This window comes from Bradyrhizobium barranii subsp. barranii (assembly GCF_017565645.3).
GTDB lineage: Bacteria > Pseudomonadota > Alphaproteobacteria > Rhizobiales > Xanthobacteraceae > Bradyrhizobium > Bradyrhizobium barranii.
Map to the genome: position 1 here is coordinate 1997261 of NZ_CP086136.1, position 229120 is coordinate 2226380.

Annotated in this window: 198 protein-coding genes, 2 tRNA genes and 15 pseudogenes (1 of these 215 only partly in view); 105 read left to right on the forward strand and 110 right to left on the reverse strand. The window is 62.8% G+C overall.

From position 1 onward, the window contains the following. Positions 1-6 precede the first annotated feature (6 nt). Positions 7-660 carry a tetratricopeptide repeat protein gene (locus tag J4G43_RS09795; protein WP_208084658.1) on the reverse strand — a complete coding sequence of 218 codons (654 nt, stop codon included), beginning with the start codon at positions 658-660 and terminating at the stop codon, positions 7-9. Between the two features lie 144 nt (positions 661-804). Then, positions 805-1101, reverse strand: a complete 297-nt coding sequence (gene rpsU, locus J4G43_RS09800; protein ID WP_014492442.1) for a 30S ribosomal protein S21 — start codon at positions 1099-1101, stop codon at positions 805-807. A gap of 264 nt (positions 1102-1365) precedes the next feature. On the opposite strand from rpsU, the gene aqpZ reads away from it, so the two are divergent. Continuing rightward, positions 1366-2088, forward strand: a complete 723-nt coding sequence (gene aqpZ / locus J4G43_RS09805; RefSeq protein WP_063981124.1) for an aquaporin Z — start codon at positions 1366-1368, stop codon at positions 2086-2088. Positions 2089-2124: 36 nt separating this feature from the next. Here aqpZ and J4G43_RS09810 read toward each other — a convergent pair whose 3' ends face one another. Together J4G43_RS09810 and purE are read right to left on the reverse strand one after the other, a co-directional pair. Continuing rightward, a complete protein-coding gene (locus tag J4G43_RS09810; protein ID WP_014492444.1) occupies positions 2125-3231 on the reverse strand; it encodes a 5-(carboxyamino)imidazole ribonucleotide synthase in 1107 nt (368 codons plus the stop codon). After that, the gene (purE, locus tag J4G43_RS09815) at positions 3228-3716 is read right to left on the reverse strand and encodes a 5-(carboxyamino)imidazole ribonucleotide mutase (RefSeq protein WP_071909766.1); all 489 of its coding nucleotides are present in this window, start codon (positions 3714-3716) and stop codon (positions 3228-3230) included. The genes J4G43_RS09810 and purE overlap by 4 nt, the downstream gene beginning before the upstream one ends. Positions 3717-3857: 141 nt before the next feature. Between purE and J4G43_RS09820 the strand changes: the two genes are divergently transcribed. Then, positions 3858-4571, forward strand: coding sequence for a GGDEF domain-containing protein (locus J4G43_RS09820; protein ID WP_208084659.1), 714 nt, complete (start codon positions 3858-3860; stop codon positions 4569-4571). Between the two features lie 62 nt (positions 4572-4633). Here the strand turns inward: J4G43_RS09820 and J4G43_RS09825 are convergent, their stop codons facing one another. The 3 genes from J4G43_RS09825 to J4G43_RS09835 all read right to left on the reverse strand — a co-directional run bounded on the left by J4G43_RS09825 (position 4634) and on the right by J4G43_RS09835 (position 5459). Continuing rightward, complete coding sequence (locus J4G43_RS09825) at positions 4634-4885, reverse strand: hypothetical protein (RefSeq protein WP_063981128.1); 252 nt, start codon at positions 4883-4885, stop codon at positions 4634-4636. 21 nt (positions 4886-4906) lie between these two features. Continuing rightward, complete coding sequence (locus J4G43_RS09830; RefSeq protein WP_014492449.1) at positions 4907-5125, reverse strand: hypothetical protein; 219 nt, start codon at positions 5123-5125, stop codon at positions 4907-4909. A gap of 127 nt (positions 5126-5252) precedes the next feature. Next, positions 5253-5459 (reverse strand): YdcH family protein, encoded by a 207-nt coding sequence (locus J4G43_RS09835; protein WP_063986093.1) that lies wholly within the window; start codon positions 5457-5459, stop codon positions 5253-5255. 329 nt (positions 5460-5788) lie between these two features. On the opposite strand from J4G43_RS09835, the gene J4G43_RS09840 reads away from it, so the two are divergent. Next, entirely contained in the window at positions 5789-5971 is a 183-nt protein-coding gene (locus tag J4G43_RS09840) for a YdcH family protein (protein WP_008131172.1), read from the forward strand. Positions 5972-6112: 141 nt separating this feature from the next. Here the strand turns inward: J4G43_RS09840 and J4G43_RS09845 are convergent, their stop codons facing one another. Further along, positions 6113-7216 (reverse strand): NAD(P)/FAD-dependent oxidoreductase, encoded by a 1104-nt coding sequence (locus J4G43_RS09845; RefSeq protein WP_208084660.1) that lies wholly within the window; start codon positions 7214-7216, stop codon positions 6113-6115. Between the two features lie 202 nt (positions 7217-7418). Here J4G43_RS09845 and J4G43_RS09850 point away from each other — a divergent pair, with 202 nt between their 5' ends. The 6 genes from J4G43_RS09850 (at position 7419) to J4G43_RS09875 (ending at position 15269) form a co-directional block, all read left to right on the forward strand. Then, positions 7419-10097, forward strand: a complete 2679-nt coding sequence (locus J4G43_RS09850) for a sensor domain-containing protein (protein ID WP_208084661.1) — start codon at positions 7419-7421, stop codon at positions 10095-10097. 135 nt (positions 10098-10232) lie between these two features. Then, positions 10233-11693 (forward strand): glycerol-3-phosphate dehydrogenase, encoded by a 1461-nt coding sequence (locus J4G43_RS09855; protein ID WP_208084662.1) that lies wholly within the window; start codon positions 10233-10235, stop codon positions 11691-11693. Positions 11694-11872: 179 nt separating this feature from the next. Further along, positions 11873-13030: an ABC transporter ATP-binding protein gene (locus J4G43_RS09860; RefSeq protein WP_208084663.1), complete on the forward strand. Its 1158-nt coding sequence runs from the start codon at positions 11873-11875 to the stop codon at positions 13028-13030. Further along, a complete protein-coding gene (locus J4G43_RS09865; RefSeq protein WP_166344395.1) occupies positions 13027-13941 on the forward strand; it encodes an ABC transporter permease in 915 nt (304 codons plus the stop codon). The genes J4G43_RS09860 and J4G43_RS09865 overlap by 4 nt, the downstream gene beginning before the upstream one ends. A gap of 4 nt (positions 13942-13945) precedes the next feature. Beyond that, a complete protein-coding gene (locus J4G43_RS09870) occupies positions 13946-14758 on the forward strand; it encodes an ABC transporter permease (RefSeq protein WP_028151664.1) in 813 nt (270 codons plus the stop codon). Positions 14759-14771: 13 nt separating this feature from the next. Beyond that, positions 14772-15269 carry a DUF6622 family protein gene (locus tag J4G43_RS09875; protein WP_208084664.1) on the forward strand — a complete coding sequence of 166 codons (498 nt, stop codon included), beginning with the start codon at positions 14772-14774 and terminating at the stop codon, positions 15267-15269. Here the strand turns inward: J4G43_RS09875 and J4G43_RS09880 are convergent, their stop codons facing one another. The 5 genes from J4G43_RS09880 to J4G43_RS09900 form a co-directional block, all read right to left on the reverse strand. Next, positions 15270-16154 carry a hypothetical protein gene (locus J4G43_RS09880; RefSeq protein WP_225004778.1) on the reverse strand — a complete coding sequence of 295 codons (885 nt, stop codon included), beginning with the start codon at positions 16152-16154 and terminating at the stop codon, positions 15270-15272. Positions 16155-16316: 162 nt separating this feature from the next. Next, positions 16317-17183, reverse strand: coding sequence for a carbohydrate ABC transporter permease (locus tag J4G43_RS09885; protein ID WP_166344389.1), 867 nt, complete (start codon positions 17181-17183; stop codon positions 16317-16319). Beyond that, the gene (locus J4G43_RS09890; RefSeq protein ID WP_028151661.1) at positions 17180-18052 is read right to left on the reverse strand and encodes a carbohydrate ABC transporter permease; all 873 of its coding nucleotides are present in this window, start codon (positions 18050-18052) and stop codon (positions 17180-17182) included. The genes J4G43_RS09885 and J4G43_RS09890 overlap by 4 nt, the downstream gene beginning before the upstream one ends. 97 nt (positions 18053-18149) lie before the next feature. After that, the gene (locus tag J4G43_RS09895) at positions 18150-19535 is read right to left on the reverse strand and encodes an ABC transporter substrate-binding protein (protein ID WP_071909773.1); all 1386 of its coding nucleotides are present in this window, start codon (positions 19533-19535) and stop codon (positions 18150-18152) included. A gap of 208 nt (positions 19536-19743) precedes the next feature. Continuing rightward, positions 19744-21633 carry an AsmA family protein gene (locus tag J4G43_RS09900; protein WP_166353372.1) on the reverse strand — a complete coding sequence of 630 codons (1890 nt, stop codon included), beginning with the start codon at positions 21631-21633 and terminating at the stop codon, positions 19744-19746. Positions 21634-21904: 271 nt separating this feature from the next. On the opposite strand from J4G43_RS09900, the gene J4G43_RS09905 reads away from it, so the two are divergent. The 3 genes from J4G43_RS09905 to J4G43_RS09915 all read left to right on the forward strand — a co-directional run bounded on the left by J4G43_RS09905 (position 21905) and on the right by J4G43_RS09915 (position 23937). After that, positions 21905-22612, forward strand: a complete 708-nt coding sequence (locus tag J4G43_RS09905) for a CoA transferase subunit A (RefSeq protein ID WP_028151658.1) — start codon at positions 21905-21907, stop codon at positions 22610-22612. 16 nt (positions 22613-22628) lie between these two features. Further along, entirely contained in the window at positions 22629-23279 is a 651-nt protein-coding gene (locus J4G43_RS09910; RefSeq protein ID WP_208084665.1) for a 3-oxoacid CoA-transferase subunit B, read from the forward strand. Between the two features lie 190 nt (positions 23280-23469). After that, positions 23470-23937 carry a GNAT family N-acetyltransferase gene (locus J4G43_RS09915; RefSeq protein ID WP_225004780.1) on the forward strand — a complete coding sequence of 156 codons (468 nt, stop codon included), beginning with the start codon at positions 23470-23472 and terminating at the stop codon, positions 23935-23937. Between the two features lie 112 nt (positions 23938-24049). On the opposite strand, the gene J4G43_RS09920 is transcribed toward J4G43_RS09915, so the two are convergent. The 3 genes and pseudogenes from J4G43_RS09920 to J4G43_RS09930 all read right to left on the reverse strand — a co-directional run bounded on the left by J4G43_RS09920 (position 24050) and on the right by J4G43_RS09930 (position 26505). Further along, positions 24050-24913 (reverse strand): SUMF1/EgtB/PvdO family nonheme iron enzyme, encoded by an 864-nt coding sequence (locus tag J4G43_RS09920; protein WP_208084666.1) that lies wholly within the window; start codon positions 24911-24913, stop codon positions 24050-24052. Positions 24914-24965: 52 nt separating this feature from the next. Next, positions 24966-26061, reverse strand: a pseudogene (gene nirK / locus J4G43_RS09925) (copper-containing nitrite reductase). Positions 26062-26298: 237 nt separating this feature from the next. Continuing rightward, a complete protein-coding gene (locus tag J4G43_RS09930; RefSeq protein WP_208084667.1) occupies positions 26299-26505 on the reverse strand; it encodes a hypothetical protein in 207 nt (68 codons plus the stop codon). Between the two features lie 159 nt (positions 26506-26664). Between J4G43_RS09930 and hemN the strand changes: the two genes are divergently transcribed. Together hemN and J4G43_RS09940 are read left to right on the forward strand one after the other, a co-directional pair. Beyond that, positions 26665-28017 carry an oxygen-independent coproporphyrinogen III oxidase gene (gene hemN / locus J4G43_RS09935; RefSeq protein ID WP_208084668.1) on the forward strand — a complete coding sequence of 451 codons (1353 nt, stop codon included), beginning with the start codon at positions 26665-26667 and terminating at the stop codon, positions 28015-28017. 335 nt (positions 28018-28352) lie between these two features. Then, on the forward strand, positions 28353-28550 hold the full coding sequence (locus J4G43_RS09940) for a DUF1858 domain-containing protein (RefSeq protein WP_014492467.1): 198 nt from the start codon (positions 28353-28355) through the stop codon (positions 28548-28550). Between the two features lie 86 nt (positions 28551-28636). Here J4G43_RS09940 and J4G43_RS09945 read toward each other — a convergent pair whose 3' ends face one another. After that, entirely contained in the window at positions 28637-29347 is a 711-nt protein-coding gene (locus J4G43_RS09945) for a Crp/Fnr family transcriptional regulator (protein ID WP_039153608.1), read from the reverse strand. Positions 29348-29488: 141 nt separating this feature from the next. Here J4G43_RS09945 and J4G43_RS09950 point away from each other — a divergent pair, with 141 nt between their 5' ends. Next, positions 29489-30700, forward strand: coding sequence for an NnrS family protein (locus J4G43_RS09950; protein ID WP_208084669.1), 1212 nt, complete (start codon positions 29489-29491; stop codon positions 30698-30700). A gap of 2 nt (positions 30701-30702) precedes the next feature. On the opposite strand, the gene J4G43_RS09955 is transcribed toward J4G43_RS09950, so the two are convergent. Next, positions 30703-31740, reverse strand: a complete 1038-nt coding sequence (locus tag J4G43_RS09955) for an AraC family transcriptional regulator (protein ID WP_208084670.1) — start codon at positions 31738-31740, stop codon at positions 30703-30705. 202 nt (positions 31741-31942) lie between these two features. Between J4G43_RS09955 and J4G43_RS09960 the strand changes: the two genes are divergently transcribed. Continuing rightward, a complete protein-coding gene (locus tag J4G43_RS09960) occupies positions 31943-32563 on the forward strand; it encodes a response regulator transcription factor (RefSeq protein WP_063986095.1) in 621 nt (206 codons plus the stop codon). Between the two features lie 184 nt (positions 32564-32747). Then, entirely contained in the window at positions 32748-34424 is a 1677-nt protein-coding gene (locus J4G43_RS09965; RefSeq protein WP_208084671.1) for a mucoidy inhibitor MuiA family protein, read from the forward strand. 210 nt (positions 34425-34634) lie between these two features. On the opposite strand, the gene J4G43_RS09970 is transcribed toward J4G43_RS09965, so the two are convergent. The 4 genes and pseudogenes from J4G43_RS09970 to J4G43_RS09985 form a co-directional block, all read right to left on the reverse strand. Beyond that, positions 34635-35450: a heme ABC transporter ATP-binding protein gene (locus J4G43_RS09970; RefSeq protein WP_208084672.1), complete on the reverse strand. Its 816-nt coding sequence runs from the start codon at positions 35448-35450 to the stop codon at positions 34635-34637. Continuing rightward, positions 35447-36555 (reverse strand): annotated as a pseudogene (locus tag J4G43_RS09975) (FecCD family ABC transporter permease). The gene J4G43_RS09970 and the pseudogene J4G43_RS09975 overlap by 4 nt, the downstream one beginning before the upstream one ends. Continuing rightward, the gene (locus J4G43_RS09980; RefSeq protein WP_208084673.1) at positions 36552-37502 is read right to left on the reverse strand and encodes a heme/hemin ABC transporter substrate-binding protein; all 951 of its coding nucleotides are present in this window, start codon (positions 37500-37502) and stop codon (positions 36552-36554) included. Before J4G43_RS09980 ends, J4G43_RS09975 begins: the two are co-directional and overlap by 4 nt. Before the next feature lie 6 nt (positions 37503-37508). Beyond that, complete coding sequence (locus J4G43_RS09985) at positions 37509-37715, reverse strand: hemin uptake protein HemP (protein WP_063981151.1); 207 nt, start codon at positions 37713-37715, stop codon at positions 37509-37511. Positions 37716-37964: 249 nt separating this feature from the next. Between J4G43_RS09985 and J4G43_RS09990 the strand changes: the two genes are divergently transcribed. The 6 genes from J4G43_RS09990 to J4G43_RS10015 all read left to right on the forward strand — a co-directional run bounded on the left by J4G43_RS09990 (position 37965) and on the right by J4G43_RS10015 (position 43459). Next, a complete protein-coding gene (locus J4G43_RS09990; RefSeq protein ID WP_208084674.1) occupies positions 37965-40361 on the forward strand; it encodes a TonB-dependent hemoglobin/transferrin/lactoferrin family receptor in 2397 nt (798 codons plus the stop codon). Between the two features lie 135 nt (positions 40362-40496). Further along, on the forward strand, positions 40497-40832 hold the full coding sequence (locus tag J4G43_RS09995; protein ID WP_063981154.1) for a heme-degrading protein HmuQ: 336 nt from the start codon (positions 40497-40499) through the stop codon (positions 40830-40832). 30 nt (positions 40833-40862) lie between these two features. Beyond that, positions 40863-41378 (forward strand): heme utilization cystosolic carrier protein HutX, encoded by a 516-nt coding sequence (gene hutX / locus J4G43_RS10000; protein ID WP_208084675.1) that lies wholly within the window; start codon positions 40863-40865, stop codon positions 41376-41378. 27 nt (positions 41379-41405) lie between these two features. Next, a complete protein-coding gene (exbB, locus tag J4G43_RS10005) occupies positions 41406-42182 on the forward strand; it encodes a tonB-system energizer ExbB (RefSeq protein WP_208084676.1) in 777 nt (258 codons plus the stop codon). 3 nt (positions 42183-42185) lie between these two features. Next, entirely contained in the window at positions 42186-42632 is a 447-nt protein-coding gene (exbD, locus tag J4G43_RS10010) for a TonB system transport protein ExbD (protein ID WP_208084677.1), read from the forward strand. Further along, positions 42632-43459, forward strand: a complete 828-nt coding sequence (locus J4G43_RS10015; protein WP_208084678.1) for an energy transducer TonB — start codon at positions 42632-42634, stop codon at positions 43457-43459. The genes exbD and J4G43_RS10015 overlap by 1 nt, the downstream gene beginning before the upstream one ends. Positions 43460-43636: 177 nt before the next feature. On the opposite strand, the gene J4G43_RS10020 is transcribed toward J4G43_RS10015, so the two are convergent. From J4G43_RS10020 to J4G43_RS10040, 5 genes are all read right to left on the reverse strand, one after another. Further along, on the reverse strand, positions 43637-44992 hold the full coding sequence (locus J4G43_RS10020) for an esterase-like activity of phytase family protein (RefSeq protein WP_208084679.1): 1356 nt from the start codon (positions 44990-44992) through the stop codon (positions 43637-43639). An 80-nt stretch (positions 44993-45072) separates the two neighbouring features. Beyond that, positions 45073-45531 (reverse strand): DUF6130 family protein, encoded by a 459-nt coding sequence (locus J4G43_RS10025; RefSeq protein WP_208084680.1) that lies wholly within the window; start codon positions 45529-45531, stop codon positions 45073-45075. Positions 45532-45550: 19 nt separating this feature from the next. Continuing rightward, a complete protein-coding gene (locus tag J4G43_RS10030; protein WP_208084681.1) occupies positions 45551-46558 on the reverse strand; it encodes an alpha/beta fold hydrolase in 1008 nt (335 codons plus the stop codon). A 54-nt stretch (positions 46559-46612) separates the two neighbouring features. Beyond that, positions 46613-47584, reverse strand: a complete 972-nt coding sequence (locus tag J4G43_RS10035; RefSeq protein WP_135216983.1) for an MBL fold metallo-hydrolase — start codon at positions 47582-47584, stop codon at positions 46613-46615. A 187-nt stretch (positions 47585-47771) separates the two neighbouring features. Continuing rightward, positions 47772-49040, reverse strand: a complete 1269-nt coding sequence (locus tag J4G43_RS10040) for an IS256 family transposase (RefSeq protein ID WP_208084682.1) — start codon at positions 49038-49040, stop codon at positions 47772-47774. A gap of 111 nt (positions 49041-49151) precedes the next feature. Here J4G43_RS10040 and J4G43_RS10045 point away from each other — a divergent pair, with 111 nt between their 5' ends. Further along, positions 49152-50027 (forward strand): LysR family transcriptional regulator, encoded by an 876-nt coding sequence (locus J4G43_RS10045; RefSeq protein WP_208084683.1) that lies wholly within the window; start codon positions 49152-49154, stop codon positions 50025-50027. Positions 50028-50033: 6 nt separating this feature from the next. Here J4G43_RS10045 and J4G43_RS10050 read toward each other — a convergent pair whose 3' ends face one another. From J4G43_RS10050 to J4G43_RS10065, 4 genes are all read right to left on the reverse strand, one after another. Beyond that, positions 50034-50930, reverse strand: coding sequence for a carbohydrate ABC transporter permease (locus tag J4G43_RS10050; protein WP_028151054.1), 897 nt, complete (start codon positions 50928-50930; stop codon positions 50034-50036). Further along, on the reverse strand, positions 50923-51879 hold the full coding sequence (locus tag J4G43_RS10055) for a carbohydrate ABC transporter permease (RefSeq protein ID WP_071909793.1): 957 nt from the start codon (positions 51877-51879) through the stop codon (positions 50923-50925). The genes J4G43_RS10050 and J4G43_RS10055 overlap by 8 nt, the downstream gene beginning before the upstream one ends. 169 nt (positions 51880-52048) lie before the next feature. Further along, positions 52049-53392, reverse strand: coding sequence for an ABC transporter substrate-binding protein (locus J4G43_RS10060; RefSeq protein ID WP_135216984.1), 1344 nt, complete (start codon positions 53390-53392; stop codon positions 52049-52051). 86 nt (positions 53393-53478) lie between these two features. After that, positions 53479-54522 (reverse strand): C-terminal binding protein, encoded by a 1044-nt coding sequence (locus tag J4G43_RS10065; protein ID WP_208084684.1) that lies wholly within the window; start codon positions 54520-54522, stop codon positions 53479-53481. A 261-nt stretch (positions 54523-54783) separates the two neighbouring features. Here J4G43_RS10065 and J4G43_RS10070 point away from each other — a divergent pair, with 261 nt between their 5' ends. Further along, positions 54784-56469, forward strand: a complete 1686-nt coding sequence (locus J4G43_RS10070; RefSeq protein WP_071909796.1) for a methyl-accepting chemotaxis protein — start codon at positions 54784-54786, stop codon at positions 56467-56469. 215 nt (positions 56470-56684) lie between these two features. Here the strand turns inward: J4G43_RS10070 and J4G43_RS10075 are convergent, their stop codons facing one another. From J4G43_RS10075 to J4G43_RS10085, 3 genes and pseudogenes are all read right to left on the reverse strand, one after another. Next, a complete protein-coding gene (locus J4G43_RS10075) occupies positions 56685-57644 on the reverse strand; it encodes a Bug family tripartite tricarboxylate transporter substrate binding protein (RefSeq protein WP_208084685.1) in 960 nt (319 codons plus the stop codon). A gap of 90 nt (positions 57645-57734) precedes the next feature. Then, the gene (locus J4G43_RS10080) at positions 57735-58670 is read right to left on the reverse strand and encodes a DMT family transporter (protein ID WP_071909798.1); all 936 of its coding nucleotides are present in this window, start codon (positions 58668-58670) and stop codon (positions 57735-57737) included. Positions 58671-59023: 353 nt separating this feature from the next. Next, positions 59024-59951, reverse strand: a pseudogene (locus tag J4G43_RS10085) (DMT family transporter). Positions 59952-60317: 366 nt separating this feature from the next. Here J4G43_RS10085 and J4G43_RS10090 point away from each other — a divergent pair. Next, on the forward strand, positions 60318-61610 hold the full coding sequence (locus tag J4G43_RS10090) for an adenylosuccinate synthase (protein WP_085398944.1): 1293 nt from the start codon (positions 60318-60320) through the stop codon (positions 61608-61610). A 36-nt stretch (positions 61611-61646) separates the two neighbouring features. Next, a complete protein-coding gene (locus J4G43_RS10095) occupies positions 61647-63272 on the forward strand; it encodes a hypothetical protein (protein WP_208084686.1) in 1626 nt (541 codons plus the stop codon). 185 nt (positions 63273-63457) lie between these two features. Here the strand turns inward: J4G43_RS10095 and J4G43_RS10100 are convergent, their stop codons facing one another. The 3 genes from J4G43_RS10100 to J4G43_RS10110 form a co-directional block, all read right to left on the reverse strand. Beyond that, positions 63458-63724 (reverse strand): hypothetical protein, encoded by a 267-nt coding sequence (locus tag J4G43_RS10100; protein WP_028151045.1) that lies wholly within the window; start codon positions 63722-63724, stop codon positions 63458-63460. 256 nt (positions 63725-63980) lie between these two features. Continuing rightward, positions 63981-64211 (reverse strand): hypothetical protein, encoded by a 231-nt coding sequence (locus J4G43_RS10105; protein WP_071909802.1) that lies wholly within the window; start codon positions 64209-64211, stop codon positions 63981-63983. Between the two features lie 37 nt (positions 64212-64248). Beyond that, complete coding sequence (locus J4G43_RS10110) at positions 64249-64494, reverse strand: cysteine rich repeat-containing protein (RefSeq protein WP_208084687.1); 246 nt, start codon at positions 64492-64494, stop codon at positions 64249-64251. A gap of 149 nt (positions 64495-64643) precedes the next feature. Here J4G43_RS10110 and J4G43_RS10115 point away from each other — a divergent pair, with 149 nt between their 5' ends. Together J4G43_RS10115 and J4G43_RS10120 are read left to right on the forward strand one after the other, a co-directional pair. Beyond that, a complete protein-coding gene (locus tag J4G43_RS10115; protein ID WP_063981174.1) occupies positions 64644-65063 on the forward strand; it encodes a DUF5413 family protein in 420 nt (139 codons plus the stop codon). Between the two features lie 67 nt (positions 65064-65130). After that, the gene (locus J4G43_RS10120) at positions 65131-65673 is read left to right on the forward strand and encodes a DUF4112 domain-containing protein (protein WP_208084688.1); all 543 of its coding nucleotides are present in this window, start codon (positions 65131-65133) and stop codon (positions 65671-65673) included. Positions 65674-65799: 126 nt separating this feature from the next. Here the strand turns inward: J4G43_RS10120 and J4G43_RS10125 are convergent, their stop codons facing one another. The 4 genes from J4G43_RS10125 to msrA form a co-directional block, all read right to left on the reverse strand. Then, positions 65800-66093: a hypothetical protein gene (locus J4G43_RS10125; protein WP_063981175.1), complete on the reverse strand. Its 294-nt coding sequence runs from the start codon at positions 66091-66093 to the stop codon at positions 65800-65802. 214 nt (positions 66094-66307) lie between these two features. Then, positions 66308-66472: a DUF3309 family protein gene (locus J4G43_RS10130; RefSeq protein ID WP_014492503.1), complete on the reverse strand. Its 165-nt coding sequence runs from the start codon at positions 66470-66472 to the stop codon at positions 66308-66310. A 107-nt stretch (positions 66473-66579) separates the two neighbouring features. Further along, positions 66580-66999 (reverse strand): peptide-methionine (R)-S-oxide reductase MsrB, encoded by a 420-nt coding sequence (gene msrB / locus J4G43_RS10135; RefSeq protein WP_208084689.1) that lies wholly within the window; start codon positions 66997-66999, stop codon positions 66580-66582. A gap of 45 nt (positions 67000-67044) precedes the next feature. Further along, on the reverse strand, positions 67045-67749 hold the full coding sequence (gene msrA / locus J4G43_RS10140) for a peptide-methionine (S)-S-oxide reductase MsrA (RefSeq protein ID WP_208084690.1): 705 nt from the start codon (positions 67747-67749) through the stop codon (positions 67045-67047). Positions 67750-67993: 244 nt separating this feature from the next. On the opposite strand from msrA, the gene J4G43_RS10145 reads away from it, so the two are divergent. Next, positions 67994-69679: a caspase family protein gene (locus J4G43_RS10145; RefSeq protein WP_208084691.1), complete on the forward strand. Its 1686-nt coding sequence runs from the start codon at positions 67994-67996 to the stop codon at positions 69677-69679. 240 nt (positions 69680-69919) lie between these two features. On the opposite strand, the gene J4G43_RS10150 is transcribed toward J4G43_RS10145, so the two are convergent. From J4G43_RS10150 to napE, 6 genes are all read right to left on the reverse strand, one after another. Continuing rightward, on the reverse strand, positions 69920-71035 hold the full coding sequence (locus J4G43_RS10150; protein ID WP_063981179.1) for an ATP-dependent DNA helicase: 1116 nt from the start codon (positions 71033-71035) through the stop codon (positions 69920-69922). A gap of 89 nt (positions 71036-71124) precedes the next feature. Further along, the gene (locus J4G43_RS10155; protein ID WP_321576317.1) at positions 71125-71778 is read right to left on the reverse strand and encodes a NapC/NirT family cytochrome c; all 654 of its coding nucleotides are present in this window, start codon (positions 71776-71778) and stop codon (positions 71125-71127) included. Then, complete coding sequence (locus tag J4G43_RS10160) at positions 71775-72245, reverse strand: nitrate reductase cytochrome c-type subunit (protein WP_028151035.1); 471 nt, start codon at positions 72243-72245, stop codon at positions 71775-71777. The genes J4G43_RS10155 and J4G43_RS10160 overlap by 4 nt, the downstream gene beginning before the upstream one ends. Beyond that, positions 72242-74755, reverse strand: a complete 2514-nt coding sequence (napA, locus tag J4G43_RS10165) for a nitrate reductase catalytic subunit NapA (RefSeq protein ID WP_208084692.1) — start codon at positions 74753-74755, stop codon at positions 72242-72244. The genes J4G43_RS10160 and napA overlap by 4 nt, the downstream gene beginning before the upstream one ends. 17 nt (positions 74756-74772) lie before the next feature. After that, positions 74773-75087: a chaperone NapD gene (locus tag J4G43_RS10170; protein WP_208084693.1), complete on the reverse strand. Its 315-nt coding sequence runs from the start codon at positions 75085-75087 to the stop codon at positions 74773-74775. Between the two features lie 26 nt (positions 75088-75113). Further along, the gene (gene napE, locus J4G43_RS10175) at positions 75114-75299 is read right to left on the reverse strand and encodes a periplasmic nitrate reductase, NapE protein (protein WP_027532529.1); all 186 of its coding nucleotides are present in this window, start codon (positions 75297-75299) and stop codon (positions 75114-75116) included. Positions 75300-75628: 329 nt separating this feature from the next. On the opposite strand from napE, the gene J4G43_RS10180 reads away from it, so the two are divergent. From J4G43_RS10180 to J4G43_RS10205, 6 genes are all read left to right on the forward strand, one after another. Then, the gene (locus J4G43_RS10180; RefSeq protein WP_208084694.1) at positions 75629-76492 is read left to right on the forward strand and encodes a transglutaminase family protein; all 864 of its coding nucleotides are present in this window, start codon (positions 75629-75631) and stop codon (positions 76490-76492) included. Positions 76493-76617: 125 nt separating this feature from the next. Then, entirely contained in the window at positions 76618-77856 is a 1239-nt protein-coding gene (locus J4G43_RS10185) for an acyltransferase family protein (RefSeq protein ID WP_208084695.1), read from the forward strand. A 56-nt stretch (positions 77857-77912) separates the two neighbouring features. Further along, entirely contained in the window at positions 77913-79118 is a 1206-nt protein-coding gene (locus J4G43_RS10190) for an LLM class flavin-dependent oxidoreductase (protein WP_208084696.1), read from the forward strand. 271 nt (positions 79119-79389) lie between these two features. After that, positions 79390-80178 (forward strand): helix-turn-helix transcriptional regulator, encoded by a 789-nt coding sequence (locus J4G43_RS10195; RefSeq protein ID WP_208084697.1) that lies wholly within the window; start codon positions 79390-79392, stop codon positions 80176-80178. A gap of 328 nt (positions 80179-80506) precedes the next feature. After that, a complete protein-coding gene (locus J4G43_RS10200; RefSeq protein WP_208084698.1) occupies positions 80507-81874 on the forward strand; it encodes a lipase family protein in 1368 nt (455 codons plus the stop codon). Positions 81875-82289: 415 nt separating this feature from the next. Next, the gene (locus tag J4G43_RS10205) at positions 82290-83171 is read left to right on the forward strand and encodes a L,D-transpeptidase (RefSeq protein WP_208084699.1); all 882 of its coding nucleotides are present in this window, start codon (positions 82290-82292) and stop codon (positions 83169-83171) included. A gap of 152 nt (positions 83172-83323) precedes the next feature. Here the strand turns inward: J4G43_RS10205 and J4G43_RS10210 are convergent, their stop codons facing one another. Beyond that, positions 83324-84115 (reverse strand): tetratricopeptide repeat protein, encoded by a 792-nt coding sequence (locus J4G43_RS10210; protein ID WP_208084700.1) that lies wholly within the window; start codon positions 84113-84115, stop codon positions 83324-83326. Positions 84116-84312: 197 nt separating this feature from the next. Between J4G43_RS10210 and J4G43_RS10215 the strand changes: the two genes are divergently transcribed. From J4G43_RS10215 to J4G43_RS10240, 6 genes and pseudogenes are all read left to right on the forward strand, one after another. Beyond that, positions 84313-85479, forward strand: coding sequence for a cytochrome P450 (locus J4G43_RS10215; RefSeq protein WP_208084701.1), 1167 nt, complete (start codon positions 84313-84315; stop codon positions 85477-85479). Between the two features lie 915 nt (positions 85480-86394). Further along, positions 86395-87334: pseudogene (locus tag J4G43_RS10220) on the forward strand (sulfonate ABC transporter substrate-binding protein). Positions 87335-87372: 38 nt separating this feature from the next. Further along, entirely contained in the window at positions 87373-88335 is a 963-nt protein-coding gene (locus J4G43_RS10225; protein ID WP_208084702.1) for a sulfonate ABC transporter substrate-binding protein, read from the forward strand. 8 nt (positions 88336-88343) lie between these two features. After that, on the forward strand, positions 88344-89510 hold the full coding sequence (ssuD, locus tag J4G43_RS10230) for an FMNH2-dependent alkanesulfonate monooxygenase (protein WP_208089282.1): 1167 nt from the start codon (positions 88344-88346) through the stop codon (positions 89508-89510). Beyond that, on the forward strand, positions 89507-90313 hold the full coding sequence (locus tag J4G43_RS10235; RefSeq protein WP_208084703.1) for an ABC transporter permease subunit: 807 nt from the start codon (positions 89507-89509) through the stop codon (positions 90311-90313). Before ssuD ends, J4G43_RS10235 begins: the two co-directional genes overlap by 4 nt. A gap of 7 nt (positions 90314-90320) precedes the next feature. Then, entirely contained in the window at positions 90321-91157 is an 837-nt protein-coding gene (locus J4G43_RS10240) for an ATP-binding cassette domain-containing protein (protein ID WP_208084704.1), read from the forward strand. A 167-nt stretch (positions 91158-91324) separates the two neighbouring features. On the opposite strand, the gene J4G43_RS10245 is transcribed toward J4G43_RS10240, so the two are convergent. After that, positions 91325-92668, reverse strand: coding sequence for an IS1380-like element ISBdi2 family transposase (locus tag J4G43_RS10245; RefSeq protein WP_208084705.1), 1344 nt, complete (start codon positions 92666-92668; stop codon positions 91325-91327). 493 nt (positions 92669-93161) lie between these two features. Here J4G43_RS10245 and J4G43_RS10250 point away from each other — a divergent pair, with 493 nt between their 5' ends. Further along, entirely contained in the window at positions 93162-93743 is a 582-nt protein-coding gene (locus tag J4G43_RS10250) for a flavin reductase family protein (RefSeq protein WP_063981198.1), read from the forward strand. 97 nt (positions 93744-93840) lie between these two features. Continuing rightward, positions 93841-93996 carry a hypothetical protein gene (locus J4G43_RS10255; protein WP_208084706.1) on the forward strand — a complete coding sequence of 52 codons (156 nt, stop codon included), beginning with the start codon at positions 93841-93843 and terminating at the stop codon, positions 93994-93996. A gap of 169 nt (positions 93997-94165) precedes the next feature. Here the strand turns inward: J4G43_RS10255 and J4G43_RS10260 are convergent, their stop codons facing one another. From J4G43_RS10260 to J4G43_RS10300, 9 genes are all read right to left on the reverse strand, one after another. After that, on the reverse strand, positions 94166-95314 hold the full coding sequence (locus tag J4G43_RS10260; protein ID WP_208084707.1) for a M20 family metallopeptidase: 1149 nt from the start codon (positions 95312-95314) through the stop codon (positions 94166-94168). Between the two features lie 307 nt (positions 95315-95621). Further along, positions 95622-97007: a sigma-54-dependent transcriptional regulator FlbD gene (flbD, locus tag J4G43_RS10265; protein WP_208084708.1), complete on the reverse strand. Its 1386-nt coding sequence runs from the start codon at positions 97005-97007 to the stop codon at positions 95622-95624. 51 nt (positions 97008-97058) lie between these two features. Continuing rightward, positions 97059-97409: a flagellar motor switch protein FliN gene (fliN, locus tag J4G43_RS10270; protein ID WP_018318401.1), complete on the reverse strand. Its 351-nt coding sequence runs from the start codon at positions 97407-97409 to the stop codon at positions 97059-97061. A 3-nt stretch (positions 97410-97412) separates the two neighbouring features. Beyond that, complete coding sequence (locus tag J4G43_RS10275; RefSeq protein ID WP_063981200.1) at positions 97413-98036, reverse strand: FliH/SctL family protein; 624 nt, start codon at positions 98034-98036, stop codon at positions 97413-97415. After that, a complete protein-coding gene (gene fliG / locus J4G43_RS10280; RefSeq protein ID WP_028153248.1) occupies positions 98036-99127 on the reverse strand; it encodes a flagellar motor switch protein FliG in 1092 nt (363 codons plus the stop codon). The genes J4G43_RS10275 and fliG overlap by 1 nt, the downstream gene beginning before the upstream one ends. Positions 99128-99144: 17 nt before the next feature. Continuing rightward, on the reverse strand, positions 99145-100755 hold the full coding sequence (gene fliF / locus J4G43_RS10285; RefSeq protein ID WP_028153249.1) for a flagellar basal-body MS-ring/collar protein FliF: 1611 nt from the start codon (positions 100753-100755) through the stop codon (positions 99145-99147). Positions 100756-100943: 188 nt separating this feature from the next. After that, positions 100944-101219: a CtrA inhibitor SciP gene (gene sciP, locus J4G43_RS10290; RefSeq protein WP_002714638.1), complete on the reverse strand. Its 276-nt coding sequence runs from the start codon at positions 101217-101219 to the stop codon at positions 100944-100946. Positions 101220-101609: 390 nt separating this feature from the next. Next, a complete protein-coding gene (locus tag J4G43_RS10295) occupies positions 101610-102317 on the reverse strand; it encodes a flagellar hook assembly protein FlgD (RefSeq protein WP_085399144.1) in 708 nt (235 codons plus the stop codon). A 13-nt stretch (positions 102318-102330) separates the two neighbouring features. Then, positions 102331-103896, reverse strand: coding sequence for a flagellar hook-length control protein FliK (locus tag J4G43_RS10300; RefSeq protein WP_208084709.1), 1566 nt, complete (start codon positions 103894-103896; stop codon positions 102331-102333). Between the two features lie 355 nt (positions 103897-104251). Here J4G43_RS10300 and mnmA point away from each other — a divergent pair, with 355 nt between their 5' ends. The 4 genes from mnmA (at position 104252) to J4G43_RS10320 (ending at position 106962) form a co-directional block, all read left to right on the forward strand. Next, positions 104252-105433 carry a tRNA 2-thiouridine(34) synthase MnmA gene (mnmA, locus tag J4G43_RS10305; protein ID WP_063981204.1) on the forward strand — a complete coding sequence of 394 codons (1182 nt, stop codon included), beginning with the start codon at positions 104252-104254 and terminating at the stop codon, positions 105431-105433. 21 nt (positions 105434-105454) lie between these two features. Then, positions 105455-106093, forward strand: coding sequence for a class I SAM-dependent methyltransferase (locus J4G43_RS10310; RefSeq protein ID WP_208084710.1), 639 nt, complete (start codon positions 105455-105457; stop codon positions 106091-106093). A gap of 187 nt (positions 106094-106280) precedes the next feature. After that, on the forward strand, positions 106281-106643 hold the full coding sequence (locus J4G43_RS10315) for a hypothetical protein (RefSeq protein ID WP_071909831.1): 363 nt from the start codon (positions 106281-106283) through the stop codon (positions 106641-106643). Positions 106644-106885: 242 nt separating this feature from the next. Further along, positions 106886-106962 (forward strand) — tRNA-Met (locus tag J4G43_RS10320). Between the two features lie 317 nt (positions 106963-107279). Here the strand turns inward: J4G43_RS10320 and J4G43_RS10325 are convergent. The 4 genes from J4G43_RS10325 to J4G43_RS10340 form a co-directional block, all read right to left on the reverse strand. Further along, positions 107280-107543: a hypothetical protein gene (locus J4G43_RS10325; RefSeq protein WP_208084711.1), complete on the reverse strand. Its 264-nt coding sequence runs from the start codon at positions 107541-107543 to the stop codon at positions 107280-107282. Beyond that, positions 107540-107857: a hypothetical protein gene (locus tag J4G43_RS10330; RefSeq protein ID WP_208084712.1), complete on the reverse strand. Its 318-nt coding sequence runs from the start codon at positions 107855-107857 to the stop codon at positions 107540-107542. The genes J4G43_RS10325 and J4G43_RS10330 overlap by 4 nt, the downstream gene beginning before the upstream one ends. A 36-nt stretch (positions 107858-107893) precedes the next feature. Beyond that, positions 107894-108241 (reverse strand): hypothetical protein, encoded by a 348-nt coding sequence (locus J4G43_RS10335; RefSeq protein ID WP_208084713.1) that lies wholly within the window; start codon positions 108239-108241, stop codon positions 107894-107896. 169 nt (positions 108242-108410) lie between these two features. Continuing rightward, the gene (locus J4G43_RS10340) at positions 108411-109385 is read right to left on the reverse strand and encodes a helix-turn-helix transcriptional regulator (RefSeq protein ID WP_071909834.1); all 975 of its coding nucleotides are present in this window, start codon (positions 109383-109385) and stop codon (positions 108411-108413) included. Positions 109386-110607: 1222 nt separating this feature from the next. Here J4G43_RS10340 and J4G43_RS10345 point away from each other — a divergent pair. The 4 genes and pseudogenes from J4G43_RS10345 to J4G43_RS10360 all read left to right on the forward strand — a co-directional run bounded on the left by J4G43_RS10345 (position 110608) and on the right by J4G43_RS10360 (position 113686). Beyond that, positions 110608-111402 (forward strand): class I SAM-dependent methyltransferase, encoded by a 795-nt coding sequence (locus J4G43_RS10345; protein ID WP_208084714.1) that lies wholly within the window; start codon positions 110608-110610, stop codon positions 111400-111402. A 253-nt stretch (positions 111403-111655) separates the two neighbouring features. Further along, positions 111656-112474, forward strand: coding sequence for a BA14K family protein (locus tag J4G43_RS10350; RefSeq protein WP_208084715.1), 819 nt, complete (start codon positions 111656-111658; stop codon positions 112472-112474). A gap of 82 nt (positions 112475-112556) precedes the next feature. After that, a pseudogene (locus J4G43_RS10355) lies at positions 112557-112759 on the forward strand (SOS response-associated peptidase); the annotation flags it as partial. Positions 112760-113443: 684 nt separating this feature from the next. Then, positions 113444-113686: a hypothetical protein gene (locus J4G43_RS10360; protein ID WP_187387749.1), complete on the forward strand. Its 243-nt coding sequence runs from the start codon at positions 113444-113446 to the stop codon at positions 113684-113686. Between the two features lie 656 nt (positions 113687-114342). Here the strand turns inward: J4G43_RS10360 and J4G43_RS10365 are convergent. Beyond that, positions 114343-115320, reverse strand: a complete 978-nt coding sequence (locus tag J4G43_RS10365) for an AraC family transcriptional regulator (RefSeq protein WP_208084716.1) — start codon at positions 115318-115320, stop codon at positions 114343-114345. 848 nt (positions 115321-116168) lie between these two features. On the opposite strand from J4G43_RS10365, the gene J4G43_RS10370 reads away from it, so the two are divergent. Then, entirely contained in the window at positions 116169-117392 is a 1224-nt protein-coding gene (locus tag J4G43_RS10370) for an OpgC family protein (protein WP_208089283.1), read from the forward strand. Positions 117393-118087: 695 nt separating this feature from the next. Here J4G43_RS10370 and J4G43_RS10375 read toward each other — a convergent pair. Next, positions 118088-118420: pseudogene (locus J4G43_RS10375) on the reverse strand (ATP-dependent DNA ligase); the annotation flags it as partial. Between the two features lie 521 nt (positions 118421-118941). Between J4G43_RS10375 and J4G43_RS10380 the strand changes: the two are divergent. Then, positions 118942-119271: pseudogene (locus J4G43_RS10380) on the forward strand (transglutaminase-like domain-containing protein); the annotation flags it as partial. 204 nt (positions 119272-119475) lie between these two features. Here J4G43_RS10380 and J4G43_RS10385 read toward each other — a convergent pair. From J4G43_RS10385 to J4G43_RS10410, 6 genes and pseudogenes are all read right to left on the reverse strand, one after another. After that, a pseudogene (locus J4G43_RS10385) lies at positions 119476-119860 on the reverse strand (transposase); the annotation flags it as partial. Positions 119861-119917: 57 nt separating this feature from the next. Next, positions 119918-122902 carry a WD40/YVTN/BNR-like repeat-containing protein gene (locus J4G43_RS10390; protein WP_208084717.1) on the reverse strand — a complete coding sequence of 995 codons (2985 nt, stop codon included), beginning with the start codon at positions 122900-122902 and terminating at the stop codon, positions 119918-119920. Between the two features lie 1106 nt (positions 122903-124008). Then, positions 124009-124521 carry a hypothetical protein gene (locus J4G43_RS10395; protein ID WP_208084718.1) on the reverse strand — a complete coding sequence of 171 codons (513 nt, stop codon included), beginning with the start codon at positions 124519-124521 and terminating at the stop codon, positions 124009-124011. A 529-nt stretch (positions 124522-125050) separates the two neighbouring features. Then, a complete protein-coding gene (locus tag J4G43_RS10400) occupies positions 125051-125590 on the reverse strand; it encodes a hypothetical protein (protein WP_208084719.1) in 540 nt (179 codons plus the stop codon). A gap of 514 nt (positions 125591-126104) precedes the next feature. Further along, positions 126105-126914 (reverse strand): AraC family transcriptional regulator, encoded by an 810-nt coding sequence (locus J4G43_RS10405; protein ID WP_225004782.1) that lies wholly within the window; start codon positions 126912-126914, stop codon positions 126105-126107. Positions 126915-127215: 301 nt separating this feature from the next. Further along, on the reverse strand, positions 127216-130026 hold the full coding sequence (locus tag J4G43_RS10410; RefSeq protein WP_208084721.1) for an ATP-binding protein: 2811 nt from the start codon (positions 130024-130026) through the stop codon (positions 127216-127218). Between the two features lie 707 nt (positions 130027-130733). On the opposite strand from J4G43_RS10410, the gene J4G43_RS10415 reads away from it, so the two are divergent. The 5 genes and pseudogenes from J4G43_RS10415 (at position 130734) to J4G43_RS10435 (ending at position 136067) form a co-directional block, all read left to right on the forward strand. After that, positions 130734-131768: a DUF4331 family protein gene (locus J4G43_RS10415; RefSeq protein ID WP_208084722.1), complete on the forward strand. Its 1035-nt coding sequence runs from the start codon at positions 130734-130736 to the stop codon at positions 131766-131768. A gap of 664 nt (positions 131769-132432) precedes the next feature. After that, positions 132433-133181, forward strand: a pseudogene (locus tag J4G43_RS10420) (alpha/beta hydrolase). A gap of 223 nt (positions 133182-133404) precedes the next feature. Further along, a complete protein-coding gene (locus tag J4G43_RS10425) occupies positions 133405-134211 on the forward strand; it encodes a type 1 glutamine amidotransferase domain-containing protein (RefSeq protein ID WP_249814833.1) in 807 nt (268 codons plus the stop codon). A 146-nt stretch (positions 134212-134357) separates the two neighbouring features. After that, positions 134358-135251: an alpha/beta fold hydrolase gene (locus tag J4G43_RS10430; RefSeq protein ID WP_208084724.1), complete on the forward strand. Its 894-nt coding sequence runs from the start codon at positions 134358-134360 to the stop codon at positions 135249-135251. Positions 135252-135410: 159 nt separating this feature from the next. Continuing rightward, entirely contained in the window at positions 135411-136067 is a 657-nt protein-coding gene (locus tag J4G43_RS10435; protein WP_208084725.1) for an SDR family NAD(P)-dependent oxidoreductase, read from the forward strand. 611 nt (positions 136068-136678) lie between these two features. On the opposite strand, the gene J4G43_RS10440 is transcribed toward J4G43_RS10435, so the two are convergent. Then, the gene (locus J4G43_RS10440) at positions 136679-138769 is read right to left on the reverse strand and encodes a hypothetical protein (RefSeq protein ID WP_208084726.1); all 2091 of its coding nucleotides are present in this window, start codon (positions 138767-138769) and stop codon (positions 136679-136681) included. Positions 138770-138999: 230 nt separating this feature from the next. On the opposite strand from J4G43_RS10440, the gene J4G43_RS10445 reads away from it, so the two are divergent. From J4G43_RS10445 to J4G43_RS10455, 3 genes are all read left to right on the forward strand, one after another. Continuing rightward, positions 139000-139401, forward strand: coding sequence for a hypothetical protein (locus J4G43_RS10445; protein WP_208084727.1), 402 nt, complete (start codon positions 139000-139002; stop codon positions 139399-139401). A gap of 517 nt (positions 139402-139918) precedes the next feature. After that, complete coding sequence (locus J4G43_RS10450; protein WP_208084728.1) at positions 139919-140533, forward strand: tetratricopeptide repeat protein; 615 nt, start codon at positions 139919-139921, stop codon at positions 140531-140533. Positions 140534-141128: 595 nt separating this feature from the next. Further along, positions 141129-144344: an ATP-binding protein gene (locus tag J4G43_RS10455; protein ID WP_208084729.1), complete on the forward strand. Its 3216-nt coding sequence runs from the start codon at positions 141129-141131 to the stop codon at positions 144342-144344. A gap of 800 nt (positions 144345-145144) precedes the next feature. Here the strand turns inward: J4G43_RS10455 and J4G43_RS10460 are convergent. Next, positions 145145-146463 (reverse strand): annotated as a pseudogene (locus J4G43_RS10460) (epoxide hydrolase family protein). 665 nt (positions 146464-147128) lie between these two features. Here J4G43_RS10460 and J4G43_RS10465 point away from each other — a divergent pair. From J4G43_RS10465 to J4G43_RS10505, 8 genes and pseudogenes are all read left to right on the forward strand, one after another. Beyond that, positions 147129-147353, forward strand: a pseudogene (locus J4G43_RS10465) (cupin domain-containing protein); the annotation flags it as partial. Between the two features lie 696 nt (positions 147354-148049). Then, a complete protein-coding gene (locus tag J4G43_RS10470) occupies positions 148050-148754 on the forward strand; it encodes a hypothetical protein (RefSeq protein WP_208084731.1) in 705 nt (234 codons plus the stop codon). 623 nt (positions 148755-149377) lie between these two features. Further along, entirely contained in the window at positions 149378-150130 is a 753-nt protein-coding gene (locus J4G43_RS10480; RefSeq protein WP_208084732.1) for an SDR family oxidoreductase, read from the forward strand. Between the two features lie 66 nt (positions 150131-150196). Then, positions 150197-150586 (forward strand): cupin domain-containing protein, encoded by a 390-nt coding sequence (locus J4G43_RS10485; protein ID WP_208084733.1) that lies wholly within the window; start codon positions 150197-150199, stop codon positions 150584-150586. A 53-nt stretch (positions 150587-150639) separates the two neighbouring features. Continuing rightward, a complete protein-coding gene (locus J4G43_RS10490; protein ID WP_208084734.1) occupies positions 150640-151614 on the forward strand; it encodes an MBL fold metallo-hydrolase in 975 nt (324 codons plus the stop codon). A gap of 81 nt (positions 151615-151695) precedes the next feature. Further along, positions 151696-152361, forward strand: a complete 666-nt coding sequence (locus J4G43_RS10495) for a nitroreductase (RefSeq protein ID WP_208084735.1) — start codon at positions 151696-151698, stop codon at positions 152359-152361. A 1020-nt stretch (positions 152362-153381) separates the two neighbouring features. Continuing rightward, positions 153382-153546, forward strand: coding sequence for a hypothetical protein (locus J4G43_RS10500; protein WP_208084736.1), 165 nt, complete (start codon positions 153382-153384; stop codon positions 153544-153546). A 415-nt stretch (positions 153547-153961) separates the two neighbouring features. After that, positions 153962-154519 (forward strand): cytochrome P460 family protein, encoded by a 558-nt coding sequence (locus J4G43_RS10505; protein WP_208084737.1) that lies wholly within the window; start codon positions 153962-153964, stop codon positions 154517-154519. 1292 nt (positions 154520-155811) lie between these two features. Here J4G43_RS10505 and J4G43_RS10510 read toward each other — a convergent pair. Both J4G43_RS10510 and J4G43_RS10515 read right to left on the reverse strand, forming a co-directional pair. Further along, on the reverse strand, positions 155812-156876 hold the full coding sequence (locus J4G43_RS10510; protein ID WP_208084738.1) for an HlyD family secretion protein: 1065 nt from the start codon (positions 156874-156876) through the stop codon (positions 155812-155814). A gap of 6 nt (positions 156877-156882) precedes the next feature. Continuing rightward, a complete protein-coding gene (locus J4G43_RS10515) occupies positions 156883-157086 on the reverse strand; it encodes a DUF1656 domain-containing protein (protein ID WP_208084739.1) in 204 nt (67 codons plus the stop codon). Between the two features lie 357 nt (positions 157087-157443). On the opposite strand from J4G43_RS10515, the gene J4G43_RS10520 reads away from it, so the two are divergent. From J4G43_RS10520 to J4G43_RS10530, 4 genes and pseudogenes are all read left to right on the forward strand, one after another. Beyond that, the gene (locus tag J4G43_RS10520; RefSeq protein WP_208084740.1) at positions 157444-157596 is read left to right on the forward strand and encodes a hypothetical protein; all 153 of its coding nucleotides are present in this window, start codon (positions 157444-157446) and stop codon (positions 157594-157596) included. A gap of 45 nt (positions 157597-157641) precedes the next feature. Then, the gene (locus J4G43_RS10525) at positions 157642-157953 is read left to right on the forward strand and encodes a hemerythrin domain-containing protein (RefSeq protein WP_225004785.1); all 312 of its coding nucleotides are present in this window, start codon (positions 157642-157644) and stop codon (positions 157951-157953) included. Further along, positions 157904-158206 (forward strand): annotated as a pseudogene (locus tag J4G43_RS55905) (hemerythrin domain-containing protein); the annotation flags it as partial. The gene J4G43_RS10525 and the pseudogene J4G43_RS55905, both read left to right, overlap by 50 nt. A 138-nt stretch (positions 158207-158344) precedes the next feature. After that, positions 158345-158620, forward strand: a complete 276-nt coding sequence (locus J4G43_RS10530) for a hypothetical protein (RefSeq protein WP_225004787.1) — start codon at positions 158345-158347, stop codon at positions 158618-158620. 160 nt (positions 158621-158780) lie between these two features. On the opposite strand, the gene J4G43_RS10535 is transcribed toward J4G43_RS10530, so the two are convergent. Continuing rightward, positions 158781-159206 (reverse strand): hypothetical protein, encoded by a 426-nt coding sequence (locus tag J4G43_RS10535; RefSeq protein ID WP_028154089.1) that lies wholly within the window; start codon positions 159204-159206, stop codon positions 158781-158783. A 205-nt stretch (positions 159207-159411) separates the two neighbouring features. On the opposite strand from J4G43_RS10535, the gene J4G43_RS10540 reads away from it, so the two are divergent. Then, the gene (locus J4G43_RS10540; protein WP_028141284.1) at positions 159412-159615 is read left to right on the forward strand and encodes a cold-shock protein; all 204 of its coding nucleotides are present in this window, start codon (positions 159412-159414) and stop codon (positions 159613-159615) included. Positions 159616-159976: 361 nt separating this feature from the next. Here J4G43_RS10540 and J4G43_RS10545 read toward each other — a convergent pair whose 3' ends face one another. The 10 genes and pseudogenes from J4G43_RS10545 to J4G43_RS10590 form a co-directional block, all read right to left on the reverse strand. Further along, entirely contained in the window at positions 159977-160159 is a 183-nt protein-coding gene (locus J4G43_RS10545) for a hypothetical protein (RefSeq protein ID WP_028154091.1), read from the reverse strand. 390 nt (positions 160160-160549) lie between these two features. After that, positions 160550-163207, reverse strand: coding sequence for an MGH1-like glycoside hydrolase domain-containing protein (locus J4G43_RS10550; RefSeq protein WP_210387319.1), 2658 nt, complete (start codon positions 163205-163207; stop codon positions 160550-160552). 1 nt (position 163208) lies between these two features. Further along, a complete protein-coding gene (gene tkt, locus J4G43_RS10555) occupies positions 163209-165275 on the reverse strand; it encodes a transketolase (protein WP_208084742.1) in 2067 nt (688 codons plus the stop codon). A 140-nt stretch (positions 165276-165415) separates the two neighbouring features. Continuing rightward, positions 165416-166789 carry a glucose-6-phosphate dehydrogenase gene (gene zwf / locus J4G43_RS10560; RefSeq protein ID WP_208089285.1) on the reverse strand — a complete coding sequence of 458 codons (1374 nt, stop codon included), beginning with the start codon at positions 166787-166789 and terminating at the stop codon, positions 165416-165418. Positions 166790-166804: 15 nt separating this feature from the next. Continuing rightward, positions 166805-167824 carry a phosphogluconate dehydrogenase (NAD(+)-dependent, decarboxylating) gene (gene gnd / locus J4G43_RS10565; RefSeq protein ID WP_208084743.1) on the reverse strand — a complete coding sequence of 340 codons (1020 nt, stop codon included), beginning with the start codon at positions 167822-167824 and terminating at the stop codon, positions 166805-166807. Positions 167825-167901: 77 nt separating this feature from the next. Continuing rightward, positions 167902-169547, reverse strand: a pseudogene (gene pgi, locus J4G43_RS55910) (glucose-6-phosphate isomerase). A gap of 13 nt (positions 169548-169560) precedes the next feature. Next, positions 169561-170268: an ROK family protein gene (locus J4G43_RS10575; RefSeq protein ID WP_208084744.1), complete on the reverse strand. Its 708-nt coding sequence runs from the start codon at positions 170266-170268 to the stop codon at positions 169561-169563. Positions 170269-170293: 25 nt separating this feature from the next. Then, entirely contained in the window at positions 170294-171379 is a 1086-nt protein-coding gene (gene tal / locus J4G43_RS10580; protein WP_208084745.1) for a transaldolase, read from the reverse strand. Between the two features lie 4 nt (positions 171380-171383). Then, positions 171384-172076 carry an HAD family hydrolase gene (locus tag J4G43_RS10585; protein WP_208084746.1) on the reverse strand — a complete coding sequence of 231 codons (693 nt, stop codon included), beginning with the start codon at positions 172074-172076 and terminating at the stop codon, positions 171384-171386. A 100-nt stretch (positions 172077-172176) separates the two neighbouring features. Then, on the reverse strand, positions 172177-172797 hold the full coding sequence (locus J4G43_RS10590) for a histidine phosphatase family protein (protein WP_208084747.1): 621 nt from the start codon (positions 172795-172797) through the stop codon (positions 172177-172179). A gap of 737 nt (positions 172798-173534) precedes the next feature. On the opposite strand from J4G43_RS10590, the gene J4G43_RS10595 reads away from it, so the two are divergent. Together J4G43_RS10595 and J4G43_RS10600 are read left to right on the forward strand one after the other, a co-directional pair. Continuing rightward, the gene (locus tag J4G43_RS10595; RefSeq protein ID WP_208084748.1) at positions 173535-174848 is read left to right on the forward strand and encodes a glycoside hydrolase family 15 protein; all 1314 of its coding nucleotides are present in this window, start codon (positions 173535-173537) and stop codon (positions 174846-174848) included. A gap of 205 nt (positions 174849-175053) precedes the next feature. Then, the gene (locus J4G43_RS10600) at positions 175054-176613 is read left to right on the forward strand and encodes a hypothetical protein (RefSeq protein WP_208084749.1); all 1560 of its coding nucleotides are present in this window, start codon (positions 175054-175056) and stop codon (positions 176611-176613) included. Positions 176614-178354: 1741 nt separating this feature from the next. On the opposite strand, the gene J4G43_RS10605 is transcribed toward J4G43_RS10600, so the two are convergent. Continuing rightward, positions 178355-179484 (reverse strand): IS3-like element ISRj2 family transposase gene (locus J4G43_RS10605; protein WP_085967151.1). Its coding sequence is split into 2 segments (ribosomal slippage): positions 178355-179232 and positions 179232-179484, totalling 1131 coding nucleotides; the frame shifts between segments, so codons are not numbered across the junction. A gap of 536 nt (positions 179485-180020) precedes the next feature. Between J4G43_RS10605 and J4G43_RS10610 the strand changes: the two genes are divergently transcribed. The 3 genes from J4G43_RS10610 to J4G43_RS10620 all read left to right on the forward strand — a co-directional run bounded on the left by J4G43_RS10610 (position 180021) and on the right by J4G43_RS10620 (position 183236). Continuing rightward, positions 180021-181562 carry a hypothetical protein gene (locus tag J4G43_RS10610; RefSeq protein WP_208084750.1) on the forward strand — a complete coding sequence of 514 codons (1542 nt, stop codon included), beginning with the start codon at positions 180021-180023 and terminating at the stop codon, positions 181560-181562. A gap of 4 nt (positions 181563-181566) precedes the next feature. Beyond that, positions 181567-182298, forward strand: coding sequence for a hypothetical protein (locus J4G43_RS10615; RefSeq protein ID WP_208084751.1), 732 nt, complete (start codon positions 181567-181569; stop codon positions 182296-182298). A gap of 371 nt (positions 182299-182669) precedes the next feature. Next, on the forward strand, positions 182670-183236 hold the full coding sequence (locus J4G43_RS10620; RefSeq protein WP_225004789.1) for a DUF4126 domain-containing protein: 567 nt from the start codon (positions 182670-182672) through the stop codon (positions 183234-183236). A 20-nt stretch (positions 183237-183256) separates the two neighbouring features. Here the strand turns inward: J4G43_RS10620 and J4G43_RS10625 are convergent, their stop codons facing one another. Further along, positions 183257-184201 carry an AEC family transporter gene (locus tag J4G43_RS10625; RefSeq protein WP_208084753.1) on the reverse strand — a complete coding sequence of 315 codons (945 nt, stop codon included), beginning with the start codon at positions 184199-184201 and terminating at the stop codon, positions 183257-183259. A gap of 372 nt (positions 184202-184573) precedes the next feature. Between J4G43_RS10625 and J4G43_RS10630 the strand changes: the two genes are divergently transcribed. Then, a complete protein-coding gene (locus tag J4G43_RS10630; RefSeq protein ID WP_085400415.1) occupies positions 184574-184909 on the forward strand; it encodes a hypothetical protein in 336 nt (111 codons plus the stop codon). A gap of 432 nt (positions 184910-185341) precedes the next feature. Next, positions 185342-186019, forward strand: coding sequence for a ParA family protein (locus J4G43_RS10635; protein ID WP_028150667.1), 678 nt, complete (start codon positions 185342-185344; stop codon positions 186017-186019). A gap of 75 nt (positions 186020-186094) precedes the next feature. On the opposite strand, the gene J4G43_RS10640 is transcribed toward J4G43_RS10635, so the two are convergent. The 5 genes and pseudogenes from J4G43_RS10640 to trxB form a co-directional block, all read right to left on the reverse strand. Further along, a complete protein-coding gene (locus J4G43_RS10640) occupies positions 186095-186241 on the reverse strand; it encodes a hypothetical protein (protein WP_014492080.1) in 147 nt (48 codons plus the stop codon). Between the two features lie 341 nt (positions 186242-186582). Beyond that, entirely contained in the window at positions 186583-186753 is a 171-nt protein-coding gene (locus tag J4G43_RS10645; RefSeq protein ID WP_155257868.1) for a hypothetical protein, read from the reverse strand. 114 nt (positions 186754-186867) lie between these two features. Continuing rightward, a pseudogene (locus tag J4G43_RS10650) lies at positions 186868-187775 on the reverse strand (4-hydroxy-tetrahydrodipicolinate synthase family protein). A gap of 463 nt (positions 187776-188238) precedes the next feature. Further along, entirely contained in the window at positions 188239-189162 is a 924-nt protein-coding gene (locus J4G43_RS10655; RefSeq protein ID WP_027534296.1) for a LysR family transcriptional regulator, read from the reverse strand. 5 nt (positions 189163-189167) lie between these two features. Further along, positions 189168-190133 carry a thioredoxin-disulfide reductase gene (gene trxB / locus J4G43_RS10660; protein WP_063985507.1) on the reverse strand — a complete coding sequence of 322 codons (966 nt, stop codon included), beginning with the start codon at positions 190131-190133 and terminating at the stop codon, positions 189168-189170. A 265-nt stretch (positions 190134-190398) separates the two neighbouring features. On the opposite strand from trxB, the gene J4G43_RS10665 reads away from it, so the two are divergent. Beyond that, positions 190399-190878 (forward strand): Lrp/AsnC family transcriptional regulator, encoded by a 480-nt coding sequence (locus J4G43_RS10665; protein WP_028150670.1) that lies wholly within the window; start codon positions 190399-190401, stop codon positions 190876-190878. Between the two features lie 119 nt (positions 190879-190997). On the opposite strand, the gene greA is transcribed toward J4G43_RS10665, so the two are convergent. The 3 genes from greA to J4G43_RS10680 form a co-directional block, all read right to left on the reverse strand. Further along, on the reverse strand, positions 190998-191471 hold the full coding sequence (gene greA, locus J4G43_RS10670) for a transcription elongation factor GreA (RefSeq protein ID WP_007596674.1): 474 nt from the start codon (positions 191469-191471) through the stop codon (positions 190998-191000). A gap of 210 nt (positions 191472-191681) precedes the next feature. Beyond that, positions 191682-195146 (reverse strand): carbamoyl-phosphate synthase large subunit, encoded by a 3465-nt coding sequence (gene carB / locus J4G43_RS10675; protein WP_208084754.1) that lies wholly within the window; start codon positions 195144-195146, stop codon positions 191682-191684. Positions 195147-195290: 144 nt separating this feature from the next. After that, positions 195291-196460: an MFS transporter gene (locus J4G43_RS10680; protein ID WP_208084755.1), complete on the reverse strand. Its 1170-nt coding sequence runs from the start codon at positions 196458-196460 to the stop codon at positions 195291-195293. Positions 196461-196572: 112 nt separating this feature from the next. Between J4G43_RS10680 and J4G43_RS10685 the strand changes: the two genes are divergently transcribed. Beyond that, positions 196573-196944 (forward strand): ArsR/SmtB family transcription factor, encoded by a 372-nt coding sequence (locus J4G43_RS10685; protein WP_028150674.1) that lies wholly within the window; start codon positions 196573-196575, stop codon positions 196942-196944. 132 nt (positions 196945-197076) lie between these two features. On the opposite strand, the gene J4G43_RS10690 is transcribed toward J4G43_RS10685, so the two are convergent. Both J4G43_RS10690 and J4G43_RS10695 read right to left on the reverse strand, forming a co-directional pair. Next, a tRNA-OTHER gene (locus tag J4G43_RS10690) sits at positions 197077-197152 on the reverse strand. A gap of 54 nt (positions 197153-197206) precedes the next feature. After that, positions 197207-197908 (reverse strand): class I SAM-dependent methyltransferase, encoded by a 702-nt coding sequence (locus tag J4G43_RS10695; protein WP_208084756.1) that lies wholly within the window; start codon positions 197906-197908, stop codon positions 197207-197209. A 115-nt stretch (positions 197909-198023) separates the two neighbouring features. On the opposite strand from J4G43_RS10695, the gene J4G43_RS10700 reads away from it, so the two are divergent. Beyond that, a complete protein-coding gene (locus J4G43_RS10700; RefSeq protein ID WP_208084757.1) occupies positions 198024-198548 on the forward strand; it encodes a Dps family protein in 525 nt (174 codons plus the stop codon). Between the two features lie 119 nt (positions 198549-198667). Here J4G43_RS10700 and J4G43_RS10705 read toward each other — a convergent pair whose 3' ends face one another. Further along, positions 198668-199195 (reverse strand): cupin domain-containing protein, encoded by a 528-nt coding sequence (locus J4G43_RS10705; protein WP_208084758.1) that lies wholly within the window; start codon positions 199193-199195, stop codon positions 198668-198670. Positions 199196-199350: 155 nt separating this feature from the next. Continuing rightward, positions 199351-200541 (reverse strand): glutamine-hydrolyzing carbamoyl-phosphate synthase small subunit, encoded by a 1191-nt coding sequence (carA, locus tag J4G43_RS10710; RefSeq protein WP_063985501.1) that lies wholly within the window; start codon positions 200539-200541, stop codon positions 199351-199353. 146 nt (positions 200542-200687) lie between these two features. Between carA and J4G43_RS10715 the strand changes: the two genes are divergently transcribed. The 7 genes from J4G43_RS10715 to J4G43_RS10745 all read left to right on the forward strand — a co-directional run bounded on the left by J4G43_RS10715 (position 200688) and on the right by J4G43_RS10745 (position 206367). Next, entirely contained in the window at positions 200688-201416 is a 729-nt protein-coding gene (locus J4G43_RS10715; RefSeq protein WP_208084759.1) for an alpha/beta fold hydrolase, read from the forward strand. A gap of 33 nt (positions 201417-201449) precedes the next feature. After that, positions 201450-201905: a GatB/YqeY domain-containing protein gene (locus J4G43_RS10720; protein WP_071909609.1), complete on the forward strand. Its 456-nt coding sequence runs from the start codon at positions 201450-201452 to the stop codon at positions 201903-201905. Between the two features lie 214 nt (positions 201906-202119). After that, the gene (locus tag J4G43_RS10725; RefSeq protein WP_208084760.1) at positions 202120-203262 is read left to right on the forward strand and encodes an epoxide hydrolase family protein; all 1143 of its coding nucleotides are present in this window, start codon (positions 202120-202122) and stop codon (positions 203260-203262) included. Between the two features lie 124 nt (positions 203263-203386). Continuing rightward, on the forward strand, positions 203387-204997 hold the full coding sequence (locus J4G43_RS10730) for an acyl-CoA synthetase (protein ID WP_208084761.1): 1611 nt from the start codon (positions 203387-203389) through the stop codon (positions 204995-204997). A gap of 13 nt (positions 204998-205010) precedes the next feature. Then, positions 205011-205478 carry a MarR family winged helix-turn-helix transcriptional regulator gene (locus J4G43_RS10735; protein WP_028159428.1) on the forward strand — a complete coding sequence of 156 codons (468 nt, stop codon included), beginning with the start codon at positions 205011-205013 and terminating at the stop codon, positions 205476-205478. A gap of 80 nt (positions 205479-205558) precedes the next feature. After that, positions 205559-205927 (forward strand): YybH family protein, encoded by a 369-nt coding sequence (locus J4G43_RS10740; RefSeq protein ID WP_208084762.1) that lies wholly within the window; start codon positions 205559-205561, stop codon positions 205925-205927. Positions 205928-205929: 2 nt separating this feature from the next. After that, positions 205930-206367, forward strand: a complete 438-nt coding sequence (locus J4G43_RS10745) for a hypothetical protein (protein WP_208084763.1) — start codon at positions 205930-205932, stop codon at positions 206365-206367. Positions 206368-206369: 2 nt separating this feature from the next. On the opposite strand, the gene J4G43_RS10750 is transcribed toward J4G43_RS10745, so the two are convergent. Continuing rightward, positions 206370-208601 carry an ATP-binding protein gene (locus J4G43_RS10750; RefSeq protein ID WP_208084764.1) on the reverse strand — a complete coding sequence of 744 codons (2232 nt, stop codon included), beginning with the start codon at positions 208599-208601 and terminating at the stop codon, positions 206370-206372. Between the two features lie 289 nt (positions 208602-208890). On the opposite strand from J4G43_RS10750, the gene J4G43_RS10755 reads away from it, so the two are divergent. Continuing rightward, complete coding sequence (locus J4G43_RS10755; RefSeq protein ID WP_208084765.1) at positions 208891-209664, forward strand: DUF2189 domain-containing protein; 774 nt, start codon at positions 208891-208893, stop codon at positions 209662-209664. A 28-nt stretch (positions 209665-209692) separates the two neighbouring features. Here J4G43_RS10755 and J4G43_RS10760 read toward each other — a convergent pair whose 3' ends face one another. Continuing rightward, a complete protein-coding gene (locus J4G43_RS10760) occupies positions 209693-209878 on the reverse strand; it encodes a hypothetical protein (protein ID WP_208084766.1) in 186 nt (61 codons plus the stop codon). After that, the gene (locus J4G43_RS10765; RefSeq protein WP_208084767.1) at positions 209878-210684 is read right to left on the reverse strand and encodes a transglutaminase-like domain-containing protein; all 807 of its coding nucleotides are present in this window, start codon (positions 210682-210684) and stop codon (positions 209878-209880) included. The genes J4G43_RS10760 and J4G43_RS10765 overlap by 1 nt, the downstream gene beginning before the upstream one ends. A 384-nt stretch (positions 210685-211068) precedes the next feature. Here J4G43_RS10765 and J4G43_RS10770 point away from each other — a divergent pair, with 384 nt between their 5' ends. Beyond that, positions 211069-211248, forward strand: a complete 180-nt coding sequence (locus J4G43_RS10770) for a hypothetical protein (RefSeq protein WP_063985493.1) — start codon at positions 211069-211071, stop codon at positions 211246-211248. Positions 211249-211266: 18 nt separating this feature from the next. Here J4G43_RS10770 and J4G43_RS10775 read toward each other — a convergent pair whose 3' ends face one another. From J4G43_RS10775 to J4G43_RS10785, 3 genes are read right to left on the reverse strand one after another with little or no spacing between them, the layout of a single operon-like run. Further along, positions 211267-211779, reverse strand: a complete 513-nt coding sequence (locus J4G43_RS10775) for an SRPBCC family protein (RefSeq protein ID WP_208084768.1) — start codon at positions 211777-211779, stop codon at positions 211267-211269. Continuing rightward, a complete protein-coding gene (locus J4G43_RS10780; protein ID WP_085400444.1) occupies positions 211776-212246 on the reverse strand; it encodes an SRPBCC family protein in 471 nt (156 codons plus the stop codon). Before J4G43_RS10780 ends, J4G43_RS10775 begins: the two co-directional genes overlap by 4 nt. Beyond that, a complete protein-coding gene (locus J4G43_RS10785; protein ID WP_208084769.1) occupies positions 212239-212553 on the reverse strand; it encodes an ArsR/SmtB family transcription factor in 315 nt (104 codons plus the stop codon). The genes J4G43_RS10780 and J4G43_RS10785 overlap by 8 nt, the downstream gene beginning before the upstream one ends. A gap of 116 nt (positions 212554-212669) precedes the next feature. Between J4G43_RS10785 and J4G43_RS10790 the strand changes: the two genes are divergently transcribed. The 4 genes from J4G43_RS10790 to J4G43_RS10805 all read left to right on the forward strand — a co-directional run bounded on the left by J4G43_RS10790 (position 212670) and on the right by J4G43_RS10805 (position 216391). Further along, positions 212670-214118 carry an LVIVD repeat-containing protein gene (locus J4G43_RS10790; RefSeq protein ID WP_208084770.1) on the forward strand — a complete coding sequence of 483 codons (1449 nt, stop codon included), beginning with the start codon at positions 212670-212672 and terminating at the stop codon, positions 214116-214118. A 2-nt stretch (positions 214119-214120) separates the two neighbouring features. Next, positions 214121-214657: a hypothetical protein gene (locus J4G43_RS10795; RefSeq protein WP_208084771.1), complete on the forward strand. Its 537-nt coding sequence runs from the start codon at positions 214121-214123 to the stop codon at positions 214655-214657. A 45-nt stretch (positions 214658-214702) separates the two neighbouring features. Further along, positions 214703-215323, forward strand: a complete 621-nt coding sequence (locus J4G43_RS10800; protein WP_208084772.1) for a LysE family translocator — start codon at positions 214703-214705, stop codon at positions 215321-215323. Between the two features lie 84 nt (positions 215324-215407). After that, entirely contained in the window at positions 215408-216391 is a 984-nt protein-coding gene (locus J4G43_RS10805) for a DUF3592 domain-containing protein (protein ID WP_208084773.1), read from the forward strand. 80 nt (positions 216392-216471) lie between these two features. On the opposite strand, the gene J4G43_RS10810 is transcribed toward J4G43_RS10805, so the two are convergent. Further along, positions 216472-217275: an N-formylglutamate amidohydrolase gene (locus J4G43_RS10810; protein WP_208084774.1), complete on the reverse strand. Its 804-nt coding sequence runs from the start codon at positions 217273-217275 to the stop codon at positions 216472-216474. Between the two features lie 205 nt (positions 217276-217480). Here J4G43_RS10810 and J4G43_RS10815 point away from each other — a divergent pair, with 205 nt between their 5' ends. Continuing rightward, complete coding sequence (locus J4G43_RS10815) at positions 217481-217879, forward strand: gamma-glutamylcyclotransferase family protein (protein ID WP_208084775.1); 399 nt, start codon at positions 217481-217483, stop codon at positions 217877-217879. A 76-nt stretch (positions 217880-217955) separates the two neighbouring features. Here the strand turns inward: J4G43_RS10815 and J4G43_RS10820 are convergent, their stop codons facing one another. Continuing rightward, complete coding sequence (locus tag J4G43_RS10820) at positions 217956-218519, reverse strand: chlorite dismutase family protein (RefSeq protein ID WP_028150697.1); 564 nt, start codon at positions 218517-218519, stop codon at positions 217956-217958. 204 nt (positions 218520-218723) lie between these two features. Between J4G43_RS10820 and dnaG the strand changes: the two genes are divergently transcribed. Both dnaG and rpoD read left to right on the forward strand, forming a co-directional pair. Further along, positions 218724-220742, forward strand: coding sequence for a DNA primase (gene dnaG / locus J4G43_RS10825; RefSeq protein WP_208084776.1), 2019 nt, complete (start codon positions 218724-218726; stop codon positions 220740-220742). Between the two features lie 379 nt (positions 220743-221121). After that, positions 221122-223281, forward strand: coding sequence for an RNA polymerase sigma factor RpoD (gene rpoD, locus J4G43_RS10830; protein WP_208069369.1), 2160 nt, complete (start codon positions 221122-221124; stop codon positions 223279-223281). Positions 223282-223390: 109 nt separating this feature from the next. On the opposite strand, the gene J4G43_RS10835 is transcribed toward rpoD, so the two are convergent. Together J4G43_RS10835 and J4G43_RS10840 are read right to left on the reverse strand one after the other, a co-directional pair. Beyond that, on the reverse strand, positions 223391-223627 hold the full coding sequence (locus J4G43_RS10835; protein ID WP_028150700.1) for a hypothetical protein: 237 nt from the start codon (positions 223625-223627) through the stop codon (positions 223391-223393). A gap of 634 nt (positions 223628-224261) precedes the next feature. Further along, complete coding sequence (locus tag J4G43_RS10840; RefSeq protein WP_208084777.1) at positions 224262-225200, reverse strand: OmpA family protein; 939 nt, start codon at positions 225198-225200, stop codon at positions 224262-224264. 149 nt (positions 225201-225349) lie between these two features. Between J4G43_RS10840 and J4G43_RS10845 the strand changes: the two genes are divergently transcribed. Then, a complete protein-coding gene (locus tag J4G43_RS10845) occupies positions 225350-226156 on the forward strand; it encodes a lytic murein transglycosylase (protein ID WP_063985485.1) in 807 nt (268 codons plus the stop codon). A gap of 166 nt (positions 226157-226322) precedes the next feature. Here the strand turns inward: J4G43_RS10845 and J4G43_RS10850 are convergent. Then, a pseudogene (locus J4G43_RS10850) lies at positions 226323-227167 on the reverse strand (SDR family NAD(P)-dependent oxidoreductase). Positions 227168-227287: 120 nt separating this feature from the next. Here J4G43_RS10850 and J4G43_RS10855 point away from each other — a divergent pair. The 3 genes from J4G43_RS10855 to J4G43_RS10865 form a co-directional block, all read left to right on the forward strand. Next, complete coding sequence (locus J4G43_RS10855; protein WP_208084778.1) at positions 227288-227662, forward strand: response regulator; 375 nt, start codon at positions 227288-227290, stop codon at positions 227660-227662. A gap of 55 nt (positions 227663-227717) precedes the next feature. Beyond that, entirely contained in the window at positions 227718-228317 is a 600-nt protein-coding gene (locus J4G43_RS10860) for a LysE family translocator (RefSeq protein WP_208084779.1), read from the forward strand. Between the two features lie 644 nt (positions 228318-228961). Further along, positions 228962-229120, forward strand: the 5' end (the start) of a protein-coding gene (locus J4G43_RS10865) for a GGDEF domain-containing protein (protein WP_208084780.1). It continues 1053 nt past the right edge of the window; only the first 159 of its 1212 coding nucleotides appear in the window; it begins with the start codon at positions 228962-228964; its stop codon lies beyond the right edge, outside the window.

Consider the following 229120-nt stretch of genomic DNA (forward strand, 5'->3'; position numbering starts at 1 on the left):
CAGGTGTCAGCCGCCGACGCGGGCAAGGCCGCTGCGGGCGGTATCGTCGCGTGGACGTAGCGCGACCGCCTTGTTGTAGGATGTGGCCGCCTTGGCCTTGTCACCCAGCCGCTCATAGGCCTGTCCTCGCGCGGTCCACACCTGCGCGTTGTGCGGATCGACCTCGGAGGCCTCATCGAGATCGGCCGCCGCTTCCTTGACCTTGCCGATGGCGAGATAGCTGATGGCGCGGCCGAGCAACGGCTCGACCTTTTGCGGATTGAGCCCGTTGGCGGCGCTGAAATCGGCGATGGCGAAATTATGCTCGTTGTTGCCCTGATAGATCAGGGCGCGACCATAAAGTGCCTGTGCGTTGTAGGGATCGAGTGCGACGGCCCGGTTGAACTCGTCCAGCGCGCCAGCCGTCTCCCCCGCCTTTGCCAGGGTCTGGCCTTTTGCGGTGTGAGCCTGGGCCTCGCTGACATTGCCCGCGCTGACCGCGCTGTCGGTGGCCGTCGCAGCCGCCTTGGGCGCCTCCTGCGGCTTCTCCTTCTCGGGCATCATGGAGCCGAGGTCGAAGGAGCAGCCACACAGCACGATCCCCATCAAGCCGAGCGCGAACGGCTGGCGCCAGATCTGGCGTAGCCGCGCCAAGCGGCGTTCGGGGAAAGGGGAGGCCATCTACGGTTCGCTCGCGCTGGTGCCGCATCGGTAGTGCCCCCGTCCCAGAGAAGGCACCGCTCACAAAACAATAACGCGGGCCAAGGGCCCGCGTCATCGAAAACTGAAGTCTTGGAAAACTGAAGTCTTGCAAGTCAGGCGGAATCAGCGCGGTCCGCGCGGACCTGCACCTGGGCCGCTGCGGCCGCCACGATCACCGCCCGGACCGGCGCCGAACACCGGCTTCGGCTTCATCGGCAGCAGGCCTTCGCGCTGCAGCTTCTTGCGGGCCAGCTTGCGCGCGCGGCGCACGGCCTCGGCCTTTTCACGGGCCTTCTTCTCGGAGGGCTTCTCGTAGTGACCGCGGAGCTTCATCTCGCGGAAAATTCCCTCGCGCTGCATCTTCTTCTTCAGCGCCTTGAGGGCTTGATCGACATTGTTATCGCGAACGAGAACCTGCACGCGGCATCCTCTTCAGTGGATCGGATTTGAATTCTGGTAAGTCAAAGGGGATGGCGAAACGCACAAGCCCTTAACCTTGAGGGCGCGGATGTATCAGACAAAACCCGCGATGTCCACCTGCCAAGCAGGTTTTCGGGCCAAGTTCAGCCATTAAATAAGGCGAAAATACCTCCGTGCGGCCCCGATTTGGGTGATTCGGCGCCAAGGGTGGGGCAGTTCCCGGAGCTTTGCTCCGGAAATTCCTGGAATTAGGGGAGACGTCACATGGATATGAAGAAATACGCTGCCGAGGCGATCGGCACATTCTGGCTCACATTCGCAGGCTGCGGCAGCGCGGTGATCGCCGCCGGCTTTCCGCAGGTCGGAATCGGCCTGGTCGGCGTGTCCCTTGCGTTCGGCTTAAGCGTCGTCACCATGGCCTATGCGATCGGGCACATCTCGGGCTGCCACCTCAACCCGGCCGTCACCGTCGGGCTCGCCGCCGGAGGACGTTTCCCGGCAGGACAGATCCTGCCTTACGTGATCGCGCAGGTCTGCGGCGCGATCGTCGCCGCCCAGCTGCTTTACATAATCGCCAGCGGTGCTCCCGGATTCGACGTCAGCAAGGGTTTCGCATCGAACGGCTACGACGCGCATTCGCCCGGCCAGTACAGCCTGATTGCCTGCTTCGTCACCGAGGTGGTGATGACCATGATGTTCCTGTTCGTCATCATGGGCGCCACCCATGGCCGCGCGCCCGCGGGCTTCGCCCCGCTCGCGATCGGTCTCGCGCTGGTGATGATCCATCTCGTCAGCATCCCCGTCACCAACACGTCGGTGAACCCGGCGCGCAGCACGGGGCCCGCACTGTTCGTCGGCGGCTGGGCGCTGTCGCAGCTCTGGCTGTTCTGGGTCGCACCGCTGATCGGCGGCGCGCTGGGCGGGGTGCTCTATCGCTGGCTCAGCGAGGAACCCTCTGGCGTCGTCGCGGGCGTGAAGACGGCCTGATCGAAAGGCGGGATCGCGGCATGCGCCGCGGTCCCGCTACTTGCCCTTCGTCGGCCTGACTTCGGTGACGTGGCCCATCTTGCGGCCGGGGCGCGGTGCGCCCTTGCCGTAGATATGCACGGTCGCGCCCGGCACGCTCAGCCACTTCTCGTAATCGTTGATCTCGTCGCCGATCAGATTGGTCATGGTGACGATTTCGCCGTGGCGCACGGCCTTGCCGAGCGGCCAGCCGGCAATGGCGCGGATGTGCTGCTCGAACTGCGAGACCGAGGCGCCGTCGAGCGTCCAGTGTCCGGAGTTGTGCACGCGCGGGGCGATCTCGTTGACCAGCACCTTCGGCCCGGTGCCGTTGGCGAGCACGAACATCTCGACCGCGAGCACGCCGACATAATCGAGCGCGCCGGCGATCTTGCCGGCGATGCTGCGCGCTTCTTCCGCGAGCGCATCCGGAATCTGTGCGGGGGCGCGGGATATCTTCAGAATGTGGTCGCGGTGCTCGTTCTCGGTGACGTCGAAGCATTCGACCTGGCCGGTCGCCGAGCGCGCGGCGATCACGGAGATCTCGCGCTCGTACGGGATGAAGGCTTCGAGGATCGCCGATTTGGTGGCGAGGCTGGTCCACACCTTGGCGATATCGTCGCCCTCGCGGATGATGGCTTGGCCCTTGCCGTCATAGCCGAAGCGGCGGGTCTTCAGCACCGCCGGAAGGCCGATCCGGGCGATCGCCTCGCGCAGCGAGGAGACCGAGGTGACGTCGGCATAGGCTGCGGTGCCGATGCCGAGCCGCGTCACGAAATCCTTCTCGGCGAGCCGGTCCTGGGTGGTCTCGAGGATCTTGCGGTTGGGCAGCACCGGGCGGCGCGCGTCCAGCACCATCGCGGCGGCAGACGGCACGTTCTCGAATTCGTAGGTGATGACGTCGACGTCGTTGGCGAACAGCTCGAGCGCTTCGACGTCGGCATATTCGGCGCAGGTCGCGTTCAGCACGACGTCGAAGGCGGGCGAGTCCGGATCGGGCGAGAATACCTGGCAGCGCAGGCCGAGCCGCGCCGCAGCCATGGCGAGCATCCGCCCCAATTGTCCGCCGCCGAGGATTCCGATGGTGTCACCGGGCTTCAGCTTCACCTGCTTTGCGTCAGTCACGCCTTGTCCTCCGGGCGCTCCGCAACCGCCTCGGTCTGTGCCTTGCGCCAGGCGGCGAGACGGTCGGACAGGGCCGGGTCGGACAATGCGAGCACTGAAGCTGCAAGCAGCGCCGCGTTGATCGCGCCGGCCTTGCCGATGGCGAGGGTGCCGACCGGGATGCCCGCGGGCATCTGCACGATCGAATAGAGCGAATCGATGCCCTTGAGCGTCCTGGATTCGACGGGAACGCCGAACACGGGCAGTTCCGTCAGCGCCGCCGCCATGCCGGGCAGATGCGCAGCGCCGCCCGCGCCGGCGATGATGACCTTGTAGCCTGCCGCCTTGGCGCCCTTGGCGAATGCAAACAGCCGGTCGGGGGTGCGGTGTGCCGAAACGATGCGGGTATCGGCGGCAACGCCGAGCGCTGCGAGCGTGTCGGCGGCATGCCGCATCGTCTCCCAGTCCGACTGGCTTCCCATGATGATGGCGATCGGCGCGGTCATGACGTCAATTGTGCTCGGAAAACAGAAAGATAGGCCAGATTAACGGTTCCGGCCGGTGGCTCGCAAGGCGGTGGCAAGGAGAAGGGAATGCACTATCCTGTCTTGGTGAATCCCCGCAAGCCTTCATTGAGCAGGATGCCCATGAAGAAACCAAAAAGGGCAAGCGCTGCGAAGGCCAAAAAGGGCCGGAAAGCCAGCGCCGGCCGCTCCAAAGCCGCCCCCAGGCGGCTGGCGAAGCGCTCGGCCAAGCCGGCGCGGCGCGGAGCGTCGGCCGCCGACGACACCAGGGCGACCATCCGCGGCTTGCGGAGCAAGCTCAAGGAGGCGGAGCGGCGGGTTGCGGAACTGGAAGCTGCGGCCGACACCGATTTCCTGCTGGAGATTCCGAACCGGCGCGGCTTCGAGCGCGAGCTCGCGCGCGCCATCGCCTACATGAAGCGCTACCGCGCCAGCGGCGCGCTGATCGTGCTCGACGTCGATCGCCTGAAGCCGATCAATGATTCCTTCGGCCATGCCGCCGGAGACGAGGTGCTCAAGGCGATTGCGGCCACCCTGACGCGGCAGGTCCGCGCCTCGGACGTGGTCGGCCGGCTTGGCGGCGACGAGTTCGCGCTGCTGCTCTGGAATCTCAGCGAGACCGACGCCAAGGCGAAGGCCGCGACCTTCGAGCAGGCGATCGACGAATTGTCGTTTGCCTTTCGCGGTCAGCGCGTGACCGCGGGCGCCTCCGCAGGTGTCGCGCTGCTGGGGGCGCAGTCCGATGCAGGCCGCGCGCTGGAGGAGGCTGATGCCGCCATGTATGTGCGCAAGGCGCACCGGCGGCACGAGCCGCTGATCAGGCTGGTCAGCAACTAGGGCACGATCTTCGCGACAAGCGCGGACCGCGTCGCGCGGAGATCATGCTCAAGCAACAACCCTTACAGCGTGGCCAGATCTTCCGGCACGTTGCCGAATTTGCGCAGCAGCGTGGCGTCGCCGAATTCGCCGGTCATGGGATCGCCGCTGCGGCTGAACGCAACCGCGCCGATATGGCCGGCACCGTGCGCCAGGATCTCGGCGCGCCGCAACGCGGCCGCCGAGCTCTGGCATTCCTCCGCGGCGCCCGCGACAGGCGATCCGTCGGCATCGATCAGGAAGGGCATTGCAACGTAGTAGGTCACATCCGACATGGCGTTGCTCCGATGTTGAACTCAGGCGGCGCTGCTGTTGCTCCGCACCTTGCTGCGTGCGGTCTCGGGAATGCAGCCGGCTGAAATCGCCGCCTGTAATTCTTCCAGCTCTGCTTCCAGATATTCGTTGGCCATGATCAGCGCCTTGATGGTGCTGCGCAGATTGCCGTCGCACATCGCGATCGCCTGGTCGCAGGCCTGTTCATAATGGCTGTTGTCGAGAAGGGCGGTTGCCGACATCTGCGTTGTCCTCGGGGGTTTCCTGGGCGTTTCCTGGGGCGGTGGGATGCCCAAATGTTCCTATTTTGTTCTTTTCGAGTCAAGCGGATTCGGATGCGGCGAGCTGCCACGAAAAGGGCCTCGCGGTTCAGGCGATGATGTCCGGCGTGATCTGGTCTTCGATGAACGCGATACGGTCGCGCAACAACAGCTTGCGCTTCTTCAACCGTTGTAACCGCAACAGGTCGGGGGCAGGCGATTGATGCATCGCATCGATCGCGGCGTCGAGATCTCGGTGTTCTTGCTGCAACCGGGTGAGCTCGGCTTCGAGCTCACGCTCGTCTTCATTGGTCATGTTCGCGGTGGCCGAAAACCCGATGGGCGTGAGATTCAAGGCTGTGGATGCCCTGTGGAAATTATCGTCCTTGCGCGCCGTGATCGCAAGCGATCTCGGGCCGCCGCTCACCGAACTCTCGCAAGATATTTCGACGATTCGTTGCGGCGTTGCGCAAGCACATTGATATCATGGATTTTTCCAGCGTGGTTCCTTACTCACGATTCGTTACATATGAATTTTCAAAAATGACGCTGCGACGACGGATACATATCGACAGAACGAATCGGTGATGTACACTTGTTTGCCCGGATCGAATCCAAGGTTTCCCCCTACCGAGGAGGTTTCGAATGACAATTCAGGCACATCTGGTTGAATTGGAACGGAAGCACAAAACGCTCGAAAACGAATTGCACGAAGCTCTCGTGCACCTTTCAACAGACGACCTGCAAATTGTTGAGTTGAAGCGACGGAAGTTGATGGTCAAGGACCAGATCGAGCGTTTGAAGCACACCGGCGACACGCTCCACTAGTAACCCCTGTAACAGTGTAGAGTTGAACTTACCCTTTCATGCAGGGGTGAGAGCTATTGCGCTCATCCCTGCATGAAGGTGCGCAGCGTGCAAAGTTATTTGCGCGGCGCTTGGAGCCTTTCCGCTCCGATTGAAAATCCCCTAGATGCCTGCGAGCTCAGCGACGTGGTCCGCGATCGCGAGCGATGACGTCAGTCCCGGCGATTCGATGCCGAACAGGTTGATCAGGCCTTCGACGCCGTGATCGCGCGGGCCCTGCATCAGAAAATCCTGCGTGGCCACCGCCGGCGGCACGATCTTCGGGCGAATGCCCGAATAGCTCGGCATCAGCGCGCCGTCGGGCAGCGTCGGCCAGTATCTCCGGATCGCCGGATAGAAGCGCTCGGCGCGTGATGGATCGACCTCGTAATTGATCGTCTCGATCCACTCGACGTCGGGGCCGAAGCGTGCCTGCCCGGCCATGTCCAGCGTCAGATGCACGCCGAGCCCGCCTGGCTCGGGCACCGGATAGATCAGGTGCGAGAATGGTGCCCTGGCGTTGCAGCTGAAATAGTTTCCCTTGGCGAGATAGGCCGGCGGAATCCGGTCGATCGGCATGCCGTCGATGTGGCGTGCGACCGTTGTCGCCGAGAGCCCGGCGGCGTTGACGAGCAAGCCGCATTGCAGCGTCATCGGCGCTTCGCCGCCGGCCTCGATCTCGATCACATCGCCGGCTGCCTTGGCGCGGACCAGCGGGGTGTGAAACGCGAAGGCCGCGCCGGCTGCCTCGGCCTCGCCGCGCAGCGAGAGCATGTAGGCGTGGCTGTCGATGATGCCGGTCGATGGCGAGAGCAGCGCGGCGTCGCAGGCGAGCGCCGGCTCCAGCGCGCGCGCGGCCTCGCCGGTGAGCAGCTGCATGTCGAGCACGCCATTGGCCTCGGCATGCGCCTTGATCGATTGCAGCTTCTCGGTCTCCTTGGCGCTGGTCGCGACGATCAGCTTGCCGCAGTTCTTGTGCGGGATGCCGCGCTCGCCGCAGTAGCGGTACAGCTCGTGCTTGCCGCTGACACACATGCGCGCCATCCAGCTGCCGGCGCGGTAATAGATCCCGGCATGGATCACCTCGCTGTTGCGCGAGGAGGTGATGGTGCCGATGGCCTCGGCTTCCTCGAGCACGATCACCTCGCGCCCGGCCTGGGCAAGCTTTCGAGCCACCGCGAGCCCGACCACGCCGGCTCCGATGACGACGCAGTCGACCCTATCCATGGTTGTGCAGTGTATCCATTGAAAGCAACGGTGGCATCAGGCCTGAGAACCACGGCACCGGGCCGTTTTCCATTAAGGAAGCATTTATCATGTCAGGGCAATTGCCGTATTTGGCGTCACATTTTTCTGTTGCGCGTACAGGCGTTTACCCGATCCAAACCCGTGAAGCCAGACAATCCGACGTTGAAAGCGCGGGTGGCTGATGGCTGAGAAGAACTGGCACGTGGGCAGCACGCTTCCGATTGCTGTGCAGGCCGTCGTGTGCCTGGGCAGCGCGGTCGCGCCTGCGCGCGCCTTTGCGCTCTCGGACAGCTTCGCGCCGCCAGGCAAGCTCGATCCCAATTTGGTCTGGGAAGCGCTGATCGGCGGCATCGTCGTCTGTGCGTTCCTGGCCGCCATCGCGCTGTGGATCCATTCCTCGCTGCGCCGCACCAAGCGCTTGCAGCTGCGGCGCAACGCCTTCGTCTCCTCCGCCATGAACAATCTCAACCAGGGCGTGGTGATGACGGATGCGCAACGACGCATCATGTTCTGCAACGACCGCTATCTCGAGATCTACGGCCTGGCGCGCTCGGATCTGTGGACCGGGATGACCGGCTACGACATCCTCGAACTCAGGCGCAAGCGCGACGTCCTCGGCGGTGTCTCCGACGATGAGTTCTACGAGAAGGCGGCGAGCCCCAACGGCCTCATCACCGAACTGCCCGATGGCCGCGCCATCCTCGTGAAATATTTCGTGTTGCCGAACGGCGGCTCGGTCGCGACGCATCTGGACGTCAGCGATCAGCGCAAGCTGTCACGGCAACTCGCCTCCACCAAGCAATTCCTGGAAACCGTGCTGGACCACGTGCCGGCCTGCGTCGCCGCGAAGAACATCGAGGACGGGCGTTACATCTTCGCGAACAGCGCCTATGAACGGTTCTGGGGGTTCTCGCGCGACCACGCCGTCGGCAAGAATGCGCGGGAGCTGTTCGCGCCCATCTCGGCGGCCAGCATCGAGGCGGCCGACAAGGCGGCACTGAATTCGCCGGACGGCCAGTTCCGCAATGAATTCGAGGTCGACCGCGCCGGTGAACGGCGCATGGTTGCCTCGATCCGGATCGTGGTCCGCGACGAGAGCAACAAGCCCGAATTCCTGATGCTCGTGTTCGAGGATATCACCGACCGCCGCTCGCTGTCGCAGGAGCTGGAGAGCACGAAGAAGTTCCTGGAGCTTGTGGTCGACAACATTCCGGTGGCGCTGATCGTGGAGCAGGTCAAGGACGGCCGCTACCTGCTCGCCAATCGCAGCGCGGAGACGATCCTCAACCGGCGGCGCGAAGAGGCCACGGGCCTGACCGCCTCCGACATCTTCAATCCCAAGGAAGCCAAGCTGATCATCGCGCGCGACGAGGCCGCGATCAAGAAGCGCGGGATGATCACCGAGGAGCACCCGATCTCCACCAAGGACGGCCTGCGGCTGTTCCTGACCCGGCGGGCGACCGTGCTCAGCGATGCCGGCGAGCCGCAATATCTGATCAAGACCCACGAAGACGTCACCGATCGCCGGCAGACCGAGTCGCGCATGGCGCACATGGCCTATCACGACGGCCTGACCGATCTGCCGAACCGCGCCGCCTTCCTCCAGGCGCTGACCCAGATGATCGAGGCCTGCGAAGGCACCAGCGAGGAGTTCGCTGTGCTCTGCCTCGACCTCGACGGCCTCAAGGAGGTCAACGACGTCTTCGGTCATGCGCTCGGCGACAAGCTGTTGATCGAGGTGGCCCAGCGGCTTCAGGATTCCGCGCGCGGCGGCGTGGTGGCGCGCCTGTCCGGGGACGAGTTCGGCCTGATCATCGACGGCAAGCAGCCGGAGGCGGGCCTTGCGCTGGCGCAGCAGCTCGGCGAGGCCGTCGCCCAGGAATTTCAGATCGACGGCCGGGCGGTTCGCGCCGGCGTCACCACCGGCATGTCGATCTTTCCGCATAATGGTGCCGACGGCGCATCGCTGCTGGCCAATGCCGGCGCGGCGCTGTTCCGCGCCAAGCAGAAGTCGCGCGGCACGATCGGCCTTTACCAGCCGGAGATGGACCAGCAGATCCGCGACCGCCGCGTGCTGCACCAGGACCTGTCGAAAGCGATCAAGAACGGCGAATTGTCGCTCGCGTTCCAGCCGCAGGGCATCGCGCGCCACAGCGTCGCCGAGAGCGAGATCATCGGCTTCGAAGCGCTGGCGCGCTGGCAGCATCCGGTGCGCGGCCAGGTCTCGCCGGCCGAGTTCATCCCGATCGCGGAGGAGAGCGGCCTGATCGTCGAGATGGGCGAGTGGATTCTGCGCGAGGCCTGCCGCGAGGCGGCGTCCTGGCCGAAGCCGCTCCAGGTCGCGGTCAATTTGTCGCCGGCGCAGTTCATGCACGGCGACGTGGTCGGGCTGGTCCATTCAATCCTGATCGAGACGGGCCTCGCACCCGGCCGGCTCGAGCTGGAAATCACCGAGGGCGTGCTGATCGAGGACTTTGATCGGGGTCTTGCATTGCTGCGCCGGCTGAAGGCGCTCGGCGTGCGCATCTCCATGGATGATTTCGGCAGCGGTTACTCTTCGCTGAGCTATCTCCAGGCGTTCCCGTTCGACAAGATCAAGATCGACCGCGCCTTCATCATGAATCTCGGCCGCAACCCGCAATCGGCGGCTATCGTCCGCGCCGTGATCGATCTCGGCCACGGCCTCGAAATGTCGATCATCGCCGAGGGCGTCGAGACCCTCGATCAGCTCGTCTTTCTTGCCAAGGAGGGCTGCGACGGCGTGCAGGGCTACCTGCTCGGCAAGCCGCTGCCGATCGGCAAATATGCCGGCCTCGTCGGCCGCGCCGAGACCATGGAGCTTGCGCTCAAGACCGGCTAGAGCGTTATCGAGCCAAGCGGATACCGGTTCGCGCAAAGAAAACGCGTCAAAACAAGAATCCAGCGCCCGTTCCGATTTCATCGGAATGGAAATGGCTCTAGTGATGGCGGGCGCTAGCTCCCATTCGACGGCTTCATGGCGGATTACGACCTTGCGATCATCGGCGGCGGCCTGAACGGTGTCAGCCTCGCCCGCGATGCGGCCGGCCGCGGCCTGCGGGTCATTCTGCTGGAGCAGGGCGATCTCGGCGGCGCGGCGTCATCCGCGACGCCGCGGCTGATCCATGGCGATCTGTCGGTGCTGGAACGCCGCGGTTTTTGGCGGGTGCGCCGGGCTTTGGCCGAGCGCCGGACCTGGCTTGCCATCGCGCCGCATCTGGTCCGGCCGATGCGTTTCGTGATCCCGGCCCATTCCGAGGAGCGTCCACCCTGGCTGCTGCGCGCCGGCTTGTACCTCTATGACAGCCTCACCGGTCGGAGCGGCCTGCCTGCCGCGACCACCCTCGACATCACGCATCATCCGGTCGGCAACGCGCTGAAGCGCCCGTTCGGCACGGCTTTCGAATATTCGGACTGTGTCGTCGATGATTCCCGCCTGGTGGTGCTGACGGCGCTGGATGCCGCCGAACGTGGCGCTGCGATCCGGACCGGGGCTCGCTGTGTCCGCGCCGATCGAACCGATACATGGCGCCTCGCGGTGGTCGATCGTGGCCATCGCCGCGTGATCACGGCCCGGGCGCTGGCCAATGCCACCGGCGGCTGGACGTCGATCGTCGCAGAGACCGTGCTGCGCCAGCCGCAGCCTGCCATGGCGGCCATGCAGATGAGCCAGATCATCGTGCCGCGGCTGTTCGAGTCCGATAACGTCTACGTCTTCCAGAACAGCGATGGGCGGCTGATCTTCGCGAGCCCCTTTGAGCGCGATTTCACGTTGATCGGCACGGTCACTCGTGATTTCACCGGTGATCCCGCGATCGTGGCGATGCCTGGGGCCGACGTCAGCTATCTCTGCGAGGCGGCCAGCCGCTATTTCCGCGAGCGCGTCGCGCCCACCGACGTGGTGCGCGTGGTCTCCGGCGTCAACCTGACGCTGGCGTCCGTGCGGCGGCGCGACGGGACGACGCTGTTCCACGCGCGCCGGCGCAAGGCGCCGCTGATCACGATGTTCGGCGGCGACGTCACCACCTCGCGCCTGCGCGCCGAGCGGGCCGTGACGAAGCTGACGCCGTTCTATCCGATGTCGCCGCCCTGGACCGCCAGCGCAGCGTTGCCCGGCGGAGACTTTGCCTGGGACCGTTTCGACACCGAAGTCGACCTCGCCCGCGACCGCTGGCGCTTCCTGTCGGAGCCGCAGGCCCAGCGTCTGGTCGCGGCCTACGGCTCACGCTTGCCGGCCGTGCTCGGCGAGGCGAAGACCCGCGACGAGCTCGGCCCCGCCTTCGGCCCCGAGCTGACCGGCGCCGAAGTGCGCTATCTGATGACCCGCGAATGGGCGCGTTTTCCCGAGGATATTCTGTGGCGCCGTTCCAAGCTCGGCCTGACGATGCCCGCGGCGGATCGCGACGCGCTGGCCATGTTCATGGCGAATGTGAGCTAGTGGCGTAGCCCGGATGGAGCGAAGCGCAATCCGGGAAAGTCTCACCACCGATGGACCGTCCCGGATTACGCTTGCGCTCCATCCGGGCTACGGGACTGCAGTGGAAGTTACCCCCCGAACCGGTTGAGCTGGGGACGATCGGCCGCTAGCGTGCGGCGGAATCGGGGTTGGCAGGGACCATGACGGACGAATTGCCCAAGATAGACGCCGGCGCGGATGCGCTTCCCGCGGCGGGGCAGCCGCTGCTGCGCATCGAGGGCGTCGCCAAGACGTTCGGGACGTTCCGGGCCGTGGACGGCGTGTCGCTCGACATCAAGGCCGGCGAGTTCTTTGCGCTGCTCGGGCCCAGCGGCTGCGGCAAGACCACGCTGCTGCGCATGCTCGCCGGGTTCGAGGCCCCGGACGAGGGACGCATCCTGCTCGGCGGCCGGGACATCGCGCAGGCGCTGCCGCATGAACGCCCGATCAACATGATGTTCCAGAACTACGCGCTGTTTCCGCATCTCTCCGTGCGTGACAACATCGCCTTCGGCCTGAAGCGGGCCGGCATGGCGCGTGCCGACATCGCCACGCGCGCGGCGGAAATGATTGCGCTGGTGAAGCTCGAGGGGCTGGAGAAACGCAGGCCCGACCAGCTCTCCGGCGGTCAGCGTCAGCGCGTGGCGCTGGCGCGTGCATTGGCGCGCCGGCCGCAGCTTCTGCTGCTCGACGAGCCGCTGGCCGCGCTGGACAAGAAGCTGCGCGAGAGCACGCAGGGCGAGCTGATGGAGCTGCAGCGCCGGCTCGGCATGACCTTCATCATCGTCACCCACGATCAGGAGGAAGCCATGACCATGGCGAGCCGGATCGGCGTGATGAAGGCCGGGAGGCTCGCCCAGGTCGCGAGCCCCCGTGAACTCTACGAAGCGCCGCGCTCGCGCTGGATCGCGGAGTTCGTCGGCGACATCAATCTGTTCGACGGCGAGTCCAAATTGCGCGACGGCCATCGTCTGATCATTGGCACGCGTGATGCGGGTGCGCTGGTGGTGGCCGAGCCGCGCGAAGGCGTCGGCGCGGGAAAATTGTCGGTCGCGATCCGCCCCGAGAAGGTCAAGCTGTCGCGTCGCGGCCCGGTGAGCGAGGCCGGTCGTGAGACGGCGATCAACAGCCTGGACGGCGTGGTCGCCGACATCTGTTATCTCGGCGGCACCACTACCTACAAGGTGAAGCTCGATGCCGGCGGAATCGTGCAGGCGTCGGTCCCCAACAGCGCGCGCCTCGACGTCGACGCCTACAGCCTGAACCAGCGTGTCGTCGCCTGGTTCACGCCCGACGACTGCATGGTGCTGCAATCATGAGCTCGCGCCGCATCTTCGCAAGACCGGCGCGCTTTGCCGCGATCGCGCCCTATGTCTGGATGCTGCTGTTCTTCCTGGTGCCGTTCGGCTTCGTGCTCAAGATCAGCCTGTCGCAGACAGCGATCGCACAGCCGCCTTACGAGCCGGTGTTCGACCTGATGGCGGGATGGGAGGCGCTCAAGGCAGCGTTCGCCGCGCTGTCGATCGACAATTTCAAGCTGCTCGCCTCAGACGACATCTACGTGTTCGCCTATGTGCGCAGCCTCACCGTCGCCGTCACCGCGACTGCGCTATTGCTCGTGATCGGCTATCCCATCGCCTATGGCATGGCGCGGTTGCCGAAGCGCTGGCAGGCGGTGGCGATGGTGCTGGTGATCGTGCCGTTCTGGACCTCGTTCCTGATCCGCATCTACGCGTGGATCAACATCCTCCAGCATGACGGCCTGCTGAACCAGATCCTGCTCGCGCTGCACCTGGTCAGCCAGCCGGTGGTGTGGCTCTCGACCGACACCGCGATGTATATCGGCATCGTCTATTCCTATCTGCCATTCATGATTCTGCCGCTCTACGCCACGCTCGCGAAAATGGAGCCGGTGCTGGAGGAGGCGGCCTCTGATCTCGGCGCGCCGCCCTGGCAGGTGTTCTGGCTCGTCACCTTCCCGCTGTCGCTGCCCGGCGTCGGCGCGGGCGTGCTGCTGTGCTTCATCCCCATCGTGGGCGAGTTCGTGATCCCGGACCTTCTGGCCGGCTCCAATTCGCTGATGATCGGCCAGACCCTGTGGCTCGAATTCTTCACCAACAAGGACTGGCCGGTGGCCTCCGCGGCGGCGATCGTGCTGCTGGTGGTGCTGCTGGTGCCGCTGCTGCTGTACGAACGCCTGCAGAAGCGGCAGCTGGAACAGGGGCGCTGAAGCGATGCGCAAGGTCTCCCGCCTGTCCCGCTTCAACATCGCCTCGCTCGCATTGGGCCTGGCATTCCTCTATCTGCCGATCCTCATCCTCGTCATCTACTCCTTCAATGCCTCGCGGCTGGTGACAGTGTGGGGCGGCTGGTCGCTCCGCTGGTACCACGAGTTCTTCAATGACCGCGCCATGATCGAGGCGGCCTGGATGAGCCTGCGGGTCGCGGTCTCCTCAGCGACCATCGCCACGCTGCTCGGCACGCTCGCAGCCGTTGCGCTGTCGCGCGGCGAGCGGTTTCGCGGGCGCACGCTGTTCTCGGGCATGCTCTACGCGCCGCTGGTGATGCCGGAGGTGATCACCGGATTGTCGCTACTGCTGCTGTTCGTCGCGCTCAACGCCGAGCGCGGCTTCTGGACGGTGACGATCGCCCACACCACGCTGACGATGTGCTTCGTCGCGGTGGTCGTGCAGTCCCGCCTCGGCTCGCTTGACCGTTCGCTGGAGGAGGCGGCGATGGACCTCGGCTGCAACCCGGTTCGCGCGTTCGTCGCCGTGACGCTGCCGCTGATCGCGCCCGCGATCGTGGCGGGCTGGATGCTGGCCTTCACGCTGTCGCTCGACGATCTCGTGATCGCGAGTTTCACCACCGGCCCCGGCTCGGCGACGCTGCCGATCCGGATCTATTCCGAGGTGCGGCTCGGCGTGAAGCCCGAGATCAACGCGATCTGCACGCTGGTGATCGCCCTGATCGCGGTGGTCATCGTCATCGCCTCGCTTGCCTCGAAACTCTCGAGCTCGCAGGGCGAGAGCGCGGCGCCGCTGTAGGCGAGGAGCAATCATGACATTCGCCTACCAGATACTGATCCATACGCCGGTCTGGGTCTGGATGCTGCTCGCCTATCTGGTGTGGCAGGGCGTTCAGGCGATGCAGCCGCGCACGACGCCGATCTGGCGCGCGTTGATCGTGCCGGTCGTATTCATCGTCTGGGGGATTTCGCGGCTCGGCTTCGGCCACCAAGACAGCGTTTGGCCGCTGGTCGCATGGATCGCAGCCGCGCTGGTGCTGCTGCCTCTTGGCATGCTGACGCCGCGCCCGTTCGACGTCGATCACACGACCGGGCAGATCATCCGTCCGGGCAGTCCATTTGGTCTGGTCCGCAACCTGATTGTCTTCGCCTCGCAATATGCGGTCGGCGTGATCTCGGCGATCGATGCGGGCGATCGCGCGCTGGCGATCGTCGCCGGCCGCGCCATCTCGGGCGCGACCGCCGGCTACTTCATCGGCTCGACGATCGCCCTGCTGGTCGCGTATCGACGCAAGAGCGCGGAGAGATGATCAGCGTGACCGGGTTGCGCGTTTCGCGGCCTTGGTGCCTATAGAACGCGACCGCGTCGCGGAGGCCGCGATGGGCCCCGCATATCGCGCGCGCACCGCGCCCTGCATCGCGGATCCGAGCTGCCGCAGCGCGAGGCTGTCGAGCGGAAACTCGAGCAGGATGTGAATCAGGCTCAGCGCCAGCAGGAAGGTGAAGCCGAAAGCGTAGTCGTAGAAGTAGAGCGCGGTGGAGGCGGCGCTTGCGGCGGCCATCGCCGCCAGCCGCGCCTTGGGCACCTCAGTCCAGCGGATGATGTCGGCTTTGATGAACCAGTTGAGGTAGTGGTAGGTGTAGACGAAGGCGAGCAGGCTCGTCAGCCGGGTGTCGAGGACGAGGCCGGGGACTCCGAACAGCCGGCCCAGCGCCGGACCGACATTGCCGAAATAGTCCTGTCCGACCCGGGCAAAGCTCGGGATCCGGATTTCGGCCGTTGGCGGCAGCAACAGGATCGTGGCGACCGCGAGCAGATAGACGACCACCAGCGCAGCCTGCACGCGGCTGCCCGACCGGTGCGCGCCGAGCACCATGAAGATCAGCGTGAACAGCGAGACGTGGATCAGGGTCGGAATCAGGATACCGATGACCGCAAGCGACGATCCGCTCGAATACATGATCGCGGACAGGGCGATCGCCACCATGAACAGCAGCATGCTCTCGATCGCGGAGGTGGTGGCTGCCAGCATGGCGCAGACGACCAGCGCGCCCCACATCGCAAGGCCGAACCACGAGGCGTTGTCGATCAGCACCGCGACCACGGCGACGATCGCGAGCACCGCCGCGATCCCGCGGTGGGGCAGATAATAGCTGCGATCGTGCATCTGCGAGGTTAGAGCAGGCGTGGACAACCCGCAATTGTCCGCGTTGTCGCTCGAACGTCCTGCTTGTGGCGACGCGATGCGTCCCGAAGCGTTTCCGAGCGAAGTGGATACCGGTTCGCGTAAGGAAAACGCGTCAAAGCAGGAATCGAAAGCCCCGTTCCGATTCCATCGGAACGAGGCTCTCGATTGTCAGGACTTCACCGCGCCCGCCGTGAGCCCGCCCACCATGTAGCGGCGGAAGGCGTAGTAGACCGCGGCCGGCGGCAGCGCGTAAATGAAGCCGGTGGTCATCAACAGCTCCCAGGGCGAATCGTCGGCAGCGAGGAAGTTGCCGAGCGCGACGGGGAGGGTGATCTCGCGGTCGTTGGACAGCAGCAGGAACGCGTAGAGATATTCGTTCCAGGCGAGCAGCACCGCATAGGTGCCGATCGCGACCAGCGAGGGCATCATCAGCGGCAGGTAGACCAGGCGGAAGATCTGGAGCGTCGTGGCGCCGTCCATCACCGCGGCCTCGTCCAGCTCGACAGGCAGCTTGTCGGAGGCCTGCTTGAGCACCCAGATCGCGTAGGGGCTGGCGATCGTCACCATGGCCAGGATCAGCGACCAGTGATTGTTGAGCAGGCCGTAATTGCCCATGGTGCGGTACATCGGCACGGCGAGGAACGCCGCGGGGATGAAATAGGTGAAGAGCGCGAGGTTCAACACGGTGCGGCCGCCCGGCACCTTCAATCGCGAGATCGCGAACGCCGCGGCGGTGGCGATGAACAGCGTCAGCACGCCGACGGAGACTGCGATCACCGTCGAGTTCCAGAACTGGATGTAGAAGTCGCGCAGGAAGTAGTGCTGCTGCTTGAACACGATCTCGAAGTTGTGGAGCGTCGGGTGATCCGGCCACAGCTTGCCCGAGAACGCGTCCTCCTTCGGGGAGATAGCGAACAGGAACATGTGGTAGATCGGAATCATCGTCCACAGGAAGACGGGAATACCGATCAGCAGCAGCCGCGCTTCGACCGCGACGTCGCGCCAGGAAAATTCGCTTACGCCGGGAAGCTTCATCGCGACAACCGTTTCATCATAAAGTACACGAGCGGCAGGACGAACGGCATCGCGCAGACGATGGAGGCCATCGCCAGCGAGAGCTGGTCGAGCCGGAGATAGCGGATACCGAGCGTCGCCAGCACGTGCGTGAGGTCAGCCGGGCCACCGCCGGTGAGCAGATAGACGCTGTTGAAATCGCCGAGCGTCCAGATCATCGAGAGCAGCGTGCAGGTGATGTAGAGCGTCTGCATCGACGGCCAGGTGATGTAGCGGAATTTCTGCCACCAGCTCGCGCCATCGACCTCGGCGGCCTCGAACAGATCGTGCGCGATCGCAAGGCGTCCGGTGATCAGGATCAGCGTCCAGAACGGCAGTGATTTCCAGATGTGCACACCGATGGCCATGCTCAGCGCCACGGCGGGGTCGTTCAGCCAGTTCGGGCCGTCATCGCCGGTGAGGGAGAAGATGAGGTGGTTGACCACGCCCCATTCGGGATTGAACATGAAGCGCACCGACAGGATGGTCGGGATCGACGGCACCGCCCAGGGCAGGATGAAGATCACCGAGAGCCATTTGATCCAGGTGCGCTGCTGCGCGAAGAAGCCGGACAGGAACAACGCGATCAGCATCTTGATATTGATGCCGATGACCAGGAAGATCAGCGTGTTGACCGCGGCGCGCGCGAAGATCGGATCGTGAAACAGCGCGACATAATTCGACGGGGCCCGCGCCAGCCACAGCCCGTAGCAGACGGGATAGACGACGAAGGCGAGGAAGACGAGCAGATAGGGCGCGAGCAGCACGATGCCCCAGACCTGCGCCGGGGTCAGCCGCGACGACAAGGGCGGAGCGGGCATCGACTGATCGCCAGAGAGCGTAATCGCCATTCTTCAGGACTCTTTGAAAGGACTTCAGGCCGCACGAGGCGGCCGGTATTAGCGTTTCGCCTCTCCCCGCGCCAGCGGGGAGAGGAAGAAAGAAGATTTAGCCTGCAACCTGCTTGATGCGGACGATCAGCTCGTCGACGGCCTTGTCGACCGGGACCTTTTCGCTGACGACCCGGTTCATCGCCTTGGCCCAGACGTTCTCGTTGTTGAGGATCGTGAACTTCCAGTTCTTGGTGAAGTCGAACGCGGCGGTGCCGCCGGTGAACTGGGCGTAGACCGCCTTGCGGTGCTTGTCGGCCTGCCAGAACGGGCTGGCCTGGCTTTCCTTCGTCACCGGGAACCAGCGGCCGAGCGCGCCCTCGATATAGGGACGAACATTCTCTTCCTGGAGCAGGAAGCTGATGAACTGCTTGGCCTCGGCCTTGTTCTTGGCCGCGGTGAACACCAGCCCGGTCTTGACGTCGGAGCGGTAGCGGATGGTCGAACCGTCGGGCGCCTTCGGGAAGGACGCCGTGACGATGTCCTGCTCATAGGCCTTCTTGCCGGCGTCGCGTTGCTCCTGCGTGAGCGCCTGGTTCTGCGAGTCCTCGAACCACTTCGCCGCGATCGAGATCGTGAAGTTGTGGGTCATCACGATGGTCTTGTTGTGGAAGGCGACGTTGTTGTCGGGGTCCTTCCAGGTTGTGGAGGAGGGCGGCGTGCAGCCCTTGATATAGGTGTCGGTGTAATCCTTCAGCGCGCTGATCAGATTCTCACGCACCTTGGGATCGTCGACCAGGAGCTTGCCGTCGTCGTCGACCAGCTTGACGTGATAGGCGTCCATGAAGGTGTAGAACGACTGGAAGGCGTCGGTGGATTCAACGCCCATCGGCTGGCCGACGCCGTAGATGCGCTGGCCGGTGGCTTTACGGATACCCGGCTGCACCTTGTCGCACCAGAACGTCCAGTAGCCCGCCCAGTCGGTCGGGATGTCGGCGAGCTTGAAGCCGGCCTTCTCCAGCATGTCGTTCCAGATCTCGACATGCATGCTCTGCTGCTTCAGCGGGAAGCCGTAATAGGCCTTCTTCTTGGTGACGTCGTTATAGAGGATCGACGCGTCCAGCGTGTTCTGCACGAACCGGCCCTTGATCGGCTCCATGACGTCCGTGAGGTCCTCGAGCTTGCCCTCATAGGCCCACTTGCCCTGCGCCTGCACGTCGTAGGAATCGGAATAGGCGACATCGGGCACAGTGCCGGCATCGAGCGCGGCCACCGTCTTCGGAATCATGTCCTGGATCGCGTACTGCGACAATTCGACCTTGATGCCGGTCTTGGCTTCGAACTTCTTGATCGTCTCGATCAGTGCGTCGTCTTCGGACCGATAGAAGCCCTTGCCCCACCAGACCGTGATCGTCTTCTGCTGCGCAAAGGCGGGTGCAGTGGCCGCAAAAAGCCCAACCGCAGCGACCGCCAATGAAACTGCGCCAATAACCTTGGATCTCACGTTTTTCTCCCTCAAACGGCCGGTGTTTTTAACCGGTCGTATAAAACACTAGCGCATGGCCGTCAGCCGATCTAGCGGCATCTTGTCAGACCTAGGTCGTGGGGTGTCGGGCCAGCGGAGATGCTTAATCCGCGCATCGATCCAATCGCCGCATCAATTCGGCCGGATCAATTCGCGATGGTCCGGCAGCGCCGGACGATCGCCGTCCTCAGTTGGACTTCGCGTTTTCCTTGGCGTTCTCGGCCGTCGGCGAATCTGGCGGCGCAGGGTGCTTCTCGCCGGTGATGCGCCGCTTCAGGAGGTCTAGGAAGGGGGACGCCGCAGGTGACTGGCGGATCAGGCTTTCGGGGTCGGGGAAGATCAGCGGATCGTCCCAGGGACCCTGCACCATGAAGGGCAATTGAAAGCCGGACGTCGTGTTGAGGCTCGCCACGCCCTTCATGTCGTATTCGCGCGTCGGCACCGAGGCAGTGCCCGTCAGCGTGATCTTCGCAGCCGGCCCCTCGATGCGGATGTCCTCGGCAGTGGCGATCCCATCGGAGAACTTCACCGCGACGGTGAGGGTGTCATAAGGGGTCGAGCCGTTGCGGAAATTGCCGCCACCCGACAGCGGCCGCCGCTCCAGCCGCTTCAGGAGCTGCTCGGCGTTGAAGCCCGAGATCGCACCGTCGTGCCCGGTCACGGTGGCAGTGCCGTCGAGCGACTGCACGAGGCCGAACGGGCTGGAGCCGGAGGCCAGCAGCGAGACGTTGATGTTGCCGCGGCCGGACAGCTTGTTGAGGCCGAACAATTCGGAGGCGCAGGCCTGAAGATCGACATCGGTGAACTGGAATTGCGCCTTGACGTCGGCGACGGTGTCGGAGCGCGCGATCCCGAACGAGCCCTTGGCGATGCCGCCATAGACCTGGGCTTCGCCGACCGAGAGCGCCAGCGTGCCGTTGCGCAGATTGGCGCCGATCGCGGTGCGGCCGAGTTTCGACGTCCCGACTGTCAGCCTTGCTGCCGACAGGCGCATGTCGAGGTCGGTGGTCGAAAGCCCGTTGAGATCGAACAGCTGCCTGTTCCAGTCGCGGGCGCCGCTGGCGAGCAGGCGGAAGGTCGAGATATAAGGTGTGAAGTCGAGCGCGTCGGCGGCAAGCGTCGCTTGCAGCGTCTGCCGGCCGTTATTGGCGTAGGTCATCACGCCCTCGGCAGTGTTGCCGTCGAGCTCGACATTGACGTTGGTGAGCGCGATCGAGGCGCCGACGACATTGGCGCGCGCCTTCAGCGCGAAGCGGCCGAAGCCGCCGCTGCCGGGCTGCGGCTGACCGGTCCAGCGCAGCGCGTTGCGCAAGGACGGGCTGTCGATGGTGAGCGTGCCTTCCATCATCGGGCTGGTGCGGTTGGCGACGCTGCCGTCGAAGGCAAGCTTGAGCGGGGCGCTGGCGATCCGCGCCTTCAGCCCGGAGCGGTCGCCGGAGAGGGCGGCGACGAAATCGGCGAAGCTGATCGAGCCGTCGACGCGCTCGCCGCGCCAGTCGAATTGTCCGGTCGCGGCGAAGGACCGCGAGATCGAGGGCCAGGCCAGCGACAGGTCGATGTCCTCGAACTTCTCGGCGGCGTGGGTGGTGGCGTCCTCGTAATTGAGCACACCGTCCTGGATCCTGATCTCGGAGAACGACACCTGGTTCTCGGCGCCCGGCTTCATGGTGCGCGCAATGGTCTGGATGAAGGGCGTCCAGTTGCTTTCGCCATCCTGCTTCAGGCTGACATGGATGCGCGGCCGCAGCAGGGTCAGGTCGGCGATCTCGAACCGCTGCAGCAGCAGCGGCAGCAGCCGGAGATTGGCGGTGAGCACGTCGACATGGAGCGCGGGATCGCTGGTGCCGCCGCCCTTCAGGCCGACGTCATGGAAGGAAATGTAGCTCGCCGGCAGCAGCGAAATGTCGATGCTGCCTGCCACGCTGAGCTCGAGCCCGGTGACGTCGCGGATCTGCGTTTCCACCGCCTTGCGCAGCGCGTCGCGGTTGATGAGCCAGGAGGTCGCGATCAGGGCGATCAGCGCGAGGCCGAGCAGCGCCGCGATCGGCGTCCCGAGGCGCTTCATTCCTTGGGCCATGGTCAATGGCATGTCCTGATCGGGTTGGTCGCGGGAGCCAGAAGGGCGGACCGGAAACCTGCGTGCCCACGCCCAACCCCCGCAACTTGATGGGTTTTCTTGTCGCTTTCAAGGCCGCGGACGGGTCTGCCCACGGCGTGGGCAGCTTCTATCACCGGAGGACGGAACGGAGAACCCCGTATCATTGACGGCTTTGGACGATTTCGCCTAATAATCGCCGCCAATGAGGCGCGACGCCTGCCAGCCGAAGGTTCACCCGAAGGTTATTTGCATGAACAAGGTCTATCCCGACGCCAAGTCGGCTCTCGAAGGCGTTCTGAAAGACAACATGATGATCATGTCGGGCGGCTTCGGCCTCTGCGGCATCGCCGAGGAGCTGTCGGACGCAATCCGCGAGTCCGGCGTCAAGGGCCTGACGGTCGTCTCCAACAATGCCGGCGTCGACGGTATCGGCCTCAGCCGCCTGCTCGAAACCCGCCAGATCAAGAAGATGATCTCGTCCTATGTCGGCGAGAACAAGCTGTTCGCCCAGCAATTCCTGGCTGGCGAGCTGGAACTCGAATTCAATCCGCAGGGCACGCTGGCCGAGCGTATCCGCGCCGGCGGCGCCGGTATCCCGGCCTTCTACACCAAGACCGGTGTCGGCACGCTGATCGCCGAAGGCAAGGAAGTGAAGGAGTTCGACGGCGAGAAGTACCTGATGGAGCGCGGCCTGTTCGCCGACCTCGCCATCGTCCACGCCTGGAAGGGCGACACCGCCGGCAACCTCATCTACCGCAAGACCGCGCGCAACTTTAATCCGATGATGGCGACCGCCGCCAAGATCACGGTGGCCGAGGTCGAGCATCTGGTTCCGGCCGGTGAACTCAATCCCGACCATATCCACACGCCCGGCATCTTCGTGAAGCGCATCGTCGAGGTCGGCACGGCCAAGAAGCGCATCGAATTCCGCAACACCCGCCCGCGCACCGCCGCTTAAGCGTCAGGAGACTCACATGGCCTGGACCCGTGAACAGATGGCTGCGCGCGCCGCCAAGGAACTACGTGACGGCTACTACGTCAATCTCGGCATCGGCATCCCGACGCTGGTCTCGAACTTCATCCCCGATGGGGTCGATGTCAGCCTCCAGAGCGAGAACGGCATGCTCGGCATGGGCCCGTTCCCCTATGAGGACGAGGTGGATGCCGACCTCATCAATGCCGGCAAGCAGACCGTGAGCGAGCTACCCTCGACCTCGTATTTCTCGAGCGCGGATTCCTTCGGGATGATCCGCGGCGGCCACATGGACCTGTCGATCCTTGGCGCCATGCAGGTGGCCCAGAACGGCGATCTCGCCAACTGGATGATCCCCGGCAAGATGGTCAAGGGCATGGGCGGCGCGATGGATCTCGTCGCCGGCGTCAAGCGCGTCGTCGTCGTGATGGAGCATTCGGCCAAGGACGGCTCGAAGCTGCTGAAGAAGTGCAACCTGCCGCTGACCGGCGTGCGCGTGGTCGACATGGTCGTCACCGATCTCGCGGTCTTCACCATCGACAAGCACGGCGACGGCGGCATGGCGCTGATCGAGCTCGCCGACGGCGTCTCGCTCGACGAGGTCAAGGCCAAGACCGAAGCCGAATTCCGCGTCGCGCTGAAGAATACGTAAGGTCGTCGCAACGGGGGCGCGCATGACGATACGGTCTGCGCGTCCCGAAGACGCCGATTTCATCGCACAGACCATCCTGTCGTCGCAGCGCGGCTATCGGCCGCGCGGCTGGTTCGACGTCGCGCTCGGCTAGCCCCAGGCACAGTGCCGCGATTTCATCGCGCGCATCACGACCGCACACGCGGTGTCGATGTGGCATGTCTCGCAATTCCTGATCGCCGAGATCGATGGCAAGCCTGCTGCCGCGTTGTGCGCACTGCCGGCGGCCGGCACGGGACCTGCGGCCTGGCGAGCCATCGAGGAGGTCGGTGCCGCGACCGGGCTTGCCGCGCCGGAGCTGGAAGCCATCCGTCGCCGCGGCACCTACACGCGCGCCTGCTGGGTTCAGGGCGGCGAGGGCGACTGGATGATCGAGCACGTCGCGACCGATCCCGCCTATGGCGGTCGCGGCCTCGTGCAGGCGTTGCTTGCGCGCGCACTGGATAAGGGACGAGCGGCCGGATTTGCCCGCGCGACGATATCGTTCCTGATCGGCAATCAGCCGGCCGAACGCGCCTACGCCAAGGCTGGATTTGTCTTCGCCGAAGAGAAGCGCGATCCCGCGTTCGAGGCGATCATCGGCGCGCCCGGATTTCGCATGTTTGCGCGAGCGATGTGATGCGCCGTAGCCCGGATGGAGCGTAGCGAAATCCGGGGTGCTCGTGGATGGTCCGATCCCGGATTGCGCTGCGCTCCATCCGGGCTACTCGGCGATACTACGACCGCGCCGCTCACACCTTGCCCCACCGCGCCGACACGCTTGCGACCCACGACGGCTCCTCGCGCACCAGGCGGAAGCCGAGATTGGCGGGCGGCACGCCCTGTGCGCAACCGCCGGCGCGGGCGTCGCGGATGAAGTCGGTGACGTAGGCGCGGTGCGCACCCTCGGCGACGCGCACGCCGCAATTCACGGTCGGGCGGCCGGCATTGCCGGCTGCGTCGATCCGCGAGCGCACGAAGCAGGTCGAGGTCCATTCCCAGACATTGCCGGCGAGATCTTCGATTCCATGCTCGTTCGCGCCGAACTTGCCGAACGGATAGGCCGTCGTGTCGGAGAGGTCGCGCTCGGATTCACGCTCGTAACGGCTGAGCCAGCGCTTTGAAGGATCGTCTGCGTCCACAGGCGCGCCGTCGTCCCTGAACCGGGAGCCGGCCGCAAAGGCCCATTCCGCGTCGCTCGGCAGGCGATAGGTGTGGCCGGTCTTGTGCGACAGCCAGCCCGCATAGGCCTGCGCATCGTGCCAGCTCACCTGGACCGCGGGACGATCGGACGCAATCGCGACGCCGCGATCGAGCGCGCGGCACGCGCCATCCTGCACGCAAAGCTGATAGTCGGATGACGAGACCTGGTGCCGCATGATGTGCAGCGGCCGGTTGAAGCGCATCGCGCGCAGCGGCACTTCGGCCTGCAGCCCCGCGCGGGTGAAATCGCCGGCCTCGCGATAGGAGAGATTACCCGGCGCGACCCTGACGATGGCAGGCTCCGTCGCCGTACCATGGACCGCCATGTCCGAGACCAGCGGCGCCACGGCGATCGGCCCTGCGAGTCCTGCGGCGCAGGCGAGCAGCAGTTTCAGCTTGAATGCGATCAGCATGGTCGTCCCCCGAAGAAGGAAGGGGCCGGCGATGACCGGCCCCCTGTCGCGTCTAGTTGGTGTTGGGAGCCGGTATCTCCGCGGGCGCCTTCACCTGGGTCATCAGATCGTCGTTCCACTTGCCTTCGACCTTGAAGTGCGCGGTGGCGCCGAGGTCGGCTGCCTCGATCAGATTATGCGTGACATAGGCGTAGATGCCGGGCTGCAGGAGCTTGTAGAGCGCAGCTCCCGCCGAGCCGCCGCGGATGAACCAGGTCTCGAGTCCCGTCTCCGGCGCGTTGGAGAATTTTCCGGTCTCCCAGACATTCGCCATGGCCGCCGATCAGGTGCGGACGGCTGTCGCGATTGGCCTGCGAATGCACGATCAGCACGTTCTCGCCGACCTTGGCCGTCAGCGCGTTCTTGCCGGTGAGCGCACCGACCTTGCCGTTGAACACCACGTGGGAGGGGATCAGCTTCTTCATCACCTCTTCGGTCTCGGTGAAGGCTTCGCCCGGCGAATCATAGGACTTAAAGTTGCCCTTCTCGTCGCGCGGCACATACATGTCCTGCTCGCCGACATAGTAGACCTTGTCGTATTTCAGCGCATGGCCCTTGCCGTCGTTCAGGCCGTCGCGCGGCAGCACCATCACCGCGCCGTTCATGCCGGAGACGACATGCCAGGGGATCATCGGGCCGCCCGGGGCGCAGTGATAGACGAACACGCCGGTCCGCGTTGCCTTCCAGCGCAGCACGACCTGCTCGCCGGGATTGACCAGCGTGAGCTCAGCGCCGCCGAGGGCACCGGTCGCGGAGTGGAAGTCGATGTTGTGCGGCATGGTGTTGGTCGCGGGATTGACCAGCGTCACCTCGACGTAGTCGCCTTCATGCACGACCATCAGCGGACCCGGCATCGAGCCGTTGAAGGTCATGGCCTGGAACGTGGTGCCCTTGTCGTCGATGACGACCTTCTTCTCCTCGATGTTGAGCTTGAACTCGACGATCTTGGGCCCTTGCGTCGTCGCTTGCTCGTGCGCGTGCACGAAGGGCGGGGCGACCAGCTCGACCTTCTGCCGCGGCAGCTTGAGGTCGCCGGCGGCGAACGTGGGTGTCGCAAGCATCAGGGCGGTCGCGGCGGCGCTGATCAATGCGGCTCTGCGGGTGAACATCGGAAGCATCCTTCATCTGAAAGGGTTTTGATGACGGATGCAGTCTGCGCCTGTTACGGCAAGAGTGTTTGCGCTGCGACAAGCTTTTGCCGAATTCGCCTCCGGTAAAATCCTTAGGAGGTTTGCCGAAGCGCGTATCGGCAGTGCGAAGCGCACGACGTCGCGTGGCGTCAGTTGCGCCAGCGGCAAATCGTTCGCATGTTCAGCTGCGCTCGATTGTGAATGTTTGGTTGTCGATTAGAGAAGCTGGATCGCAATCCAGACCGTGCCCCAGACCGCGAGCGACAGCGCGGCAAAGATGGCGGCGGTGATCGCCAGCACCCGCACGAGATAACCTGCGCCGACGGAGGGTGCCGCGGGGGCGGGACGAAGATCGTCGAGGCGCGGGATATGACCGCGAACGCCGGTGAGCCAGAGAACGAGATCGAGCGCGAGCGACGCCATGGCCTATCTCCAGTGAGTCATGATTGAACGTCATCTTGGCCCCGATCCGGCGTTCGGACTTTGAGCGAGCGCAAGGTGGTCCGCCCGAAAACGGGTCATCCAATGGCATCCGGGATTTGCCGCGCCACCGCGCGGCATCGATTTACGAATGGGTAAGATATGAGGACCGATCTCGCAGCGAGCTACGGCGAAGAGAGATTGCCGCGGTACACGAGCTATCCGACCGCGCCGCATTTTTCGCCGGCGGTCGGCCCGGATACTTATGCCGAATGGCTCGCCGGACTCCCGGCAGGCGCCAGCGCGTCACTTTATTTGCACGTGCCGTTCTGCCGCGAGATGTGCTGGTATTGCGGCTGCCATACCCAGATCGTCCGCCGCGACGGGCTGATCGCGGCCTATCAGCGGACCCTCCGCAGCGAGATCGCGCAGGTGTCTGAAACCATCGGCCGCCGCATCAAGGTCGAGCACATCCATTTCGGTGGCGGCACGCCGACCATCATGGCGCCGGAGGCCTTTGCCGAGTTGATGGCGGCGATGCGCCATTCGTTCTTCGTACTGCCCTCGGCCGAAATTGCGGTCGAGATCGACCCGCGCACGCTGACATCAGAGATGGTGGAGGCCATGCGGCTCTCCGGCGTCAACCGCGCCAGCCTGGGCGTGCAGAGCTTCGATCCGGTCGTGCAGCGCGCGATCAATCGCGTGCAGAGCTATGAGCAGACGGCTTCCGTCGTCGATAGGCTGCATCGCGCCGGCATCAACGGGATCAACTTCGACCTCATCTATGGGCTGCCGCACCAGACCGTCGCGTCCTGCCTGGACACCGTTCGGCGCAGCCTCGAACTCGGGCCCGATCGTTTCTCGGTGTTCGGCTATGCGCATGTGCCTGACTTCAAGAAGCACCAGCGCATGATCAACGAGACCGCGCTGCCCGACGGCCTCGCGCGTCATGACCAGGCCTGCGCGATCGCCAATGCGTTGAAGGAGGCCGGCTACGTCCAGATCGGGCTCGACCATTTCGCACGCCCCGACGACGCCATGGCCGTGGCCTTCGAGGAACGGACGCTGCGGCGCAATTTCCAAGGCTACACCACCGACAAGGGCGAAGTACTGCTCGGTTTCGGCGCGAGCGCGATCGGGCATCTGCCGCAGGGCTATGTGCAGAACCAGGTGCAGATCGGCGCCTACGCCCAGAGCGTCGCCGCCGGCCGCCTCGCCACCGCGAAGGGCTACGGGCTCACCGACGACGACCGGCTGCGCGCCGACATCATCGAGCGCATCATGTGCGAGTTCAGCGCCGATCTCGGCGACATCTGTGCGCGACATGGCGCGGAGCCCGAAGCGATGCTGCAATCGGCTGCGCGCCTGAAGCCGTTGATCTCGGACGGCATCGTCAGGCTCGACGGCGACCGTCTCGCGGTCGCAAGCGACTCGCGCTTCCTGGTCCGCAGCGTCGCCGCGGCGTTCGACGCGCATCTGGACCCGGCGAAGCAGTTGCACAGCAGGGCGGTGTAGTTCACCTCGCGCCGCCTACGGCAGTTTTGCATATGAGCTTGGCGGGGTCTGAGCGAGCGCCTCGTCCTTCGAGACGACCGCTCCGCGGTCTCCTCAGGATGAGGCTGAGCGGCGGCTTTGCCTGTCGAAATAGTGACCACGTACTCCGTCCTCATCCTGAGGGCTCGCCGGAGGTGGGCGTCTCGAAGGATGGCTGCGGGCGAGCTTCCCGCCACGTTTTCTCATATGCGATAGCCCTGCGGCTTGCGGGGAGAGGGAGAAGCAACCACCAGCTTGCGCTTCAACAAAGAAGCTCGGACCCACCCCGCTATCGTCACTTCGGAACGGAGTTGTCCATGCCCTTCCGATCCGACGATCTGGTCGATGACATCATGCGTGCGGCACCGCACACGATCCGCGTGTTCCTCGCCTTCAGGATGGCTTGCGTCGGCTGTCCGATCGCGACCTTCCATACCGTGGAAGACGCCTGCCGCGAGCATGGCATCGATCGCGACAAATTCCTCGCTGCGCTGTGCGAATGCGTGCCGGCGTGAGGCGAGTCGGAGTTCGCGCGGGTCGCGCGCGGATTCCCGGGTGAGGGCGGGCTTGCGCCGTAAGCGGAAGCGCCCTCACCCCTATCTTACGCAGAATTGCCGTCCGCCGTACGCTCCGCCAGCACGACTATCTTGTGCGGATCGCGCAGGATGATGCGCTGGCGGCCGCTCTCGACGAGGCCCTGGCTCTCCCAGCCGCTCAAGATGCGGCTGACGGTGTGCAGCGTGGTGCCGGTCATCTGCGCGATGTCCTGGCGGCTGATCGGGAAGTCGATCTCGATGCCGTGGTCGAGCTTCTTGCCGGACTGTTTTGCGAGCCGCAGCAGCGCATGCGCGACGCGCTGCTCGACCTGCTGGGTCGACATTTCCAGGATGCGGGTGTGGCTCTCCTGCAGCCGCGCGCCGACGGTTTGCAGCGTGTTGGCGGCGATTGCCGGAAACCGCTCGATCAGCCGCGGCCAGGCCGAATTTGGCCAGATCAGCACCACGCTGTCGTCGACCGCCATCGCAGTTGCCGGATAGTGCGCGGCTCCAATCGCCATCGCGAGCCCGAAGGTCTCGCCGGGGGCGACGTAGCGCACGACGATCTGCTCGCCGGTCGGGGTGGTCTTGGCCGCGCGGACGTGGCCGTGCAGCAGCAGGAAGAAGGATTGCGCGTCGGCGCCCTGCTCGAAAATGGCGGTGTTCCTGGGGTACCGCGCTGAACGGGCCTCGCGCAGGATTTCCTCGAGGTCCTCCGGTTTGACGCCTGAAAACAGCGGCAAATGCGCAACCAGCGATGTGTCGACCTTGGCCATTCTGCCTCCTTGGCATCAGGGAGTGTGATGGCACCTGTATTCGTCAGGCAGTTTGCGATAGCGCAAAACGGGCCGGCCGGACGGCAGTATTTTTCCAAATGACGATCCAGGTGACCGTCCGAATTCAGAGGAGTTGCCCCCATGGCTGGCGCCCGATCCCGTAACTTTGAGGGCTGGCCGCTGTTTGCGAACAGCTTTCGGCCTTTTTTCCTGCTCGCCGCGATTCAAGCGGGGCTTTCTATCCTGGCGTGGCTGCCGATGTTCTACGGCGAATTGTCGGTCAGTTCGGCCTTCGCGCCGCGCGACTGGCACGTCCACGAAATGCTCTATGGCTTCCTGCCGGCGGTGATCACGGGATTCCTGTTCACGGCGATCCCGAACTGGACCGGGCGGCTGCCGATCCAGGGGACGTCGCTGGGCGCGCTGCTGGTGGTGTGGCTGGCCGGACGTTTTGCGGTGACCCTGTCCGCCGATATCGGTTGGGCGTTCGCGCTCGTCGTCGACGCCGCCTTCCTGGCATTGGTCGTTGCCGCGGCCACGCGCGAAATCATCGCGGGCGGCAATTGGCGCAATCTGCCGGTGGTAGTGCTCGTGCTGGTGCTGCTCGCCGGTAACGTCGCCTTCCATCTCGAAGCGCACTTCGAGGGCGCGGCCGATGTCAGCATCCGCGTCGGCATCGGCGTGGTCGTGCTGCTGATCTCGCTGATCGGCGGCCGCATCATCCCGAGCTTCACCCGCAACTGGCTGGTCAAGTTCAATCCCGGCCGCCTGCCGGTTCCGTTCGGGCGTTTTGACGGCGCGGTGATCGGATTGAGCGCGCTCGCGCTGATCGCATGGATCGTGGCGCCGCTGAACACGGTCACCGGCGCGGTGATGGCACTGGTCGGCGGGCTGCACCTGGTGCGGCTTGCACGCTGGGCCGGCGACCGCACCACGCGCGAGCGTCTGCTGCTGATCCTGCATGTCGGTTACGTCTTCGTGCCGCTGGGCTTCCTGCTGCATGCCCTGGCTGTCTTCGGCGCGCTGCCGCCGAGCGCGGGCATTCACGCCTGGATGGCTGGCGCGGCCGGAACCATGACGCTTGCGGTGATGACGCGCGCGAGCCTCGGGCATACCGGACAGGCGTTGACGGCCTCGCCCGCGACGCAGGGGATTTACGCTGCGATCATCATCGCGGCGCTGGCGCGGGTCGCTGCCGTGGTGTTGCCTGCGCATGGCGATGTCCTGCTGCACATCGCCGCCTGCGGATGGGTCGTCGCGTTCCTCGGCTTTGCGATTGCGTTCGGGCCGCTGCTCGCCGGCAGCCCCCGGCGCGCCCTTGCCATCATGGGCGTGCCCGCTCCGGCACGCTGAGCCTAGGCCGCGGACGCCGAGGGAACGCCGGCGCGCTTGGCCAGCGGCCGCACGCCCTTGCGCCATGCGGTGATGGTGCAGCCGAAGCGGCCACGGAACCAGCGCGCCATCGCGCTCTGCGCGGAGAAGCCGAGCTGGGTGGCGATATCGGCCAGCGGCCGGCCGGGGTCGTCGATCAGCTGGGTCACGAGATCGGCGCGCTGCGCGTCGAGGATCGCCGAGAAGCTGGTGCCCGATGCGGCGAGGTGCCGATGGATGGTGCGGCGGGTGCAGGCGAGATGCTCGGCCACGCGCTCGACCGTGCAGTCGCCGCTTGCGAGCAGGATGCGTACCACCTCGTCGACCTTCTCCTCCCAGTTTGCCGGCCGCGTCTCGATCGCCTCGATCCGCTTGCGCAGATAGCTCGCGATCAGCGGATGCGCGCTCGGGATCCGCCGCTCCATGTCATGCGCCGACAACAGGATCGCATCGTCATCGGCATTGAAGGTGACGCGGCAACCGAAGAAGTCGCGGTAGCGCTTGCGGTCGTGTGGCGGCGGATAATGCAGATGCACCTCGAGCGGCCGCCAGTCGCTGCTGAACAGCGACTGGATGATGCGGTGGACGCTGCCGAGCGCCATGTCGATCGACTGGCGCGGCGCGGTCGGCTGCCGGCCGCGCAGATGCAGTGTGACCGTCACGGTCTGCTTGTCGCGCGTGACCTCAAGCTTCATGCCGTCATGATGAACGTGGATGAAGCGCGAGAACGCTTCGATGGCCTCGCCGACGGTCGCCTGTTCACGCACGATCAGGCCGACCGCGCCGAAATTGGTGAGCCCGCCACGCTCGGCGAGCCGCAAGCCGAAATCTTCGGCACCCGATGCCTCTGCCGACAATTCGAGCAGCCGGCGCAGGCTGGTCACGGCAATGGGGGTATCGGGCTTGTCGAGAACGGCCAGCGGCAGCCTGACCTTGCGCATCATCTGTTTGGGGTCGAGCCCGACCGACCGGGCGACATCCGGGTAGTAGCTCAAGCCTGCGCTGCGAATGAGGTCGGTCATGCGACCCGTTCCTGCCAGCCATTCCCGCAGATGTCCCGAAATGTAAAGTTTCTGTCCCGATCCGTCAAATCCGGGAACAGGATGGAACATACATAAGGGAAACCGAAGCACGGGCGTGAATGCCGTGCGCATGACGGCGCGGCGCGACGATGCCCCGCTGCCGTCTCGGGCCATTTGACCAAGACATTGCTGGATCGGGATGATGCCGGGAAACATGCTTTCCAAGGGTGAGGTATTCGTCATTGAAACTGACGCAGCCTCCCGCGAACAACTTTCAATGGCGCTTCAACAGAGCGCCTATGACGTGATCTGCTTTGCCGACGGCGCGTCGCTGCTGTCGGAAGCCAAGGCGCGGATGCCGGCCTGCGTGCTGCTGGAGATGCCGCCGGATCGTTCTGCCCTCGACGTGCTCAAGCGCCTGCGCGAGGAGAACTGCATGGCGCCGGTCCTGGTGACCTCGGCGAACGGCAGCATCGCCATGGCGGTCGACGCGATCAAGAGCGGCGCGGCCGACTTCATCGAGAAGCCGTTCCGCACCCGCGACATCGTCGACCGGATCGATGCTGCCATCGACGAGTTCGCGCAGCCGGGTTCAAACCGGCAACGCTGGCTGCCCGGCTGCGAGCCCCTGACCGGGCGCGAAGTCGATGTGCTCGAGCACCTCGCTGCCGGCCTGACCAACAAGGAGATCGCCCGGCGCATACATCTGAGTGCGCGGACGGTCGAAGGCTACCGCGCAGGCATCCTGAAGAAGGCCGGCGCCCGCAACGTGACCGATCTGCTCCGCCGCATCTTCGGCCAGGGTTCGCCCACCCCGGTTTAAGGACCTAAGTTTAACGGCTTCGCCGCGAGTCGACGACACGTTCCGCGGCCTTGGTGCGGCCGCGGCGGCGCCCCACGGAAACCCCAATCGAACCAGTTCCTTCCCTGCCGCGTCCAACCATGTTGGCGAGGCATTTGATCGCACGCGTCCGGCTGGCGGCGCGGCGATACGGCAGGAGGGACTTATGCGCATCACCGCAAGATGTTTGGCAACGACGAGCCTGGTTCTGGTGACCATGGCGACGGCGTCGCCATCATGGGCCGCCGATGTGGACGCCACATCGGCCATCGACACCGTCACGGTCTATCCGGACGGCGCCACCGTCACCCGTATCATCGCGCTGGACCTCGCCTCCGGCGACAGCACGCTGGTCGCCAAGGACTTTCCGCTCTCGCTCGATCCGTCCTCCCTGCGGGTCGAGGGCGAGGCGGGCGCAAAACTCACCATCGGGACGATCGACGCGCGGCCGCCGCGCGCGGCGCCTCCCGTCAACCTGCCCGAGCTCGACAAGCGCATCGAAGCGTTGAAGGATCAGCGCGCCGATCTGCAAGGCGATATCGACGCGGCCACCGCCCGGCGCAAATTCGCGCAGCACTTTGCGGAGGCTTCTCCCGCCGGCCTTGGCGAGAAGGGCGAGGCTCGGCCGATCACCGAATGGCGCGCGGCCTTTACGGCGGTCGCCGAGGAGATCGCGACCGCCGACACCGCGATCCGCGATGCCGCGCGCAAGCAGCGCGAGATCGATCGGCAGCTCGCGCAACTGGAGGCGGAACGTTCGGCCAAGCCGCCGAGCAAGCTCGAGGTTCGCATCGATGTCGCCTCCGCCGCCGCGACGAAGGCGACGTTGCGGGTGACTTATGCAGTCCGCAATGCGCGCTGGCTGCCGCTGTATGATGCCCGGCTCGACACTGGTGCCAAGGACCGCAAGCCGCAGCTCGAGCTGGTTCGCCGCGCCGAAGTGACACAGTCGACCGGCGAAGACTGGTCGAACGTCAGCCTCGGTGTTTCCACCGTTCGCGTCAGCCGCGGCGGCAGCGCGCCGGAGCTGAATTCGCTGGTTGTGAGGTATCCGCAACTGCCGAAGCCGCTGGCCTTGGGCGCGGCGTCGGACATGGCGATGCCCGCGCAGCCGATGACGCGGCAGGCGCAATCTCCGGCGATGGCGAAAGCGGCGGAGCCCGAGCTGCGTGAGCGCGCGGACGAGCAGCAGGCCAACGCCGAGATCGGCGATTTCCAGGCCGTGTATCAGATCAGCGGCCGCGTCAGTCTTGGCGCCAATGAGGGCGCCAAGAGCCTGCTCATCTCCTCCATGACGGTGACGCCCGACCTCGCCATCCGCGCCGCCCCGGTCGCGGATCCCACCGCTTACCTCGAGGCGTCATTCAAGCTTGCCGAGGATACCAATCTGCTGCCCGGTAAGGTCGCGATCTTCCGCGACGGCACGTTCGTCGGTCGCAGCAAATTTTCGACCGCCGCGCGGAACGACGCGATCCGGCTCGGCTTCGGCGCCGACGACAAGATCAAGATCGAGCGCACCGTCATCAGGCAGAACGAAGGCACGGCCGGCGTGATCTCGTCCTCCAAGACCGACACGCGTTCGTTCCGCACCATCGTCCGCAACGGGCACGACTTCCCGATCCGCATCGCGATCGAGGATCAGCTTCCGGTCAGCGAGAACGAGGATATTGGCGTCGAGATGCTGTCCTCGACCACGCCGCCCACGACCACCAATCTGCGCGACAAGCGCGGCGTGCTGGAATGGGCGTTCGACGCAAAACCCGGCGAGATCAAGGAGATCAAGTTCGCCTGGCGCGTCCGCTGGCCCAAGGACAAGGGCATGGTGATCGTGCCGGCGGGGTAATGCGCCCGATCTGAACCGAGGCGCGGCGCCGTCCTTCTTACCTCGCCCCGCCTGCGGGGAGAGGTCGGATTGCATCGAAGATGCAATCCGGGTGAGGGGGTACAGGTCTCTCGACGATCTCGCGTGTGGAGAGAGGCCCCTCACCCCAACCCTCCCAGCGCGAGCGAAGCTCGTCGCAGCCCCGTAAGAACGGGGAGCGGGAGTGCATCTTCACCGCGGCGGCAGTTCGGCTCGCGCCGCCGCCCGCATCGATTGCGGCAGCACGTAGGGCACGCCGTCGTCGGCCTGATGAACGACGGCGTCGATTTCGAAGATGTCGCGAATGGTCTCGCGCGTGACGATTTCCGCGCGCGGGCCGTCGGCAGCGAGCCTGCCGCCGTTCAGGACGATCAGCCGGTCGGCGAAGCGGATCGCGAGATTGAGATCGTGCAGGATCGCGATCACGGCTGTGCCGCCTGCGGCGCGGCGGCGCGCGGCTTCGACGAGGTCGATCTGGTGGCGCAGATCGAGGCTCGATGTCGGCTCGTCCAGCAACAGGAGCCCCGGACCGTGTTCCGCTTCGCCGCAGGCGAGCTGCACCAGAACGCGGGCGAAATGGGTGCGCTGCTGCTCGCCGCCGGATAGCGTCGGCAATTGCCGTTCGCGAAAATGCGCGAGGCCAACCTCGTCCAGCGCGGCGTCGACGAGCGACACGGCATCGCGCAGGCTGCGGTCGCCCGCGCCCATCAGCACGATCTCCTCGACCGTGAAGGGGAAGGTGACGTTGATGTGCTGGGACAGCATCGCACGGCGCGCGGCGAGCTCGCGCGGTGTATAGCTCGCTATGTCGCGCTGCTTCAGCCGGACCTCGCCGTCGCTGGGGCGGAGATCGCCGGAGAGCAGCCGCAGCAGCGTCGACTTGCCGGCGCCGTTCGGGCCGATGATCGCGACCATTTCGCCGGCTTCAACCGACAGACCGACCCCATCGAGCAGCGTGGCGCGGCCGGCGCGCTTGCTGAGACCTCGCGCCTCGATCACGGCGCTCATAGCGCGGCGAGCCCGCGCTGGCGCAGCAGGATGCCGAGGAAGACAGGCGCGCCGACCGCGGCGGTCAAGATGCCGATCGGCATCTCCGCGGGCGCCACGATGGTGCGCGCCAGCGTGTCGGCGCCGACCATCAGGATCGCGCCGAGCAGCACCGAGGCCGGCAGCAGCAGGCGATGCGCAGGTCCGATAACGAGACGGAGCAGGTGCGGCACGACGATGCCGACGAAGCCGATGACGCCGCTGATCGACACCGCGACCCCGGTCATGGCGGAGACCATGACGATCGAGATCCGCTTGAGGCGCTCGACATCGACGCCGCCGTGAAACGCGTCGGCCTCGCCGAGCACCAGCAGATCGAGGCCGCGCGCAATATACGCGCAGGCGCCGAGCCCGATGATGAGGATCGGCGCGAGCACGGCGGCCTTGGTCCAGGTCGCGCCGCTCATCGAGCCCAGCAGCCAGAATGTAATGTCGCGAAGCTGGCGGTCGTCGGCGATGAACACCAGAAGCCCGATGCCGGCATTGGTGATGGCAGTGATGGCGACGCCGGCGAGCAGGAAGATCGCGATCGAGGTCCGCCCCGCGCGGCTGGAGATGCCGTAAAGGATCGCGGTCGTGGCCAGCGAGCCCGCAAAGGCCGCGAGCGGCAACAGCTCGGTCTGGAGGAAGCGCAATGTCTCGCCGAAGCGCGAGTCGGTGAAGACGATCGCGCTTGCCGCCGCGAGCGCGCCGCCGCGAGCGCGCCGCCGCTGGAGACCCCGACCAGCGCGGGATCGGCGAGCGGGTTACGAAACAATCCTTGCATGATCGCGCCGGCCGCGGCGAGCAGGCCGCCGACCATCGCAGTCGCCGCGATCCGGGGAATCCGGATCGACCACAGCACCAGCTGGTCGCGCGTCGTCACGGCGTCGGCGGTGGTGTTGCCTGCAAGACCGAGTGCGGCGGGCAAGCGAGAGAGGGGAATTCCGGCTGCGCCCACGGTCAGCGCAACGATGGCGGTGGCGGCGAGGATCACCAAGAGGAGGGGAATGGCAATCGACGTAAATCGCCGTCCTGCGCCCGCGCGGCGCGGGCTCCGCGAGTCCGTCCCGATCGCCACGCTCATTGCCGGCAGTTCGCCGCCGACAGAGCCGACGTGAAGGCGCCGCCCTCGGCCAATGCCGGATAGAGCTTGACGGAGAGATCACGGGCCGCCGCGGCCGTGCGCGGGCCGAAGCCGAGCAGATAGAGCCCGTCCATCGTGATGAAGCTCTTGTTGGCCGCGACCGGCGTCAAGGCGAAGCCGGGATGGGTGTAGACCGCGTCGGCCTGCAGTGAATCCTTGCCGCGCTCGATCGACAGCACGACGTCGGGTTTTGCCGCGACGATCGCCTCGTCGCCGATGTTCTTGTAGCCGTCGTAATCCTCGACCGCGTTTGTGGCGCCTGCAAGCTGGATGATCTCGTCGGCGGCGGTCTTGTGACCGGCGACCATCGCCCGTCCGTTCAGGAGCGACATCACGAACATCACGCGGACCGGCTTCGTGACCTTGGCACGCAGTGCGCGCAGCTGCGCAAGATCCGCAGCCACTGCGGTCGCCAGGCATTCGGCGCGCGCATCGACGCCCATGGCATGGCCGACCAGCTTGATCTTCTCGATCAGGCCTTCCTCGGAGAAGGTCTCGGGCACCAGCACCAGCGGCACCTTTGCCGTCTCCAGGAGGTCCATGGTCTCGCGCGGGCCCGATCCCTGGATCGCCAGGATCAGGGTCGGGTTGAGGCCCAGCACGCCCTCGGCCGAAATCTGGCGCATGTAGCCGACATTGGGTTTGTCGTGCAGCGCCGCTGCCGGATAGAGGCTCGTGGTGTCGACGCCGACCAGGCGGCTCTCCAGCCCGAGCGCATAGAGGATCTCGGTGATGGCGCCGCCGATCGAGACCGTGCGAGCGAAGTCGGAAACGGCGACATCGCGATTGCGTGCGTCATGCACCGTGATACCGGCGGCGTGCGCGGTCGAGGCGAGCGAGATGGTGCCGGTGAGCAGGAGGTTTGCGAGGGTGCGACAAAATGTCATTGCAGGTTACTTCGTCAGGATCAGCTTGTTCTGCGAGGTCAGGCGAAGGCGATAGGCGTCCTCGCCATGCGCGATGATGATCTCGCGCTCCGCCGCAAACAGCTCGCGGCTGTCGATCCGGCTCCCGCGTATGGTCAAACTTCTCGTTGTTGCAGAAGGGCTTTGTGTCGGCCCTGCCGCATCGCCGCTATTGTCTCCGGACGTTGCTGACATGGTAGGTGTGATGCGCTTTCGAAATTTCAGATGCGTCTTGTTTGTATAAGCGGCATCAGGCGCATTCCAACGGCGGCAATTTACAATCGATATAAACTGCAACCCGATGACATTGACCGTCAGGGTGTTGCCACGTAACCAAATGGAACAATGCGGGCCGGGGGGCCTGCACCAGAGAATAGCCAGCCAGTCGCTCGCCGCGCGAGCGCACGCCAGCCAAACAAGACATATCATGATTGGGTTGGGTGTATGGCTGACGGGGCTAGGTATTCGCGCGCGCTGATTTTGGGCGCGTCGGTGGTTTCAATTGCGGCGGTGTCGCCGGTGAGCAGCTTTGCGCAGACCGCAGATCAAACCGCGCAATCATCCAAGCCGGCGAAGCCCAAGCAGGCCAAGCGCAATCCGGCCAAGCCACAAGCTGTTCAGCCGCAGCAGGCCAGCACCAGCGTGTGGGATGCACGCGCGCAGGCGATCGTCGGTGTTCAGGCGCTCGACACCATCACGGCTGCCGCCTCCAAGACCGACGAGCGCGCGGTCGATGCGCTCGCACCGGTCAGCGTCGTGACTTCGGCGCAGATCGAAAGCCGTCAGGCCAGCACCGTCGGCGATCTCATCTATAATGTGCCGGGCGTGTGGGTTCAGAACCGCGGCGATGAGCCGTCCACTTCGATCAATATCCGCGGCTTGCAGGATTTCGGCCGCGTCGCCGTCGTCGTCGACGGCGCGCGGCAGAACTATCAGCGCACGGGCCACTTCGCCAACGGCTCGTTCTTCCTCAACCCCGAGCTGATCAGCGGCATCGATATCGTTCGTGGTCCGACCGCCAACATCTACGGCTCCGGTGCGATCGGCGGCGTGGCATCGTTCCGCACCAAGGATATCGAGGACGTCGTGCGTGCCGGCGAGCGCTGGGGCGTCGACGTCAAGACCATTCTTGGCAGCAATTACGGACGCGCGCTCGGTTCGGCCTTCGGCGGTGTTCACGTCAATCCGAACGTGGATGTGTTCGCCGGCGGCACCTATTCGACGCAGGAGAGCTACAAAGACGGCACCGGCTTCGAGGTCGCCAACACCGGCAACCGGCTCACCAGCGGCATCGCCAAGCTGACGGTGCGCCCGGCCGACGGGCACGAGATCAAGCTCGGCACCATCTTCCAGGAGGACATCTACAGCGTGGGTCAGCCGCCACGCCGTGCCGGCGATCCCAACTCGACCAATGCGAACGGCGCCAACAACCTGAGCGGCACTTCGATCTACAGGTCCGACGTCAAGAACTACACCACGACGCTCGGCTGGAAATATTCGCAGCCGGATGACCAGTGGTTCGACTGGGATGCGAAGGTCTACTGGAATCGCACCGAGAACGACCAGGTCAAGACCGCGCATACCAGCACGACGCCGTCGGTCTTCTGTGGCGGCGTGCCCGGCAATGCCGTGTCCGGCTGTATCGGCAGCAACCGCGGATATCTGCTCGATACGGTCGGCGTCGACGTGTACAACACCACGCGCTTCGATACCGGCAGCTGGCGTCACGCGGTGACCTACGGACTGGACGCGTTCCAGGACAAGGTGTCGACGCAGGACAGGACCGGCACGTCGGAAGTGACGACGCCCGGCGGTCAGCGTACGGTCTCCGGCGGTTTCGTGCAGTGGAAGGCCAATTACACCTCCATGCTCGAGGTGATCGGCGCGCTTCGTTACGACAATTATCAGCTCTCCTCGGCATCCTCGTCGTCCGGCGGCGACCGTTTGTCGCCGAAGATCACCGTCGGGCTCGTTCCCACGGCGGTCGTGACGCCCTATGTCAGCTACGCCGAAGGTTATCGCGCGCCGTCGATCACGGAAACGCTGGTCAGCGGTCCGCATTCGGGCGCGACGATCAACGACTCGTTCTTCCGCTGTCCGTCGGGCACGCCGGGTCCGGGCGCGGATTCGACCTTCTGCTTCGTCCCGAATCCGAACCTGCGGCCCGAGGTCGGCAAGAACAAGGAGATCGGCTTCAACATCAAGAAGAACGATCTGTTCACGGCGGGTGATACGCTGCGCGGCAAGATCAACGTGTTCCGCAACGACATCTCCGACTTCATCGATCAGGTCGCCTATGGAAATCCGCTGGTGGTCCCCACCGGCCCGCCGCCGGCGCCCTCCATCACCGTGCTTCCGTTCCTGCAATATCAGAACGTCGCGTCCGCCCGCATCCAGGGTCTCGAGGCCGAGGCGATGTACGACGCGAACACCTGGTTCTTCGGCCTCTCCGGCAGTTACCAGAACGGCAAAAACCTTCAGACGGGATTTGGCCTGTACAGCGTTCCGCCGCAGAAGGTCACGACGACCGCCGGCGTGCGGTTGCTGGACCGGACCCTGATCCTCTCGGTGATGTGGACGTCGGTGATCGCGAACACCGACATCCCGCCGACCTATACGCCGGCGACGTCGTACGATCTCGTCAACCTCTACGCCCAGTATCAGCCGCGGCCCGATCTCACGCTCAACTTCTCGGTCGAAAATCTTCTCAATCAGTACTACCGGCCCTACGCCATTCCGGTCGGCAGCACGGGCGATACGCAAAACGACGTGAAATGGGCGAGCGCCGGCCCCGGGCTCGTGGTCAAGGGAGGCCTGAAGTACCACTTCGGCGGCATCTAAGGAGTACGCCGACGACAGCAAACGGGACGCCGTATTCACCGCCAGAGCCACGCTGATGTCCCAGCGTGGCTTCGGCACGTTCTGAAACATCCGCTCGGCATTCGCCGATCAACAAGACTGACAGGAGAAAATCTGATGTTCATCGCCATGAATCGTTTCCAGGTGAAGCTCGGCTCGGAGGCTGCTTTCGAGACCGTCTGGCGCACCCGCGAATCCTATCTCGGCAGCATGGCCGGCTTCGTCGAATTCCACCTGCTGAAGGGGCCGGCGCTCGAGGACCACACGCTGTATTCCTCGCACACGGTCTGGGTCGACAAGGCAGCCTTCGAGGCCTGGACGCGATCGGACGAATTCCGCCGCGCCCACGCGCGCGCCGACAACAAGACCGGCGAAAGCCTCTATCTCGGCCATCCCAAGTTCGAAGGGTTCGAGGTCATCATGACCGAGCGCAAGACGAACGCGGCCGCCTAGATCGCGGCGGATCATGAAAGGGAACCGGACATGCTGAGCACCGATCTCGTCGATCTCAAGGTGTATATGGCCGACAATCCCGGCGCGGTGATCGAGGACGTTGCGCGCGAGCGCAAGGTCACTCCGCGCGCGGTGATCGAGGCGCTGCCGTCGTCGATGGTCCGCGTTGGTGGCGGCGAGCATTTCGCCGCCGCCATGCAGGACATCGCCGCGTGGGGCGAGGTCACGCTCATCGTGCACACGGATGACGCGATCTTCGAGTTCACGGGCGCGGTCCCGGCGGGCGAGGTCGGCCGCGGCTATTTCAACCTGATGCAGCCGAAGGGATTGCACGGCCACCTCCGCCACGAGCGCTGCGCGGCCTTGGCCTTCGTCGAGCGTCCCTTCATGGGCAAGACCTCGGCTTTCGTCGCCTTCGTCAATGCCGACGGCGGCATCATGTTCAAGGTCTTCGTCGGCCGCGACGAGACCCGGGCGCTGCGGGCGGACCAGCACGTGCGGTTCCGTCAGCTGGCGGACCGGATCGCGGCGCAGGGCGTGGCATAATTTCCTTCTGCCTATCGGGAGATCAGGATGCAGAGCAATTTTAGGCTTCGGCATGTGATCCTAACAATTGGGCTGGTGCTCGCGCCGGCCCCGGCCTTCGCGATCGACGAAGCGCTGTTGCCGCGCAATCTGTCGCCCTGGGGCATGTTCCTCGGTGCCGACATCATCGTGAAGGTGGTGATGGTCGGGCTCGCCGTCGCTTCGCTGGTGACGTGGACGGTGTGGCTCGCCAAGACCATCGAGCTGCGCCGCAAGAGCGCGCTCGCCGTGCAGCGGACGCGCGCGCTCGAGGGCAGGATGAAACTGGCGGAGGCGGCGGAGCGGATCGGCGACGCGCATGATGCGGTCGCCCAGCTCATCCAGTCCTGCGCCAAGGAGGCGGAGCTCTCCGGCGGCATTGTCGATGACGGCCTCCAGGAGCGCGTGGCGCTGCGGCTGGAACGGGTCGAGGCCGCGATGTCCAGGCAGATCGCGCGCGGCACCGGCGTGCTCGCGACCATCGGCGCCACCGCGCCGTTCGTCGGCCTGTTCGGCACGGTCTGGGGTATCATGAATTCCTTCATCGGCATCTCCGAGAGCCACACCACGAGCCTTGCAGTGGTCGCGCCCGGCATCGCCGAGGCGCTGCTTGCGACAGCGCTCGGACTCGTCGCCGCGATCCCGGCGGTCGTGATCTACAACCATCTCGTCCGCGGCATCGCCAATTACCGCGCGCTGCTCGGCGACGCCTCGGCGCAGCTCATGCTGCTGGTCAGCCGGCAGCGCGACAACAGAGAGTTCCGCCTGGCGCGGGCGGCGGAGTAGGCCATGGCCGCGAAACTCGGCGCACGCGGGGGATCGCCGCTGAGGCGCGGCGACCCCGGCGATCTCGACGTCACCCATGAGATCAACGTCACGCCGTTCATCGACGTGATGCTGGTGCTGCTGATCATCTTCATGGTGGCGGCCCCGCTCGCCACCGTCGACATCGGCGTCGAGCTGCCGGCCACCGCCGCCGAGCCGGCGCCGCGGCCGGACAAGCCCACCTTCGTGACGGTGAAGCCGGATCTCACCGTCGCCGTCGGCGAAGACACGATGGCACGCGACGGCCTCGCCGCTGCGCTCGCTGCGGCCACCAATGGCCGCAAGGACGAGCGCATCTATCTGCGCGCCGACAAGGCTGTGAGCTACGGCGACCTGATGGAGGTCATGAACACCTTGCGCAATGCCGGCTACCTCAAGGTCGCGCTGGTCGGCCTCGACGGACGCAGCTGATGACCGCGAACGCCTTTGCCCTGCACGAGCCGCTTGGCGAACGCGAAACCGTGCGCTGGGGTGTATCGGGCGCGGTGATCGTGGCCTTGCATGTTGCCGCCGCGGTGCTTGCGATGAGCTGGCTCAGGTCGCAGCCGGAGCAGGGCGTCACCCTGCCGGCGATCATGGTTGATATGGCGCCGATCACGTCGGCGCCTCAGGCGACGCCGGATGACGTGGTGCCGGGGCCGGCGATGAAGGAGGCCGATGCCTCACCGCCGGATCCGATGCAGCGGCAGGCGGTCGAGGAGACCATCGCGCCGACACCGCCGCAGGAGAAGCCCGACGTGGTGGCGCCGCCGGACCAGAAGCTCGAGCCGACACCGGACAAGCCGGAGCCCGCGAAAATCGTGCCGCAGGAAAAGCCGGCGCCCGAAAAGCCGAAAGTAGTTCGTCCGGAGGCAAAGAAGCCGTCGGAGGCGCGCCCCGCGCCTCGCACCAGCGCGCCACCGCGCGCCGAGCGGGAGGCACCTGCAGCGTCCGCAATGAGCGCGGGCGCGGTCGCATCGCTGGTTGCGACCTACAATCAGCGCGTCCGTGCGCATCTGATGCGCCTTCACTCCTATCCGTCCGGCGGCAACGGTCAGCGCGGGCTGGTCCGGGTGAGCTTCACGATCGGCCGCAACGGTCAGGTCATGTCCAGTCGCATCAGCCCGTCCGGCGTTGCCGCGTTCGATGCCAAGGCCACGTCGATGATCCACCAGGCCTCGCCGTTCCCGCCGATCCCGGCGGAGATCAAGAACAGCTCGATGAGCTTTACCGTTCCGGTGGACTTTATCGTGCGGTAGCCCGCTCTTTCTACCTCGCCCCGCGTGCGGGGAGAGGTCGGAATACGCGCTGAAAGCGCGGATTCCGGGTGAGGGGGACTCTCCGCGAGCCGCACTCCCACCGCCTTCGTGGATAGAGCCCCTCACCCCAGCCCTCTCCCCGTAAGAACGGGGAAAGGGAGAGGAGAAAGCGTCGGCTTACTTCGCCTTCAGGAAATCCGCGACCTCGAGCAGCATGAACTCGTCGTCGTCGGCCTTGTTGGGATCGCGGCTGGACGAGAACGGCAGGTTGTTGTCGTTGCCGACGATGATGTGGGTCTCGTCGACGCGATCGACGTTCTCGATGGTGAAGAACGGGAAGGTGTAGACGCCGTCATTGAGGGCTTTCCGCGCCTTCTTGTCGGGGTCCTGGATCTTCATCAGGTCGATATAGCCGATCTTGCGCACGGGCTTGCCGACATTGGCGTCGGTCGGCTCGATCTTGTAGACGCGCTTGAACTTGGCGATGTCAGGGAAGCAGTTCTCGCCGCGGGTGCCTTGCGGGCAGGCCTTGTCGGGGGTGCCTTCACCGTTGTCGCGCTCGATGATGAGGCCGGAGGCCTGATCGATCATGTTGAAGTCGCCGATGGCGTTGCCGTTCTGCTCGAACACATACTGCCAGTAGCGGCCAGTGAATTTTACGGCGGCGACGTCGAATTCGAGGATGCGGGAGGCTTCCTTGCCGTCGACCTTCTCCCAATCCTTCTTGTCGGCGTCCCACAGCGGCCCCTCGAGCAGGCCGTAGAGGAACTTGCCGTCCTTGGACGACGCAAAGCCCTCATAGCCCTTGGAGCGGCGGAGGTTGACGTTGGTGTAGGTGGCGCCCGGCGCGCCCGGCGTCGCCACGGCCCAGTTGTCCGGCGAGCGCACCGGCTTGCCGTCGGCAACCGTCTCGAACACGCCGAGGATCTTGCCTGATTTGTCGGCCTTCAGGATATAGGGGCCGAACTCGTCGCCGATCCAGAAGGTGTCGCCGATGATCTGGAAACCCTCGGTATCGAAATCGGAGCCGGTGAGGTAGCGCTTCTGGGTGTCCTCATGGACGATGCGGAACGGCACCTTCTTGTCGGGATCGTGCAGGAAGATCGTTTCCTGGCGCTCGATCTTGCCGCTCGCCCAATCCATCTTGTAGCGGTTCAGGTACAGCATCGAATCCGGCGAGTTGGCGCGGGCGCCCATGCCGTTGTCGGTGATGACCCAGTAGCTGCCGTCGGGCATGTGCTTGATGCCGGAATGGCCCTGCAGCGGCTGGCCCTTGAACGGCAGCGACACGCCGGTCGCACGCTCATAGGACTTGCCCATCACGGTGCCGAGCGCGTCGACGCGCTTGCCGGTGGTGTATTTGCCCGAGGTCTTGAGATCGGCAGGCGCGTCGGCCGGCGCGTCGATGAAGGTCGCGGCCGGCATCACCACGTGGCCGGCGAGCTTCGCGGGGAATTCACCCTCGTTCTGTGCAAGCGCGGTGCTCGCGGTGAGAATGATCGTTGCGACGGTGCTGAGAAAAGTCGCGCGCATGTGCGTCTCCTGTTAGTGGACGACGCCTTATGCGGATCGCATGTTGCAGTTTTGTGAAAGCGGGCCAAACGCCGCAGCAGCTATTGTTTCGGCGGTGCCGGAGAGCGCGCCGGAATCTCGAAGCTGATGGTCTTGCTGTCGATCACGCGGTGCGTGGGATCGGCCAACTCGAACAGTACCTTGTGCGGGCCCGGAGGCAGTCCGACCACGATCACGGTCTCGCCACTGGCATCGACAAAATGCCAGGGCGCATCATCGACCGTGATGTGGACGTGACCGATGCGCGCCGACACGTCGAGCGCGCCCTTGCCGAACACCGGCACGATCCGGAGATTTTCCGTGGTGTACTGGATGAAGACGAGGCCCTGCGTCAGTTGTTCGGCCAGCGGTGGATCGACTATCAGGCGGGCGGGCGCCTGCTTGTCGATGGCAACTAGCGGAGAGGGCCCGCGCACGTCGCGGGCGCTTTGGGCGACGGCGGCTGCCGCAAACATTGTGGAGACCGCCAGAGCGGCCACGACGTGGAGGGCCGCGTTCATGTTCGTTCCTTCCAGGTTATCAGGCGATCTTGCGGGCGAGGAAGTCGCGGATCAGCGGAACCATCTCGTCGAACCTGTCCTCGAGCGCGAAATGACCGGTGTTGATCAGGTGAAACTCCACTTGCGGCAGGTCGCGCTTGTAGGGATGGGCGCCGTCGGCCGGGAAGATGAAATCGTTCTTGCCCCAGACGATCAGCGTCGGCGGCTTGTGCTTGCGGAAGTAGGCTTGCACCGCGGGATACAGCGGCAGATTGGTCCGGTAATCGTAGAACAGGTCCATCTGGATATCGCTGTTGCCGGGCCGGTCGAGCAGCGCCTGATCTTGTACCCAATTGTCGGGTGAAATCCGACTCACGTCCGACATGCCGTCGGTGTACTGGAATTTCGTCGTTTCCAGCGTGACCAGCTTCATCAATGCCTGTCGGCTGGTATCGGACCCGTCGGCCCAGTATTGCTTGATCGGATTCCAGAACTCCTTCAGCCCTTCGTCATAGGCGTTGCCGTTCTGCACGATCAGGCCGCTGACGCGCTCGGGATGCTTGAGCGCCAGCCGCCAGCCGACCGGGGCGCCGTAATCCATGACGTACATCGCATAGCGGGTGACACCGAGCTGGCCGAGCAGGCCGTCAACGAGTTCGCCGAAGCGATCGAAGGTGTATTTGAACGATGTGCGCGGTGGCATGTCGCTCTGGCTGTAGCCGGGGTAGTCGGGAGCGATCACGTGATAGCGGTCCGCCAGAGCTGGGATCAGGTTGCGAAACATGTGCGAGGAGGTCGGAAAGCCGTGGAGCAGTAGCACCACCGGTGCATCCTTGGGCCCCGCTTCGCGGTAGAAGATCTTGATCCCGTCGACGGATTTGGTTCGATGGTAGACGACCGGATAAGAACCGGTGGCGCCGCGGCCGTCACGCTGCGGTTTCGCCGATGCATCCGGCGAAGCGGTGGCAACGGCGATTCCGGACAATCCAAGGACCAGGCAACGACGATCGATACGGGTTTGTGGCGGCGTGACCTCTGCACTTTTCATGTCGATCTCCCTGTCCAGAATCGGTGGCTTTGCGGACGTCAGTCGTCCGCGGCTTCAAACGCCCTGGTAGACCAGCCGGGTGAAGAAGCCGGGGTCGATCACGAACTGCCCCCATATCGCATCGAAGGCCGCGGTCGGTTTGGCGGCCACGGCTTCGTCCCGCGTTCGTCCCTGGCTCTTGAGACGGGCGACGTTGTCGCGGATCGTCACCAACATGTCGCGAAACGCCTGGAGTTCGGCTCTGTTGCCAACCGGCTTGCCGTGACCGGAGATCACGATCGTATCCTGTCCGGTCGCCGCGAGATTGGCTTCGGAAGCCGCGATCATCCCGTTGATGCTGCCGCCGGTCGAGTAGTCGATGAACGGATAGATGCCGTTCCAGAAGGTATCGCCGACATGAACGACGTTGGCTTCTGCAAAGGTGACGGAGATGTCGCTGTCGGTATGCGCGGGCCCGTAATATTTCAGGCCGATCGAGGTTCCGTTGAGTCTGAGCTCATGGGTGCTGGAAAATACGTCGCTGGGGATGCCGCCTGGTCCCAGCGGAAGGAAATTGTAGTCCCAGTCCTCTACGCGCTGAACTTCGAGGAGGTACTTTCGCGTGTTCTCCTGCGCGATGATCCTGGCGCCAGCGGAATGGAGCCATTCGTTGCCATCGGCGTGATCGAAATGCCAGTGGGTGTTGACGAGATGGGTGACGGGATCGGCGCCGAGATCGGCCATCGCTTTGGTGAGCTGGGGACGCGAGACGCGGATGCCGGCATCGACTAAAACCTTGCCGTCGGGACCGGTCAGGACCGCGACATTTCCGCCGGAGCCTTCGAGCACGGCTATGTTGCCTCGGAGTTTGTGCGTGGTGATCGGCGATGTCGCCGCACTGTCCTTGATCAGGCTGACAAGGCCTCGCGCTTCAGCGTAGGCCTGCCGCGGCGAAAGCCAACCGTTAGTAGCGGCAATCGTCGCGCCGCTCAGGCAGCAGAGACAGAAATTGCGGCGCGACAGCAGGGCTCTGGTCTCTAACTCCATAGCGTCCTCGATTGACGGCCGGGCGACGGCATTCAAAACGCACGGCGGCTTTGCGCATATCCACCGCGTAGCCGATTGTCGCTGTGGGGAGCAGACGGTATGCTTGAGAAGCACCTTCTCAAGATATGGAAAGCGTATCCGATGGACCGGTTGGGAGCTATGGCTGATTTTGGGTGACGCGGCCTGATCAGGCGGCGTGGCTTTCAGTGTTCGGAATGACTTCGATTCCGTCGATGAACTTTACACCGGCGATGACTTTCGGCAACTGGTTCGTGCTCTTCAATCGCCGCCAGGTCTTCGATGCGGCGTCGATGAGCTTGAACACCATCAGCTTCGCAGTTTGTTGCGACAGCGATCCCTTGGTCCGCACCGTTCGGTGGCGCACCGTGGCGAAGACGCTCTCGATCGGGTTCGAGCTGCGTAGGTGGATCCAGTGCTCAGCAGGGAAGTCGAAGAAGGCGAGCAGCGCATGGCGATCCTTGATCAGGCACTCCACCGCACGTCCGTATTTGACGTGGTATTTCTCGACGAAGACGTCGATCGCGGTTTCAGCTTCGGCCCGGTGTGGGGCCAGATAGATGTTCCGCAGGTCGTTCTTCATGGGGCCCTGCACGGATTTGGCGACCTTGTCGAGTACGTTGCTCACTTTATGGCACCAGCATCGTTGGTGCCGCGTGCCGGGAAAGGCCTCGTCCAGTGCCTTCCAGAAGCCGAGGGCGCCGTCGCCGATGGCGAGTTGCGGGGCAATCCGTAACCCGCGTTGCCGCAGGTCGATCAGGAGTTCGCGCCAGCTCTGCGCGCTCTCGCGCACGCCGACCTGGAAGCCGATCAGCTCCTTCTTGCCTTCCGGCGTGGTGCCAATCAGCACCAGCATGCATTCGCTGTGATCTTCCATGCGGGCCTGCAGGTACACGCCATCGGCCCAGATGTAGACATAGCGACGCGCCGACAGATCGCGTCTCGGCCAGCGTTCGTACTCGACCTGCCAATCGGCCTTCAGGCCGGCGATCACCGAAGGCGACAGGTTCGGCGCATCCTTGCCGAGCAGCGCCGAGAGCGCCTCCTGGAAGTCGCCGGTCGAGATGCCGCGCAAATAGAGGACCGGGATCAAGGCATCCAGGCTCTTCGTCCGCCGCGCCCATAGCGGCAGGATTGCCGAACTGAAGCGGAGGCGGTCGCCTGGCCCGCTCGCTCCGCGGTCGCGGACCTTGGGACGAGCGACCTCCACCGGACCGATGCCGGTCGCAATCTCGCGCACCGGACCGTGCCCATGTCGGACCAGGCGCGCTCGACCGTCGGGCAGCGTCAGATTGGCCGTGCTGGCCAGAAACGCGCCAACCTCGATCTCGATCGCCCTGGCAAGCAGGTCCCGCGCGCCGGCACGAACGATATCGGTCAGTGGATCATCAACCGCGGACGGCTGACGGAAAGCAAGAACATTGGTAGTCTCGGTCATGGCGTATCGCTCTCCTCGAGAGGTTCTGGCAGGCTCGTCACCCGCCTCGATACGCCGCCTTCCTCACACCGTCATCACCCAGATTCCGCCATAGCTCACCGGTTGGAGGCAATGTCGGTGATCGTCGCGGTCACTGAGACAGGAAGCTTTTCAGCCGCTTCGCGGCGCCTCAACACGCCGGTCGCGACAGTCAGCCGCACGGTCGCCGAGCTGGAGGCGCGGTTGAAGGCCCAACTATTTCAGCGATCCTCGCGCCAGATGAAGCTGACCGATGTCGGACGATCCTACATCGAAGCCTGCAAGCGCATTATCGGGCAGGTAGACGACGCGGAGCGCGAGGTCTCCGGCGAGTACAGGATTCCGAAAGGAGATCTCGCGGTCACGTCGCCCTGGGGGCTCGGACACATGCACCTGTTGCCGATCGCGCTCGAATTCATGGATGCCTTTCCAGACATCGCGCTACGGCTCGTCCTGACCGACCGCATTGTCAACACGGCCGAGGAGAATATCGACATTTCGGTTCGCATCGGCAACCTCCCGGACAGCAACCTGATCGCGACCCGAGTCGGCTCGGTCCGGTTCGTGCTCTGTGCGAGTCCCGGTTATGTTGCCAAGCACGGCCAACCGAAGGTGCCTGCCGATCTGGCTGCTCATGACTGTATCAGTATCGACAGCCTCGCGGCTCAGCGGAACTGGAAGTTCGTCATCGACGGCCGCGAAGTAGCGGTGCCGATCCGGTCGAGATTGACTTTGAGCGACTCCGAGGCTGCGGTCGAAGCCGCGATCGCGGGTGCCGGCATCACCCGAGTCATGTCGTACAAGATGGAAGCCGCACGGCGCGCCGGAAAGCTCGTTTTGATGCTGGAGCCATTCGAACAGGCGCCATGGCCGGTGCATATCGTCTACGCGGAGCGCAAACCCGAGCCACTCAAGCTCCGATCTTTTCTCGACTGGGCCACGCCGCGCCTTAAGGAGCGGCTTGCTTAGCCCGTGTTACTCCTTGACCGCGCCGGTCAGCGAGGAGACGTAATAATCCACGAACAGCGAATAGAAGATCGCAACCGGCAGCGAGCCGAGCAGCGATCCCGCCATCAGCGCGCCCCACTGGTAGACGTCGCCTGTGACGAGCTCGGTCAGGATCGCAACCGGCACGGTCTTGTTCGCGCCGCTCTGGATGAAGGCGAGCGCGTAGATGAACTCGTTCCAGGACAGCGTGAAGGAGAAGATGCCGGCCGAGATCAGCCCGGGCACCGCCAGCGGTAGCGTGATCCGCCGCAGGATCTGGAGGCGCGTGGCGCCGTCGACCAGCGCGCATTCCTCGAGCTCGTAGGGGATCGACTTGAAATAGCCGATCAGGAGCCAGGTGCAGAACGGCACCAGGAAGGTCGGATAGACCAGGATCAGCGCCATCGGTGAATCGAACAGGCCGAACTGCACCACGACGGTGGCGAGCGGGATGAACAGGATCGACGGCGGCACGAGGTAAGCGAGATAGATGCCGAGGCCCACATAAGGACTGCCGCGGAAGCGCAGCCGTTCGATGGCATAGGCGGCGAGCGTGCTCGCGATCAGCGACAGCGTGGTCGACCCGATCGCCACAATCATCGTTGTCCACAGCCAGCGCGGATAGGCGGTGTCGAACAGCAGGTGCTTGACGTGCGCCAGCGTCGGCGAGGTGATCCAGAACGGGTTGTGATCCTTAAAATTCATCAGCTCTGCGTTCGGCTTGAACGACGTGATCGCCATCCAGTAGAACGGAAACAGCAGGATCAGCACGAAGCAGCCGAGTGGCAGGTAGATCATCATCAGCCGCCGCAGCCCGGAATCCCAAGCCATGGTGTCGGGCGGTGTGTTGGCGACGGCGGCCGGCTGCGCGACAGTATCAGTCATTGGCCTCTCCCTGCTGCCATTTGCGGCGCGCCAGGCCGAAATATGAGAACAGCGTCGCGAACACCAGGAACGGGATCATCGACACCGCGATCGCGGCACCTTCGCCGAGCTCGCCGCCGGCAATGCCGCGCTGGAACGCGAGCGTCGCCAGCAAATGGGTCGAGTTCACCGGGCCGCCGCGGGTGATGGCGTAGACGAGCTGGAAGTCGGTGAAGGTGAAGATGATCGAGAAGGTCATGACGATGGCGAGGATCGGCATCATCATCGGGAAGGTGATGTAGCGGAAGCGCTGCCAGGCGCTGGCGCCGTCGAGCATCGCGGCCTCGTAGAGCGAGGGCGAAATGGTCTGCAGGCCCGCGAGCAGCGAGATCGCGACGAAGGGAATGCCGCGCCAGATATTCGCCGCGATTAGCGAGAAGCGCGCCGGCCAGGGCGCGCCGAGGAAGTCGATGTTGGTGGTGCGCCAATGCAGCACGTCGACCAGCAAATAGGAGATGATCGAGAATTGCGGATCGTAGATCCACCAGAACGCCAGCGCCGAGAGCACCGTCGGCACGATCCAGGGCAGCAGCACGATGGCGCGGAGCAGGCTCTTGAACGGAAAATGGTTGTTGAGCAGCAGCGCGAGCCAGAAGCCGAGCGCGAACTTTCCGAAGGTCGCGACCGCCGTATAGAACACGCTGTAGAACACCGCGCCCCACCAGAGGGGATCGGTGAGCAGATACTGGAAATTCTCAAGGCCCACGAAGACGCCACGTCGGCCGATCGTGGTGTCGGTGAAGGCGAGCCAGATGCCGAGACCGAGCGGATAGGTCAGAAACACCGCGAGGAGCCCGATCGCGGGCGCCAGGCACATCACGATCAGGAACGGCTTGTAGTCGAACAACCGCACCAGCCAGGATTGCTGCCGGTGCGCCAGTACGGGGGAGGAGAGGGTGGTCACGGACATCGGGTCGTTGTCCTGTTCTAGGCTGTTACCACACCGCCATTGCGAGCGAAGCGACTTGTCCGCCGTAGCTTTGGCGAAGGCAGAAGCAATCCAGTCTGTCTCCGCAGTTGCAGTCTGGATTGCTTCGTCGCGTCGCTCCTCGCAATGACGGCCGCGTTGTCGTCGGCCGCTACCTCTGTCTGCGGAAGTACCGCTTGCAGCGCTGTTCCGCTTCCGCAGCCGCGGCTTCGGGCGTCGCCGCACCGGTCGCGACCGAGGCGAACATCTGCACCGTCACATAGTCCGCGCGAACAGCACCGGTGGCGGTCGAAATCGGACCTTTGTAGCCGGCGTAATACGTGCTGTTCATAGTGTCTCTGAAGATCGCGACCTTGGGATCGCCCTTCCACACCGCCGCATCGGCGTAGGCCGCAAGCGGTTGCGACCAGTAACCGCTGTTGGCGTTGAGCCACGGCTCGTACTGGTCCTTCTCCAGCATGAACTGCAGGAAGGCCTTCGCCGCGTTCGGATACTGGCTGTGCTTGAACACCATGGCGTTCAGCGTCAGTCCGGACATCGGCGAGATCGGTGCAAGGCCCTTCGGCAGCAGCTGATGTTCGGAATCCTCGGCGATCGCCGCGGTCGCCGGATCGTTCTTCAGCGAGAAATACAGCGAGACGCCGTTCGCCGTCAGCCCGATTTCCTGTGAGGAATAGGCGCGATTGTTGCTGACGTCGTTCCAGGACGGCGTACCGGCGATGAAGGTCGGGTAGAGCTCCTTCACGAAATTCAGCGCCGCGATGGTCTCCTTGCTGTTGATGGTGACATTGCCTTCCTCATCCAGCAGCGAGGCATTGTGCGACCACATCATCCAGTCCGCAAAGCCGTTGCCGTCGCCGACGGCATTGCCCAGCGCAAAGCCAGCGGGCTTGCCGGCCTTCTGCAGCTTCTTGCAGAGGTCGAGGAGCCCGGCATGATCGTCCGGCGCCTTGTCGAACCCGACGGATTTGAGGATGGATTTGCGATAGATCAGGGGACCGGCGGTGGCCCCGAACGGGAGCCCGATCCAGGTATCGCTCTTGGCCTTCTTGCCGTAGGCCTTCGCAAGGTTCTGCCAGCCGCCATACTTCTTGCCGAGATAGTCGGCGACGTCGGTCAGCTCGATCAGCTTGTCGACATAGATGTGCGGCGCGTCGGAGAAGCCGATGATGATGTCGGGGCCGGCGCCGGAATTCGAGGTCACCGCGGTCTGCTGGTTGATGTCCTCCCAGCCGACGAAGTCGACCTTGACCTCGACCCCGGTCTCCTTGGTGAATTTGGCTGCGTTGGCGCGGAACACGTCTTCGTCGGCCTGGACGAAGCGCACCGGCCGCAGCATGCGCAAGGACGCGCCTTTCTCGATCGGTAATTTCGGTGCGGGGACGTCCGCGGCCTTGATTGCGGATTGAGCGTGCGCTGCAACACCGGTTGCCGCGAGCGCGGTAGCGGACAGGCCCAGCGCCAAGGCATCACGACGGGTGATGTCGTTCCTCATCAGTTCCTCCCTATGATGTCTCCCTTCCCGGCGTTGATCGCCGGTGAAGGGCCGTTCCGATTCCCGGCGCGCTTGGCGCCGGCCGCCTAGCTGTTCGGGCCGCGATCCATGCTGACGGGCTGCCAGCGGCGGAGCGCGGTGTTCTGCAGCACCGACGGATTGACGCAGCTTACCGGCCACATGCCCTGAAGCACCAGTGACAATTCGTAGCCCACGCGGCGCTTGCGCGCCTCGTCGAACCGTGCCGAGGCCGAGGCGACATGGGCGGTCAGCGTCACGTTCTCTATGCTGAGGATGGGATTGTTGTGCGAGGGCGGCTCCTTCTCCAGCACGTCGAGGGCGGCGTGCGCAATCCAGCCCTCCTGGAGCGCCTTGATCAGGCTTTCCTCGTCCACGGTGGCGCCGCGGCCGGTATTGATGAAGACTGAGCCTTTCTTCATCTGCCGGAAGTGCTTCTCGGTGAGCATGTGATGCACCTCGGGCCTTGCCGGGGCGTGCATCGAGACGAAGTCCGATTGCGACAGCACCTCGTTCAGCGTCGCCGGGATCACGCCATGGTCGTACATCAGCGTTTCCTGGATGAAGGGGTCGTAGGCCATCATGCGCAGGCCGAACGGGGCGGCGCGCTTCGCAACTGCACGCGCGACGCGGCCGAACGAGATGAAGCCGAGCGTCTGGCCCATCAGCCGCGGGATCTTCAACAGCGCTGGCCGGCCTTCGGCCCAGCGCCCGTCGCGCGCCATCCTGTCCTGCTCGACTAGGCGGCGGAAGCCGGCGAGCAGCAGCATCATGGCGTGGTCGGCGACCTCCTCGATGAAGGTGTCGGGAATGTTGGTGACGGGAATGCCTCGGGCGGTCGCGGCCTTCACGTCGACGCTGTCGACGCCGACCGAGCCGAGCGTGATCACCTTGCAGCTATCAAGTGCGTCGATGATCGACTTGGTGATGGGGATGCCCTTGGCGTAGATGGCATCGGCGTTTTTCGCGGCGGCGATGAACTCGGCCTCGTTGGCGGGGGCTTCGACGATCTCGGCATCGATCGGATCGAGCGCCTCTCGCTCGAAGGAATAGTCGCTGCCTGCGACCGTGAAGCTCGCGCCCTTCGGCGTCACCACCCTGTATTTCGGCATTTCCTGCTCCCGATTTGGTCTGTCGGTTCTTGTTGTGACCCGCACCTTGTGGGCGGGCCTTTGCGTCTTTTACGCGAAATCGGAGCGGTCGCGTACAATCGTCGGTTGCCGCTGCGGCGATTTATTCGACTGTTTCGGCCTTCCGTCCGGGCTTCTACGGAGCCGCCCGTAACAGGTTGATAAGAGGTCACACACTAAAAGTTGAATCAAATTTTTCGATTCCCTTGCGCGCCCGTATCCCATTATTGCCGGAGCTGTCCCGTGAAGTTGAGCAATCTGAAGATCGCCCCCAAGCTCGGTATCCTTGTCGGCGTCACCCTGTTCGGCCTTTGCCTCTCCGGTGTTCTCGCCGGCTATCTGATGAAGCGCGAGATGGTGAATGCGCGCATCGACCAGGCCAAGTCGATCGTCGACCTGGGTCGCAACTACGCCGCGGCGCTGAAGAAACGCGTCGATGCCGGCGAGTTGACCAAGGATGCGGCGTTGGCCGACCTTCGCCGCTACGGCAACGCGATGACCTACGACAACGGCTCGGGCTATCTGTTCGGCACGTCCTATGACGGCATCACCCAGCTCGCGCCCGATCCGAAGCAGATCGGCACCAACCGCATGGATGTCGTGACCAACGGCCGCAAGCTCTCCGTCGAGCTGATGGACGGCGTCAAGGCCAACGGCTCGATCCTGCTCTATTATGATTACGTGAAGCCCGGCCAGGAAACGCCGATCAGCAAGATCGGTTACGCCGTCGCGGTGCCCGGTTTCGACATGTATCTCGGCACCGGCGCCTATCTCAGCGACATCGACGCCAAGATGGGCCCGGTCTACTGGCTGCTAGGTCTTGCCATGCTCGGCATCGTCATCGTCGCCGGCGGCGTTGCCTGGCTGATCAGCCGCGGCATCAGCCGTCCGCTGGAGCTGCTCGGCGCCCGCATGAAGGATCTCGCCGACGGCAAGCTCGAGGGTGAGATTCCCGGGGTTGGTCGCGGCGACGAGGTCGGCGCGATGGCCTCGACCGTCCAGATCTTCAAGGACAACGCGGTCCGCATCCGCGGCCTCGAGAAGACCGAAGCCGATGCCAAGGAGCGTGCCGCGGCGGAACGTCGCAGCGCGATGGAGGGCATCGCCAGCGATTTCGAACGCAGCGTCAACGGCATCGTCCGCTCGGTCTCCTCGGCCGCCGCCGGCATGCAGAGCACGGCGCAGTCGATGACCGCGACGGCCAGCGACGCCTCGTCGCGTGCGGCGACGGTCGGCGCCGCCTCGCAAAAAGCCTCCGGCAATGTCGGCACGGTTGCCGCAGCCGCCGAAGAATTGTCGAGCTCGGTTGCGGAAATCTCCCGCCAGGTCACGCGCTCGACCGAAGTCGCGAGCCGGGCCGTCAGCGATGCCGAGCGCACCAACGCCACCGTGCAGGTGCTCTCGACCGGCGCCGAGAAGATCGGCGAGGTCGTCAAGCTGATCCACTCGATTGCGGCGCAGACCAACCTGCTTGCGCTCAACGCCACCATCGAAGCGGCGCGCGCCGGCGAGTCCGGCCGCGGCTTCGCGGTCGTGGCCTCCGAGGTCAAGGCGCTGGCGAACCAGACCGCGAAGGCGACCGAGGAAATCTCCGCCCAGGTCGCGGCGATGCAGACCTCGACCAGCGACGCGGTCACGGCGATCTCCGGCATCACCCAGACCATTGCCGAAATGAGCGAGATCACCGCCGGCATTTCCGCCTCGATCGAGCAGCAGGGCGAAGCGACCCGCGAGATCGCCCGCAACATCCAGTCGGTCGCGGCCGGCTCGAACGAGATCAACGCCAATATCGGCAGCGTCACCTCGGCCGCGGAGGCGACCGGCTCTGCTGCCACCGACGTGCTCACCAACGCCCGCGAGCTGGACAGCCAGTCCGGCGCGCTGCGCAGCGCCGTCGACGGCTTCCTCGCCAAGGTCCGCGCGGCGTAAAGCCGAACGTACCGAATTCGTAGGGTGGGCAAAGGCGCGCAAGCGCCGTGCCCACCTTTTTTCTTTTTCAACTTTTCGGCTGTCATGCCCCGCGAAGGCGGGGCATCCAGTACGCCGCGGCCCATCGGGTCAATCACCAACGTCTCGGAATACTGGATCGCCCGCCCCAGTGCGCAATTGCGCACAAGGCGGGCGATGACACCTTCCTAGACCCCCTACTGCTTCTCGATCTTCGCGTTGGTGATCAGCTTCTCCCACAGCACCAGCTGCTCGTTCACGAACGTGCCGAGCTGCTCCGGCGTGCCGGAGAAGGCGTCCATGCCGAGCGTGGCGAGCTGGGCCTTGATCTCAGGCTTCTCGACGATCTTCCTGATCTCGGCGTTAAGTCTGGTCACGATCTCCTTGGGCATGCTGGCGGGGCCGAAATAGCCCTGCCACGACGAGATGTCGAAGTCGGGCACGCCGGCCTCCTGCATCGAGGGCAGGTTCGGCACCAGCGGCGAGCGGTCCTTGGTGGTGACGGCGAGCGCGCGCAGCGCGTTGCCGTTGACGTGGGGCAGGCCGGTCAGGATGTCGACGAACATCATCGAGACGCGGCCGCCCATGACGTCGTTGAGCGCCGGCGGCGAGCTCTTGTAGGGCACGTGCAGGAGATCGAGCCCGGCATTGTGCGCAAAGGTCGCACCCGACACGATCGCCGAGGACGAGCCCGACGCGTAGCTCAGTTTGCCCGGATTGGCCTTGCCGTAGGCGACGAGCTCGCCGACGGTCTTGGCCGGCACCTCCGGATGAATCACCAGCATGAAGGGCAGGTCGCCGGTGCGCGCGATCGGGGTGAAGTCCTTGACGGGATCGTAGGTCAGGCTCTTGAGCAGGTAGGGATTGGCCGAATGCGTGGTGTTGGTCGTCACCAGCAGCGTGTAGCCGTCGGGGGCGGCGCGCGCGACATAGGTCGCGGCGATCATGCCGTTGGCGCCCGCCTTGTTCTCGATCACGATTCCGACGCCGAGCGCCTGCGACAAATGCTGCGAGATCAGCCGCGTCGTGGTGTCGGTGCCGCTGCCGGCCGCGAATGGCAGCACCAGCGTGATGTTGCGGCTCGGATAATTGTCGGCCTGCGCGGCGGATGCGGCTGCGCCGGCTGTGCGCAGAGCGCGGATCAGTGATGACAGCATGTCTGGACGTTCCCTCTTTTTCGTTGGCGGGGAACCTAGCTTCTCTTCGCAAAAATCGGAAGACGGGAGTTTGTCACCCACCTCGCGGAATTATTTCACCGCAGAACCCTGGCGAGAGGCGAACACGACGCCGGCGAGCACGAGCGCATAGCCGATCAGATGAAACGGCTGGAGTTTTTCGCCGAGCAGGACGATCGCCATCGCCGAGCCGAACACCGGGACCAGATGGAAGAACGGCGCGGCGCGGTTCGGGCCGATCAGCGCCACGCCGCGGTTGAAGAAGAGATAGGCCAGCGTCGAGGGAAAGATCAGGATGTAACCCAGCGTCGCAAGCGTCACCCCGTCGAGTTGCAGGACACGGCCGCTTAGGGCTTCCCAGATCGCGGCGGGCAGCAGCATCGTCGCGCCACAGAAGGTGGTGAAGGAGAGAAACGAGAGCTGGTGGATCTTCGGCCGCCGCGGGATGAAGGCGGAGTAGAGCCCGAACGCCACCAGCGAAGAGGCGAACATGATGTCGCCCCTGTTGAAGCTGATGCTCGCGAGCGCGGCGAGATCGCCGCGCAGGATGATGATCAGCACGCCGAGAAGCGAGATCGCGATGCCGGCGAGCTGCGCACCCGTCAGCCGCACGCCGAACAGCGCCAGCGACCACAGCGCCACGAACAGCGGTCCGGCCGACTGGATCAGCAGCGCGTTCAGCGCCTCGGTGTATTGCATCGCCCAGTACGAGATCGCGTTGTTGAAGGCAAAGCCGACCAGCGACAGGAACAGCATCAGCGGCAGGCTCTTGCGCAAATTCGGCCAGTCGCGCTTCAGATGCGGCCAGGCGAACGGCAACAGGATCAGGAACACGCCGAACCAGCGGATGGTGGTCACCGTCAGCGGCGGCACGTGTGCGCCGACATGGCGCGCGAGCACGATGTTGCCGGCCCAGAACAGCGAGCTCAGGCTGAGCAGCAGGTAAGGCTGGTTGTTGAGCCAACTGGCCGGATTCGAGGCCTTTGGCGCGGGCGAAGCAATCGTCATTGGCGTTGGATGCGACCTTGCGCCGGATTCTTGTTGTGACACAAGTCTCGCGGCCGCAAGGCTACAATGCAGGCATGGCTTGAGGAGGTGTCATTGGCGGTTAATATGTTGAACATCGAGGGCCTGGGATCATCGCGACGAACGAAGCGTACAGCAAGTTCAGGACGAAGTAGCGCTGTCGCGTGGCACGCCTCTTCCCCTCTCCCCTTGTGGGAGAGGGTGGCTCGCCGCGACAGCGGCGAGGCGGGTGAGGGGTCTCTCTCCGCGAGTCCGCCTCTCGATTTGAGTCTGCGGAAGCAACCCCTCATCCGGCGCTTCGCGCCACCTTCTCCCACAAGGGGAGAAGGAAGAAGCTACGTCGCCTGTTTCCTTGACGCCACGAACACGCCGGCCAGCACCAGCGCGAAGCCGATGAAGTGGAACGCCTGCGGGTGTTCGCCGAGGAATGCCATCGCCATGATCGAGCCGAACACCGGCACGACATGAAAGAACGGCGCGGCGCGGTTGGCGCCGATCAGGCGCACGCCGCGATTGAAGATAGGCGAGCGTCGATGGGAACACCGCAACATAGAACAGCGTCAGCAGGTTCGGCCCGTCGATCTTCATCACCGGACGCGCGGACAACTCCCAGATCTCGAGCGGGATGAGGCAGGCGGCGCCGGCGCCGAAGGTGAAGGCAAGGAACGACAGGCCGTGCATCGGCGGCCGCTTCAGGGTCAGCACCGAATACAGCGCGAAGATGATCAGCGCGACAATGAAGATGAGGTCGCCCTTGTTGAACGCGATGTTCGACAGCGTGGTGAAATCGCCATGCAGCAGGATCGTCAGCACGCCGCACATCGAGAGAGCCACGCCGAACGCCTGTGCCGCGGTGAGGCGGACGCCGAGGATCGCCAGCGACCACAGCGCCACGACCAGCGGCGCAGCCGACTGGAGCAGCAGCGTGTTGAGTGCCTGGGTATGTTCCAGCGCCCAATATTGCAGCGTGTTGAAGGCGCCGATGCCGGTGATCGACAGGACGATCATCAGGCCGAGCCTGCTGCGGATCGCGGGCCAGTCCTGGGCGAGATGTTTCCAGGCGAACGGCAGCACCAGCAGGAAGGCGAAGGTCCAGCGCAGGAACGACAGTGTCACCGGCGGGATGTGCCCGGCGGCGAGCCGCCCGACCACGGCATTGCCGGCCCAGCACATCGCGGTGATGCTGAGCAGGAGATATGGCTGGTTGGCGATCCAGCCGTGACTGGATGATTCGGTGCTCGTGGTCTGGCCGGTGGCGGACATCGTGGTTGTTATGGCCCCCGCGTGGAGTACGCCGAGGCACCGGCCCGGCAAGCCCGGGCCGGCTGATAGCCCGGCATGCCCAAAGACACGGAAATCGAAGTGGCATCAACGGGGGGCGGACGCATCGCGACCATGCAGCGGCGGATCAGCCTCGCGCTTTGGCCGAAGCTTACGAAATGGCCATGGAAGGCTTCTGGATTTTACGGGGATATCAAAGGGTTAAAGTGCGTCTTGAGCCCCGAAAAAGCCCCGTTCTAGCTTGCCTAGAGAGGCCGCTTCCTTTATCCGGTTGGCTGCCTCGCGTGCGAACGGCTCCGGCCGTCAGCTGGGCTGGCGCATCTAAAATCTTCAGAGGATTACCCGCGAATGGCCAACGTTGTCGTCGTCGGAGCCCAGTGGGGCGACGAAGGGAAGGGCAAGATCGTCGACTGGTTGTCGGAGCAGGCGGACATCGTCGTCCGCTTCCAGGGCGGTCATAACGCCGGCCACACGCTGGTCATCAACGGCAAGACCTACAAGCTCGCGCTGCTGCCCTCCGGCGTGCTGCGCGACCAGAAGCTGTCGGTGATCGGGAACGGCGTGGTGTTCGATCCGCAGGCCTTCCTCGACGAGGTCACCAAGCTGCGCTCGCAGGGCGTCGCGATCTCGCCGGACAATCTGCGCGTCGCCGAGAACGTCACCCTGATCCTGCCGCTGCACCGTGAGCTCGACGCGCACCGCGAATCCGCCAATGCGGCAACCGCGATCGGCACCACCCGCCGCGGCATTGGACCGGCCTATGAAGACAAGGTCGGCCGCCGCGCCATCCGCCTGATGGACCTCGCCGATCTCGACACCCTCCCGCACAAGATCGACCGGCTGCTGGCGCATCACAATGCGCTGCGCCGCGGCCTCAACCTGCCGGAGTTCGACGGCAAGGTGATCCTGAAGGAATTGACCGCGCTCGCGCCGGAGCTGCTGCCTTATGCCGAGACGGTGTGGCGGCTGCTCGACATCAAGCGGCGCGAAGGCAAGCGCATGCTGTTCGAGGGCGCGCAAGGCGCGCTGCTCGACGTCGACCACGGCACCTATCCCTACGTCACCTCGTCCAACACGGTGGCGGCGCAGGCCGCGACCGGCTCGGGCCTCGGCCCCGGTGCGGTCGGCTATGTGCTCGGCCTGTGCAAGGCCTATACGACCCGCGTCGGCCAGGGCCCGTTCCCGACCGAGCAGGACAACGAGACCGGCCGCAAGATCGGCGAGCGTGGCCGCGAGTTCGGCACCAACACCGGCCGTCCGCGCCGCTGCGGCTGGTTCGACGCCGTGCTGGTCCGCCAGGCGGTCCGGACCTGCGGCATCAACGGCCTGGCGCTGACCAAGCTCGACATCCTCGACGGCTTCGACACGATCGAGGTCTGCACCGGCTACAAGCTCGACGGCAAGGAGATCGACCACTTCCCGGCCGGCGAGGGCGCCCAGGCCCGGGTCGAGCCGATCTACGAGACCATCGAGGGCTGGAAGGAGCCGACCGCCAATGCCCGTTCCTGGGCGGACCTGCCGGCCCAGGCCATCAAATATGTCCGCCGGATCGAGGAATTGGTGGGGTGCCCGGTCGCACTGCTTTCCACCAGCCCGGAACGCGAGGATACTATTCTGGTGCAAAATCCGTTTGAGGCTTAACGATATCTTACCGGGACGTGCGCTAGTTGAGTTGAAATGGCTGATTACTATCCGCTGATCGCCCGCGCTATTTCCGCCCTGGACCCCAACGCTCCCGGCGAAAGCCGTCGCGCGCTCTATGAGCGCGCGCGCACGGCCCTGATCGCGCAGCTCCGCAGCGTGCAGCCGCCGCTCTCCGAATCCGAGATCACCCGCGAACGGCTGTCGCTGGAAGAGGCCGTCCGCAAGGTCGAATCGGAGGCCGCCCAGCGCGCCCGGGAGGCCTCGCGCCCCGGTCCCGGTGGCGGCGCCCGCAGCAGCGGCAGCGGAGACGCCTTCCGCCGGGCCAGCACCCGCGCCGCCGAGGGCACCCCGCCGCCGTCTCAGCCGACCGCTCCACGCACCCGTCCGGCTCCACCGCCGCCGCGTGCCGACCGCCCGTCCTTCAATGTCGATGACCAGGGCGACGCCCCGCGCGCGCCGCGGGCCCCGCGTTTCGACGCGCCGCGCCAGCCGGGCCCCCCGGCAGCGCCGCCAATGCCGGAGCCGCCGGCTGCTCCGCCGGCCGGACGTGATCGCCCGCCCGGGCGCCGTCCGCCCGACATCGGGCCGCCACCGCCTCAGCCGCCGGCACCGGGCGTACGCGGTTTTCGCGACATCACCGCCGACGTGAACGATCTCGGCGGCGCTGCCGCGCAGGCCAACCGTGCCGCGCGTCGCACCTACGCCAATGTGCCCTCGCCCTCGCCGGAGTTCGACCGGCTGGAGCCGAGCCTGGAAAATCGCGCCGGCGAGCAGGACGCGCCCTATTCCTACGACGAGTCGATCGAGGAGGCCGAGCGCTACACGCCGCAGCCGCCATCGTCGCGTCCGCGCGTCGCGCCCGAGCGCGAAGCCAAGAAGCGCGCCCGCACCGGCTCCGCCTTCCCGTTCAAGAGCGCGATCGCCGTCGGCATCGTGCTGATCCTGGTCGGCGCCGGGATCCTCTGGGGCAAGCCCCTGATCCAGACCGTGAGCGGCCTGTTCAAGTCCTCGCCGACCCAGGTGGTGGAGGCGCCGAAGGATCCGGCCCAGCCGCAGAGCAAGCCCAAGATTCCGGATCGCGTCGGCCAGCCTTCGGCCAGCGACCAGCCTGTCGCGCCGGTGGCGCAGAAGGTCGTGCTCTATGACGAGGATCCGTCCGACCCGAAGGGCAAGCAATATGTCGGCTCGGTGGTGTGGCGGCTCGAACCGATCAAGGCCTCGGGCAACCAGAAGGCCGACGTCGCCGTGCGCGCCGACATCGAGATCCCCGACCGCAAGTTCAAGATGACGATGTCGTTCCGCCGCAACACCGACTCGTCGCTGCCGGCGAGCCACACTGCGGAATTGACCTTCATCCTGCCGCCGGACTTTCCGGGCGGCAGCATCTCCAACGTGCCGGGCATCCTGATGAAGTCGAACGAGCAGGCGCGCGGCACGCCGCTCGCGGGTCTCGCGGTCAAGGTCACCGACGGCTTCTTCCTGGTCGGCCTCTCCAATGTCGACGCCGACCGCGCCCGCAACGTCCAGCTCCTGAAAGAGCGCTCATGGTTCGACGTGCCGCTGGTCTACGCCAACCAGCGCCGCGCCATCATCGCCATCGAGAAGGGCGCACCCGGCGAGCGCGCCTTCAACGATGCGTTCGCGCAGTGGGGCGACTAGAGCGTTTTCGAGCGAAGTGGATACCGGTTCGCGTCAAGAAAACGCGTCAAAACAAGAATCTAGAGCCCCGTTCCGATTCCATCGGAACGGGAAAGGCTCTAGGGCCGGCGCGTGACCGATCTTCACCTCTCCCGACGAGAGAGGTGAATCGAACTCTCAAGCGATCCGATCGGGATTGAACCGGCCTATTGCGCCGCGGCCTCCCGCTTGCGCGCGGCCGCGTGCTCGCGGTCCATCACGGCGCGGCAGCCGGGGCTGACCTGCGCCTTCTTCTGCACCATGCAGGCCCTGACGCGCGAGATGTCGGGAATCTCACTGGAGCACAGCCGCATCGCATCGCCCGTGCACATCTGCTGCGCTTCGGACGAGAAGGCGAGGCCGGGCGATGTCTGGAGTACGATGGCGGTGGTTGCGAAAGCGAAGAGCGAAACGATGGTCGTGTAGCGTGTCATGACGAATGCGTCCCCGAGTTCCGTGGTTTGAACCACTTGGTTTTGGGGCGCCGCACGCGGCTTGATCTGCCGCATGTCACAGCCTTCACGCCGGGAACTTTGGTCCCGCATGTGGTCGCTCGATCTCTCGTGGTGTTCGAATCGAAAAGTGCTGCGCCGCCCGATTCGAGTATGCGCGATTGTCACACGGCTGCAATGGTCCGCTCGAATGAATTCGCAGTTGTTGCGTGTCCGTCACGCAGCATGCGGCGCGAGATCAGATCAACCGATCGGACGACGCGTTCGCTTCTTCCGCATCGCTCGCGCCTGATGCTGCGGGGTGTTCCTCGACGGCCGTGACGCCTTTCGCAGTGAGCTCGAACAGATCGCCGTCCTTCATCACGTAGCCGTCGGCGATCAGCTCGCCGATCTTGCCGTGCCGGTCGTCGGCAAAGGCGACCGACTGGCTAATGTCCCGCAGGATCGAGAGCTGTTCCTCGCGCAACATGGCTTCACTCTCCGTGCGCCGGGGATCGTTCCCGGCCTTACATGCCGTGGCTCTGAAACACCTTGCTGCAGGACTTCGACAGCTTGGCCCGGTTGGCCTGCAGGCACGCCTGCACAGCGCCGTCATTGCCGAGGTCCTTCCGGCAGAACCGCGAGGCGTCACGCGAGCAGGCGTTCTGCTCCTGCGGCGTACCCATGTGGCCCTGCGCGAGAGCAGGCGTGATCGACGTGCCGCTCAGGGCTGTCAGGGCGAGCGTCGCCATAAGGACGGATTTCCGGGACATCGACAAACTCCAATCTGACTGCAGGTATGAATTTCAGTCCTGTCTGAACTCGTCGCCTTGCCGCTTGTTCCCGTCAGGACGGGCCGGCGCCCCGCTATTCAAGGTTCCCGCGTCGCTGCTATAACAGCGGCGAAGGATGAGGATACTTGATGAAACGCTATCTGGTGTTTGCGCTGGTCGGTCCGTTCGTCGGCGGGTTCCTGCTGCTGCTGACGACGACCTATCAGTCCGGTTATTGGGCCCAGACCAATCTCGGCGAGGTCGGAAAGCTGTTCGCGGTGTTCTTCAAATCGCTGCAATACAGCTATCTGTTCGGCTTCCTGCCCTCGCTGATGATCGGTGCGGTCGACGACATCCTGATCCATGTCCGCCGGATCGGCCCGGTGCTGCGGATGCTCCTGGTCGGCCTGTTCGCCTTCGTGCTGGCGTCGCTGACCTACAGCTCGCGCGGGCCGGATTCGGGCACGGTGCAATTCATCCTGTACGGCCTCGTCGGATTCGTGCCGGCGGTGCTTTCATCCTGGCTCGTGCATAGATATGTCGAGGAGCCGCAGCCGGCTGCGGCTTAGACCCGAACGCGCGACGTTCAGGCGCGGCGCGGCAACTTCCGCCACACCAGTGCGTTCTCCAAAGGCCATGACCATGTCCGACGACGATATTCTTGCTCCGCTCAGACCCCGTTCCGGGTCCCGCGCGCGCGGGAGTTTTTCGGGCACCGAAGCGCGCGGGCCGATCATCGACCAGGACGGCCATGAGATCCGTCCCGAAACACTGGAGCAGGGGTTTCGCGAGTTTCGCTTCGAGTTCGGCCAGGGAAACCCGTTCGGCAATCTGACGCGGGAGCAGCGGGTGGCGCGGATCGAGGCGATCGCAAGGCTGCTCGATGTCGCCTTCATCCTGCCCGGCACGAATATCCGCTATGGCATCGACGGCCTGATCGGGCTGATCCCGATCGTCGGCGACATCATCACCACCGCGATCTCGCTGTGGCTGGTGCGAGAGGCCCGCGCGCTGGGCGCGCCGTGGTATCTCACCGCGCGCATGCTCGGCAATGTCGCGGTCGACGGCGTGGTCGGCATGGTGCCGTTCGCGGGCGATGCCTTCGACGTCATGTTCCGCGCCAACATGCGCAATGTCCGCCTGCTGCGCCGCTGGCTCGACAAGCAGCCACGGATTTAGCGTGGCGCTTCTTTCTTCGCCTCTCCCCGCTTGCGGGAAGAGAGAGAAGACAGAGCCTCCAAACGCAAAAAGCGCGACGGCCTTTCGGCCATCGCGCTTTCAGCGCAAATCGGGCTTAGCGAAAACTTACGCCGCGTCGGCGTCGGTCTCGGGGGCCGGCGCCGGCCGGGGACGGCGGGGCAGCGGGAAGGCTTCGCTCTCGTAGAGCGAGCGGATGCCGTTCTGGTCGAAGCGCGCTTCCTCGACCTGAAGATAGGCGCCGTTCAGCGAATCCGTCGGCAACTGCTCCATCGCGAACTGCACGGCTTCGGCCGCGGTGCCGAACCGGCGATAGGTGAAGCCTGCACGCTTCTTCTTGCGGATCGCGGCGGGGAAGAGCTCGGCAGAAGTGTTGAAGTTGAACGGACGCAGTGGACGCATGGTCAAAGACCTCGTGATCTTGTCTGGGGCTTTAAGCGCGTGGGGTTTTGAAAGGCAGGGGCCACTATCGAGTGGGCCCGCCGCACATGTCATTTTCGCCCTCTAATATAGGCTGTTTTGACAGAAATGCGACCCCCGCGATGGGAGATGATGAATCCGCGCATGGCAGCTCCGCGAGCGCCGTAAACCAAATAATTTCAATATGTTAGATGGTTTACAGTTTGCCAAGCAGCAGCAGCACGACCAGGACCACCAGCACGACGCCGCCGATCCCCATGCCGGAATGGCCCATGCCATAGCCGTAACCACCGAACCGGCCGGACATGCCGCCCAGCAGATAGATGATCACCAGGATGATCAGGATGGTCCCAAGCGTCATGGCATCCTCCCTGGCGGCTGCCGGATTGCGCGCATCGGCCGCACCGCCAGAAGAGAAAAGCACATCGCGCCGCCGGGTTCCACGACGGAACCGGCCGGCGCGCAATGTTATTTGGGCTCGAGCTTCAGCGCGGCCGAGTTGATGCAGTAGCGCAGGCCGGTCGGGCCGGGCCCGTCGGGGAAGACGTGGCCGAGATGGCCGCTGCACTTGGAGCACAGCACCTCGGTGCGGACCATGCCGTGGCTGGCATCGTGCTCCTCGTCGACATGGCTCTCGACCGCGGGCTGGGTGAAGCTCGGCCACCCGCAGCCGGAATCGAACTTGGCATCGGACTCGAACAGCACATTGCCGCAGCCGGCGCAGACATAGGTGCCGGCGCGGTGGTCGTGCTCATATTCGCCGGAGAAGGGACGCTCGGTCGCCTTCTCGCGCAGCACCGCGTACTGCATCGGCGACAATTCGCACCGCCACTGCTCTTCGCTCTTGATGACCTTGTCGTCGGTGGTTTTCGTCTTGGTGTCGGGCATGGGTCTCCCGTTTGTTTGGTGAACTTGTTTTCGGTGATCTTGCGATCAGTTGGTGGCCTTGCTGGCGCTCACCAGCGTCGGCTTTTCAATGTAGTTATCCGCGAACAGCTTTTTCAGGTTCTCGACTTTCGGAATGTCGTTGTAGGCGATGTAGGGCTGGTTCGGGTGCAGCGTCAGATAGTCCTGGTGATAGGCCTCCGCCGGGTAGAACGCTTCCAGCGCGCCGACCTTGGTCACGATCGGCTTGCTGAATACCTTGGCGCCGTTGAGCCGGGCGATATAGGCATCCGCCACCTTCTTCTGCTCGTCGGAGGTGGTGAAGATCGCAGAGCGATATTGCGTGCCGGAGTCGGGGCCCTGGCGGTTGAGCTGGGTCGGGTCGTGCGCCACCGAGAAGTAGATCTGGAGGATCTTGCCGTAGGAGATCTTCTTCGGGTCGAACTTGATCTCGACCGACTCGGCATGGCCGGTCCGGCCGCTCGAGACCGTCTGGTAATCGGCCGTCGCCTTGGTGCCGCCGGCATAGCCGGAGACTGCATTGACGACGCCGGCGGTGTGCTGGAAGACGCCCTGGACGCCCCAGAAGCAGCCGCCCGCGATGACGGCGGTCTGGATCCCGGTTGCGGGCGACGCATCCACGGTGGGCGCGGGGATCACGACGGCATCCTCCGCGGCCCTGGACGGCACGGCGAAGGCCAGCGTCAGTGCAGTGGTGGCGGCGAGCAGCGAGGCGAGGGCGGTGCGGCGCATGGCGATCCTCTTCGGAAGGTCTGACAGTGTAGGGCGGCCGGGGACGGGCGAACAGCCTGTTTGGCCGCGTTTTCGGACATCTGAGATACGGGCGCAGACGGCGATTGTTACGGGGAAACGGACACGAGTCTGTGAAAAATAGCCTCAGACGGCGCGGCTTGGCGAGGCCGGGAACTCCGGGCTAGATGAACGCGCGCGATCGCGCTCGACTCAATCATGTGGTGGCTGGAGCTGACCTGACAACATGCTGCGTGTCATTCCCCTGACCCTCGCCATCCTGATCTCAAATGCCGCGATCGCCGCGGCCGAGCCGCAAGCCGGCGAGGACCTCGCCACCTGTCGCGACCGCCAGGCGGAGGCCCAGGCCCGCGCGACGGCCTGCGACAATCTGTTGAAGGCCGATAAGCTCGGCGGCAAGGACAAGTCGCTCGCACTCGTCGTGCGTGGCAATGCGCTGATCAACAAGCGCGACTATGACCGCGCCATCGAGGCGCTGTCGTCCGCCATCGATCTCGATCCGGACAATGTCGGCGCCATCAACCTGCGCGGGCTCTCCCATGAGCGCAAGGGCGAGGACGATCTGGCCATGGCCGACTACAATCTCGCCATCCAGAAGCGCGCGAATTTCGGCTATGCCTACAACAATCGCGGCACCATCCATCTGCGCCGGGGCGCGCTGCAAAGCGCGCTCGACGACTTCAACCTGTCGATCAAATACACGCCGACGTTCCTGCTCGGCTGGACCAATCGGGCTCGCATGCGCACGCTGAACAAGGATTTCGACGGCGCGATTGCCGACTTTGCGGCAGCCGAGAAGATCGACCCGACCGCGCCGCAGATCGCCGGCAACCGCTGCATCACCTACGGCATGATGGGCAAGTACGACCAGGCTTTCGCCGACTGCGACGGCCTGATCCAGAAGCAGCCCAGGAATACCTTCGCGATCAACAATCGCGCCGAGGTCAACGTGATGAAGGGCGACCTCGACGCCGCGCTGAAGGACTACAACACGGTCATTCAGCTCAATCCGAACAGTGTGCGCGCCCATTCCGGCCGCGGCCAGATCTACGAGCGCAGGAAAGATCTCGCCCAGGCCCGCGCCGACTACCGCGCGGCGGCCTATTCGCTGACGAGGTTCGACGAGCCCGACGTCGCGCGCGCCCGCGCCATCGCGCAGGAGCGCCTGGCCGCACTGACGCCGCAGGCGCCGGCCGGGTCCACCGGGCGCCGCGTGGCGCTCGTGATCGGCAACGGCGCCTACAAGAACGTCCACGCCTTGCCCAATCCGCCGCGCGACGCGAAAATGATTGCAAACGTGTTGCGCGATGTCGGCTTCCAGACCGTGATCTCCGTCAACGACCTCTCCCGCGACAAGTTCTTCGAAGCGCTGCAGACGTTTGCCACCGAAGCGGAGAATGCGGATTGGGCGGTGGTCTATTACGCCGGCCACGGTTTCGAGATCGGCGGCGTGAACTATCTCGTCCCTGTCGACGCCAAGCTTGCCGCCGACAGGGACGCCGAGACCCAGGCGGTTGCGCTGGAGCAGGTGATCGCCGCGGTGGGCGCTGCGAGAAAAGTGCGTCTGGTGATGCTGGATGCCTGCCGCGACAATCCCTTTGCGCCGGCCATGCAGCGCACGCTGTCGCTCAAGCTGGTGGACAAGGGCTTTTCCAACATCGAGCCCGGCGCCGGCTTCATGGTGGTCTACGCCGCCAAGCACGGCGAGACCGCGCTGGACGGCGACGGCGGCGCCGACAGCCCCTTCGCCACCGCGCTCGCCCGCGAGATCAAGGTGCCGAAGGTCGAGATCCGGAAACTGTTCGACATCGTCCGCGACGACGTCTGGTCCGCCACCAAGCACGAGCAGCAGCCGTTTTCATACGGCTCGCCGCCGGGACGCGAGGATTTTTATTTCGTTGCGGGGAAGTGAGGTCTTGCAGAGACCGTAGCCCGGATGGAGCGCAGCGAAATCCGGGAATCGCGAGCGCGGACCCGAACCCCCGGATTACGCTTCGCTCCATCCGGGCTACAACAGTGCCGTAGGGTGGGCAAAGCGACTTGTCCGCCGTAGCTCGAAGAGCGAAGGCGGAAGCGTGCCCACCATTCTTACTGCGGGCTCGGATAAATGGTGGGCACGGCGCGTTGCGCCTTTGCCCACCCTACGGCAGCTTCAAACAACGATACTCAACCGCTTCGCCGCCCGCGTAATCCCCGTGTACAGCCACCGCGCCCGGCTATCCTGAAACGCAAAGCTCTCGTCGAACAGCACGACGTCGTCCCATTGCGAGCCCTGAGATTTGTGCACGGTCAGCACATAGCCGTAGTCGAACTCGTCATACGGCTTGCGCTGCTCCCAGGCGATCGCCTCGACGCCGCCCTCGAAGCAATCGGCGCGCACCGAGACTTTTGTCACCTTGTGACCGAAGTCTTCATCCGGCGACAGCCGCATGCTGAGGATGCGCGATTTCGAGCGCGAGGTGTTGCGCGACTTTACGCGCCACAGGCCGCCGTTGAACAAGCCCTTCTTGCGGTTGTTGCGCAGGCACACCAGCTTGTCGCCGGCGACCGGGAAGACATCCTCGATGTTCTGGCGCTGGCGCACCCGCATATTGTAGGCGCGGCGGGTGTTGTTGCGGCCGACCAGCACCTGGTCGGCGCCCATGACACGGTCGGGGTCGAGCTCTTTCCGCGACACCACCTCGCTCTCGCCGTAACGGCCGATATCGAGCTCGCGGCCCTCGCGCACATCCATCGACATCCGCACGATCGGATCGTCCTGGGCCTGGCGGTGCACTTCGGTCAGCATCGCATCGGGCTCGGTGTTGGTGAAGAAGCCGCCACCCTGGATCGGCGGCAGCTGCGCGGGATCGCCGAGCACCAGCAGCGGGCAATCGAACGACATCAGGTCGCGGCCCAACTCGGCATCGACCATCGAGCATTCGTCGATCACGATCAGCTTGGCCTTGGAGGCCGGCGCGTCGTCCCACAGCTCGAAGCTCGGCTGCTCCTCGCCGGATTCGCGGGCGCGGTAGATCAGGGAGTGAATGGTGGAGGCCTCGTCGCAACCCTTGTTGCGCATGACCAGCGCCGCCTTGCCGGTGAAAGCGGCGAACTTCACCTCGCCGTCGACGCCTTCGGCGATGTGCCGCGCCAGCGTGGTCTTGCCGGTGCCGGCAAAGCCAAACAGGCGGAACACCGGCGGCGTGCCGTTGCGGCCGGGTTTTGCCTTGAGCCAGTCGGCAACGGCTTTTAGCGCGGCATCCTGATGCGGAGTGAAAGTGGCCATATCTGTCTTGAGGAAGGGCAGAATCGAGGCGATTCGCCATCCCTCGAAACTAACCATTCGGCCCAAGGGTTCAAGCGGCCCAGCCGCCCCTATTGCCAGCCGGGAACGCCGCGCATGTCGGGCAGATGGTGGGCGATGCCCTTGTGGCAGTCGATACAGGTCTTTTCCTTCGTGAACAGGAAGCGCTGGTGCGCCACCGAGGCCCGCGGCGACTGCTTGGTGATGTCCATGGAATCGGCGCTGTGGCAGTTGCGGCATTCCAGGGAATCGTTGGCCTTGAAACGCGCCCATTCATGTGCGGCCAGCTCGAGCCGGTGGTCGAGGAATTTCTCGCGGGTGTCGATGGTGCCGAAGATCTTGCCCCAGACCTCCTTGGAGGCCTGCATCTTGCGCGCGATCTTGTCGGTCCAGTTGTGCGGGACGTGGCAGTCCGGGCAGGTCGCGCGCACGCCGGAGCGGTTGGTGAAGTGGATGGTCGACTTCAGCTCGGCGAAGACGTTTTCGCGCATCTCGTGACAGCCGGTGCAGAACTTCTCGGTGTTGGTCAGTTCCAGCGCGGTGTTGAAGCCACCCCAGAAGATCACGCCCGCCGCAAAGCCCGCCAGCACCAGCACGCCGAGCCCGAACACCGAGCTCGGCCGGATCAGCACCTGCCCGAGCTCGCGCGCGAAGTCCCAGCAGCGCAGCATAAAGCTGCGCTTGGCTTCCACCTTTCCCTTGGGCTCGTCAGCAGCCGTCGTCATCGGCGGCCACCGGGGCTGGCGCGCGAGAGCAGCGTGTCGATGTCGATGAAATCGTTGCTCACCGGCGGCGTCGCGGTGTTCTGCGGCACGTGGCATTCCGTGCAGAAGAAGCGCCGTGGCGAGATCGAGGCCAGGAACTGGCCGTCGCGGTCCATGAAATGCGTGATCGAGACCATCGGCGCCTGCGATTCCGCGATGCGTGCCCGTGCATGGCAGGACAGGCATTTGTTGCCGTTGAGGTCGATCTGGTAGCCGTCGATGGTGTGAGGGATCACCGGCGGCTGCTCCGGGTAGTTGCGCACCTCTCTCTCGGACGTGTTGCGGTTCGGCAGCATCGGTGGCGCCGCGCCCTCGTCATTGAGCGGGGCCGGTCCGCGCAGGCCTGACGTCACCGTCTGTGCGGTGAGAGAGCTCGCGCCCGCGGCGATCGCGACCGCGAGCAGGGCTATGCCAAATCGTTTCATCATGACAGGTTCACCCGCTCGATGCGCACGGCGCATTTCTTGTAATCGGTCTGCAGCGAGATCGGATCGGTGGCGTCCAGCGTCACCTTGTTGATCATCTTGGATTCGTCGAACCACGGCACGAATACGAGGCTACGCGGCGGCCGGTCACGGCCGCGCGTCTCGACGCGGGCGCGGATGAAACCGCGGCGGGATTCCACCTTCACCTCGTCGCCGCGCCGGAGCTTGGCTTCCGACGCATCGTCGGGATGCATGAAGCAGACCGCCTCGGGGAACGCCTTGTAGAGCTCGGGCACGCGGCGCGTCATGGTGCCGGAATGCCAGTGCTCCAGCACGCGGCCGGTCGAGAGCCAGAACGGATATTCGCTGTCGGGCGATTCCGCCGGCGGCTCGTAAGGCAGGGCGAAGATGCGCGCCCTGCCGTCGGGATAGCCGTAGAACTGCACGTCGGTGCCCTGCTTGACATAGGGGTCGCTGCCCTCGCGGAAACGCCATTTGGTTTCCTGGCCGTTGACGACGGGCCAGCGCAGCCCGCGCTCGCGGTGATAGGCCTCGAACGGCGCGAGGTCGTGACCGTGGCCGCGGCCGAACGAGGCGTACTCTTCAAAGAGCCCCTTCTGAACGTAGAAGCCGAACGCCTTGGATTCCGTGTTGGCGTAGCCTTCCTCGATCTCCGAGGTCGGAAACTTGTCGACCTGGCCGTTCTTGTAGAGCACGTCGAACAGCGTCTTGCCGCGAACCTCCGGCTTCTTGGCGATCAGCTCCTCCGGCCAGACCTCCTCGATCTTGAAGCGCTTTGAGAACTCCATGAGCTGCCAGAGATCGGATTTGGCCTCGCCGGGCGCGTTGACGAGCTGGTGCCAGAACTGCGTGCGCCGCTCGGCATTACCGTAGGCGCCTTCCTTCTCCACCCACATTGCGGTCGGCAGGATCAGATCGGCGGCCAGCGCCGTCACCGACGGATAGGCGTCCGAGACCACGATGAAATTGTCGGGATTGCGGAAGCCCGGATAGGTCTCCTCGTTGGCGTTGGGACCGGCCTGGAGGTTGTTGTTGACCTGCACCCAATAGGCGTTGATCAGGCCGTCCTTCAGCATCCGGCTTTGCAGCACAGCGTGGGCGCCGTTCTTGTCGGGAATGGTGCCTTCCGGTAGCAGCCAGAGATGCTCGGCTTTGTCGCGATGCTCCTTGTTGGTGACGACCATGTCGGCGGGCAGGCGGTGCGAGAAGGTGCCGACCTCGCGCGCGGTGCCGCAGGCCGAGGGCTGGCCGGTCAGCGAGAACGGGCTGTTGCCGGGCGAGGAGATTTTTCCGGTCAGCAGGTGAATGTTGTAGACGAGGTTGTTGCACCAGACGCCGCGGGTGTGCTGGTTGAAGCCCATGGTCCAGAACGAGACCACTTTTGTCTTCGGATCCGCATAGAGCTCGGCGAGCGCTTCGAGCCGGTTCATCGGCACGCCGGACATCTCGGCCGCCTTCTCCAGCGTGTAGTCCGAGACGAATTTTACGAATTCGTCGTAGCTCATGTCGGTGGAGTCGTTGGCTTTCGCCGCACCGGTTGCTTTTTTCTGGAGCGGATGCTCGGGCCGCAATCCATAGCCAATGTCGGTCTGCCCGCGCCGGAAGATCGTATGCGCAGCGACGAAATCCTTGTTGACGCGTCCGGTCTTGATGATGTGGTTGGCGATGGCGTTGAGGATGTAGAGATCGGTCTGCGGCTTGAACACCATGCCGATGTCGGCGAGGTCGAACGAGCGGTGCTCGAAGGTGGACAGCACGGCGACGCGGACATGCGGCGCGGACAGCCGGCGGTCGGCGAGGCGCGTCCACAAAATGGGATGCATCTCCGCCATGTTGGAGCCCCACAGCACGAAGGCGTCGGTCGCCTCGATGTCGTCATAGCAGCCGGCCGGCTCGTCGATGCCGAAGGTGCGCATCATGCCGGCGACGGCCGAAGCCATGCAGTGGCGCGCATTGGGGTCGATGTTGTTGGTGCGGAAGCCGGCCTTGTAGAGCTTCGAGGCGGCGTAACCTTCCCAGATCGTCCACTGGCCGGAGCCAAACATGGCGAGACCGTTTGGCCCGCGCTTCTTCAGCGTCTCCTTCCACTTCACCTCCATGATGTCGAAGGCTTCGGTCCAGGACACCGGCGTGAACTCGCCGTTCTTGTCGTACTTGCCGCCGGTCTTGCGCAGCATCGGCTGCGTCAGCCGGTCGTGGCCGTACATGATCTTGGAAAGGAAGTAGCCCTTGACGCAGTTGAGGCCGCGATTGACCTCGGCCTTGATGTCGCCGTGGGTGGCGACGACGCGGTTGTCCTTGGTCGCGACCATCACGGAGCAGCCGGTGCCGCAGAAGCGGCAGGCGGCCTTGTCCCATTTCAATTCGCTGTTGTCGCGCTCGGCGACGAGATTGGCGGCGAGCGCCGGTGCCGGCATGCCCGCAGCGGCGGCCGCGATCGCGGCGGCCTCGAGCTTCAGCATCTGGCGGCGGTCGAGCTTTGGCGATGTCATGATGGCTCTCCCGGCCGTTAGGCGGTTTCGATGGCGTGGAAGACCAGCGCCGCGGAATAGACGTTCGGCAGCGACTGGATGGTGTTGAGCAGGGTGCCGAGGCTGCCGGCATCCGGCGCTTCGGTCACGACGACGAGCTTGCCGCGCGCGTCGCGGCCGTGGATCTCGCAGCCGGGCATCGCGGCGATCTCGGCTTCCAGCTCGGCAAGCCGCTCGGGGCGGGCCTGCACGATGATGCTGGCGATCTCGCAACCTGGCGGCGCGACGACGCGGTCGGCGGTGAGCACCCGGCCGGTGATCAATGCGCGGCGGTTGAGTGTGGATTGGGCCATGATGCCTGTCTTTCGCTGTTCGGAGGTCAATGCGGGGAGGGTGGCGGGCCGGGAGGGCCGGCGAACATCTGGTAGATCCAGACGCCGAGCCCGTATGAGCCGACCGTTCCGACCGCGAGGACGGGCATCACGACCGCGGTCAGGAACAGGAAAGCGAAAATCTCCATGCGCTTACGGCGCACGCGCGAAGTCGTGTCGTCAGGGGCCGACATATTCGGTCTCTCTGAAATGGTGCTGGAATCGGGACGGCATCCGGGCCGTTGCCTTGCTGCACTTTAGATGCAGCAGGGCCGCTGCCGCGTTGATCTGGATCAACCCGTCGACTTGACCGGATGTCGCGGCGCGGCCAACGGACCGAGCCGCGGCGCTCCGTGCGCGCGAGAGAAGCAAGCGGCAACGATCGTTACCCAAAAGCGAAGATGCTTTGCGGCTCGGGGGTCAGGCCGCTTACATCTTCTCTTGCCTCGGAAATGCCCGCGACCTACTACCAGTGGTAGTGGGCGCCGCAACATCCATCGCTGCTACGTGGCGGGAGCTTCATATGAGGCGAATCCGAATCATTCATAAGACCGAATATTTTTACAATCAGCCGGTCACCTTCGGCACTCATCGAGCCATGATGCGGCCTCGCGAGGGACATGACGTCCACATCGTGAGAGGGTCGGTCGATATCGAGCCGAACGCCGAAGTTCGCTGGTTGCGCGACAATTACGACAATGCCATCGCAGTCGTGACCTTTTTGGAATTATCCGACACGCTCAGGATCGCAAGCGAGGTCGACGTCGACCTTTACCACGACGACCCCATTGAATGGCGGATTGCGCCATTCGCCAGTTCATTTCCCTTCCAATATCCCCCGGAGGAGCAGCTTGAGCTGACGGTGTATCGTCTCCCGAGCTATCTCTACGACGCCACCGCCCTGCTCGAATGGTTGCGCGATCTCTACAAACCCGGTCAGTTGATCGGCACGCTGGACCTTCTGAACAATTTGAATACTCACATCTACCGATCGTTCAAATACGTTTCCCGCGAGGCTCACGGGGTTCAATCACCCAACGAAACGCTGCGGCTCGGCAGCGGGACCTGTCGTGACTATGCGGTGTTCATGATGGAAGCTGCCCGCTACTGGGGATTTGGTGCGCGCTTTGTCACCGGCTACATCCAGATGGCCGAGGGACAACACGGCGCCACGCACGCCTGGACCGAGATCTATATCCCCGGAGCCGGGTGGCGCGGCTATGATCCCACCAACAACAAGATCGTCGGCAGTGAACACATACCCGTCGCCGTGACGCGCGAACAGGAAAGGGCCTCTCCGCTTTCCGGGACGTGGGATGGTCCGGCGGATGCATTCAGCCGGATGAACGTCTCGGTGCAAGTCATATCAATACCAGCATCGCCATGATCGTAGTCCACGGTCGATCACGGCAAGCGCGGGTTGGCGGCCAGTCGGTGTGTCCTTGATCCCTCGCCCGTCTTGATCGGGCAGATTGCCGGAAACAAGCCTTTCACCAGCAAGCGAGTCCGTCCATGTCCCGATCGACCGCCATCGCCCCTGCATCGGAACGGCTGCACGCGCTCGATGCGGTCAGGGGCTTTGCCCTGCTGCTCGGCATCGTCCTGCACGCGACCTTGTCGTTCGTGCCGGCCCCGACCAGGATCTGGATCATCCAGGACACCCATCAAAGCCTGGCCCTGGGCCTGCTGTTCTTCGCCATCCACGTCTTCCGGATGACGACCTTCTTCCTGATGGCGGGTTTCTTCGCCCGAATGAGTTTCCATCGCCGGGGAGTTTGGGGCTTTGTCAGGGACAGGTTGCAGAGGATCGGACTGCCGCTAGTGGTCGGCTGGCCGATCGTGTTTACGCCGATGGCCCTGGTGGTCATATGGGCCGCGGGCTTTCCGAACGGCGGCCCGATCCCCGGCGCACCTCGCTGGCCGCCGGTGCTGCCGAATTTCCCGCTGACCCATCTCTGGTTTCTCTATGTGCTGCTGGAGCTATATGTCGCCATGCTCCTGCTGCGCGGCGCAATTGTCTGGCTCGATGTATCAGGCACGCTGCGAACGGTTGTCGACCGCCTCTTTGCGCAGATTATGCGAAATCCGCTGGCGCCCCTGGTTCTGGCGATCCCGATCGGCATCGCTTTCTGCCTCGATCAAAGATGGATCAATGTGATGGGCGTGAGGGCGCCGGATCAATCGCTCGTCACGAACCTCCAGGCGTGGGTCGGCTTCGGCACTGCCTTCGGCTTCGGTTGGTTGCTGCATCGGCAGACCGATCTACTGCGGATTTTGGAGCGACGCTGGCTGTGGAATCTCTTGCCGGCGCTCGGCCTCATTCTGATCAGTTTCGTGCTTGTCGGGGTGATGATGTCCGTGCCGGGTGCGCCGAAACTGCCGGTTAGCTTCGCCACGCTCAGGCTTGTCTCCGCCATCCTGTATGCACCGGCGATATGGATCTCGACCTTCGCGGTCCTCGGCCTCGCACTTCGCTTCATGTCCGGCTTCAGCCCGACCCGGCGCTACCTCGCCGATGCGTCTTACTGGCTCTATCTGATCCACATGCCGATCGTGATGGCGCTACAGGTCGTGCTGTCGCAGCTCGACTGGCCCGGGCCGACCAAGTTCGCCATCATTCTCGTCGTCGCGATTCTCCCGATGTTGGCGAGCTATCATCTGCTGGTGCGCTTCACCTTCATCGGCGTGGTGCTGAATGGCCGCCGCGCCGAAAAGCGCGTTCTCCCGCGCGGCGGAATTGCGACCGCGTAGACAGCGCCTCCCCACTCACTAAGATGAGCGCAACAAGAATAAGCGGGAGAGGCGTCATGAAGTTCGGCATCTTCTATGAGCTGCAGCTGCCACGGCCCTGGGTGGCCGGCGACGAGCTGAAGCTCTACCAGAACGCGCTCTCGCAGATGGAACTTGCCGACAAGCTCGGTTACGACCACGCCTGGGTCGTCGAGCATCACTTCCTCGAAGAGTACTCGCACTCGCCCTCGCCGGAATCATTCCTCGCCGCCGCGAGCCAGCGCACCAAGAACATCAGGCTCGGCCACGGCATCCTCCAGCTCACGACGAACCACCCGGCGCGCGTCGCCGAGCGCGTCGCGGTGCTCGACCTGCTCTCCAACGGCCGCTGCGAATTCGGCATGGGCGAAAGTGCCTCGATCACCGAGCTCACGCCGTTCGGCCGCGACATGGAGACCAAGAAGGAGGTCTTTGAGGAGGCGGTGCAGGCGATCTTCCCGATGTTCAAGGATGCGGGGAGCGAGCACCACGGCAAGTATTTCGACATTCCCTTGCGCAATGTCGTGCCGAAGCCGGTGCAGAAGCCGCACCCGCCGCTGTGGATGGCCTGCTCGCAGCTGCCGACCATCGAGCGCGCCGGCCGCCACGGCTTTGGCGCGCTGGGCTTCCAGTTCGTCAGCGCCGACGCGGCGCACGCCTGGGTGCACGCCTATTACAACGCGATGACCAAGCGATTGCACAAGCTCGCCGACTACGAGATCAACCCGAACATGGCGCTGGTCTCGTTCTTCATGTGCGCCAAGACGGATGAGGAGGCGCGTGCGCGCGCCGACGGCGCCACCTTCTTCCAGTTCGCGCTGCGGTTCTACGGCGCCTCGCAGAACCGCCAGCGTCCCGCGCCCTACACCGTCAACATGTGGGACGAGTACAACAAGTGGAAGCGCGACAATCCGGAAGCGCAGGAGGCGGCGCTGCGCGGCGGCCTGATCGGCTCGCCCGAGACCATCCGCAGGAAGCTGAAGCGCTTCCAGTCGTCGCATATCGACCAGGTCATCCTGCTCAACCAGGCCGGCAAGAACAGCCACGAGCACATCTGCGAATCGCTCGAGCTGTTCGGCCGCGAGGTGATGCCGGAGTTCCAGAACGATCCGGCCCAGGCGGCGTGGAAGCAGGGCGTCATGAGCGGCGAGATCAAGCTGGAGGAGATCGACACCGAGGCGTTTACGGATCGCTACGGCAAGCTCGCGATCAACGTCGCGCCGGCCAAGGCCGCGGCGGGGTAGGGGCGCTGCATCCGGCATGGGCCCCGGCTCAGCAGCGCCATAGCGCGTCGAAGACGCGCGTAAACGCGCTTATGTCACGCTGCGCTGCGTCCGGGGCACGAGACCATCCTCTGCATCGACCAGCAACACTCTCGTGTCCCGGACGCGCTGCAACGCGTAGCGTTGCTGCGCAGGGCCGGGACCCAGAAGCGGCAAAAGCCGCCGTCTCCGACTTCCTGCCAAATCCTCTTGCTGATATCTTCCGCCAAAAGAACTTTTGCGGAGGAAACCAATGCGGCCCCACGGCATGGCCTCAACTCCAGCGGCGAACGACATCGCGCCGGCGGTGCTCGCCATCGGCCGACCTGATTTCCCGAATGTCCTCATCGACACGTTGCGCCGGCAGGCCGGCGTCGGCCATTGCATGGTGTTTGCCCTGACGCGCACCGGCGCGGCGAGCTGTCTGCTCGACGCCGGCAACATCCCGATCGGCAGCGATCTCGGCGCGGCCTATGCCGGTCAGTTCCACGAATCCGATCCCAATCGTGATGCGCTGTTCGAAGGCGAGGGCAGCGCGCCGATCATGCTGCCGTCGTTCGCGCCGCGCATGTATGGCGCGCGCTACCGGAAAATCTTCTTCAATGACTCTGATATCGTCGACAAATATGCGACAGCAATCTGGGTCGGCGACACCTGCTTCTATGTCAATTTCTACCGCATCACGGCCCAGGGCCGCTTTGGCGACGCCGAGCGTGCGCGGCTTCAGGCCATTGCGCCTGCGATCGGCGCCAGCGTTGCGCGTCATTTCCAGCAGGCGGCCACCGCGACGCTCGACCAGAACCTCGCCGCGCTGTTCGCAACGCGCGCGCCACTCTCCGCGCTGACGCCGCGCCAGCAGGACGTCTGCCGCCGCATCCTGCTCGGCTTCAGCTCCGAGGCGATCTCGCAGACGCTCGGCATCAGCCTGCATTCGACCCTGACCTACCGCAAGCGTGCCTATGAGCGGCTCGGGATCTCCTCGCAGAACGAGTTGTTTGCGATTGTGCTGCGCCTGCTCGCGGGGCCAAGCGGCCTGAACTAAGAGCTACGTTTAGTCCGCGATGTCTGCTTGCAGGCGCAAAGCGGATGCGCAGTCCGTCCGCCGGGATCGTCGCGTTTTGACCCAAGCCGAAATCCTAATCCTTAGCCCACTGGCGGCGAGCTACGCACCGTGGTGCCATGGGTTGGCCGAAGACGGTATCGAGGAGGACTGAATGAGGCGACGCGATTTCTTGTTGTTGCCGACGAGCTGATCGAATAATAGGTCGGGTTGGCTGCGTCTGCTCATGGCAGATTTTGTTGCAAAGTTGACCGCGGACGATCGGCCATCTTAGTTTGAAGCGACTATGATTTTCCGAAGGGACGCGGAGATGATCATGCCCGCCTCTAACGAAAATAGGTCCGTGATCTCCCCTGCGATGGATGACACCCCTGCGGATGCTGCACGGGTGAGCCGGTGTTCAATCCTTCTCGTGCACGGTACGTGGGGCCGAGGGATTTTCCCCAAGATGTCAGACCTAAGACGCGGCTACTTCCGTGAGACCAAGAGGTGGTTTGAGGAGGGTTCGCAGTTTTGCGACGGACTAGACGCCGCACTCAAAAGTGAGTCGCTCGATTGGCCGATCCGCGCATTTCTCTGGAGTGGGGCCAATTCCGTTCATGCCCGCGACCGCGCAGCGAGAGACCTATCCAAACAACTGAGAGAAGGCTTGGAGGACCCTGACACTATAGCCGTCATTATTGCCCATAGCCACGGAGGAAACGTGGCGTTGCGTGCCTTGCAACATCTCGACTCCAAGACAGGCCGGATCCGGATCGTCACCTTGGCGACGCCGTTTCTTAGGGTGTTTGCGCGCACGTCCTTGCAACTGTCATATTGGGTCAAGCTCTTTATGCTTGGAGCAATCTTTATAACGCTTTTCGTTAGTCTGCTAGTTCTTGACGAGATCGTGTCTGAAAAGTTGGGCCTAAAGCTTCTGCTTGCTGTGAGAAAAATCGCGAACAATGAGGACCTGGTGTTCTTGATTATCGCGGTGTTGAGTGGAGTAGCGGGCTTTTTCATTATGGAATGGTTGAATGAAGTCTTCACCAACCCGGATGCAGCGCATGCCATCGAAGAGTTGGCTCACTACGATACTAAAGGTGCGGCAATGTCGCGGATGCTTGTTATCCGCGGCGTGGATGATGAAGCCTCGCTATCGCTCGCGGCGGGCTCCATCGGCTCGCGTTTGAGCTTCCTTACCCTAATTGCAGCGATCCCCGCGATCTACGCGGTGGTCATTGTTTTTGTCTGGCTGGGTTCGTTTTTCGGGCTGAATGACGAATCGAAATTGGGAACATGGATGGGAGGCCTGATGATCGGCGTTTTCTTTGGCGCACTGATATTGTTCTTTGTTCCCGGTGCATTTAAATCCTTCTTTGGGCGAGAATTTCTGGTCAACGGGATGAGTTGCGACATTGCGGTTGACTCAGTACCGGATACGTTGGGCCAGGTGGAGGCAATCACCCTCAGGCCGATCGAAGCGGCTTCGCCCAAACCGAGATCCTTCGAACGGCCTTTTAGTTTGCGATGGATGTTGGAAATTTCGTTGTTGGAATTCCACGGGATATACTTTCAGTTGCATCAATCCTCTATGGGGCAGGCACGCAGCAAGCCGTCTTGGCAGCTGCGGCACGGGATCTACAACCATCCTAACTGTGTGGATGAGATCGTGCGATGGCTTCGTCGCGTCACATGAACAGGCCACCGAGCCAACGTGCCTTGAAATCCGCCAAAGACCGCGAAGACGCTCGACCTTACCGTAGTCGCTGCTCGCTACAGCCGACGAGGTGATCGAGTAGGCACTTTACTTCCGCTAGTGGCCCTTAGCTGTCGTTTGTCTCAGGCGCCAAAATGTCGGCTGTCGGACTGAGCGCAGGTTAAGGTCTGAGTGCGTTTTCTCCGCGGGTGCTTCAGACCTCGACTCGTTTCGCGATGAGAAGCGCGTCGTCCTCGTCGCGACCTGAATATCGAGCGGTATGCCCAATTTTTACATTGCCGAACAAGAGTTCGGCGTTAACCACGACTAACGGTTCCAGTCCGTGTGACGTCGCTTCGAAGTTTCTTAAATCTTGCCGGGTACCTCTTCCAGGCATAGTGACCTGGGGAAAGACATGAGTAAGCGGGCCAAACGTAAGAAGGCAGAGGCCCTCGCAATACCCATGGCCGCGAGAGTTGCGATTGGCGCCGTGGCCGTCGCCGTCGTGGGGTATAGCTTGCTGTCTAGCCCGGCGGACGTGCAACCGATACGAAAACCGTCCGCACAACAGGCCCAGGCGTCGTCAACTCCGGTTTACGTGTCGACTCCGGTTCGTGCGTCAGCGCCAGCTCCGGCTGCGATTCCGGTCCCGGCTCCGATCCCGGCCCCGGCGCCTCTGGTCGAACCACCCAAAGCCGACGCTGGCGTTCCCGGAGCACTTGTCCGGCAGGTGGTTGACTACGCCAGCCGTCAGGCGCCGGGCACCGTGATCATCGATACCGGAAACACATTCCTCTATTTCGTTCTGAACGACAGGCAAGCGATGCGCTACGGCATCGGTGTTGGCCGCGAAGGTTTCACATGGTCCGGTGAACAGACTGTGGCCCGCAAAGCAGAATGGCCGGATTGGCATCCGCCTGTGGAGATGGTCTCGCGTCAGCCCTATCTGCCGCGGTTCATGGCGGGCGGTCCCGGCAATCCGCTCGGCGCCCGGGCGATGTATCTCGGCGAGACCGAATATCGAATTCACGGCACCAACAACCCAGATACGATCGGGAAGAAGGTTTCGTCCGGCTGTATTCGACTGACCAATGACGACGTCACGGACCTCTATGAGCGGGTGAAAATCGGAGCGAAAGTGATCGTGCTTCCGGCAGCCGCCGCCCGCAGGCCCTCCCAGGGAGCGCCAGCCGACGCCGCTTTCCGGTTGCCGGACCCGGCATCGCCGTCGAAGCGGCCCCTGGCAGCTAACGCACAGATGTTGTCATCCGGACCGAAGATCGCCGAAGCCCGGTAAGTCAATCCTCTGTCCTCGACCTGCAACTGACCCGCGGCCTGAACTAGACGGGGTACCCTAAGTCCGCGATCTCGGCTTCCGGGCAAAATGGACACGCAGCCCCCGAAGCGGAGATAGATCGAGCCGGTAAGCGCACGGCGCAGGGGAGGCGATTACGGATCGCGCGTCAATCTGCGCAGGGCTTCTGCGCTTTTGGTCATGCGCGGATTGCTATCGAGCGCTTGTTGAAAGTCACTTATGGCCTCGCTTCGGCGTCCCAACGCTTCGAAGATGTGACCGCGTACCTCCATTGCGATGGGATTGTTAGGCCCAAACTCAAAGGCTTTTTGAACGCTCGACAGCGCTTCGTCGAATTGCCCCAGTTTGAGGAAAGCCCAAGCTCGAGTTTGACACGCGATTGCACCTCCCGACGGACTTGCCAGTTTCAACACTGACTCATAATCCGCGGTCGCGCGGGCGTGATCGCCAATCCGCTCATAGGCATCGGCACGAGCCCGCAGATGCCGGAAATCGCCAGGATTGATCTGCGCCGATCGAGTATAGTCAGCAATCGCCCGGTCATACTGAGCGAGTTCTTCATAGAGCCCGCCGCGAACCATGTATCTGATCGGCTCGGTCGGGTCGTTTTCAATTGACGTGGTGTAGTCTGCAAGAGCTCGGTCGTAATCTCCCTTGTGATAATACATCGTTCCACGCGACATATAAACATTGGTCGCCCGTGGGCTGCCTTCGATGACCGTGGTGTAATCCGCAATCGCCCGGTCATGGTCATCAGCCAGAAGGTAGGCGTCAGCACGACCGACGTAGCCGACCGGATTGGTTGGGTCCAGCTTGATGACTTTTGCAAAGGCTTGAATTGCTTCGCTGGCGTCGCCATTGCGCAGGTGGGCGGCCCCCCGCACGGCAAACGCTTTTGCAATGATGCGCCCTACAAGTCTCAGCATTGTTTTCCCCCGACGGCGGTGATGTTAGCCGACGCAATTGTGTCTGTACCAGATCACAACCGCCGTTTTCACAGCTCAAGCTGGTTGTCTTGTGAAGAGATGCCCTGATGCCGTCCGTCCCTATCGCTAGGGACAGACGCCGGCACTGGATTTCGCTAGTCTGGCCTGGAAAACACGAGAATCCAGGGGAGACCGCCTTGAGCACCGCGCCGCGCATCGACATCGACCCTGCTTCGTTCTGGGCCGATCCCTATCCGATGCTCGCAAAGATGCGCAAGGAAGCGCCGATCGCCTTCGTGCCGCAACTCGGCTCGACGTTGCTGACGAGCCGCGACGACATCTCGATCTCCGAGAAGCAGATCGACGTGTTCTCCTCGCACCAGCCCGCCGGCCTGATGAACCGGCTGATGGGCCACAACATGATGCGCAAGGACGGCGAGGCGCATCAAATCGAGCGGCGCGCGATGTTTCCGACGGTGTCGCCGAGGACGGTGAAGGCGCACTGGACCGCGCTGTTCCAGGCCGATGCCGACCGCATCATCGGTGCGATCGCGCCGGGGCGGATCGATTTCATGCGCGACTTCGCGTTGCCGTTCTCCGGCGAATGCCTGAAGTCGATCACCGGCCTCACCAATATCGGCTTCCAGGACATGGATTCGTGGTCGCAGGGCATGATCGAGGGTATCGCCAACTACACCGGCGATCCCGCGGTCGAGGCGCGCTGTCACGCGGCGACGTCGGGCATTGATGCCGCGATCGACGACATTCTGCCGGCGATGCGCAAGAACCCCGACCAGAGTATCCTCGGCGTACTCCTCGCTGCGGGCATGCCGATGGAGAGCGTGCGAGCAAATGTAAAACTCGCGATCTCTGGCGGCCAGAACGAGCCGCGCAAGGCGATCGCCGGCACGGTGTGGGCGCTGCTCTCCCATCCCGAGCAACTCGATCTCGTGCGCAAGGGCGAGGTGACCTGGCTCGAGGCGTTCGAGGAGTATGCCCGCTGGATTTCGCCGATCGGCATGTCACCGCGGCGCATCGCAAAACCGTGGAGCATCCGTGACGTCTCTTTCGAGCTAGATGAGCGCGTGTTCCTGATGTTCGGCTCCGCCAATCGCGACGAGAAGCATTTTGAGCGCGCCGACCAGTTCGACGTGCGGCGCGACACCTCCAAGAGCGTCGCCTTCGGCGCCGGCCCGCATTTCTGCGCCGGCGCCTGGGCCTCGCGCGCGATGATCGCGGACGTCGCGCTGCCGACGGTGTTCGCGAGGGCGAGTCGTCTCGAACTTGCCGACGATGAGCCTGTGCGGATCGGCGGTTGGGCGTTCCGCGGCCTGCTGAACCTGCCGGTGAGGTGGGCGCACTGACCAGACGACGGTGGCCGTGACGGCGAACTCGTCTCGTCGAACGATTGAACCGCATCGTTCCCCGGCGACACACATGACGTCATGTCCATTGGCGTCATGTCCATCCAGTTCTGGCCCAAGCCGTGGCTTGAATCGTCTCTGGCTGCCGCGTCGGCGCTGATCGCGTTGCTGGTCGTCGTACCGGCGCGCGCCGCCGGACCGTCCTCCATTTCCGGCTGCTGGACGCAGACCTCGCTTGTGCCTTACGCCCAGAGGCCGCCCGGCAAGGAGTGGGGTTCGCGGACCTGGTGCTTCAGGCCAGATGGGACGATGACCAGTGTCCACATCGCATGCGGCCGCGGCGGTTTGCGACGGTTGGGATCGGGACGGACGTTACCGCTGGCGACGGCCGATCGTGTGGATCTCCGACGTCTTACGTCAGACGACGGCAAACATCAGACAAAGGTGTGGCGTCGATGTCGCGTCAGTTTCCGCGCCGGGGATCGCATGGTGCTCGAGAATTGCTATTTCTCGTCCGATCCCTGGGTGCGCGAGCACTGATCGCGCCTTGTCGGAGGCCCCGAGCCACACACTGCCATGATGCCATCATGCGCCTGTTTTGCCCGACGGGTCAAATGAATTTCGGATAATACGTAAGTCATTGATCGGACTATGGTCGGCTACTGTGCATGGGGTTGTTTTCGACAATTTATGTTCCGGCCCTGGGAGCGTCGACGAGATTCCCGTGGTTCTCACATTCGCGTGCGGAAAAATCCCTCTGCATGAGCGCAGCCGCTTGAAAGATTAATCATGCGCTTCGCCACACGCGCAGTGCTCGCATCGCTATTTTCCTTGGCGTCTCGACACCTCCGCCGACCCGCACCATCATTCCTGCAACGCAAGGGAATGACGGCCGCAGGCGGCCGGGAGTGTGGAATGCAGCGTCGCGACTTTCTCAAGCTCTCCGTTGGAACCGCAGCCGCCGCTGCATTTGCCTCCCGCGCGAACGCGCAGGGCGCGGTGAAGGAAATTCGTGTCGGCTACCAGAAGACAGGCGTGCTGGTTATCACGCGCCAGCAGGCTTCCTTGGAAAAGCATTTCAATCCTCGTGAAATGGGTCGAGTTCTCCTCGGGCCCGCCGATGATGGAGGCGATGAACGTCGGTAGTGTCGACTTCGGTTCGGTCGGCGATTCCCCGCCGGTGTTCGCCCAGGCCGCCGGAGCGGCGATCGTCTATGCCGCGGGCCAGCCCATCACCAACGGACAGGGCATCCTGGTGCCGAAGGATTCGCCGATCCGCTCGATCGCCGACCTGAAGGGCAAGCGTATCGGCTTCACCAAGGGATCCAGCGCCCACAATGTCGTAGTCCAGACACTTGAGAAGGCCGGGCTCACCTATGCCGACATCACGCCGGTCTATCTGACGCCGCCCGATGCCGGTCCCGCCTTTGCCAATGGCAGCATCGAGGCCTGGGCGATCTGGGATCCCTATTTCGCGATCGGCGAGACCAAGCAGGGCGGCCGCATCCTGATCAATTCGCGCGAAGTCACCAAGACCAACTCCTTCTACATCGCCAACCGCGAGTTCGCGAAGAACCACGGCTCCTTCCTGCAACAGATCGTCGACGTAACGACCGCGACCGGCAAATGGGCCGAACAGCACCGCGGTGAGGTCGCCAAATGGCTCGCCGCCGTCACCGGCGTCCCCTTGGACATCCAGGCCGTCGCGGCCGAGCGCGCGAACTTCGTGGTCGGCCCCGTCACCGACGACATCGTCGTGACCCAACAGGGCGTCGCCGACCGCTTCTACAAGCTCGGCCTGATCCCGAAGCCGGTCGTCGTTCGCGACATCGTCTGGCGCAGCGCGGCGACCTGATCGTGCCGACCAATCTCCCCATATCAAAAGGTTTGAACATGAGGCGCATCGTTCAACGTCTGATCGCCGCCATCGTTCTGTCGATCGGCATCGTCGCCGCCGCGGTCGGCACCTCCTATGGCCAGGACAGCCAAGCCAAGGTCGTCCGCATCGGCTACCAGAAATACGGCAAGCTGGTGCTGCTCAAGAGCAAGGGCACGCTGGAGCCGAAGCTCGCCGCCGACGGCTACAAGGTGGTGTGGACCGAATTCCCGTCCGGCCCGCCGCTGCTCGAAGCGCTCAATGTCGGCGCGATCGATTTCGGCAACACCGGCGAGGCCCCACCGATCTTCGCGCAGGCCGCCGGCGCGCCGATCCAGTACGTCGCCTACGAGCCGCCGGCGCCGAAGGGCGAGGCGATCCTGGTGCCGAAGGACAGCCCGCTGAAATCGGTCGCGGACCTCAAGGGCAAGAAGGTCGCGCTCAACAAGGGCTCCAACGTCCACTATCTCCTGGTCAAGGCGCTGGAGAAGGCGGGCGTCAAATATTCCGAGATCGAGCCGGTGTTCCTGGCGCCGGCCGATGCGCGCGCCGCCTTCGAGCGCGGCGCGGTCGACGCCTGGGTGATCTGGGATCCGTTCCAGGCCGCCGCGGAAGCGGCCACCGGCGCGCGCACGCTCGCCGACGGCACCGGCATCGTCGCCAACTACCAGTTCTATTTCGCCTCGAAGAAATTCCTCGAAGCCAACCCGAAGATCGTCGACGCCGTGCTGGCTGAGCTGAGCTCGGTCGACGATTGGGCCAAGGGCGACATCCATGCGGTCGCCGAGCAGCTGGCGCCGGCGATCGGCCTGTCGGTCCCCGTGGTCGAGGTGGCGCTGAAGCGGCAGGCCTACGGCATCAAGCCGATCACCGATGCCGTCATCGCCGATCAGCAGCAGGTTGCGGATGCGTTCTTCGCGCTCAACCTGATCCCCAAATCCATCAAGATTTCCGACGTGGCCCGGAAACCAGGATCGTGAGCAAGCACATGATTATGCAATCCAACGCCAACATCCTCTGGTTCCTGCCGACCCACGGCGACGGCCGCTATCTCGGCACCGGCATCGGCGGCCGTGAGGTCAATTTCAACTATCTGCGCCAGATCGCGCAGGCCGCCGACCAGCTCGGTTATTACGGCGTGCTGTTGCCGACCGGGCGATCTTGCGAGGATTCCTGGATCGTCGCCTCCTCGGTTGCGCCGTTCACCGAGCGGCTGCGCTACCTCGTGGCTGTCCGCCCCGGCCTGCAATCGCCGAGCGTGGCGGCGCGCATGACGGCGACGCTCGACCGCGTCACCAATGGCCGGCTTCTCGTCAACGTCGTCACCGGCGGCGATCCCGTCGAGAACAAGGGCGACGGCATTTTCCTCGGCCATGACGAGCGCTACGAGGTCACCCGCGAGTTCCTCAGCGTCTATAGCGACCTGCTCGCCGGCAGGACCGTCAATGTCGAGGGCAAGCACATCCATGTCGAGGGTGGCAAGCTGCTGTTTCTGCCGGTGCAGTCGCCGCGGCCGCCACTCTATTTCGGCGGTTCGTCCGATGCCGGCATCGACGTCGCCGTCGACGCTGTCGACAAATATCTCACCTGGGGTGAGCCGCCGGCTCTGGTTGCCGAGAAGATCGCGAAGGTGAGGGAGGTCGCAGCTGCGCGCGGCCGCAAGCTCTCCTTCGGCATTCGTCTTCACGTGATCGTCCGCGAGACCAATGAGAAGGCCTGGAGCGCCGCGAACGAGCTGATCAGGCATGTCAGCGACGACACCATCGCGCTGGCGCAGAAGAACTTTGCCCGCATGGACTCCGTCGGTCAGCAGCGCATGGCGCAGCTCCACGGCGGCAAGCGAGACAAGCTCGAGATCGCCCCGAACCTGTGGGCCGGTGTCGGTCTCGTGCGCGGTGGCGCCGGCACGGCGCTGGTCGGCGACGCCCAGACCGTCGCGGCCCGCATCAAGGAGTATCAGGATATCGGCATCGATACCTTCATCATGTCGGGCTACCCGCATCTGGAGGAGGCGTATCGCTTTGCCGAGCTGGTATTCCCGCTGCTCTCGCTGGAGCAGCCGAGCAACGTGACCAAGCTGCACTTCAACGGCGGTCCCTTTGGCGAGACCGTCGGCAGCGATTACCGTCCGCAGCAGCGAGTGTCTGAGTCATGAGCCTGATCGACAGCGTTTCACTTCCGCGCAGCTTCCGCCTGCCGCGGGTTGACGGCCTGATCCAGTGGATCGTGCCGCTCGCCATCATCGCGATCTGGCAGGTCGCGAGCGTCACCGGCTTTGTGCCGGTTCGCGTGCTGCCAGCGCCGAGCGATGTCGCGCTCGCCGGCTGGAAGCTGCTGCTCTCCGGCGAGCTCGTCCGCAACATCTGGGTGTCGTTCTGGCGCGCCTCGATCGGCTTCCTGATCGGCGGCGGCATCGGTTTCGCGTTCGGGCTCGCCAACGGCCTGTCGCAGCTCTCGGCCAAGCTCACCGACACCACGTTGCAGATGGTGCGCAACGTGCCGCATCTGGCGCTGATCCCGCTGGTCATTCTGTGGTTCGGCATCGACGAGAGCGCAAAGCTGTTCCTGGTGGCGCTCGGCGTGTTCTTCCCGATCTACCTCAACACGCTGCACGGCATCCGAACCGTCGACCCGCAGCTGATCGAGATGGGCCGCATCTACGGCATGACCGACAGTGAGCTGTTCCGCCGCGTGATCTTCCCCGGCGCGTTGCCCTCGATCTTCGTCGGCATCCGCTTTGCGCTCGGCATCATGTGGCTCACCCTGATCGTCGCCGAGACCATCGCGGCGTCTTCAGGCCTCGGCTACATGGCGATGCAGGCGCGCGAGTTCATGCTGATCGACGTCGTCGTGCTCTCGATCCTGATTTACGCTCTGCTCGGCAAGCTCGCCGACAGCGCCTCCCGTGTGCTGGAGCGCCTGACGCTCTCCTGGCACCCCGCCTTCCAGAAACGCTGAGAGTGACATGCAGACAGCTCTTCGTACGGCCCTTCCCGAAACCGAGCTCGCCAGCCGCGCCAATTTCGTACCGCAGGCACGCGTCGTGCGCGAGGAGCGCCCGGCGCAGACGACAGGCCTGCCGCTCAGCATCCGTGGCTTGCGCAAATCCTACGGCGACAACGAGGTGCTGCGCGGCATCGACCTGCACATTCCCGCCGGCCAGTTCGTCGCCATCGTCGGCAAGAGCGGTTGCGGCAAGAGCACGCTCTTGCGGCTGATCGCCGGCCTGGAAAAGATCGACGCCGGCAGCATCAGCTTCAACCAGGATGTCCAGCCCGAGGACATCCGCGTGATGTTCCAGGAGCCGCGGCTGCTGCCCTGGGCGAGGGTGCTCTCCAATGTCGAGGTCGGTCTCGGCCGTAATCGCTCATCCAGTGATGCGCATGCGCGCGCCGAGAAGGCGCTGACCGAGGTTGGGCTGACCGACAAGCGTGATCAGTGGCCGTCGGTGCTGTCGGGCGGCCAGAAGCAGCGCGTTGCGCTCGCCCGTGCGCTGGTCTCCCATCCGCGTGTGCTCGCCTTCGACGAGCCGCTCGGCGCGCTGGACGCGCTGACCCGCATCTCGATGCAGCGGCTGCTGGAGCGGGTCTGGCGCGACCAGGGCTTTACCGCGATCCTGGTGACCCACGACGTCGCCGAGGCCGTCGCGCTGGCCGACCGGGTCCTGGTGATCGACGAGGGCCGGATTGCCCACGATGTTACGGTTAACACCGCCCGGCCGCGCGAACGCGGCTCCGCCGAGCTCGCAAGCCTCGAAGGCTCGATCCTGAGCCATCTTTTGTCGGCGGACGATCGTACCTAACCCGTCCTATTCGTGAGAGTGCGGCTTTTTGGCCCGATTGATGCGGCCGCACATCTTGTCTGACGAGGCGCACAGGATTGCCTTCGGCTTTTCACCGCCTGACGACCCGTACTTTGCAACGCGCTTGAGGTATAGGTTGGGCGAACGGGGGGCGGACGCCCCGCCGGTCAAGGACCGAGCGGCAGCAACGCGCCTGGCAAGCCGCGGATCAGGTCGGCTTCGGGACATGCCGCGGCAAACGCAAGGCGAATGCGGCTCGTGGTCTCGACCACACGGGCAGCGATTTTCAAGAGACGAAGACGCAGCGTCGCGAACTCGGCAGCGGCCAATTCCCGGGCTTTGGGAATGGCGTCGCGCACGGTCAGCATCAGCCAATAAGCGGCCGTATGGAGCACGAGACGGACCTGGTTGGCGAGCGCCGAACGGCAGCTGGTGCGGTCGGAGGCGAGCTGTGTCTTATGCAGCTTGATCAGATTCTCTGCTTGGCCGCGCGCGCAATACAGGCTGTCGTAGATCCACTCGGCCGAGCCGACATCGAGGCTGGTGACGACGAAGCGGATGTCGAGGCCGAGCATCGTCGCCTCAATACGGGCGACAGTGCGCCGTTCGCGATCCCAGGACTTTGCCTTGTGGCGCGTCTCGGTATAGCCACGCAGAACCGGCAGGTTCTCGATGGCGCGTCGCGTGCGGATGTCGTCGGCGACCTCGTCGACTTTTCTGGCGAGAGGCTTGGTGCCGGACAGACCGAAGATGTAGTCGATGCCGTTGGTCTCGCACCACGCCATGGCCTCCGGCCGGGCATAGTGCCCGTCGCCACGGAACGTAATTTGCGTGTTGTGCCATCGCGTCCGGATATGCCGTACCAGGCGGCGCAGATGGGCACGCACCTCGACGCCGCCCGGCGTCTTGCCGGGCCGCAGCACGACGGCCACGGGCCGGCTCTTCTCCGTGTCGTAGACGTGGATCGGCAGGAAGCAGCGTTCGTCATAATGAGCGTTGAACAGCGAGAGCTGCTGATGGCCGTGGACGACGTCGCAGGTATCATCGATGTCGAGCGTGACGGATGCCGGCTCGCGCGGGTAGCTATCCATCCATGCGTCGACCAAAATGTAGGTCAGCCGGATCACGTCGCGCAGGCGCGGAGCATTCTCCAGCCGCGACAGCGTCGGCTGGGAACACAAATCCCGGCCCGTGTCCGGCAGCCGTCCGCAGGCCAGTTTGAATGCCGGATCGGACCTCAGATGATCGAGGTCGTCGGCGTCCTCGTAGCCGCAGCAGATCGCGAACATGCGAGCGCGGAGCATATCGACCAGGCTGTGCACGACCCGCGTCGGATCGCGCCGATCCGGGAACACCCGGGCCAGATTGTTGGCCAAACCGAGACGCCGCTCGGCCATCGCCAGAAGCATCACGCCCCCGTTCGAGGTTAGGCGCCCACCATCGAAGGCAGCTGTGACTTTCTTGGCGTGAACGGCTGGAAACGAGAAGGGCGGAATCGTATCGTCGGTCATGGCGGGCGTGGCGTTCGCGGTTGGAGGTGATGGGGTTGGCTTCGCAACCGAATCCTACGCCGCATCAGCGCTTTACCCCTCAGGCGCACTCTTACGAATAAGACGGGTTAAGTTGAAGAAAGATTGAGTGACTCCCGATCATTTCTGTGCCGAAACGTGGAGTCGCGGTCGTGCCGCGTCCAAAGAAACCGGCGCGAGCGGCCTATTAGACGCGGTAGGGTGATCAGCCTCCGAAACGAGACTATCAAGCATGAAGAGATCGAGCGCGAGGCAGAGGTTTTATTTGTGTTGAATTCTTGCTTCTCGATAGTGGTCTGAAATCGTATCATCGGTCATGGCGGGCGTGGCGTTCGCGGTTGAAGGTGATGGGGTGGCTTCGCAACCGAATCCTACGCCGCATCAGCGCTTTACACCACGCTCGCCAGCCTCTCAGGCGCCCTCTCGCGAATAAGACGGGCTAAATACAGGGGAACCCCGCTTCGGGGACCATGCCATGAATGTAGTGCCTCGCGATCTCATGACTGAAACTGCCGTCTCGTCCGCCGATTTCCGCGGCGCCATGCGCCACCTCACCGGCGGCGTCAGCGTCATCACCGCCGGGCGGGGCAAGGACATTACCGGCATGACGGTGACCTCGGTGACCTCGCTGGCGGTCGATCCGCCGACGCTGCTGGTCAGCATCAACCGCGATGCCTCGTCCTTCCCGCTGATCCGCCGCTACGGCGCCTTCGGCGTCAACATCCTCGCGGCCGACCAGCTCGACGTCGCCGAGCGTTTTGCCGGCAAGGGCGGGCTGAAGGGGGCCGATCGCTTTGCGGGCAGCCAGTGGGTGACGGCGGTCTCGGGCGTCCCGCTGCTGGTTGGTGCATTGTCCGCGGTCGATTGCGAGGTCGAGGAGATCGTCGAGCGCCATTCGCACGGCATCGTCATCGGGCGCGTCAGCAGCGTCAGGAATTCGACCCGCAATGCTGCACTGGCCTATTGGCACGGCCAGTACGTGGCGGTCGACCAGGACGAAGACGCGGCGAGGCTCGCCGAGGTTAGCGTTCCCGCCCGCGGCCTGCGCGGCGTTTGATCGCTGCGCTAGGGTGGGCCGCAGGCTGGCCTTTTCCCCGTCATCGCTCTAGAAGCGCCCTGAGCCGTCCCGTCCGGGACGGCCATGGAGCGGAACGATGAGGCGCGTCGCGACCTGGGCCTTCTACGCCATCGGCGCGCTCGCGATCGGCTACCTCGCGCTCTACGCCTATGCCATGTTCAGCGGCCAGCCGATCGTGCCGGGCGACCCCATCCACATCTTCCGCAAGCCGGACGCGCCGAGTTATTCGTGACGGCTCTCTCGACTCGTCATGGCCGGGCTTGACCCGGCCATCCACGTGCAACCACGAATGACGAGTCTCGTAGGGTGGGCAAAGGCGCTCTTGCGCCGCGCCCACCATCTATCCGAGACGACCGAATTGGCGGGCACGCTTCGCTTTGCCCACCCTACGGCACCTTCGCTCACCCCCGCAAAATCGCCAGCGCCAGCGCCTGGGCGCGCGGCACGATGCTGTCGAGTTCGAGATATTCCTCCGGCGTGTGCGCGAGCCCGCCGACCGGCCCGAGGCCGCAGATGGTCGGCGTGCCGACTGCGGCGGTGAAGCCGGAATCGGCGCAGCCGCCTGAAAACTCGCCCTGGAGCGTGGCGAGGCCGACCTGCTTTGCGGCCGCTTGATAGCCTTCGAACAGTGCCTTCGACTCCGTGCTCTGCACCACCGGCACGAACTCGCCCTTCACCGTCAGCGTCGCGCTGGTACCCGGGACGTAGGACGTCGCGATGATCTTCTCGATCGCCGCCATGATCCTCGCACGATCCGCCGGATCGACGTAACGCAGGTCGATCTGGCCCTCGGCTGAGGGCGCCGTGGTGTTCACGGACTGCCCGCCCGAGACGAGACCGACATTCAGCGTGATGCCCTTGTCGAGATCGGTCAGCGCGTGGATCTGGACGATCTTGTGCGCGAGCTCGCCGATCGCACTGACGCCCGCGGCGAAATTGGCGCCGGAATGCGCGGCTTTGCCCGTAATGGCAAAGTGCATGAAGATGCCTCCCTTGCGGCCGGTGACGATGTTGCCGGTCGGCCGTCCCGGCTCGGAATTGAACACGGCGCGTGCGGCCCGTCCCTCGCGCTCGATCACCGGGCGCGAGGAGGGCGAGCCGATCTCCTCGTCCGAGGTGATCAGCACCTTGATCGGATGCGGGCTGCCGCCGAACTTGTGGAAGGCGGTCGCCACGAAGATGTTCATCACGACGCCGGACTTCATATCGGCAACGCCGGGTCCATAGGCACGCTTGCCTTCAATCGTGAACGGACGCCGCCCGGCCTCGCCCTTGCCGAACACGGTGTCGCGATGGCCCATCAACAGCACCGGCTTCTCGTTGCTGCCGGGTTTGGCGATCTCGGCATGGATCGCATCGCCGAAGGTGGCGTTGCTCTCGCGCCGGAACGAAATGCCGTGCTCGGCAAAATGCCGTTCGAACCGCGCACCGACCGCATCGACGCCTTCCTTGTCATAGGATCCGGAATCGATGTTCACGACATCGCGCAGCAGATCGATCATCGCCTGCCGCTGCGACGCCAGCCAGTCCGTGATTTGAGCTTCCGACATGTGGTTCCTCGCGTTGTTCCCACGCGGGGTTATAGGGCGTTGCACGGCCGCGACCTAGTCGCCGGATGCGGTGCGGCCATGTTCACCGGTGTCGTCCCCGCGAACGCGGGGACCCATACCGCGGAATCTATCGATGTGGTCGGTAGGAGTACCGAACGACGGGTCTTCGCCAAACTCCTCTCTGGGGTTATGGGTCCCGGCGTTCGCCGGGACGACACTGAGAGTGTGGCGACTACGCGCCTCACCAACAAAAACAAAATGCCCGGGAGTTGGCCCGGTCATTTGCAGTCACAACCAGCGTGGAGACCTACGCCCCCACCATCGGCATCCGCGGATATTCGCCCGGCGTTCCCGCCGGTGTGATCGGAATTCCGCCGTCGGAATATTCGTTGAGCTTGTTGCGCAGCGTGCGGATCGAGATGCCGAGGATGTTGGCGGCATGGGTCCGGTTGCCGAGGCAGTGCTTCAGCGTCTCCAGGATCAGGTCGCGTTCGACGTCGGCGACGGTGCGGCCCACAAGCGCCCGCGTCACCTGCTCGGCGGCCATGGTCGCATGCGCCACGGCCGGGGCGGTCTTGGCGAGGTCGAGGCGGTCGCCGTCGGGTGTGAGGATCGCGTCGGGGCCGATCTCGTCGCCCTGCGCCATCAGCACCGAGCGGTGCATGGTGTTTTCGAGCTCGCGGACGTTGCCCTGCCAGCGGCTGGTGGAGAGCACGCGGCGCGCGTCCGCGGAGATCGGGCGCACCGGCACGCCGTTGGCTTCGGCATATTTCTTCACGAAATGCTGGGCGAGCTCGAGGATGTCGAGGGGACGCTCGCGCAGCGGCGGGATCTTCAGATTGACGACGTTGAGGCGGAATAGCAGGTCCTCGCGGAACGTGCCCTCGCGCACGGCTTCCGCCAGGTTGCGGTTCGAGGTCGCGATGATGCGGATGTCCACCGGCACCGGCTTGGTGCCGCCGACGCGGTCGATCACGCGCTCCTGGATGGCGCGCAGCAGTTTTGATTGCAGGCGGACGTCCATCTCCGAGATTTCGTCGAGCAGCAGCGTGCCGCCGGTCGCTTCCTCGAACTTGCCGATGCGGCGCGCGATCGCGCCGGTGAAGGCGCCCTTCTCGTGGCCGAACAGTTCGGATTCCAGCAGATGCTCGGGGATCGCGGCGCAGTTGATCGAGATGAACGGCCGCTTGGCGCGCGCCGAGCGGGTGTGGACGTAACGGGCCAGCACTTCCTTGCCGGTGCCGGATTCGCCGGTGACCATCACCGAGGCGTCGGAGCCCGCGATCTGCTGGGCGAGCTTGATCACCTTGGCCATCGCCTCGTCGCGATAGACCAACTCGCGGGAATCGTTGGCGACGGCGGCCAGCACCGCGGCGATCAGTTCCGGATCCGGCGGCAGCGGGATGTATTCCTTGGCGCCGGCGTGGATCGCGGCGACCGCGGCGCGGGCGTCGTTGGTGATGCCGCAGGCGACGATCGGCGCGTGGATGTGCTCGGCCTCGAGCCGCATCACGAGGTCACGGATGTCGAGGGCGACGTCGACCAGCAGGAGGTCGGCGCCCTTGCCGCCGCGCAGCACGCGCATCGCCTGCTCGTGATCCTCGGCGTGGGTCACGGTGGCGCCGTTCTCCATCGCGATCTTGGTGGCGGTGGTGAGCTGGCCCTTCAATGTGCCAACGATGAGAAGCCGCATGTCAGTCTCCTGTCCGTCTGGTCGCGCTGCCGCGCGTCATACCTTGCGCTACTAGCTGCGTTCGGTCTTGATGATTTCGGTCATGGTCACGCCGAGCTTGTCCTCGACCAGGACGACTTCGCCGCGGGCGACCAGCTTGTTGTTGACGTAGATGTCGATGGCTTCGCCGACGCGGCGGTCGAGCTCGAGCACGGTGCCGGGCCCGAGCTTCAACAGTTCGCTGACGTCCATCTTGGAGCGGCCGAGCACGGCCGAGACCTGCACCGGCACGTCGAACACGGCTTCGAGGTCGGCGGCGGCGCGCGCCGCATATTCGTCCTCGTTGTAGCCGACGTCCGTACCGGTCGGCGGCATCGGGCCGTTGAGATCGGGCAGCGGGACCTGTCCGTCGGTGTCGCTCATGGCTTAGCTCCCCCTGCGGGACGCGATATAGCGTCCGACCATTTCGTCGATCTTGGCCACGATGGCGCCGCGCTCCAGCACGACGCCGCCGTCGGCCCATTCGATCCGGCAGTCGCCGGTGGCGATATCGGGCTCGGCCAGGATCACCAGCCGGCCCTCGAAGCCGCTCTGCTTGGCGAGCCGCTCCATCTTCTCGCGCGCGCTGTCGTAGAGCGCGTCGTTGATGCGCACGACGAGATGCGGCGTCGCGACCAGGTGCGAGAAGCAATCCTTGACCAGCGCCATGATCTCGCCGAGCGGTTCGGCGGCGACCAGATCGGCGCACAGCTTGCGCGCCACCGCCACCGCCACGTCGACCGCCTCGGTCTCCATCTTGGTCTCGATGTTGCCGATGCCGGCGGCGACGCCGCGGACACCGATGTTGATCTCTTCCATGGCGAGCGCGACGCGGCGGTCGCTCTCGGCCTTGGCTTCGCGCTGGCCGGCGGCAAAGCCGTCCTGATAGGCGCGTGCCTCGGCTTCCGCGATCTTCTGGGCGATCTCGGCGGCGGTCGCAGCCTTCTCGCGCGGCGACCGCTCGGGCGCCGCGAAGTCGGTGTCGAACAGGAATTTTGCCGGGGCGCCCATCAGTACACCAGCTCGTCGTCGGCGCGGTTCTTGGTCAGCATGATCTCGCCCTTGGCGGCGAGGTCCTTGGCGAGGTTGACCAGCAGCGCCTGGGCCTCGTCGACGTCGCGCAGCCGCACCGGGCCCATCGCCGCCATGTCGTCCTGGAGCATCTTGGCCGCGCGCGAGGACATGTTGCCGAAGAAGAAGTTGCGGACGTCCTCGTTGGCGCTCTTGAGCGCGACGCCGAGCTTGTCCTTGTCGACATTGCGCATCAGGGTCTGGGCCGAGCCGGAATCCAGCTTCACGAGGTCGTCGAAGGTGAACATCAGCGCCTTGATGCGCTCTGCCGATTCGCGGTTGTCCTCTTCCAGCGAGGTGATGAAGCGGGTTTCGGTCTGGCGGTCGAAATTGTTGAAGATTTCCGCCATCACCTCGTGGGCGTCGCGGCGGCGGGTCTGTGACAAATTGGACATGAATTCGGTGCGCAGCGTCTTTTCCACGCTCTCGATCACCTCCTTCTGCACCGCCTCCATCTTCAGCATGCGGTTGACGACGTCTAGCGCGAGCTCCTCGGGGAAGATGCCGAGCACGCGCGCGGCGTGTTCCGGCTTCAGCTTCGACAGCACGACTGCGATGGTCTGCGGATATTCGTTCTTGAGGTAGTTGGCGAGGACCTCTTCCTGCACGTTGGAGAGCTTTTCCCACATGTTGCGGCCGGCGGGGCCGCGGATCTCGTCCATGATGCCGTTGACGCGCTCCGGCGGCAGGTACTGCTGCAGCAGCCGCTCGGTGGCGTCGAAATTGCCCATCAGCGCGCCGGAAGCCGACATGCGCGAGACGAATTCGAGCAGCATGTCCTCGACCGTGTCGACCTCGACGGTGCCGAGCGTCGACATTTCCAGCGAGAGCTGGCGCACCTCGTCGTCGTCGAGCATCGACCAGATCTTGCCGCCATATTGCTCGCCCAGCGCCAGCATCAGGATCGCGGCGCGCTTGGGACCCGTCACCGCTTCGGTCTTGCCGCCCGCGCGGCTGCCCTGGCGGGCACCGAGCGTCGAGATCACGCTGGTGATGTCGTTGGAGTTGGCGTTTTGCAGGTTGCCGGCCATGTCAGTTCACTTCTCGATTATTTCGCGGGTTCGGTCAGCCATTGGCGGATGATGGCGACGGTTTCGTTGGGGTTGCGCTCGGCGAGCTCGCCGACGCGATGGACGGACTGGGCATGGACCTGGCCCTGAATGGTGGCGACGTCGATCGCGCTCGCGGCGCCGCCCGGCAGCAGCGCCTGCCCGGCAGGCGCGGCCTCCTCCGAAGCGGCGGGGCCGGCGAGGGCGCCGGAGATCGCGGCGGCGACCTCCTCGGAGGCGAGGATGCGCTTGACCAGCGGGCGGATCACCAGGAACAGCACGACCAGGCCGAGCAGCATCATCACGCCGAGCTCGACGAAGTACATGACGTCGTCCTTGGTGAACTGGAGCATGCCGAGGAAACCGGAGGGCTCGGCGATCGGGGCGGTGGAGGGGGCGTCGGCGAAGCGCAGGTTGACGACCTCGACCTGGTCGCCGCGCTTCTGGTCGAAGCCGATCGCCGAGCGCACCAGGGTGGCGATGCGATCGAGCTGTTCCTTGGTGCGGTCCGTGTAGGCGAGCTCGCCCTTGTCGTTCTTGGAATAGATGCCGTCGACCAGCACCGCGACCGAGATGCGGTTGACCCGGCCGGCCTCGGTCACCTCGGTCTTGGTGGTGCGGGAGATCTCGTAATTGTTGGTCTCTTCGGTCTTCTTGCTCTGGTCCTTCGCCGTGGGACCGCTGTTCTGCTGGTTGCCGGGCAGCTCGTTGTTGACGGTGACCTGGCCGTTGTTGTCGGCGGTGAGGCTGCTCTCTTCCCGGGTCTGGCTCGAGCGCAGCACGCGGCCCTCGGGATCGAACTTGTCGGAGGTCTGGGTGATCTTGTTGAAGTCGAAATCGGCGGAGAGCTGGACGCGGGCGCGGCCGGAGCCGACCACGGAGGAGACGATGTCCTCGACCTGCTTGCGCATCCGCTTCTCGAAGGCGGTGCGGCGCTCGTCACCGACCGCCTGCTCCGGATCGGTCGCGGCGCCGTCGGCGAGCAACGAGCCGGCCTCGTCGACGATCGAGACCCGCTGCGGCTTCAGCCCGTTGACGGCGGAGGCGACGAGGTGGCGGATCGCGCGGATCTGCTGGGCCTCGAGCGAGCCGCGGACCCGCACCACGATCGAGGCCGACGGCTCCGGCGCCTCGCGCGAGAACAGCGGGCGCTCGGGCAGCACGAGGTGGACGCGGGCGGCCTGGATGCGGTCGATGGCGCGGATGGTGCGGGCGAGCTCGCCTTCGAGCGCGCGGAGATGGTTGATGTTCTGGACGAAAGAGGTGGTGCCGAGCGCATCCGACTTGTCGAACACTTCGTAGCCGACGCCGCCGCCCTTGGGCAGGCCGCCCTCGGCGAGCTTCATCCGCAGGCGGGTGACCTTGTCCTTGGGCACCATGATGATGCTGCCTTCATTGCGCAGCTCGAACTGGATGCCCTGTCGCTCCAAATCCTTGATAATGCCCGAAGAATCCTCGACCGAGAGGTCGGTGAACAGCGTCGTCATCTGCGGCGTGGTCACGCGCATGATGACGAACGCGAAGAAGCCGATGAGCGCGGCGGTGACCGCGATCATCGCCCCGAACCGGGCGGCGCCGATACCCTTCAAAAAGTCCGCAAGACCTTGCAAGCAACCGCCCCGAAGCTTCGACCCGCAACCGAGCGGTCGACTGGGCAATTATTGCCTAGGTGATGGTTTCGATATGGTTAACGAAGGTTAAGAGCTGGGACAAAAGTCGCGCCAAAAGGAAACATGAAAAAAATCGGCCTCGCGGTGCGAGGCCGATTTTCGTCAAAAGCTGCAGATTTCCGGATCGCTTACTGGCGATATTGCTGGATGCGGGTGGTGCGAAGACCCGCCAGACCGTGCTGGTCGATGGAAAACTGCCAGGAGAGGAATTCGTCGACCGTCAGGGTATAACGGCTGCAGGCCTCCTCGAGGGAGAGAAGTCCGCCACGCACAGCGGCGACGACTTCGGCCTTGCGGCGGATGACCCAGCGTTTGGTGCCGGGTGCGGGCAGATCTGCGATCGTCAGCGGACTGCCGTCCGGCCCGATGACGTATTTTACCCTCGGGCGATGGGGTTCTGTCATGGCGTACTCACAAACTCTCAACCACTGAACTCACGCCGTAACCCTACGCGTGCGGGCTTAAAAATCCGCTAAGCCTAAGGCTTCAATACAATTCTCGTTGAAAATGGCTGGAACACAGCCGGCCCGGAGGGCTGGACACCATGATCCGAGCCGTCCGAGCGGGGTCTTCGTAAATACTTTACTAACGAATGGAGCCGGCGAAGCCCCAACTGTCGTCCCGTGGCGCGCGTAGCGCGAGCCCGGGACCCCGTAACCCCAGGGGGTAGTTTGACGACGACCCGGGGTTACGGTCTCACGCGAAAACGACGTCCTGTGGTGATGGATCCCCGCGCCGTGCGCAGTTGCGCACCAGGCGGGGATCACATCTCGTGTGTGGCGAGGCGCGCGCCTTTAGTTGCTGCTGGTGGCGATGATGCTCTTCACCTGGCTCAGGGTGTAGCTGGCGCCGTCGATGGTGAGCAGCGGCGGCGACTGGGTCAGGTCGACGGACGACACCACGCCCTGCACCTGCGCGGCGATGCCGACATTGTTGTTCGCCACGTCCTTACCCGTCGCCGTGATCGTGTACTTGCCGTCCGGCCATTGCGTGCCGTCATTGCCCATTCCGCTCCAGGTGAAGGGAATGTCGGTGCCGGCAGCGGCGGTATATTTACCGGTGAACACCGTCTGGCCGGTGGAATTGGCAACGGTGATGTCGACGGTCGAGTCGGTCGGCACGTTGAGATGCCAGGTCGCCGACGAGTTCGTCATGGTCGCGGTCGAGCCGTCGACCAGCGCGGTCTTGCCGACGAAGCCCAGCGCCTGAGTCGCCTGCGTGGTCTGTTGCAGGGTGACGAGCTGGGACAGTGAATCGTTGGTCTTGAGCTGCTGCTCGACGCCGGCGAACTGCACCAGCTGCTGAGTGAACTGGTTGGTGTCGAGCGGATCGAGCGGGTTCTGGTTCTGCAGCTGCGTCGTCAGCAGCGTCAGGAAGGTCTGGAAGTTGCCGGCGAGCGTCGCGCCCGTGTTCGAGCTCAGCGAGTTCGACGAGGACGACTTCGGGACGTCGGTGGTCCCGGAGACGGGCGTCGGGGCGGTGGCGGCATTCGTGGTGGTCATGTTCGAATACTCCTCACACTCTGATGTCGACGCCGCTGCTCGATCCGAGCATGCGGCCGTAGCCGCGCCCGACGGGCGCCGCAGCAACGGTGTCGTCTTCGCTGATGATCAGCCGGCGGGCACTGCCGCCATTGTCGTTGTTCTGGCCGGAATTCTGGCCCGATGAATTCTGGTCGCGCAGGCTGAAGGACAGCCCGTTGCTGCCGGTCTTGAGGCCGGCATCGTCGAGCGCGCGCTGCAATTGCGGTGCGTCCTGCCGCAGCATCTGCAGCGTCTCCGGCTTCTCGACGGTGAGATGCGAGGTGACCTGGCCGTTGCGGTCGACATTGATGCGGACGTCGATGCGGCCGAGGTCGATCGGATCGAGGCTGATGTCGAAGCGCGTCTTGCCGGCGCGCGCGGCCGCGGCGATCTCGACCGGCACGCCGCTGATCGGCACGGGTGTGGAATTTGCCGCGGTCGCGGTGAGCGTCGCAGTCGATGCGGTGGCGGCCGACGTCGTATTGGTCAGCGGCGCCTGGATGGCGGAGGCGGCCTGCGCGCCGGTGTCGGTCGTGGGCACTGCGGCCTGCGTGCCCGCATGCGCGTGCGTGGTTGCCGTCACCGGCGTCGCGTCGGAGCGGTCGGAGGCGCCGGTCTTCGCGTCGGTCGGGTTCGCCTCGGCCTGCGGCTTGGCGGCTTGCGCATGCGCGGTCGTCGCCGCGGTTTGCGTGGCGTTCGCCTTGCCCGCGTCCTGGCCGATATTGGAGACGTCGCTCTCGCGTTGGGCGGTCGCGACGGCCTTGAACGAAGGCTTCGGCGTGCCCTGGTCGGCGACGGCGACCAGGCCGCCATTGGTCTTGGCATCGGTCGCGGTCGTGCCGGTGGCGGCATCGCCCAGTGTTGTCGTCGTGTCGGCATCGACCTTGGCACCCGCGGTCTTGGCGCCCTTGTCGCTCGCCGTGGCGGTGTCGGTCTTGCCGCCTGCGATCTGCGCCGCGGTGGAAGCGCTGGCGGCGATGCCGGCGGCCGCAATCGTCAGCGGCGAGGCGGCGGCATCGCCGGTCTGGCTCGCGGCCGCGTTCGGATCGACCGGCACCACGGGCGGGGCCACCACGATGGCGTTCGGATCGGGCATAGCGACCTGCGTCGCGTCGGGCTGCACGGCGGCATCGACGGTGGCGGCAGCGGTGCTGTCGGTCTTGTCGCCCTTGGTGCCGTCGGCTTTATCCGCCGATTTGGCGTCGGAGGTCTCGGACTTGTCCTTGGTCGGCTTGGCCTGATCGGCCGTGGCGTCGTTCGCGGTGGGGGCCGATGTGTCGGTGTCGTCGTTCGCCTTGCTCTGCGAGGGCTGGTCGGTCGCGGCGGTATCGCGCGGGCCCTTGTCCGGGGCGGATGACGACGAGGATGACGACTCGGTCCGGCGCGGCGCGGTGTCCTGCGACGGCGCGTTGTTGCTGATCGCCTGGGTGTTGCTGTCGACCAGCGAGCCGAAGGAGTCGTCGGTGGACGTGTCTTTGGCGCTCTGCGACCGGGCAGGCTTTTGCTGCGCGCTCTGGACCTGCACGCTGGCTGCTACGTCTGACGCCCGACCGACCACGGAAAACCTCTTGGAAACATCTTCGGCATAGAGGTAGCAAGGAGCGGGCCAGCTCCCTGGAGATCTATTTTATCCAGCAAAATCAATTAATTGGGTGGTTTTCGCCACCGCCGCGAGGAACGCAAGAGCCCCGCCATTTCTGCCTCCCCGGCAAGAATTGCCCTAAGCGGCCGCCCGCGTGATTGCTTCACCGGAAGGGCGCCTATATTAAAGAGCTGCTCTCAGCCGCTTTCGACCGGGCAGTCGTGCCCCCGGGGGAACCACAGTTCCCGGGGAGCGTCGATGTCCCGCCGGAAGCCGAAATGTCCAAGTCATCGCGGATCGCGAACGCCGCCGTCACAACGCTTTAAGGCCCATGCTGAACAGTCTGGATCTCGAAGGCCGTCCTGAGGACACCAGGGTCGTCGTTGCCATGTCGGGCGGCGTCGATTCCTCGACGACGGCTGCGCTGCTCAAGGCCGAGGGCTATGACGTCGTCGGCATCACGCTGCAGCTCTACGACCATGGCGCGGCGACCCATCGCAAGGGCGCCTGCTGCGCCGGCCAGGACATCCACGACGCCCGCGACGTCGCCGCCAAGCTCGGCATCCCCCATTACGTGCTCGACTACGAGGATCGCTTTCGCGAGTCCGTCATCGACAATTTCGCCGACTCTTACGCGCTCGGCGAGACGCCGGTGCCGTGCATCGAGTGCAATCGCTCGGTCAAGTTCCGCGACCTCCTGAAGACCGCGCGCGAGCTCGGCGCGCAGGCGCTCGCCACCGGCCATTACGTCGCCTCGCGCCGCCGCGACGACGGCTCGCGCGCGCTGGTCTGCGCCGCCGACAGCGATCGCGACCAGAGCTACTTCCTGTTCGCGACCACGCAGGAGCAGCTCGACTTCCTGCGCTTCCCGCTCGGCGACATGACCAAGCCCGAGACGCGCGAGCTCGCGCGCCGCTTCGGTCTTGCCGTCGCCGACAAGCACGACAGCCAGGACATCTGCTTCGTGCCGACCGGCCGCTACACCGACATCATCACCCGCCTGCGTCCGAACGCGATGGACCCCGGCGACATCGTCGATCTCGACGGCCGCGTGCTCGGCCGGCACAACGGCATCGCCAATTTCACCGTCGGCCAGCGCCGCGGCCTCGGCATCGCCGCTCACGCGCCGCTGTTCGTGGTGCGGCTGGATGCTCCGGGCCGCCGCGTCGTCGTCGGCCCGCGCGATGCGCTGAAGATGCACCGCATCGTGCTGCGCGACGTCAACTGGATCGGCGACGGCGACATCGACCGCGCCATCGGCGCCGGCCTCGAGATGTTCGTGCGCGTCCGCTCGACCCGCAGCCCGCAGCCGGCCTGGCTGCGCGGCGGCAACGGCCATTACGAAGTCGAGCTCGTCGCCGGCGAGGAGGGCGTTTCGCCCGGCCAGGCCTGCGTGTTCTACGACGCGCCTTCGGGCCAGGCGCGCGTGCTCGGCGGCGGCTTTATCCAGAGCGCCGCCGCGAAAGTCGCAACGAGCACTGCGAGGCCGCTGGTGGAAGCGGTACGCGGCTAGAAAATTTCCGGGGCAGGGGGCATGGCAGCAGACATCTCGCGGGCCGGGGTCGAGAAGGCCTATGGCCGCTGGGCGCCGGTCTACGATCTCGTGTTCGGCAAGGTTTTTGACGCCGGACGGCAGTCGACCATCGCCGAGGCTGACCGGATCGGCGGCCGCATCCTCGACGTCGGCGTCGGCACCGGGCTTTCACTCTCCGATTATTCGCGCACCACGAAGATTTGCGGCGTCGACATCTCCGAGCCGATGCTGCGCAAGGCGCAGGCGCGCGTGCGCGCGCTGCGGCTTAGCAATGTCGAAGTGCTCTCGGTGATGGACGCGAAGAATCTCGCTTTCCCCGAAAACTTTTTCGATGCGGTGGTCGCGCAATATGTCATCACCGCCGTGCCCGATCCCGAAGGTACGCTCGACGAGTTCGTGCGCGTGCTCAAGCCCGGCGGCGAGCTGATCCTTGTCAACCACATCGGCGCCGAGAGTGGCCCGCGAAAGCTGTTCGAGCTCGCCTTCGCCCCCATCGCCCGCCGCCTCGGCTGGCGCCCGGAATTCCCGTGGGACCGCCTCGTCAACTGGGCCGCCAAGCACGGCGATGTCACGCTCGCCGAGCGCCGCCCGATGCCGCCGATGGGGCACTTTTCGCTGATCCGCTACGTCAAATCGTGAGAGCGATTTGCCGCGATCGCGCCATCGGCCGGCACTGTCGCCGCAAAACGCGACCTCATCCTGAGGAGCCCGCCAGCGGCGGGCGTCTCGAAGGATCGGCCGCGAGGAAACCGCCAGCCAATTTCCCGCGCTTCAATTCGCCGTGCATCGGCCGGAACCTCCGCATGGCCGGAGACGTTTCCCTCCCATGCGCACCACATCAAACATCATTCTGGCCAGCCTCCTGATCGCAGCCTCAGGCAGCGCGATCGCGCAGGCCCCGCCGCGACCTGCAACGCCGCCGCAAGCGACCGCGCCGCCATCGGCCCAGCACGCCGCCAATTGCATGCCGCAGGACCGCCCGAACCGCGCCACCGCGCCCGACGGCACCACCACCGGCCAGTCCCGGGAACCGCTCGGCGACAAACTGGCCAAGTCCGACGGCGTGCTCTGCCCGCCCTCCGGCGTCGACCCCGACATGCACGCCCCGGCCCCCTCTACGGACGGTGCCATGCCGGTCCTCCCACCCCCCGGCAGCCCCGGCGGCGACCCGACGGTCAGGCCGAAATAGGCTGATTCTTCCTTCGCCTCTCCCCGCTTGCGGGGAGGGCCGGAGCGCATCGAAGATGCGATCCGGGTGAGGGGGACTCCCCACGAGTCTGGTGCCGAAAGATGCAGATTCTGGTGCCAAATTCGGCACAAACGGCCTTGTCTCGCCAAAGCTTTAGCGAAGGCGGATTGACAGCCCGCCGCCCCCTTCCTTATATGCCGCGCGTTCGCGAGATCGGCCTTATTCGGCCCTCGCGACCCTGTGGCGGGGTAGCTCAGCTGGTTAGAGCACGGGAATCATAATCCTGGGGTCGGGGGTTCGAGTCCCTCTCCCGCTACCACGATTCCATCGTAGTATCAGGCAGTTAGGCTGCGCGAGAAAACTCGCGAACGGTCTCGTAGCAAATCGGTAGCACGCATCCCCGACCCGACGGCAATCGAATCCTTGCTGAAAAGTGGTGTCTGCAACTACGACGGGCTGGACGGGCTCTCTTTCGTTCGCCTAGCGCATGAAGGATTCGCCTAATCGTTGTCGTGAGATCGAGCAGGGAACAGAAGCGCCGTGCGATGCTTTGTGGTTGTCCGGCTGCCGATTCCCAGGTTCGAGCCCTGGTGCGCCCACCAAGCTTTTCAATAGCTTAGGGGTTTGTCACGGTCGTCATTCCGACAGACGGGTCATGGCTATTCCGACAAACCGGCTGTCTTTGTACTTTTCTTCACGCCGTTTCTTCGTGCCGGAAATTAGCTGTTTCCGTGTGCGCTTTGCATAGGTCGGCAACTGCCGCGATGAGCGATGGCGGCCCGCGGCCCTGAGCTCAGCGTCCGTCAGATCGCTGTCAACGCCCTCGGTGAACCCGCCGTGGCGGAATGATGTAAAGGACAGTTCTTCCCGAAGATCGGCAGCGTGAACGATCTTTTTCACGACCCGCGCAGGTAGCGAAGATCCTGCTTGGCTGTGATCCATGGCAGCGGGGTAGGTGACCTCCGGTGCGAATGGTCGCGTCGAAAGACCAGGCCGGACACGGTCGTCTGCTTGATTTCATTCAGCTCGGCCATCAGCTCCGGGAACAAGGTCGAGCCGGTCTCATCGAAAAGCGGCCACCAGGCTTCCTCGTCATTCTTTGGATGGACGATGCGCACGCTGTTCGGACGCTCTTTCGGTCGATAGTGGCTGATCTCGAGAGCACCAAAGACGTGCTCTTCTCTCCGGAGCCACTTGCGCCTGCCGTCTGCCACGTCGTGCTGATGCGGAGCGCGATAAAAGAGCCTGTGTCAATCGGTCAGGTTGAGCGTCTTATCGGCGCAGACGTTGATGCCGGAGGCATCCGTCGACTGGCCGTCGTCGAACGTCCCGCGCAGATCGAAGCGGCAATCGCTGGCCTGTGGCAGTTTAGCCGACGCTTGCTTGCCGGATTTCAGCGGGCCGAGTACTTCCTTCCAGTCTGGCGACCCGGACTTGGCCTCCAGCTGGACTAGATCCGCTTTGCGCGAGTTCGTCACGGTGACCGTGACCGTGACCGCGCCCGCCTGTTTCGCCTTGGGCTTCGGCGCGGCCTGCGCAGCGGTAAGGCCGAACAGAGTTGCTCCCACGAGCGCTGCAGCAAGTGTCCGAGTGTTCATCGGATTGTCTCCGTTTGGCCCCCAGCAGCGACGGTCTCATTCTTCAACGCGATGCGGTCCCGGTTATGGCCAGTTCGCGTATTCCATAGATCAAGGTGAAGGAACTCTTTCAGCCCTGTAGCCCGGTGCGCGCTGCCTGCCGTCCCGCGAGGTCGAACTGTCCGCGTTTTCAGCGGCCTTCGCCCGCGCATTGTGAGGAGGCGCAGGATGACTTCTGCCGCACCATCGATGCGGCGCGCACGCCTGATGGCGTCTCGCCGAAGTGTCGGCGGAACGAGCGATTGAAATGAGAAACATCACCAAAGCCGACTGCAAACGCGATATCGATGATGGCCAAATGCAGATGGTGCGGGTCAGTCAACATCGCGAAGGCACGCTCAAGCCGACACGCTGCAAGGTGCTCGGTGAACGACTTTCCGGTCTCTTCGAGCAACTTTTGCACGTATCGCCGCGACATACCGAGCGCTCCAGCAACATTGTTCAGATCGACATTGGGATCGCCGAAGCGTTGCGCGACCTCCGCCAGGATCGCCTGCAGCTTGGCGGCCTTCACACCACGCTCCGTAACGAGGTTTGCAGCTTCGACGGTCGGCCCGAGCGTCGCGGCCACAAGATCGAGGAGATGTGTGCCGACGGTGGAGGCGAGTTTTGATGACGGAGGTTCTTTGAAGGATGCGAGCGATTGCAGGTAGAGGTGGAGCAGGCGAAGCGCCGGTCCAGGACGCACCGGCCGACCTGATAGATCTTCCGGCTGTGCAACCAGCGACCTAAGGGCGGCAGCCGGCACGGTCACGAATTTGACGCTGGCGCCACGCGACCCAAATACTCGCAGCAGCCTTCCCCGGTCAACCAAACAAGCGGCGCCGGCATCATAGACATGTTCTTGGCCAGCATTTGCAAATTGGACCGGGCCAGCTTCGACGATGTTAAGTCCGAATTGGTCACGGCTATCCTTGAGGTGGCGTTTGTGACGGATAAACTCCACCGGCGTGGTGACAATGCTACAAACGCCAACCGGGCCGAGCGGCAAGTAGGTGACATTGATACGCGGGCGGCCGCCGCTGTGATCTATCACGTCCAAGGCGAGGTTCAGCCGCGTAAACTCTTCACGGAACGTGGAGAACCTTGTTCGCTCCGGCAGCATCTCAGTCGACCATCGCACAAGGGGAGATGACGTTGGCATGCCGGCCTCCCGTTTCAGTGCCCAACCACGCAAGAACGACTGAGCGCCCGAACGAAATCTGTAAATTACTCGAATGACGCCAAGACTGAGACAATATCGGACCGCAGCTTCGCTGCAGGTGTGAGGTGGATTACAAATGGAGGTAGGGACCTCAAGAAAATGATGAGGAATTTCCCGTCAGGCTTTCGATGCTGACACGGTTCGCATCGAGGTTGCTATGATGCGCGAAATGCCGCAAGGGCACGAAGAATTTGCGTGTGCAACTTTCAGGATGCTCATGTGTGATCCACAGCAGATACGACTGGCGTCACTCCTCAAAGGTGAAGAAAACGCCGTGCCTAAAGGCCGCCAACCGAGACGGCTTGCCTCTTTAGCAAGCCCACATCATCCGCGAGCTGCGGGCGGCCGGAAAAGCCAGTCTACGTTCCATTGCAGAGGAGCGGAACGAAGCCGGCAACTCGGTTGCGCGCGCGGAAGGTTCAGTTTGCTCGGTTCAGCGGTTGCGAGTCTCTTGACCATCGCAAGATCGAATGGGGTTGGGATAGAAGCAGCGATGCGGGCCCGAATGGGATCGCCCAAAAATGCCACTGCAATCGTGATCATCACTACAGATACTAGGACTACGAGCACATCAGTCATGATGCGCCTCGAAACGTGCTTCGTCATGATTTGAACCCCTCACAACCAATGACGCGCGCGTGCGCAGCTAAAATCAATTTCGCATGCAAATGGGTATGTGAATGGGAGTTCGCCGCACGTAGCGGATCGTCCCTTTATAGCGCAGCAGTCACCAACTATGCAGCAGCAGTCCAGACCCAATTTAGCGGATGCGTCAAAACTGATGTCCTCGCAGGACGCTATAGCTTCCACGTCGTGCATCGCACGGACACGACAGGATGGTCGAGGGTCCTATGGAGGGCGACGAAAAGCGCGGGGACCGTGCGACCGAACCTATCGAGAATATCTGGCGCGAGAAAATCCGTGGTTGCAGTTGCAGAGGACATGCATCTGTTTCGGACGCGCGCTCATATCATCGCGCTAGGCGGTCTACCTTGAACTGAGACATTGTGCCGCAACCGATTTGTAAACCGTGGTTGAGGTTCGTCTTGCGTGCCAATGTTCTCATCACGCCGGGCTCAAGCGACTGAGCTGATTATTCCATCGAGATCGAGGAGTAAATTTCATGGCGCAAATTCTTGCTCATAACCTCAAACCCGCCGCGACTTGGGGTTCCGGCGGCGCGTCCTACGATACCGTGAGCCAAAGTATAGCAGACGCCATTGATCACGTCGTGAATCGAATCTGGCCGCAACCGGGAGAGCGCATCCTTGACGTTGCGACAGGCACGGGCTGGACTGCGCGGCGGTTATCTAATCGAGGCGCAAAGGTGACTGGTATCGATATTGGTGACGGCGTTATCGAGGCGGCGAAACTGATTGCACCGGAGATCGACTTCAATGTCGGCGATGCCGAAGCGCTGGAATTTCCGGATCAAAGCTTTGACTGTGTGACTTCGACGTTCGGTGTCATGTTTGTCTCGCGGCCCGAGGCTGCAGCTGCCGAGTTGGCACGTGTCACGCGCAAGGGCGGGCGACTGGGGTTGGTCACTTGGCTGCCTGGCAGCGCGGTTGAAGAAATATTCCAGACAATGCGGCCATACATGCCGCCACCGCCTGACAATCCTCCTCCTTCGCCATTCGCGTGGGGCCGGGAAGGCCGCGTTCGGGAATTGCTTGGCGATACATTCGATCTGGCCTTTGAACCTGGCACCACGGTACTCCGCATGCCGAGCGGCCAAACGGTATGGGACATATTTGTGACTGGCTATGGTCCGACAAAAACGCTGGCCGCATCGCTCGACCCTGAAAGGCGCACGGCACTTCAACGAGACTTCATCGCGATGCATGAGAAGCACCGCTCGCCGGTCGGGTTAGCCATGCCGCGCGACTATCTCTGTACGATTGGAACTCGAAAATAACGCACCCGGCACTGCGTGCCCATCAGCCATCCTGCGCAACGTATCCGCAGTCGACCAAGCGTCCCATCATCGACCTCGACGCGAGCGCGTCAACGCGGGGGCCTCCGTTGTGTCCGGCACGTTGTCCACCGCAATCGGTGGCGGCTTGCCTCTCCCGCTCGGGGCGACGCATCCCCGCGTGCAGCCGGAGCTATCACCGAGGAGTAACACTAAACTTGAGGCGCACAGCGGGTGGGGTTAGGCTTCCGGCGAAGTGAAGAAGCAATGGCCTGATAACCCGGCGGTGGTTTACATGCGCCATACGATTAAGACCGCACCAAACGTCGTCATCCTCGAGGCGTCACACGCGCGGCGGGGATTTGCAATTTTCTGGTTCGCCCGAACCCTCGTCGCGGCGGCACTCATCGGGTTCTGTCTCAACGCCGACGTCGTCGCCTATGTGGCGCGATACGCCACTCAGCAGGAGTTATCTAAGCTCATCACGATCGTCCCGCCGGTCATGGCGCAACAGACGCCATTGTCGAAGGACGACGAGGCGGCGCAGCTCAAGCAGGCGATCGACAGCGCGACAGCGGAACTGCGGCAGTCTCTGCAGCAAGAGCACGCCAGGGCTGAGGCGCTCGAAAAAGAACTTGTGAAGGCATGGCGGTACGTCGGGAAGCTGCTGTCGATGCCCAACGGCGAGGCGCACCAGTTCAGCCAAGCGGTCGACAGCGCGACGGCGGTACTGTGGCAGTCTCTGCAGCAGGAGCACGACAGGGCCGAAGCGCTTGCAACCGAACTGGCGGACGCGCGGCGCTCCATGGAACAGAAACCTGCCGTTGTGGAAGAGACGCCCGGTGTCTCCTTGCCTGCCTGGGCAAACAGCTACGCCGCCTTCGTGAACCCCGCCCAGACCGCAGGTCAACCGGGCGTGGCCACGGAGAACAGCAAATCGGCAATTAAACCAGGCGAACCAGCTCGCGTTGAACACAAACCGCGCGGGGGCTACGGCTGCCAGCACTTTCAGACCTACGATCCGGCATCCGGAACTTACATCGGCTATGACGGACGGCGGCGTTCCTGCCCATAAGTGCGGGGCGGTGTTTCGGCAACAAGTCTAGCTGACCTGCCGCTATGGCAGCGAGATGCAGCCGCCCTCACTCGGCTGCTGCGGCTTCCTGACGACGTCACCGAACGTGTCGTCTTGTCGATCCATCCGAAGGCCATGCCGGTGATCCTGACCACCGATGAAGAACGCGATGTCTGGATGCGCGCGTCGTGGCACGAGGTCAAGGCGTTGCAGCGGCCATTGCCGGATGGTGCGCTCAAGATCGTGCTGCGCGGCGCCGATAAGGAAGATCGGGCGGCGGCATAAAGGACCCAGCCGTATGGTTCAGTGTCAGCTTGGCTTAGTGCGAAATCCCGAATGGGAATCCACATTCTTCGGAATGTGCGATTCAGCGAGAATGCACGCGATCGGCGGGACACGCGAACCGTGGGATTGCGTTCTGGTTTTGCGTTGCGCACAAGCGAGCCAAGGCGTTTTTTGACCGAGGGGGAGGGGGGAGGGAAAAAGTTCGGAAAAGAATGCTTATGCGAATGAGATCCTCGGACCAGTTGGTGATCTCGAAAAACGCTGCCCTTCTGAACATCCCACTTTCCAAGTTGGCCGCGTGCTCTCTCCAATCACGAGTTTCCTCGGACCCGAAATCGCGGCTTTTACTCGCTGCCTGTCGGCGTCCTCCGAGATCAAAGTACCGCGGACGCTTTCGTACATCATCGCGAGATCGCCGTTTCAGCCCGATCAAGTTCAGGAGGAAGGTGGCATTAGCTTAACCAGCCGTCGATCGAACCGGCAGCTCAAGGCCGCGCTTCGGTCTGTTCGCTGGGACGTCTCTAGAGATTTGGTGTTGCCCAAGTGGAGGAGCGTGCCCGCGCCAATCACGCTTGCTCCGAAAAAGTCACGTTGTGGTGACGACGGAAGGTGATGCTACCTGAAGTGAGCTGACTATGTTATGCGTTGTAGCACTCCAGGGGGGAATCCCAACAGGAGCTAACTATGACAAGAAAACTGCTCGTGGCTCTCGCTGTTCTCACTCTCTCCGTTACTGCCGCGTCGGCAACGCACCATCATCGCCACGCGATGAACACTCATGCCGCTGTTCCGGAATCGCCATCGCCCATGGGCTGGGCGGGTGGTATGAACGCAAACGATCACGCCATGTATCTCAAAAATCTTCACGACTCAGGTTACAACCCGAAGAATGATCGCGATGCGACCGGGAACGTGGCCACGCAGTAGAAATCGCAGAGCGGGTTAGCGATTGTCTGCCGAGACTCGAAGACCGAAGGTGGACGCGTAATCCGCCGCTCGGTATCCACCAGGCATGAATCGTGGGTGGGAAGGCGTTAGGCTAACCCACCCGCAATTATTGCTGCGCAATCACTTCACCGGCCCCTTCTCGAGCCTTCTGGCCAGAGTGCGCCTGTACACGCCGAACCGGCTAGCGCGAACGGATCGACGTCCGCGCCTAGTTCTGCCACCAGAAATGACACGCGATGCACCATGAGGCCGGATGCTCCATGAGGCCGGCTGATGAGGTGAACGTCGCGGCTCAGTCGGTCCAGCTTGGCGATCGGGGCTGCGCTTGTCTTGCCACCTCGACCGACCGTACGAGCATGCGTCATGGCTGCCGCGAGTTCAGGCCAACGCTTCAAAGCATCGGCTCCCTTGCCAGTCTCCACTTCGCGGTACTCCGCCGCGATGCTGTAGCTGTGCTGTGCGCAGAGCACCTTGATTGCAGATTGTTGCGCTGGCCGAGACCGCTGCGCTGGGCAATCACTATGTCAGCGTTCGGCATTGAAGCGGCAGTCGAGCTCCGTAGTCGTCATCGACGGCTTATGACCCAAGGCGGTCATTGGGCGACCATCACTCGCACTCACCGAGGGGCACGTGGATCAGCTAGGATCCCTTCGGGCGCAACGAACGCCACGCGGCGAATCGCCGAAGCGAGCTCGGAACAAGCGATTGAAATGCGAAACATCCGAGAAGCCGACCTCTAAGGCGATATCGGAAATTAGCCGCGCGCTGGCGCTGGAATCGGTCAGCAGTTTGAGTGCTCGTTGGAGGCGTAACTCATTCACGTGCCCGGTGAACGATGATCCTGACGATGTCATCAGGCGCTGCAGATAGCGAGGTGAGATGCCTTGGCAACGAGCTACCATCTCGACGCTGAGTCCTGGTTCTTGAAAGTGTGTCTCGATGTAATCAAGGGCGGCGCCGTGGCGCGCGGTCACGACAGCGCTCGCACTGCTCTCGCCCAAGGGAGCGCACTCGACGATTGCCAGCGCCAGGAGATCGTGGATGTGAGTCACGACTGCATCTCGCAGCTTCGGGGTGGCCAGAACACTCTCATTAAATGCCGACTTGAGATAAGCCATGAGAAGTCGGAGCGCTTCATTTCGGTGAGAAATCGGCCGCATGGCGCGGCTTTCGACGTTCGTCATGCGCTGTGCAAGCGCGTCGCGCGGTACGGCAAGACCGAATAGCAATCCGTCGACATAGGTGACGGTGACCGGCTCGGAATGCAGAATTGCGATGGCGTCGCTGGCGTGAAGCTCGATTTCTTGACAGCGCTGCGATAGTTGACTTTTGCCGGGAGAACAGAGGATGACTCCGATCGAGTCATCACCATCAGCGATGCTCGCCTGCAAGCGCTTGAAACGCATAGGGGAGCCTTTCAGCGCGAGCCTGCGCAAACCTCGGATCGCTTGCAGCGTTGCGTAGGCCTGAAACGGTGCGTTCGATAGAGGCTCAATATCAGCGTGGACTATGCCTCGCCCAAAGTCCTCGCGCCATAGCGGGATTCGCATCCGCTCCGGAAACTCCCGCGTCGAGAATCGATGTGATACGAATTCGGCTGCGTCCATTGACATGGGGACCTCCAGCCTTGTTGGACATCGGGACCAAATGCGACAAACTCACCGGTATCTGCATTTTGCAGTTCGCGCACCGAACTTGTTTGATCTGTGCGCAAGAGTCCAAGAAGCTACGCCATTGGCCTGCTAGTCTCGCTCAGCTAAGTTCAATGCTGATGTGAACTTGTTCACTTAGCGGCCAGAAATTAGGTCTATAGTGATTGCGAAGGCCGTGGCGTCAAAAAATCTCCTTTAAGAGGAGGCGGTCGTGATGGCTCTATTTCTGATTGCCGTTATCGGATCTAGTTTAGATATCCTTGGCGGGGTGAACCCGTAAGCTCCGCTTCTATGATTCTCGCGATTGATCGAACTCAACGATCCGCGGACAGACTGTCCTGCAGCACTAGACGTTCTCTGATACCGATTTTGTGTCGCGCCTCGTCGGCCACATCGTCGTCATCCGAGTTCGTCGGACACAAACTACTCCGGCGCCGTTGATATTTACCGCCGGTTGAAATGGTCGAAATCTATCGTCAATGGTGATGATCAAGCGAGGGTTCGATCATGTCCACCCTAGTCGAGATGTTTTACCGTGAGTATTGCCGTGCCCGCCTCGCCGAAATGCGGAAGCATCTTCTGATACCGGTTGCCAGCGACGACATATTGCAAACGTTTTGGGAGGACGGCGAAGCTTCCGGCCCAGGCAATCAAAGCGCCGGTTGGCGAACGAAAGAGCCTCCAACCATCAGGTAGCTCAGGCTCGTAACCGCATCGTTTGGTCGGATACCCCGCTCGGCAACACCCCCAGCCCGGAGCAGCGGAGCCTCTCATCGACCGATGTGCGAGCACGCCGGCAGGTCAAACAGATGCACGATCGAACTCACACCTCGAAGCGATTGATCGGCGAAACTCCGCCGGAGTTCAGGGGGGCTGGCCGCGACCTGCGCATCGATGTCTGTCGAGGGATCGCGCTATGGTGGATCTTTCTTGATCATGTTCCCAACAACATCGGAAGCTGGCTGACACCGCGCAACTACGGCTTCTGCGATGCCGCCGAAATATTCATGTTCATTTCGGGCGTGACCTGCGCGCTGGCCTACGGCAGGGCACGTCAGCGCGAGGGCTGGAGCGGCATGATTGGTCGTTCGCTGCGGCGGGGATGGGACATCTATGCCGCGTTTCTGCTGCTCACGCTCGCTTGCACCGTCCTCGTCTACCTCGCGGGCAGCGATCGGCTTGCCGACGAGAGCAATACGCGGATTCTGCTCGATCATCCGGGCGCGACGCTTGCGCATGCCGCAATCCTGCAATATCGCCCTGTCAACACCGACGTCTTGCCGACTTTCGTCATCTTTCACGTGTTGTTCGCGCCGCTGTTGTGGCTGCTGCTGCGTGCACCAAACGTTACGCTTGGTGTTTCGCTGTTGCTTTATGCGCTCGTGCACATCTTCGGCTGGAGCGTTCCAGCCTGGCCCAGCGGCGCCTGGTTCTTCAACCCGTTGGCTTGGCAGCTTTTGATCGTGCTGGGCGCCTGGTGCGTCATCGGAGGGGAGAGGGTCTGGCCCTGGGTGACGTCGCGCACGACGCTTACTCTTGCTGTTGTCTATCTGGTTTTTGGCCTGGTCCTGACGCTGAGTTGCAGCGGCAAACCGCTGGTCCCGCAAAATTTGACGAACCTGCTCTTCCCGCTAGATAAATCGAATCTCAGTCCGTTCCGGCTGCTGCATTTCTTGGCTATTGCAACTGTGGTGCTATGGTTCATTCCTCGGGATTGGCGAGGGCTAGCGACACCAGTCATGCGCTGCGCTAGGTGCTGTGGCGAGAATTCGCTGCCAATCTACTGTCTCGGCGTCCTCCTGGCGCTGGCCAGCCACCTGACGCTGCTTGACATTTCGGACCGGCCTGCGATGCAGATCGTGCTCAGTCTTGCTGGAATCCTGGCGATGATCGTCGTCGCGATGCTGCTGAACCGGATCAGCGTCGGACGTGGTCATTACCCCGGGTGGACGCAATCGACCGAGAAGATCGGGTCCGTATTCTCTAGCTGGCAGGTTGCGGATGGAGCGCGCAGGGAAGCTCTTGGCCCTTAGCTGACGTAACCGCCCGGCTACCATGACCGCCTGAAGGCGATCCGCGCACTCTACGCAGCGTGGACGCACGAGGAGGCGACCGTCTGGCGGATGTAGAGATCTACTGGATCACCCGATAGGCGCGCGCGGTCCTCTTCCTGAACGGCCCCGGCTTGCCGTGGTTCAGCGCCCGCAGCATTCCGACGCGTGCCTATTTCCTCCCTGATGGCATTCATCTGACGGCCGCGGGATATGCGCTGGTCGAGGCGGTTCGTAAGCGGCTTGAGATCGCCTAGCTGGCGCTTCCCATAGGTACTGTCCGTATTTAGGCGTCAGCATTCCAAGCTGAAACGTGGAGTGTCCTACTTCGCGCCCACAATGCACTCAGTCGACACGATGATCGCCGCAGACCGCTGAGTCAGATACGGCTTCGGGATGTTCAATTGTTTAGCCGCAACATCGCATTGTTCTTGCGTGTCGAACTTGAAGGTTGTGACCGTAGAGTGAACTCCGTTGGTCGTGGGGACTCCCACCAAAGCCGTGATGAAAACCAAGGTCCACATGCGGGGCTCCTCCTATAAAATAAATTGGCGGCCTATTTCACGTCATTCAATCAATTAGGACATCGGGTGGTTAAATACGGACAGCACGCGAAAACCTGGTGACTGCCCAATCCGACATTCGTATCAAAACTCCCTGGACTTAGCCGGGTGGGTTCAATTCTTCACGTTGATCCATTCCTTCGTGCGGCCCGCGATGTAGCGGCGATCGCGACGTTTCGAGACCAATCCCTCAAGGCCCATGCCACAGGCTGCCTTGAATAGGTCCGGCCCAATTCGCCCGCCCTCAAACGGTGCGACAAAGATGCCATCCGGACGGCCACGTAACAAGCGGGTTAGGTTGGTCTTGCGCATCGTCAACGGCAGCTGGCGCAGATCCTCGCCGCCGAGCGCCAGAATGTCGAATGCATAGAGCTGAACCTCGTCATCGTGCCGGCGGGAGTGCAGGGCGTTGAAGTCTGAGACGCCGTCCACGCCAAGCACCACGGCCCAGACCGGCTTCCGGCCGTGGAGTTCCCGGTATCTGGCACAATCGACCGGAGCCCTGCCTGTAAGCTCACCCTTGGGCGGGCCGCAGCGGAACTGCCAGAAGGGCGCCCTGATCAGCAGATCTAACCCTTTTTGAACGGCAGAACTTTGCCCGACTTTACTGGCGATGAAGGAGGTTCTGGCTCAGGCGCTTCGGGGTCGAGGCCGTAGAGGTCTTCCACGGTGACTTCAATTTTCCTCCATCGCTTGCCGCTTTCGTTGTAGGCGAGAGCCGAGCCTGTCCCCAAACTTTCGGATCGGCTGCTCTGATGCTCCAATCAGACGGTTGTCAGGGAAGCAGATGACCTCGCCGTGAGTGGCCTTCAACACGCCCTTCGGTTCGAGAATAGGCCCTGCAAACTGAATGTGTCGGATATCGTAATAAGGACCGGTTCGGTGGCTCGTTTCATCGATACCGAACATGTAGTCGAAACGCCAACGTTCGATGTGAACGACGTGCTTGACCTTCTCAACGCGCGGGCATGAACATCCCAGCCCGCTATTGTGCAGGCTATCTCGGCGATATTGGCGTCCCGCGAAATCCAGCGCCGATGGATTTTAGCGCCTGGTTTGAAGCGTACATTGGCGGGAAGTGGTATACGTTCGACGCGAGGCACAACCATCCCCGCATCGGCCGCATCGTCATCGCTCGCGGAAGAGATGCTGCTGACGTCGCTATCTCAACTGCGTTTGGCCCGACGAAGGTGGTACGCTTCAACGTAATGACTGAAGAAGTGTTGGTCGACGATGCGGTTTCGCTTCAGCCGAATGGCGATGCATCGCAGCAGATTGCCAAACGGCAATGTGCTTGAGCAATTCGAGGCCACGCCTGAGTTTGGGAACGACAAGCTAGGTAAAGCCGATCCTTTCCCGTCGCTTCACTTGAGGTTTTCTGAAACCACTTGAGTGGTGTTCACCCTGGGTGGCAACCGGGGAGCTTTATGTAGGCGCTGATTTGGTCACGCAGAGGCTGGCCTCAGGCCTGCATCGCCTCCAGCAATCCGCCTCGCTGCAACAAACAGATCAAGCTTGCGGCGCAGCGCTACGAACTCGCGGCAGACCTCACGAATGGCCTTGCCATTGTCCTTGCAGAAATCTGCGATGGTCTTGAAGTCCGGCGCCAACTGCCCAGTCAACCAGATCATCTCGATATTACGCTGCCATTCTCGCTCCAGGCGTCGGCTCGACGGCACGCGATTGAGGCAGCCGTAGATGCAGAGCTTGAGCATAACACCGGGGTGATAGCTGGGTCGGCCGGTGTCGAGCGGCTGGACACCGAAAAATCCGAGCTTGTCGAGATCGATACCGTCAACAAACACGTCGACCGCTCGCACCGGGGTTATCCTCGGTCACATAGTCGTCGAGCGATGCCGGAAACAGTGTGCTCTGGCCGCGATCCAATCCTTCAACAAAGCGCTCGTCGGGCGAGTTGGATGTGTTTCAAAGGAGGAACTATTGTCACTCAGCATCCCGATGACGGACGACGAAACTCGCTCCGTCGATCGTTCGCTTCGTATTGGCGTCACGTACGATCAGCGTGTGAGGCCCAAGTTCTCGGGGGGCTTTGATAATAGTCTTCAGAAAACCGCTGCGGTCGCCCTCGGTCTTTCCTATAGCACTTCCATCCAAAACGATTTCCAGCACTGCGCCGCTGGGCATTCGTTCGCCTGTCAGCGTCAGCGGATCTTCCGGTTCGACGTTGTCCATTCCCTTGCCCGTCGCCGAAAGCGAAATGTACGGCTTCGATAAGGTCGGAGAGCGGTTTTGCTGCAGAACAAAGCGCGCGTCAGCGGTTCTCACGTCCTGTCGCGTCGCGGATTTATCAGAGAGCGGAATTCTCCCGCTCGTGTAAAGCGCTCCAAATAGCCCACCGCGTTCGTCCAGCGCAAGTCCGGTCAGCAACCTGCCGGAGGGCAGTGCAAAGGTCTTGTTAGTTTCTATCCCGATGATTCCGATACGCTGGTTCGTGTACCGTATGGCGAGTTTTACAGGAGCGCCGACAAACGCAAGCGAGGTTTGCGGCGTAACTGACAATTCACGAAGCGCTCCGGCTTCTACGCGGGCGCCCATGATCTCTCCTTCGAACACAACAATACCGCGTTTGAATCGATCGGGTGAGGGATCACCTTTAAAGATATATTTAATGCGGCAGGATTGGATGACGCAAAGCGGGCGTACGCTCGTAACGACCTGACTGCCGGTCAGCTTCCAAAGGCCACGGCCCAGGGTTGAGACAAAGGCATCCGTCGGGGACATCCAGTCGATGGAGGTGATGGCCGTAGCGCGCTCCGAATTCGGTACCTTGATCCAAGTAGCGCCCCTGTCCCTGGAGACAAAGAGGCCGTTCTGTTGAGTGCCAATGGCAACGCTGTTGGGATCATCGCCGGAGAATGAAACGTGCGAGGCGAACGGGAAGTGCCCAACGTCGAACGGGAAGGCTGGGAAAATCCCGACGTTGAACGGGCTGGCCCCCGCGCCAGACCGGAATCGACCCGCATCGGTTACAAGAGACGTGAGCCCCGGAATTTCGCTCCAGTTGTCGCCGCCATCGTGCGATTCCATTATCTTTCCATTGATGACATCGGGCGCAATCAGATGCTGGCTGTCTTTAGGGTCAACTCCAAAAACATGATGCCAGTCCCAATCGGGGGGAGAGATGCCAATGCCTCCAAACCCATTCATTGCCGGGAAATACACGCTTGCCATCGTGCTTGGGGGGGACATCGTCAACCTCACGAGATGTACGATCTCGAAATTTCGGGTTGCGTCGAATCCGGTCCTGATCGCTTGGTACTGCACCGGCAGTTGACGGTGCGCAACGCGAATCGCGCTGAGCTTCGGAATGTCCCGGCGGTCTGCCGGTACGACGGCATATTGGGTCCAACTCGAGCCCAGATCGTGAGTCGCAGCAAACCCCTTTAAGAATTTGCCTGGTGTGTCGTCGACCCCCTGGTTATGGAACGACTTGAAAATAGAGGTCGGATGTCCAACGACCGGGCCGGGAGGATCGGGCCATTGATGCAGTCCGGAAAACGCCGCTCCATATGTTTGGGAAAACACCCTTCCGCCTACTTTATTTGTGCAAGGACCACACGCAGTCACGGTGACCACGCTGTCGGCCGGCGACCGGAAGTGCTTTTGCATCTCGATGTTGAGGCCCTCGGGACCAGCATTAGGGGGCGGCCAAGTCAAGCCTCCATCCCCGGAGGCCCAAATGCCGTTGTCCTGGACCGCTATGTAGAGATCGTACTTTGCCAGGTTATCGATCCATTGACCTTTCACTTCAGTAATTTGCAACGCGTTGTAGCCATTCGGGCCCGAGCCTGTGAGCGTCCAGTTGACGCCACCGTCCAATGTGCGATGCACGCCTCCATCGGTAGCCAGTAGAAGCGGCGCGCCCGTGTCCGGCCCCTGCGTGCGAAATGCCATATCGCGCGTATCCCAGTGATCGGCGGTCGACTGGATCACCGGGCCGCTATAGTCGAAACGAGATGTTCCCGGAATCTGCGGAGCTACAAGCTTCGCAACGGTGCAGCGGTTCCCCAACCACAAAGTCAGGCCTGTGGGCGTCGCCAAAGGTTTGACGAATCCAATTCCGCCGCAAAAGTCTTGCGGGCCACGTGAAAACGTCGGGACGATCTTCGACCAGCTCACTCCGCCATCCTCACTGACGAAAAAGTCTGGATCGCCATAGGCGTAGAAGGTATTGGCGTCGAGGGGCGAGGCGGCAAGCGCGTGCAAGTCGAAGACAGGGACCGGAAAACTGACAGGGACCGGAAAATTTGTGGCGGCCCAAGTTGCGCCACCATCGTCCGAGCGAACGACCTTGGTGGAGAATCTTGAATCATTTGAGCCAGCAATCACAAGATTACCGGATTGGGCCGACACAGAGATTGCCGCAAAGTTGATGGGGCCCCTGACAATCCAGCTTGCGCCTTGGTCGCTGCTCTTGGCCACACCGTAGCTCGTCGCAACAAAAATATCGCCAGTGTCCGGTGCAATGGAAATTTCCCTTGCATCAAAGCGGAGATCCCTAGGACCGCCGAGAGAGGGGCTGGGGATGTGCGACCAAGTAACGCCGCCATCGGAACTTCGCCAGATGCCGCCTCCTTCGTTCCCTACGCTGAACCGATCCGTCGCTGTTGCCAGAAGAATGTCTGATGTCACATACGCGACGGCCGATGTGTAATAGGCGCCAAGCGTATCCACATGGCTCCAATGCGTTCCGCCGTCGGTAGTCTTGAAGAGGCCACCCGATTCCGAAGCCACAAACATAATGCGGTTGTCGGAGGGGTTGACCGCGATCGTGTCGGCTCGTCCACCGTAGGGTACGTTGGGCTGAAATTCTTCGAGTGTCCAATCGATTGGTGATGGCTGAGACTGCGCGGGAAGCGCGAATCCTACAACTGCAAGGAAAAGTGCCGAGTACATCTGGCATTTCATTTTTCCCTCCATTTGCCCGAAGGATTAAGGACGATAACGCCCCCGCAACAGCCCGATAAATCCGGGCGCAGGGGGCACTTTCCCTGGAGAGGAACATTCGCTCCACCCCAGCGTGCAAGATGGAAGTGAAAGCAACCCTCAACCAATATAAATGGACGTGAACTATCTCACACAACCGCAAATTTTAGCGCAGTAGTCATGACCACTGTCGCTCCCACTGCAAGGCGGGCTCGCCGACATCGAGATCTCGAAGTTCTGGAGCGGATACCTAATTACCATCGGGAGATTTCGGTTCGCCCTACCGCTCTGCGCCCGCCGCGATCGCGCCCCGCGAGAATCGCGGCGCACTGTGCGATTACCTCGCGAAACAAAACTTCAAACCACGTTCCCGCCGCTATGCGAAGCTGTGCTGACGTTAAAGTCAGCAAGGGGTCAAAGCGGGCCGCTTTTGTCGCAAAGCGGTCGTTGAGCCATCGAGCGCCGCTACACGGCGTTGGACACCTTCTCATGACGGTGGTGCTCGAGAGGCTCCTTGAAGACAGGCTTTGCTAAAAACGAAATGCGTTTTGCTTGAATCGCTTTTTGGATTCGATCGCGGTATCTCTGATTCACGCTGCCGACCTGATGATGAGCGATGAGATATTCCGTTTGCGTTGCTGAGTACGAGTGATAGGACAGCTTCGCTGATCAACCGTGGGCCATTTTCTGCGGTGACACGGCGAAGCGCTACAGCACTCGCCGCTGGTCATATCTGCTCGCCATTTCTGACTTCCATATGTGCACTGGGACACCAATTATGAGTGTCGCTCGTTCACTGGCCGACTTCTTCCGTAACATCTGATTTGCGAATCTCTGTTCTTGGTCGCGCAGCAACTCGGATGCTCTCCAAACGAAGCTCAATGCTTTCGCGTGAGAAGCCAAATCCATCAGCGATCGAATCCACCAAAGCTCTGGACCCGCTTGCGCCGCCGGCGGCGGAAGACCGCCTGTGCGTGCGCAAGGGGCGCCGAACTCCTTCGGGGGTCGCAATGACCGTCCTTCTGCCAGGCGGCTTTTAGCCCTGACCCGGGCCACGTCCCAGGCGCCGCGGCAGAATGTACTCGACGTCAATGCTTGCCGTCCCCGCTCAGGGGGGTCGCCGTGTAGACCGCTGAGACGGCTAAGTCGAAGAAGCTTCCGATGGTGAGGTAGCCGATCGTGAGCCCTGACTCTCGGCTTGGGGGGGCGCCGAGCAGCAATTCCGCGATACGGCAGCAATCGTCCATCGTCGCCCCCAGCGGTGGAAGCGTGATGAGCTCGCCAGTGTTCTGAGAAACCTTGGCTGGATCGGCGAATTTGGGCTCGCGCCCGATAACGGCGCCCGCGTTGATCAAAGGTACGAAGAATTTCGCGACCTGCGCCGGCAGACCGGTGATATTTTGAATGTTGACCTCGGTCGCGTACACGCCCGGCCGGGCGCCTGCGGTACAGCAGCAGTTCGTCTCGGTCTGCTTGCCGCACACGACCTTCACGCTGTGCACGAGGAACTCGGCTTGCGGTGGCACGGAAGCGGTAGCAAGCAAGTCGCGGAACGGATGCGGGAGCCGGTCATTCCCTGAGCCTGTTGGATTCTTGGCCATTTCGATCTCCACGATGGTTTGCGGAAGACGACCTCCACGTGCACCTTACGCCAGACTCGACCCAATCTTTTGAGAGATGGCTCACACACGTGGAAGAAGCCGCGACAGGCCCGCAGCTCCTCGCGAGCAGTGCAACGGATCGTCAGGCGACGATCACTCGATTGTCCTTTGAAGGGCGACAAGAGACGCTAAGACAAGCAACAGGACTCCGGCGAAGGTGATGCCAAGGAAAACATTGTGCATGACGCCGCATCTCCCATTCACCGCTCTCCCAGCCACCTCGTTGACGACGGGGACCGGATCACCAAATGGCCCCTCAGCCGTCGGTCATTCGTTGCGCTTCAGTTCGACGACGAACCCCTCCGGCAGATCGTCAGGATCGGTGCGCTCGCAGGCTGGACAAGGCAGCCTCGTGCTGGTGCAGTATCTCCTTCGAAGAGAACTCGCTCCCCAGGTGTCTCACCAGTCGTGTTCGCCATTCTCCAGGTGCGATCGCGGTCAGCCACAACGATGAAGTTGGGGAATAGCATCATCGCCGTGTCTCGAGCTGGGACTTCGAAGCAGTGGTAGTCAAGGGTTCGAGGCTTGCCATCAGTTTTGCCTGCGCTTGCCCCAACCCTTCCTTCAAGCTGTCCAACAAAGACAATTCAGCGACTGCAGGTGGAGTCGTGGCTTTGTCGTTCCTCGAGGGTTCGATATTCGTCTTTGACGCTGCATGATGAACAGCAACCTTCCTCGAATGTTCTCGGTTTGCGAGATTCGGCTTCATCGGTCCGTTACCAACTGGCGTCGAAGTAGCCGTCCTGGGAGGAGGGACGACAGCTGCAACAGGTGCTTGTGGCCACCGTTCAGCAAACTCCAGTACGCTCGGCGGCGAGACGATCGTCGGCAAACTCGTGTCGATAATGACCCGCTCGGGCAACCGTTCGGCCGAGGCTATCCTTATGGCTGGCCTGTCGGTCGAGCCACCGGTAGGTTGCGCCACTTGCTGCGGCAAACACCACCCCAATCCGATCAGCAATAGGACAAGGGCGCTGCCGACAAACCCGAAATATTTGATCAACGGCATGGGTCGCCTCCCATTCGAGACGACCTTGAAACCGGAATTCTTAGTAGATCGCTAAAGATAGATTAAAAGCGGAAACATGGTTATCAGCGATGTTGCGATGCAGAGAAGCGAGGCCATTTGACCGAGGATAGAGCCGAGCCTTTAGCCCGTTGAGAGGATTAGCTCTCTCGCAGAGGTCGACGCCACCTCCGCTCACTTGCAAATTAATGGCTTCGATATCGTACAAATGCGAACGTTGCGCTGCTTGCGTGTGCGGCTTTTTGAGCGAGCCTAGTCACCCGAAGGCCGACGTCTTCCATAACATTGGATATCCCGCCCGTTCGGTATCAGCAGTCGAGCGTACTGCCTCGTGGTCATGCAATAGCCCAGGCCGCGTGGCCTCGAAGTTGGATCAAGCGTTTAGGCGGACCGTCTCGACAACATCTCCTTTCGGCGTGTGGGTCCGGCCCCTTGATCAAACAAGTTATGAAGGCAAGTCTGATTCGAATACACTTCCCGGAGCAGGTAGTCGATCTCATGATCGCACGAAATGAACGCGGCGCCATCGAAGTGGCGTTAGACCGGAGAGACGTTTGAAGACCACCGTAAAGTGCGCCTGAGAACTGAATCCAACCGTCAAGGCCAGCTCAACAATAGGCATATCTGTTGTCGCCAACATGGTCTGCGCCCTCGCGATGCGGCGGCGTAGCAGATATTCATGGGGGCGAATGCCAGTGGCTGCGCGAAACTGCGCAGCGAAATGCATGGAGCTTAGGCCGGCGGAGCCAGCGAGATCCGCGAGCGCCACCGGTGTGTCGAGGTGCGTCTCAATGAATTCGACTACGCGTTTCAACCGCCATTTGGAAAGTGCGATGGTCCTTCGAGTTCTTGAAGGTGAGGCCTCGCCGTAAAGGCCGAGAAGGTGCGTAATAATCGCTAGGCTCAAAAAATCAGCAAACAGACGGCCGTTCGGAAGATCGTCAATCGATGTTAGTGTCGTTCCGAGTTTCTGCAGTAGTACGTCCCGAGCATGCAGAGGATCTCGGAGAGCAACTCCATCCGGCGGCCATTTGCCGTGAGACCACTCGAAGCACTCCATTAGAAGCATGTTCGGAATGTGAAGGTGGAGGGTATCATAAGGTTGGGAGTAGACGGCACGCGCCGGGAGTCCTGGCGGCGTAATCTGGATCATGCCGGGAACTATCTCTTGGCGCGGGAACAGTTTTGGTCCGAGCTGTAGCGAGAGCTGTGAAGGCTGAAGAGCAATTGCAAGGATGTGATACTCGCCGGAAACTTCAAATGAATGTTCATTTCGACTCGTCCCTTGCCAACGTGAGATGACCAATCTCGGGTTTCGTAGATTCATGTCCTCCAAAATGTCGGGCAGCCGCCACCTCGTCTCCTGGTGTATGATGGCGAGACTGGGCCGGAGCCTCTCTAGCGAAATCAGGATCCGGGATTGCCTCTGCGTGGTGTTCCACGTAGCCGGCGACACAGCCCGTTCGTTGCTGGATAATCGAAGGGTCTTGTCGTTTGTCAAAGCTGCTATCCAAGTGCTCTGGTTGATCTTGAAGTGATAGCAGGAGTTCGGGTGGTGTCGCCTCAGTCGAATGACTGACCAGATGACTGGCCTCGCTCCGCTCCGATCAGGCGGTGGATCGAGGAGAGCGGTTCAACGCCGCTTGTAGACCTGACCGCGTCGTGACGCCGAGTTTCGGAAAGATCCGGTACAGGTGAGAGCCGACGGTCCGATGAGATAAATAGAGCCGTGTGCCGATTTCCTTGTTCGAAAGTCCTCCGGCCGCGAGTTCCGCAATTTGCAGTTCCTGGGGCGTCAGCTCGTCGAGCATGAGGTTTTTCCGGGGGCGACTGGTTTCGCCTGCGGCGCGCAACTCCCGTCTTGCCCGATCGCTCCAGGGCGACGCTCCCAGCGCATCTAGGATGTCGCGCGCTGTTCGCAGAGGTGCTCGCGCCTCCATGACGCGCCGCTGACGCCGCAACCATTCGCCATAGGCAAGCAACAATCGCCCGCGCGAAAACGGCCAGTTCTGCCCGATGGCGCCGAGGCCCTCCTGAAAGAACGTCTCCGCGCGGGCCGGTGAGGCAAGCAGGGCCTTGCCATGGGCGAGCATCATCCGGACCCACGGCACGGCTATGGGCGCCGTACGTCGCTCAACCACATCGATGACGGCGGCGGCCGCGGCTTCTTGGCCGCATGACACGGCAGCCTCGACGTAGTCAACGAGCCAGTAAAACTGCAAGCTAGTGTTGAACGCGGGATCCGCGGGCATGTGCACGCGCTGTAGGTGTTCGAAAGCCTCAGCGGGCCGGCCGGCCCCGAGCGCGGCGATACCGCGTACATTCTGCAACATTGCCAGCCAAAAACTGGCGCCCGGCAACCGCACTAGCCGCTCCGCGTTTTTCGCGAGAGCCTCCGCGGCATCGAGATTGCCCCGCATCGCAGCGAGTCGCGCTTGCACTATCGTCGCCGCCACGACCCAGGCCGTTCGACCCGTTTCCTCCCCCAACCGTATCGACTCCGCAGAACTTTTTAATGCGCCCATCCAGTCGCCCGTCTCGGTCTCTGCGAAGCTTCGCGCGAAAAGCACCCGTGCCAGCGCTCCGAGCCGTCCCTGCTCACGCAACGCAGTACTCGCCTCGGTCAGCCAACTGACGCCGAAGTCGAACGCGCCGATCGTATTGGCCGCAAGACCCAGAGTCCACGCCGCCACCGGGTTCGCAACACCTGCAGGGGCGTACGCCGAAAGCTGCTGATACACATGATGCCCGTGCTTTAGCGGTTCGGCATAGCCGGCGATAGCAATCATGCGCGGATCGGTCGGTGGAGATCCCAGTTCATTCGCGGCCGCGAGGATACTCGTGCGCACTGTATCGTTCGCATTGCCCCACCAGCAGCGCTCACTAGCACGCCACAGCAGATTGAGCGCCAAGCCGTTGGCGCCGTCCGTCCGCGCATCCTCGGCAAAGCGGACCAGCGCGAGGGTCCGCCCAGGGTCGTTGACCAGCAGAGGCTGGCCAATCTCTCGGAGCCAGGCAAACCGCGCCCGCAGGCGCGGCTGCGTCTGATCCAGGTCCGCCTCGTGTATCAAGCGCTCCACCGTTTCCGGCTGCCCGAGGTCGGCGGCAAACCCGGCCGCGCGCAGCAGCCGTTCGGTTCTTGCCACGCGTGTGCTGCTCAGTCGCGCCGCATTCTCCAGCGCGAGTATTGCCATCGCCAAGGCGCCGCGACGTTGCGATCGCGCGGCAGCTTCGTCGAGCTGCTCCGCCAGAGTATTGTCGGGTCCGACGGTCGACGCCATCCGATGCCAAATTGCACGATCTGATTGGTCCTTGATGACGCGGGCCAGTGCGGCATGGACATCGTGGCGCATCTTTGGGTCCGCTGACTGATGCACCGCTGAACGAATGAGAGGGTGACGAAATCGCGCTTCAATGTTGTCGATCTCAATCAGCATCGCTGATACCGCCGGCGCGAGGGCGTCAAGCCCGACGCTGTCGTTAAGCAGCACTTCGCCCGCGTCAAATACCTCGCGCAGCGATCTGCTGTCGTTCTCTGCGATCACGAGCAGCAGAGTGCGGGTGGCTATCGGAAGACCCGAGACCCTGCTCAGGAAGGCGCGCTCCAGGCGGTCGGTAAGCGGCAGCCACGTCGTCTCGCCGATCATCGACCTGCGCTCGCCGCGCGGTAACTCAACGAGCGCGAGCGGATTGCCTGCCGCCTCGTCCAGAAAACGACGACGCAGATCTAGCGAGAGATCGGGCGCTTGGGCGTCGAGCAGGCGTTCGGCCGCGGTCATGCTGAGCCTTGACAGTCGATGACGCGACTCGTCCGAATATGGAAAAGATCGGTTCGAGCCTTCCCGAATCGCCATTAGAAGAACGATTGGATCAGAGCTCAGTCGGCGGGAGATGAACGCGAGTACGTCATGGCTGGGCTGGTCGAGCCACTGGACGTCGTCCGCGAGCAGCAGGATGGGTTTGCGCGCAGCACTCGCGGTCAGAAGATTGAGCGTCGCCAGACCGATGAGGAATAAATCTGGCGTGGTCATAACATCGCTCAGGCCGAATGCGGCCTGCAAAGCCGAGCGCTGGCGCGCCGGCAGCGATCTCGTCTGCTTCAGCATCGGTCCAACAGCCTGGTGAAGCGCCGCAAAGGGCAAATGGGCCTCGGACGTTACCCCGCAGAGGCGGAGTACGCGCATTCCATGCGACTGAGCGCGGTCCTGCGCAACTTCAAGCAATGCAGATTTTCCGATACCTGGTTCGCCGCTGACGGCCAGTGCGGCTCCGCCGTCACGGACCCGCTCGATCAGCGCGTCAATAAGTGCAATATCGTCCTCGCGCCCATAGAGAACGGGTGACGCGGTACGCCCCCGATTTCCGTCAGCTTGTTGCCGTCGCTTCGACCGCGGCGCCTTTATCGGGCGTCCTGTCATCGGCGTTCCCCTGGACTTAGAAATTGTGAAGCAGCACCACCAGGCGCAGATCTGCACCCTGCTAGCGCATCCCGCCATGCGAGGTCGCCAGTTTTCCGCCAGGGGCTTCTGTGGCGGGATGGGAACCTGGTAGTTTCGCAACCCGGTTGCGCCGGCGCAACGGTGAGGTTCGCCGCCTCGTCCACCCAGACTGCGTCGACGGTTGGGATACCGACGTCTGCGGGTAACAGGGCTACTGTGAAGTGAGCTGTGTCCATTGCCGATCGAAGCATCGGACCGGCGTCCCGTTTGGCGCACCAAGATGAGTGGATGGCGCTTGCCGAGCGAGGTGAGGATCTGCTGCCAGGTGACGAGCAAAGCGGCGACGCGTATCGTGCTCGATGAGCCGAATGTCCTAGAGACTTCCCGCAGCATCGTATCGCCATTGGGATCTCCACCCCCTCAGGCGGCCGGCCGAGCGCATCGCCGGTAAGTCGCCTTCGATCGTCTAGGCTGGTTCTTCAGCACAAAAATTGGCATGCAGGAGAATATCCGGGACGACCGGATCTTCTACTCAAATGGAACGTTCCTGGCGAGATCGTGCGAATTTCATAATCCGGCACTTTGATTTGAAATCCTCCAGACGAAGACCGGTAGAGATTCAAGCCGACACAATACCGGCCAAGGCGGTCCGCGCTGAAGCGCACGCTACGATGAAGGAGGAGATCATGTCCCACCACCTTGATTCGCCGCTTGCGCGACAGGACATCCGGCTCGACATTACTGATCTGTACCTATTTCGGGGCGAGATCGGCACTGTCTTCGTGATTAACGTCTGCCACTCGATCGCCGGCCCGGTACCGGAACCGGGCTATCATCCGGAGGGCATGTACGAGTTTAAGGTCGACAGCGACGGCGATGCTGTCGAGGATATGACCTATCGCATAACATTCGACGCGCGCGACGAGCGCGGCAATCAAGCGTATGTCCTTCGCTGTCTCAGGGGGGCAAACGCCGCCGATCCTGATGCGGCTGGTACGGTCGTCGCGCGCGGAACGACGGGCGAGATGGTCACGACCTCAGAGGGGTTGCGCATCTGGGCCGGCCATGCCGGCGATCCCTTCTGGATTGAACCCGAGGTGCTTCACGCCGTGGGACATGCGTTTCAGGACGGCACCCCGGTCAATCTTGCCGGATGGGATCCGAGCCAAGCCAGGAATCTTTTCGCCGGCCATACCGTTTATTCCATCGTGCTGGAGGTGCCAGACACTGTGCTGCTCGTCGACGCGCCCGGCCGCCGCCGCATCGGCGTCTGGGCCGTGGCCACGCTTGCCACCGACGCGGGCGGATGGCGTCCGATCAATCGGGTGGGCCTGCCAATGATCCACCCGCTCTTCACCCAATACAACGAGTTGCTTGGCAACCGGCTCAATGCCGGTTGTCCGGCCGACGACTTTGCGACCTATGGCAAAATTGTTGCTAAAGCGATCGCCGCTACGGTGACCGCCACCGGCACTGCCGAGAGCCCGAACGCCTATGCCGAAATGCTTGTCCAACGCCTTTTCCCGAACATTCTTCCGTATGTTATCGGAACGTCAGCAGTGTTCGGATTCGCTGATTGGAATGGGCGGTCGCTCATAGACAACGCGCCCGACGTCATGTTTTCGATCGCTGCGAATACGCCCATCCGGCTCGGTATCGGCAAAGAATCGGTCACATCCAAACCGTCGTCAACCTTCCCATATGTTCCAAAGGTTAGTTGACTTCCCCCCACGCGATCATTGGTCTCGAACCGTCCGTCATCGGATCAGTCATTTGACAGAAGCGAGCCGGCCGCTTTCTGAGCTACTTCCAGCGCGTCCGCCCCACAGAGAAAGCGACCATAAAGAATTTAGTGGCCCGCAGCTCTCAGCCCACGAGCAACGTCCAGCGCGCAACCGGCGATGTAATTGGCCCTGATAAATCGAAATGCGATCGCTAAAAAAATCGCGCGCGTATTCGAAATATCACCTCCGGACGGACAGCTAAGGTTCTCGCGCAAGACCAATGATGGTCGCTAAGAAAGGGTTTTCGATGGCTCGACTCAAGTATCTGCTGCTTGGGACATGTATGCTGCCTGTCCTGGCGATGACGACCGCGTTCGCCCAGGATGAGGGCAACGCAAAAGCTCCCTTCAAGCCCAAGGCGTGCTCGGAGCACGTGACACCGGCAACATCAGATATCGCTGACGACCTTGAACTAGAGCCGGCCGTCCGAAAATTCCTCGTCAAGCTTAACAAGAATTCCTCTCTATTCTGGGAGCTGCCGCAGCCCAAGCCGCAGGACACTCTGACGGCGTTACAGAACGAGACCAAGGTCGATATGTCTGGCGTTAACACCACGGAACAGTTGCTCACGGTCGATGGCCGTGACGTCAAGCTGTTCCTTATGAAACCCGACCACTTGGAAGGACATCCCGGCGTCATCCTGTTTCTGCACGGCGGCGTCTGGATCGTCGGGGACTTCGAGAACCATAAACGTCTCTTGCGCGATATCGTCGTCGAGTCCGGACAGCCGGCGGTTTTCCTGCAATATACCACCCTGCCGGAGGCCAGGTACCCCGTTCAAATGAATCAGGCTTACGCCGCTCTTGAATGGACGGCCAAACATGCCGAAGAGCTCGGTGCTGATCCAAGCCGCATTGCGGTCGCTGGCAATTCGGTCGGTGGCGATATGACCGCGGCGCTCACGCTCATGGCCAAGGATCGGAAGGGACCAAAGATCAGTTATCAGGCGCTACTTGGCCGGCCACGGACGCCGGAGTCGATACCTGTTCCTATGAGAGGTTTGCCAACAATCGCTTTTTGACCCGCGCCTTCATGAAGTATGGCTGGGATCTCTATGCTCCCACCAAGGCCGAACGGGACAATCCCTATGTTTCACCATTGCGCGCTAGTCTAGACCAACTCAACGGACTTCCGCCGGCCCTGGTGGTTACGGACGAGAACGATGTTCTGCGTGACGAAGGCGAGGCCTACGCGCATCGTCTTCAGGACGCCGGTGTGCCCACGGTCTCTGCGCGCTACGACGGAACAATCCACGACTTTGGGCTGCTGAATGCGCTTGCCGACCTCCCGACTACTAAAGCGATGATACTGCAGGTCGCAAACGGCATCCGCGATCACATCGGGCATTGAGATAATGCAGGGAAGCGAGGCGGATGGCTCCGCTTCGCGCTCCTGATCCACGTCGTCGAGAGATGGCGTAGCGCCGCGTGGTCGATGTCGCGCCGTGCCTTGTAGCGCGAGCACTCGATCTCAAGCCACGGGTGGCCAACAGCTTCTCATCGAAAGGACTCTCGTAGTGAGCTCCATTCTACTCCCGATCCCCAGCCGCGATTTCGATCCCACGGAAGTCGCGGTGAGCTGGAAAATACTGACCCAGCACGGCCATCGGGTCGTTTTCGTGACGCCCGACGGCAGGCCGGGCTCCTGCGACCCGATCATGCTCTCTGGTATCGGACTAGACCCCTGGAGCGGCATCCCGGTGCTCCGCAATATCCGTATCCTGGGCCTCCTGCTGAGCGCCAATGCTGATGCCCGGAATGCGTATACCGAGATGTTGCGCGATCCGGCCTTCGACGGCCCGATACGCTGGGACCGGGTTGCGTCAAAGGACTTCGACGCTCTGCTGCTCGGCGGTGGACACCGGGCGCGCGGCATGCGCGAATATCTCGAAAGTTCTGTTCTTCAGCGGATCACCGCCGAGTTCTTCGCCGATGAAAAGCCGGTGGCCGCGATCTGTCATGGCGTGCTGCTGGCCGCCCGCAGCAAGCGGGTCGATGGCCGGTCCGTGCTATATGGAAGAAAGACCACGGCGCTCCCTTGGGCACTGGAACGCAAGGGTAGTGCTCTCGCTCATGTCGGACGTTTCTGGGACCGCGACTATTATCGCACGTACACTGAGGCGGCGGGGCAACCCAAAGGATACATGTCCGTGCAGCAGGAGGTTACCCGCGCACTCGCGAGTTCTGCGGATTTCATCGACGTTCCCGAGAGTGATCCCGACTTCAAGCGAAAGACAAGCGGCACATCGCGCGACACGTTGACGAACGATCGCCCTGCCTGGGTGGTGCGGGATGAAAATTATGTCTCGGCACGCTGGCCCGGCGACACCCATAGCTTTGCCCGCACATTCGCCGAGGTACTCCAGGCGAGGACAGCGTGACCGATCACGATGCGCGGACCGCGGACCTGCCGACCGGCAGCAATTACCCGTTCAAGCAGCGCATTCCCCCGCCGCGGTACTTGGCGAACGATCATAATGATGCACTGCGGTCGACTCGACTTCAGACTTAGCGAACGAGAACGATCATGGTTAGTCAAAATGAGTTCGACTATACGCTCCGCTGGTGGCCTGATCAGAAACCGGAGTTTCTGTCGTTAACCCCCACCGGTCCAAAGGTCCGCTATTTGCGGGCCGGCCAGGGCCCGGCGTTGGTGCTGCTGCATTCGATCCGTACACAGCTCGACTTGTTTCAACGGGTGATCCCAAAACTCACCGATCACTTTACCGTATACGCGTTCGACTATCCGGGATTTGGCTGGTCGGAAATCGTTCCGAGCGCCGATTATCGAGAACCGGCGATGCGAGAGCATATCGTCAATTTCATCGAACGGCTCGACCTGCGCGACGTCACTCTGGCTGGCGAGTCGTTGGGCGCCACACTGGCATTGACGACGGCAGCGGTGCTTGGTGATCGCGTGAAACAGGTCGTCGCCTTCAATGCCTACGACTATTTGCCGGGCGTGGAGCGGGCGAACCTCCTCGCGTCGGTCATTATTAAAAACGTTCGTGCGCCCCTCATCGGGCCGATTTTCGCCGCTATGGAGAGCCGGGCCAGTCTGGCTGGTATCCTGAAAGGCGGCTTTCGTGACCCGCGCAGCCTGCCGCCGGACTTCATCGACGAGTTAGTGAAGGGTGGCAGACGGCCGGGCTATTCCACCGTTGCACGTGGCGTTTATAAAGGCCTTCCGAGCTACGTCGCGGCGAGATCGTATTACGGTCGAATCGACGTCCCGGTGACGCTTGTCTATGGCGATCATGATTGGTCACGCCCGGCCGAGCGCGAAGCGAACCGGGCTTGGATCAAGCGTGCGAAGATGATTGTCCTAAAGGACACCGGACATATTGCTTCGCTGGAGTGTCCGGAAGAATTCGTCCGAATTCTCATTGAGACCCTATCAACAACCCGCTCCGCCGCTTGAGGTGTAATTGGCAATGCGCGCTCAGCGAAGTGCGACGCAACCTTTTGGTGAGCAGGCGTTTCGATTCGCCGGCCGCGTTGAAACGTGGCACCTCGAGCGCTTCCTTGCGTCGACCGAAGATGAACACGTGGGGTTGTCCCATTATCGAGGAGGTAGATCATGAAGACGTTTCTTAGCATTGGCACTGGTCCGGGTATGGGCTTGGCGACAGCCGAGCGGTTTGCCAGCGAAGGATTCCGGGTCATCTTGAGCGCTCGGAATGAGACCAAGACAAAGGAGCTTGCGGGGCAACTCGAGGCGAAGGGTCATAAGGTCGGCGTGCGCACGGTCGATGCGGCTGAACCGTCGAGCGTCGCAGCGCTCGTATCGCAGGTTGAAAGCGAGTTCACCGGAATAGATGTTCTCCACTTCAATGCGGCCTCGCTGCGAAAGGCCACGTTGGCAGATCAACCGCGCGATACGTTCAACTATGATCTCGCCGTCAATATCGGTGGCGCGATGGTCGCTGCGCAAGCTGCGGCGCCTAACATGATCGCACGCGGCTCAGGTTCCATCTTGTTCACAGGCGGTGGCTTCGCCCTTCAGCCGCACCCGGATTATCTCTCTCTGAGCATCGGGAAGGCCGGTATTCGCGCGCTGGCGCAAGGCATCTTCAAGCCGCTCCAGGAAAACGGCGTCCACGTCGCGACCGTTACCGTCGCAGGCCTCGTCATGAACAGCAAAGACGCCAATGCCGTTGCCGAAGAGTTCTGGCAACTGCACAGCCAGCCTCCCGGTTCGTGGCAGGTGGAGACGGTATATACGCCCGCCGGCTGAGAACCAGGGAACGGTTGATCGCGGCCCCCCAGCGCGCCGCAAAAGCGATCGGCATTGCAGTGTCTCCAGAGTTGCTGGTGCGCGCCGACGAGGTGATCGAGTAGCAGGCCGATTGCCGCGCGTATAAATCCGCTTCTGGCCGATTCCGTTGAAAGAGGCGGCAGTAATCCGATGTATTGGCGCGAGCGCCGATGCGGCCAACGGCTTTACCGGCTTCTATGCCGGCTCTAGGCTAGGCATCGGGATCAGCTTGGCCATCATCCCTCGCGTCGCAACAGCCGGAGCGCAATGAAGTCGGAGGCGAGATTAGTAGCACGAGCTTCTGGGAGTGTAAGTCGAGTGCTGACCGCAACCAAGCAGGTAACCGATAGCGCCATTGAAATGTCAGATCGATGGTATGGCGCTTGGGCAAGCGAGAGGGACGGCGGCGCAAAATAGAGCTCGCCGGCGAGCATTTTTTTGACGCTCCGTTTTCATCGCTCGCTCCTGTGGAATCCCGCGTCGCGGGGTAAGAACGTCGGCGTGAAACGTTTGATCCCCGTGCCGCGCCTTTGCATTCACAGCCGGTGACGAACTGCTCGCGCGCTTCGCTGGCGGGCGCTGCTGCCCGCTCAGGCAGGAGACGCCGTTCCGTCCGTCGCCGTGGGCCCGGCACGCTCGTCATCCGAACACGGTTGCTTCGGCACCGGCAACAGCCAGTCTACGACTGAGGACGTTTGAGCAGCAAAGGCCCAAATTGGAATGAGCATGCCCGATGCCAACAGCCAGGCGCCGGGATCGGAAAGCAGCGAGGTCGCTTCGGCCTCCAGGCCAAGAGCGAGCGAAACAGCCAGCCAGCCGAGCAGCCAGAGGATGATCATCTGGCCGCTGAACGGGTCGGCTCGCTCGCCAACATCCTCCGCCGACTTTCGAGCCAGCACGGCCTCCTGATCCGCATGCACCCAGGCGCTCCAGCGCCAACGCAGGAGGCCGGCCGTGATCCATGCCCCCAGGACGACCGAACCTGCGAGCGTGATGAACTGCTCGACCCCGGAACCCCAGTCCCAGAACCATGAGGGAAGGCTGAAGGGTACGGGCAGGCGCGTGCCGTATCGTCTCCAGAGGACGAAAAAGATGACTGCCCAGGGCACCAGGTTGAGCCGTAGTGTCCACCGCAGAATGCGGACCCGTCGCGCGGCGCACTGATCGCGCCACGTTTCCTGCGTTGAAGGCGCGAGCTTGTCCTGCCATCGGCTCCCGGCCGTCTCGGCGCACACGCGCGCCACCCGGAGCACAAATCCGTCCAGGTTTTCCCAGTAGGTCGTATGGTCGGACAGGGCCGCGCCGCGATTCCAGACCTGCACCGATGTCAAATTGGCGTTTGCCTTTTCGATCCTGGTCGGTCCGTTCGGCACCGGATCCTTTGACGCGTAGATATCGAGCCACCGGGACAATCCCCTGGGGTAACGCACCGGACTTGTCACCGCAGCCTGTGTGATGGGCGACAGGATCGTTCGCATCGCATAGACCAAGCTCGCCAGGAGAACACCGAGGAGGCCGACCTGAGCAACCGGCAGGTTCATGACGGCCTGGTACGCTTTCCTGAAATAGATGCTGACGAATGTCAGAAGCACGGTGACGAGGATCATGGCCGTCCATTTGGCGGTCTTCTTGACCCCGTCCCGCACGCCGTCGAGCAGCCTCAGGATATAACCGAGCGCCAGGCCCAGGACGCCAGCCCCCGCCATGACCAAAGAGGCCTGGACCAACTGTCCGATGCTGATGGCGTGCGAGTGAGAGCCCGCGAAGAGCATAACGAGCAATGCGATTACGCCCAGTGTCGTCATGGCAGCCACGGACGCCGCGTTGATACCTGAGTCTTTCTCCAGGGCTCCGGCCGCGAGGACCTTCAGACTGACGAGCTGGTTGACCCCCGACCCGAACGTCACCAGCGCATCGGGGAGCGGGGAGCTCTTGGACGGCCCCATGCTTTCGGCCGTTTCGTCACGGTCGACGATGCCGCCGAGCGCATCGAGGGTGACAGCCGCGCCCTGCGAGTGCGCAACGATCACGGTGCGTTCGCAGCGGTCCTTCAGTCGCGCGAGACCGTCCAGAATCGGGGCGCGTATGAGCGCGGCGCGCAGCGGGCTCTCGACGAAGGCAAGGCTGTCTCCGATCGTGCCCAGGAGCAGGGTTTGGGCTGACAGCATCAGGGACCGCAGTTGCGGAACCAGGCCTAGGATCAGCGTCAAGGCCGGCAGGACCATCAGGATCGGCATCAATGCCATGGCAATGAGCAGTCGTAGAACGGCGTCTGCGAACGCCAATGAAAATGCAATCCTGGACGCCTTCGGATTGCACTGCCAGAATCGTTGCGCAATGTGCAGCGCGATGGCCCACGGCACCGCGCGAAGACTCCATGACACGAGCTCCGAATAAGTCGGCAAAGGAAAGCTCTCCGCCCACCAGCCTTCGGCGATGAGCCATTTTTCGCCGTCAACCCTGTCCTTGCAGCGAAACTCGACGACCGCCTCGGCGGGCTTGTCGCCTGACCGGTCGCCGCGATCCGCCCGGGTCACGAACGACGTGGTGCGGCCTGGATCCTCCGCCGTTGCCCGCCTGATGACCTTGAGCAGCGCGTCGCCCCAGCGAACCAGCGTATCGCGCGCCGGCTGGGTGCCGATCCCGTGGACGAAGAGAATGCCGAGCTGGAATTCCTTCATGGCTGCCGGGCACTAATAGAGGATGCTCGCTGTATCGAGCAGGATACCTGTCAGTTGAGGCAAGGCAAGCGATTCCGCAATCGAGAGTTAGGCGTCGAGTCATTTCTCAAGAGCACCCGGTGACATTTAACTCAGGTCACCGCCGCACCCGCGACTTCTGATTTTCAAAAATAGCGGTTGATCCGTCGGGCAAATCGCAAGCCGATGAGTGTGCAATCCTTTCGGATATGATGAAAAATTCCGTCAAAACCTTCATAGAGTTCGGGTTTCATCCGATTGAGTTCAATTGCATCGAACTCGCCAGAAGACCTGATTGGTCGGGCTTGCTGATCGACGGAACCACCAGGCAAGTGGAAGATGCTCGCGCACTTTGGCCATCTCGCATCGAGTTGGTCCAGAAGTTCCTCACATTGGACAATCTCGACTTCATCCGTAAGAAATTCCTGAAAGTGGGCGTCTTATCCATTGACGTGGATGGCAATGATTTCTGGTTTCTCAAGGCGCTGGCCTCGGGTCCTGAGCAAGGGCCTCTTATGCTCGTCGCCGCAGTGGACAACTTTCGTTACCCCCCAACAAGCCGCCCCACGAGATTACGTGCGAAAGTCGAGCCGCACCTGTCGCACCTCGTGTAGGGGCCGTTTCGCAACAGCTCGAAACCGGTATCCAACAATGATCGGGCTAATGCTCGAACCCTTGTGTTGAAAGGTACTTGAGCGCAGGAAGTGCACCTATCTCGAAGCCCATTCTGGTAAATTGTTGAAATTGCAGAAAATGCGAACGCCCTCCGAGCGCACTATAAACCCAAAGCGGCGATACGTCGTCGCAATGGGCAAATATCCAGTTCAGAAAGTTCTTTGCTACCACAACGCTCGAGACGCACCTCGCTGATGCGCCTGAGCGATAGCGAGAAAAGGTCTGGAAGCTAAGCTACATGTCTGCTTATCGAGCGGCAGGAGACAGCCGTCTCTTGGTCGGACACCGTCAGCTTTTGACCCGCTGCGGACATTGATCGGCTCATAAGACAACATTGCTGTCACACCAAATCTCGTTTTTCTAAGTACCATTCCAGGAATGTTTGAGATAAGCCGGAGTTAACATGTTCGGCTGGAGTGGGAGCTCGAAGGCGTAGCTTGCTTGCAGGAGGCTTCTATGGCCAACTTGATGATCAGGATTGCGACGCTGGCAACGTGTTCGATTGCGCTGATCGGTGCGTTCTCGGTCACTTCGGCTGTTGCGGCCCCGGGCACTGAGCCAGGTGGCAGCGATGCAGACTATAGCGGGATGGGGCAACGCTCCGCTTATCCGCCTTCGTCATACCCGAAGCGGTCGGGCGCCAAGGCCACTCACGCGCCCAAGGCCAAAAAAGCCAAGCAGTCCCTGTTCGACGCCCCCGCCTTTGCTCATGGGTATCGCGCAGCTTATTCGGCGATCTACGACCGCACTGACTATGCCTCTGCGATTGAGCAATTGAAAACGCTCGGCCACGACGACAATCCAAACGTCGCCAACCTCATCGGCTACTCCTACCGCAAGCTCGGTGACTACGAGCAGTCGCAGGTCTGGTACGAGCGCGCGCTCAAGGCCGATCCGAACCACGTGCTGACGTGGCAGTATTATGGACTGTGGCAGCTCGAGCGGGGCAACCGCGAGCAAGCGCTCTATCATCTCGGCCGGATTGCATCCATTTGCGGGACTGGCTGCGAGGAGTACCGGTCGTTGGCCGCCGCGCTAGAGAAGCCGCCCGGCACTAGCCTGGTTTATTAGGACAGCAGCGGTCAGAGCTCGGCGCTAACGCGACAGGTGAGGCCATGTCTGTTCGTGGCCCTTAGCCGCACAAGACCGAGGCTATTGCGATGTCGACTATCGGCGGCGGACCGGACGCGGGGCCGCGCTTGCCTCGACCGCCGCTTGTGACCCGAAGCCGAGATCGGCGAGCACAAAGTAGTGCGCTATTTGGTCGGTCCTCCCGGTGGTCGAATGAGGACATCAGATGGTGGACGTCTGCGTTTTGGGCCCATCGAAAAGCTTTCTTCAGGAATCGCTTGTGGGGGATCCGCACCCGCGCACGCAACAAGGCGGCGATGACGTCGTGTTCGATTTCTCCAAAAGGGTACGGCACGCCGTCACGTCGGATGACGTCGGGGACGCTTCGCGGCCATGGACCCGTCCTAAAGTGCGCCCAGGAAGCACTGCCATTTCAAGAGTTTGACGCAGAATGCGCTGTACGACTGCGAGCACATGGTATTCAATCCCTGGAACTGTCTGCCTGGGCACGGGCCGCTCGGCAGCGTCAACTGGATGCGGCTCGCCGTCTATCTTGCCTCGCGGCGGGTACGGCGGAAAGTGAACTTGGTGGGTCATGAGCAGCGAGCCGAAGCCCGATCGTTTGGGCGGACTTCAGCGGACACAGGGGCCGCCGAATGTCGAGAATGAGGCTCCGCATGCCGAACGCCGCCAGCTCACCGTGACATTTATCGACATTGTCGGTTCGACACCCCTGAGCGAGCGGATCGATCCCGAGGAGTTCTTCGCGATTATCAGAACTTACCGCGATATCTGCGACGAACAGATTCGCCGCTACGGCGGTCATATCGCCAGAATGATTGGTGACGGGCTGCTCGCATTTTTTGGCGTCCCGCAAGCCCATGAAAATGATCCTGAGCGCGCGGTCCGCGCCTCTCTGGCGATTGCCGGGGCGATCAAGGAACACAAGTTTCTGCTGTCGGACGGCAGCTTCGTTCGCCTGGGCGTGCGCATCGGGGTCAACACCGGGGTCGTCGTCGTCGGCAGCGTGCCCGGCGAGCCCCCCGATCGACGGGAAGTGTTCGGCAGTACGGCGCATGTCGCTGCCCGCCTGCAAGGACTCGCGAGTGAGAACGGTATCGTAGTCGGCTCGAGCACTTACGATCTGACCCGCAGAACCTTCAGCTATGCGCCGCTTGGCCGACAAGCTCTCAAGGGCGTGGAGGAGCCGGTCGAGGCTTGGCGTGCAGAGGCGCTTGGGTCAAACGAAAGCAGGTTCGACCGCGCGCGGAGGTCGCCTCTTGCCCCGATGATAAATCGAACCAGCGAAAGTGCGTTACTTGCCGAGATGTGGCAGCAGACTCTCGCCGGCTCGGGACAAGTTGGCGTCATCTCCGGCGAGCCCGGCATCGGCAAGTCACGTTTGATCCGCCAGTTCCGCAGTTCGCTCGGAGCGTCTCCGCGTGATGTTCTGTCGCTGCAATGTTCACCGTTCCACATCAACACGCCGCTTGCCCCGGAGATCGAGCGCCTCATACGCGCGACTGGCATCCACGAGACCGACAACGCGGAACTCGCGCTGGCAAAACTGCAAGCGCTGTTGGCGAGCGCCGTCACCGATCTCAAGCAGGCGCTTCGTTACTACGGGGCGGTGCTATCGATTCCCGCATGCGCGGGATACGAGCCCGCGGATTTCGGATCTCCCCTGGAGCGCGAGCGCGCGTTTCAGGTGTTCGTCGACGCTCTTGTCGCCGCCTCGCGCAAGCAGCCGATCCTCGGGATCGTCGAGGACGTCCAGTGGATGGACCCGACCACCATCGAACTGCTGGTACGCGTGATGGCTCGCTGTCCTGGCGAGCGGATCATGGTCCTGATCACGCATCGCGATGATTACAAGGCCGACTGGTTGCCAAGCACGGCAATTAGACGGATCCCCCTCCGGAAGCTGGCAGCGCATGAATGCGAGCAGATGGTCGCAGCCGTCGCGGGCAGCGATTTCGTGCCGCGCCAGATTACCAGCCAGATCGTGGAAAGGACCGACGGCGTGCCACTCTTTGTCGAGGAGTTCACGCGGGCCGTCGTCGATGCCGGTGCGGTCCCGCCGGCCGCCGAAAGCCCAGTGCCGAAGTTGCCGGAACCCCTGGTGCCGTCAAGTATTCACGATTCCCTGATGGAGCGCCTTGATCGTCTCGGTCCTGCCAAGCGCGTCGCCCAGATCGCCTCCGTTTTCGGAAGGCGTTTCGACTATGAAGGCATTTTCAACGTGTTTCCGGATAAGAGCCAAACGCTGCCACAGGCGTTGCGAGCTCTCGAGAGAGCGGGGATCGTGTATCGCAGCAAGGAACCTCAAGGCGAGGTCTTCACGTTCAAACATGCGATGATACAGGAAGTCGCCTACTCCTCGTTGCTCATGGAGGAAAGGCGTGAACTCCATGCGCGCGTGGCATCGTGGCTGCTCCAGGAAGCCTCCATTGAAGAAAGCGGCCAGCCGGCGGTATTAGGCTATCATTATGCGCGCGCAGGCAACATTCCGGAGGCGATCGAGGCCTGGCTCCAGGCTGGAAAATCCGCGCTGCGCAGATCTGCCACCAAGGAAGCCGTGGCTCACCTTCGCGAAGGCCTCTCGCTGATATCCAAGATGCCGGCGTCGCCACGGCGCTTCGAGGCTGAAATCGGACTGCAATCCAATCTGGCGATGGCGTACACGGCCAACGCCGGATGGTCCGACCCGAACGTCTATGGCCCCTACAGTCGTGCACTCGAGCTTTGCGCGAGCCATGGCACCATTCGCGAGAAGGCGACGGTGCTGTGGGGAAGTACCATAGCCAAGCTGGTCAACTGCGAGCTCACCAAGGGCCTCGAACACGCGGAAAATTTCGTCCGGCGGGCAGAAGAGTGGCGCAACGACGAGGCCGCCCTCATGGCCTACACCGCCGCCGTGATCGCCAATTTCTTCCTCGGTCGTTTGCAGCAGGCGAGTGAGCTCGCGGCTCTGGTCAGCGCTCGCTACAATCCGCGCGAGCACGGCAAGCTGGTCCAGATCTATCAGCATGATCCATTAATTGTATCGCTCGTCTATTCCGGACACATTGAATGGCTGTTGGGCCGGCCCGGCCGGGCCAGAGAGTGCTGCGTGACGGCGCGGCAGCTTGCGAACGAGATCGGACATCCGTTCATGGTGGCTTTTGCCTCCATTCTCGGCGTCGCCGATCACTGGTATGAGGGTGACCTTGCGGAGAACCTTGCCAGCGTGAAGCGTGGTCTGAAGGTCGCTGACGAGTATGGCTATCCGATGTACCGGGTCATCGGTCCATTGTGGGCAACCGCAGCGTTGGCGGCACGAGGCCCCGCGCCGGACGCGCTCGAGAAGCTATGCGGCCTGCTCGATAAGCTGCCCGCCGAGAACCGGTGCATCCAGATGCCGCTCTATCGAATTCTGCTTGCCACGGAATTCGGACGGATCGGGCAGATGGGCAGGGCTCGAAACTTCGCTGCCTCGGCTGAGGCCCTGGTGAAGCAAACCGGCGAGCGCTGGGCAGCTCCCGAGATCTACCGGATCCACGGCTCGCTGCTGTGTCGCGATCCATCGCGGGACGACCGGGCCGCCATGCGCTTGTTCAAGCGCTCGCTTGCCACTGCCAGGAAGTTCGGGGCGGTCGGTTGGGAATTGCGCACGGCGATCAGCATCGCGCGCCTGGTCAGCGCAGGCGAGAGCGCATCCGGACGCACTGAGGCACGAGACCTGCTAATATCGACCCGGGCGAAATTCGCATCCGCGGAAACTTCCCGCGATCTGCGCGAGGCTGATGATCTGGTGAGAGTGTTGAACTAGTATTGGCGCCTGAGATCGGACCGTTGGAGCCGGTGATGCGCAGAGCCTGGAGGCCAAGATTCAGCCCAATCGCAGGACATAGCCTCGAACTTGGCGCCGACGCACAAAGTTAGCCGAATGAAGCGCCGCGCAATTCGAATCGAATTGCAAGGTTCGACTACCGATGGTACTCGCGCGCACTGACAAAGTGATCGGCTGAGTGCGTATCTTGTTGCGCTGCATGAGTCCGGATGTGACCCTTCGCGGACCTGAACCGCGGATCCGGTGATGTCCGCTCACAGTGGCAGAGCAGACCATCTACCATGGACCCGCCGACTTCAGAGCTTGACCCGAAGCTGACGATGGGCAGTGCACCGGCTGAGGGCAGCTTTTGGGTAGTGGGTCGGTTTGATTATGGCAGCCGGACGGGCTGGAAACGGGGCGACTCCAAGCGCATATTGATAGGACATGACGCGGAGCAACCCCGTGGCCTTGATCAGATGGGTGTTAGGCGCAGCCTTGGTTGGAATTACATTCGGTGGCTACCCCGCTAAATGGTGGTCCGCCTCCATTGCCGTCGCGCTCTGTGTCGCGGCTGCCTTTGCCCTTCACTTCGTCGCGCCCTAGTCCCCGCAACAAACTTGTTTCAGTTGACTTGAGCCGGACGCCCGCTGTTAGAATTTGCAAGCATGCATTCCTGCCGCCTAGCCTGGCGAACTTCCTGTGCAAGACGCTGCCGAAGGTCGCCACGGAGATGGCGCGGTGTGCGCTGACCTACAATCGCGGGTGCTCAACATCGTTGGCGTCGAGCCTCTGGTCCGTTATTTGCGCAATGATCTGAAGGCTGCGCGTACCTCATCTGAAAACAGTTTCGGCTCCTCCCAGGCGGCGAAATGTCCGCCACGTTCGACCTCGCTGAAGTAGGCGAGGCCGGGGTACATAATCTCGACCCAACTTCGGGGCGCAGCAAAGATTTCGCCGGGGAACGTCGAAAATCCCACGGGAACCGCGACCGCAGGAGGAGACTTGCCGGCCGCACGGGCTGCGGCCTGTCCGGCCTCCCAGTACCACCGTGCGGCCGAGGCCCCAGTGCCCGTCAGCCAGTACAGCGTGATGTGAGGATGCTGTCCCGGGTGAGATTGCCCGCGGGCTTACCCTCCACGAACGCTTGCGAAATCTTGTAGTAGCTGTCCGTGTCATGGTCGAGCATCCAGCTCGCGAGCCCGAGGGGTGAATCCAGCAGGGAGTAGCCGATCGTCTGTGGCCGCGTCGACTGCTCCAGGAAGTAGCCAAAGCCACTCGCCCTAAACGTCGCGGCCGCCTTCTGCGCCGCGCGTTCCTTCTCGGATTCCGCGGGCAGCTTGTCGGACATTGCCGCCACACCCGCGAGCAAGTTGACGTGGATGCCGAGAAGTCCCTTGGGTGCCTGGCGCCCCATCGCATCCGTTACTGCCGCTCCTACGTCGCCACCCTGGGCGACGTAGCGCGTGTAGCCGAGGCGATCCATCAGCACCGCCCACGCACGCGCGATGCGGGCGGTGTCCCAGCCGAGTTCGGTCGGCTCACCCGAGAAACCGTAGCCAGGCAAGGACGGCAGCACCAGGTCGAATGCATCGTCGGGAGTGCCACCATACTTGGTCGGGTCAGTCAGGGGACCGACGGTATCGAGGAGCTCGATGACCGAGCCAGGCCAACCGTGCGTCATGATCAGCGGCAGCGCGTTCTCATGCCGGGACTTGACGTGGACGAAATGGATCTTCACCCCGTCGACCACGGTCGTGAACTGTGGCAGCGCGTTCAGCCGTGCCTCGCACTTGCGCCAGTCGTACTCAGTCGACCAGTAGCGGGCGAGCGCCCGCAGCGTCGCCAGCTGCACACCCTGCGACCGATCCTCAACGAGCTCTTTGGTGGGCCAGCGCGTGGACGCGAGGCGCCGGCGGAGATTGGCGAGGTCTTCACCCCGGACATTGACGCGGAAGGGAAGAATTGCGTCGGCTTTGGTCGTACCAAACGGGGACCCTCCTTGCTTCGATTGCGCGCGTGCGGCGACGAAATGTATTGGAAGCAAGTTGACGGCACCAGTTGCGGCTGCCCCTGCGAGGAGGCTGCGCCGGGTCGGTGAAGAGGAGATTGCAGTCATGTTCGGCCTCCTCGTTTACAAGCCCGCTCCTAGACTAGTGAACTGCGATGCGTCGCTCTGACCCACAAAAGGTTGGCCGAGACATAGGCCGGTAGGCTCGCACATACTCGCGGAACTCTCGAACCCACTCACGCACAGGGCTCTAACGCCTGATGTTTGCCGCTCGCCTTGACGATTTTACTCCACTTGCGAACGGCACGCCGCCAAATTCAGCGATCCTTGCTCGGCGCAGCTTGTTGAACCAGGGCCCCAGCGCTCGGCCATCGAAGTGATCCGCGATTAGCGCGCGACCTCCCTGTGATGCCCCAGGTTCGTCAGGGATGGTAGTCGGCGAAAGTGAACTCATGGTCGGTATTGGCCCAAATGCGAAGTGACAAACTCCTCACTGAGGTCCGCTTAGTGGGGCGGAGCGGACTGGATTTGCTCACTCTGAGTTCTTCGCTTTTTGACCCGATTCGGACATTGGTCGTGCAGCAAATGCCGCACCCGCTCCCCCTTCCGGAATGCTAGTATTTGCCAACACGATGCTTTCCAACGTGGCGCTGACATGAGGCGGGGCGAGTTCAGGTGCGTGGCGTGGCGGCGGCGTGGCCGCAAGAGAAGCAAAGGAGAACGAGTACAATGAATATCAGATTCCGTGCGCTGCTGTCGCCATAGCGACCGCAATGCCTGCTGCTGCTGAAGACGGCGAAACTGTCACGCCGTACTTCAATCTGGCGATATCCAATATTCCCGGCAAATCACTGTTCGTCCAATTCGTTGACCAGTGCCGGGGGGGAGCGTCGGCTTCGCACGCCCATGCAAAATCGGCTTTCGTCTTTGCGTACGTTCTATCTGGAGAAATCGACTCACAGGTGAATGAGTTCTTCTACGGCCCCGGCACCTGGTACCCGCGCGAGGGCGATATTGGTGATCAGGTGCGGCAACAGCAGGTTCCGATTATCGGTGAGGGCCAGGGCGTCTACAGCTTCGTGCATATTGACGATGCGGCTGGGGCGACCGCTGCCGCGCTGGACTGTCCGCCGGGAGCGTACAACATCGTCGACGGAAACCCGTCGCCTCAGCACTTGTGGTTGACGGCGTTCGCGCGTGCTGCAGGAGCACCTGCGCCACCTCGCGTCAGCGAAGAAGAGGCGCTTCGGGCGTCAGGCCGCGACGCAGTCTATTACGCGACGAGGCTTAGGGGCGCTTCGAACGAGAAAGCCAGGCGCGAGCTTGACTTCCGTCCGCGCCCGCTCGAGTGGATTCTAGATCAAAGATCGGACTGAATAAGTGCGCTGCGCGTCTGACATACAAAAGGTTGGCGTAATGGCCGCCCCCGCACATTGCCGTCTGTCCGCACCGGGGGAGGTACGCGCTGAATTTTCGGCGCAAGCTACGATGCCGCGATTGCGGTCGGCTCGCGCGAGGGCGGTCGAAACAGCGATGCATTTGCTGCGGTGTAGAGTCAGGCGGCGAGACTCCTTGGGCGAAACGGGGACGTCGAGGATCGTGCCCTGCGATCAGCAATGCGATCTTTGCGGCGACGGGCAAGCGGCTGCGCAAGATGCCGGTCGATCCGTCCATCCTGAAGACATGAGGTATCCATGAGCACGTTGCTTGGCCAAGTCCTCGAAGCGCACGGCGGTCTGGAACGCTGGCGGCGACACAGCAAGGTTGAGGCCACCATCGTCACCGGTGGTGGCCTCTTCCCGCTGAAAGGCCTGATGCAGGATCGCAATCCGCGGCGCATGACTGTGTGGCTGCACGAGGAGCGCTCTTCCATCACGCCTTTCGGAGCTTCCGATCAGCGCACGATGTTCACGCCGGACCGGATCGCCATCGAAAAGCTTGACGGTGCGTTGGTCGCCGAGCGCTACGCGCCCCGGGATTCCTTTGCCGGACACCAGATGCACACGCCCTGGGATCCCCTGCACCGCGCCTACTTCAACGGCGAAGCCGTGTGGACCTATCTCACGACGCCATTCCTGGTCCGTGTCGAAGAGACCGATGCCTGGCGGGACGGGGCAGAGCCATGGCGCGTGCTGCGCGCCTACTTCCCCGGCTGGATGGAAACCCACTGCGCGGTCCAGGACTTCTTTTTCGGCGAGGACATGATGCTGCGCCGTCACGATTACAGTGTGAACATCGCGGGAGGTCTTCCGGCCGCCCAACTCACATTTGGCTATATCGAAGCGGATGGCATTCGTCTGCCGAGCATACGGCGCGCCTACGCGCGCGGTCCTGATCGCAGGCCCATCACGGACATGCTGCTGGTCTCGATCGATTTCAGCGAGGTCGCCTTCCGGTAATCATCCGCCGCTCTGGCGGGCCCCGGCGACACAACAACCGAGACATTTTCGTAATCGCGAAACTTGAGGCTGACGAGATAGGCATCCTCGGAAGGAAACGAGCCGGAAAGACCCGGCAGGGGGTTGTCATCTCGAGTTTCGGTAACCGCGAGTTCGGCGCTACGCAGGGAGCGCGTGATCAGCGAGGGCGCGTCCTTCAGATGCAACGTCTGCCCGAGCTTCTGTCCGTACATACTTACTAATGTCATTGGGCCGGCCCATCCGTCGGGTTGGATCGGACAAATCACTCGTCTCGCCGCGAGGTCGCCGCCCATTATCCGGGATCGGCGAGCGGCGGTCTAGACTCGGAAGGGGATGCGCGGCTGTTGGTGAGAGCCCTGTGGTAGGATGATTTTCAGAGTGATTTCAACGCCCGGATGCGAATGTGCCAGTGCATCGTTCAGCGAGCCTGACCAAAAAATCCGGCACAGAATAAAATATCGCATTCGGAAGCTTGCAGCAGGATCAGGCAAAGCACAGCTGCTTCGGGAAAGAACCCGTAATTCTGGGCACCTAGAATGCGGACCGAAAACTCGCGGCACTCTCACTTTCCGCCTTCCAGTCGTTAACAAGGGAGGGTGATCATGAAGATCGTCGTCATCGGCGGCACCGGCCTGATCGGCTCGAAGACCGTCGCGATTCTGCGTCAGGGTGGCCACGAAGTCCTCGCCGCCTCGCCCAACAGCGGTATCAACACCATCACCGGCGAGGGTCTCAAGGAGTCAACGGCCGGCGCGGAGGTGGTGGTCGACCTCGCCAATTCGCCCTCATTTGAAGACAAGGCGGTGCTGGAATTCTTCGAGACGTCTGGCCGTAACCTTCTCGCGGCGGAGGCGGCAGCGAACGTCCGGCACCATGTCGCACTATCAATCGTCGCAATCGACCGGACAGACAATGGCTATTTCCGCGCCAAGGTCGCCCAGGAGAAATTGATCAAGTCCTCCGGTATCCCATACACCATCGTCCGTTCGACCCAGTTCCTGGAATTCCTTCGCGGCATTGCCGATCTAAGCGCAGTTGGAAACAGAGTCAGGCTCCCGCCGGTCCTGTTCCAACCCATCGCGGCGGACGACGTTGCTGCCAACGTCGCCGAAGTGGCGCTCGCGGCGCCGCGAAATGGCATCGTCGAGATCGCCGGCCCGGAACGAGCACCGTTCAACGAAATCGTCGCCCGCTATCTGAAGGCGATCGGCGACCCGCGCGAGGTCGTGAGCGACCCCGAGGCGCGGTATGGCGGCGGTCGGGTCGAGGAGAAATCGCTGGTGCCACTCGGCGAGGCGCGCCTCGGGCGCATCGGTCTGGACGAATGGCTTCGCCGCTCGCAAGCAAAAGCCTGATCCCACATCGGAGGCAAGCCCAGTCTGTCGCGAGCGGATCCCCGGCAACGAAGAAAAGAGGCGACCATGACGATCAAACTCGTTGCGTTGGTTCTTCTGTGCCTCATGATCGGCACGGCCGTGGCTCAGGAGCCCAAGGTCACGTCACTCATGTCTAAGGATCTTCCGGAGAATCCTGGAAGGGAAGCTCTGATGATCATTGTCGAGCATGCGCCCGGCGGGTCGAGCACTATCCACCGACACAATGCACATGCGTTTGTATACGTGCTGGAGGGCTCCGTCGTGATGCAGCTGAAGGGTGGACAACCGGTGACACTGACACCGGGACAGTCCTTCTATGAAGGCCCTGCTGATGTTCATGTCGTCGACCGGAACGCGAGCAGCACCCAGCCGGCGAAATTCCTGGTGCTCATGATCAAGGACAAAGGTGCCCCGGCGGTCGTGCCCGCGCAGTGATTGTTACGGCAACGCAAGTCCACGAAAGGTAAGGCGAACAACAGGAGACAAATATGAGCCTGGACACAAACACGAGCTTGGGCAACACCCCACATCCCTCGGTCAAATCCTGCGCCGACAAGGTAAGCGAGAAGTACATCCACGGTCGACCGGAGCCCGAGTTGGTTCCGTCGCGCTACGCGCTGAAGGTCGGTAACATTGACGTGCTGGTGGTCAGCGATGGGGTGCTATCGCTGCCAGGCGCGATGTTGGGCCACAACGTTGATCCGGCCGTCCGGGCGGCCTGGCTGGAGGACATGTTTCTGCCGGTGGATGTGCTCGAGTGGGCGCTGAACGTTGTCGTGGTGCGTAGCGGCGACCGGACCATACTCGTCGACGCGGGGATGGGAGCGGAGTTTCCGGACTTGCCACGGGCCGGGCACACGGTCCAACGATTGGAGGCCGCCGGCATCGATCTCGCATCCGTGACCGACGTGGTGCTCACCCACCTGCACATGGACCACGTTGGCGGGTTGCTCATCGACGGAGTGAGGGAGCGGCTGCGTCCGGAACTGCGGGTCCACGTGGCGGCCGCCGAAACCAAGTTCTGGGAGTCGCCCGATTTCTCCCACGTCTCCATGCCGCCGGGGTTCCCGGACGCGCTTCGGCGGACGGCCAAGCGGTTCTTGAAAGAGTACGAGAGTCAGTTGCGGACGTTCGAGGAACAGCACGAAGTGGTGCCGGGGGTGCTCGTCACACGCACCGGCGGCCACACCCCCGGGCACAGCGTGGTCCGTCTGGCATCCGGCAGCGACCGGCTGACGTTCGCCGGCGACGCCGTGTTCCAGGTCGGGTTCGAGCATCCCGACTGGTACAACGGCTTCGAACACGATCCGGAGGAGGCGGCCCGCGTCCGGGTCCGTCTTTTGCGGGAGCTGGCGGCGAACCGCGAGTCGCTGGTGGCCACTCACCTTTCGTTCCCATCCGTCTGCCATGTGGCAGTCGACGGCGACGTCTTTCGTTGGGTACCGGGCCCCTGGGAGTACTGACCGCTTATTGGGTTAGGGCCGAACCAGACGACCGCATGCGTTTGAACGAAACGGATGCCCAACGGCAGGGAGGCGAACATCATGGATGTATATGAGGCAGTCACAAGCCGACGGGCGGTACGCGGATTCAAAGACGAGCCTGTGTCGAGGGAGGTGCTTGAGCGCGTGCTGTCCGCCGCGGCTTGGTCGCCGTCCGGATCGAACATCCAGCCGTGGAACATCTACGTGTTGACCGGCGCGCCGCTGTCCGAGCTCAAGACGCGCGCCGTCGAGCGCGTGTGCCACGGCGACCCCTGGGACGAGCGGCAGTACGAGATGTACCCGCCCGCGCTGAAGTCCCCGTACGGGGAGCGCCGATCCGCCTTTGGCAAGGAGCGCTACAGCGCGCTCGGCATTGCGCGCGAGGACTGGGAGGCGCGCCAGCGGGCGGCCATCGGCAACTGGAACTGTTTCGGCGCGGCCGCCGCCCTGTTCTGCTACATCGACCGCGACCTGGGCCGGCCCCAATGGGCCGACGTCGGCATGTATCTGCAGACCGTCATGCTGCTGCTCCGCGCCGAAGGGCTGCACAGCTGCCCACAGATGGCGTGGTCGCAAGTTCGCGAGACGGTCGCGGAGGTCCTGTCACCCTCGGACGGGCTCATCCTCTTCTGCGGCATGTCGATCGGGTACGTGGACCCCACGGTGAGTTACGCCCGTACGGGCCGCGCCCCGCTCGACGAGACGGTCACGTTCGTCGGCGGTTAGTTACTTGCGCTCGGAGACGAGAGGTCCCTTCCATGGAGGTGTAGGGGCTCTGCTTCGGATCGATCCGACATCTCAAGCGGCGCGTTATCGGCGGCATGTAGGGCGTCCCAACGTCGTGCTTCTTTTCGGCCGCAACCCTCCAATCAACCATTGTCCGGTCTCATAAGATAGTTCGCCGCATCTGCTCGCGGCAGCAAGTGGCCCATCTCATCCCGTCAGTCAGCGCTGTGGAGCGTCAGGTCTGAAATCAAAGGCAGACCGGAAGTAGCTGACCGATTGAAAAAGCGACGCGATAACCCTCAACGGACGTTCGGTTCGCATCATTCCTTCCACTGTCCCGGTACGGGGCGGATTGTACCGACTGGATTTGGCGCGAAAACTGTCATTTTTGAAACTTTGCCCGATATTGCAATCCCTCTCAAATGCCCGCGATGTGGTCACCCCCATGTTTGGAAACCGAAGGATGCTTGGGTCAGTCGCCCCAATGAACCGCCATAAGGACAAATCAAAAGACGACATTCTATGGGCGCGATGCCGTCATAAATCCGCAATCTATGGCAATGAACCTTTCCGCGATTCCAGATTTCTGTAATTTGTGGCGTTAGTTCGGGAGCAAGTGATGACGCAGCATAACCAACAAGGAATGACGCCGCGAGACCATCTCTTGGAGGAAGTTCGGAAGGAGCTAATTAAATTCGAGCGGCGAGAAGTGGAGTTCCGCAAGAAGGACCGAGAGGAGCGCGCTGTGGAGTTGCGGCTTCCCTTGGAGGAAATTAAGATTCACTAATTCCAGAGGCCGGCTAGATGGCGGTCTCTGTCGTTTCGAATGTCACCTATTGGCCCAAGGCCAACATGCAGTCATGTCGGCTTCAACGTCGCCTCTGTGAGCAAAGCGGACGTGAGACTTGCAAGGGTTCCTTCACCTTGATCTAGGGATACATCCGAAGGGGCAATAGCCGGAGATCGCTTCGTGCTGAAGAGTGAGACCAGCTGCTGCTGGGGGCCAACCGGAGATGTCCGATGGGTGCGGCAGGCTCGCGCTTTGCGCATATGAAGAGAACTCTCCGCGTCCGGGCGGTCGTTATTGGCGTGCTGGAAGAGCTGCCGTTTATCTGCCCGTTGGCGGTCGCAGTCGGCTCACTGATCATGCTCGGCATCACGCTCTACAAGGATTGGCCGCAGTGAGGCGCGCCTCCCTCCTGCGAACAGGCTTTTTTTCTATCCGCGTCCCGCGTACCCCGTCAGTGCTGCTGTTCGGATGTCTGTCTGCTCGGCCCGCATTGCGCGCTCGATTCGCTCCGCCAAATCCCGCGAGGTCCGCGGCGACAGGAAGTGCAAGTTGTTGGTCTCCTTTCACTCCTCAACGATCTTGAGAAGGCGAGGGGCGTGCGCTCATAACGCCAGCTTCCGAGGGTAAAACACAAATCGCCCGGCATAGTCGGCATCGACTGCTTTTGACCCACAGCGGCCATGCACCGTTGCATCGGACCCATTTCGCAACGCGCAAATCCATGCTCTAATCATGCTCTTCGTGAGAAACGGTCGGCGCAGTCCTTGTCGATCGTCATCTGCCGCTAAACCGTGTGAGGGAGAAGCGACAATGAAAAGAGCCACGCTGATCAGTCTAAGTATTTCGCTGTCGATCGCGGTCTTGGCGGCTGGTGTCGCGATTTCCGCACAGGACAAGTACACTGTGCAGGTACCGAATGGGCTCGCCTTCTCTGAGTTTAGGGGATACGAGGACTGGCCAGTGATCGCGATCAGTGAGAACGGAGGCAAGGTCGCGGTGATCGTGGGGAATGCGGCAATGATCGACGCCTACAAGCAAGGCGTGCCTGACAACGGCAAGCCTTTCCCAGACGGCGCCAAGATGGCGAAAATTCATTGGAACCCGAAGAAGCAAGAAGCCTACCCCGGTCAGCCAACCGTGCCAGGTACTCAGCATGATGTTGATTTCATGGTGAAGGACAGCAAGAGGTTCGCGGACAGCGGCGGATGGGGATGGGGCGCGTTCGAGTATGACGCGGCGTCCGACGCGTTCAGGCCCGCCACCTTAGCGGATAGTCCGCCGCAGGAAAACGACGCAAAGTGCGGGTTCGCATGCCACACGGTGGTGCAGAACCGCGACTACGTTTTCACCGAGTACGGAAAGAGGTGAGTTTCGAGTAGCGCGAGCTCTCCGCTCTCCTGGAAGATAAATTCGAGCCTGCGAAATCCGGCTCCGCATCCCGGACAAATTGCATCGTCCCTTTTTCATTCGCCCGTTCCGCTGCTCTGAGTCTGGACTGAACTAAGCGGAACTAGGAGGGCATATGTCTTAGGCCGGGCCGCAGGGCCGAGGAAGGGAGGAAGTGACGCAACTCCAAAGAGAGGCGCAAGTGCGTTATCGATGTAGGGAGATAATTCAACCGGACGAAGCCCTGCGGAGGGCATAAGGCAGCATTGAGTTAGGAGGCCTCGCGGGCCGTGGACTTCAAAGAGACCCCGTCAGCGCTCGAAAGAAAGGCCGCCTGCGTTGCCACAAGCGGCCCAAGTCTAGGGAGGAAACGCCCAAGGAGGGCAGCGATAGCGGGAGCGCTACCGCATGCCCTAGCCAAGACGATTGCGATCAGCGGTTCAACTGAACGTTGGTAAACGTCGGGCATCTAAAGGGGGCACGGACCGATACGAAGGTTTATGGCGCTCGCCCTGGTCGGTTCGCAGCCGCTGCGAGCCATGCGGTTAGGAGCGGCGGTTCGCGAAGTTAAAAGCGCGGGGTGAGAGAGGTCGAACCGACTAGCCACTTCGAAGCACGTCACGGCCCGTTGACTGATCAGCGTCCCGCCGAACGAGCTCGTTCGTGGCGAACATTTTTGGAAGCTACCCGGCTTGTATATTCTCCATCTTGTTTGGACACGGAGCGGGAGTGGACCGCCATTCAGGGCATGCGGATCCTCGCGGGCACGGCGACCTGGATCGAACGGCATACCCTGCCTGACAGGCTTAGAACGTGGATGAGCTACCATCGGATGGGCCATTGGCTGGTAGCCAAGACCGTAGGTTCCCACATGCTAGAATGAAAAACAGTTTATATATCAATGGGGATTGACTGACACTCTCTCCGCCACTGCCTTTGTTTCTGCACCGTTCACACCAACGAGATACCGCGTGCAGACCCATTGGGGCCGGCTATGCGCGCGTCGTAGATTTGGATATTGGGGCGAGCAAATCGGACATCTGCGCGATCAGAGTGGTCACCCTACTGCCTCGCACGACAACCAAGACTGCGATTCGGTAGATAAAGCCACCTGTCTGTCTCCTTGGTTCGGTGGTGGATTGCTGCGTGGCTGCCCACGTTGTTCTAGCCGTTGACCCAACAGGCCTGTGCCTCACCTGGTTGAGGCACGACCTCGATCGTCTATCTCAATCGTGGCAGTCATGCCGGCCGTGAGCACGACGCCCGGGGGCACCTCATCGATATGGATGCGAACCGGGATGCGTTGGGCCAGGCGTACCCACGTGAATATGGGATTGACGGTCGCAACGCCTTGACCGTTGGGGCTGCGCGTTCGCGACGTTGATTGCGCGGGCGATGCTGTCGACGTGACCACGCACGATTTGAGCGTGACCCATCAGCTTGATTTGAGTCGGATCGCCCACGCGGATAGGAGCAAGGTTCGTCTCCTCGAAATATCCGTCGACCCAGAATGAATCGGCGTCGACAAGAGAAATGGTGTTTACGCCGACATTGATGTAGTCGCCAAGCTGCGCCAGCAAGTTCGTCACGTAACCGTCGACGGGAGCGAGAATGCGCGTGCGTTCGAGGTTCACCTGCGCCTGGTTGAGCTGGGCTTTGGCTTGCGCAAGACCTGCCTCGGCACTCAGGCGCTGCGCTTTCAGCGTCTCGACCTGCCGCAGCGCCTGATTGAGGCTGTCCTGCGCAGACTGCACCGTCGCCTCCTGCTGATGCAGCTGGGACGTAAACTGCTCGGCATTCTGAACGGTGCCATAACCGTCCTTCGCCAGTTTTTGGTAACGTTGGGCCTGTTGCTGTGCAAATACGAGCGCGGCGCGCCCCAGCCGTAATTGTGCCTTGCTTGCATTGATCTGTGCCTGCTGGACGTTCATTTGAGCGTCGATGCTATGCACGTTCGCCTGCGCCTGCTGCACCGCTGCCTCGGATTGGCTGACCGCGATCCTGTAGTTGGTGGGATCGATCACCAGCAGCAGATCACCCCTGTGAACGTATTTGTTGTCGACCACATGTAGCTCGACGATGCGCCCGGCGACCTCGGGGGCCATCGTCACCACATAGGCGCGCACGGTCGCGTCGCGCGTCCACGGTGCTCCCATGTAGGCGTCCCACATCTTCCAACCGAGCAGCCCGGCAAGCACGACCGCTGCCAGCGTGATCAGAAATGGACCCATCGTTATGCGCTGCCTGACAGCGCGCGATTCCGGCGGAGGCGACGGGGCGGTCTTGTCGTGGTCGTCGCCCGTTTCGGTACGCTTTGATGTGACTTCAGCTACGGTCATGACAACTCACTCGGCAAGGATCAGGATCGAGGACGCGAGAACCATGATGTACACGGCAAACACGAACAGCGCGGGATGCCAGACATGCCGCAGCAAACCCGCGCGGTTAGCGATCCGACGGAGTATGACGGTGATGATCCAGGCTCCGATCATCAAGATTGAGACCGGCGCAACGTAGACACCGAACAGGTTGATTTCGGTAAATCTCATGCAGAAACTCCTGCGTCGAAGTAACGGCCATGCTCGGCAAGTGCCTCGCAGATGAGCAGGACGCGACCGCGCGCCCGAAGCGCCTCCAGCCCGGTTTCAGGTGCGGAAGCGAGCCGGTCGTCGAGTTCTCGCAACCTCAGAAGGTCGTGATGCGTCTACATGAGAGGAGGGGCCTTTATGAAACTGCCTTTTTCTCGCGCCGTTCTCCGCAGCGTGGGATTTTCGAACGACCGACGCCGAGGCGATCCGAATATTTTAATAAGGCCTCGACATGCGGCGCGGCCCGCACGACCCGTACGAACTGCGCGACCTGAAGATCGCGTTGGCTGCAGCGCTTGGCCGATCGAAATTCCGCGCATGTCCACTTGGTCGCGGGCCACGGTGTCGCTGATCGGTTGCGACAAGGAGCCGGTCGAGGTTGAGCTGGAGTTGAGGGCGCGGCTGAGACTGCCGTCGGGAAAGCCGACGGCCGATTTAAGTTATCTCGGATTGATCTGTCGCAAATGCTGACACCGGACCAAAGACTATGTTGAGAGCGGTTTATGGAGCTCTGCCATGATCATAGAGCGCTTATCCAAAGAGCATCTCAACATTGAGAAGCTGCTGGCCATCCTCGAGCGGGAACTCGAGGTATTCGACCGCGGCGACCGTGCTGACTACGAAGTCATTCACGCGGTTATCAGTTACTTCGAAGTCTACCCAGAAGTTTATCATCATCCTCAGGAAGACTTGGTATTTGCCAAGCTGAGGGGCACGAGATCCGGCTGCTGCTGCGAAGGTCGGCGATCTAGCTCGCGAACACCAGAAAGGGGCCCAACTTTTACGCCGCGTCGCTCAGGCGGTCGACAGCGTTCTCGCGGAACGTGAGATTCTGCGCGAAGATGTGGATCTTATCGTTCGGGATTTTATCGCACACGAGCGCCGTCACATGAGGATGGAAGATCGCGATTTTTTTCCCGTGGCACTTAAGGTTCTCAAGCCTCAAGATTGGACTGAGATCGCTTCAGTCGCAACGAGTCACAATGACCCGCTATTCAGCGACGTTGCCGAGGAGCGGTTTGACACGCTGCGCGCACATATTGTGCGGCTTGAGCAGGAGGCTGACGCGGAGCGAAAGTAATCGCTATGGCGTCGCGCAGTGCATTGTGCCGCGCGACGCTGAGGACGCCGAGGTCAAGCGCGCAAGGGAGAGTCAGAATTTAGCTGCGCCTTTGCTTGCGCGCTCACAGACGCTTGCGGCCCGAAGTAGGAGGCTATGATGCCGCACCTCACCGACGATCTCGAATCGACCATGCGCTATGCATTGCTGACAACGCGTGCTATAGCATTCTGTCCTTTCCATCCAGAGGTCATGATCCGCGTCGGAGACAGCGACGCCGAAACCCATGCTTATTACCGCGCCAGAAGCATCACCCGGAGTGACGGCACGTGTTGGGAGCGTGAAGATCTCATGGAGGAGATTGTGCGCCAACTCACGGATGCGGCCGACGGCGTGTGTCCTCGGTGTGCGCAGCTGGTTGCTTCCCATAACTGACGGGCCGCGCCGTCAGGACACCGGAAAAGGAAAACCGAGGCAAGAAACCTTAGTGTTGGCTAAATGAGGGAGGAACTGCCCGACAAGCGAAGGCGTGTGCCCAGCGGAAGAAGCCGATGACCTGTTCGACTAACTTTCATGTCAAGACGCGAGGATCGGACTAAATTACAAACGTCGTGCCAAGATTGAGGACCATCTTTACCATCCACTGGCCCTTGATCGTAAAGGTCATGGAGCTCGGGTTTGGTATCTCGAAATTAAAAAAGACGCTTCCGCTCTTATTAAACGCCGCGCCCGACAACGCATCAGGAAAAAATGACACGTTTTGCGTGACGTCACCTCGGTGGCCCTTGACGTCCTTCAATGACCATGGACCGCTGATGTTGCGCATAAGTTGCGAATCTAGTTGGAAGTCCGTGTCCGAAACACCGCTTCCAGAGATTGGACCGGAGCAACCTAAAAGTGCTGCGATATTAGCTACTCTGCTGCCAATCTTAAACGATATCGATGCGGTGCCCGACGACGTGCGTACCCTCAGCACGTGCGCAGCAATAAACCAGTCGTCCGCCTTTGTGTCTGCTGCCACGGCCGCCTCCCGCTGTAACTGAAACCTCTCGCCAGCGACTGGAGATTAACCGTCTTGATGTCATACCCATGTGAAGAGGTTCACACGACGTAAAACGACATCCTCGGCTCGCGTACACCTCCGGCGCATGAGCGCGGTTGCGACCAGCCTTTCTTTCGTCGAAATTCGGGCACTAGTTTTGCTTTTTGGAAAATGGAGAAGTTAAGTGGCAATGGGGACGGTAAAGTGGTTCAACCCGACGAAGGGCTACGGGTTCATTCAACCTGACAACGGCGGCAAAGATGTGTTTGTCCATATCTCGGCAGTCGAGAAGGCTGGTTTCACCTCACTCGCAGAGGGAGCCAAGGTTAGTTTCGACGTCGTGAACAATCGCGGAAAAGACTCGGCGGAAAATCTACGAATCGGGTGATGCGCCCATTGTGTTGTTCAACAGAAAGGCCGCAGCGGCGAACCACTGCGGCCTGCTGCCGGGTTAAAATTTATAAGTGAAATATGGGTCCAGCCCCGGCGAGATGAAGCCTACAGCGCGGGGCGGGGCGCAATGTCGTCGATGTCACACTTTGAGACAATTAAATGCGTCAGCTGTTCTTACTGAGGAGGGCCCGCCGGGGCTGGGAAGGCGAGCCCTCAACCCAAAGGCCGCAAAAGCTCTCCGGCAGCCCTGACGGACGCAGCAGTCTGCACCTGATCGGCAGATGCGAGCGTTAAAACAATATCGAATTCTGGCGGGCTCGCTCAACGAACTTGGTGCGATCAAGCCAGCGGTCCAATCACCGCTGATGGCCTAAACCAACTCCCAATACGAGCGCCTTCTGACGGAGCGCGCCCTCGGTTCGCTTGGTCATCTTGGCTATTTTGACGACAGGCGTCCGCGCCTTGGAGTGCGCCTTCAAGTCTCTGATATCGGCAGCAGTCCACTCGCGACGAACAGTCTTCTTTGTCTTCTTGGCCAAGGCGCCGCTCCATCAATGTTGATGGCGCGGTCTAGCACACGGAAGGTACGACCGTCACGCGGGATGGTGTGACGCAACGCGCGGTGCACACCTGGCCTGAGGATAGAGCGGGAAGGCCGGTGAGGCCGCGACGAGCGGTGAGGGCGAGGAGGGCGGCGCGCAAAGTTGGTCAATCCTGTCGGGAAATTAGGAAAGCCATCGGAACGCTAGAGAGATGGTGCTCGGAGCTAGACATCAGCAGAAGGCGATTAACGTTGTTATGTTGTATGCCGCCTGACGGAAACGCGCTGGTGATCTGCGAAGCGATCGGCCAATTCATTTTTTTCCCAAGCGATGCTTGTGCGGTCGAATGCAATCGCGAAAACCGCGCAGCGAGGCGATCTTCCACTGTTACTTCCGACCACTTCGAAACCGCCGATTGGCCACCAGTGCACCGGCCAGAGCCGTCCATCCGGTCTGATGCGAAGCGCCAAGTCCTTCACCGGTATCGCCGTGAAAGTATTCGTAGAATACCAAAGAATCGCGCCATGCCCCATCGCGCTGGAAGCGTGAATCCGATCCCAGTGCTGGTCGTCGGCCGTCTGAGTCTCGGAGGAACAATCTGAGCAGTCGGCGCTCGAGCTCTTCGGCCACTTGCTCGAGACTTGCCTGCCTACGCGATCCTGTCGGCAGTTCAACGGTAAAATCTTCGCCAAGGTTGGTATGAAGATGTCGTAGCGAATCGATCGCGAGAAAATTGAGCGGAAACCAGATCGGTCCGCGCCAGTTGGAATTGCCGCCGAACAGAGCGGTCCGAGATGCGCCTGGCTCATAGTCGAGACGAGCGACATGTCCGTCCATGTTAACGACGAGCGGATGCTCACGGTGGTAACGCGACAACGAGCGTAGCCCGTAAGGTGAGAGAAACTCCGATTCGTCGAGCATACACGCGAGAATCCGCTTCATGCGCGACTTGCCCACCAGCGAGATCAGCCGAGGGCGTCCATTGGTCGCAGGCGTGTGCAGGAATTCTGTAAGGCCAGGCTTGTTATCGATGTACCAGCGCGCGCGCTTGCGGAACATCGGCAGTCGGTCCCACAGCGCTGCATCGAGCTGGACGGCCGCAAAGATTGGTAACAGTCCAACCATAGAACGTGCGCGCACCGTGAAAGTCGAGCCGTCGCGCTTGCGAAGCCGATCATAGAAAAAGCCGTCTTGGTCGTCCCACAGCTTGTTCATAGCGGCCGCGATTAGGGCGAAATGCTCGAAGAACTTTACCGCGACGTCCTCGTAGCTAGGCTCGTGGTTGGCAAGCAGGAGTGCCATCTCCAGCATGTTGAGACAGAACTTAGCCATCCAGGCGGTGCCATCCGACTGCTCCAGTACATCGCCGTCAGGGTGCATTTGCGAGCGGTCGAACGGGCCGATGTTGTCGAGCCCGAGAAAGCCGCCCTCGAACACGTTGTCGCCACACGCGTCTTCTCGATTTACCCACCAGGTGAAATTGATCAAGAGCTTTTGAAACGCGCGAGCCAGAAAGTCGAAATCGGTGCCACCATCGATCCGGAACACCGCAAGCGTGGCCCACGCCTGAACTGGCGGATTCACGTCTCCGAAATTCCATTCATACGCCGGCAACTGGCCGTTCGGGTGCATGTACCATTCGCGTGCCAGCAGCAGCAGTGGATGTTTCGCTGCTGAGGGGTCGATGTGCGCCAGCACCACGCAATGGAAGGCGAGGTCCCATGAGGCATACCATGGATATTCCCATTTGTCGGGCATGGCGATGATGTCGTGGTTGTTGAGATGGCGCCAGCCCGCGTTGCGACCGGACGCACGTGGTTCGGGCGGACCTATGATGTCGCCGTCGAGCCAGCGCGCGACGTCGTAATGGTAAAACTGCTGGCTCCACAGCATGCCAGCGAACGCCTGCCGCATTACTACGGCCTCCTCCTCACTCGCGTCGTCAGGAGTCAGCGCGGTATAGTACTCGTCGGCTTCGCGCCTCCGGTCGGTATGGATCCGCTCGAAGTCTGCTCCGAGGTTCGCGGCCTGGTCGCGTCCATCACGTGCCAGGCGAAGCCTGAGCTCGACCGTTTCGCCGCCGGCGACTTTGAGGCGATACCAGCAGGCCATTTTTGTACCCCGCCTCGCAGGATTTACGGTCGCCGCACCGTGAACGACATGGTCGTTGATGCCGTCCTTTGGATAGGTCTGCTCAGTGGTGACGCCATACAGGTATCGGGCATTGGTTTCGTTTTCACAGAACAGTAGCGACGGCGGCTTTCCGGCCGAATCCACCCCGGCAGTGAAGCGCCAGCGGCCAAGCAGTTCTTCTTCAGCGATCGCGCCGACGTTGCCAGTCTCAGTAGCCGCCTGGATAATCGGCCGTGCGATGCCAGCCTCCCAGGACCAGCGATTGCGGAACCACAGTGTCGGAAGCACCTGAAGCTCAGCCGGATCGGGTCCGGCGTTTCGAACGCTGATGCGCATGCATATGTCGTCAGGTGATGCTTTGGCGTAATCCGCCGTGATCTGCCAGTAACGATCCCCTTCGAAAATACCGGTATCCAGGAGTTCAAACTCGGGCTCGTCCCTGTTGCGCCTTGCGTTCTCCTGCCGAAGCAAGGCGTAGGGAAACTCCGCTTGGGGGTAGTGGTAACGCCAACGAAGCCACGAGCTGGTCGGTGTTGCGTCGATATACCACCAGTACTCTTTAGCGTCCTCGCCGTGATTTCCTTCTGGACCACTGAGACCGAAGATACGTTCCTTCAGGAAGGGGTCACGTCCATTCCAAAAGGAGAGAGCAAAACACAGGCGCTGCGATCGATCGCAAAGGCGGGCAAGACCGTCCTCGTTCCACCGATAAGCGCGCGAGCGCGCGTGTTCGTGGGGGAAATATTGCCAGGCTTGTCCATCGGCACTGTAGTCTTCGCGCACGGTTCCCCAAGCCCGATCACTGACGTAAGGCCCGATCGCTTTCCAGTCGCCGGGAGTATCGGGCGAGGAGTCGGCAAGCCTTGCATGCTCAGCCGAAGGGGGCGGACCGGTTTGCCCGACATCGTCCATGCTATGCGGCATTCGAGGGCTGCAACAGCGCCTTAACCGTTGCGATGATATGATCCACGGTGAATCCGAACTCCTGCTGCAACGCCTTCAGCGGAGCGGAAGCGCCAAAAGTGTGCATGCCAATGACTCGGCCAGTCCTCCCGACGTACCGCTCCCAGCCGAACGTGGACGCCTGCTCGACTGCGACGCGGGCCGTGACCTCAGGTGGCAAGACGGCATCGCGGTATTCCTGGGTCTCGCGTTCGAAGACATCCCAGGACGGCATCGAGACCACACGCGAGCGGATACCATCCAAGCGAAGTCTCTCATGAGCGTCGGCCGCGAGACTCAACTCGCTGCCGGTGGCAATCAAGATTATATCCGGCTTACCCTCAGGAGGATCGGCGAGCACGTAGGCGCCTCGCGCCGCCCCGGATGCCGATGCGTACTTGCTGCGATCGAGGATCGGTAATGGTTGGCGAGACAGCGCCAACAAGGCTGGCCGATGACGAAGCTGCATGATGTAGCGATAGGCCTCAACCACTTCGTTGGCATCCCCGGGCCGGAACAGCGTCAGACCTGGCATTGCTCGCATTGAGGCGAGATGCTCGATCGGTTGGTGCGTTGGGCCATCTTCGCCATCGCCCATGGCATCATGGGTAAAAACAAACACCACCGGTAATTCCATCAGCGCAGCGAGTCGCATCGCGGGCCGAGCGTAATCGCTGAAGATCAGGAATGTCGCGCCGAACGGCCGCAGTTTCGACAGTGCGAGACCGTTCAGGATTGCCGCCATCGCATGCTCGCGGATGCCGAAATGCAAATTTTTGCCATCCGGTGTGGCGGCCTGAAGATCGCCTGCGCCTTCATAGGTCAAGAGCGTCTTGGTCGATGGACCCAGATCGGCCGAACCGCCGATTAACCAGGGAATGTTTTGCGCCAGAACGTTCAGGACCTTTCCCGACGCCTCACGACCCGCAACGCCCTTCGAATCCGGCGGGAATACCGGCAGGTCGCGGTCCCAGCCTTGCGGAAGCGTGCGCTGTTGCATCTGGTCGATCTCAGTCGCCAGGGCTGGATACTTTGAACGGTAATCGGCGAACAGCTCCCGCCACTTGCGATGGGCTTCTGCGCCTCGCACCCCGACGCCGGCGGCGAATTGTTCGAGAACGCCGTCAGGCACCAGGAAATTCGATTCTTCGGGCCAACCATAAGCGCGTTTAGTGAGTTTGACTTCTTCAACACCGAGCGGCTCGCCATGTGCCGCAGCAGTATCGTGACGATGTGGCGAGCCATATCCGATGTGGCTACTGAGCATCACCAGCGTCGGCCGGCCTTTCGTGTCGCGGAACGTCGTCAAGGCCCGTTCGATGCCCGCGATATCGTTGGCATCACTGACGTACAGGATGTTCCAGCCATAGCCAGTGAAACGGACGGCTACATCTTCCGTGAAGGCCAGCCGTGTGCTGCCTTCTATCGTGATATGATTGTTGTCGTAGATCCAGCACAGGTTATCGAGGCCGAGGTGGGCGGCCAGCGACGCCGCTTCCGAGCTGATGCCTTCCATCAGGCAGCCGTCGCCGCATACGGCGTAAATATCGTAGTCGAAGATGGCAAAGTCCGGCTTGTTGTATCGCGCAGCGAGCCAGCGCTGCGCGATTGCCATACCGACGCTGGTCGCAATGCCTTGTCCGAGCGGGCCACTGGTCGTTTCCACGCCGGACACCAGGTGGTATTCGGGATGCCCCGGCGCGTGACTCCCAAGCTGGCGAAAGCGTCGGATATCGTCGAGGGTGACAGCGGGCCTGCCCAGCGTTTCGTACTCGGCATTCACGGCCTGCGTGCCCGTGAGGTGGAGCACCGACCACAGCAGCATCGACGCGTGGCCGTTCGACAGCACGAAGCGGTCGCGGCCGGGCCAGATCGGATCTTGTGGATCGAAACGCATGACCTGGTTCCAGAGCGTATAGACAAGTGGAGCAAGCGCCATCGGCGTGCCGGGATGACCGGAGTTCGCGGCCTGCACCGCATCGATCGACAGTGTGCGGATGGTGTTGATCGCGAGTTGGTCGAGTTCGACGTCGGTCATGGTTGATTTCCTCCCGCGGGTGTCGATTACATGGCCGCTGGCGCGCCAACCGGCGTGCGTGCATCGTCAGCGAGCCGCCGCCATCGAGCAACAGAGCCGGGATCGAGGAGCGCTTCGATCTACATTCCTCACCCTCCGCGCTACAGTACCGTCGGGTTGTGCCAGCCGCCCGGCGGCGCGACATTCTTGTCCACTTCGTGAGGCCCCCAGCTTCCGGCATGGTATTCGTAGACGGGTGTCGTCTTCTTCAAGACCGGATCGACAATCCGCCAGGCTTCTTCGACGTAGTCCTGTCGTGCAAACAGCGTCCGATCGCCGTTCATCGCGTCGCCGAGCACGCGTTCATATGCATCCATCTCCTCTGGGCCAGGGCGCCGGCTGGCCAGCAATTCGACAGGCTCCCCGATTTCTCGATCATCCTCGTCCATCACCATCGTGCCGAGAGCAATGGCCATGTCGGGATTGATGCGAAACCGCAAGTAATTCGGTATTGCGGCGCAATGGGGGAAGATCCGCGGCGCCTCACGAAGGCGTACGATCACCTCCGTGCAAGTCACGGGAAGCGATTTCCCGGCACGGATGTAAAATGGTACTCCCTGCCAGCGCCAGGAGTCGATCTCCAGCCGGAGCGCGGCGAACGTCTCCACCTGCGACTCCGGAGCAACGCCCGGCTCCTGCCGGTAGCCGCGAAACTGTCCGCGCACCAATTCGTTCTCAGCGATCGGCGGGATCGATCTGAGAACCTTGGCCTTCTCGTCACGCAGCGATTCGCTGTCCGATCGCGCCGGTGGCTCCATCGCCAGATTGGCCAAAACCTGAAACAGATGATTTTGGATAACGTCGCGAATTGTGCCGGTTTGGTCATAGAACGCGCCGCGACCCTGCACGCCGAAATTCTCCGCCATCGTGATCTGCACGCTACTCACGAACTTGCGGTCCCAGAACGACTCCAGGAACGCGTTTGCGAAGCGAAAGAAGACCATGTTGTGAACAGGTCGCTTTCCAAGATAGTGGTCGATGCGGAAGATGTGATCTTCGTCGAACCTGGCGAGCAGAATCCTGTTGAGGTTGCGTGCGGAGACGAGATCATGCCCGAATGGCTTCTCCACAATCACGCGCGCGCCGTTTGTGCAATCGGCAGTGTCGAGCCGCTCCACCACGGTTGCAAACAATGCGGGTGGGATCGCCAAATAATGTGCCGGCCGCTGCGCCGAACCGAGCTGCTTGCGAAGGGCGTCGAACGTAGTCGAATCGGCATAGTCGCCGTCTACGTAACGTAAAAGACCGGCTAGCTTGTCAAACGCAGCGGCGTCGAGGCCGCCGTGCTTTTCGAGGCTATCTCGTACTCGGGCCTTGAGCTGGTCGAGGGTCCAGCCGGCCTTCGCGACGCCGATGACGGGCACATCGAGGTGGCCCCGCTTCAGCATGGCTTGCAGCGACGGAAAAATCTTCTTGTAGGCAAGATCGCCGGTTGCGCCGAAAAATACCAATGCGTCGGATCTGGGTTCGCTCAAGGCCATCTGGGTCTCTCACTGGCTGCCTTTTTCCAGGTGTCCACCGAACTCGTAGCGCATCGCCGAAAGCAGCTTGTTCTGGAAATCGGCTTCGCCGCGAGAACTGAAGCGCTCGTAAAGCGCCGTCGTCAGCACCGGAGCGGGGACTGCCTCGTCGATCGCTGCTGCGATGGTCCAGCGTCCTTCGCCGGAGTCGGATACGCGCCCTGCGAATTTGGAAAGCGCTGGATCTTCCAGCAACGCCGTTGCTGTCAAGTCGAGAAGCCACGAGGCAACCACGCTGCCGCGCCGCCACACTTCTGCGATCTCGGGCAGATTCAGGTCATACTGGTAGTGCTCGGGAATGCGAAGCGGCGTTGTTTCGGCGTCCGATGCGTGCGTCTGCTTGCCAATGTTCGCCGCGCGCAGGATACCAAGCCCCTCGGCATACGCCGCCATCAGCCCGTACTCGATACCGTTATGGACCATCTTGACGAAATGACCGGCTCCGTTCTGCCCGCTGTGGAGGTAGCCATGCTCGGAGGTGCCGCCGGCGGCGCGCTCTCGTCCCGGCGTGCGTGGGATTTCGCCGACACCCGGAGCAAGGGTCTTGAAGACCGAATCCAGCCGCTGCACTGCCTGGTCAGGGCCACCGATCATCATGCAGTAGCCGCGCTCAAGACCCCACACACCGCCGCTGGTACCGACATCTACATAATTGATGCCCTTCTGCGCCAGTTCCTTGGAACGCCTGATGTCATCGATGTAGTAGGAGTTGCCGCCGTCGATCAGCGTGTCGCCGGCTTCAATCAGCGGCAGCAGATCGCCGATCGATTTATCCACGACGGCCGCGGGAACCATCAACCAGATCGCGCGCGGCTTTTCGAGCTTCTTCACGAAATCCGAGAGCGAGGAGCTTCCCGTCGCGTTGTCTTTCACCAGTTCCGCAACGGCGTTCGGCGACATGTCGAAGACGACACATTGGTGACCATGCCGGACAAGTCTTCGCACCATATTGGCGCCCATTCGGCCGAGGCCGATCATTCCGAGTTGCATGAGTGGCTCCTGTTTTTTGCTGCGGCGTTATTATCTCTCCCCCGTGCGCTGTTAACGTGGCGTGTCGAGATCAGTGTCTAGTGCAACTTGTCCCTGAATGCGCGATGTCTGCGGATCAACGCATTGGTCGAGCTGTCATGGCCGAATTTGGGTTCGGCTTCGCTGGTGAGTTCCGGAATGATGCGCTGCGCCAGCACCTTGCCGAGTTCGACGCCCCATTGGTCGAATGAATCGACTTGCCAAATTGCACCCTGAGTGAAGACGTTGTGCTCGTACAGTGCGACGAGTTTGCCGAGCGCCGCGGGTGTCAGCTGTTCCAGCAGTATCGTATTGGACGGTCGGTTTCCCTCGAACACGCGATGTGGAACGAGCCAATCGGCAGATCCCTCTGCCCTTACTTCGTCACGTGTCTTGCCGAATGCGAGCGCTTCGCCCTGCGCGAAGACGTTGGCGAGCAACATGTCGTGTCGCTCTCCAAGTTGGTTGAGGGTCGTGTGAAAGGCAATGAAGTCGCAGGGAATGAGGCGGGTGCCCTGGTGAATGAGTTGGTAGAACGAATGTTGACCGTTGGTCCCGGGCTCACCCCAATAAATCGGACCCGTGTCGTAGCTGAGAGGATGACCCTCGAGCGTGACGTGCTTGCCGTTGCTCTCCATCGCAACTGTTGGAGATAAGCAGGGAACCGTTTCAGGTATTGCTCGTAAGGCAACACCGCTACGGTCTGCGCGCCGAAGAAATTATTATTCCAGATGGCAAGCAGCCCCATTAGTACCGGCAGGTTGCGCTCGAACGGCGCGGTGTGGAAATGCTCGTCTATTTCATGGAAACCGCCGAGCATGGCGCGAAAGTTGTCGGGACCGATGGCAAGCATCGTCGAAAGTCCGATCGCCGAATCCATGGAGTATCGACCACCAACCCAGTCCCAGAAGCCAAACATGCTGGAGGTGTCGATGCCGAACTTCGTCACTTCCTTCGCGTTTGTCGACACCGCAACGAAATGCTTCGCGACCGACTCCTCGTCGCCCCCAAGCCCCGCGAGCGACCAGCTGCGCGCGCTCCTGGCGTTGGTCATGGTCTCAAGGGTTGTGAAGGTTTTGGAAGAGATAATGAACAGCGTCTCCGCTGGATCGAGATCGCGGACCGCTTCCGCAAAATCGGTGCCGTCCACGTTGGAGACGAACCGGAACGTCATGGCGCGGTCGCTGTAATGCTTGAGCGCCTCGTAGGCCATCACCGGCCCCAGATCGGAGCCGCCGATGCCGATGCTGACGATGTTGCGGATTGGCTTCCCGGTGTGGCCGCGCCACGCACCGCCGCTTACGCGATTGGAAAAATCGGCCATGCGGTCGAGCACCGAATGGACCTGGGGCACAACGTCCTCGCCATCGACCGGGATCGATTGCCCCTTCGGCGCGCGGAGCGCGACGTGCAGGACGGGCCGCTTTTCGGAAACGTTGATCCTCTCGCCTGCGAACATCGCATCGATCCGCGCGCGGAGCCCGGACTGTTGGGCCAGTTGCAACAGCAGAGCCAGCGTTTCGTCGGTAATCCGGTTCTTCGAATAGTCGAGATAGAGTCCCGCTGCTTCGACCGTCAAGCGCTCGCCGCGTTTGGGGTCTTGAGCAAAGAGCTCGCGCAGATGCAAGCGGTCGATCTTCCGAAAATGGGCGGACAGGGCCTGCCAGGCAGGAAGCTCGGTGACCGTATTCGTGGCCGTTGCCATTCATCGCTCCTGTCTAACGCGCCATCGCGGCTTGTGCAGTTTGTTTGCGCGAGCGAGTGATCTTTCCCTTTGGCGCACCGTCCCACAGCTGGAATCCACCCTTGAATGCGTTGGCATTGTCGCCAAGCCGGCATAATGGCGGCAGTGTTTTCAATAGTTTGGCGTTGCCGCCGCCCAGCACGACGTCCTCCGGTTGGAGTGCCGCAACCAGATATTCAACGACATCTTCGACGTGCTTCCGCCATGCTTTCTTGCCAAGTTCCTCCAGCGCGTGCGCGCCGACATAGTCCTCATAGATCCCCTTCTTGTACGGTAAGTGTCCAAGCTCCATCGGCTGCACGATGCCATCGACGATCATCGCCGAGCCGAGTCCCGTCCCTAGCCCGAGAAACAACATTTTGCCGCTCTGGTAGCTGCCGAGTGCCTGCATCGCCGCATCGTTGATGACTTTCGTCGGTAGATTGAATGCCGCAGCGAAGTCGAAGCCCGTCCAGCCTTTTCCCAGATTGTGAGGCTCCGCCATAGGACGGTCATGCACGACCGGGCCCGGATAGCCAATCGAGATCAGGTCATATTCCCAGCCATCGGCCAGCTTTTTGACGCTCGATACCAACTGCCGGGCTGTCATAGTCGACCCGGAGTCAATTTCTCGCTTCACTTTTTCGCCGGAGGCAAGGATCTTGACGTGGGTGCCGCCCACGTCAATGACCAGTATGTTCATGGAAGACCTTTGTCCCGCTTGGAATTTAGCTTGCCTTCTTGAGTACCTCGGTCTTGGCGGAGATGACACTCATCAACTCGTTCCAGGATTTGACAAACGATTTGGCGCCCTCATCCTGCAATGTCGCTGCTAGCGCTTCGATGTCGACGCCGGCCTTCGCGAATTGCGAGAGTGCCTCTTCGGAATCGCCGCCATCGGACGGCAAAATCTCTCCAATCTCGCCGTGATCGGCCAGGGCCTTCACCGTACCTTCCGGCATGGTGTTCACCGTGAGCGGCGCCGCCAGCGCCTTGACGTACAAAACATCAGACGCTGCCGGATCCTTGGTTCCTGTGCTCGCCCATAACAGGCGTTGTGGCCGCCCACCCTCGTTGTAGATGCGCCGCGAACGAGCCGAGGAGAACAACTCGCAAGCCGACTTGTAGGTTCGTTTCGCGATTGCAATACCGAGCTGATTGCGCAATTGCGCGGGCACTTGGTTCACTACGGCGGCATCCCAGCGGCTGACGAAGACCGACGCAACGGATCCAACATTTGGAGTTAGACCGGCTGCGATCCGCCGCTCGACGCCGCGCAGATATGCCTCGGCGGCAGCGAGATAGTGCTCCCGGCTGAACAATAGCGTCACATTCACGGGCACGCCGGCAAAGATCGTTTCTTCGATGGCGGGCAATCCTTCTCGTGTACCGGGTATCTTGATGAAGAGATTGGGGCGTTTCGCCTGGGCATGCAGTTCCTTGGCCGCCGCGATTGTGCTGGCCGTGTCATGCGCGAGAAGGGGCGAGACCTCGAGCGAGACCCACCCGTCTACACCGTTGGTGCGGTCCCAAATCGGACGGAACAGGTCTGCTGCCTGGGCTAGATCGTCGATTGCGAGTTCGAAGAATAACGTCTCGCCCGACTTTCCCTCCGAGAGCTTGCTGCGGATAGCTGAATCATAGTGAGAGCTGTTCTTGATCGCATGGTCGAAGATTGTGGGGTTAGATGTGAGTCCCGTCAGCGACAAGTCGGTGATGTAGCGCCTCAACGTGCCGCTGTTCAGCAGGTCGCGGGTGATGTTGTCGAGCCAAACGCTCTGTCCGAGTTCGTGGAGTTTTTGCGTTCCCTTCATCGCTTCACCTCCGCATGGCTTCGAGTCGTGGGGCGGCCGCAAGCAGACGTCCCAGATCACAATCGAGCAGATCTCCGATCCGGTCCACCGTCACGTCGGGTGTGGCGAAGGAGGCGAGGGCGTTCGCGTCATGCGCATATTGTCCTTGTCGGGGAAGGACGGTGGTGACGCGGTTGCCCCAAGCCTCTTTGACCGCGGCAAGGATTCGCGGCTTGTCATCAACCAGAACGTAGTGCAGCGCCGGATAGCGAGCCTCGACATCATCGAGCGCGAGTTCCTTGTGGATGTAGATCAGCACGTGTGAGTTGACTGCCTCCAAAAGTCCGGAGCGCTCGACTTTCCGGGGTTGAAAGACGACGTCGCCATCGGTGAGAAGGACGGTTGGGCCCCACTGACGTAGTTGTTCGAGCACATCCAGGGATCCCGGGTACAACCGATTGGCGAACGGGTAATCGACCAGGAATGACGACATGGACAATAAGTGCATGTCCTGGGGGTGTTCGATGCGGTACCGCTGGAGCGCACCGAGATAGTCTCGATAGCCCAGTTCTTCGAACAACTCCTCGAGAATTGCCCAGTACCGATCGCGACAGGGGGCTCCGAACCGGCGCTCGAGGTAGGCCTTGATATCAGCCTGGATACGATCGTTATCGAGAAGCGTATTGTCGACATCGACCAGAAAGACGACCTGGTTCATCGGTCTTACCCTTACGCTACTCTCTGCAATATGCTCACCCTGCGCGCCTTGCACGCACGCGCATATTCAAGTCTATGTTACTCCGACTGGCACTTCCATCTCAGTGCGCGAAGGCTGGTGGGAACCGACCTTCGACGTGCCCGGTGTCATTCCACAGTCGGACCGCTGGCTCTGACTGATCGTGTTCGTACCCGAGTATGCTCAGGCTTGCAGTGTCGAGCGTAAAGAGTCGTCCGGCCTCCGCATCGAGGCCTAACCAGCGTGCTGTCAAAACTCGGAGAAAATGTCCGCTCGAAAACAATAACACGTCACCTGGGACGTTGCGAACACGCTCCACAATGCGATCAGCCCGGGCGCCGACTTGATTCGGTGCTTCTCCTCCTGGACAGCCGTCGCGAAACAATTGCCAGCCTGGACGCTCTTCATGGATTTCCTTTGTGCGACGCCCCTCGTATTGGCCGTAATTCCATTCCAGCAGATCGCAGTCGGGCTCCGCCTCGACTCCGAAACCAGCTAACTCCGACGTCCGGACCGCTCGCTTCAGGGGGCTTGTGAACACTTTTGCGAAAGTGAAACCCAGCAACCGCGCGCCCAAACTCTGCGCATTGAGTTCGCCGCGCTCAGTGAGAGGCAAGTCTGTGAGGCCTGTATGCTGGCCTGAGAGGCTCCACGCCGTCTCGCCATGCCTTGCGAGGCAAATGATCGGAAGGACGGCGCTCATGGTCTCGCCCCTTCAGCTTCGGCCTGCCACCGCGTGCGGTAAGAACCGAACTCGGGACACTTCGAAGGAAGGCATCTTTATCGTCAACGCCTTCAAGGTCCGTGCGCATACATGCCCACTGGTAGCGCGACTTCTTCGGAGAAGCAACGATCCCGCTCGCGTTATGACAGTTCGGCACTCGAACGGATGTGCGTCTGAAACGCTGACCTATTCGCTTAGGCATGTTCCACTATGGCGCCGGAGTTCTTTGAACCGGCCCGCCTTAGGAAGGAGCGCTGAATGCCACGGTCGGCGGAGGCGATCCGAATTCTGATTGAGATTGGCGCATACTGCGTCTGAGACGAAAGTGCGAAAGTTACTTCTAGGCAGCACTCCAGGACTTGAGCGAAACTCCTAGTTCGTCGCCGGCTCTCGCAAGAGCCTCGGCGAGCTCACGCGGGACGTGCTAGGATTGGTGGTACATCAACATCGAAACTGGCACGTTCGTGCCACGGGGCTGCCGATAATCGGGACCGGCGACCTTCGCCTGTCGAGCTATTGAAAGTGCGGAGCAGTTGATCTGGATGCAAACGACGTTCTTCGTCCATTTCAGCTGGTTCGGAAGTTAAGAAATGTTACTGGCGAGGGCCGCGCGCGAAATTGCGAGCAAAAGACGAATATCGTTGTGTCGTTTCGCTGCCTCAAGGGATTGATGATCGTGGGGCTCGATCAGCGTCGAGCGAGGAGGAGACGAGATCATGGGCTACAAGCCGATCGAGTCCTACGGCGTCATCGGCGACCTGCACACCGTTGCCCTGGTTGGCATCGACGGGTCCATCGACTGGTGTTGCCTGCCGCACTTTGACTCGCCAAGCGTTTTCGCGGCGATCCTCGACGATCAGAAAGGGGGCTCATTCCGCATCGCTAGTCTCTACGAGGCGCAGCACAAACAGATGTACATGCCTGACAGCAACGTCCTGGTGACGCGCTTTCTTAGCGACCAGGGCGTCGGTGAAGTCGTGGACTTCATGCCGGTCCAGGGCCCGTGCGAGATCAGAAAAATCCACCAGATCGTCCGAGTAGTGCGAGCGGTTCGCGGGTCTGTCCGTTTCCGCCTCGACTGCCGGCCGGCTTTCGATTTCGCCCGCCGGCCCCATCAGGTCATCCTGGAGGGCTGGGGAGCGATCTTCGAGGCGCAAGGCATGAAAGTCTCGCTGGTCAGCCGCTTCCCGCTTGGTCGGCAAGGCGACGGCGTCGCTGCCGAGTTCGTCCTCAACCCCGGCGAGACGACCACGTTCATCCTCCGCCAGGTGGAGGAGAACGGCCACGGCAGCGTTCATGATGGGGTCCTGCTCGAGGCGCGGCTGGTCGGCACGGAGGCGCTGACGCAGACCCTGGCTTTTTGGCGGCAGTGGCTGAGGAAGTGCAGCTATTCAGGTCGCTGGCGGGAGATGGTCCACCGCTCGGCGCTGGTGTTGAAGCTGCTGACGTTCGCGCCGACCGGCGCGATCGTGGCGGCGCCGACCTGCGGGCTGCCGGAGGAGATCGGCGGGGTGCGCAACTGGGACTATCGTTATACTTGGGTGCGCGACGCCGCTTTCACCAATTACGCCTTCCTGCGCCTGGGGCTGACGTCGGAGACGGAGCAGTTCATGGCCTGGTTGGAGCAGCGGGCCGTCGAGGGCGCCCGGGGCGACCCGTTGCAGACTATGTATCGCATCGACGGTGGCCGCGAGCTGCCCGAGGAGATCCTCGACCACCTCGATGGCTACCGCGGGTCGCGTCCAGTGCGAGTCGGTAACGCCGCTGCCGACCAGCTGCAGCTGGACATCTATGGCGAACTGATGGATGCGGTTTACCTGTACGACAAGTACGGGACGCCGATCGCCTATGACTCCTGGCGCCACGTGCGCAAGATGCTGGACTGGGTGGCGAGCAACTGGGAGCGAGCCGACGATGGCATCTGGGAGGTGCGCGGTGGACAACAGCAGTTCGTGTACTCCAAGGTGCAGTGCTGGGTGGCGCTGATGGGTCTCGGAGCCGCACCAGGAAGAGCAAGCTACGGCATGTAGTTGTCACGTGGCGAGATCTCGGCATGTCGCCGTGTGACCCAAAGCGGATCTAGCCGCCCCTACCTCATCCCGGTTAGATGAAGCGAGACGCGACGTCTTCGGCCTCTAGGACGGGATGGCTTAAAGGATGTACCCACTATAGTTGGTTCGCTGGCCTGACGAAACAGCCTAAGATTGTATTGGATGCAGCCGAGGAGGACTTCCGATGCGCAGGCAGCCTGTTCCGCTTACCCCGGGTGACCTGGTCAATCATCAATTCGGCACCGACGACAACCTGATAGGCACCCCAGGCGCACCGACCTCGTTCGGTGATGCTGGTGGCAGCATGTTCGACTTCTCGAAGGGAGGGAACGACACTTTCGATGAAATCGGACCTTCCAACTACACATTCTATGGGGACGTGGTCGGCAGCATTTTCGATTCTGCTCAGGGCGGCGATGACATTTTTAACGGACTCACCGCGACCAGTGTCACTGCCTACGGCGACGCGGGTGCCGACATGTCGGACCAAAGTAAGGGCGGCAACGATACCTTCTTGAGTGGTACCGGCAGACAGCAAATCAATACGTTCTTCGGCGACGCTGGCGGCGCCATGTCGGGTCATGCTCAGGGCGGCGATGACAGTTTCATAACCCAGACGGTACAGGGCGGCACCCACACCTTTTACGGTGACGCGGGCGGCGACATGTCTGGCCATAGCAAGGGCGGGGACGACAGCTTTCAGGGCTCTAGGCAGGCTGGAAACATCTTTTTTGGTGATAGCGGAAGCAACATGTCCGGTCACGCCCAGGGCGGCGATGACTCATTCACCGCCAGAACGGACTCAGGCAACACATTCTACGGGGATGCCGGCGGTGACATGACCGGCCACAGCAAAGGTGGCAACGACACCTTCAACGGGGCCTTGTTCGCAACGCAGGTGTTCTACGGTGATGCCGGAGGCAACATGTCCGGCCATGCTGAGGGAGGCGACGACCGTTTCACGGGCTCCGGTGGGGCGATCATGTCAAAGACCTTCTATGGCGATGCCGGCGGTGACATCTCCGGCTTTGCCAAGGGTGGCAACGATACTTTCATAAACGAGGGCGGCTCCACGGTGTCTTTTTACGGGGACGCCGGCGCCACAATGTCCGGCCATGCGCAAGGCGGGAACGACCTTGCGACGTTGCAGGGTACCAAGAACTTCGCCGTTGGCGATGCTGTTACGATGCTCGACGCTACCAGCGGAGGTAATGACAGTCTCAGCGGCGGCGACAGTTCGTTGACGGATGTTGTGAGCCAGCTCTATGGAGACGCGCAAGTCATGGGCGGGGCGACCCAAGGAGGCGATGATCTTATCTTCGGGGGCCACGCCGTTGACAGCGGCCGGGTCGACAACTTCTTATGGGGCGATGCGGCGCAAATTTCAGGTCGTGCTAAGGGCGGCAGCGATGTCCTATACGCGGGGACGGCTGGGCAAGGTTGCACAGTCAGCAATGAGATGTGGGGAGATGGTGAACTGAGCGGTAATGCTCATGGAGGTTCCGATACGTTTGTATTCAAGGACAATGGTCTAATGACTGTTGGAGCCAACAATCTCATCCAAGATTTCAGCCAATGCCAGGATGATAGGATCGCTTTCATTGACGTTTCGGGTGTGCACTCGTTTGGTGACCTTGTCATCACCCAGAGCGGAACTAGCACCATTATCATGGCGGGAGCTGATCAGGTAACGCTTGCAAACTTCACCGACTTGATGACGGCGAATGACTTTTTGTTTGTTTGAGAGCGCTCCTCTTCGTTACCATGGTCGCGATCGGCCGACGGCGCAAGCGGCTAGGGATGCGACAGGTCCAGCCCGTGGCCGCACCGCGTGAAGACCTTGACGACTTCGTGGGCATCTGGACCTGCGCCCGATAGCCGTCGAACTTGATTTCGTGAATCCATCGCTCGATCGCGGAGGCGAGTGCCGGCTGCACGAAACGGGAAACGGCGCCTTGATGCCATGCGCTTCCAGCTTTTTCCGTTGGAAGGCCATCGCTATACGAGGCGCAGGCTTATGAACTCCTGAGATACGACGGGACGTCGCTCAGTTGCAGATTGCAGCGATGCAACATCCCTCTCGGACCAGCGCTCTCCATGTTGACGGCGACGACCATCGACCTGCAATATCGCCGACGAGGAGATCTTGAATGACGGTTTCGAGATTCGTAGTCTCAAGGTCGGCTTCGCGCCAGGCACGGCCAGCCTGTCCAAAGTCGTTGGCGACCAGCCTGCATGAGGTGCAGCGACAGGGCCTGGTTTCGGCAGCTTCATCGAGACGGCGGGATCTTGGTCGGCTATGTCCGCGCGTGTTCGCGACACCTTCGCCGCCTTCACCGGCGCCGGCATCTAGGAGCAGATCCGAGTAGAGTCGGGCGTAGGAGCCGGGTTCAAGCAGGGGGCAGCATGAAGCGGCGGCGCTGAACGCACAGGAAGCGTGACTGGGAGCGACTGACGGCATGCTAGGAGAAGAAGGAAGCAGAGAAGGAAATACGCCACCGGGCTCAAATACATGTCCCGGCGGCGGTGTTCATTTCCAGCCCCGAGATGGGACCTAACAAAAACCTCGGATATAGGTCCTACGCACGAAACCTAGGAAGGTTTCAGGGGCCACCAGTGCACCCTGGCGGGCCTAGCACTCCCGGGAGCCCACCAGTGGATGATGACGCATGGCTGGCTGTCCCACTAGTCTCAAAATAGAACGCTGCCGAGCTCGAAATACATGTCCCGGCAGCGCCTCATTCTCAAACTGAGCACTGAAATCCCAGTTAGCGCTAATTTTGCAATGGGCGTGCCACAGGTTTGTGACTGCGCTCGCCGGTTCACGCTGGCGGGCCTTCTCATCACGTAAGGCAGGAGACAATCGCTAGGACAACGTCAGCGCCCAGGTCTGAGGCATATGTCGAAAGCAGAACGCCGGCGGAAAGTGCGACAGCAATCACTTCGAAAATCGTCATTTGGAACTCCCCCTCTTCAACTCCAAGCGGGGAGCGTTAGGCCTGGCCTGTTTCCACTGTGTTTCGTGGGCTCACCAAAGAATTTCGTGCACGTGGTTGTGATACACCGGGAAAAACAGGCAGTTTGTTAAATGCACGTGCTGAAGGATGGCTCCGCTTAGCTGCCAGAGAAGCTTCTTGATTGCACACCGTGCCCGACGACAAGTCGGGACAATGTGGTAACAGGGTGCGTCAAAAAGGATCGTGCAAATTTGCAAGGTCGGTTCTCGACGGCCGCCCTGATGCCACTAGAGTAACTGTTGTGAAGGTCTCTAGTTAATCTCGCCAATGGAGCCCCAAATGTCCGAGAGCCGCCCCCCTTTCCCCCGTTCACACGTGAAACAGAGCTGGCCCCGGTTGTTTGGACAGCGCCCCGCTGGATTTAAGTGGATTCCTGCCGGGTTATGCTGAACGCGGGGCTTTACGGTTTTGTCGTTGCGTCGGGAGGGCGTAGCCCGACCAGAGCGACGACAAAACCGTCGGCGACGGTCATGCGGCCATCACCATAGCTTGCGTGCCGAAGTAAGCCTCGTCGGGCGTGCGCCCGTCAAGGCTCGAGTGAGGGCGTCCCTGATTGTAGAAGGCCAGATACTTGGCAATTGACGCTCGCGCCTCGGACACGCTGTCGTAGGCGCGGAGATATACTTCTTCGTATTTGACCGTGCGCCAGAGCCGCTCGACAAACACGTTGTCGCGCCAGGCGCCCTTGCCGTCCATGCTGATGGCGATCTTCGCGTCCAGCAGCACATCGGTGAACTCGAGGCTGGTGAACTGGCTGCCCTGATCCGTGTTGAAAATCTCGGGCCTGCCGTGCTTCGCCAACGCCTCCTGGACCGCTTCGACGCAGAAGGCCGCCTCCATTGTGATCGAGACGCGATGGGCCAGGACCCGTCGGCTGAACACATCGACGACCGCCGCGAGATAGACGAAGCCACGCCGCATCGGAATGTAGGTGATGTCCATTGCCCACGCATGGTCGGGCCGCTCGATCTTCAATCCGCGCAACAGGTACGGGTAGATCTTGTGACCCGGAGCCGGCTTGCTCGTGTTCGGGCGACGATAGACCGCCTCGATCCGCATGCGCTTCATCAGCGTCGCGATGTGGCGGCGACCGGCGTATACGCCCTCCCGCCGCAGCAACGATCGCAGCATACGCGCTCCCGCGAAGGGATAATCGAGATGCAGCTCATCGAGCCGACGCATCAAGGCAAGGTCCTCGGCCGAAACTGGCCGAGGTTCATAGTAGACCGTGCTGCGAGCCAGCTTCAGGACCTTCGCCTGGCGCACGATAGAAAGATCATGATCGCGGTCGATCATCGCTTTGCGCTCAGCAGGCCCGCCTTGGTGAGCGCGCCGGACAAAAAATCGTTTTCCAACGCCAGCTCGCCGATCTTGGCATGTAACGCCTTCAAATCGACCGGCGTCTCGGCCGATGTCTTGTCATGCCCAAACACGCCGGCGGCGCCTTCCAGGAGCTGGTTTTTCCAGATCGTGATCTGGTTCGGATGAACATCAAACAGTTGCGCCAGCTCCGCCAGTGTCTTGTCGCCTTTGACCGCAGCCAAAGCAACCTTCGCCTTGAATGCCGGAGAATGCGTCCGGCGGCTCTTCTTCGTCATCTTCGCTCCTGATTCGCAGCAAGAATCCTCGCCGCTGTCAGGCAGAAAATCCACTCAAGCTACTGTCCGAATTTGCGGGGCCAGCTCTAAGAAGCTCTGGGAGCCGGCGCACAGCAGGCAAGTGCCTTCCCTATTAGATGGTCGTGAAGCTTCAGTGCCAGTCGTGCTCCGGCTACGTCGAGCTTCTCAAGAATACAAAAACACGCTACAAAAGCCGATCTTTGGCGAGCAAAAAAGCTAGGTTTATCAAAGACAAAGTTGAGCGGCGGCAGTACCCACCCAACTGTACCAATAGTCCCTTGGCCGGCCCGACATCGTAACTCAGTGTGGTTCTCGGCCGCGCCCAGTAGGTCGATTTGGCCTCTGGCTCCTTTCGCTACCTTTCCTTGCCAACCAGCCACCCATCAACCAGTATTGCGGTCTTCCTCAATCGAGAGGAAAAAGGCGATCATTCCAAGGTGGCAAGACATTCGGCCGCTCTGAATTTGTTCTCTATGGCCTCAAGCCCCTCGATATCGAAGTAGGGCTTCTTATTGATGCAAGTTTACTTTAGCCACAGCTACCGCGACGTTGCGGTCAACGGGTACTTCATCGACAAGTTCGCGAACGAGGATCTCCCGTTACGAGCGGACCAAAAGACTGACATCTGGTGCGTCGCGAAACTTGAACGCTACCTCTCCGAGATGGGGGGCTTCATCTCGGTCATTCCCTGTCGACCCACCGACGCGGACCTAGGTGGTTACTCACCTTACATCGGTAGGGAGCTGGACCTCGCCCGTCGCGCGCGTGTCCCTCGCCTGCTCTTCGTCGATGAACGGGTCCTTCGTCACCATCAACTCGAATTTCCTGAGGATGCCGTTTCATTCAAGGCTGATGAGCCGGCGGAGGCTGCAGGCCAACATGATGAGGCTATAAGAGCATTTAGGCTTGCGCTTGAAACCACAGTGAGACCTGAGCGGCAATTATCCAAAGAAGCAATTGTGGTTGCGGCGGGCACTGGGACGCTGAGGGACGCGGCTCGAGACGTAGTTGAGATACTCCGGCGACATAATTTCCGCGTTACGCCGTTGATCGGCAAGTTCAATGATCGAGGTCTTGATGACATCCGCCTTCTCGAAGCGATCTGGCGTTCGGAGCTTTGCATATTCCTACTTGGCGAGAGGTTATCCGACACTCACTTGGCGCTGGCACTTGCGCACGCCCATTGCATACCTTCGATTCGCTTGCAGCACTCTCCAACCGCGGATCAATGTGCACCGACCATTTCCGGTACGATTCACTGGCGGGATCGCGGAGAGATGCTGGTAGAGCTCGAGCGTCAGGTATCTAGCTATCGCGAGGGGCTCGTGCGGCCTGTCGAGATCGCCCAAGGATTAGGCGCAACCGATGCCGCTCGTGCCATTGGAACGATGCGCTGGCGCCATCGTCCTGAAAACCTCTGGGATGTCGACGACGGTGGGGCGATCTTGTCACATGTCCGTCCGGATCTAGCCTTCATCCAAGACGAGGTAAACCGCGCTCGCCGTGCATATGGAGCTTCCTTTGCCAATGCGCGTGGGCGTGAGGCGATGATGCAAATCTGCCGGCACATATACGATGGAATCCGTCGCCACCGGTTTGGATTTGAACTCGAGCCAAAAGGTCCAGAACCCAGCGTTCAGATCGTGCGAAGTCCTTTGCAGATCGAGACTCACCGCACAGCAAACTGCTTAGACTTGGCATGCCTTTTCGCGAGTTTAATCGAGGCCGCTGGCCAAGCGCCAATCATCGTCATCGTGGACGGTGACGGCTTTGCGCATGCTTTGGTTGGGGCGCGTGGCTTCAGCGAGCCCGCATGGCGCAACTCCCAACTCGGGGATCTCCGCCGTGCGTTGAGCCTTGGAGATGCGTTGTTCTTTGAGCCGACAGGTGCAGTCGAGGCGGACGCTCCTGTGGCAGACGAACTTGAACAAGATCGTTGCGACAAGCTTCTCGACTTTGCAACGGCAAGGCTGGCAGCGGAGCGGACGATTAAGAGAGACGATATCCGCGTTCGGCACGTTGTGGACATTCTGTATCTTAGGCAACGGCAGAGTTAGAAAAATGGCGAGCCCCGTAAAGACGTACCAAACTGAAATGCATACGAATCTCGGGTTCTTCGCGACTTGGTTGCCGGGGGATCCGATTGATATCGGCGATGTAGGCACCATGGTCGACGGACGTTTCCGGCGGCTCTCGTCACTGGCCGAGATCGACGTTGTTTGCGAAGCAAGTGATCCAGGTCCTGCACAAAGCGTGCAATATACCTCGGCAAGAGGCACGAAGGTGGAAACCAAGGCGGCGGCAGACTTGGTAGGCGTTGCCAATGCCGAGGTCGCGATTAATTTCTCGACCGAAGGTGCATTCGTATTTCATGCAAGCGGTTTACGAGCACGCCAACTCAAGAACTTGCCGGCTATAGAGAGAGGCGTTCTCAAGGCCTACGAGAAGGGCAAGTGGCAAAAGGATTGGTTCATCATAGACGCGGTTCAAGAGTCAAGCTGCACCACGATCATTGTCTCTCAAGATACGGCGGCGAGCCTTGTGCTTACAGCGAAGCTTGCGGGGGGCTTAGCCGCGCTTTCTCTGGCTGATCCAAAGCTGGGCCTGCGCGTCTCCGCAAGTAGCGGCAAGTTACTGCACGTTGTCGGCGGGCGATCTCTCAAACCACTCTATTCTTGTCTGAGAGTTCAGAGTCGTCTTTTTGGACCCGCTTCGCTCAAGCCGGTCCTGGGAGGAACAGATCATTCGTCAGGATTTGAACGTGCGAGTCTAGGTGATCTCGTCGAACACTGAAGGTTAGCGCTCCGCTCATCCTTGTCGAAGGTTGGCGACTCCATGTCCCGTAGCAATGATAGTTCGCGTCGCAGCAGAGGACTCCGGTCGAACGCAACGCGACTGCCGCCGTCGCCAACAGCTTGAGCGCGCCCATCACTGCGATGCTGCTCGCCTTTGAACTCGAAGCGGAGAACTGCGCAGAGTGATCGGCTGCGTCAACATTTCTGGCTTGGTTTGCTCGTCCTCCGCGATGTAGCCTGATTACGCATTGCGATCTGCGTCGATGGCCGTTCTCATCCCAATGACCTCGGCCGCATCACGTCTAGCCTTCCCGAGGAAATTCGAGCGCAACAATCGTTGGGGATCTCATGTCGAACTCCGATCTCGCGTTGTCGATTGCGCTCGGTGTCGGTCTTGCGGCCGCGACGGGCTTCCGGGTGTTCCTGCCGATGCTGGTTGCCAGCGTGGCCGCTTACTCGGGTTCGCTTCCTTTGGGCGACGGTTTCGCGTGGCTTGGAACACCTGCTGCAATGCTCATGCTTGGCGTGGCCGCGCTCCTGGAGGTTGGTGCGTATTTCATTCCCGGCGTGGATAATGTGCTCGATGTCATCGCCGCGCCTGTCGCGGTGATCGCCGGAGCCATGCTGTCAGCGGCGACCATGGCAGACCTTCCGCCGATGATGAAATGGACGGCCGCCATCGTCGCGGGCGGCGGCGCGGCCGGCATCGTGCATGGCGTCACCGCGGTCGTGCGGGCCAAATCGACGGTCCTGACGGCTGGCCTCGGCAACTCAACCGTTGCGACCGCCGAATTGGGCGGTGCACTCCTCGTATCGCTTCTCGCCCTGGCTGCGCCGGTTGCCGCATTCGCGATCGTCATTCTGATGCTCTGGCTGGCGATACGTTTGATCCTGCGCTTGCGGAGGTCAGCTCCTCGCACGGATCAACCGGGATGACCGCGTGACCGCTCGTGCGGCTACCTCGCCCCCGCCACGATCACCACCACCACCGGCAACGTCACCGCCGCCAGCAACGTCCCCAGCGCCACCGCCCCCGACACCGGGTTCACCAGCCGCTGATACTGGGCCGCGAAGATGTACGCGTTGGCGCCGGTCGGCATCGCCGCGAACAGCACGATGACGCCGGCTGCGACCGGAGGCAAACCGAGCAGTTTGGCCAGCACGAACGCCGCCGCCGGCATCGCCAGCAGCTTCAGCGCGCTCATCGCGGCGACGCTCAGCATCTCGCCTTTGACCTCGAACCGAAACAGATTGATGCCGAGCGCGATCAGCGCCGCCGGCGATCCCGCCTGTGCGAGCAACTCGATCGTCCTGTCGACGACGGGGTTGAGGCCGAGTCCCGTAAAGCGCCAGACCACGCCAAAACCGATCGCCAGCATCAGCGGATTGCGCGCGAGATCCGCGAGCACGGGGCGGATGACCGACAGGACCGAGCCCGTCCGCTTGCGGCTGACAAGCTCCATCTGCAGGATGCCGCAGAGCCAGAGCAGCGGCGTGTTCACCGACAGGATCAGCGACATCGGGCCTGCGGCCTCGTTGCCGAGCGCCGAGAGCACGAGGGGAATGCCGAGCATCACGATGTTGCCGTAGACCGAGCCGATCGCGAACACGACGCCGTCCTCGCGGTCCTCGCGCCGTTCGCGCAAGCATGCCGAGAGCGCCAGCGCCGCGATCCAGGTGATGGCCAGCGCGCCGTAATAGGCGCCCCACATCCGCCAGGGGCTGACATCGGGGAATTCCGACACGACGATGGTGCGGAACAGCAGCGCCGGGATCGCGATGCTGAAGGCGAACTCGGAGATGCCCTTGTGCGCGGTCTCCGAGACGAAGCGAAACAGCACCGACGCGTAGCCGGCCGCGATCAGGGCGAACACCGGCGCGACGATCAACACTGTGGCCATGCGCCCCTCATCTCACGGGGACATCACACGACCACCCCACGTTCTCGATCATGCCATCATGCCGCTGTTTTGCCCGACGAGTCAAATCGATTTCGTAAAATCCGTAAATGGCCGCCGTGGCCTGGCTACTGTGCATGGGGTTGTTTTCGCGTTTTTTGGCTGGACGGAAGCTGAAGCCGCGCGCGGTCCCGATCTCGCCAGCTCTGCCAAAGGCTTAGCCTGATATTGCGACATCGTGCCCGGGATGGGCCCCCGCCGGGCCGATCGGCCTGTTGCCCGGAGCGCACAGGTGGCCGTTTTCGCTTCAGGCCTCGTTGCCAACGAACGGCCGTTCACCCACTATTCCCTCTGACTCGACATTTGGGGGGATCGATGCCGGCGCTCCGTTTTAAAAAATCCTTGGCTGCTGCGATCTCGGGCATTGCGCTCGCCGTCCTGGTCCATCCCGGCGCCGGCTTCGCCTACACGCAGGAGGAGCAGCAGGCCTGCTCGCCGGACGCGATGCGGCTGTGCGGCGAGTTCGTTCCGAACGTTGATGCCATCACCGCCTGCATGATCCAGAAGAAATCGCAGCTCTCGCCGCAGTGCAAAGTGTTCTTCCGCCAGGGACCCGAGCCCGGCGAGGCCCGCGCCGGCAAGCCGACGGCCAAGAAGAGCACCAAGCCTTCGCAGAAGGCGGCCAAGAAGAAGAAATCCAGCGAAAGCTGAGTGCGGGACCTGCGTTCTTTCTTTGAAGCTCGTCATGTCAGGGCAAACGCGCGAAGCGCCGTCGCGTCGGCTTCCCCTGCATGTGCGTTGCCGGCATCAGCTGCGCGCCAGCCTCCGGACTCCTTTTGTTCGCCTCGCCGTGCGGACGCCTGCGACAATTACCAGCGCGTTCGATGGAAAAGAGTCGCGAGAGGGTTTGCGCGGCGAGGTTGCATTCCGTTTTTCCCGCGTTGCTGCCGAAAAAGCGTGGGATTGCCGGCGTGAAGGGCGTTTCGTTGCGATTGGTATCCTGGTCGCGCGAAGCAGTGTGACTCAAAAGCCAACACGTCTTGTTATTTCGTGGCTCTGAGGCAACTGCCGGTAAATTTTTCTTTCCCGAATCAGCGCGGTGATTCATTTTCGTGATCTGGGGTCAATCTGGAGGCCAGAGGTATGAACGTAATTGTTTTTGCATCGCGTAAAGGCGGCTCGGGCAAGAGTACCCTGGCCGCACATCTCGCCGCGCAGATCAAGGCGAGCAAGCAGGTGATGCTCGTGGACGCGGATCCGCAGGGCTCGCTCACGCTGTGGCACAAGCTGCGCGGCACCAACGAGCCGCCGATCAAGGCTGCGGTGAACTCGGTCAGCGGCATCGTCTCCGCTGCCAAGCGCGACGGTTATGAATGGGTGTTGATCGACACGCCGCCGAATCTCTCGGCCGTCGTCGACGACGCGATCAAGAACGCGACCATGGTGGTCATTCCGGCGCGTCCCGGCGTGTTCGACGTCAACGCGGTGCAGGAAACCATCCAGATGTGCCGCGCGGCGCGCAAGCCCTACGCGGTCGTGCTCAACGGTGCGCCGGCGCGCCGCGACGAGTCCGAAAGCCCGATCGTCACCATCGCCCGCGAGGCGCTGGCGAAATTCCGCGCGCCGGTGTGGGGCGGCCAGATCACCAACCGTTCGGATTTGCTGATGGCGCTCAGCCACGGCGAAGGCGCGCGCGAGTATCAGGCCGAGAGCCGTGCGGCCCAGGAAATCGCAAGGCTGTGGGCGGCGATCGAGCGTTCAGTGAAGGCTATTCGCGGCACGGCGTCGGCATCCGGCGCAATGCACAAGCAGGCGGCATAATTTTCATAAATCATTCCCCGGACGGAAAGCGCGCGGAAGTCCGCGCGTTTTGCGTTTTGGCCCGGTGGAGATGCGTTACGCCACCATCAGCATGTAGAACACGATGACCGGCGACAGCGTCAGGATCACCGACCAGATGCCGGCGGCCCAGAGAATGTCCTCGGTGGTAAAGCTCTGCTGTCCGGCGTCGTAATGCGACGCCACTTCATTCTGGATATTCACAAAACGCCCCCGCGATTTCTTCGCTTATGGGCGCCAGTGATAGCCGCGATGTTTTAACATTCCGGATCGCAATTTCGGGCGCATTCGAACACAGGTGCTACCACGGATTAACCATGCCGGCGCGGTGCGCGCGTTCGCGCGGGGGAACTACGGGGCATGTTCTTACCCTCCCCTGGAGGGGGAGGGTCGCTACGCATTGCGCGAAGCGAAATGCGTAGCGGGGCGGGGTGACGGTGCCTCCGCAGCCAACAGTGCCCGAGTGGAGAGATCACCGCACCCCGCTCGCGCTTCGCGCGATCGACCCTCCCCCTCCAGGGGAGGGTGAAGGACTCGCGCCGCCGCTAAACCCACTCACTGTATTTCCTTCTGATCTCGTCGATGTAGTCCGCGCGCGATTTCACCTCATCCGCGGTCAACCCGATATCGCGCCGCAGCCAGTCGGATAACTCGCTCGCATATGAAACGCGTTGCCATGCCGCCTTCAGCGCATCGCGCCACTGACGAATGTCCATAGGTCGATCTCTTTCCGGATTGAGATGGTGTCGAGCGGACACGATGCTGCGTTCCCTCTCCCGCGCGGGGAGAAGGGGGTGGCAGCATGCGTGTGAAGAAAGGAAGTGGAAGCTCTACGCCGCGACTTTCATCCGTCGCTCGATCTCGCGGTCGATCTGGGCTGCGAGCTCGCTGCTCACTTCGACCATCGGCAGGCGCACTTCGGGGCTGTCGATGAGGCCGCACCGCCACAGCCAGTACTTCGCCGGCGCCGGGCTCGGCTCGGTGAACAACAGGCGCGTCAGCTCGGCGACCTCGTGCCAGCGCGCCTGCGCCGCGTCGTGTTGCCTCGCTTCACCTCGGCGTACACGGCCGCAAACGTCGCGGTCTCGACATGGGCGGACAGCACGATGCCGCCGTCGGCGCCGTCGGTGAGCGCCTCAAGGTAGTTCGCGTCCTCGCCGGTGAGCACGCGAAAGCCCTTCGGTCTGTCGCGCAGGAGCGCGATGGATTGCTCGCGGTTCGCGCCGCAATCCTTCAGCCCGACGATGTTCCGATGCTCGGCAAGCCGCAGCAGCGTCTGGTTGGTGATGTTGACCGAGGTGCGATAGGGGATGTTGTAGAGCGCGATCGGCCACGCGGCGTGATCGGCAAGGGCTTCGAAATGAGCCAGCAGCCCGCGCTGCGAGGGCCGCACATAATAGGGGCTCGCGATCAGATAACAGTCGATCGGCCAGTCCGCGGTCTCGTCGAGGCGTTCCTTTAGCCGCGAAGTGTCCGCGCCCGACAGTCCGAGGCAGATCGGCAGCGTGCGACGCCCCGCCGCCATCTCGTCGCGCACGATGGCGACGAGGCGCTCGAGCTCGGCCGCGCGCAGCGTCATGCCCTCGCCTGAGGTCGCCCCCAGGATGAAGCCGTCGACGGCCTGTCCGCTGTAATGTCGCGTCAGCCGCCGCAACGACCTCTCGTCGAGAGCGCCGTCGCGAAACGGCGTCACCAGCGGCAGCCAGAGTCCGTGCAAATGATCTTGTAGACCGGTCATGTTCCATCTCCTTCTCGGGAAAAAACCTGAGACGGAGGGCACATGAAAAAACCCCGTCCAGGCGGCGGGGTTTCGGGATTTGCTTGCGATGACGAAGCTGTGTTAGCGCGCGCAAAAATCCGAGGTCCCCGGATGGGGGCCTTTTTTCGAGGCGACTGCCTTGAACGAGATTGCGCACGACTTCGTGATCATTCGCAAATGATGCGGGGTGTACGTGGAACTGTCAATACACGCGGAACGTGAAACCCGAATGGGACAGAAAAAAAGCCGGGCTCAAGCGAGCCCGGCTTAAGGTATTGGCCACGTGAGGCCGACACAATCACCTTCCAAGAGGGATTACTGAACTCCCGCGCCACTGGAGGAGGGGGACAAATGCGCAACGCGAAGGCTCAGCGTGCAAACATTATGGGCTTGCCGAGCGCCATGCAGCAACCGTTCAGGTCGCATGTCAGACATGCGGAAATCAGGAAGGCCAGCGCTGCGCCTTGCTCACCACGAAGTCGCGGAACACCTGCACGCGCGCGACCGTCTTCAACTCCTCGGGATAGACGAAATAAGTGTCGAGCTGGATCGAATCCGATTCTCCGAACAGCTGCACCAGGCGGCTCTGTTCTTCGATCAGATAGTCCGGCAGCGCCGCGATGCCGAGGCCCTGCTGGCAGGCGCGGACAAGGCCGAGGATGTTGTTCACTCTGAAATAGGCCTCGCGCGGACCAGAGCCGTTGCGGCCGGCTTCGACCAGCCAGTTGCGGTTCTGAAGATGTGGCGCGAAGTTGCCGTCGGAGAGCGTGATGATGCGGTGGGAGTCGAGCTCCTCGAGCGTGCGCGGCGTGCCGAAGCGCTTGATGTAATCCGGCGAGCAATAGGCGTGGAAGCCCATCGCGAACAGCTTGCGCTGGATGAGATCCGGCTGCGTCGGCTTGCGGGTGCGGATCGCGACGTCCGCCTCGCGCATCGACAGGTCGAGCTCCTCGTCGGTGACGATCAGCGAGATCCGGATTTCCGGATAGAGCGCAGTGAATTCGCCGAGCCGCGGGATCAGCCAGTTGATGCCGACGCCGGGCGTGGTGGTGATCTTGAGATCGCCGCTCGGCCGCTCGCGGCTGTCGGTCAGCTTGGCGCGCGCCGCCTGCAGCTGCATGAACACGTCATGCGCGGTGCGGAAGAGCAGGTCGCCCTGCTCGGTGAGGATCAGGCCGCGGGCGTGGCGGTGGAACAGCGAGACCGAGAGCTCCTGCTCCAGCGCCGACACTTGGCGGGACACCGCCGATTGCGACAGGCCGAGCTGCTCGCCCGCATGCGTGAAGCTGCCCGCTTCCGCCGCCGCGTGAAACACCTTCAGCTTGTCCCAATCCATATCCGTAAATCCGTCGCGTGTTCGAGGCATGATCTTTATTCCGCTGCAGCGCGCTCGCTGGCGCGCAGGGCCAGGAAACGTTCGGCTTCGAGAGCTGCCATGCAGCCGAGGCCGGCAGCCGTCACGGCTTGGCGATAGGTCTCATCGGCGACGTCGCCGGCGGCGAACAGGCCGGGCACCGAGGTGGCGGTCGAGTTCGGGGCAACCTCGACATAGCCCGACCGTTTCAGCTTGACCTGGTCCTTCACGAGCTCGGTCGCCGGCGCGTGTCCAATGGCGATGAAGACACCGTCGGTCTTCACGTTCGTGAGCGCGCCGGTCTTGACGTTCTTGAGGCGGACATGGGTGACCTTGTTCGGGTTCTCGGTGCCGCAGATCTCGTCGACAGCCGAGTCCCAGACCACCTTGATCTTCGGGTGCTTGAACAGACGCTCCTGCAGGATGCGTTCGGCGCGGAAGTGATCGCGACGATGCACGATGGTGACCTGCGAGGCATGGTTGGTGAGGTACAGGGCTTCCTCGACCGCGGTATTGCCGCCGCCGACCACCACGACTTCCTTGTTGCGGTAGAAGAAGCCGTCGCAGGTGGCGCAGGCCGACACGCCGCCGCCCTGGAATTTCGTTTCCGACGGGAGCCCGAGCCAGCGCGCCTGTGCGCCGGTGGCGAGGATGACGCTGTCGGCGAGATAGACGTCGCCGCTGTCGCAGGTGAGGCGGAACGGCCGCTGCATAGTCTCCAGCTTGGTGACCAGGTCGGAGACGATCTTGGTGCCGACATGGACCGCCTGCTTCTCCATCTGCTCCATCAGCCAGGGGCCCTGGATCACGTCGGCGAAGCCCGGATAGTTCTCGACGTCGGTGGTGATGGTGAGCTGGCCGCCAGCCTGGATCCCCTGGATCAGGATCGGCTCGAGCATCGCGCGCGCAGCGTAGATCGCCGCCGTGTAGCCGGCGGGGCCGGAGCCAATAATGACGACCTTTGCATGAACAGTGGCAGACATTTTGACGGACGCCTTTCACGGGGGATCTGCAGCGCGGGTGCGGAACGTGCCGGGAGGCCTCGCGGAAGCGCTGAAATATCAGAGCTAATCTAAGCCTTCTGGTGAGCTATGCAAGAATTGCATTCCCTGTCGGCGGATTTTTCCAACAGGGAACAAAAGTCGATTGCGCTGCACGCGCAATAAAATTGCGCAATTGCTGCGGACTGGCTATGAGGATTGCGTCAAATCCACCAATACAGCCGCAAAGGCCAGGAGTTCCAATCACGTGTCGCGGAACCTAGACGAGATCGACCTGAAAATTCTCACCGAGGTCCAGGCCGACGGTCGAATCACGAATGTCGAGCTGGCCAAGCGCGTCGGCATCTCGCCGCCACCTTGCCTCCGCCGCGTCCGCGCGCTGGAGGAGGAGGGCTATATCCACGGCTATCGTGGCCTGCTCGACGCCCGCAAGCTCGGCTTCGACGTCACCGTGTTCGCCGCGGTGCACCTGTCCAGCCAGGCTGAGGCGGATTTACGCGCCTTCGAGGAGTTCGTCCGCGCCGAGCCCCTGGTGCGGGAATGCTGGATGCTGTCGGGCGAGGTCGATTTCATCCTGAAATGCGTCGCACCGGACATGGCCACCTTCCAGGATTTCGTGACGCACCTCACCGCCGCGCCCCATGTGCGCAACGTGCGGACGTCGCTGGTGCTGCATAATTCGAAATACGAGGCGGCCGTGCCGCTTGATGTGAAGGGAAGAAGGTAAGCCTTCTCCCTCTCCCGGTTCTTGCGGGGAGAGGCACACGGCTCTCGCAATACCCCGAAACAAAAAGGCCGCGCAGGGCGCGGCCTTTTCGAAACATCATCGCGCTTGGCGGCAAATGCTTACCGCCACTCCACCTTGGTGATCTCATACGCCTTGGCGCCGCCGGGGGCGTTGACCTCGACGGTTGAACCCTTCTTCTTGCCGATCAGCGCGCGCGCGAGCGGCGAGGTGATGGAGATGCGGCCCTTCTTGGCGTCGGCCTCGACCTCGCCGACGATCTGCCACACCGTCTTCTTCTCGGTATCCTCGTCGACCAGCGTCACGGTGGCGCCGAACTTGATGGTGTCGCCCGACAGCTTGGAAATATCGATGATGTCGGCGCGCGCGAGCTTGTCCTCAAGCTCGGCGATGCGGCCCTCATTGTGGGACTGCTCTTCCTTCGCGGCATGATATTCCGCGTTCTCCGACAGGTCGCCGTGCGAGCGCGCTTCCGCAATATGCTCGATGATGCGCGGACGGTCCTCGGACTGGCGCTTCTTCAATTCTTCCCCGAGCGCGGCAAAGCCGCCCGCTGTCATCGGAACCTTTTCCATCTCTTCTCTCGTCCTTCGGCCGCGCGCCCCGGCAAGACACAGGGCGCGGCAACCTTGATTCGTCAGTACTTCCGGGGCTGAGTATACGGCCACCGGAACGGTTATGTGGGTCTGGCGCCGGAACAGAACAACCACAACGGCCGGACAGTTCCTCCGGCCATTGTGGCTTCATTGCCAGTCACTTAGCGGAAGCGTCGCCGTCGCTAGCGATCAGGTTTCCGAAAAGTAGCTCTGCAGGGTACGAACCTCAAGGTCCCCGCCCAGATAGGCGCGGATGCCCTGCGCGGCCGCCACGGCCCCGGAAAGAGTGGTGTAATACGGCACTTTATGCAAGAGGGCCGCGCGCCGCAGCGAGCGGCTGTCGGCGAGCGCCTGCGGGCCCTCGGTGGTGTTGAGGACGAGCTGGACGTCGCCATTGGTGATGGCATCGACGATGTGCGGCCGTCCCTCAAGCACCTTGTTGACCCTCTCGGTCGGGATGCCCTGATCGGTCAGGAAGCGCGCCGTGCCCGATGTCGCCAGCACCTTGAAGCCGAGCGAATGCAATTCGCGAACGGCCTCGGCGATGCGCGTCTTGTCGCTCTCGCGAACCGAGACGAACACCGTGCCCTTGCGCGGCACCCGCGTGCCGCCGCCGAGCTGACTCTTGGCAAAGGCTATCGCGAAGGAGCTGTCGATGCCCATGACCTCGCCGGTCGAGCGCATCTCGGGGCCGAGCACCGTGTCGACGCCGGGGAAGCGGGCGAACGGAAACACCGATTCCTTCACGCCGACATGCTTGAAGTCCGCCTTCTTCAGCTTGAAGTCGGCGAGCTTCTCGCCGGCCATGATGCGCGCTGCGATCTTGGCGACCGGCGTGCCGACCACCTTGGCGACGAAGGGCACCGTGCGCGAGGCGCGCGGATTGACTTCGAGCACGTAGATCTCGCCGTCCTTGATCGCATACTGCACATTCATCAGGCCGACGACGTCGAGGCCGAGCGCCAGCTCACGCGTCTGCCGCTCCAGCTCCTCGATCATCCTGGCATCGAGCGAGTGCGGCGGCAGCGAGCAGGCGCTGTCACCGGAATGGATGCCGGCTTCCTCGATGTGCTCCATGATGCCGACGATGAAGGTGTCCTTGCCGTCGCAGAGGCAGTCGACGTCGATCTCCGTTGCATCTGAGAGATAGCGGTCGAACAGCAGTGGGTTCTTGCCGAGCACGGTGTTGATCTGCCCGGTCTTGTCGTTCGGGTAGCGTGCCTTGACGTCGGCCGGCACCAGCTCCGGCAGCGTGCCGAGCAAATAGTCGCTGAGCTGGTTCTCCTCGCGGATGATCTGCATCGCGCGGCCGCCGAGCACGTAGGACGGGCGCACCACCAGCGGCAGGCCGAGATCGGTTGCGACCAGGCGCGCCTGCTCGACCGAATAGGCGATGCCGTTCTTCGGCTGCTTCAGCCGGAGCTTGTCGAGCACGCGCTTGAAGCGGTCGCGGTCTTCGGCAAGGTCGATGGCGTCGGGCGAGGTGCCGAGGATCGGCACTTCGGCGGCTTCCAGCGCTCGCGCCAGCTTCAGCGGGGTCTGGCCGCCGAACTGCACGATCACGCCGTGCAGCGTGCCGTTCGTGCGTTCCTTCGCGATGATCTCCAGCACGTCCTCGGCCGTGAGCGGCTCGAAATAGAGCCGGTCGGCGGTGTCGTAGTCGGTCGACACCGTCTCGGGGTTGCAGTTGACCATGATGGATTCGTAGCCGGCGTCATGCAGTGCGAAGCAGGCGTGACAGCAGCAATAGTCGAACTCGATGCCCTGGCCGATCCGATTGGGCCCGCCGCCGAGGATGATGACCTTCTTCTTGTCCGACGGCGAGCTCTCGTCCGCGGGCGCGCCCGCAAACAGCGCCTCATAGGTCGAATACATGTAGGCGGTCGGCGACGCGAACTCGGCTGCGCAGGTGTCGATGCGCTTGTAGACAGGGCGGACGCCGAGTGCGTGGCGCTTCGCCGTCACGTCAGCTTCCGTCGTCTCGGCGAGCACAGCGAGCCGCGCATCGGAGAAGCCCATGGCCTTGAGCGTGCGCATGCCGAAGGCGTTGCCCGGCAGGCCGTCCTTCCGGACCTTCTCCTCCATGTCGACGATGCCGCGCATCTCGCTGAGGAACCACGGATCGATCTTGCAGGAGTTGAAGATGTCCTCGTTCGACCAGCCGAGCCGCATGGCCTGGGCGACCTGGAGCAGCCGGTTCGGCGTCGGCGTGCCGAGCGCGGCGCGGATCGCGTTCTTGTCGTCGTGCTGGCCTAGCCCCTCGATCTCGATCTCGTCGAGCCCGGTCAGGCCGGTCTCGAGTCCGCGCAGCGCCTTCTGCAGGCTCTCCTGGAAGGTACGGCCGATCGCCATCACTTCGCCGACCGACTTCATCGACGTGGTCAGCGTGGTCGATGCGCCCGGGAATTTCTCGAAGGCGAAGCGCGGAATCTTGGTGACGACGTAGTCGATGGTCGGCTCGAACGAGGCCGGCGTCGCGCCGCCGGTGATGTCGTTGGCGATCTCGTCCAGCGTGTAGCCGACCGCGAGCTTGGCGGCGACCTTTGCGATCGGAAAGCCGGTGGCCTTCGAGGCCAGTGCGGACGACCGCGACACGCGCGGATTCATCTCGATCACGACCATGCGGCCGTCTTCGGGATTGACGCCGAACTGCACGTTGGAGCCGCCGGTCTCGACGCCGATCTCGCGCAGCACCGCCAGCGAGGCGTCGCGCATGATCTGGTATTCCTTGTCGGTCAGCGTCAGCGCCGGCGCGACCGTGATGGAGTCGCCCGTGTGCACGCCCATCGGATCGAGGTTCTCGATCGAGCAGACAATGATGCAATTGTCTTTCTTGTCGCGCACGACCTCCATCTCGTACTCTTTCCAGCCGAGCACGGATTCTTCGATCAGCACTTCGTTGGTCGGAGACGCATCCAGGCCGCGCTCGATGATGTCGAGGAACTCTTCCTTGTTGTAGGCAATGCCGCCGCCGGTGCCGCCCATCGTGAAGGAAGGACGGATGATCGCGGGCAGGCCGATCTCGGACAGCGCCATCAGCGCCTGGCCGAGCGCATATTCCTGGTAGCGCTTGCGGCGGTCGCTTTCGCCGAGCACCCATTGCCGTTCGTGTTCCTCGAGGGCGGCACCCGACAGCTTCTCGCGTTCGGCCCGGTGCTTGTCGCGGAAGGACTTCTTCAACTCGGACGCGTTGGCGAGCCGCGACTTTGGCGTCTCAAGTCCAATCTTGGTCATGGCCTCGCGGAACAGCTGACGGTCTTCCGCCTTGTCGATGGCGTCAGCGGTCGCGCCGATCATCTCGACGTCGAACTTTTCCAGCGTGCCCTGCCGGCGCAGCGACAGCGCGCAGTTCAGCGCGGTCTGTCCGCCCATGGTCGGCAGCAGCGCGAAGCCGCCGGGAATGACGTGACGTTCCTTCTCGATGATTTTTGCGACGATCTCGGGCGTGATCGGCTCGATATAGGTGGCGTCGGCCAATTCCGGATCGGTCATGATGGTGGCCGGATTGGAATTGACGAGGACGATGCGATAGCCCTCTTCCTTCAGCGTCTTCACCGCTTGCGTGCCCGAATAGTCGAACTCGCAGGCCTGGCCGATCACGATGGGACCAGCGCCGATGATCAGGATGGTGGTGATGTCTGTACGTTTGGGCATCAACTCTCGCCGAAGTGGATTTTGGGCACAAAAAAAGGGCGCGCTTGCCGCGCGTCCCCTTGAGCCGAGAGCGCGGGGTCTCCCCTCGCGCGCGGGTGGGTCTTAGACCAGTTTTCGGGGCGGCGAAACCCCGAAAAACGCCCATTAACCGGCAATTTTGACGGGTTTTGGCCGTGCCTGCCAGCCACGGGCGAGATGCACCAGCAGCGAGGCCGCAACGCTCGATCCGCCGATCCAGCCAAGATCAGTAGGCGAAAGGGTGGCCAGCACCGCGCCACCCAGGGCCCCGCCGATGGCAAAGCCGAGATACATGGCGGAGGCGTTGAGCGAGAGTGCGATCATCGAGGCCTGCGGCTCGATCCGGATGATGCTGGCGATCTGAGCCGGATAGAACGCCCAGCCCGAGATGCCCCAGAGGAAGATCGCGCCCAGCACCGCATAATGCGCCTGTCCGGGCATCAACTTCAGGACCAGCGAATGCAGGATCAGGGCGCTCGCCATGCCGGCGAGCCCGAGGCCTGCAGTGGCGAGCGTGCCGAGCCGGTCGGCCAGGACACCGCCCAGCATATTCCCGATGGCGGCGGCGCCGCCGAACACCAGCAGCGCGAGGCTGATCTGCGCGGCGTCGAAGCCGAGGCCGTGCAACGGGACCGCGAAATAGGTGAACACGGTGAAGCCGCCGACCGCCCATAAGATCGTGATCAGAAGCGCAATCACGACATTGCTGTGACGCGCCACCGCCAGCCGTTCGCTGAGCGAGGCGGTGTTGCGCGGCAGGCCGCGGGGCAAGCCAAGCAGCAGGCCGGCAAGCGCAACCGCGCCGATCAAGGCCACCATGGCAAAGGTCGCGCGCCAGCCGAGCAGGCTGCCGACGAGATTGCCGAGCGGGACGCCGATCACGGTCGCAACCGTGAGGCCCGAGGTGACCAGCGCCACAGCGCGGCCGCGCCGTTCGGGCGCGGCGACGGCCACCGATACGGCGAGCGCCGTCGGCATGCATAGTCCGGAGCCCAGCGCCATCAGCATGCGGGAGGCCAGCAGCAGGGCGTAGCTGGAAGCCACCGTCGCGACGAGATTTCCGGCGATGAAGGTCGTCAGCGCCAGGGCCAGCACGGTGCGGCGGTCGATATTGTTCAGCGTCACCGCCAGGATCGGCGAACCCACCGCATAGGTGAGGGCGTAGGCGGTGACCAATTGGCCGGCGGCAGGGACGGAAATCGAAAGATCGGCGGCGATCGACGGCAAAAGCCCTGCAATGACAAAGCCTTCGGTACCAATCGCGAAGGCCGCGAGAGCCAGCCAGAACACGCTCATTGGACGATATCCCTATGTTCAACGTTTATTGAACTATTGAATGCGAGGGTCGAGAAGTCAATTGATTCAAGAACTATTGAACATCACGGTCAGTTTGCTATGATTCCAGACCATGAGCCGCACGCCCCTTCATCCCACCCGCGAGCAGATCGAGCTGCCGATGGTTCTGGATTGCCTGAGCGATCCGATCCGGTTGGCCATCGTCTATCAGCTCGCCCAGCAGGAACGTGTCAGCAGCGAACTCTGCTGTGGCGACTTCAGCGGCCTTTCCGGCAAATCCAACCTCGCCTACCATTTCGCCAAGCTGCGCGAATGCGGCCTGATGCTGACGCGCGTGGCGGGCACCAACCGGTTCATGCGGCTCCGCCGCGAGGATCTGGACGCACGCTTTCCGGGGCTGCTCGATGCTGTCCTCAGCTCCGCAGCCAAGGATGCCGACCGGCTACAGCTGCTGTCGGAGTGCGAAACGGTCGAAGTGGATTGAAGTTTGCGAGTTTTCGAGAATTTGCTTTGGGCGGTCCGTTGAAGCGTGCCCGTCTTCGCCCTTCGGGCTTCGCCGAGGCGGCCTTCGCACGATACGGCTTGCCTAGCCGAAGCTGGCGGAGCCAGCGAAGGCTGGAGACCCGGCCTGGATTTGAACCAGGATGAAGAGCGTTGCACCGCCCTCGCGTAGACGCTTCCGCCACCGGGCCGCGACGATCTTTACCTATCGGCGTGCGACAAGCCACCTCGGGCAGTCATTATGCTTAACGGACCAGAGGCGGCCGCGCGATGAAGGTCATGCGCCAGCGATTATGGCCGATATTGGTGTGGGCGCGCTGGACAGCGAAGCCGGCCGCGGTCAGCTTGGCGACGATCTCGTCCTCGCCATAGCGCTGGAGCCCGATGCGCGTGCGCAGATGACGGTAATCTGACAGCGCGGTGCTGATCAGCCCGATCAGCGCGTCCTTCAGGAAGCCGTGACGCAGGCCGAAGCTGAGCAGCGCCATCACATCCCTGAACATGCCGACATTGGGCTGCAAGATATCTCCGAGCACGAGCTTGCCGGATGGGGTCAGCAATCGCCGGATGTTGACAAGCGCGGCATCGAGCTCGTCCGGCGTCATGTATTGCGCGACCGAGTTCATCACCGCGAGGTCGATCGACTGGTCCTGCATTTTGCGGACGTCGTCGAGGGAGCGGACGCGGATCTTGGTGTTCGGGGCAAATCGGGCGATCAGCCGGCCACGCACGCCGGGGGCGGGCTCGGCGAGAATCAGCTTGCCGCAGGCCGCGGCGACCTGGCTCGCCGACAGCGCCTCGCCGCAGGCATAGTCGAGCACGGTCGCCTCGGGCGATGAGATGTAGCCGATGATGTCCCGCGCGATGATCTGGAAGTGCAAGTCGCGATGCAGCTTGCTGACATAGATCGTATGCGTGGAGTCGTAATAATCGATCCAATCGTCCATGGTATTTCGTAGGTCCCGGCCAAACGGTTCCTGTCAAGGAACCGGCGCTGCCCGCCTTGCGTTAGGGGTGCGACGGCGCGCCGTCAATGTCCGCGTCCTAACAGGAAGGTTTCCCGTGAGCAAAGCCCCCACCAAGGTCTCGCCCGATCTCGATACCCCCACCGATCTGTCGCCCGATGGGGTCAAGAAGGTCTCTGAGGCGCTCAACGTGCTTTTGGCTGATGCGTTCGCGCTCTATCTGAAGACCAAGAATTTCCACTGGCACATCAGCGGCCGGCATTTCCGCGACTATCATCTGCTGCTCGACGAGCAGTCCGACCAGATCTTCGCCACCACCGACCAGCTCGCCGAACGCGTCCGCAAGATCGGCGGCACCACGCTGAAGTCGATCGGCCAGGTCGCCAAACTCCAGACCATCAAGGACAACAACGAGGACTACGTCCCGCCGCGCGAGATGCTGCGCGAGCTGATGCAGGACAACAAGCACGTCGCCGCCGCGATGCGTAAGGCGCACGACGTTTGCGACGACGCCGGCGATGTCGCCAGCGCCAGCATCCTCGAAAACTTTATCGACGAGACCGAGCGCCGGACGTGGTTCCTGTTCGAGGCCACCCGCCAGGAAGGCGGCAACGAGGCGTAAGGGACATTGCCGTAGGGTGGGCAAAGGCGCGCTTCTTGCGCGCCGTGCCCACCATCCGTCCTTGCGGCTTGAACTGATTGGTGGGCACGCTCCGCTTTGCCCACCCTACGGCGTCGCGCTTATGGCCGGCTCCACAGCCTCATCAACGCCCCGTTCTTGCCCGTCACCGGATCGGCCGGCGGCAGCGCGACCTCGGGAATCGTCTTCAGTGCCCTGGCATGGTTCTCCGGCGTTGCCCGCGTCACCACCATCTTCGATCCCGGCGGATATGCGCCGATGATGCAGAAATCGTCGCTCGCCCTGATGCACTGATGCCCCGTGCCGGCCGGCAGGATCGCGACGTCGCCTGCCTTGATCTCCAGCTCCTGGCCATGATCGCCGCCGAAGCGGACGCGGGCACTTCCGCGCGCAACGCCGAGCACCTCATGCACCGTCGCGTGATAGTGCAGATAGTCGTAGACGCCATTGCGCCACGTGCCGCCCCAGTTGTTCGCTTCGAACAGATTTTCGATGGTCGCCTCGGGACGCCTGGAATCGAGCTTCACCGCACCCTGATAGACCAGGAAGGGAAGGATGTTGTTGGGCACGAGCCCGTCATCTTCGAACACGATGGCGAGTGGCTCGGCATTGTCGCTGATAACGGACATGGCAGGGCTCCTGCGTGAGCGTAGCAGGAATCAACGAGGGGCGTGAGACGACGTTCCTTGCGTCCAGGCGAACCGCAGCGTCGAGCCCGAATGACATCGAGCCCGGGTCAAGGCCCGGGCTCGATGTCGTCAAGGCAATTGCAGGAGAGCCAGCGTTACGCGCTCTTCTTCTGCCGCATCAGATCCGCGAAGCGCTGGAACAGATAGTGCGAGTCGCGCGGGCCCGGCGAGGCCTCGGGGTGGTACTGCACCGAGAACACCGGCTTGCCGTCGAGCTGAATGCCGCAATTGGATCCGTCGAACAGCGAGATGTGGGTCTGCGTCGCGCCCTTCGGCAGCGTCGCCTCGTCCACTGCAAAACCGTGGTTCATCGAGGTGATCTCGACCTTGCCGGTGGTCTCGTCCTTCACGGGATGATTGGCGCCGTGATGGCCCTGATGCATCTTCTTGGTCTTGGCGCCGACGGCGAGGCCGAGCATCTGGTGACCGAGGCAGATGCCGAACGTCGGTGTGCCCGACTTGATCACGTCCCGGATCACCGGCACCGCGTATTTGCCCGTCGCGGCCGGATCGCCGGGGCCGTTGGACAGGAACACGCCGTCCGGCTTCATCGCCAGAATGTCTTCCGATGAGGTCGTCGCCGGCACCACCGTCACCTTGCAGCCGACACCGGCGAGCAGGCGCAGGATGTTGCGCTTGATGCCGTAGTCGATGGCGACGACGTTGAACTCGGGCTTGTCCTGGCGGCCAAAACCCTTGTCCCACAGCCAGGGCGTCTCGTCCCAGGTGAAGCGCTGGCCCGAGGTGACCATCGGCACCAGGTCCATGCCCTCGAGGCCCGGCCATTCGCGCGCTTCTTCCTTCATGCCATGCAGGTCGAACTCGCCGTTCCTGGCATGCGCGATCACGGCGTTGGGCATGCCCTTGCTGCGGATCAGCGCGGTCAATGCGCGGGTGTCGATGCCGGACAGGCCGATGATGCCGCGGGCCTTGAGCCAGGCGTCGAGATGCTTGGTGGCGCGGTAGTTCGAGGGATCGGTGATCGCGGTGCGCAGGATCACGCCGCGCGCGCCCGGCGTCGCGGCCATGTTCACCGTCTCGATGTCTTCCTCGTTGGTACCGACATTGCCGATATGCGGGAAGGTGAAGGTGATGAGCTGGCCGGCGTAGGAGGGATCGGTGAGGATCTCCTCATAGCCGGTCATCGCGGTGTTGAAGCAGACCTCACCGACGGCATGGCCTTCTGCGCCGAGACCGAAGCCTTCGAGCACCGTGCCATCGGCGAGCACGAGGAGCGCGGTCGGTTTGTGGTCCGGCCAGGCGGTATCGTTGTCATGTTGTGTCATGAGCCCGGTTCATAGTCCGGGCCGGCGCCGCCGTCAAAGCGGACGAGCGCCGATTCACATGCGTTTTTGCATATTTGACAGGTCTCCTCAGGCACTTAAGCTTGGCAGGATAATTTCCGCCAATTTCCTGGGCTCGCGAGGCAATAATGGACCAGACCACCCCGCTTCTGCTGGTTCCGGGGTTGGCCTCCTCGGCCCGGATCTACGCCTCGGTGATCCCGGCACTCTGGCGGTTCGGCCCGGTGATGATTGCCAACCATATTCGCGACGACAGCATGGCGGCGATCGCCCGGCGCGTGCTGAGCGAGGCTCCGCCGCGCTTTGCGCTCGCCGGTCACTCCATGGGCGGCTACATCGCGCTCGAGATCATGCGCCAGGCGCCCGAGCGGGTTTTGAAGCTCGCGCTGATCAATACCCAGGCTCGGCCCGATACACCGGAAGCGACCGCGCGCCGCCGCGGCCTGATGGAGCGGGCCAGGCGCGGCGAGCTGCGCGCAGCGCGCGAGGAGATGTTTCCGGAGCTGGTGCATCCCTCGCGATGCGACGATGCCGGCATTCGAAAGCTCGTGCATGAGCAGGGCGAGGACGTCGGCGTCGAAGGCTATCTGCGGCAGCAAACCGCGATCATTGCGCGGGTGGATTCGCGGCCGACGCTGGCGACGATCAAATGCCCGACGCTGGTGCTGACGGGCGATCAGGACAACACGATTCCGAACGCGTTCTCCAAGGAGATGGCGGAGGGCATAGCGGGCGCGAGACTGGTGATCCTCGAGCGTTGCGGGCACCTGCCGCAGCCGGAGCAGCCCGAGGCGACGACGCGGGCGCTGGTCGAATGGATGGGAGCCCCGGTTGTCTCAGGGCCGCGAACGGCCTAGATCAGGCGTCGGATATTCGAAGGGATCACGATCATGCTGCGCGACGACATCAACAACGCGGTCAAGGAGGCCATGAAGGCCAAGGAGGAGCGCAAGCTGTCCACCCTGCGCATGGTCAACTCGACCATCAAGAACGCCGACATCGAGGCGCGCGGCAACGGCAAGCCGCCGCTGTCGGATGCCGACCTGCTCGGCGTCTTCCAGAAGATGATCAAGCAGCGCCAGGAGTCGGTCGAGCTTTACGACAAGGGCGGCCGCGCCGAGCTCGCTGCCCAAGAGCGCGAGGAAATCGCGGTGATCTCGGCCTACCTGCCGAAGCAGATGTCGGACGACGAGGTGAAGAAGGCGATCGCGGACGCCATCGCCGAGACGGGCGCTGCCGGCATGAAGGACATGGGCAAGGTGATCGCGGTGTTGCGCGCGAAGTACGCCGGTCAGATGGATTTCGGCAAGGCCAGTGGCCTCGTGAAGGCCGCGCTGACGGGCTAGCTTCTTCCCCTCTCCCCCTGCGGGAGAGGGTGCCTCGCGAAGCGAGGCGGGTGAGGGGTTCTCTCCGCGGGTGAATCTCTCACAGTAGTTCACGTGGATAGATACCCCTCATCCGGCGCTTCGCGCCACCTTCTCCCGCAAGGGGAGAAGGTGCACCTTTGATGCCGCGTCAGTTCGGTCTACTCTCTCCCGATAGACAAATCGGGGGCAACCGATGACCGGCGCCATCAAACCGTTTCGCATCGCCATCAGCGACGACATTCTCACCGACCTCAAATCGCGCCTCGCCCGCACGCGCTGGCCGGAGGCGGAGCTGGTCGACGACTGGAGCCAGGGCGCGCCGCTGAAATGGATCCAGGAGATCTGCGCCTACTGGGCCAATGGCTATGACTGGCGCGCCCGCGAGGCAAAGCTCAACCGCTTCGACCAGTTCATCACCGAGATCGACGGGCTCGACATCCACTTCCTGCATGCGCGCTCGAGGGAGCCGTCGGCGCTGCCGCTGATCATCACCCATGGCTGGCCGGGGTCGATCGTCGAATTCCAGAAAGTGATCGCGCCGCTGGTCGATCCGGCCGCGCATGGCGGTAATCCCGCGGATGCGTTTCATGTGGTGTGTCCGTCGCTGCCGGGCTTTGGCTTCTCCGCCAAGCCAAAGACCACCGGTTGGGGCGTCGACCGCATCGCCGCGACCTGGGCGAAGCTGATGGATCGGCTCGGTTACGCGCGTTACGGCGCGCAGGGCGGCGACTGGGGCTCGGCGGTGACGACATCGCTGGGCGCACAGGACGCCGAGCATTGCGCCGGCATCCACATCACGCTCGCTTTCAACGCGGCGCCGAAGGTCGAGGGCGAGCCGACGGCGGAAGAGAAGCGCGCGCTCGCGGGCCTGAAGCATTATGTCGATCTCGATTCCGGCTATTCCAAGCAGCAATCGACGCGGCCGCAGACGCTCGGCTATGGCCTGACGGATTCGCCGAGTGGGCAGGCGGCCTGGATTTTGGAAAAATTCTGGGCCTGGACCGATTGCGACGGCGATCCCGAAAACATTTTTGACAAGGACGAGCTGCTCGACAACGTCATGCTCTATTGGGCGACGGAGACGGCGACCTCCTCCGCGCGGCTCTACTGGGAGAGTTTTGGCAAGCGCCGCACTACGCCCAAAGTCAACGTGCCGACCGGCGTGGCCGTGTTCCCCAAGGAGATCATCACGCCGGTCAGGCGCTGGATGGAGCCGAACTTTCCTAACATCACGCACTGGAGCGAGATGGAGAAGGGCGGGCATTTCGCCGCATTCGAGCAGCCGGAGCTGTATGTTGGCGACGTCAGGAAATTCTTCCAGACGGTGCGCCGTTAGGGGATGCCTCCGCATCGTCATGCCCGGGCTTGTCCCGGGCTCCCACGCGCTTAAACTCAGGTCGAAACAAGAACGTGGATGGCCGGGACACGCCCGGCTGTGACGACGCTGCCGGGAAACGACCATGCTCACCGAAGCCGCAACCTACGACGAGCTCTATCGCAACTTCCGCTGGGACGTCCCGGCGCGTTTCAACATGGCGGAGGCGTGCTGCGACCGCCATGCCGACGGCACGGGCCGCCTCGCGCTGGTCTATGTCGACGAGAACGGCGCAATCACGCGCACCTCCTTCGACGAGGTCGCAGAGATGTCGCGCCGCTTCGCCAATGTGCTGAAGGCCGATGGGCTCGTGCGCGGCGACCGTGTCGCGGTGTTCCTGTCGCAGTCGCTGGAGCTGCCGATCGCGCATATGGCCGCGTTCCGCTCCGGGCTGATCTCGATCCCGCTGTTCGCGCTGTTCGGCGAGGACGCGCTGGAATTCCGCCTGTCGAATTCGCAAGCAAGAGCCATCATCACTGACGAAGCGGGCTGGGAGAAGCTCACGAAGATCCGCGATCGGCTGCCCTATCTGCAGGACATCTATGTCACGAGCGGCGCCGTCCACGCCGGCGCAAAACCGTTCTGGCCGGCGATCGAAACCGCGTCCGAGGACTTTGCGACCGTCGACACCTCCGCCGATGACCCCGCCCTGATCATCTACACGTCAGGCACGACAGGCAATCCGAAGGGCGCGCTGCATGCGCATCGCGTCGTGCTCGGCCACCTGCCGAATGTCGAGATGTGCCACAACTTCCTGCCGCGCCCCGGCGATCTGATGTGGACGCCGGCGGATTGGGCGTGGATCGGCGGCCTCGTCAACGGCCTGTTCGCGTTCTGGTATCACGGCATCCCCCTGGTCGGTCACCGTGCGAGAAAGTTCGAGCCGCAGGCGGCGATGCAGATGATGGCCGACCTCGGTGTCCGCAACGTCTTCCTGCCGCCCACCGCGCTGAAGCTGATGCGGCAGGCCGGCGTGAAGCATCCGGGCGTCAAGCTGCGCAGCATTTTCACTGGCGGTGAATCGCTCGGCGGCGAGCTGCTCGGCTGGGTGCGCGAGACGTTTGGCATCGATGCGCATGAAGTGTTCGGCCAGACCGAGTGCAACCTCGTGATCGGCAGCAACTCCAACCTGTTTCCGATCCGCCCGGGGTCGATGGGCAAGGCGACGCCGGGCTTCGACGTCCGCATCGTGAACGACAAGGGCGAGGAACTGCCGACGGGGCAGCGCGGCATCATCGGCGTGCGCCAGCCATGCCCGTGCACGATGCTCGAATACTGGCGCAATCCAGACGCGACGGCGAAGAAATATGCCGGCGAATTCCTGCTGACCGGCGATCTCGGTACCCGGGATGAGGACGGCTATTTCTGGTATGTCAGCCGCGAGGACGACGTCATCACCACCGCCGGCTATCGCGTCGGCCCGTCCGAGATCGAGCACACGCTGATGAAGCATCCGTCGGTGGCGATGGCGGCGGTGGTCGGCATCCCCGATCCGATCCGCACCGAATCGATCAAGGCCTGGATCGTGCTGCGTCCCGGCTTCGCGGCAAGCGACGCGCTCGCGCGCGAGATCCAGGAGTTCGTGAAGGTGCAACTCGCCGCGCACGAATATCCGCGCTTCGTCGAGTTCGCGGAGACACTGCCGATGACGGCTACGGGCAAGGTGCTGCGGCGCGAGCTGCGGGCGCGGGGTTAGGCTCTTTCAGACAATGGCAAAGACGTCTCAAGCTGCGGGGCTTCACCGCGCCTCACTTCCGAAGCTGCACGATCTCGATGCGGCGCTGGAGCTGATGTATTACGGCTGGCGCGGGATGACGCTGGAGGCCGACGAATATCTTGCGAAGCAGGGCCTGTCGCGTCCACACCACCGCATCCTCTACGTGGTGGCGCGCCGTCCCGATATCGCGATCGGCTCGCTGATCGAGATCCTCGGCATCTCCAAGCAGGCCCTGAACCGGCCGCTCAACCTGCTGCTGGAGCGCAAGCTCCTGACGTCGAAGCGGGCACCCGAGCAGCATCGCTCCAAGCTGTTGCGCCTGACGGAGGCCGGGCGACGCATCGAGCAAAAGGCATCGGATCACGAGCGCAAGGTCCTGCGCGAAGCGTTTGATCGCGCCGGGGCGTCGGGTGCGGCGGCATGGATGGCCGTCATGGGGGCGATCGCCGACAACAACTGACGGTTCCTCAAGTCAATATAGTTGACATGAGGTGCGAGCTTTGCCACTTTCCCGGCAACGAGCCAGGGGAGGGCTCCGCCATGAGCGGATGGAAAATGGATCGCGCAGCCGCCGAGCGCTTTGTCGCGGCATGGTGCGCGAGCTGGCGCCGGGTCGATATCGACGCGGTCGTCGCGCATTTCGCCGACGATGCGCAGATGCGCAGCCCTCTGGCACTATCATTGACCGGTTCTCCGGTCGTCAGCGGCGCCGAGAACATCCGCGCTTATTGGCGCGAGGCTTATGGCCACATCGAAAGCGCCGACCTGAAGATCCTGAGCTGGAGCTGGGACGAGGCGATCGCGCGCCTGACGGTGTGGTGGCAGCTCGGCGACACGCGCGCCAGCGAGTTCATGGATTTCGACGATGCGGGCCGTGTGGTGCGCAGCGAAGCCTTCTACGGAAAATGATCATGCACCTTTCGGATTTCGTCCTGCTCCTCAACACACTCTGGTTCGGCGGCGCCTTCATCCAGTTCAGCGTCGCCCAGGGCAACACGCTGAAGATACTCCTGCCGCGCGAAGAGCGCAGCAATCCGATCGCGCCGACCCTGGCGGCCAGCGTGGCGTTCCTGGGCGGGATGAATCTGCCGATCGGGCTTTTGTCGTTCTATCTTCTGGCCGCTCGTCCGGCCTTCTTCCAGCCGATCGAGGCGCAGCTCGCGCTGTTCTTTGCCGCCTGCCACTTCAGCCAGTTCGCCTATAACCTTCCGGTCCTGATGCGCGGAGGGCGCGTCGGGGTGGCCTACTGGCCCGTGCTGAAAGGTCCGATGCTCAGGATCTTCGTCATCGACGCGGCTCTGTTCGTAGCCAATCTCGGCGTAGCGCTCCGGCTGGCGTTCTCTTCCTGATTTCAGCGCGGCGACGCCGACAGGGCGGACCGCAGCATCGCGGCAAGATCCTTCCGCCGGAACGGTTTTGTCAGGATGCGGGCGTCGCCGACCCCGTCGGGCGTCTTGACGGGATTTTGGGTGTAGCCCGAGGTGAAGAGCACCTTGAGCCCGGGCCGCAAGCCGGTCGCTTGCCTGGCAAGCTCTGGTCCGAACATGCCGCCCGGCATCACGACGTCGGTGAGCAGCAGGTCGATGTCGCCGGGGCGGCGCAACAGTTCGAGAGCCGCGGGACCGTTCGACGCCGCGATGACGCGATAGCCGAGGGTCTTCAGCTCGCTCTCGACATAGGCCCGAACCATGTCGTCGTCCTCGACGACAAGAATGGTCTCGCTTCCGTCGGGGGCGACGATCCGTTCCGCGGGTGACGGCTGCTCGTTCGGTGGCGTTGCAAGGCGGGGAAAGAACAGCCTGACGACGCTGCCTTGTCCCGGTTCGGACTGCATCTGCACAACGCCGCCGGATTGCCGCACAAAGCCGTAGACCATGCTCAGGCCGAGGCCGGTGCCCTTGCCGACCTCCTTGGTGGTGAAGAACGGCTCGAACGCCCGGCTCGCCACCTCGGCGGTCATGCCGCTGCCGGTGTCGGTCACGGCCACCATGACGTAGTCGCCCGGCCGCGGCTCGCCGTTGACGTCCAGGTCGGATTCACCGAGCGAGGTGTTGCGCGCCTCGATCGTCAGCTTGCCGCCGAGCGGCATGACGTCGCGCGCGTTGAGCACGAGATTGAGCAGCGCAGTTGTCAGCTCGCCGGGATCGACGCTGGTCAGCCACACATCCGGTTCGAGCGCGAAGGTGCATTCGATGTGCTCGCCCAGGGGCCGGCGCAACAGCTGCTCCATCTCGTGAATCTTCGCGGCGATGTCGATGTCTCGCGGCCTCAGGGGCTGCTTGCGCGCGAAGGCGAGCAGGCTCCGCGTCAGGTCGGAGCCGCGCTCGGCGGCGGTCGCGATGTCGTTGGCGATCCGGTGCAATTCCTTGTTGCCGGCCAGCCTGTCGGCAAGATGCTCGGAGTTGCCGAGAATGACGGTCAAGAGGTTGTTGAAATCGTGCGCCACGCCGCCGGTGAGCTGGCCCATGGCTTCCATCTTCTGGGATTGGCTGAGCTTGTGGCTGAGGTCGGCGATGGCGGCGCGTTGCTGCTCGAGCGACTCGGCGGTGTCGTTGAGCAGGGTCATCAATCCGCCCAGCTCGCCGCCCGGGTGGGGAGGCGGAATTCGCGCGCTGAGATCTCCGAGCCCAAGTTTCTTCGCCATGGTGGCGAGACGTCCGACCTGGCGCCCGACGCTCACGGTCGCAAGGATCCAGACGGCCGCGAGCAGCAGCAGCGAGGCCACCGCGAGTATCGCCACATCCTCGTAGAGCCGGCGATTCGCCGCGGCGACCAGTCCGTCCTTGGACCGTCCGACCATGATGTAGAGGCCGGCATCGCGGGTCGAAGGCGAGCGCGCGGCGACAGCCCAGACCTGCGTCCGGCCGTCGCGATCGGTCACCTCCTGATACGCCTTCCGGTCGGGCGTTGCAGCGAAGCGGAGCAGGTCGGATCCCGCGATCGACGTGCCGACCGGCTCGGTCCAGCCTCCGCGGGAGGGCGCGACCAGAACCGTTCCCTTGCTGTCGAGGAGCAGGATCTCCTTCTGGCCGAGCAGCCGCTTGTCGTGAAACTCCGCGAATTTGCGCAGGTTGAAGGAGGCGAGCAGGACCAGCTTCAGGGCGCCCGTCTCCGATCGCACCGGATAGGCGATCTGGAGCACCGATAGTCCGGTCAGCCGGCCGAATACCGGCTCGAGCGCGATGCCGCGCGACACCAGGGCCTGCTTGAAATAGGCGCGATCCCGGAGGTCGAGGGTGCGGTTGGTCCGCAGCGAATCGCAGAACAGGCTGCCGTCGGGATCGATGGTCAATATCCCAGTGAATTGTGGGTATTCCTCGCGCACTTCCGACAGGAACGCCGAGCACGCCGCCTTGTCGCGCGTGTCGAGGTCGCGTGCACGGGCGAGACCATAGTGAAGCTGGGCGGTGCCCTGGATCTTCTCGTCCAGGTCGCTTGCAATGTCGTCGGCTGTCGCGGTCAGATTGGCCAGGGCTGCATTGATTTCGCTGCTGCGATTTTGCACGAAACGTAAGCCGACGAGGATGGCGGGCACCAGCATGGCCGCAATGACGAGTATCAGTAGCCGGGTACGCAAGCTCATCGGTCGGGCGGTCCAATTTGGTCGTCGCGCGTGCTGGTTCGAAGATGCAATCTGCGGCACCACCCTCCGCTCAGTCCATAGGCATCGCGCCGAAAAGGCCCCCGCGGGGAAAATTTCGGCCGCGCACATCACGGATGAGTCCCCGGAAAGTTCGCCCGCGAAGCTCTGTCGGGCGGGTGTCGGGCCTCCCGGGATACCGTCATCCCGCGCGTGCGCGCAGGTCGCGAGGGCGCTAATATCAGGATCGCGCGCGACGGAGATCGTGCCGGTGATGAGGAGAGGGAGCCGCATGTCGATCTCGGGCAAAGTCGATCCGGTGGTGCGTCCCGTGGCGGCGACCGACATCGCCGAGGCGCTGGTCGAGGGTTTGCGCGATTTCCAGGCGCTGCCGCTCTACGGGCTCTGCTTCGGCGCGCTCTACGCAGGCGGCGGCATCGCCATCATGCTCTGTCTCACCGCCTTCGGCATGGTCTATCTCGTCTATCCCCTTGCGGCCGGCTTTGCGCTGATCGGGCCGTTCGTGGCGATCGGCCTGTACGAGGTCAGCCGCCGCCGCGAGCGCGGCGAGCCGGTCTCCTTCGGCGCGATCTGGTCGGCGATACGCGCGCGCAGCGAGATCGGCTGGATGGCCTTCGTCACGCTGTTCATGTTCGTGATCTGGATGTACCAGGTGCGGCTGCTCATCGCGCTGCTGCTCGGCCTGCACGCCTCGTTCTCGAGTTTGCAGGAATTCATGACGGTGGTGCTGACCACGAATGAGGGCCTGCTGTTCCTCGCCATCGGCAACGCGGTCGGTGCCGCGCTGTCGCTGATCTTGTTCTCGCTGACGGTGGTGTCGTTTCCGCTGCTGCTCGACCGCGAGGTCGATTTCGTCACCGCCATGGTGACGAGCGTGCGTGCGGTGGTGACCAGCCCGCTGCCGATGATCTCGTGGGCCGCGGTGATCGTGATGCTGCTGATCGTCTCGGCGCTGCCGTATTTTCTCGGACTGGTCGTGACGCTGCCCGTGCTCGGGCATGCGACGTGGCATCTCTATCGGCGGCTGGTGGTGCCGGTGCCGTAAGAGGGGAGCCGGACGCAACGGAAGCGAGCTATTCGCCCGTTGCCAGGCGGCGAGCGCCGGATGAGGTCAGCTCGAGTTCGCCGAGCCGCCTGATCGCATAACCCAAATTGGCCAGACGTTCGCCGTGCGCGTGCGGAATGTCGTCTTGACCCTTTCCGACCAGGGCCAAGGACGCAAATTCATCGGCGGTGAGCGCTGGGGTGCTGTCTGTCATCAGGCAACCTCGTCGGTCCATACCTTGAAATTGAGCAGGGTATTCGGACCGAAGGTCTGGACGATCGGGACGTCTGCTGCATCGCGCCCCTGCGCGATCAGCACGCGGCCGATCCGCGGCGTGTTGTTGCGCGGATCGAACATGTGCCAGCTTCCACCGACGAAAGCCTCGAACCAGGCGGCGAAATCTCCCGCAGGCCACGGCTGTGGCGTGCCGATGTCGCTGAGGTAGCCGGTGCAGTAACGCGCCGGAATGTTCATGCTGCGGCAGAACGCGATGGCGAGATGGGCATAGTCACGGCACACACCCTTGCCTTCGTCGTAGGCTTCCCGGGCCGTCTTGGTCGCGCGTGCGTGCTCATGGCCGAACGTGATGTGGCGATGAACAAAATCGCAGATGGCCTGGACCCGCGCCCAGCCCGGCGGCGTCTGTTCGAACAACTTCCATGCGATATCCGACAGGCGATCGGTCTCGCAGTAGCGACTGCCGAGCAGATAGACGAGCGTGTCGGCCGGCAGTGCTTCGACGGCGTGCTGAAACGCGTTCGGAAACACCGGGTCGGGCAGGCCGCTGTCGCGAACGACGCCATCGCCGGCAAGACGGAGGGTGCCGGCCGGCGCAACGATGCGGCTGCACCAATTGCCGAAGAGGTCGCGATAGGGATTGATCGCCACCGAAGGTCGGGTGGTCAGCAGGTCGGGCACGACGATATCTGAGGCGCGCGTGAAGTGCGTGCCCAACACCATGATCATAGGCGTCGGCTGCGGGAACTCGTACAGCATCTCGAACCCGACGCGGAGCTTCATGCGAACTTCTTTCTCTTGGCTAAGCTCCCAACATGGCTACGAAGCGATCGAACACAAGGCATTCACGGCCTTATTCGATCGAGAGCGGCATTTGGCGCTTCAAAAGCGGGGCGCGGGCGAGAAAACGATAGCTAATTGCGGCGATTGCGCGCACGGTGCGCCAATGTCGGAAAGAGCGGTCGTCTCTGCGTGCGCTGCGTCACGACGATCTGCGCGCGACTTGAAGCGACTCATTCTTCGCACCGGCGGAGCCTTCTCATCGCGACGGCGATCGTCGCGCTTATTGCCACTTCCTGCGGGCGAGCCGGACGCAGCAGGCGTGCCGCGGACGCCTGAAAAATTCCACAGCGGTTCGATACGAGATCGAACGCCAACCGAAAGCACATGATGCAAACTCTCTCCCCACGGCACGTCAAGACAGACGAAGCGCTCCGGCTCGGCGTGGAGTCAGGCTGGTACGCGATCAAGGTCAGCGGGACCTTCGTCTCGGGCCCGCACGACTCGGAAGGGGATTGCCGTCGCAAGATCGACGAGATTCAACCGCCGGTGAAGAAGAAGCGATAACAGTGCCGATTTCGGCCGCTACGGCGTCTTGATCCCCATCGCCTGCAACGCCGCCAGCATCTGCGCTGGCGGTGTCATTTTGATCTGCGGCGCCTTGCCGGTTTCCAGCAAACTCTTCAGTCCCGACAGGATCGCGGGCCAGCCGGTGCGGCCGCCGGAGAGGATGTCGTCGCTGAGCGGGCGGTCGTGGCGTTCGCTCATGGTGAGGCGGACGGCCTCGCCGGCTTGCTCGATCTCGTAGGTGACGAGCGTCGTGCCGAGCTTTGCGACGAGGTCGGGCCAGTTGACGTTCCACGTCACCGTCAGCTTGTTCGGCGGATCGTATTCGAAGACTTCACCCGAGATGTGCTCCGAACCGTCAGGCGCGCGCACGGTGAAACTGGCGCCGAGCCTCCGTTCCATCTCCACGGCAAAGCCGGAAAAGTACTTCCTGCTGAACTTGGCCGAAGTCAGCGCTTCCCACACCTTCTCCGGCGTGGAGACGATGTAGATGGTGTAGACCGTCAGCGGTTTGAACTGATCGAGGTTCATTTTGCGTCGAATCCCTTGTTGAGGGCTGCGCGTGGAATGCCGAGCAGCTTGCCGGTCTCGAGCAGGCTCTTGAGCTGGGACAGGATCGCCGGCCAGCCGTTGGAGACGGCGCCGAGATATTTGCCGCCCTCGACGAAGCCGTCATGCAACACGGTCAAACGCACGAGCGAGCCGAACGGTTCGATCGTGAAGACGACGCGCGATATCGGCTCGCCGCGCAGCTCTTCGAACTTCTGGTGCTTGAAGCTGTAGGACAGGCGGCGCGGCGGATCGGCCTCCAGAATCTCGCCGGAATCGGTGACCTCGCCGTCGAGCGTGAGCGCGAAAGGCGAGCCGACCTTCCAGTCTGACCGGACCTCGGCGCCGAACCAGTATTGCCTGGTGAACTCGCTCGACGTCAGCGCCTCCCACAGCCTCTCCGGCGTGGTCTCGATATAGCTCACATAGACGAATTGGGGCTTACTCATCGCGCTTCTCCAACTGACGTTTCAACTCGCTGAGCGCGGCGAGCTTGCCGCGCTCGAATTTCCTGATCCAGCGTTCGCCGATCTGATGGATCGGCACCGGATTGAGGTAATGCAGCTTCTCGCGGCCATGCCTGATGGTCGTGACCAGGTTGGCCTCTTCGAGAATGACAAGGTGCTTGGTCACGGCCTGGCGCGTCATCGCGAGGCCTTCGCAGAGTTCGTTCAGCGTCTGGCCGTTCTTGGCGTGAAGCCTGTCCAGCAGCGACCGTCGTGACGCATCGGCAAGCGCTTTGAAGACCTCATCCATGGCGGCGATAATAGGCAACCAAATGGTTGCATGTCAAGATGGTGTCTTTGGCGCCCGGAAATGGCTGTGCTAGCCTCGAAGCTCAGCCAACGCAGATTGGTTCCGGGAGAGCTTTGATGTTCCGTTGCGTCCCACTCGTTGCAGGCCTTTTCCTTTTCGCCTGCAGCACCACGGCCCAGGCACAACAGAAGCAGACCATCGGCGCGCCGCCGGAAGCGTCCAACATGAAGCTGGTCGGCACCAACGACCTGCAGGCGCGCAGTGCGTACCAGCCGACCATCCATCACCAGGGCGATCGCTGGATCGCCTATATCGGCCATCACGGCGGCACCGACGACGTGCCCGCGCCCGTCAACCCGATGACGGGGCAGGCCGAACCGAACGGAACGTCCATCGTCGACGTGACCGATCCCGCGCGTCCAAAATATCTGCGGCATCTGCCGGGCCAGGAAGGCAAGTACGAATCCGGCGGTGCGCAGATGGTACGGATTTGCGACGGCAAGTCGCTGCCGAAGGGCGATCCCAATGCGGTCTATATGCTCCGCACCTTCGGCAGCGAGGCGCATGAGATCTGGAACGTCGCCGATCCCGCCAATCCCGTGCTCGTTACCCGCATCGGCGGCCTGAAGGACACCCACAAGAGCTGGTGGGAGTGCGACACCGGCATCGCCTTTCTCGTCTCCGGCGCGCCGGACTGGCGCACGCGGCGCATGACGCAGGTCTACGACCTCAGCGATCCCGCGCATCCGCAGAAAATCCGCGACTTTGGCCTGCCCGGCCAGGAGCCGGGCTCGACCGGCGCCGTACCGACCGAATTGCACGGGCCGATCTCGACCGGGCCCGACGGCAATCGCGTGTTCTTCGGCTACGGCACCAACAAGGGCGGCATTTTGCAGATCGTCGATCGCGACAAGTTGCTGAACGGGCCGAAGGAGCCGACGCCGGACAATCTGCGCTATCCCGAGATTTCGCGCATGCCGATGTCCGCCTTCAACGGCGCGCATACGACGTTCCCGATGCTCGACATGCCCGTCGCGGAATTCGCCGAGGACAAGGACGGCAAGACCCGCGACATCGTCATGATCGTCGACGAGGCGATTCTGAACGAATGCGGCGAGGCGCGGCAGATGGTGTGGTTCGCCGACGTCACCACCGAGACGCGGCCGATGATGATCTCGAGCTACACCGTGCCGGAGGCGGGTGGACAGTTCTGCCAGCGCGGCGGCCGCTTCGGCTCGCACTCCTCGAACGAGAGCATGGCGCCGGTCTATTACAAGAAGATGGCCTTCATCGCCTTCTTCAATGCGGGCGTGCGCGCGCTCGACATCCGCGATCCCTATCATCCGAAGGAGGTCGGCTATTTCATCCCGGCGATCACGCAGGCCACCGACAAGCGCTGCATTCCCGTCGAGGGCGGCGAGCGCTGCAAGGTCGCGATCCAGACCAACAATGTCGAGACCGACGATCGCGGCTACATCTACATCGTCGACCGCGCCAACACCGGCCTGCATATCCTCGAACTGACCGGACCGGCGCGCGCGGCCGCCGGCCTGCCGAGGAACTGACGATGCGGCGCGGGGCGGCAATTGCAGCTGTGGCCATCGCGCTCGGTGTGTCCGGCGTCGGGGCCTATCGGCTGGCGCCGGCGGCGGAATCGGCGGGCTGGCGCGAAATCGCATGGCCGTTCCCGCGCGACGGCTGGCCCGCCGGCCGCGCGTTCCGCTGCGACGGGGCCTGCGCGGGCACCGAGCTCTACGTGCGCGCCAAGCGCGGCTTCTGCAATTGCGACCGCGGCGTCGCCGACGACGATGAGGTCGATCGCGTTGCCGACATCGATCTGATCAGCCCGCGCTTTGCCGCCGTCGCGCCGGGCGAGGAGGTGGGACTTGGCGAGATGCGTGGCCGTGCCAGGCGCTATGATCTCGATATGGCCGACGGCGTCCGTCATGCCGCGATCGGCATCGCCGTCTCGCGCCGCTGCGATCTCTTCGTCGCTGCGGCCCAGGGGCGTGGCGAAGCAGGCGCCGTGCAGCGCGCAGCGCTGGCGTTCCTGGAGACGCCGGAGATGAAGGTATGGGCGACCGCGGCGCTGGACGGACAGTGAGTGTCATGCATTAATGTGCCAAACCGCTCTCAGCGAGTCCTCCCCATGATGTCCATGCAAGCCTATTTCGCCTTCGTCGCCGCCTGCATTGCGCTGGCCTTGCTGCCGGGGCCGATCGTCACCCTCGTCGTCGCCAACGGCCTGCGTCACGGCACGCGCGCGGCGTTGACCAATGTCGCGGGCGCGCAGGCCGGGCTCGCCATCGTCATCGGCATCGTCGCGGTCGGCCTGACCTCGCTGATGGCGACCATGGGTTACTGGTTCGACTGGGTGCGCTTTGCCGGCGCCGCCTATCTGATCTGGCTCGGCATCAAGCTGATCTGGGCGCCGGTCGAAGGCCTCAATGTCGACGAGCCGCCGGCGCCGCCGCGCGGCGGGTTCTTCCTGCAAGGTTTCCTCGTGCTGCTGTCGAACCCGAAAGTGCTGATCTTCTTCGGCGCCTTCATTCCGCAGTTCATGGACATGAACCGCGACCACTTCCCGCAAGTCGCGGTGCTGGGCGCAACCTTCATGGTCACCGCGGCGGTGACGGATGCGCTCTACGCTCTCGCCGCGGGGCGTGCCCGGAAGTTCTTCTCGGCCCGCCGGACGCGGCTGATGTCGCGCATCTCCGGCGGCTTCATGATCGGCGGCGGTATCTGGCTGGCGCTGACACGGGCAAAATAACCTCCCTCGTACCGGTTCGCGCTTGAACCCTTCGCGGCGGCGATGCGTCCAATCGGGCATTGCCGCTGACGAAGGAATTTGGCCGTGCCCGATCTGCCCTGGTTCGTCTATGCGATGCTGTTCGCACCGCTCGGGCTGTTACTGGTCGCCTCCGTTGTGAAGACCTGGCAGGTGCGCGAGGCGCGAAGCTGGCCGCAGGCATCGGGCAAGGTCGTCCGCTCGGTCGCCGAGGTGCGTGAGGTCAGGGTGTCCGACAGCGACCGCGAGGAAGGCTATCGGCTCGAGAGCCGTAATTTTGCGAACGTGACTTACGAATATCCGGTCGGCAGCCGCAAGCTGAGCTGTAACCGCATCTCGATCGGCGAGGACCTCGGCAATTTCGAGGTCGCCGAGAAGCTCGCAAAATATCCCGCCGGCAGTGTCGTCACCGTCTATTACAATCCGCGCCATCCCGATCAGGCCGTGCTCGAGCGCGACCTGCCCAAGGGGCTGTGGGGCTGCCTCGGCATCGGCACGGCGATTGCGTTTGGCATCGTGTTCGGCTCGGCGTTCGGGCTCAACCAGACTTATGCCTACCTTGCGCACCACATCGGGCGGCCCGATCTCGCCGGCCTTGTCGTCGGCTTCGGCGCGTTCGGCCTCGTCATCGCGCTGATGGGGTATGGGGTGCGGCGGCAGGCGTTGAAGGCGGCGCGCTGGCCGGTGGTGCCGGGCACGATCAAGCTGTCGGGGATCGAGCAATATCACGAGGCCAGCGAGCCGGGCGAGCGCCGCGGCACCGAGATGTTCGGCAAGCGCGTGACCTACACCTATCGCTATCAGAATATCAGCTACACCAATGAATGCGCGCGCGTCGCGGCCGGGACGCAGTCCGGGTCCGACGAGATGTTGAAGAAGCTGATGTCGCGCTACAAGCACGGCGCGACCGTCGAGGTGCGCGTCAATCCCGACAACCCGGCCGAGGCAACGCTCGATACAAGCGGCCCCGTCCGCATCGCCTGGCTGCTGTGGGGTATCGCTGCGATTTTCGCTGCGCTCGCGGTGTTCGTCGCGACGCGGGGCGGGTGAGCCTGAGACAAATGCTCAGCAGCTTCGTCGTACTCCGCTGCGCTCCCTCCCCCGCAAGGGGGGAGGGAACACAGCGTGCCCTACACCAACAGCTCCGCCTTCAATTCCAGCTCGATCTCCGCAAAAATCCTCGCCAGCCGCTCCGCCCATTGCTGCTGGCCGGACTGATCCGCGATCAGATCCTGGCGGATCTCGATGCCGGTGTTGACGAGGCCGCGGGCTTCGCCGTGGACGGGGATGGTGTAGTCGCTGAGGTCGCTCACCGCATAGGGCTCGTTGTCGCCGACGACGAGATCGCCTTCAGCGCGCAAATGTTTCAGCAGCAGCTGCGGCAGCACGGTGTCGCGGTTATACAGCGTCGCGATGTGCCAGGGCCGGGCGACGCCGGCATAAACCGGCGTGAAGCTGTGCAGTGACACCAGCACCGTCGGCCGCGTGTCGTGCAGGCGGCGGTCGATCGCGGCATCGATGCGGCGGTGATAGGGCTCGAAGATCTCGCGGCGCCGCGCGGTACGCTCGCTCGCTGAGATGCCCTCGTTGCGCGGGATCGCAGTCGCCTCGGATATCACGGGGACCGAGCTTGCTACGCCGGGCGAGCGGTTGCAGTCGATCACGAGCCGCGAATAGCGCTGCGCGATCAGATGCGCATCGAGCATTTTTGCCAGCCGCTCGGCGACGCCGGCAATACCGATGTCCCAGGCGATGTGTCGCGTCAGCTCGCTTTCCGCGACGCCGAGGTCGCCGAGCGCGCGCGGCAGAATCCGTCCGTAATGATCCGAGGTGAGCAGGAAAGGCGATGCCCCATCCGCATTGACCTCATGCACCGGCGGAATGTCCCCCGCGCCGAGCAGTTGATCGGTCGCGTCGGCCGTGTTCAAGTCCATCCTGATTGCCTATGGAAAAAGCAGTTGCCGTCTAAATTGGGCAGCAATCGCTTGCAGGTAGGTCCACCCAAAATCATCATGATCGTCAGACGATGCCGTTGCCGGCGATTCATCACAAGACCAAATCTCGCTTGCCCCCGGGACTTCGCTGGGACGAGGAAACGTGCGGCTGTCGTTTCGCTCGATTGACGGCTATAGACACCCCATGACCTCCGATCGTCTTTTCGTCTACGGCACCCTGATGCGCGGCTTCGACCATCCGATGGCGCGGCTGCTTGCAGGACATGCGGACTTTTTGGGTGACGCGACGTGTCGCGGGCGGCTCGTTCTGGTGAAGCATTATCCCGGATTGCTGCTGTCGAACGCGGCCTCCGATGTCGTCCATGGTGAGCTTTTTCAATTGCGCGTGCCCGATGAGCTCCTGCGCGAGCTCGACATGTACGAGGCCTGCGGCGAGGGCTTTCCGGAGCCGACCGAATATCTGCGCAAGCTGATCGACGTGACGCTGCCTGATGGCACCACGGAGAAGGCCTGGACTTACGTCTACAATTGGTCCGTCACCGATCTGCCGCGCATCGAGTCCGGGCGCTTTCTCGAGCACTAGGCGCGGATGCGGACTTCACCTCTCCCGCGCAAGCGGAGCGAGGGATCGCACCTTCATCGTGGCCGGCGTTCGATCACTAAGCCGACAGCACTTCCTTCACCAGGCGCACGTCGATCTCGTGCTCGACGTAGCTCCACTCCTCGGTCTGCCTCAGCATCGCCACCAGCTCCTCGAACAGCGAGGCATCGGGGGGCGCGAACTCGAACCATGTCAGGAAGTCGAAGGGACCGCCGAGATCGCGGCTGTGATAGAGCTGCCGCGCGATGGCGGGCAGGAAACGAAGAGTGCTGGCGATGTGGTGCGACTTGTCCTCGAAGATCTTGCGGCGCTCTTCCTGCGTCAGCTCCCACCACGCCTCCGATTTGCGGATCGGAATCAGCGCCGCGGAAGTGGCCTCTAACCGGCCGAGCTCGGCCTGCACCGCGGTGAGCTGCTGCTTCTCGGCGCGCTCAGTGTAGCGCGGCGTGCTCGCAACGCCGACCAGCCGCCACGCATTGCGAGAGGGCACCAGGGGCAATGAAATCGCCTCGCTGTCGGTCACCGACAGCGCCGGCACGAAGGGCAGGGGCTCGCCCACCACGGGTGAAATCGAGGTCACACGCCAGCCCCCGCTGTGGCCGCCGCGAAACATCCTGAACATGGCCTATGGAAGCGCGGAACCGGTCCGGGTTCAAGTCTTTCCGCGGTCATTCCGGGCTCGATGCTTCGCATCGCCCCGGAATGACGCCTGTGCATAGGTCGAATAACCCGGATAAGCCGGACAAACCTGACTTTTGGGCAGGCCGCGCCTATATCCGTAACCCCTTCGCCCGACTCACGTTGATTCGCGCCAGACCCAGAGCCCATGCGCTTCACGCCCCAGTTCCTCGACGAGCTTCGTGCCCGGCTTTCGGTCTCCGAAGTCGTGGGCAAGCGCGTGAAACTGAAGAAGGCGGGGCGGGAATGGAAGGGGCTGTCGCCGTTCCAGCAGGAGAAGACGCCGTCCTTCTACGTCAACGACCAGAAGGGATTTTACCACGACTTCTCCTCCGGCAAGCACGGCGACATCATCACCTTCGTGATGGAGACCGACGGCCTGCCGTTCGCGGAGGCCGTGGAGCGCCTCGCCAACATGGCGGGGCTGGCGCTGCCGGCGGTAACGCCGGATGCGGCGCGGCACGAGCAGCGGCGCCGCACGCTGCATGACGTGATGGAGCTCGCCGCAAAATTCTTCGCCGAGACGCTGGCCTCGCGCGTCGGCGCCAAGGCGCGCGGCTATCTCGCCGATCGCGCGATCTCGCCGGCGACGCAGGTGCAGTTCCGCCTCGGCTATGCGCCGCCGCCGCCCGAGCGCTTCGCGCTGAAGGAGCATCTCGGCAAGCTCGGCGTCTCCGTCGAGGACATGATCGAGACCGGGCTGCTCGTTGCCGGCAACGACATTCCCGTGCCCTACGATCGCTTCCGCGATCGCGTGATGTTTCCGATCACGGATCTGCGTGGCCGCGTCATCGCCTTCGGCGGGCGCGCGCTGGAGAAGGACGTTCCGGCAAAATACCTGAACTCGCCGGAGACGCCGCTCTTCCACAAGGGCGACAATCTCTACAATCACCAGACCGCGCGCAAAGCCACCCACGATGGCAGCGCGCTGATCGTGGTCGAAGGCTATGTCGACGTCATCGCTATGGTGACGGCAGGCTTTGCAGGTGCCGTGGCGCCACTCGGCACCGCGCTGACCGAAAACCAGCTCGCGCTGCTCTGGAAGATGGCGGACGAGCCGATCCTCTGCTTCGACGGCGATCGCGCCGGACAGAAGGCGGCTTACCGTGCCGCCGACCTTGCCTTGCCATTTCTTGCGCCGGGCAAGAGCCTGCGTTTTGCGCTGCTGCCGGAAGGTCAGGATCCCGACGATCTCGCCCGCTCGGGCGGCCGCGGCGCGATCGAGGATGTCATCGCGGCGGCGAAGCCGCTCGCCGAGATGATCTGGTCGCGCGAGCTCGAAGGCGGCAACTTTGCCACGCCCGAACGCCGTGCCGCGCTCGAAGCGCGCGTCAAGGAGCTGTCCAACGGCATCCGCGACGAGGTGGTGCGGCGCTATTATCGCGACGATTTTGCCGAACGGCTTCGACGCACCTTCGCGCCCGAGGGCGGGCGCGGCGGCTTTGCCGGCCGGGGCAATTTCCAGGGCAATTCCGGTCGCTCCTTCCAGCCCCGCAACGGGGGGCAGGCGAATCGATTCGGGGGGCAGGGATTCGGTAGCCAAGGGCGGCGTGGGGCCCCCGGTCCCGCCTTTATTCCCTCCGGCCCCTATCAGGCGGCGAGTCCCCAGCTGGCGGCCAGCCCGATCATGAAGGGCCAACGCAGCGCCATATCCCGGCGCGAAGCCCTGATCCTGCAAATCCTGATCAACCACCCCTGGCTGCTGCACGACCACCTTGAGGAGGTCGCCGCCCTGGAGCTGGCCCATCCCGAGGCCCATAAGCTCCGGGCCGGCATCATCGCCGCCTTTGCCAACGACCACCACCACTCGCCGGACCCCGGCGAGCTGGCCGAGAAGATGCGAGCCGACATCGAGAAGGGTGGATTTTCACAGCTTCTTCAAAGGGTTGAGAACGGTATCACGACCGCGGCGGTGTGGGGTGCCCGCGAGGGCGCCGCCCGCGACGACGTTCTCTCCACCTGGCACCAGCTCGTTGCCTTGCATCGGCAATACCATTCACTACTTAGAGAACTGAAAGACGCCGAGCTGGCCTTGGGGGAGGACCCCAGCGAGGCCAATTTGGCGTGGCTGCGTGACGTCAAGGCTCGGATAGGAGAAGTCGACGGTACCGAGGCCCTGATCGAGGGTTTTGGCGAGCTGTCGGGCCGGTTCCAGAAGAGCGTGTGATGAAAGAATCATGCGGACGGCCGGGACCGGAACCGCTAAAAGACTCGCCAAATCCAAGGTTTGGCGGCAAAAACAGGGTTAATCGAGGCTTAACGGTCTTGTAGCACTTTGGCCACCAGGCGGCCGCAGGCAGAACAGACGCGTCAGGAATAAATCCGCGCAATCGCTGTTGGCACTACACCTGCATCCGCTGCGACAAAGAGGCTCACGAAGCGTTAGGCAAATCCGGCGAGAGAAAAGGTCGGGGTGGCGAGAGATATCCGCGCCGCCCTTTCCGTGTCGCGATCTGACGAAGCGAGAGCGTCGAACAACAGGTTCAAGTGAATTCAGGCGGGCGGGCCGTTCGGCCTTCTGCATGAAGCGCGTTTAGGAGCAATGGATGGCCACCAAGGCAAAGACGCTGCAGGCGAAGGACAAAGAAAAGGACGACAAGGCAGCGGACGCGCCGGAGAAGGACTCCCAGGACGCGCCGTCGCCGTTGCTGGATCTGTCCGACGCGGCCGTGAAGAAGATGATCAAGCAGGCCAAGAAGCGCGGCTTCGTGACCTTCGATCAGCTCAACGAAGTTTTGCCGTCCGACCAGACCTCCCCCGAGCAGATCGAGGACATCATGTCCATGCTCTCGGACATGGGCATCAACGTGACCGAAGCCGACGATAGCGACGGCGAGGAGGACAAGGACGAGGGCGGCGAGGACGAGACCGACAATGAGCTCGTCGAGGTCACCCAGAAGGCCGTCACCGAGGTCAAGAAGAGCGAGCCGGGCGAGCGCACCGACGACCCCGTGCGCATGTATCTGCGCGAGATGGGCACGGTCGAACTCCTGTCCCGCGAAGGCGAAATCGCGATTGCGAAGCGCATCGAGGCCGGCCGCGAGGCCATGATCGCAGGCCTCTGCGAAAGCCCGCTGACCTTCCAGGCCATCATCATCTGGCGCGACGAGCTCAACGAAGGCAAAATCTTCCTTCGCGACATCATCGATCTCGAAGCGACCTATGCCGGGCCCGACGCCAAGGGCGGCATGAACACCGCGATGATCGGCGGTCCGACCGGCGAGAATGGTGAAGCGTCCGCCGAAGGCGGCGAGGTCGCAGCCGTGAACGGAGCTGCGCCGGCGCATGTCGCGCCGCCCGCCGCGCCGCCGTCGCCGACCCCGTTCCGCGCCGCGCCTGCGCCCGGCAATGCCGGCGAAGGCGAGAAGGATCCGGGCGAAGCCGCCGCCGAAGCCGACATGGACGAGGACGACGAGTTCGAGAACCAGATGTCGCTCGCGGCCATCGAGGCCGAGCTGAAGCCGAAGGTCGTCGAGATCTTCGACAAGATCGCCGACAGCTACAAGAAGCTGCGCAAGCTTCAGGAGCAGGACATCCAGAACCAGCTCGAGAGCACCTCGCACGGGCCCTCGCTGTCGCCGCACCAGGAGCGCAAATACCGCAAGCTCAAGGACGAGATCATCGTCGAGGTGAAGTCGCTGCGCCTGAACCAGGCGCGTATCGACTCACTGGTCGAGCAGCTCTACGACATCAACAAGCGCCTCGTGTCGCACGAGGGCCGCCTGATGCGCCTTGCCGACAGCCATGGCGTCGCGCGTGAGGACTTCCTGCGCAACTACACCGGCTCGGAGCTCGATCCGCGCTGGCTCAACCGCGTCTCGAAGCTCTCGGCCAAGGGCTGGAAGAACTTCGTCCATATCGAGAAGGACCGGATCAAGGACCTGCGTCACGAGGTGCACCAGCTCGCCGCGCTCACCGGCCTCGAGATCGTCGAGTTCCGCAAGATCGTGCACTCCGTGCAGAAGGGCGAGCGCGAGGCACGCCAGGCCAAGAAGGAGATGGTGGAAGCCAACCTCCGTCTCGTGATCTCGATCGCCAAGAAGTACACCAACCGCGGCCTTCAGTTCCTCGACCTGATCCAGGAAGGCAACATCGGCCTGATGAAGGCGGTCGACAAGTTCGAGTATCGCCGCGGCTACAAGTTCTCGACCTACGCCACGTGGTGGATCCGGCAGGCGATCACCCGCTCGATCGCCGACCAGGCGCGCACCATCCGCATCCCCGTGCACATGATCGAGACGATCAACAAGATCGTGCGCACCTCGCGCCAGATGCTCAACGAGATCGGCCGCGAGCCGACCCCGGAAGAGCTCGCCGAGAAGCTCGGCATGCCCTTGGAGAAGGTCCGCAAGGTCCTCAAGATCGCCAAGGAGCCGCTGTCGCTCGAAACCCCCGTCGGTGACGAAGAGGATTCACACCTCGGCGATTTCATCGAGGACAAGAACGCGATCCTGCCGATCGACGCCGCGATCCAGTCGAACCTGCGCGAGACCACCACGCGCGTGCTCGCCTCGCTCACCCCGCGCGAAGAGCGCGTGCTGCGGATGCGCTTCGGCATCGGCATGAACACCGACCACACGCTGGAAGAAGTCGGCCAGCAGTTCTCGGTGACGCGCGAACGTATCCGCCAGATCGAAGCGAAGGCGCTGCGCAAGCTGAAGCATCCGTCGCGGTCGCGGAAGCTGCGGTCGTTCCTGGACAACTAATTCGGATCGTCGTGCCCGGGCCTGATCCGGGCATTCATCCAAACGCAAACGGCGGGCCGAAAGCCCGCCGTTTTCTATTTGTACTGACGCTTCGCAAGTCGGGCGGAGCCTACTTCTTCTTCGCGCCGACCCGGTCGAGGGTCTTGATTGCCAGCGGCGGGCGGCCGGACTTTTCCGCGATCTCGCGGTCCTGCTCCATGATGAAGCCGCGCGCGGGCTCGTCGCCGTCCAGGCCTCCGAGCAGCTCCGCAGGCACGCGCCGGTTGGAGCGTTGGGAGCCGTCTTCGTAGAAGACGTTGAAAAAGGCGAACTCGCCCTTGGGATTGGTTCCAGGTTTTTTGGCCATGGCGGGCTTGTCGTCGATCAGGGCGCTATAGTCAAATGACTTTGGCGGGTTTTCCGGTGGTCACACGGACCTGTCGCGGCGGTATCGGCTGCGCAATCGATCGATGAAGTCCGTTTGCTGGATGTTCGGATGCGTCCGGCGCTTCGTAAAATCCGATGCGACCCTTCGCTCAATAAACGGCGGGCCGCAAAGCCCGCCGTTTATTTTTGGTCTTCAGCGTCGCCCGGGGCTGGCGGGGCGACAACCTAGAATAGAAGACTATAACTTGCGCCATAGCGTGGCAAGGCAAATCGTTGACGCTGTGATGTCGCATCGAGCGCGTCAGATATGCGCTGGTCGCGATGTCTGGTTTTGATGCGCATCAAAGCAATTGTTTGGATGGCCAAATCACTTTGTTCATATTTCCTGCTCTCGCAACGCAACGAGAGGTGCGTGCTTTGTAAGAAAGCGCGTTCGCCTGCACGTCTTCCGTCCGCGTGCACAGGTTGTGTTCCATTGTACGAACGAGTTCCATGTCCGCGGTTGCACACCTCACTGCTTACACGTGCTGAGTTCCTGTACGGCGAGCCGCTTCTCCAGCGACAACGCCATTCAAGAGATACTCGGAGCGCAGATGGGAAGATGAGTGAGGCCGTCACGGCGCCACCAGCTCCACGCGCCGGTTGAGCGCGCGGCCGGCGTCCGTAGCGTTGGAACCGACGGGTGACAGCAATCCGACGCCGGCGGTGCGCAGCCGCGTCTGCGCGATCCGAAAGCTTTTCACGAGTTCGGCTGCGACCGCTTCGGCGCGGCGCTTCGAGAGATCGAGATTGTACTCGTAAGCGCCCTGGCCGTCGGTGTGGCCGACGATGAAGACGTTGAGCTGCGGCTGACTCGTCAGCAGCTTTGCGATCTGCTCTAGCGTCGGGCGGCTCTCCGGCTTCAGCACCGCCTTGTCGGTATCAAAATAGATGCCGTAGAGCGCGATGTGGCCGGTCTCGCCAAGGCCCTTCGCCATCGCGGCAGCATCGACCATCTTGTTCGCGATGGCGCCGAGCTCGGCGACCGTGACCTGCGCGGTGATGTCCTGGTTGTTCTGGCTGACGATGACGCTGGCATAGGTCTCGCGTCCGCCTTCGATCTTGCGGCCAGAAAAATAGCGGTAGTTGAAGCCGTCGACCCACATCTGCGGCACCGGCAGCGTGTCGATGCTTTCCGTGAAGGGAATGGCACCGCAGGCGTCGGTGTCGCAGGCGAGCAAGGTCTCGAAGCCGGCTTTCGCAAGCTGCGTTTCGAAATTGCGCGCCACTTCCAGGATCGAGGGGCCCGGATTGGTGCGATAGGCGATGCGGAAGATGCGGCCTTCGAGCCGCCGCGCATCGACCGGCTGGCCGTCCCTAAAGGCGGCCGCCTGCATCCGTGCGGCGTCAAAATCCTTCGTCACGTAGCCGGTGATGACGCTGCCGGTGAAGCGGCCGATGCCGGGATAGTCGCGGCTGCCTGCGACATCGCGGGTCTGCGCGGCGGCGGCGGTGGCTGTGAAGGAGAGCAGGGCGAGGACAGCGAGCATCCGGTGCGGAATGGACATGGTCATCTCGATCGGTTGGGGACGGGGCGAGCGCAATTCATTTGTCGCGGCCAAGATACGATCGGTTCTGGCGAGGATCTGCCGCTTTGACGCGAATCCGGTTCCCGGGCATGATCGCGCGCTTTCCGCGTTCATTCTTCAAAGGATTTTCCCGCATGTCGAGACTCGCCCTGGCCACCGCCTTCATCCTCTGTCTGGCCGGCGGATCGGCGCAGGCCGCGCGCTGCGGCGGCGACTTCAACAGCTTCGTCGCCAGCATGAGCTCGGAGGCGCAAGGAGCCGGCGTCTCGGCGAGCGTGACCAGCGCGGCCTTCAGCGGCATCGCCCAGGATGGCGCGGTGCTCGCGTTCGACCGGCGCCAGCGCTACACCTTCAACAAGAGCTTTGAGCAGTATGTCTCGACCCGCGTCGGTCCCGGCCGCATCAATGGCGGCAAGGCACTGTTGCAGCGCCACGCGGCGCTGCTCTCGCGGATCGAGCAGCAGTTCGGCGTGCCCCGCTACATCCTGGTCGCGATCTGGGGGCTGGAAAGCGATTTCGGCAAGGGCGACATCGGCAAGCTGCCCGTGATCCGCACGCTCGCCACGCTCGCGCATGATTGCCGCCGCACCGAGCTGTTCCAGGGCGAGCTGCTCGCCGCGCTCAAGATCGTGCAGCGCGGCGACCTGCCGCTGCGCGACCTCATCGGCGCCTATGCCGGCGAGATCGGCCAGACCCAGTTCCTGCCGTCGTCCTACATCAAATACGGCGTCGATTTCGACGGCGACGGCCACGTCGACCTGCGCCACAGCGTGCCCGACGTGCTCGCCTCGACCGCGAACCTGCTTCACACCAGCGGCTTCAAGATGGGCCAGCCCTACGGCGAAGGCACCGCCAATTTCGAGGCGATGCGGGAGTGGAACAGGGCGGTGATCTACCGCAAGACGATCGGCTATTTTGCGGACCGGCTGGCGGGGCAGTGAAGCGGGCTGGTGTAGAGATGCGGAGCGCTCGCGCCTCATACTAGGTGTCATCGCCCGCGAAGGCGGGCGATCCAGTATTCCAGAGACAGCAGCGATAGAGCTGAGAAGCCGCGGCGTACTGGATTCCCCGCTTTCGCGGGGAATGACAGCGCGACGTGTGGCGAGGTCAGCGCATCCCTGACGCCGTCCCCTTTGCCATCTTCTCCAGCTTCCGCTGCAACGGTGCCCAATAGGTGCCGGGGCGGAAGCGCTGCAGAATGTCCATGAAGCGGGCGTCGTTGCCGATCAGGATGCGGGGCTGGTTGTTCTCGATGCCCTTGATGATGCGCAGCGCGCGTCTTTCGGCGTGGTCTTTGCCGCGCTCTCGAACCGCTCGATCGATTGCGCGCGGCGCGCATTGTCGGTGACGCCGACCCCGGTGCGCGAATTGCGCGCGATGGCGGTGGCGACGCCGCCGGGATGCACCACCGACAGTCTTACAGGGCTGCCCGCCACTGCGAGCTCATGGCGCACGCTCTCGGAAAAGCCGCGCACCGCGAACTTGGCGGCGGCATAGGCCGACTGTCCTGGCGGCGCGATGATGCCGAAGATCGAGGAGACGTTGACGATGTGCGCCTCTGCCAGCGTCTTCAGATGCGGCAGGAAGGCGCGCGTGCCGTGCACCACGCCCCAGAAATTGATGTCGAACAGCCACTCCATCTGCGCCTGGTCGATCTCCTCGAACGATCCCATCAGCGCCACGCCGGCATTGTTGATGACGATGCCGAGCGCGGGATGCGCCGCGATCGCATCACACGCGAACTCTGCGATGTCGCCGGGCTCGCTGACGTCGACGCGATGCACGCTGACCTTGCGCGCGGCACCGATCTCGGCGGCGAGCGTCTTCAATCCGGCCTCGTCGCGGTCGGCGAGCGCGAGATCGCAGCCGCGACTTCCGAGCTCGATTGCCAGCGCGCGCCCGATGCCGCTCGCCGCTCCCGTGATAGCGGCGGCGCCGCGAATGGCAGTCATGATGTCCCCCCGTCAAGCCGGTCGCGTGGAACTAGGATCTACATTTTCCATGATGGAACTGAACCACCGGCGAACTGGCTCCTTAACATAGGTTACGCAAGCAAGCACTGGAGCAGCCCCATGGGACAGGCAGAACCATTTCGCGCGACGGCGCTGATCGTCGAAGACGACGTCATGCAACGGGAGATGCTCAGTCTTCTGCTGGAGGAGAGCGGCTATCAGGTCATCCAGTGCGACAGCGCCGAGGCTGCCCAGCGGGTGCTCGACAAGAGCGCCGGCGCGCTCTGTCTGATGCTGACGGACGTCCAGCTTGCGGGGCGCATGACCGGGGTCGAGCTCGCGCACGTCGCCAAGGACCGCAATCCAAAGCTCGACATCGTCGTCACCTCCGGCCGCCCCTTGGCGCAGCCCTTGCCCGATGGCGCGAAATTCTGGGCCAAGCCATGGGCGCCGCTCGACGTGCTCCGCGAGGCCGAGCTCGCGCAGCTGTCCTGACGATTGATCCGGGGGCTCGCTTTCTTGCCGTGAGGCGCGGTGATAGGGTCTGCTCATGACCTTGTCCTTCCTGCTTACCTCGCTCATCGTCGTCGCCTCGCCCGGCACTGGCGTGCTTTACACCCTGGCTGCGGCGCTGACCCGCGGCTCGCGCGCGAGCATCGCTGCCGCCTTCGGCTGCACGCTTGGGATCGTGCCGCACATGATAGCTGCGATGCTTGGGCTTGCCGCGGTGCTGCATACCAGCGCGCTCGCCTTTGCCGCGCTGAAATGGGGCGGCGTCGCCTATCTGCTCTACATGTCCTGGCAGGCGCTGCGTGAGACCGGAGCGCTCGCGGTCGATGGCGAGATCAAGGAGCGGTCGAGCCGCCGCGTCATCGTCACCGGCTTCCTGATCAACATCCTCAATCCGAAACTGTCGATCTTCTTCCTGGCCTTCCTGCCGCAGTTCATTGCGGTGGATGAAGCCCACGTGCTGGCGCGGATGCTGGAATTGAGCGGCGCCTTCATGGCGATGACCTTTGCGGTGTTCGTCCTCTACGGTCTCTGTGCGGCGTCGGTACGCGATCGCGTCATCTCCCGGCCGCGCGTCATGGCCTGGCTGCGTCGCAGCTTTGCCGCGTTTGGTGCCAAGCTGGCGTTTGCGGAGCGGTAGGCTTCGCCTTCATCTCTCCCCGCTTGCGGGGAGAAAGCCGCAGCTGAGCGTGGAGCAATAAAAAAGCGGGCCTTGTGCCCGCCATCTTCAAACTCTTCAATCTTACCCGACGCCCGGGCGGAGCGAGGCTCCACCCGGGCAAAGAACATGCTGGCTACTTCTTCTTCGCGGCCTTCTTGGCCTTTTTCTTCGTCGCCTTCTTCGCCTTCTTCGCTTTCTTAGCCATAGTATCCTCTCAAGGGTTCATGGTTAAACGCGACACGAGGGATGCTCGGCGGAGGGCCAGCCTCGCAACATCCTCGACCACAAACTCAGCAGATTCGCGGGCGGCTGCCCCGTGCTGTCATATCTGTGTCATTACGTTATCCACAGCTCAGATGCGTTTTCGGGTGATTTTTGCCCGCGAATCCGCATCGCAATGCGCATCGGCGTGACCGCGCAGGGAGGCCGCGACATGCCTAACGATCCGATAATCGCGGCGCACTGTTCATGAATCCAAAACCAAGGGCGAGCTTTCGCAGATCGCAGTGAGGTTCTGTTAAGTGCAATCCGCGCATTCTTCTCCGCAAGAACGCGGGGAAGGGTCATGGACGAACGGCTGCGAGAGACGGGGGGGGGGCGACGCTGCGCGTGCCGCACGCGCCATGCTGAACGTACCGACACTCTGGACAGTCTTCGTCGTCAACTTCCTGGCGCTTGGCCTGATCTGGGCCTACGTGACGCGCTCCTATCCGAAATTTGCGGCCGCGCGGTTCTGGATGGCATCGTCGTTCGTCGGCGCCGCCGGCGCGATGACGGCCCTA

Coding starts and splice junctions, on each gene's coding strand:
- J4G43_RS09795 (WP_208084658.1), bottom strand. CDS start 660: ATGGCCTCCCCTTTCCCCGAACGCCGCTTGGCGCGGCTACGCCAGATC.
- aqpZ (WP_063981124.1), top strand. CDS start 1,366: ATGGATATGAAGAAATACGCTGCCGAGGCGATCGGCACATTCTGGCTC.
- purE (WP_071909766.1), bottom strand. CDS start 3,716: ATGACCGCGCCGATCGCCATCATCATGGGAAGCCAGTCGGACTGGGAG.
- J4G43_RS09820 (WP_208084659.1), top strand. CDS start 3,858: ATGAAGAAACCAAAAAGGGCAAGCGCTGCGAAGGCCAAAAAGGGCCGG.
- J4G43_RS09825 (WP_063981128.1), bottom strand. CDS start 4,885: ATGTCGGATGTGACCTACTACGTTGCAATGCCCTTCCTGATCGATGCC.
- J4G43_RS09830 (WP_014492449.1), bottom strand. CDS start 5,125: ATGTCGGCAACCGCCCTTCTCGACAACAGCCATTATGAACAGGCCTGC.
- J4G43_RS09835 (WP_063986093.1), bottom strand. CDS start 5,459: ATGACCAATGAAGACGAGCGTGAGCTCGAAGCCGAGCTCACCCGGTTG.
- J4G43_RS09840 (WP_008131172.1), top strand. CDS start 5,789: ATGACAATTCAGGCACATCTGGTTGAATTGGAACGGAAGCACAAAACG.
- J4G43_RS09845 (WP_208084660.1), bottom strand. CDS start 7,216: ATGGATAGGGTCGACTGCGTCGTCATCGGAGCCGGCGTGGTCGGGCTC.
- J4G43_RS09850 (WP_208084661.1), top strand. CDS start 7,419: ATGGCTGAGAAGAACTGGCACGTGGGCAGCACGCTTCCGATTGCTGTG.
- J4G43_RS09855 (WP_208084662.1), top strand. CDS start 10,233: ATGGCGGATTACGACCTTGCGATCATCGGCGGCGGCCTGAACGGTGTC.
- J4G43_RS09860 (WP_208084663.1), top strand. CDS start 11,873: ATGACGGACGAATTGCCCAAGATAGACGCCGGCGCGGATGCGCTTCCC.
- J4G43_RS09865 (WP_166344395.1), top strand. CDS start 13,027: ATGAGCTCGCGCCGCATCTTCGCAAGACCGGCGCGCTTTGCCGCGATC.
- J4G43_RS09870 (WP_028151664.1), top strand. CDS start 13,946: ATGCGCAAGGTCTCCCGCCTGTCCCGCTTCAACATCGCCTCGCTCGCA.
- J4G43_RS09875 (WP_208084664.1), top strand. CDS start 14,772: ATGACATTCGCCTACCAGATACTGATCCATACGCCGGTCTGGGTCTGG.
- J4G43_RS09885 (WP_166344389.1), bottom strand. CDS start 17,183: ATGAAGCTTCCCGGCGTAAGCGAATTTTCCTGGCGCGACGTCGCGGTC.
- J4G43_RS09890 (WP_028151661.1), bottom strand. CDS start 18,052: ATGGCGATTACGCTCTCTGGCGATCAGTCGATGCCCGCTCCGCCCTTG.
- J4G43_RS09900 (WP_166353372.1), bottom strand. CDS start 21,633: ATGGCCCAAGGAATGAAGCGCCTCGGGACGCCGATCGCGGCGCTGCTC.
- J4G43_RS09905 (WP_028151658.1), top strand. CDS start 21,905: ATGAACAAGGTCTATCCCGACGCCAAGTCGGCTCTCGAAGGCGTTCTG.
- J4G43_RS09910 (WP_208084665.1), top strand. CDS start 22,629: ATGGCCTGGACCCGTGAACAGATGGCTGCGCGCGCCGCCAAGGAACTA.
- J4G43_RS09915 (WP_225004780.1), top strand. CDS start 23,470: ATGTGGCATGTCTCGCAATTCCTGATCGCCGAGATCGATGGCAAGCCT.
- J4G43_RS09920 (WP_208084666.1), bottom strand. CDS start 24,913: ATGCTGATCGCATTCAAGCTGAAACTGCTGCTCGCCTGCGCCGCAGGA.
- J4G43_RS09930 (WP_208084667.1), bottom strand. CDS start 26,505: ATGGCGTCGCTCGCGCTCGATCTCGTTCTCTGGCTCACCGGCGTTCGC.
- hemN (WP_208084668.1), top strand. CDS start 26,665: ATGAGGACCGATCTCGCAGCGAGCTACGGCGAAGAGAGATTGCCGCGG.
- J4G43_RS09940 (WP_014492467.1), top strand. CDS start 28,353: ATGCCCTTCCGATCCGACGATCTGGTCGATGACATCATGCGTGCGGCA.
- J4G43_RS09945 (WP_039153608.1), bottom strand. CDS start 29,347: ATGGCCAAGGTCGACACATCGCTGGTTGCGCATTTGCCGCTGTTTTCA.
- J4G43_RS09950 (WP_208084669.1), top strand. CDS start 29,489: ATGGCTGGCGCCCGATCCCGTAACTTTGAGGGCTGGCCGCTGTTTGCG.
- J4G43_RS09955 (WP_208084670.1), bottom strand. CDS start 31,740: ATGACCGACCTCATTCGCAGCGCAGGCTTGAGCTACTACCCGGATGTC.
- J4G43_RS09960 (WP_063986095.1), top strand. CDS start 31,943: ATGCCGGGAAACATGCTTTCCAAGGGTGAGGTATTCGTCATTGAAACT.
- J4G43_RS09965 (WP_208084671.1), top strand. CDS start 32,748: ATGCGCATCACCGCAAGATGTTTGGCAACGACGAGCCTGGTTCTGGTG.
- J4G43_RS09970 (WP_208084672.1), bottom strand. CDS start 35,450: ATGAGCGCCGTGATCGAGGCGCGAGGTCTCAGCAAGCGCGCCGGCCGC.
- J4G43_RS09980 (WP_208084673.1), bottom strand. CDS start 37,502: ATGACATTTTGTCGCACCCTCGCAAACCTCCTGCTCACCGGCACCATC.
- J4G43_RS09985 (WP_063981151.1), bottom strand. CDS start 37,715: ATGTCAGCAACGTCCGGAGACAATAGCGGCGATGCGGCAGGGCCGACA.
- J4G43_RS09990 (WP_208084674.1), top strand. CDS start 37,965: ATGGCTGACGGGGCTAGGTATTCGCGCGCGCTGATTTTGGGCGCGTCG.
- J4G43_RS09995 (WP_063981154.1), top strand. CDS start 40,497: ATGTTCATCGCCATGAATCGTTTCCAGGTGAAGCTCGGCTCGGAGGCT.
- hutX (WP_208084675.1), top strand. CDS start 40,863: ATGCTGAGCACCGATCTCGTCGATCTCAAGGTGTATATGGCCGACAAT.
- exbB (WP_208084676.1), top strand. CDS start 41,406: ATGCAGAGCAATTTTAGGCTTCGGCATGTGATCCTAACAATTGGGCTG.
- exbD (WP_208084677.1), top strand. CDS start 42,186: ATGGCCGCGAAACTCGGCGCACGCGGGGGATCGCCGCTGAGGCGCGGC.
- J4G43_RS10015 (WP_208084678.1), top strand. CDS start 42,632: ATGACCGCGAACGCCTTTGCCCTGCACGAGCCGCTTGGCGAACGCGAA.
- J4G43_RS10020 (WP_208084679.1), bottom strand. CDS start 44,992: ATGCGCGCGACTTTTCTCAGCACCGTCGCAACGATCATTCTCACCGCG.
- J4G43_RS10025 (WP_208084680.1), bottom strand. CDS start 45,531: ATGAACGCGGCCCTCCACGTCGTGGCCGCTCTGGCGGTCTCCACAATG.
- J4G43_RS10030 (WP_208084681.1), bottom strand. CDS start 46,558: ATGAAAAGTGCAGAGGTCACGCCGCCACAAACCCGTATCGATCGTCGT.
- J4G43_RS10035 (WP_135216983.1), bottom strand. CDS start 47,584: ATGGAGTTAGAGACCAGAGCCCTGCTGTCGCGCCGCAATTTCTGTCTC.
- J4G43_RS10040 (WP_208084682.1), bottom strand. CDS start 49,040: ATGACCGAGACTACCAATGTTCTTGCTTTCCGTCAGCCGTCCGCGGTT.
- J4G43_RS10045 (WP_208084683.1), top strand. CDS start 49,152: ATGTCGGTGATCGTCGCGGTCACTGAGACAGGAAGCTTTTCAGCCGCT.
- J4G43_RS10050 (WP_028151054.1), bottom strand. CDS start 50,930: ATGACTGATACTGTCGCGCAGCCGGCCGCCGTCGCCAACACACCGCCC.
- J4G43_RS10055 (WP_071909793.1), bottom strand. CDS start 51,879: ATGTCCGTGACCACCCTCTCCTCCCCCGTACTGGCGCACCGGCAGCAA.
- J4G43_RS10060 (WP_135216984.1), bottom strand. CDS start 53,392: ATGAGGAACGACATCACCCGTCGTGATGCCTTGGCGCTGGGCCTGTCC.
- J4G43_RS10065 (WP_208084684.1), bottom strand. CDS start 54,522: ATGCCGAAATACAGGGTGGTGACGCCGAAGGGCGCGAGCTTCACGGTC.
- J4G43_RS10075 (WP_208084685.1), bottom strand. CDS start 57,644: ATGCTGTCATCACTGATCCGCGCTCTGCGCACAGCCGGCGCAGCCGCA.
- J4G43_RS10080 (WP_071909798.1), bottom strand. CDS start 58,670: ATGACGATTGCTTCGCCCGCGCCAAAGGCCTCGAATCCGGCCAGTTGG.
- J4G43_RS10090 (WP_085398944.1), top strand. CDS start 60,318: ATGGCCAACGTTGTCGTCGTCGGAGCCCAGTGGGGCGACGAAGGGAAG.
- J4G43_RS10095 (WP_208084686.1), top strand. CDS start 61,647: ATGGCTGATTACTATCCGCTGATCGCCCGCGCTATTTCCGCCCTGGAC.
- J4G43_RS10100 (WP_028151045.1), bottom strand. CDS start 63,724: ATGACACGCTACACGACCATCGTTTCGCTCTTCGCTTTCGCAACCACC.
- J4G43_RS10105 (WP_071909802.1), bottom strand. CDS start 64,211: ATGTTGCGCGAGGAACAGCTCTCGATCCTGCGGGACATTAGCCAGTCG.
- J4G43_RS10110 (WP_208084687.1), bottom strand. CDS start 64,494: ATGTCCCGGAAATCCGTCCTTATGGCGACGCTCGCCCTGACAGCCCTG.
- J4G43_RS10115 (WP_063981174.1), top strand. CDS start 64,644: ATGAAACGCTATCTGGTGTTTGCGCTGGTCGGTCCGTTCGTCGGCGGG.
- J4G43_RS10120 (WP_208084688.1), top strand. CDS start 65,131: ATGACCATGTCCGACGACGATATTCTTGCTCCGCTCAGACCCCGTTCC.
- J4G43_RS10125 (WP_063981175.1), bottom strand. CDS start 66,093: ATGCGTCCACTGCGTCCGTTCAACTTCAACACTTCTGCCGAGCTCTTC.
- J4G43_RS10130 (WP_014492503.1), bottom strand. CDS start 66,472: ATGACGCTTGGGACCATCCTGATCATCCTGGTGATCATCTATCTGCTG.
- msrB (WP_208084689.1), bottom strand. CDS start 66,999: ATGCCCGACACCAAGACGAAAACCACCGACGACAAGGTCATCAAGAGC.
- msrA (WP_208084690.1), bottom strand. CDS start 67,749: ATGCGCCGCACCGCCCTCGCCTCGCTGCTCGCCGCCACCACTGCACTG.
- J4G43_RS10145 (WP_208084691.1), top strand. CDS start 67,994: ATGCTGCGTGTCATTCCCCTGACCCTCGCCATCCTGATCTCAAATGCC.
- J4G43_RS10150 (WP_063981179.1), bottom strand. CDS start 71,035: ATGGCCACTTTCACTCCGCATCAGGATGCCGCGCTAAAAGCCGTTGCC.
- J4G43_RS10155 (WP_321576317.1), bottom strand. CDS start 71,778: ATGACGACGGCTGCTGACGAGCCCAAGGGAAAGGTGGAAGCCAAGCGC.
- J4G43_RS10160 (WP_028151035.1), bottom strand. CDS start 72,245: ATGATGAAACGATTTGGCATAGCCCTGCTCGCGGTCGCGATCGCCGCG.
- napA (WP_208084692.1), bottom strand. CDS start 74,755: ATGACATCGCCAAAGCTCGACCGCCGCCAGATGCTGAAGCTCGAGGCC.
- J4G43_RS10170 (WP_208084693.1), bottom strand. CDS start 75,087: ATGGCCCAATCCACACTCAACCGCCGCGCATTGATCACCGGCCGGGTG.
- napE (WP_027532529.1), bottom strand. CDS start 75,299: ATGTCGGCCCCTGACGACACGACTTCGCGCGTGCGCCGTAAGCGCATG.
- J4G43_RS10180 (WP_208084694.1), top strand. CDS start 75,629: ATGAGGCGAATCCGAATCATTCATAAGACCGAATATTTTTACAATCAG.
- J4G43_RS10185 (WP_208084695.1), top strand. CDS start 76,618: ATGTCCCGATCGACCGCCATCGCCCCTGCATCGGAACGGCTGCACGCG.
- J4G43_RS10190 (WP_208084696.1), top strand. CDS start 77,913: ATGAAGTTCGGCATCTTCTATGAGCTGCAGCTGCCACGGCCCTGGGTG.
- J4G43_RS10195 (WP_208084697.1), top strand. CDS start 79,390: ATGCGGCCCCACGGCATGGCCTCAACTCCAGCGGCGAACGACATCGCG.
- J4G43_RS10200 (WP_208084698.1), top strand. CDS start 80,507: ATGATCATGCCCGCCTCTAACGAAAATAGGTCCGTGATCTCCCCTGCG.
- J4G43_RS10205 (WP_208084699.1), top strand. CDS start 82,290: ATGAGTAAGCGGGCCAAACGTAAGAAGGCAGAGGCCCTCGCAATACCC.
- J4G43_RS10210 (WP_208084700.1), bottom strand. CDS start 84,115: ATGCTGAGACTTGTAGGGCGCATCATTGCAAAAGCGTTTGCCGTGCGG.
- J4G43_RS10225 (WP_208084702.1), top strand. CDS start 87,373: ATGAGGCGCATCGTTCAACGTCTGATCGCCGCCATCGTTCTGTCGATC.
- ssuD (WP_208089282.1), top strand. CDS start 88,344: ATGATTATGCAATCCAACGCCAACATCCTCTGGTTCCTGCCGACCCAC.
- J4G43_RS10235 (WP_208084703.1), top strand. CDS start 89,507: ATGAGCCTGATCGACAGCGTTTCACTTCCGCGCAGCTTCCGCCTGCCG.
- J4G43_RS10240 (WP_208084704.1), top strand. CDS start 90,321: ATGCAGACAGCTCTTCGTACGGCCCTTCCCGAAACCGAGCTCGCCAGC.
- J4G43_RS10245 (WP_208084705.1), bottom strand. CDS start 92,668: ATGACCGACGATACGATTCCGCCCTTCTCGTTTCCAGCCGTTCACGCC.
- J4G43_RS10250 (WP_063981198.1), top strand. CDS start 93,162: ATGAATGTAGTGCCTCGCGATCTCATGACTGAAACTGCCGTCTCGTCC.
- J4G43_RS10255 (WP_208084706.1), top strand. CDS start 93,841: ATGAGGCGCGTCGCGACCTGGGCCTTCTACGCCATCGGCGCGCTCGCG.
- J4G43_RS10260 (WP_208084707.1), bottom strand. CDS start 95,314: ATGTCGGAAGCTCAAATCACGGACTGGCTGGCGTCGCAGCGGCAGGCG.
- flbD (WP_208084708.1), bottom strand. CDS start 97,007: ATGCGGCTTCTCATCGTTGGCACATTGAAGGGCCAGCTCACCACCGCC.
- fliN (WP_018318401.1), bottom strand. CDS start 97,409: ATGAGCGACACCGACGGACAGGTCCCGCTGCCCGATCTCAACGGCCCG.
- J4G43_RS10275 (WP_063981200.1), bottom strand. CDS start 98,036: ATGGGCGCCCCGGCAAAATTCCTGTTCGACACCGACTTCGCGGCGCCC.
- fliG (WP_028153248.1), bottom strand. CDS start 99,127: ATGGCCGGCAACCTGCAAAACGCCAACTCCAACGACATCACCAGCGTG.
- sciP (WP_002714638.1), bottom strand. CDS start 101,219: ATGACAGAACCCCATCGCCCGAGGGTAAAATACGTCATCGGGCCGGAC.
- J4G43_RS10295 (WP_085399144.1), bottom strand. CDS start 102,317: ATGACCACCACGAATGCCGCCACCGCCCCGACGCCCGTCTCCGGGACC.
- mnmA (WP_063981204.1), top strand. CDS start 104,252: ATGCTGAACAGTCTGGATCTCGAAGGCCGTCCTGAGGACACCAGGGTC.
- J4G43_RS10310 (WP_208084710.1), top strand. CDS start 105,455: ATGGCAGCAGACATCTCGCGGGCCGGGGTCGAGAAGGCCTATGGCCGC.
- J4G43_RS10315 (WP_071909831.1), top strand. CDS start 106,281: ATGCGCACCACATCAAACATCATTCTGGCCAGCCTCCTGATCGCAGCC.
- J4G43_RS10335 (WP_208084713.1), bottom strand. CDS start 108,241: ATGAACACTCGGACACTTGCTGCAGCGCTCGTGGGAGCAACTCTGTTC.
- J4G43_RS10340 (WP_071909834.1), bottom strand. CDS start 109,385: ATGCTGCCGGAGCGAACAAGGTTCTCCACGTTCCGTGAAGAGTTTACG.
- J4G43_RS10345 (WP_208084714.1), top strand. CDS start 110,608: ATGGCGCAAATTCTTGCTCATAACCTCAAACCCGCCGCGACTTGGGGT.
- J4G43_RS10360 (WP_187387749.1), top strand. CDS start 113,444: ATGACAAGAAAACTGCTCGTGGCTCTCGCTGTTCTCACTCTCTCCGTT.
- J4G43_RS10365 (WP_208084716.1), bottom strand. CDS start 115,320: ATGTCAATGGACGCAGCCGAATTCGTATCACATCGATTCTCGACGCGG.
- J4G43_RS10370 (WP_208089283.1), top strand. CDS start 116,169: ATGCACGATCGAACTCACACCTCGAAGCGATTGATCGGCGAAACTCCG.
- J4G43_RS10390 (WP_208084717.1), bottom strand. CDS start 122,902: ATGAAATGCCAGATGTACTCGGCACTTTTCCTTGCAGTTGTAGGATTC.
- J4G43_RS10395 (WP_208084718.1), bottom strand. CDS start 124,521: ATGGCCAAGAATCCAACAGGCTCAGGGAATGACCGGCTCCCGCATCCG.
- J4G43_RS10400 (WP_208084719.1), bottom strand. CDS start 125,590: ATGCCGTTGATCAAATATTTCGGGTTTGTCGGCAGCGCCCTTGTCCTA.
- J4G43_RS10410 (WP_208084721.1), bottom strand. CDS start 130,026: ATGACAGGACGCCCGATAAAGGCGCCGCGGTCGAAGCGACGGCAACAA.
- J4G43_RS10415 (WP_208084722.1), top strand. CDS start 130,734: ATGTCCCACCACCTTGATTCGCCGCTTGCGCGACAGGACATCCGGCTC.
- J4G43_RS10430 (WP_208084724.1), top strand. CDS start 134,358: ATGGTTAGTCAAAATGAGTTCGACTATACGCTCCGCTGGTGGCCTGAT.
- J4G43_RS10435 (WP_208084725.1), top strand. CDS start 135,411: ATGAAGACGTTTCTTAGCATTGGCACTGGTCCGGGTATGGGCTTGGCG.
- J4G43_RS10440 (WP_208084726.1), bottom strand. CDS start 138,769: ATGAAGGAATTCCAGCTCGGCATTCTCTTCGTCCACGGGATCGGCACC.
- J4G43_RS10445 (WP_208084727.1), top strand. CDS start 139,000: ATGAAAAATTCCGTCAAAACCTTCATAGAGTTCGGGTTTCATCCGATT.
- J4G43_RS10450 (WP_208084728.1), top strand. CDS start 139,919: ATGGCCAACTTGATGATCAGGATTGCGACGCTGGCAACGTGTTCGATT.
- J4G43_RS10455 (WP_208084729.1), top strand. CDS start 141,129: ATGAGCAGCGAGCCGAAGCCCGATCGTTTGGGCGGACTTCAGCGGACA.
- J4G43_RS10470 (WP_208084731.1), top strand. CDS start 148,050: ATGAGCACGTTGCTTGGCCAAGTCCTCGAAGCGCACGGCGGTCTGGAA.
- J4G43_RS10480 (WP_208084732.1), top strand. CDS start 149,378: ATGAAGATCGTCGTCATCGGCGGCACCGGCCTGATCGGCTCGAAGACC.
- J4G43_RS10485 (WP_208084733.1), top strand. CDS start 150,197: ATGACGATCAAACTCGTTGCGTTGGTTCTTCTGTGCCTCATGATCGGC.
- J4G43_RS10490 (WP_208084734.1), top strand. CDS start 150,640: ATGAGCCTGGACACAAACACGAGCTTGGGCAACACCCCACATCCCTCG.
- J4G43_RS10495 (WP_208084735.1), top strand. CDS start 151,696: ATGGATGTATATGAGGCAGTCACAAGCCGACGGGCGGTACGCGGATTC.
- J4G43_RS10500 (WP_208084736.1), top strand. CDS start 153,382: ATGGGTGCGGCAGGCTCGCGCTTTGCGCATATGAAGAGAACTCTCCGC.
- J4G43_RS10505 (WP_208084737.1), top strand. CDS start 153,962: ATGAAAAGAGCCACGCTGATCAGTCTAAGTATTTCGCTGTCGATCGCG.
- J4G43_RS10510 (WP_208084738.1), bottom strand. CDS start 156,876: ATGACCGTAGCTGAAGTCACATCAAAGCGTACCGAAACGGGCGACGAC.
- J4G43_RS10515 (WP_208084739.1), bottom strand. CDS start 157,086: ATGAGATTTACCGAAATCAACCTGTTCGGTGTCTACGTTGCGCCGGTC.
- J4G43_RS10520 (WP_208084740.1), top strand. CDS start 157,444: ATGTCCACTTGGTCGCGGGCCACGGTGTCGCTGATCGGTTGCGACAAG.
- J4G43_RS10525 (WP_225004785.1), top strand. CDS start 157,642: ATGATCATAGAGCGCTTATCCAAAGAGCATCTCAACATTGAGAAGCTG.
- J4G43_RS10530 (WP_225004787.1), top strand. CDS start 158,345: ATGCCGCACCTCACCGACGATCTCGAATCGACCATGCGCTATGCATTG.
- J4G43_RS10550 (WP_210387319.1), bottom strand. CDS start 163,207: ATGGACGATGTCGGGCAAACCGGTCCGCCCCCTTCGGCTGAGCATGCA.
- tkt (WP_208084742.1), bottom strand. CDS start 165,275: ATGACCGACGTCGAACTCGACCAACTCGCGATCAACACCATCCGCACA.
- gnd (WP_208084743.1), bottom strand. CDS start 167,824: ATGCAACTCGGAATGATCGGCCTCGGCCGAATGGGCGCCAATATGGTG.
- J4G43_RS10575 (WP_208084744.1), bottom strand. CDS start 170,268: ATGAACATACTGGTCATTGACGTGGGCGGCACCCACGTCAAGATCCTT.
- tal (WP_208084745.1), bottom strand. CDS start 171,379: ATGAAGGGAACGCAAAAACTCCACGAACTCGGACAGAGCGTTTGGCTC.
- J4G43_RS10585 (WP_208084746.1), bottom strand. CDS start 172,076: ATGAACCAGGTCGTCTTTCTGGTCGATGTCGACAATACGCTTCTCGAT.
- J4G43_RS10590 (WP_208084747.1), bottom strand. CDS start 172,797: ATGAGCGCCGTCCTTCCGATCATTTGCCTCGCAAGGCATGGCGAGACG.
- J4G43_RS10595 (WP_208084748.1), top strand. CDS start 173,535: ATGGGCTACAAGCCGATCGAGTCCTACGGCGTCATCGGCGACCTGCAC.
- J4G43_RS10600 (WP_208084749.1), top strand. CDS start 175,054: ATGCGCAGGCAGCCTGTTCCGCTTACCCCGGGTGACCTGGTCAATCAT.
- J4G43_RS10610 (WP_208084750.1), top strand. CDS start 180,021: ATGCAAGTTTACTTTAGCCACAGCTACCGCGACGTTGCGGTCAACGGG.
- J4G43_RS10615 (WP_208084751.1), top strand. CDS start 181,567: ATGGCGAGCCCCGTAAAGACGTACCAAACTGAAATGCATACGAATCTC.
- J4G43_RS10625 (WP_208084753.1), bottom strand. CDS start 184,201: ATGGCCACAGTGTTGATCGTCGCGCCGGTGTTCGCCCTGATCGCGGCC.
- J4G43_RS10630 (WP_085400415.1), top strand. CDS start 184,574: ATGCCGGCGCTCCGTTTTAAAAAATCCTTGGCTGCTGCGATCTCGGGC.
- J4G43_RS10635 (WP_028150667.1), top strand. CDS start 185,342: ATGAACGTAATTGTTTTTGCATCGCGTAAAGGCGGCTCGGGCAAGAGT.
- J4G43_RS10645 (WP_155257868.1), bottom strand. CDS start 186,753: ATGGACATTCGTCAGTGGCGCGATGCGCTGAAGGCGGCATGGCAACGC.
- J4G43_RS10655 (WP_027534296.1), bottom strand. CDS start 189,162: ATGCCTCGAACACGCGACGGATTTACGGATATGGATTGGGACAAGCTG.
- trxB (WP_063985507.1), bottom strand. CDS start 190,133: ATGTCTGCCACTGTTCATGCAAAGGTCGTCATTATTGGCTCCGGCCCC.
- greA (WP_007596674.1), bottom strand. CDS start 191,471: ATGGAAAAGGTTCCGATGACAGCGGGCGGCTTTGCCGCGCTCGGGGAA.
- carB (WP_208084754.1), bottom strand. CDS start 195,146: ATGCCCAAACGTACAGACATCACCACCATCCTGATCATCGGCGCTGGT.
- J4G43_RS10680 (WP_208084755.1), bottom strand. CDS start 196,460: ATGAGCGTGTTCTGGCTGGCTCTCGCGGCCTTCGCGATTGGTACCGAA.
- J4G43_RS10685 (WP_028150674.1), top strand. CDS start 196,573: ATGAGCCGCACGCCCCTTCATCCCACCCGCGAGCAGATCGAGCTGCCG.
- J4G43_RS10695 (WP_208084756.1), bottom strand. CDS start 197,908: ATGGACGATTGGATCGATTATTACGACTCCACGCATACGATCTATGTC.
- J4G43_RS10705 (WP_208084758.1), bottom strand. CDS start 199,195: ATGTCCGTTATCAGCGACAATGCCGAGCCACTCGCCATCGTGTTCGAA.
- carA (WP_063985501.1), bottom strand. CDS start 200,541: ATGACACAACATGACAACGATACCGCCTGGCCGGACCACAAACCGACC.
- J4G43_RS10715 (WP_208084759.1), top strand. CDS start 200,688: ATGGACCAGACCACCCCGCTTCTGCTGGTTCCGGGGTTGGCCTCCTCG.
- J4G43_RS10720 (WP_071909609.1), top strand. CDS start 201,450: ATGCTGCGCGACGACATCAACAACGCGGTCAAGGAGGCCATGAAGGCC.
- J4G43_RS10725 (WP_208084760.1), top strand. CDS start 202,120: ATGACCGGCGCCATCAAACCGTTTCGCATCGCCATCAGCGACGACATT.
- J4G43_RS10730 (WP_208084761.1), top strand. CDS start 203,387: ATGCTCACCGAAGCCGCAACCTACGACGAGCTCTATCGCAACTTCCGC.
- J4G43_RS10735 (WP_028159428.1), top strand. CDS start 205,011: ATGGCAAAGACGTCTCAAGCTGCGGGGCTTCACCGCGCCTCACTTCCG.
- J4G43_RS10740 (WP_208084762.1), top strand. CDS start 205,559: ATGAGCGGATGGAAAATGGATCGCGCAGCCGCCGAGCGCTTTGTCGCG.
- J4G43_RS10745 (WP_208084763.1), top strand. CDS start 205,930: ATGCACCTTTCGGATTTCGTCCTGCTCCTCAACACACTCTGGTTCGGC.
- J4G43_RS10750 (WP_208084764.1), bottom strand. CDS start 208,601: ATGAGCTTGCGTACCCGGCTACTGATACTCGTCATTGCGGCCATGCTG.
- J4G43_RS10755 (WP_208084765.1), top strand. CDS start 208,891: ATGTCGATCTCGGGCAAAGTCGATCCGGTGGTGCGTCCCGTGGCGGCG.
- J4G43_RS10760 (WP_208084766.1), bottom strand. CDS start 209,878: ATGACAGACAGCACCCCAGCGCTCACCGCCGATGAATTTGCGTCCTTG.
- J4G43_RS10765 (WP_208084767.1), bottom strand. CDS start 210,684: ATGAAGCTCCGCGTCGGGTTCGAGATGCTGTACGAGTTCCCGCAGCCG.
- J4G43_RS10770 (WP_063985493.1), top strand. CDS start 211,069: ATGATGCAAACTCTCTCCCCACGGCACGTCAAGACAGACGAAGCGCTC.
- J4G43_RS10775 (WP_208084768.1), bottom strand. CDS start 211,779: ATGAACCTCGATCAGTTCAAACCGCTGACGGTCTACACCATCTACATC.
- J4G43_RS10780 (WP_085400444.1), bottom strand. CDS start 212,246: ATGAGTAAGCCCCAATTCGTCTATGTGAGCTATATCGAGACCACGCCG.
- J4G43_RS10785 (WP_208084769.1), bottom strand. CDS start 212,553: ATGGATGAGGTCTTCAAAGCGCTTGCCGATGCGTCACGACGGTCGCTG.
- J4G43_RS10790 (WP_208084770.1), top strand. CDS start 212,670: ATGTTCCGTTGCGTCCCACTCGTTGCAGGCCTTTTCCTTTTCGCCTGC.
- J4G43_RS10795 (WP_208084771.1), top strand. CDS start 214,121: ATGCGGCGCGGGGCGGCAATTGCAGCTGTGGCCATCGCGCTCGGTGTG.
- J4G43_RS10800 (WP_208084772.1), top strand. CDS start 214,703: ATGATGTCCATGCAAGCCTATTTCGCCTTCGTCGCCGCCTGCATTGCG.
- J4G43_RS10810 (WP_208084774.1), bottom strand. CDS start 217,275: ATGGACTTGAACACGGCCGACGCGACCGATCAACTGCTCGGCGCGGGG.
- J4G43_RS10815 (WP_208084775.1), top strand. CDS start 217,481: ATGACCTCCGATCGTCTTTTCGTCTACGGCACCCTGATGCGCGGCTTC.
- J4G43_RS10820 (WP_028150697.1), bottom strand. CDS start 218,519: ATGTTCAGGATGTTTCGCGGCGGCCACAGCGGGGGCTGGCGTGTGACC.
- dnaG (WP_208084776.1), top strand. CDS start 218,724: ATGCGCTTCACGCCCCAGTTCCTCGACGAGCTTCGTGCCCGGCTTTCG.
- rpoD (WP_208069369.1), top strand. CDS start 221,122: ATGGCCACCAAGGCAAAGACGCTGCAGGCGAAGGACAAAGAAAAGGAC.
- J4G43_RS10835 (WP_028150700.1), bottom strand. CDS start 223,627: ATGGCCAAAAAACCTGGAACCAATCCCAAGGGCGAGTTCGCCTTTTTC.
- J4G43_RS10840 (WP_208084777.1), bottom strand. CDS start 225,200: ATGACCATGTCCATTCCGCACCGGATGCTCGCTGTCCTCGCCCTGCTC.
- J4G43_RS10845 (WP_063985485.1), top strand. CDS start 225,350: ATGTCGAGACTCGCCCTGGCCACCGCCTTCATCCTCTGTCTGGCCGGC.
- J4G43_RS10855 (WP_208084778.1), top strand. CDS start 227,288: ATGGGACAGGCAGAACCATTTCGCGCGACGGCGCTGATCGTCGAAGAC.
- J4G43_RS10860 (WP_208084779.1), top strand. CDS start 227,718: ATGACCTTGTCCTTCCTGCTTACCTCGCTCATCGTCGTCGCCTCGCCC.